General features: G+C 71.8%; 160 protein-coding genes, 1 pseudogene and 2 riboswitches (1 of these 163 cut by a window edge). Of the genes and pseudogenes, 96 read left to right on the forward strand and 65 right to left on the reverse strand.

Annotation, left to right across the window (positions count from 1 at the left end; genetic code table 11):
- The 3 genes in view from tsaD to BLT97_RS24640 are tightly spaced (at most 46 nt apart) and all read left to right on the forward strand, a layout consistent with a single transcriptional unit that may run on beyond the window.
- On the forward strand, positions 1–127 hold the 3' portion of the coding sequence (tsaD, locus tag BLT97_RS24630; protein WP_093613805.1) for a tRNA (adenosine(37)-N6)-threonylcarbamoyltransferase complex transferase subunit TsaD. The gene continues 995 nt to the left of window position 1, outside the view; the window shows 127 of its 1,122 coding nt (coding positions 996–1,122); the start codon falls outside the window, past its left edge; it ends in the stop codon at positions 125–127.
- Positions 128–154: 27 nt separating this feature from the next.
- Positions 155–661 (forward strand): transporter permease, encoded by a 507-nt coding sequence (locus tag BLT97_RS24635; RefSeq protein ID WP_143041375.1) that lies wholly within the window; start codon positions 155–157, stop codon positions 659–661.
- Positions 662–707: 46 nt separating this feature from the next.
- Positions 708–1,061, forward strand: a complete 354-nt coding sequence (locus BLT97_RS24640) for a YciI family protein (RefSeq protein ID WP_093613809.1) — start codon at positions 708–710, stop codon at positions 1,059–1,061.
- Here the strand turns inward: BLT97_RS24640 and BLT97_RS24645 are convergent.
- Entirely contained in the window at positions 1,043–2,341 is a 1,299-nt protein-coding gene (locus BLT97_RS24645; protein ID WP_093613811.1) for a class I SAM-dependent methyltransferase, read from the reverse strand. The genes BLT97_RS24640 and BLT97_RS24645 overlap by 19 nt on opposite strands.
- Here BLT97_RS24645 and BLT97_RS24650 point away from each other — a divergent pair.
- Both BLT97_RS24650 and BLT97_RS24655 read left to right on the forward strand, forming a co-directional pair.
- A complete protein-coding gene (locus tag BLT97_RS24650) occupies positions 2,340–3,233 on the forward strand; it encodes a polysaccharide deacetylase family protein (protein WP_093613813.1) in 894 nt (297 codons plus the stop codon). The genes BLT97_RS24645 and BLT97_RS24650 overlap by 2 nt on opposite strands.
- The gene (locus BLT97_RS24655) at positions 3,230–4,054 is read left to right on the forward strand and encodes a polysaccharide deacetylase family protein (RefSeq protein WP_245769526.1); all 825 of its coding nucleotides are present in this window, start codon (positions 3,230–3,232) and stop codon (positions 4,052–4,054) included. Before BLT97_RS24650 ends, BLT97_RS24655 begins: the two co-directional genes overlap by 4 nt.
- A gap of 381 nt (positions 4,055–4,435) precedes the next feature.
- Here the strand turns inward: BLT97_RS24655 and BLT97_RS24665 are convergent, their stop codons facing one another.
- Entirely contained in the window at positions 4,436–5,848 is a 1,413-nt protein-coding gene (locus BLT97_RS24665) for an FtsW/RodA/SpoVE family cell cycle protein (protein WP_093613815.1), read from the reverse strand.
- Positions 5,849–6,430: 582 nt separating this feature from the next.
- Between BLT97_RS24665 and groES the strand changes: the two genes are divergently transcribed.
- Both groES and groL read left to right on the forward strand, forming a co-directional pair.
- Entirely contained in the window at positions 6,431–6,739 is a 309-nt protein-coding gene (groES, locus tag BLT97_RS24670) for a co-chaperone GroES (protein WP_016434667.1), read from the forward strand.
- Positions 6,740–6,852: 113 nt separating this feature from the next.
- Positions 6,853–8,481 carry a chaperonin GroEL gene (gene groL / locus BLT97_RS24675; protein WP_093613817.1) on the forward strand — a complete coding sequence of 543 codons (1,629 nt, stop codon included), beginning with the start codon at positions 6,853–6,855 and terminating at the stop codon, positions 8,479–8,481.
- A gap of 172 nt (positions 8,482–8,653) precedes the next feature.
- Here groL and BLT97_RS24680 read toward each other — a convergent pair whose 3' ends face one another.
- The 4 genes from BLT97_RS24680 to BLT97_RS24695 all read right to left on the reverse strand — a co-directional run bounded on the left by BLT97_RS24680 (position 8,654) and on the right by BLT97_RS24695 (position 12,189).
- Positions 8,654–9,013 (reverse strand): hypothetical protein, encoded by a 360-nt coding sequence (locus tag BLT97_RS24680; protein ID WP_093613819.1) that lies wholly within the window; start codon positions 9,011–9,013, stop codon positions 8,654–8,656.
- Positions 9,014–9,094: 81 nt separating this feature from the next.
- Positions 9,095–9,868, reverse strand: coding sequence for an SDR family NAD(P)-dependent oxidoreductase (locus BLT97_RS24685; RefSeq protein ID WP_093613821.1), 774 nt, complete (start codon positions 9,866–9,868; stop codon positions 9,095–9,097).
- Between the two features lie 9 nt (positions 9,869–9,877).
- Positions 9,878–11,413, reverse strand: a complete 1,536-nt coding sequence (locus BLT97_RS24690) for a multicopper oxidase family protein (RefSeq protein ID WP_093613823.1) — start codon at positions 11,411–11,413, stop codon at positions 9,878–9,880.
- Between the two features lie 107 nt (positions 11,414–11,520).
- Positions 11,521–12,189 carry an MOSC domain-containing protein gene (locus BLT97_RS24695; RefSeq protein ID WP_093614074.1) on the reverse strand — a complete coding sequence of 223 codons (669 nt, stop codon included), beginning with the start codon at positions 12,187–12,189 and terminating at the stop codon, positions 11,521–11,523.
- A gap of 79 nt (positions 12,190–12,268) precedes the next feature.
- On the opposite strand from BLT97_RS24695, the gene BLT97_RS24700 reads away from it, so the two are divergent.
- Entirely contained in the window at positions 12,269–13,189 is a 921-nt protein-coding gene (locus tag BLT97_RS24700) for a LysR family transcriptional regulator (RefSeq protein WP_093613825.1), read from the forward strand.
- Positions 13,190–13,276: 87 nt separating this feature from the next.
- Here the strand turns inward: BLT97_RS24700 and BLT97_RS24705 are convergent, their stop codons facing one another.
- On the reverse strand, positions 13,277–13,594 hold the full coding sequence (locus tag BLT97_RS24705) for a WhiB family transcriptional regulator (protein ID WP_093613827.1): 318 nt from the start codon (positions 13,592–13,594) through the stop codon (positions 13,277–13,279).
- Positions 13,595–14,047: 453 nt separating this feature from the next.
- Between BLT97_RS24705 and BLT97_RS24710 the strand changes: the two genes are divergently transcribed.
- The 4 genes from BLT97_RS24710 (at position 14,048) to BLT97_RS24725 (ending at position 18,494) form a co-directional block, all read left to right on the forward strand.
- Positions 14,048–14,659, forward strand: coding sequence for a response regulator transcription factor (locus tag BLT97_RS24710; protein ID WP_003948568.1), 612 nt, complete (start codon positions 14,048–14,050; stop codon positions 14,657–14,659).
- A gap of 339 nt (positions 14,660–14,998) precedes the next feature.
- Positions 14,999–15,574, forward strand: a complete 576-nt coding sequence (locus tag BLT97_RS24715) for a sigma-70 family RNA polymerase sigma factor (protein ID WP_187817718.1) — start codon at positions 14,999–15,001, stop codon at positions 15,572–15,574.
- Between the two features lie 154 nt (positions 15,575–15,728).
- Positions 15,729–17,240 carry an IMP dehydrogenase gene (gene guaB, locus BLT97_RS24720; RefSeq protein WP_093613829.1) on the forward strand — a complete coding sequence of 504 codons (1,512 nt, stop codon included), beginning with the start codon at positions 15,729–15,731 and terminating at the stop codon, positions 17,238–17,240.
- A 129-nt stretch (positions 17,241–17,369) separates the two neighbouring features.
- Complete coding sequence (locus BLT97_RS24725) at positions 17,370–18,494, forward strand: GuaB3 family IMP dehydrogenase-related protein (protein WP_093613831.1); 1,125 nt, start codon at positions 17,370–17,372, stop codon at positions 18,492–18,494.
- A gap of 74 nt (positions 18,495–18,568) precedes the next feature.
- Here the strand turns inward: BLT97_RS24725 and BLT97_RS24730 are convergent, their stop codons facing one another.
- Together BLT97_RS24730 and BLT97_RS24735 are read right to left on the reverse strand one after the other, a co-directional pair.
- Positions 18,569–19,108 carry a hypothetical protein gene (locus tag BLT97_RS24730; protein ID WP_093613833.1) on the reverse strand — a complete coding sequence of 180 codons (540 nt, stop codon included), beginning with the start codon at positions 19,106–19,108 and terminating at the stop codon, positions 18,569–18,571.
- Between the two features lie 121 nt (positions 19,109–19,229).
- Positions 19,230–20,489, reverse strand: a complete 1,260-nt coding sequence (locus BLT97_RS24735; RefSeq protein ID WP_093613835.1) for a nucleotide sugar dehydrogenase — start codon at positions 20,487–20,489, stop codon at positions 19,230–19,232.
- 281 nt (positions 20,490–20,770) lie between these two features.
- Between BLT97_RS24735 and BLT97_RS24740 the strand changes: the two genes are divergently transcribed.
- The 7 genes from BLT97_RS24740 (at position 20,771) to BLT97_RS24770 (ending at position 35,483) form a co-directional block, all read left to right on the forward strand.
- Entirely contained in the window at positions 20,771–22,477 is a 1,707-nt protein-coding gene (locus tag BLT97_RS24740; RefSeq protein ID WP_093613837.1) for a glycerol-3-phosphate dehydrogenase/oxidase, read from the forward strand.
- A 239-nt stretch (positions 22,478–22,716) separates the two neighbouring features.
- Positions 22,717–24,627 carry a serine/threonine-protein kinase gene (locus tag BLT97_RS24745; RefSeq protein WP_093613839.1) on the forward strand — a complete coding sequence of 637 codons (1,911 nt, stop codon included), beginning with the start codon at positions 22,717–22,719 and terminating at the stop codon, positions 24,625–24,627.
- A gap of 208 nt (positions 24,628–24,835) precedes the next feature.
- Positions 24,836–27,982: a protein kinase gene (locus BLT97_RS24750; protein WP_143041377.1), complete on the forward strand. Its 3,147-nt coding sequence runs from the start codon at positions 24,836–24,838 to the stop codon at positions 27,980–27,982.
- A gap of 296 nt (positions 27,983–28,278) precedes the next feature.
- Entirely contained in the window at positions 28,279–29,802 is a 1,524-nt protein-coding gene (locus BLT97_RS24755; RefSeq protein WP_093614078.1) for a serine/threonine-protein kinase, read from the forward strand.
- 248 nt (positions 29,803–30,050) lie between these two features.
- Positions 30,051–31,826, forward strand: coding sequence for a serine/threonine-protein kinase (locus BLT97_RS24760; protein WP_093613841.1), 1,776 nt, complete (start codon positions 30,051–30,053; stop codon positions 31,824–31,826).
- A gap of 139 nt (positions 31,827–31,965) precedes the next feature.
- Positions 31,966–33,600, forward strand: a complete 1,635-nt coding sequence (locus BLT97_RS24765) for a succinic semialdehyde dehydrogenase (RefSeq protein WP_093613843.1) — start codon at positions 31,966–31,968, stop codon at positions 33,598–33,600.
- Positions 33,597–35,483 (forward strand): GMC family oxidoreductase, encoded by a 1,887-nt coding sequence (locus tag BLT97_RS24770; RefSeq protein ID WP_093613845.1) that lies wholly within the window; start codon positions 33,597–33,599, stop codon positions 35,481–35,483. Before BLT97_RS24765 ends, BLT97_RS24770 begins: the two co-directional genes overlap by 4 nt.
- 119 nt (positions 35,484–35,602) lie before the next feature.
- Here BLT97_RS24770 and BLT97_RS24775 read toward each other — a convergent pair whose 3' ends face one another.
- Positions 35,603–36,652, reverse strand: coding sequence for an LAETG motif-containing sortase-dependent surface protein (locus tag BLT97_RS24775; RefSeq protein ID WP_093613847.1), 1,050 nt, complete (start codon positions 36,650–36,652; stop codon positions 35,603–35,605).
- 336 nt (positions 36,653–36,988) lie between these two features.
- Here BLT97_RS24775 and BLT97_RS24780 point away from each other — a divergent pair, with 336 nt between their 5' ends.
- Complete coding sequence (locus BLT97_RS24780) at positions 36,989–37,708, forward strand: hypothetical protein (protein WP_093613849.1); 720 nt, start codon at positions 36,989–36,991, stop codon at positions 37,706–37,708.
- A gap of 770 nt (positions 37,709–38,478) precedes the next feature.
- Here the strand turns inward: BLT97_RS24780 and BLT97_RS24785 are convergent.
- Entirely contained in the window at positions 38,479–38,802 is a 324-nt protein-coding gene (locus BLT97_RS24785) for a chorismate mutase (RefSeq protein ID WP_093613851.1), read from the reverse strand.
- Between the two features lie 387 nt (positions 38,803–39,189).
- Here BLT97_RS24785 and guaA point away from each other — a divergent pair, with 387 nt between their 5' ends.
- The gene (guaA, locus tag BLT97_RS24790; RefSeq protein ID WP_093613853.1) at positions 39,190–40,803 is read left to right on the forward strand and encodes a glutamine-hydrolyzing GMP synthase; all 1,614 of its coding nucleotides are present in this window, start codon (positions 39,190–39,192) and stop codon (positions 40,801–40,803) included.
- 79 nt (positions 40,804–40,882) lie between these two features.
- On the opposite strand, the gene BLT97_RS24795 is transcribed toward guaA, so the two are convergent.
- Positions 40,883–41,359 carry a pyridoxamine 5'-phosphate oxidase family protein gene (locus tag BLT97_RS24795; RefSeq protein WP_093613855.1) on the reverse strand — a complete coding sequence of 159 codons (477 nt, stop codon included), beginning with the start codon at positions 41,357–41,359 and terminating at the stop codon, positions 40,883–40,885.
- Positions 41,360–41,527: 168 nt separating this feature from the next.
- Here BLT97_RS24795 and BLT97_RS24800 point away from each other — a divergent pair, with 168 nt between their 5' ends.
- From BLT97_RS24800 to BLT97_RS24815, 4 genes are all read left to right on the forward strand, one after another.
- The gene (locus BLT97_RS24800) at positions 41,528–42,313 is read left to right on the forward strand and encodes a class II aldolase/adducin family protein (RefSeq protein WP_093613857.1); all 786 of its coding nucleotides are present in this window, start codon (positions 41,528–41,530) and stop codon (positions 42,311–42,313) included.
- Positions 42,314–42,557: 244 nt separating this feature from the next.
- On the forward strand, positions 42,558–43,823 hold the full coding sequence (locus BLT97_RS24805) for a hypothetical protein (protein ID WP_093613859.1): 1,266 nt from the start codon (positions 42,558–42,560) through the stop codon (positions 43,821–43,823).
- Positions 43,824–43,963: 140 nt separating this feature from the next.
- Complete coding sequence (locus BLT97_RS24810) at positions 43,964–44,494, forward strand: DoxX family protein (RefSeq protein WP_093613861.1); 531 nt, start codon at positions 43,964–43,966, stop codon at positions 44,492–44,494.
- Positions 44,495–44,518: 24 nt separating this feature from the next.
- Entirely contained in the window at positions 44,519–45,307 is a 789-nt protein-coding gene (locus tag BLT97_RS24815) for an alpha/beta fold hydrolase (protein ID WP_093613863.1), read from the forward strand.
- Between the two features lie 22 nt (positions 45,308–45,329).
- On the opposite strand, the gene BLT97_RS24820 is transcribed toward BLT97_RS24815, so the two are convergent.
- From BLT97_RS24820 to BLT97_RS24830, 3 genes are all read right to left on the reverse strand, one after another.
- Positions 45,330–45,614: a hypothetical protein gene (locus BLT97_RS24820; RefSeq protein WP_342742772.1), complete on the reverse strand. Its 285-nt coding sequence runs from the start codon at positions 45,612–45,614 to the stop codon at positions 45,330–45,332.
- Entirely contained in the window at positions 45,601–46,926 is a 1,326-nt protein-coding gene (locus BLT97_RS24825; RefSeq protein WP_245769527.1) for a PspC domain-containing protein, read from the reverse strand. The genes BLT97_RS24820 and BLT97_RS24825 overlap by 14 nt, the downstream gene beginning before the upstream one ends.
- A gap of 119 nt (positions 46,927–47,045) precedes the next feature.
- Positions 47,046–47,246 carry a hypothetical protein gene (locus BLT97_RS24830; RefSeq protein ID WP_093613867.1) on the reverse strand — a complete coding sequence of 67 codons (201 nt, stop codon included), beginning with the start codon at positions 47,244–47,246 and terminating at the stop codon, positions 47,046–47,048.
- Between the two features lie 170 nt (positions 47,247–47,416).
- Here BLT97_RS24830 and BLT97_RS24835 point away from each other — a divergent pair, with 170 nt between their 5' ends.
- Positions 47,417–48,703, forward strand: a complete 1,287-nt coding sequence (locus tag BLT97_RS24835; protein WP_093613869.1) for an ATP-binding protein — start codon at positions 47,417–47,419, stop codon at positions 48,701–48,703.
- 14 nt (positions 48,704–48,717) lie between these two features.
- Complete coding sequence (locus BLT97_RS24840) at positions 48,718–49,428, forward strand: LuxR C-terminal-related transcriptional regulator (protein WP_093614082.1); 711 nt, start codon at positions 48,718–48,720, stop codon at positions 49,426–49,428.
- A gap of 59 nt (positions 49,429–49,487) precedes the next feature.
- Here BLT97_RS24840 and BLT97_RS24845 read toward each other — a convergent pair whose 3' ends face one another.
- Both BLT97_RS24845 and BLT97_RS24850 read right to left on the reverse strand, forming a co-directional pair.
- Positions 49,488–49,853, reverse strand: coding sequence for a PH domain-containing protein (locus BLT97_RS24845; protein ID WP_093613871.1), 366 nt, complete (start codon positions 49,851–49,853; stop codon positions 49,488–49,490).
- Positions 49,854–49,907: 54 nt separating this feature from the next.
- Positions 49,908–50,522 carry a hypothetical protein gene (locus BLT97_RS24850; RefSeq protein ID WP_143041378.1) on the reverse strand — a complete coding sequence of 205 codons (615 nt, stop codon included), beginning with the start codon at positions 50,520–50,522 and terminating at the stop codon, positions 49,908–49,910.
- A 196-nt stretch (positions 50,523–50,718) separates the two neighbouring features.
- On the opposite strand from BLT97_RS24850, the gene BLT97_RS24855 reads away from it, so the two are divergent.
- From BLT97_RS24855 to BLT97_RS24890, 8 genes are all read left to right on the forward strand, one after another.
- Positions 50,719–51,123, forward strand: coding sequence for a WXG100 family type VII secretion target (locus BLT97_RS24855; RefSeq protein WP_093614084.1), 405 nt, complete (start codon positions 50,719–50,721; stop codon positions 51,121–51,123).
- Positions 51,124–51,140: 17 nt separating this feature from the next.
- Entirely contained in the window at positions 51,141–51,443 is a 303-nt protein-coding gene (locus BLT97_RS24860; RefSeq protein WP_176953882.1) for a WXG100 family type VII secretion target, read from the forward strand.
- Complete coding sequence (locus BLT97_RS24865; RefSeq protein WP_093613877.1) at positions 51,443–53,146, forward strand: RNase A-like domain-containing protein; 1,704 nt, start codon at positions 51,443–51,445, stop codon at positions 53,144–53,146. Before BLT97_RS24860 ends, BLT97_RS24865 begins: the two co-directional genes overlap by 1 nt.
- A 9-nt stretch (positions 53,147–53,155) precedes the next feature.
- Positions 53,156–53,740: a hypothetical protein gene (locus BLT97_RS24870; protein ID WP_093613879.1), complete on the forward strand. Its 585-nt coding sequence runs from the start codon at positions 53,156–53,158 to the stop codon at positions 53,738–53,740.
- A gap of 23 nt (positions 53,741–53,763) precedes the next feature.
- Entirely contained in the window at positions 53,764–54,063 is a 300-nt protein-coding gene (locus BLT97_RS24875; RefSeq protein ID WP_093613881.1) for an RNase A-like domain-containing protein, read from the forward strand.
- An 11-nt stretch (positions 54,064–54,074) separates the two neighbouring features.
- Positions 54,075–54,764 (forward strand): contact-dependent growth inhibition system immunity protein, encoded by a 690-nt coding sequence (locus BLT97_RS24880; protein WP_093613883.1) that lies wholly within the window; start codon positions 54,075–54,077, stop codon positions 54,762–54,764.
- A 51-nt stretch (positions 54,765–54,815) separates the two neighbouring features.
- The gene (locus BLT97_RS24885; RefSeq protein WP_093613885.1) at positions 54,816–55,343 is read left to right on the forward strand and encodes a hypothetical protein; all 528 of its coding nucleotides are present in this window, start codon (positions 54,816–54,818) and stop codon (positions 55,341–55,343) included.
- Positions 55,344–55,451: 108 nt separating this feature from the next.
- Positions 55,452–55,838, forward strand: coding sequence for a DoxX family protein (locus BLT97_RS24890; protein ID WP_093613887.1), 387 nt, complete (start codon positions 55,452–55,454; stop codon positions 55,836–55,838).
- Between the two features lie 49 nt (positions 55,839–55,887).
- Here the strand turns inward: BLT97_RS24890 and BLT97_RS24895 are convergent, their stop codons facing one another.
- Complete coding sequence (locus tag BLT97_RS24895) at positions 55,888–56,976, reverse strand: C40 family peptidase (protein ID WP_245769528.1); 1,089 nt, start codon at positions 56,974–56,976, stop codon at positions 55,888–55,890.
- A 433-nt stretch (positions 56,977–57,409) separates the two neighbouring features.
- On the opposite strand from BLT97_RS24895, the gene BLT97_RS24900 reads away from it, so the two are divergent.
- Positions 57,410–58,996 (forward strand): ricin-type beta-trefoil lectin domain protein, encoded by a 1,587-nt coding sequence (locus tag BLT97_RS24900; protein ID WP_093613891.1) that lies wholly within the window; start codon positions 57,410–57,412, stop codon positions 58,994–58,996.
- A gap of 75 nt (positions 58,997–59,071) precedes the next feature.
- Positions 59,072–59,425 carry a hypothetical protein gene (locus BLT97_RS24905; RefSeq protein ID WP_093613893.1) on the forward strand — a complete coding sequence of 118 codons (354 nt, stop codon included), beginning with the start codon at positions 59,072–59,074 and terminating at the stop codon, positions 59,423–59,425.
- 94 nt (positions 59,426–59,519) lie between these two features.
- Here BLT97_RS24905 and BLT97_RS24910 read toward each other — a convergent pair whose 3' ends face one another.
- The gene (locus tag BLT97_RS24910; protein ID WP_093613895.1) at positions 59,520–60,698 is read right to left on the reverse strand and encodes a C40 family peptidase; all 1,179 of its coding nucleotides are present in this window, start codon (positions 60,696–60,698) and stop codon (positions 59,520–59,522) included.
- A gap of 6 nt (positions 60,699–60,704) precedes the next feature.
- A riboswitch (cyclic di-AMP (ydaO/yuaA leader) is annotated at positions 60,705–60,852 on the reverse strand.
- Positions 60,853–61,083: 231 nt separating this feature from the next.
- Between BLT97_RS24910 and pcrA the strand changes: the two genes are divergently transcribed.
- Positions 61,084–63,576, forward strand: coding sequence for a DNA helicase PcrA (gene pcrA / locus BLT97_RS24915; protein WP_093613897.1), 2,493 nt, complete (start codon positions 61,084–61,086; stop codon positions 63,574–63,576).
- A gap of 83 nt (positions 63,577–63,659) precedes the next feature.
- Here the strand turns inward: pcrA and BLT97_RS24920 are convergent, their stop codons facing one another.
- The 3 genes from BLT97_RS24920 to BLT97_RS24930 form a co-directional block, all read right to left on the reverse strand.
- Positions 63,660–65,195 carry a M23 family metallopeptidase gene (locus BLT97_RS24920; RefSeq protein WP_093613899.1) on the reverse strand — a complete coding sequence of 512 codons (1,536 nt, stop codon included), beginning with the start codon at positions 65,193–65,195 and terminating at the stop codon, positions 63,660–63,662.
- A 227-nt stretch (positions 65,196–65,422) separates the two neighbouring features.
- On the reverse strand, positions 65,423–66,400 hold the full coding sequence (locus BLT97_RS24925; RefSeq protein ID WP_093613901.1) for an aminoglycoside phosphotransferase family protein: 978 nt from the start codon (positions 66,398–66,400) through the stop codon (positions 65,423–65,425).
- A gap of 169 nt (positions 66,401–66,569) precedes the next feature.
- Positions 66,570–67,466 (reverse strand): lipase family alpha/beta hydrolase, encoded by an 897-nt coding sequence (locus BLT97_RS24930; RefSeq protein ID WP_093613903.1) that lies wholly within the window; start codon positions 67,464–67,466, stop codon positions 66,570–66,572.
- A gap of 418 nt (positions 67,467–67,884) precedes the next feature.
- On the opposite strand from BLT97_RS24930, the gene icmB reads away from it, so the two are divergent.
- A complete protein-coding gene (icmB, locus tag BLT97_RS24935; RefSeq protein WP_093613905.1) occupies positions 67,885–68,295 on the forward strand; it encodes a coenzyme B12-dependent isobutyryl CoA mutase small subunit in 411 nt (136 codons plus the stop codon).
- 182 nt (positions 68,296–68,477) lie between these two features.
- Here the strand turns inward: icmB and BLT97_RS24940 are convergent, their stop codons facing one another.
- Together BLT97_RS24940 and BLT97_RS24945 are read right to left on the reverse strand one after the other, a co-directional pair.
- Positions 68,478–70,094, reverse strand: coding sequence for a DUF5691 domain-containing protein (locus tag BLT97_RS24940; protein ID WP_093613907.1), 1,617 nt, complete (start codon positions 70,092–70,094; stop codon positions 68,478–68,480).
- Between the two features lie 76 nt (positions 70,095–70,170).
- Positions 70,171–71,511: an SWIM zinc finger family protein gene (locus tag BLT97_RS24945; RefSeq protein WP_093613909.1), complete on the reverse strand. Its 1,341-nt coding sequence runs from the start codon at positions 71,509–71,511 to the stop codon at positions 70,171–70,173.
- Between the two features lie 208 nt (positions 71,512–71,719).
- Between BLT97_RS24945 and BLT97_RS24950 the strand changes: the two genes are divergently transcribed.
- From BLT97_RS24950 to sucD, 7 genes are all read left to right on the forward strand, one after another.
- Positions 71,720–72,844, forward strand: coding sequence for an ATP-binding protein (locus tag BLT97_RS24950; protein ID WP_093613911.1), 1,125 nt, complete (start codon positions 71,720–71,722; stop codon positions 72,842–72,844).
- A 65-nt stretch (positions 72,845–72,909) separates the two neighbouring features.
- Positions 72,910–75,366, forward strand: a complete 2,457-nt coding sequence (locus tag BLT97_RS24955; RefSeq protein ID WP_093613913.1) for a DUF5682 family protein — start codon at positions 72,910–72,912, stop codon at positions 75,364–75,366.
- On the forward strand, positions 75,363–76,544 hold the full coding sequence (locus tag BLT97_RS24960) for a vWA domain-containing protein (protein ID WP_093613915.1): 1,182 nt from the start codon (positions 75,363–75,365) through the stop codon (positions 76,542–76,544). The genes BLT97_RS24955 and BLT97_RS24960 overlap by 4 nt, the downstream gene beginning before the upstream one ends.
- 158 nt (positions 76,545–76,702) lie before the next feature.
- On the forward strand, positions 76,703–77,878 hold the full coding sequence (locus BLT97_RS37570) for a ribosomal eL19 family protein (protein WP_143041379.1): 1,176 nt from the start codon (positions 76,703–76,705) through the stop codon (positions 77,876–77,878).
- 119 nt (positions 77,879–77,997) lie between these two features.
- A complete protein-coding gene (locus BLT97_RS24975; RefSeq protein ID WP_093613921.1) occupies positions 77,998–79,146 on the forward strand; it encodes a hypothetical protein in 1,149 nt (382 codons plus the stop codon).
- A gap of 492 nt (positions 79,147–79,638) precedes the next feature.
- Positions 79,639–80,817, forward strand: a complete 1,179-nt coding sequence (sucC, locus tag BLT97_RS24980) for an ADP-forming succinate--CoA ligase subunit beta (RefSeq protein ID WP_093614086.1) — start codon at positions 79,639–79,641, stop codon at positions 80,815–80,817.
- 21 nt (positions 80,818–80,838) lie between these two features.
- On the forward strand, positions 80,839–81,723 hold the full coding sequence (gene sucD, locus BLT97_RS24985) for a succinate--CoA ligase subunit alpha (protein ID WP_093613923.1): 885 nt from the start codon (positions 80,839–80,841) through the stop codon (positions 81,721–81,723).
- Between the two features lie 229 nt (positions 81,724–81,952).
- Here the strand turns inward: sucD and BLT97_RS37985 are convergent, their stop codons facing one another.
- Complete coding sequence (locus tag BLT97_RS37985) at positions 81,953–83,440, reverse strand: RNA polymerase sigma factor (RefSeq protein ID WP_342742774.1); 1,488 nt, start codon at positions 83,438–83,440, stop codon at positions 81,953–81,955.
- A gap of 142 nt (positions 83,441–83,582) precedes the next feature.
- Here BLT97_RS37985 and BLT97_RS37990 point away from each other — a divergent pair, with 142 nt between their 5' ends.
- The gene (locus BLT97_RS37990; RefSeq protein ID WP_176953879.1) at positions 83,583–84,215 is read left to right on the forward strand and encodes a hypothetical protein; all 633 of its coding nucleotides are present in this window, start codon (positions 83,583–83,585) and stop codon (positions 84,213–84,215) included.
- Here BLT97_RS37990 and BLT97_RS24995 read toward each other — a convergent pair.
- Positions 84,200–84,385, reverse strand: a pseudogene (locus BLT97_RS24995) (helix-turn-helix transcriptional regulator); the annotation flags it as partial. The gene BLT97_RS37990 and the pseudogene BLT97_RS24995 overlap by 16 nt on opposite strands.
- 134 nt (positions 84,386–84,519) lie before the next feature.
- Here BLT97_RS24995 and BLT97_RS25000 point away from each other — a divergent pair.
- On the forward strand, positions 84,520–86,451 hold the full coding sequence (locus BLT97_RS25000) for a cell division protein PerM (protein WP_093613925.1): 1,932 nt from the start codon (positions 84,520–84,522) through the stop codon (positions 86,449–86,451).
- A 67-nt stretch (positions 86,452–86,518) separates the two neighbouring features.
- Here the strand turns inward: BLT97_RS25000 and purH are convergent, their stop codons facing one another.
- A complete protein-coding gene (gene purH, locus BLT97_RS25005; RefSeq protein ID WP_093613927.1) occupies positions 86,519–88,084 on the reverse strand; it encodes a bifunctional phosphoribosylaminoimidazolecarboxamide formyltransferase/IMP cyclohydrolase in 1,566 nt (521 codons plus the stop codon).
- Entirely contained in the window at positions 88,081–88,713 is a 633-nt protein-coding gene (purN, locus tag BLT97_RS25010; RefSeq protein WP_093613929.1) for a phosphoribosylglycinamide formyltransferase, read from the reverse strand. The genes purH and purN overlap by 4 nt, the downstream gene beginning before the upstream one ends.
- Positions 88,714–88,923: 210 nt before the next feature.
- Between purN and BLT97_RS25015 the strand changes: the two genes are divergently transcribed.
- The gene (locus BLT97_RS25015) at positions 88,924–89,634 is read left to right on the forward strand and encodes a hypothetical protein (protein WP_093613931.1); all 711 of its coding nucleotides are present in this window, start codon (positions 88,924–88,926) and stop codon (positions 89,632–89,634) included.
- Between the two features lie 58 nt (positions 89,635–89,692).
- On the opposite strand, the gene BLT97_RS25020 is transcribed toward BLT97_RS25015, so the two are convergent.
- The 4 genes from BLT97_RS25020 to BLT97_RS25035 all read right to left on the reverse strand — a co-directional run bounded on the left by BLT97_RS25020 (position 89,693) and on the right by BLT97_RS25035 (position 93,393).
- The gene (locus tag BLT97_RS25020) at positions 89,693–90,328 is read right to left on the reverse strand and encodes a hypothetical protein (protein WP_143041381.1); all 636 of its coding nucleotides are present in this window, start codon (positions 90,326–90,328) and stop codon (positions 89,693–89,695) included.
- A gap of 88 nt (positions 90,329–90,416) precedes the next feature.
- Positions 90,417–91,868, reverse strand: a complete 1,452-nt coding sequence (locus BLT97_RS25025) for a serine/threonine-protein kinase (RefSeq protein ID WP_093613935.1) — start codon at positions 91,866–91,868, stop codon at positions 90,417–90,419.
- On the reverse strand, positions 91,865–92,605 hold the full coding sequence (locus BLT97_RS25030; protein WP_176953883.1) for an FHA domain-containing protein: 741 nt from the start codon (positions 92,603–92,605) through the stop codon (positions 91,865–91,867). Before BLT97_RS25030 ends, BLT97_RS25025 begins: the two co-directional genes overlap by 4 nt.
- Positions 92,606–92,760: 155 nt before the next feature.
- Positions 92,761–93,393, reverse strand: a complete 633-nt coding sequence (locus BLT97_RS25035) for a hypothetical protein (RefSeq protein ID WP_093613938.1) — start codon at positions 93,391–93,393, stop codon at positions 92,761–92,763.
- Positions 93,394–93,696: 303 nt separating this feature from the next.
- Between BLT97_RS25035 and BLT97_RS25040 the strand changes: the two genes are divergently transcribed.
- From BLT97_RS25040 to BLT97_RS25050, 3 genes are all read left to right on the forward strand, one after another.
- Positions 93,697–94,566: a bifunctional methylenetetrahydrofolate dehydrogenase/methenyltetrahydrofolate cyclohydrolase gene (locus BLT97_RS25040; RefSeq protein ID WP_093613940.1), complete on the forward strand. Its 870-nt coding sequence runs from the start codon at positions 93,697–93,699 to the stop codon at positions 94,564–94,566.
- Between the two features lie 40 nt (positions 94,567–94,606).
- On the forward strand, positions 94,607–95,164 hold the full coding sequence (locus tag BLT97_RS25045) for a DUF3017 domain-containing protein (RefSeq protein ID WP_425442763.1): 558 nt from the start codon (positions 94,607–94,609) through the stop codon (positions 95,162–95,164).
- Positions 95,165–95,234: 70 nt separating this feature from the next.
- Entirely contained in the window at positions 95,235–95,762 is a 528-nt protein-coding gene (locus tag BLT97_RS25050) for a helix-turn-helix domain-containing protein (RefSeq protein ID WP_093613942.1), read from the forward strand.
- Between the two features lie 63 nt (positions 95,763–95,825).
- Here BLT97_RS25050 and BLT97_RS25055 read toward each other — a convergent pair whose 3' ends face one another.
- Positions 95,826–96,371: a peptidoglycan-binding domain-containing protein gene (locus tag BLT97_RS25055; RefSeq protein WP_093613944.1), complete on the reverse strand. Its 546-nt coding sequence runs from the start codon at positions 96,369–96,371 to the stop codon at positions 95,826–95,828.
- 378 nt (positions 96,372–96,749) lie between these two features.
- Between BLT97_RS25055 and BLT97_RS25060 the strand changes: the two genes are divergently transcribed.
- Both BLT97_RS25060 and BLT97_RS25065 read left to right on the forward strand, forming a co-directional pair.
- Positions 96,750–97,787, forward strand: a complete 1,038-nt coding sequence (locus BLT97_RS25060; RefSeq protein ID WP_093613946.1) for a helix-turn-helix domain-containing protein — start codon at positions 96,750–96,752, stop codon at positions 97,785–97,787.
- A gap of 438 nt (positions 97,788–98,225) precedes the next feature.
- Positions 98,226–99,215 (forward strand): malate dehydrogenase, encoded by a 990-nt coding sequence (locus tag BLT97_RS25065; RefSeq protein ID WP_093613948.1) that lies wholly within the window; start codon positions 98,226–98,228, stop codon positions 99,213–99,215.
- A gap of 155 nt (positions 99,216–99,370) precedes the next feature.
- On the opposite strand, the gene BLT97_RS25070 is transcribed toward BLT97_RS25065, so the two are convergent.
- Positions 99,371–100,129, reverse strand: a complete 759-nt coding sequence (locus BLT97_RS25070; protein ID WP_143041382.1) for a hypothetical protein — start codon at positions 100,127–100,129, stop codon at positions 99,371–99,373.
- Between the two features lie 186 nt (positions 100,130–100,315).
- On the opposite strand from BLT97_RS25070, the gene BLT97_RS25075 reads away from it, so the two are divergent.
- The 5 genes from BLT97_RS25075 (at position 100,316) to BLT97_RS25095 (ending at position 107,658) form a co-directional block, all read left to right on the forward strand.
- Positions 100,316–101,818 (forward strand): aldehyde dehydrogenase family protein, encoded by a 1,503-nt coding sequence (locus BLT97_RS25075; RefSeq protein ID WP_093613952.1) that lies wholly within the window; start codon positions 100,316–100,318, stop codon positions 101,816–101,818.
- A gap of 144 nt (positions 101,819–101,962) precedes the next feature.
- Complete coding sequence (locus tag BLT97_RS25080) at positions 101,963–103,483, forward strand: GMC family oxidoreductase (protein ID WP_093613954.1); 1,521 nt, start codon at positions 101,963–101,965, stop codon at positions 103,481–103,483.
- Complete coding sequence (locus tag BLT97_RS25085; protein ID WP_093613956.1) at positions 103,483–104,589, forward strand: quaternary amine ABC transporter ATP-binding protein; 1,107 nt, start codon at positions 103,483–103,485, stop codon at positions 104,587–104,589. Before BLT97_RS25080 ends, BLT97_RS25085 begins: the two co-directional genes overlap by 1 nt.
- A 31-nt stretch (positions 104,590–104,620) precedes the next feature.
- Positions 104,621–106,630 carry an ABC transporter permease gene (locus tag BLT97_RS25090; RefSeq protein WP_093613958.1) on the forward strand — a complete coding sequence of 670 codons (2,010 nt, stop codon included), beginning with the start codon at positions 104,621–104,623 and terminating at the stop codon, positions 106,628–106,630.
- Between the two features lie 59 nt (positions 106,631–106,689).
- Complete coding sequence (locus BLT97_RS25095; RefSeq protein ID WP_093613960.1) at positions 106,690–107,658, forward strand: ABC transporter substrate-binding protein; 969 nt, start codon at positions 106,690–106,692, stop codon at positions 107,656–107,658.
- 79 nt (positions 107,659–107,737) lie between these two features.
- On the opposite strand, the gene BLT97_RS25100 is transcribed toward BLT97_RS25095, so the two are convergent.
- Positions 107,738–108,241, reverse strand: a complete 504-nt coding sequence (locus tag BLT97_RS25100; protein WP_093614092.1) for a carboxymuconolactone decarboxylase family protein — start codon at positions 108,239–108,241, stop codon at positions 107,738–107,740.
- Between the two features lie 47 nt (positions 108,242–108,288).
- On the opposite strand from BLT97_RS25100, the gene pdxR reads away from it, so the two are divergent.
- Positions 108,289–109,683 carry a MocR-like pyridoxine biosynthesis transcription factor PdxR gene (gene pdxR / locus BLT97_RS25105; protein WP_093613962.1) on the forward strand — a complete coding sequence of 465 codons (1,395 nt, stop codon included), beginning with the start codon at positions 108,289–108,291 and terminating at the stop codon, positions 109,681–109,683.
- 120 nt (positions 109,684–109,803) lie between these two features.
- Complete coding sequence (locus BLT97_RS25110) at positions 109,804–110,775, forward strand: phage baseplate protein (protein ID WP_093613964.1); 972 nt, start codon at positions 109,804–109,806, stop codon at positions 110,773–110,775.
- Positions 110,776–110,884: 109 nt separating this feature from the next.
- On the opposite strand, the gene BLT97_RS25115 is transcribed toward BLT97_RS25110, so the two are convergent.
- Complete coding sequence (locus BLT97_RS25115) at positions 110,885–111,736, reverse strand: hypothetical protein (protein ID WP_093613966.1); 852 nt, start codon at positions 111,734–111,736, stop codon at positions 110,885–110,887.
- Positions 111,737–111,854: 118 nt separating this feature from the next.
- On the opposite strand from BLT97_RS25115, the gene BLT97_RS25120 reads away from it, so the two are divergent.
- Positions 111,855–112,208: a hypothetical protein gene (locus tag BLT97_RS25120; protein WP_093613968.1), complete on the forward strand. Its 354-nt coding sequence runs from the start codon at positions 111,855–111,857 to the stop codon at positions 112,206–112,208.
- Between the two features lie 4 nt (positions 112,209–112,212).
- Positions 112,213–113,394: a glutathionylspermidine synthase family protein gene (locus tag BLT97_RS25125; protein WP_093613970.1), complete on the forward strand. Its 1,182-nt coding sequence runs from the start codon at positions 112,213–112,215 to the stop codon at positions 113,392–113,394.
- A gap of 25 nt (positions 113,395–113,419) precedes the next feature.
- Here the strand turns inward: BLT97_RS25125 and rocD are convergent, their stop codons facing one another.
- From rocD to BLT97_RS25145, 4 genes are all read right to left on the reverse strand, one after another.
- The gene (rocD, locus tag BLT97_RS25130) at positions 113,420–114,637 is read right to left on the reverse strand and encodes an ornithine--oxo-acid transaminase (RefSeq protein ID WP_093613972.1); all 1,218 of its coding nucleotides are present in this window, start codon (positions 114,635–114,637) and stop codon (positions 113,420–113,422) included.
- 103 nt (positions 114,638–114,740) lie between these two features.
- Positions 114,741–116,024, reverse strand: coding sequence for an RNA-guided endonuclease InsQ/TnpB family protein (locus BLT97_RS25135; protein WP_093613974.1), 1,284 nt, complete (start codon positions 116,022–116,024; stop codon positions 114,741–114,743).
- A gap of 204 nt (positions 116,025–116,228) precedes the next feature.
- On the reverse strand, positions 116,229–116,726 hold the full coding sequence (locus BLT97_RS25140) for a DinB family protein (protein ID WP_245769529.1): 498 nt from the start codon (positions 116,724–116,726) through the stop codon (positions 116,229–116,231).
- Complete coding sequence (locus BLT97_RS25145) at positions 116,726–117,109, reverse strand: VOC family protein (protein ID WP_093613976.1); 384 nt, start codon at positions 117,107–117,109, stop codon at positions 116,726–116,728. Before BLT97_RS25145 ends, BLT97_RS25140 begins: the two co-directional genes overlap by 1 nt.
- A gap of 258 nt (positions 117,110–117,367) precedes the next feature.
- Positions 117,368–117,454, forward strand: a riboswitch (ZMP/ZTP riboswitch).
- 47 nt (positions 117,455–117,501) lie between these two features.
- On the opposite strand from BLT97_RS25145, the gene BLT97_RS25150 reads away from it, so the two are divergent.
- Positions 117,502–118,959, forward strand: coding sequence for a glycine hydroxymethyltransferase (locus tag BLT97_RS25150; protein WP_093614096.1), 1,458 nt, complete (start codon positions 117,502–117,504; stop codon positions 118,957–118,959).
- Between the two features lie 48 nt (positions 118,960–119,007).
- Here BLT97_RS25150 and BLT97_RS37995 read toward each other — a convergent pair whose 3' ends face one another.
- From BLT97_RS37995 to BLT97_RS25165, 3 genes are all read right to left on the reverse strand, one after another.
- The gene (locus BLT97_RS37995) at positions 119,008–119,772 is read right to left on the reverse strand and encodes a hypothetical protein (RefSeq protein WP_093613978.1); all 765 of its coding nucleotides are present in this window, start codon (positions 119,770–119,772) and stop codon (positions 119,008–119,010) included.
- Between the two features lie 222 nt (positions 119,773–119,994).
- Complete coding sequence (locus BLT97_RS25160) at positions 119,995–120,795, reverse strand: hypothetical protein (protein WP_245769530.1); 801 nt, start codon at positions 120,793–120,795, stop codon at positions 119,995–119,997.
- The gene (locus BLT97_RS25165) at positions 120,788–121,405 is read right to left on the reverse strand and encodes an RNA polymerase sigma factor (RefSeq protein WP_093614101.1); all 618 of its coding nucleotides are present in this window, start codon (positions 121,403–121,405) and stop codon (positions 120,788–120,790) included. Before BLT97_RS25165 ends, BLT97_RS25160 begins: the two co-directional genes overlap by 8 nt.
- A 191-nt stretch (positions 121,406–121,596) precedes the next feature.
- Here BLT97_RS25165 and trpS point away from each other — a divergent pair, with 191 nt between their 5' ends.
- From trpS to BLT97_RS25180, 3 genes are all read left to right on the forward strand, one after another.
- Positions 121,597–122,610: a tryptophan--tRNA ligase gene (gene trpS, locus BLT97_RS25170; RefSeq protein WP_093614103.1), complete on the forward strand. Its 1,014-nt coding sequence runs from the start codon at positions 121,597–121,599 to the stop codon at positions 122,608–122,610.
- 181 nt (positions 122,611–122,791) lie between these two features.
- Positions 122,792–123,373, forward strand: a complete 582-nt coding sequence (locus tag BLT97_RS25175; RefSeq protein WP_093613980.1) for a 2'-5' RNA ligase family protein — start codon at positions 122,792–122,794, stop codon at positions 123,371–123,373.
- A gap of 8 nt (positions 123,374–123,381) precedes the next feature.
- Positions 123,382–124,566: a hypothetical protein gene (locus tag BLT97_RS25180; RefSeq protein WP_143041383.1), complete on the forward strand. Its 1,185-nt coding sequence runs from the start codon at positions 123,382–123,384 to the stop codon at positions 124,564–124,566.
- Positions 124,567–124,642: 76 nt separating this feature from the next.
- On the opposite strand, the gene dprE2 is transcribed toward BLT97_RS25180, so the two are convergent.
- Both dprE2 and dprE1 read right to left on the reverse strand, forming a co-directional pair.
- Positions 124,643–125,398 carry a decaprenylphospho-beta-D-erythro-pentofuranosid-2-ulose 2-reductase gene (dprE2, locus tag BLT97_RS25185; RefSeq protein WP_093613984.1) on the reverse strand — a complete coding sequence of 252 codons (756 nt, stop codon included), beginning with the start codon at positions 125,396–125,398 and terminating at the stop codon, positions 124,643–124,645.
- A 45-nt stretch (positions 125,399–125,443) separates the two neighbouring features.
- On the reverse strand, positions 125,444–126,808 hold the full coding sequence (gene dprE1, locus BLT97_RS25190) for a decaprenylphosphoryl-beta-D-ribose oxidase (RefSeq protein ID WP_093613986.1): 1,365 nt from the start codon (positions 126,806–126,808) through the stop codon (positions 125,444–125,446).
- A gap of 225 nt (positions 126,809–127,033) precedes the next feature.
- On the opposite strand from dprE1, the gene BLT97_RS25195 reads away from it, so the two are divergent.
- The 4 genes from BLT97_RS25195 to BLT97_RS25210 all read left to right on the forward strand — a co-directional run bounded on the left by BLT97_RS25195 (position 127,034) and on the right by BLT97_RS25210 (position 130,022).
- Positions 127,034–127,540 (forward strand): phosphatase PAP2 family protein, encoded by a 507-nt coding sequence (locus BLT97_RS25195; protein WP_093613988.1) that lies wholly within the window; start codon positions 127,034–127,036, stop codon positions 127,538–127,540.
- Positions 127,541–127,663: 123 nt separating this feature from the next.
- Positions 127,664–128,539 (forward strand): decaprenyl-phosphate phosphoribosyltransferase, encoded by an 876-nt coding sequence (locus tag BLT97_RS25200; protein WP_245769539.1) that lies wholly within the window; start codon positions 127,664–127,666, stop codon positions 128,537–128,539.
- A gap of 107 nt (positions 128,540–128,646) precedes the next feature.
- Complete coding sequence (locus BLT97_RS25205; protein WP_093614105.1) at positions 128,647–129,057, forward strand: GtrA family protein; 411 nt, start codon at positions 128,647–128,649, stop codon at positions 129,055–129,057.
- Between the two features lie 50 nt (positions 129,058–129,107).
- Complete coding sequence (locus BLT97_RS25210) at positions 129,108–130,022, forward strand: YihY/virulence factor BrkB family protein (RefSeq protein ID WP_093613992.1); 915 nt, start codon at positions 129,108–129,110, stop codon at positions 130,020–130,022.
- Here BLT97_RS25210 and BLT97_RS25215 read toward each other — a convergent pair.
- Positions 129,973–131,223, reverse strand: a complete 1,251-nt coding sequence (locus BLT97_RS25215; RefSeq protein ID WP_342742773.1) for a D-alanyl-D-alanine carboxypeptidase family protein — start codon at positions 131,221–131,223, stop codon at positions 129,973–129,975. The genes BLT97_RS25210 and BLT97_RS25215 overlap by 50 nt on opposite strands.
- Before the next feature lie 148 nt (positions 131,224–131,371).
- Between BLT97_RS25215 and BLT97_RS38635 the strand changes: the two genes are divergently transcribed.
- The 3 genes from BLT97_RS38635 to BLT97_RS25225 all read left to right on the forward strand — a co-directional run bounded on the left by BLT97_RS38635 (position 131,372) and on the right by BLT97_RS25225 (position 133,813).
- On the forward strand, positions 131,372–131,614 hold the full coding sequence (locus BLT97_RS38635; protein WP_245769532.1) for an SCO4848 family membrane protein: 243 nt from the start codon (positions 131,372–131,374) through the stop codon (positions 131,612–131,614).
- Positions 131,615–131,729: 115 nt separating this feature from the next.
- Positions 131,730–133,124, forward strand: a complete 1,395-nt coding sequence (locus BLT97_RS25220; protein WP_425442764.1) for a metallophosphoesterase — start codon at positions 131,730–131,732, stop codon at positions 133,122–133,124.
- Between the two features lie 257 nt (positions 133,125–133,381).
- Entirely contained in the window at positions 133,382–133,813 is a 432-nt protein-coding gene (locus BLT97_RS25225) for an ATP-binding protein (RefSeq protein WP_093614107.1), read from the forward strand.
- Here the strand turns inward: BLT97_RS25225 and BLT97_RS25230 are convergent.
- Positions 133,810–135,237 carry a sensor histidine kinase gene (locus tag BLT97_RS25230; protein WP_093613998.1) on the reverse strand — a complete coding sequence of 476 codons (1,428 nt, stop codon included), beginning with the start codon at positions 135,235–135,237 and terminating at the stop codon, positions 133,810–133,812. The two genes, BLT97_RS25225 and BLT97_RS25230, sit on opposite strands and share 4 nt — an antisense overlap.
- 143 nt (positions 135,238–135,380) lie before the next feature.
- Positions 135,381–136,106 carry a response regulator transcription factor gene (locus BLT97_RS25235; RefSeq protein WP_093614000.1) on the reverse strand — a complete coding sequence of 242 codons (726 nt, stop codon included), beginning with the start codon at positions 136,104–136,106 and terminating at the stop codon, positions 135,381–135,383.
- A gap of 194 nt (positions 136,107–136,300) precedes the next feature.
- Here BLT97_RS25235 and BLT97_RS25240 point away from each other — a divergent pair, with 194 nt between their 5' ends.
- Positions 136,301–138,799, forward strand: coding sequence for an MMPL family transporter (locus tag BLT97_RS25240; RefSeq protein ID WP_245769540.1), 2,499 nt, complete (start codon positions 136,301–136,303; stop codon positions 138,797–138,799).
- Here BLT97_RS25240 and BLT97_RS25245 read toward each other — a convergent pair.
- On the reverse strand, positions 138,792–140,018 hold the full coding sequence (locus tag BLT97_RS25245) for an MFS transporter (protein WP_093614004.1): 1,227 nt from the start codon (positions 140,016–140,018) through the stop codon (positions 138,792–138,794). The two genes, BLT97_RS25240 and BLT97_RS25245, sit on opposite strands and share 8 nt — an antisense overlap.
- 80 nt (positions 140,019–140,098) lie before the next feature.
- Between BLT97_RS25245 and BLT97_RS25250 the strand changes: the two genes are divergently transcribed.
- Together BLT97_RS25250 and BLT97_RS25255 are read left to right on the forward strand one after the other, a co-directional pair.
- Positions 140,099–140,677 carry a MarR family winged helix-turn-helix transcriptional regulator gene (locus BLT97_RS25250; protein ID WP_093614006.1) on the forward strand — a complete coding sequence of 193 codons (579 nt, stop codon included), beginning with the start codon at positions 140,099–140,101 and terminating at the stop codon, positions 140,675–140,677.
- 61 nt (positions 140,678–140,738) lie between these two features.
- A complete protein-coding gene (locus tag BLT97_RS25255; protein WP_093614008.1) occupies positions 140,739–141,131 on the forward strand; it encodes a hypothetical protein in 393 nt (130 codons plus the stop codon).
- Between the two features lies 1 nt (position 141,132).
- Here BLT97_RS25255 and BLT97_RS25260 read toward each other — a convergent pair whose 3' ends face one another.
- From BLT97_RS25260 to BLT97_RS25275, 4 genes are all read right to left on the reverse strand, one after another.
- A complete protein-coding gene (locus BLT97_RS25260) occupies positions 141,133–141,354 on the reverse strand; it encodes a hypothetical protein (RefSeq protein WP_093614010.1) in 222 nt (73 codons plus the stop codon).
- A 45-nt stretch (positions 141,355–141,399) separates the two neighbouring features.
- A complete protein-coding gene (locus tag BLT97_RS25265) occupies positions 141,400–142,059 on the reverse strand; it encodes a TetR/AcrR family transcriptional regulator (RefSeq protein WP_093614109.1) in 660 nt (219 codons plus the stop codon).
- Between the two features lie 110 nt (positions 142,060–142,169).
- The gene (locus BLT97_RS25270; protein WP_093614012.1) at positions 142,170–142,772 is read right to left on the reverse strand and encodes a thiol-disulfide oxidoreductase DCC family protein; all 603 of its coding nucleotides are present in this window, start codon (positions 142,770–142,772) and stop codon (positions 142,170–142,172) included.
- A gap of 3 nt (positions 142,773–142,775) precedes the next feature.
- Entirely contained in the window at positions 142,776–143,201 is a 426-nt protein-coding gene (locus BLT97_RS25275) for a hypothetical protein (protein ID WP_093614110.1), read from the reverse strand.
- A gap of 134 nt (positions 143,202–143,335) precedes the next feature.
- On the opposite strand from BLT97_RS25275, the gene BLT97_RS38000 reads away from it, so the two are divergent.
- A complete protein-coding gene (locus tag BLT97_RS38000; protein WP_245769533.1) occupies positions 143,336–144,775 on the forward strand; it encodes a protein kinase domain-containing protein in 1,440 nt (479 codons plus the stop codon).
- Between the two features lie 22 nt (positions 144,776–144,797).
- Here the strand turns inward: BLT97_RS38000 and BLT97_RS25285 are convergent, their stop codons facing one another.
- The 6 genes from BLT97_RS25285 to BLT97_RS25310 form a co-directional block, all read right to left on the reverse strand.
- Positions 144,798–145,244, reverse strand: a complete 447-nt coding sequence (locus BLT97_RS25285; RefSeq protein ID WP_093614014.1) for a VOC family protein — start codon at positions 145,242–145,244, stop codon at positions 144,798–144,800.
- A gap of 125 nt (positions 145,245–145,369) precedes the next feature.
- Complete coding sequence (locus BLT97_RS25290) at positions 145,370–146,128, reverse strand: succinate dehydrogenase iron-sulfur subunit (protein ID WP_093614016.1); 759 nt, start codon at positions 146,126–146,128, stop codon at positions 145,370–145,372.
- Positions 146,128–147,882: a succinate dehydrogenase flavoprotein subunit gene (gene sdhA, locus BLT97_RS25295; RefSeq protein ID WP_093614018.1), complete on the reverse strand. Its 1,755-nt coding sequence runs from the start codon at positions 147,880–147,882 to the stop codon at positions 146,128–146,130. Before sdhA ends, BLT97_RS25290 begins: the two co-directional genes overlap by 1 nt.
- A 17-nt stretch (positions 147,883–147,899) precedes the next feature.
- A complete protein-coding gene (locus BLT97_RS25300; RefSeq protein ID WP_093614020.1) occupies positions 147,900–148,376 on the reverse strand; it encodes a succinate dehydrogenase hydrophobic membrane anchor subunit in 477 nt (158 codons plus the stop codon).
- Between the two features lie 5 nt (positions 148,377–148,381).
- Complete coding sequence (gene sdhC / locus BLT97_RS25305; RefSeq protein ID WP_093614022.1) at positions 148,382–148,762, reverse strand: succinate dehydrogenase, cytochrome b556 subunit; 381 nt, start codon at positions 148,760–148,762, stop codon at positions 148,382–148,384.
- Between the two features lie 205 nt (positions 148,763–148,967).
- Positions 148,968–149,600: a 2-oxo-4-hydroxy-4-carboxy-5-ureidoimidazoline decarboxylase gene (locus tag BLT97_RS25310; RefSeq protein ID WP_245769534.1), complete on the reverse strand. Its 633-nt coding sequence runs from the start codon at positions 149,598–149,600 to the stop codon at positions 148,968–148,970.
- Positions 149,601–149,920: 320 nt separating this feature from the next.
- Between BLT97_RS25310 and BLT97_RS25315 the strand changes: the two genes are divergently transcribed.
- The 5 genes from BLT97_RS25315 (at position 149,921) to BLT97_RS25335 (ending at position 154,854) form a co-directional block, all read left to right on the forward strand.
- A complete protein-coding gene (locus tag BLT97_RS25315) occupies positions 149,921–151,492 on the forward strand; it encodes a beta-N-acetylhexosaminidase (protein ID WP_176953890.1) in 1,572 nt (523 codons plus the stop codon).
- Positions 151,493–151,654: 162 nt separating this feature from the next.
- On the forward strand, positions 151,655–152,317 hold the full coding sequence (locus BLT97_RS25320) for a DUF4328 domain-containing protein (RefSeq protein WP_245769535.1): 663 nt from the start codon (positions 151,655–151,657) through the stop codon (positions 152,315–152,317).
- 110 nt (positions 152,318–152,427) lie between these two features.
- Positions 152,428–152,922, forward strand: a complete 495-nt coding sequence (locus tag BLT97_RS25325) for a hypothetical protein (RefSeq protein WP_093614026.1) — start codon at positions 152,428–152,430, stop codon at positions 152,920–152,922.
- Positions 152,923–152,988: 66 nt separating this feature from the next.
- A complete protein-coding gene (locus BLT97_RS25330) occupies positions 152,989–154,278 on the forward strand; it encodes an SMI1/KNR4 family protein (RefSeq protein ID WP_245769536.1) in 1,290 nt (429 codons plus the stop codon).
- Between the two features lie 81 nt (positions 154,279–154,359).
- A complete protein-coding gene (locus BLT97_RS25335; protein ID WP_093614028.1) occupies positions 154,360–154,854 on the forward strand; it encodes a hypothetical protein in 495 nt (164 codons plus the stop codon).
- A gap of 147 nt (positions 154,855–155,001) precedes the next feature.
- Here the strand turns inward: BLT97_RS25335 and BLT97_RS25340 are convergent, their stop codons facing one another.
- Positions 155,002–157,686, reverse strand: coding sequence for an FG-GAP-like repeat-containing protein (locus BLT97_RS25340; RefSeq protein ID WP_093614030.1), 2,685 nt, complete (start codon positions 157,684–157,686; stop codon positions 155,002–155,004).
- Between the two features lie 532 nt (positions 157,687–158,218).
- On the opposite strand from BLT97_RS25340, the gene BLT97_RS38930 reads away from it, so the two are divergent.
- From BLT97_RS38930 to BLT97_RS25355, 3 genes are all read left to right on the forward strand, one after another.
- Positions 158,219–159,025, forward strand: coding sequence for a hypothetical protein (locus tag BLT97_RS38930; RefSeq protein ID WP_143041384.1), 807 nt, complete (start codon positions 158,219–158,221; stop codon positions 159,023–159,025).
- 303 nt (positions 159,026–159,328) lie between these two features.
- On the forward strand, positions 159,329–160,048 hold the full coding sequence (locus tag BLT97_RS25350) for an RNA polymerase sigma factor (protein WP_093614034.1): 720 nt from the start codon (positions 159,329–159,331) through the stop codon (positions 160,046–160,048).
- Positions 160,048–161,172, forward strand: a complete 1,125-nt coding sequence (locus tag BLT97_RS25355) for a hypothetical protein (RefSeq protein WP_093614036.1) — start codon at positions 160,048–160,050, stop codon at positions 161,170–161,172. Before BLT97_RS25350 ends, BLT97_RS25355 begins: the two co-directional genes overlap by 1 nt.
- A 676-nt stretch (positions 161,173–161,848) precedes the next feature.
- Here the strand turns inward: BLT97_RS25355 and BLT97_RS25360 are convergent.
- Positions 161,849–162,667, reverse strand: a complete 819-nt coding sequence (locus tag BLT97_RS25360) for a L,D-transpeptidase family protein (RefSeq protein WP_093614120.1) — start codon at positions 162,665–162,667, stop codon at positions 161,849–161,851.
- Between the two features lie 143 nt (positions 162,668–162,810).
- On the opposite strand from BLT97_RS25360, the gene BLT97_RS25365 reads away from it, so the two are divergent.
- A complete protein-coding gene (locus tag BLT97_RS25365; RefSeq protein WP_093614038.1) occupies positions 162,811–164,412 on the forward strand; it encodes an acyl-CoA mutase large subunit family protein in 1,602 nt (533 codons plus the stop codon).
- Between the two features lie 134 nt (positions 164,413–164,546).
- Positions 164,547–165,203, forward strand: coding sequence for a leucine efflux protein LeuE (gene leuE / locus BLT97_RS25370; RefSeq protein WP_093614040.1), 657 nt, complete (start codon positions 164,547–164,549; stop codon positions 165,201–165,203).
- Between the two features lie 38 nt (positions 165,204–165,241).
- Here the strand turns inward: leuE and BLT97_RS25375 are convergent, their stop codons facing one another.
- Positions 165,242–166,675 (reverse strand): FAD-dependent monooxygenase, encoded by a 1,434-nt coding sequence (locus BLT97_RS25375; protein ID WP_093614042.1) that lies wholly within the window; start codon positions 166,673–166,675, stop codon positions 165,242–165,244.
- Between the two features lie 145 nt (positions 166,676–166,820).
- Here BLT97_RS25375 and BLT97_RS25380 point away from each other — a divergent pair, with 145 nt between their 5' ends.
- Positions 166,821–167,468: a TetR/AcrR family transcriptional regulator C-terminal domain-containing protein gene (locus BLT97_RS25380; RefSeq protein WP_245769537.1), complete on the forward strand. Its 648-nt coding sequence runs from the start codon at positions 166,821–166,823 to the stop codon at positions 167,466–167,468.
- On the opposite strand, the gene BLT97_RS25385 is transcribed toward BLT97_RS25380, so the two are convergent.
- From BLT97_RS25385 to BLT97_RS25395, 3 genes are all read right to left on the reverse strand, one after another.
- Positions 167,446–168,603, reverse strand: a complete 1,158-nt coding sequence (locus BLT97_RS25385) for an acyltransferase family protein (protein WP_093614046.1) — start codon at positions 168,601–168,603, stop codon at positions 167,446–167,448. The genes BLT97_RS25380 and BLT97_RS25385 overlap by 23 nt on opposite strands.
- Before the next feature lie 291 nt (positions 168,604–168,894).
- Positions 168,895–170,331 (reverse strand): alpha-2,8-polysialyltransferase family protein, encoded by a 1,437-nt coding sequence (locus BLT97_RS25390; RefSeq protein WP_093614048.1) that lies wholly within the window; start codon positions 170,329–170,331, stop codon positions 168,895–168,897.
- The gene (locus BLT97_RS25395) at positions 170,331–171,311 is read right to left on the reverse strand and encodes a glycosyltransferase family 2 protein (RefSeq protein WP_093614050.1); all 981 of its coding nucleotides are present in this window, start codon (positions 171,309–171,311) and stop codon (positions 170,331–170,333) included. Before BLT97_RS25395 ends, BLT97_RS25390 begins: the two co-directional genes overlap by 1 nt.
- Positions 171,312–171,498: 187 nt before the next feature.
- Here BLT97_RS25395 and BLT97_RS25400 point away from each other — a divergent pair, with 187 nt between their 5' ends.
- From BLT97_RS25400 to BLT97_RS25430, 7 genes are all read left to right on the forward strand, one after another.
- Entirely contained in the window at positions 171,499–172,857 is a 1,359-nt protein-coding gene (locus tag BLT97_RS25400; protein ID WP_093614052.1) for a DUF6716 putative glycosyltransferase, read from the forward strand.
- Positions 172,858–172,934: 77 nt separating this feature from the next.
- Complete coding sequence (locus tag BLT97_RS25405) at positions 172,935–174,146, forward strand: acylneuraminate cytidylyltransferase (protein ID WP_093614054.1); 1,212 nt, start codon at positions 172,935–172,937, stop codon at positions 174,144–174,146.
- 38 nt (positions 174,147–174,184) lie between these two features.
- Positions 174,185–175,111, forward strand: a complete 927-nt coding sequence (locus BLT97_RS25410; protein WP_093614056.1) for an N-acetylneuraminate synthase family protein — start codon at positions 174,185–174,187, stop codon at positions 175,109–175,111.
- A gap of 34 nt (positions 175,112–175,145) precedes the next feature.
- Positions 175,146–176,339 (forward strand): hypothetical protein, encoded by a 1,194-nt coding sequence (locus tag BLT97_RS25415; RefSeq protein ID WP_245769538.1) that lies wholly within the window; start codon positions 175,146–175,148, stop codon positions 176,337–176,339.
- Positions 176,340–176,546: 207 nt separating this feature from the next.
- On the forward strand, positions 176,547–177,782 hold the full coding sequence (locus BLT97_RS25420) for an amidohydrolase (RefSeq protein WP_093614058.1): 1,236 nt from the start codon (positions 176,547–176,549) through the stop codon (positions 177,780–177,782).
- 435 nt (positions 177,783–178,217) lie between these two features.
- Complete coding sequence (locus tag BLT97_RS25425) at positions 178,218–179,300, forward strand: BMP family lipoprotein (RefSeq protein ID WP_093614124.1); 1,083 nt, start codon at positions 178,218–178,220, stop codon at positions 179,298–179,300.
- Positions 179,301–179,660: 360 nt separating this feature from the next.
- A partial coding sequence (locus BLT97_RS25430; protein ID WP_143041385.1) for a BMP family lipoprotein occupies positions 179,661–180,267 on the forward strand: 607 nt, incomplete at its 3' end.

Genomic DNA, 180,267 nt, shown 5'->3' on the forward strand with positions numbered 1-180,267 from the left:
GTCGGCGGACTCCTCGCTGCCGGTGACGGAGCCGCATGTGCCGGGGCACGGGACCGGGCACGGACATGGGCACGGGCACTCCCACGACCACGTGCACGAGGTGGCGAAGGACAACCTGTACGGGTGAGGGGCCTTCCGGGGTACTCGGGCGGGCATGACGACTTCTCCGGAACTCTCCGTGCAGCAAGTGCAGTCGGCCCGCGGCAAGTTCGTCGACTTCACCGATGTCCTGTGGATGGACATCGTTCTGAACCTTGCCTGGATCATGATGCTCGTCGGCCTGTTCTCGTGGATCGGCTGGGGCTACCTGGAGCGGCGGCACGGCGTCCGCGGCGCCGTCCGCCGGCACGACGAGAAGAGCGGGAGCCTGCCGGGGCGCCGGCTGCGCGTCCGCAAGGTGCTCGTCGGGCTCTCGGTCGCGAGCGCCCTGGTGCTCGTCGGCTTCGGTCTCGGCCTGAACGGCCGGCCCGGCCAGGAGGGCGAGGACGCCGGACTGCTGCTCTGGACGGGCGTCGGCGCGCTCGTCGTATGGCTGCTCGGCGTCGTGTTCCTGCGCCCGCGCGCCTGGTCGGGACCGGAAGCCGACGACCCCCGGAAAAATTCTCCGGAAAAATCTGCGGAGCATGTCGATCCGGGCGGAGCCCGTTCGACGCATGGGTGAGAGGCAGGGAAACGGTCCCTCCTCCGCACCGACCAGAGGAGTCACCATGCCCCGCTACATCTCGCTGATCCGCATCGACGAGAACAACAACCCCGGCGGCCCGAGCGAGGAGCTCATGGAGCGCATGGGCAAGCTCATGGAGGAGATGACCAAGGCGGGCGTGCTGCTCGACACCGCCGGTCTGCACCCCACCTCCGAGGGCAAGCGCGTGCTCTACAGCGGCGGTGAACTGTCCGTCACCGACGGCCCGTTCACCGAGACCAAGGAGGTCATCGGCGGGTACGCGGTCTTCCAGACCAAGGACGAGGCCGAGGCCCTGGAGTGGACCAAGCGCTTCCTCAAGATCCACGAGGAGCAGTGGACCATCACCTGTGAGCTGCGTCAGCTCGCCGAGGGCTGATCGTCCGGCGCCGGTGCGGGGTGGCCGACGAGCATCGTCGGCGCCCCCGCCACCCGCGTCAGGAACACCGTCGCGGAGTTGCGCCCCTGGAGCTTCATCTTCTTGCGCAGCTCCTCCGGCTCGACCGCGGAGCCGCGCTTCTTGACGGTCAGGATCCCGACCTCGCGCTCCCGCAGTAGCGCCTTCAACTTCTTGATGTTGAACGGCAGTTGGTCGGTGATCTCGTACGCGGTGGCGTACGGCGTCGCGTGCCGCGCGTCCGAGGTCACGTACGCGATCATCGGGTCGATCAGAGCGCCGCCGACCTGCTGCGCCACCTCGGCCACGAGATGCGCGCGGATCACGGCGCCGTCGGGCTCGTAGAGGAAACGGCCCACCGGGCGCGGCTCGGGGTCGGGCAGCATCGTGGCGCGCGCGGAGCGCAGCGAGACGCCGGACGGGAGCAGGGTGGCGCCGAAGGTGCCGGGCCGGGTGCCGAACCAGAGCACGGCCTCCTTCACATCGCCGGAGTCCGAGATCCACTCCGCGTACGCGTCGTCGGGAACCGCCTCGTGCGGCACGCCCGGCGCGATCTTCAGGGCGGCGTGCGGGGCCTTGCGGGCCGCCTCGACGGCCCAGGACAGCGGCGGCGAGTAGGCCTCGGGGTCGAAGATGCGGCCGCGTCCGCCGCGCCGGGCCGGGTCGACGAACACCGCGTCATACGCGGACGTGTCGACCTCCGTGACATCCGCCTCGCGCACCTCGATCAGCTCCGCGAGCCCCAGCGCCTCCGCGTTGGCGCGGGCGACCTCGCAGGTCAGCGGGTCGCGGTCGACGGCGAGCACCGAGATGCCCGCGCGGGCCAGCGCGATCGCGTCCCCGCCGATGCCGCAGCACAGATCGGCCAGCGTGCGGACGCCGAGGGCCTTGAACTCCTGTGCGCGGTACGCCGCGACGCTCGTCCTGGTCGCCTGCTCGACGCCGTTCGGCGTGAAGAACATCCGTGCCGCGTCCGCCCCGAACTTGGCCGCCGCGCGCTGCCGCAGCCGGGCCTGGGCCAGGGCGGCGGAGACGAGGCCGGGCGCGTATGTACGGCGCAGGCGGGTCGCGAGGGCGAGCTCCTGGGCCGGGTCGTGGTCCTGCAGTTCGGCGAGCAGGTCGTGGCCCTCGGCGGAGAGCAGGGCGCGGAAAGCGGCGGGGTCGTTCACCTCGCCATTGTCGGCCACTCGGTGGATCGTGCGGGCCCCGGCGGCGTTGTCGCCCGGTCCGGAGGGGCAGCCGCTGACAGGATCCGACCCCATGCAACTAGTACGACAAAATCACAAAAACCGGGTGCGGCTGGCCGCCTCCGGAGTGGCCGTACTCACCGCCACCGCCCTCGTCGCCACCGCCTGCTCCGGCGGCGGTTCCGGCGAGGCCGTCAAGCCCGCCCCCGGCCAGCAGGCCGCCGACCTCGCCAAGCAGCGGGCCGCCGCACACGCCGCGAAGGTGGCGGCGGTCAAGCGCTGGGGCCTGGCCAAGATGCCGCTCACCGCGCCCGAGCCGCCGGCGAAGAAGACGGAGCCCGTGACCCGCAAGGGCTTCGAGGTGTCCGGCCAGAAGGACCTGCCGCACGTCTTCACCACGATCCCGACCAGGGACAAGGTCGTCTTCCTGACGATCGACGACGGGGCCGAGAAGGACCCGCAGTTCCTGAAGATGATGAGCGACCTGAAGATCCCGTACACCGCGTTCCTCAGCGACTACCTGGTCAAGGAGGACTACGGCTACTTCAAGAAGATGCAGGACCGCGGCGTGGTCCTGAACAACCACACGCTCAACCACCGCTACATGCCGGGCCTCAGCTTCGACCAGCAGAAGCGGGAGATCTGCGGCATGCAGGACGTGATCGAGAAGCGCTACGGCAAGCGCCCCGAGCTCTTCCGGCCGCCGTACGGCAACTACAACCGCGACACCCTCAAGGCCGCCAAGCAGTGCGGCATCAAGGCCGTGCCGCTGTGGAACGCCGAGGTCTTCGTGGACCGCATGGACTACCGCGAGTGGGACCGCGACATCCACCCCGGCGACATCATCCTCACGCACTTCCGCGGCAAGGGTGACTGGAAGGGCTCGATGCCCGACATGATCCGGAAGTTCATGAAGGTCGTCACCGACAAGGGGTACGCGGTGGCACGCCTGGAGGACTACCTGTGAGGGCCGCGCACCGGCTGCTGGCCGGCGTGCTCGCGGCCGGTGCGCTCGCTCTCGGGGCGAGCGGCTGCGCGCAGTCCGTGGACCCGATCGAACGGCTGGGGCGCAAGGCCGCGCAGAAGGTCGAGGAGCGCCGCGTCAGCCACGCCACGGCCCGCCGCTGGGGCCTGGACAAGCCGCTCGCGCCGGCACCGGAGCCGCCGCCGCGTACCGCGGTCAAGGGCGCGGGACCGGGGCTTCCGCCGGTGCTCGACCGCGTACCGACCAAGGACAAGGTCGTCTTCCTGACCTTCGACGACGGGGCCGAGCGCGACCCGCGCTTCGTGCGGATGGTGCGCGAACTGCGGCTGCCGGTCTCGATGTTCCTCACCGACAGCGTGGCCGGACCGGGCTACGCCCACTTCGGCGAGCTGGCCTCGGTGGGCGCCACCATCCAGAACCACACCCTCGACCACCCGTATCTGCCGGGGCTTCCGTACGCCGGGCAGCGCTGGGAGATCTGCGGCCAGCAGGACAAGCTCAAGGACCGCTTCGGCCAGCGCCCACGCCTCTTCCGTCCGCCGTACGGCGAGTACAACGCGGACACCCTGCGGGCCGCGGCGGACTGCGGGATCTCGGCGGTGGTGCTGTGGCGGGCGTCGATGCAGATCAACGATCTGCGGTACGCCGAGGGCGCGAAGCTGCGGCCCGGCGACATCGTGCTCGCCCACTTCCGCGGGCCCGACGAGCTGCACGGGGCGTCCCTGACGGAGATGACCACGCGGATGCTGCGGAAGATCCAGGAGCAGGGGTTCACGGTGGCGCGGTTGGAGGACTACATCTGACGGCCCCACCGGCACGCGGCGGGAGCGCGCAAGGTGCCTCCGCGGCTGCCGGGACTGTTCGGCGAGGCAGTCCCGGACGGGAAGCGTGATGTGCTCGAGGGGCGCATGCTCTGGCTCGCCCTGGAGGCGCTCAAGCTCGGCACCAACGTATGACCGAGGCCGAGATTCTGCACTGGCAGACGCACTTCGAGGTGCCCGAGCCGGCAGAGCTGAGCGGCAACGCAGCCAGCAGCCCACCCGCCGGCTGGACGGGTTGGCGGGTGGGCCGCCGACCGGTGGCCATCGTTCGACTGACGGCTTCCACCCACCCGCCGCGACAAGACTCCGCTCAAGGTCCACAGTCCGGGGCGATGAGAGAGCGCAAGATCCGCCGGACAGGGCCTAGGCCGACTCCGCCGCCCGATGCCGCCCCGCGTTGTCGCTGATCCGCAGCAGGATCGCGATCATCGCCCAGTTCGCCACGAGCGAGGAGCCGCCCTTCGCGAGGAAGGGCAGCGCCTTGCCGGTCAGCGGGATCAGCCCGGTGACCCCGCCCGCGACCACGAACACCTGGAGCATGAGCGCCGCCGACAGGCCGGCCGCGAGCAGCTTGCCGAAGGGGTCGCGGGCGAGCAGGGCGGTGCGCAGACCGCGCTGCACGAGCAGGGCGTACAGGAGCAGCACGGCGGTCAGGCCGGCCAGGCCCAGCTCCTCGCCCACCGTCGTGAGGATGAAGTCGCTGCGCCCGGCGAACGCGATCAGCTCGGGGTGGCCCTGCCCGAGCCCGGTGCCGGTCAGGCCCCCGCTGCCGAAACTGAACAGCGCCTGGGCGAGCTGGTCGGATCCGCCGCTGTCCTTCGCGTATACGGCGAACGGGTCGAGCCAGGCCTCGACGCGCCCGTGCACATGCGGTTCGAGCGAGCCGACGACGAAGGCGCCGAGCGCGGCCATCAGGAGACCGGTCACGATCCAGCTGGTGCGCTGCGTGGCCACGTACAGCATCACGACGAAGAGCCCGAAGAAGATCAGCGATGTTCCCAGGTCGCGCTCGAAGATGAGCACCAGCAGGCTGACCGCCCAGATCGCGAGGATGGGCCCGAACTGCCGTCCGGGCGGCAGCCGTACGCCGAGCATCTTGCGGCCGGTGAGGGCGAGGGCGTTGCGGTTGACCGTGAGATAGCCGGCGAAGAACACCGCGATCATGATCTTCACGAACTCGCCGGGCTGGAAGGAGAGCCCGCCGAGGTAGATCCAGCGCTTGGCGCCGTAGGTGTCGCCGGGGAAGAAGGCCGGGGCGAGCAGCAGCACGAGCGCGACGGCCATCGTCACGTAGATGTACCGCTGCAGGCGCCGGTGGTCGCGCAGCGCCACGAGCAGCCCGATGCAGCCGGCGACCCCGATCACGGACCACATGAGCTGCCCGCCGGCGGTGGGATCCGAGCCGAACCGCTCGGCGTACGCGGGGTCGAGCCGGTGCAGGAGTACGAGGCCGAGCCCGGTGATCAGCATCGCGAGCGGCAGGATCAGCGGATCGGCGTACGGCGCGAACCGGCGTACGGCGAGATGGGCCGCGAAGGACAGCAGCGCCATGCTGAGCGCGAACTGGGCGAGATTGCCCGGCAGTTGGCCGTGCACGGCGAGGCCCGCCGTGGCCTGGCCGAAGGTGGTGACGGCGACGGAGAGCAGCAGGAGCAGGGCCTCGGTGCGCCGGTGCGAGACGGCGAGTCCGCGCCCGGCGTCCTGCGTTTCGTGCGCCGCCCGGTCGTCACCGGCGGGCTGCGCGCCCTGCCCTGCGTAGGGAGCCTGTACGGCCATCCGTCCACCCACCCGTTCTGCCGGTCGTACTCGCTTTGCACCCTTTGTCTGGCTGCGTCAGGGGAGACGCGGTGGGGGGACCCGGGGTTCGCGCAGGTGAGACGCCTCACGTGGGGTGGGTGGTTCCGGGGCGTGTGCTCGGCCGGCCACCGGCGCCCAGTCCGTCGGGGGGCCCGGCCACGGGCTGCGACGGCTCACCGGGGAGCATCCGGGCCGTCCGCTCGCGGTCCATGGGGCGCGGTCATCCCCGTACGGTGCCGCCGGAACCCCCGCCTCCCCCCGTACGTTCGCCGATCGAGACCGACCGGTGCCCGAGGCGTGCCCGGCACGTGACGACCCGCGCGTGGTGCACCCCGTTCACCCCGGAGTCCGGGCGCCCCGGTCACCCGAGAGCGAAACCGCCCCCTGGATTGGCACTCCGCTTGACCGAGTGCTAATCGCGGTCATAGTCTCGGGCCTGGCACTCCCCACCGGAGAGTGCCAACACAGCGACGGGCAGGTCCGGCACCCGCGACGACGGATCCACCTGGTCGCCACCTCAGACAGTTCATCCCCGAGATCTCCGAAGGGGGAGGTCGGATCGTGACGACCGCCAGCTCCAAGGTTGCCATCAAGCCGCTCGAGGACCGCATCGTGGTCCAGCCGCTCGACGCCGAGCAGACCACGGCCTCTGGCCTGGTCATCCCGGACACCGCGAAGGAGAAGCCCCAGGAGGGCGTCGTCCTCGCCGTCGGTCCGGGCCGCTTCGAGAACGGCGAGCGTCTGCCGCTCGACGTGAAGACCGGCGACATCGTGCTGTACAGCAAGTACGGCGGCACCGAGGTGAAGTACAACGGCGAGGAGTACCTCGTCCTCTCGGCTCGCGACGTCCTCGCGATCGTCGAGAAGTAATTCACCGGAATCACCGGGTTCCCCGGATTTGCTTCCGACCGCGCCCCTGGCCCCCTGCGAAAGCCGGTCGGCCAGGGGCGCGGTTCATTTTTTGAGAGGACTTGAAAAGCTCCATGGCGAAGATCCTGAAGTTCGACGAGGACGCCCGTCGCGCCCTTGAGCGCGGCGTCAACAAGCTGGCCGACACGGTCAAGGTGACGATCGGCCCCAAGGGCCGCAACGTCGTCATCGACAAGAAGTTCGGCGCCCCCACCATCACCAACGACGGTGTGACCATCGCCCGCGAGGTCGAGGTCGAGGACCCGTACGAGAACCTCGGTGCCCAGCTGGTGAAGGAGGTGGCGACCAAGACCAACGACATCGCGGGTGACGGTACGACCACCGCCACCGTGCTCGCCCAGGCGCTCGTCCGCGAGGGCCTGCGCAACGTCGCCGCGGGTGCCTCCCCGGCCGCCCTGAAGAAGGGCATCGACGCCGCCGTCAAGGCCGTCTCCGAGGACCTGCTCGCCACCGCGCGTCCGATCGAGGAGAAGTCCGACATCGCCGCCGTGGCCGCGCTGTCCGCCCAGGACAAGCAGATCGGCGAGCTCATCGCCGAGGCCATGGACAAGGTCGGCAAGGACGGTGTCATCACCGTCGAGGAGTCCAACACCTTCGGTCTGGAGCTCGACTTCACCGAGGGCATGGCCTTCGACAAGGGCTACCTGTCCCCGTACTTCGTCACCGACCAGGAGCGTATGGAGGCCGTCCTCGACGACCCGTACATCCTGATCCACCAGGGCAAGATCTCCTCGATCCAGGACATGCTCCCGCTCCTGGAGAAGGTCATCCAGGCCGGCGGCTCCAAGCCGCTCCTGATCATCGCCGAGGACGTCGAGGGCGAGGCCCTGTCGACCCTGGTCGTGAACAAGATCCGCGGCACGTTCAACGCCGTGGCCGTCAAGGCCCCCGGCTTCGGCGACCGCCGCAAGGCGATGCTCCAGGACATGGCGATCCTCACCGGCGCCACTGTCATCGCCGAAGAGGTCGGCCTCAAGCTGGACCAGGCCGGTCTGGACGTGCTCGGCTCCGCCCGCCGCGTCACCATCACCAAGGACGACACCACGATCGTCGACGGTGGCGGCAACTCCGAGGACGTCACGGGCCGCGTCGCCCAGATCAAGGCCGAGATCGAGGCCACGGACTCCGACTGGGACCGCGAGAAGCTCCAGGAGCGCCTCGCGAAGCTGGCCGGCGGCGTCTGCGTGATCCGCGTGGGTGCGGCCACCGAGGTCGAGCTCAAGGAGAAGAAGCACCGTCTCGAGGACGCCATCTCCGCGACCCGCGCCGCGGTCGAGGAGGGCATCGTCTCCGGTGGTGGCTCCGCGCTCGTGCACGCCGTGAAGGTCCTCGAGGGCAACCTCGGCAAGGAGGGCGACGAGGCCACCGGTGTCGCCGTCGTCCGCCGCGCCGCCGTCGAGCCGCTGCGCTGGATCGCGGAGAACGCGGGCCTCGAGGGCTACGTCATCACCTCGAAGGTCGCCGAGCTGGAGAAGGGCAGCGGCTTCAACGCCGCGACCGGCGAGTACGGCGACCTGGTCAAGGCCGGCGTCATCGACCCGGTCAAGGTCACCCGCTCCGCCCTGGAGAACGCGGCCTCCATCGCCTCCCTGCTGCTCACGACCGAGACCCTGGTCGTCGAGAAGCCGGCCGAGGAGGAGGCCGAGGCGGGCCACGGCCACGGTCACGGCCACGCCCACTGAGGTCAGACCTCGTAGGTCCGGCCTGCGTGCAGGTCCGAACGCGTAGGCCCGACCTCGTAGGTCCGGCCTCCGGGTAGGTCCGAACTCGTAGGCCCGACCCTCTCGCAGGTCGTACGAAGGCCCGGCACCCCTCGGGGTGCCGGGCCTTCGGCTTGCGTGACGGAGTTGCGGGTCAGTGGTCGGAGTAGCTGAAGTCGCCCATCGTCCAGGCGCTCACGTCCTCGATCGCGACCCGGTACATCCCGCCCGTCTCGGGGATGCCCACCATGCCCTGGAGGATCCGCGCGACATGGAAGTGCAGGTGGGTGGGCGGGCCCTCCTTCGCCGCGGGCGCGTTGAACGCGGCGGCGAACGCGTGCAGACGGTCCGAGTCCGTCAGCACGTCCGACACCCGCTGCCGCCATACGGCTTCGGGCGCCAGCCGACCGGTGATGACAGCTCCACCGGCCACCACGGTCAGAGACATCTGGTTGCTCTGCTCGGATTCCACCAGCGCGGCGATGTTCACGAGCAGCTCGTCAGGCTTCGACATGGCCCCATCGTATGGACGGCCGGGCCCGCCGCTCCAGTGGTGCCCCCGGACACATCGCCCTGCCGCGGCCCGCGGTCCCGCTCACTGAGGCCCGTACTTCCGTCCCGTCTTCGAGGTGATCCCGCCGAGCAGCCCCCGCGGGACCAGCTTCGCCGCGCCCAATAGCGTCTTGTAGCGCGCGTCCGGGATCGACACCTGCTTGCCGCGGGCCAGGTCGGCGAGCGCCGCGGCGACCACCTTGTCCGCGTCGAGCCACATCCACGACGGGATGTTGTCGGTGCCCATGCCGGCCCGCTGGTGGAACTCCGTACGGACGAAGCCGGGGCACAGGGCCATCAGGCGTACGCCCGAGCCCGTCAGGTCCTTCGCGGCGCCCTGCGTGAACTGCACGACCCACGCCTTCGACGCGCCGTACGTGCCGCGCGGCAGGAAGGCCGCCACCGACGCCACGTTCACCACCCCGCCGCGGCCGCGCTCCCGCATCCCGGGGACCGCCGCCGACGTCAGGCGCAGCACCGCCTCGCAGTGCACCTTCAGCATGGTCAGCTCGTCGGCCATGGAGACCTCGAGGTAGCGGCCCTTGTTGCCGAAGCCCGCGTTGTTGACCAGCAGGTCCACCGGGTGGCGCGGGTCGGACAGGCGCTTCTCGACCGTCTCGATGCCGCCCTCGGTGGCGAGGTCGGCGGTCAGGACTTCGGCCTCGATGCCGTGCCGGTCGTGCAGCTCGGTCGCCTGCTCCCGCAGGCGCTTGGTGTCCCGGGCCACCAGGACCAGGTTGTGTCCGTCCGCCGCGAGGCGCCGCGCGAAGGCGGCGCCGATGCCGGCGGTCGCACCGGTGATGAGAGCCGTAGTCATGGGCCAAGGCTAGTGACTGTGCCCGCCCGCGTGCGCCGCGGGCTTCCCCGCCCGCTGCCCCTTCTCCACGACCACGAACTGCCCCATCATTCCGCCGTCTTCGTGGTACAGGAGATGGCAGTGGTACATGTACGGGGTGTCCGGGTCGGCCGGACCCTCGAACCGCATCGCCAGCTTCACCGTCGTACCGCCGGGCACGAACACCGTGTCCTTGGCGCCCCGCAGCTCCGGCGGCGGCCGCTCGCCGTTCACCTCCAGAACCCTGAACTGCACGTCGTGCACATGGAAGTTGTGCGGCATCCCGTCCTCGTTGCGCACCGTCCAGGTCTCCGCCGTGCCCCGCGTGACCACCTCGTCGATCCGGGCCATGTCCATCGGGCGGCCGTTGATGCCGGACATCCGCAGCCCGAAGAAGCGGGACCGGGCCGAGTCCGTGCCGTCGGGGACCTCGGGTTCGGCGAGGTGTCCGGGCAGCGCGGGGGAGGGGCGCAGCGAGGCCTTCGCGCGCAGCTCCAGGACGTCGAAGGAGTCGTCGCCCCCGCTGAACCGCGTCTGCCAGGCGTCCCCGTAGTTGTCCTGCGGGAAGCTGCGCAGCACGGTCCGCTCACCGGCCTTCATCCGTACGACGATCTCGGCGCGCTCACCGGGGGAGAGCTGCACCCGGTCCATGGCCGCGGGCTGCGCCAGGAGCCCGCCGTCCGTGCCGATCAGGGAGAAGCGGCGGTCGTCGGAGAAGCCGAAGTCGTAGACGCGGGCGGTGGAGGCGTTCAGGAGCCGCAGCCGTACGAGCTCGTCGCCGACTTCCCTGTACGGGTTCAGGGTGCCGTTGACCATCGTCCGGTCGCCCAGGAAGCCGGTGTTGCGCATCAGTTGATGCCCGTGGTCGAACTGCGCCCCGTCGAACCGCACGTCCTGCACGATGACGGGCAGGTCGTCCACCCCGTAGTCGTCGGGCAGCGGGAGCTTGCGCGCCTTGTCGTCGTCGAGCAGGAACATCCCGGCGAGCCCGCGCTGCACGTGCTTCTCCGTCGCGCCGTGCGGATGCGGGTGGTACCAGAGCGTGGCGGCCGGCTGGTCGACCGTCCACCGCGGGCTCCAGGTGCCGCCGGGCTCGACCATCTGGTGCGGGCCGCCGTCCATCCGGGCCGGCAGATGCATCCCGTGCCAGTGCACGGTGGACGCCTCGTCCAGGCCGTTGGAGATCCGCACCTTGACCTTCTCGCCGCGCCCGGCGCGCAGCGTGGGCCCGAGGTAGTCCCCGTTGAACCCCCAAGTGCGCGTCCGCTGACCGGACTTGAACTCCTTCTCGCCCGCCTGCATCCGCAGGTCGAAGACGCGCGTGCCGTCGGCCTCGACCCGCGACTTCGCGAGCGGGGGGATCGCGAGCCGGTTCTCGAACGGCTCCTTGCCGACGGTGTCCACATCGGCGCCCGTCCACAGCCACGCGAAGCCGCCGCCGACCGCCGCGGCAAGCACCCCCACGACCACCCCGAGCGTGATCAGGATCCGCCTGAGCCTGCCGCGCCCGCCACCCTTTGTCGTCATGCCTCAACGGTCGCGGCGGCGGCCGCCGCGCCCCATCGGGAAAGCCCCTGAACCGACCCCGGCCCGCCCCTTACGGGAGCGGGCCGGTCACCTCGTACCTCCGGGTGTCAGCTCTCGTACTTCGCCACGTACTCCCGCGCGTTCTTCAGCGCCTCGTAGTGCAGCGCCTCACCCGCGGTGAGCACCCGCGGCAGCAGCGAACGGTCCAGCGTGGCCGCACGGAACTGCACCGCGACCGTCACGTCGTGCTCCGGCCGGTGCACGATCTCGATCGGGTCCCCGGCCGAGATCTCGCCCGGCTCGATCACCCTGAGATACGCACCGGGGGCGCCCTCCTGCGTGAAGCGCCGCACCCAGCCCTTCTCACCGAGCTGCCCCTGGAAGGTCGCGCACGGGATCCGCCCGCAGGTGACCTCGACCAGCAGGTCGGACCCGATCCGCCAGCGCTCGCCGATCAGCGCCCCGGACACGTCGAGCCCGGAGGTCGTGAGGTTCTCGCCGAAGAAGCCGTTGCGCAGCGAACGGCCCAGACGCTGCTCCCACGCGTCCATGTCCTCGCGCGCGAAGGCGTAGACCGCCTGGTCGTCGCCGCCGTGGAAGCGCTGGTCGCACACCTCGTCCCCGGCCACCCCGCCCGGCCCCTTGCCCTTCACGCCCGGCGCGGCGACCCGGACCGGCCTGTCGACCGGCTGCTTGTCGATGCCCGACATCCCGCTCGGGTGGTCAGTGAACGGGACGGGGGTGGCCTTGCCGACATTGAGACTGAGTAGCTTCATGCCGCTCACGCTAGAGATCCTTCTCCAAGCCGTCGAGCGTATTTCTCCGGTCCCCCCAAGCCTCACTTATGCTTGAGTCATGATCGAGGCCCGTCATCTCCGCGTGCTCCGCGCCGTCGCCGCCACCGGCTCCTTCTCCGCCGCGGCCCGCGAGCTCGGCTGCACGCAGCCCGCGGTCAGCCAGCAGATGAAGGCACTCGAGCAGTCCACGGGCACCCCGCTGCTGATCCGCACGGGCCGTGAGATGCGCCTGACCCAGGCGGGAGAAGCACTGGTCAGGCATGCCGCGGGCATCCTCGCCGGGCTCACCGCCGCCGAGGAGGAGGTCGCCGCGATCGCCGGTCTGCGGGCCGGCCGCGTCCGCCTCGTCTCGTTCCCGAGCGGCAGCTCGACGCTGGTCCCCTCGGCCCTCGCCGCCCTGCGCGCGGCCCACCCCGGCACCCGGGTCTCGCTCGTCGAGGCCGAGCCGCCGCGCTCGGTGGAGATGCTCCGCGAGGGCGACTGCGATGTGGCGCTCGCCTTCCGGTACGAGGGTGCGCACATGGACGACGACTGGAGCGACCTGGTGGTGCGGCCTCTGCTCGCCGACCCGCTGATCGGCCTGGTGCCCGAGGGACACCGGCTCGCCGACGGCTACCAGAAGGTGCCCATCTCCGAGTTCGCCGACGAGTCGTGGATCGCCGGCTGCCCGCGCTGCCGCCGCCAACTGGTCGACGTCTGCGAGAGTGCGGGCTTCACGCCGCGCATCGACTTCGCGACCGACGACTACCCGGCGGTGGTCGGCCTGGTCGGCGCGGGCCTGGGGGTCGCGGTGCTGCCGAACCTCGCCCTGGAGTCGGTCATCCCGAGGGGCACCCGCACGGTCAGGGTGGAACCGGCCGTCGAGCGCGAGATCGTCGCCCTCACGCTGCCGGACCTCGCCCGGGTCCCGACGGTCGCGGCCACACTCGACGAACTGGCGGCGGCCGCCGACCGGATGGTGCCGCGCGTGGCCGGCTAGCCACCCGCTCCGGCCGGGCGCGCAACGCCACCGGCTGTACGGCAGCAAGCTCCCGCCGTACGAAGAAACGTTTCCTCGGTGAGGGACTCAGTGGGCCGACAGCGTGCCGGCCGCCGGCACCAGCCGGTTGCGCGCACGCCCCATGAGCTCCTCGCGCTCGTCCTCGGTCAGGCCGCCCCAGACGCCGTACGGCTCACGCACCGCGAGGGCGTGCGCCGCGCACTCGGCGCGGACGGGGCAGCGCATGCAGACCTCTTTGGCCGAGTTCTCGCGGGCGCTCCGGGCCGCGCCGCGTTCGCCCTCCGGGTGGAAGAAGAGCGAACTGTCGACCCCGCGGCAGGCCGCGAGCAGCTGCCAGTCCCACAGGTCGGCGTTCGGTCCGGGAAGGCGGGAGAAATCTGCCATTGCTTGTCCCCTTGCAACCGTTCAGAGGGCGGATCCGGAGCCCGGTCGGGCGGACGCAGCTGCCCGGGCCAGGGCTGGTCGGACGCCCATGCCGCACATCTACTGTCTGAGTAGATGTAAATATGACTGATTGCGAATCTAGTCACAGACACCACCAAAAGGGAAGAAAAGGCGCTAAATGGGGCATAGCTTCCTGTGAAACTTCTGTGCTGCACGAGTGCCCTGATCTCGGCGATTACTGCTTTGTGAGGGCCCCATCACGTAGAGTGCCGAAGGCGGCCGACCGACCCGTAACTCTTTCGAGTGACCGTCGTTGAGAGTGCGGAGGCGGTTGAAAAGGGAAGCGCTCGGGCAGGTGTCCGAGGGTGTCAACCGCTCAGGTGACGATTCATATTCAGCCTGGAGGCTCAAGGTGACGCGCATCAGCTGCAGGAGCCGCGGAGGACGACAGTCATGACTTCCGTCCTCGTCTGCGACGACTCCCCGCTTGCCCGCGAGGCGCTGCGCCGTGCGGTGGCGACCGTGCCCGGTGTAGAGCGAGTGACGACGGCGGCCAACGGCGAGGAAGTCCTCCGCCGCTGGGGCGCCGACCGCTCGGACCTGATTCTGATGGACGTGCGCATGCCGGGCCTCGGCGGCGTCGAGACCGTGCGCCGGCTGCTCTCCGCCGACCCGGGCGCCCGCATCATCATGCTGACCGTCGCGGAGGACCTCGACGGCGTGGCGCTCGCGGTCGCCGCCGGTGCGCGCGGCTATCTGCACAAGGACGCCTCGCGCGCCGAGCTGCGCGCGACCGTCACGCAGGCGCTCGCCGACCCGACGTGGCGGCTTGCCCCGCGCCGGCTGCGGTCCGCCGAGATGGGCGCGGCCCCGACGCTCACCGCGCGGGAGATCCAGGTGCTCGAGGGCATGAGCCATGGGCGGTCCAATGCGGAGATCGGCCGTGAGCTGTTCCTCTCCGAGGACACCGTCAAGACGCACGCCCGCCGGCTGTTCAAGAAGCTCGGCGCCTCCGACCGTGCGCACGCCGTGGCGCTCGGTTTCCGTTGGGGTCTGGTCCGCTGAGCCGGTGAGCCCCTGCGGCGATCCGTCCCTCGCGTGCTCCTCGGCCGTGCTCGTTCCCGGTCGCGCTCGGGAGCGGGCCGGGGGGATCCCACCGAGCAGTCCCGCCCGCACCGTTGCGGGCGGGCCGGTGGATGCGCGGACGGACCAGGTCGGGGAGCGGTTTGGCTTGTTTCCCCGGCGATGCCGCATCCTTGAGGTGTGGAGTTCCTCGGGGACGAGTCGGTCGAGCGGGAGGGGAGGGCGCAGGGGATGAGTTCCGGCGCACCTGCTCATAACGCTTCGGTGCACAACTACGGACGCGGTGCCGCGGATCGGGCGGCGTCAAGGCACCATGGTCCGATGCGCGAGGACGAGACCACCACTGTCGGTGCCCTCGTTCAGCGTGCCGTCGAAGGCGACAAGCAGGCCACGCACGATCTGCTCGCCCACGTGCACCCGCTCGCTCTGCGCTACTGCCGTACGCGTCTGTCCCGACTCCCGGGTGACGCACGGCACTTCGTCGAGGACCTCGCCCAGGAAGTCTGCGTGGCGGTGCTGCTCGCGCTGCCGCGCTACAAGGACACCGGCCGGCCCTTCGAGGCCTTCGTCTTCGCGATCGCCGGGCACAAGGTCGCCGATCTCCAGCGCGCCGCGATGCGGCACCCCGGATCGACCGCCGTGCCCAGCGACGAGATGCCCGAGCGGCCCGACGACTCGCTCGGTCCCGAGGAGCGCGCGCTCCTGAGCAGTGACGCCGAGTGGGCCAAGAAGCTGCTCGCCAATCTTCCGCAGACGCAGCGCGAGCTGCTGCTGCTGCGGATCGCCGTCGGTCTCACCGCGGAGGAGACCGGGCAGATGCTGGGGATGTCTCCGGGTGCGGTGCGGGTGGCGCAGCACCGGGCGCTGAGCCGGCTGCGGGCGCTGGCCGAGCAGTAGGCCGTACGGTCGCACGCTGCAGTAGCACACCCGCATCGGCCGAGTACGTAGAAACGTACAAAGAAAGCCGATGATCTTGTTCATGGAATGAGACACCCCCACAGGCCGTTAGCATGGACATCCGCACCGATCAAGGCCATTTGGGGAAGGTGTCATGACTGCAAACGGCGGTTCTTCGACGGGGGTACCCGAGAAATTCGCGACACTCGGGCTGACCTACGACGACGTGCTGCTGCTTCCGGGCGCGTCGGAGGTCCTCCCGAACGCGGTCGACACCTCGTCCCGCATCTCGCGCAACGTCCGCGTGAACATCCCGCTGCTCTCCGCCGCCATGGACAAGGTCACCGAGTCCCGGATGGCCATCGCGATGGCCCGGCAGGGCGGCGTCGGTGTGCTGCACCGCAACCTGTCCATCGAGGACCAGGTCAACCAGGTCGACCTCGTGAAGCGCTCCGAGTCCGGCATGGTCACCGACCCGATCACGGTGAACCCGGACGCGACGCTGGCCGAGGCGGACGCGCTGTGCGCGAAGTTCCGTATCTCCGGTGTCCCGGTGACGGACGGCAACGGCAAGCTGCTCGGCATCGTCACCAACCGCGACATGGCCTTCGAGACCGACCGCAGCCGTCAGGTCCGCGAGGTCATGACGCCGATGCCGCTCGTGACCGGCAAGGTCGGCATCTCCGGCGTGGACGCCATGGAGCTGCTCCGCCGCCACAAGATCGAGAAGCTGCCGCTGGTCGACGACGCCGGTGTGCTCAAGGGCCTCATCACGGTCAAGGACTTCGTGAAGGCCGAGCAGTACCCCAACGCCGCGAAGGACGCCGAGGGCCGCCTCCTCGTCGGTGCCGCGGTCGGCGCCAGCCCCGAGGCGCTCGAGCGCGCCCAGGCGCTGGCCGGCGCGGGCGTGGACTTCCTCGTCGTGGACACCTCCCACGGCCACAACAGCAACGCGCTGAGCTGGATGTCGAAGATCAAGTCCGCGGTGAACGTGGATGTGATCGGCGGCAATGTCGCGACGCGTGACGGCGCCCAGGCGCTGATCGACGCCGGTGTCGACGGCGTCAAGGTCGGGGTCGGCCCCGGCTCCATCTGCACCACCCGCGTGGTCGCCGGCATCGGCGTCCCGCAGGTCACCGCCATCTACGAGGCGGCGCTCGCGGCGAACGCGGCCGGTGTCCCGGTGATCGGCGACGGCGGCCTGCAGTACTCGGGCGACATCGGCAAGGCGCTCGCCGCCGGTGCCTCCACGGTGATGCTCGGCTCGCTGCTCGCGGGCTGCGAGGAGTCCCCGGGCGAGCTGCTGTTCATCAACGGCAAGCAGTTCAAGTCCTACCGCGGCATGGGCTCGCTCGGCGCCATGCAGTCGCGCGGCCAGGGCCGCTCGTACTCGAAGGACCGTTACTTCCAGGCCGAGGTCGCCTCCGACGACAAGCTCGTGCCCGAGGGCATCGAGGGCCAGGTGCCCTACCGCGGCCCGCTGGCCAACGTGCTTCACCAGCTCGTCGGCGGCCTGCGCCAGACGATGGGCTACGTGGGCGCCGCCACCATCGAGGAGATGGAGACGAAGGGCCGCTTCGTCCGGATCACCTCGGCGGGCCTCAAGGAGAGCCACCCGCACGACATCCAGATGACGGTCGAGGCACCGAACTACAGCCGGAAGTAAGCCGCCGGCCGTACGTGCGTCGCAGGTCAGGGGTGGTCCCGGATTCCCGGGGCCGCCCCTTGCCCATGCGTCAGGGATACTGGACGGGTATGCCCCAGAGGGACCCGTACCGGAAAGGCACCTCCCAAAGTGACTGAGATCGAGATCGGGCGCGGCAAGCGCGGCCGCCGCGCGTACGCGTTCGACGACATCGCCATCGTCCCGAGCCGTCGTACGCGGGACCCGAAGGAGGTCTCGATCGCCTGGCAGATCGACGCCTACCGCTTCGAGCTGCCGTTCCTCGCGGCCCCCATGGACTCGGTGGTCTCCCCGCAGACCGCGATCCGCATCGGCGAGATGGGCGGCCTCGGCGTGCTCAACCTCGAAGGTCTGTGGACCCGGTACGAGGACCCGCAGCCGCTGCTCGACGAGATCGCCGAGCTGGACTCCGAGGCCGCGACCCGCCGCCTCCAGGAGATCTACGCGGCCCCGATCAAGGAAGAGCTGATCGGCCAGCGCATCAAGGAGGTGCGCGACTCCGGTGTCGTCACCGCCGCCGCGCTCTCGCCGCAGCGCACCGCGCAGTTCTCCAAGGCCGTCGTCGACGCCGGCGTGGACATCTTCGTCATCCGCGGTACGACGGTCTCCGCCGAGCACGTCTCCGGCGCCGCCGAGCCGCTGAACCTCAAGCAGTTCATCTACGAGCTGGACGTCCCGGTGATCGTCGGCGGCTGCGCCACGTACACCGCGGCCCTGCACCTGATGCGCACCGGCGCCGCGGGTGTCCTCGTCGGCTTCGGCGGCGGCGCCGCGCACACCACCCGTAACGTCCTGGGCATCCAGGTCCCGATGGCCACCGCCGTCGCCGACGTCGCGGCCGCCCGCCGCGACTACATGGACGAGTCCGGCGGCCGCTACGTGCACGTGATCGCCGACGGCGGCGTGGGCTGGTCCGGCGACCTGCCCAAGGCCATCGCCTGCGGCGCCGACGCCGTGATGATGGGCTCCCCGCTGGCCCGCGCCACCGACGCCCCCGGCCGCGGCCACCACTGGGGCATGGAGGCTGTCCACGAGGACGTGCCGCGCGGCAAGAAGGTGGATCTGGGCACGGTGGGCACGACCGAGGAGATCCTCACCGGTCCCTCGCACACCCCCGACGGCTCGATGAACTTCTTCGGCGCCCTGCGCCGCTCGATGGCCACGACCGGCTACAGCGAGCTCAAGGAGTTCCAGCGGGTCGAGGTCACGGTGGCGAACGCGCAGCACCAGCGCTGAGGTTCGTTCTCCGTACGAACGCGAAAGGGCCCGCACCGACTCGGTGCGGGCCCTTTCGTATGTGCTGCCGAGGGTCAGCCGCCGATCTTCTTGGCGGAGGTGAAGCCGGTGATGCCGCCGATCGCGATGAACAGGTACGTCATGGCGTCGGCGTCTTCCTTCCAGCCCTCGAAGGCGCTGGTCTTCAGGATGTTGTCCGAGCCGAGGAAGTCGGTCCAGGACGAGGCCCCGCCGCCCAGCTGCTCGACCACGTGGCTGGCGATCAGCGACATACCGAAGATCTGGCCCGCGTAGACGGCCGCCAGGGCGAGCACCGCGCTGACGATGGGCAGCAGCGGGTTGCGGCCGCCGAGCTTGCCGGCCGCGAAGCCGATCAGGGCGCCGACACCGACGGCGATGTAGCCGATCTCGGTGTAGCTGCCGTCGTCGTCGGCGAAGGCGCGCATCAGACCGCCGTACGCGGCGGCCGCGGCTATCGCCGCGACGACGGCCACGGCGATGGCGACGCCGATGTTGCCGGTGCGCGCCGGCGGCGGAGTCGGCTGGAACGGTGCAGGCTGGCCGAACGGGTTCTGGCCGGCGGGCTGCTGCGGAGGCGGAAAGGCCTGGGACATACGGTGATCCCCCCATGGGAAGCGTGCGCACGTACATGCGAGAGCGGCGCACGAACGTGCGATGAATGACGCCGCAGGCTAGCAGTCCCCGGTGACACTCACGCATCCCGTTTCAAAGGCTTCACAGCCGGTGCGCGGCCCCCACCGGAGTCGCACCCCGCGTATCCAGGAGCAACTGGGCCTTCACCGCGAGGCCTTGGAGGTCGTACGTGCGGTGGGGCTGGAGGAGAAGGGTCAGGTCGGCGTCGGCCGCCGCTTCGTAGAGGGAGTCGGCGCGCGGGACCGGCTGGCCGAGGACGCGCCAGTGCGGGATGTGCGGGTCGTGGTAGCTGATCGAGGCGCCCATCTGCATCAGGCGGGTGGCGATCTCCTCGGCGGGGGCGCCCTGTTGGTCGGCGATGTCCGCCTTGTACGTGACGCCCAGGAGCAGGATGCGGGCGCCGCGGGCCGACTTGCCGTGCTCGTTGAGCAGGGTGGCGGCGCGCTGGATGACGTACTGCGGCATGCGCTGGTTGACCTCCTGGGCCAGGCCCACCAGGCGCAGCGGGTGGCCGGGGGTGCGGGCCGTGTGCGGCAGGTAGGCCGGGTCGAGGGCGACCGCGTGGCCGCCGACGCCGGGGCCGGGGCGGAAGGCCTGGAAGCCGAAGGGCTTGGTCTCGGCGCAGCGGATGACGTCCCACAGATCGACGTTCAAGTCGTGGCAGAGCACGGCCATTTCGTTGACCAGGGCGATGTTGACGTGCCGGAAGTTGGTTTCGAGGAGGTGGGTGGCCTCCGCCTCGCGCGGGCCCCGGGCGCGTACGACCTTGTCCGTGAGGCGGCTGTAGAAGGCCGCGGCCGACTCGGTGCAGGCCGGGGTCAGGCCGCCGATCACCTTGGGGGTGGTGGCGTAGGTGTGCGTCCGGCTGCCCGCGTCGAAGCGGCCCGGGGAGTGGGCGAGGTGGAAGTCGCGGCCCGCGGTCAGGCCCGAGCCCTCCTCCAGGAGCGGGCGCAGGAATTCCTCGGTCGTGCCCGGGTAGGCGGGGGATTCGAGGATCACCGTGGTGTGCGGGCGAAGGCGCGGTGCCAGGGCCCGTGCGGCCTCGGCGACCTCGGTGAGGTCCGGAGTGCGGTCGGCGCCGAGCGGAGTGGGGGCGCAGATGACGGCGGTGCGGACCCGGCCGAGCTCGGCCGGGTTGGTGGTGGGCCGGAAGCCCCCCGAGAGCATCCGGCGCAGATCGGCGGTGGTCAGGGCGCCCTCGCCGGCGGGCAGCCGGCCGGCGGCGAGCTCCGTGGTGTGACGCGGGTCGTAGGCGAGGGTCTCGATCCCGGCCGAGACGGCTGCCTGGGCGAGCGGGAGACCGAGATGGCCGAGTCCTACGACGGCGAGATCCGCGGGCATGGCGAACACCTTCCCAGTAACCGGAACGGTCAGGACGCGCAAGCCGGGTGGACAAAACGGCTGAGCGCACTGTCAGGTTAGGGGTAAATATGACCGATATGACGGATTAGGGGAGCCGCGTTTCGGAGTGTCGGCGGCGCTGCGTCCCTGGTGGCCGCGGTGGCGCGGCCTTGTGGGGCCTTGTCCCGGAAAGTCGCGGTCACGAGTGGTGGCCCAAGCCCGGCACTGCGGACAGAATCGACGATGTGAGCCCGACCACACGGGGGCGACGGGAGGCAGCAGTGAGGACAGCGACACTGGGACCGGCCGAGCGGGCCGAGGCCCTCGCGGCGATGGCCGAGCGGGAACTGGACGTGCTGGTGGTGGGGGCCGGCGTGGTCGGCGCGGGCACGGCGCTCGACGCCGTCACACGAGGGCTCTCGACGGGGATCGTGGAGGCGCGCGACTGGGCCTCGGGCACGTCGAGCCGCTCCAGCAAGTTGATCCACGGCGGCCTCCGCTATCTGGAGATGCTCGACTTCGCCCTGGTCAGGGAGGCGCTCAAGGAGCGCGGGCTGCTGCTCGAACGGCTGGCGCCGCACCTGGTGAAGCCGGTGCCGTTCCTGTATCCGCTGCAGGGCAAGGGCTGGGAGCGGCTGTATGCGGGGTCGGGTGTCGCGCTGTACGACGCGATGTCGATGGCGAAGGGGCACGGGCGCGGACTGCCGATGCACCGGCACCTGTCGCGGAGGCACGCGATGCGGGTCGCGCCCTGTCTGAAGAAGGACGCGCTGGTCGGTGCGCTCCAGTACTACGACGCGCAGATGGACGACGCGCGGTACGTGGCCACGCTCGTACGGACCGCCGCCTCGTACGGGGCGAAGGCGGCCAACCGGGCGCGCGTGACCGGGTTCCTGCGCGAGGGCGAGCGGGTCGTCGGGGCGCGGGTGCAGGACGTCGAGGGCGGCGGCGAGTACGAGATCCGGGCGCGGCAGATCGTGAACGCCACCGGGGTCTGGACCGATGACACGCAGGCGATGGTCGGGGAGCGCGGGCAGTTCCATGTGCGGGCGTCCAAGGGCATCCACCTGGTCGTGCCCAAGGACCGGATCAACTCGACGACGGGGCTCATCCTCCGTACGGAGAAGAGCGTTCTCTTCGTGATCCCGTGGGGGCGGCACTGGATCGTCGGGACCACCGACACCGACTGGGACCTCGACAAGGCGCATCCGGCGGCCTCCAGCGCCGACATCGACTACCTGCTCGAGCATGTGAACTCCGTGCTCGCGGTGCCGCTCACGCGCGACGACGTGCAGGGCGTGTACGCGGGCCTCAGGCCCCTGCTCGCCGGGGAGTCGGACGCCACCAGCAAGCTCTCGCGCGAGCACACGGTCGCGCATCCGGTGCCGGGGCTCGTGGTGGTCGCGGGCGGCAAGTACACGACGTACCGCGTGATGGCGAAGGACGCCGTGGACGAGGCCGTGCACGCGCTCGACCAGCGGGTGGCCGACTGCGTCACCGAGGACATCCCGCTGCTCGGCGCCGAGGGCTACAAGGCGCTGTGGAACGCGCGGGCGCGGATCGCGCAGCGCACCGGGCTCCATGTGGTGCGCGTGGAGCACCTGTTGAACCGGTACGGGGCCCTGACCGAAGAGGTCCTCGAACTGATCGCCGCCGACCCGTCGCTCGCGGATCCGCTGACGGGCGCCGAGGACTACCTGCGCGCCGAGGTGGTGTACGCGGCCTCGCACGAAGGGGCCCGACACCTCGACGACGTCCTGACGCGGCGCACCCGGATCTCCATCGAGACCTTCGACCGCGGCACGCGCTGTGCGCGCGAGAGCGCCGAGCTGATGGCCAAGGTGCTCGGCTGGGACAAGGACCAGATCGAGCGCGAGGTCGAGCACTACGAGAAGCGGGTCGAGGCGGAGCGCGAGTCGCAGTTGCAGCCGGACGATCTGACGGCGGACGCGGCGCGGCTCGGGGCGCCGGACATCGTGCCGTTGTAAGGCGGTCCGTCGTCCGGGACGGCGCGTTGCGGCAGTTCAGGCGGGTGGCCCGGAGCGGGCCGCCCGCCTTCTGCGGATACGGGGGTCACTGTGACGGATGGGACAGGAGGGGCGGGAGCGGGAACCGTCGGCGCGTGGAGCGCGTAGGAGAGAGTGGGGCCGGACCCGGGACTTCCGCGGGCCTCGGCATGAGAGACAATGGACGCTCTGCCAGGGCGGGTTGATTGCAGAGGGGACTCATGTCGGAGGCTGAGCGGCCGGAGCAGGCCCGTCGGGACGAGGAGCCCCGCAAGGGCGAGGACGTCCGTCCGGACGAGGAACCCCGCCGCGACCAGGAGGCACGTCTGATCGCCGGGCGCTACCGGCTCGGCGCCGTGCTCGGCCGGGGCGGCATGGGCACCGTATGGCGTGCGACCGACGAGACCCTCGGGCGCACCGTCGCCGTCAAGGAGCTGCGCTTCCCGTCCAGCATCGACGAGGACGAGAAGCGCCGGCTCATCACCCGGACCCTGCGCGAGGCCAAGGCGATCGCGCGGATCCGTGACCACGGCGCCGTCACCGTCTTCGACGTGGTCGACGAGGACGACCGGCCCTGGATCGTCATGGAGCTCATCGAGGGCAAGTCCCTCGCCGAGGTCATCCGCGAGGACGGCCGGCTCGCGCCCAAGCGCGCCGCCGAGGTGGCGCTCGCGGTCCTCGACGTGCTGCGCAGCGCGCACCGCGAGGGCATCCTGCACCGCGACGTGAAGCCGTCCAACGTGCTGATCGCCGACGACGGCCGCGTGGTGCTCACCGACTTCGGCATCGCGCAGGTCGAGGGCGACCCGTCCATCACCTCGACCGGCATGCTCGTCGGCGCTCCCTCGTACATCTCGCCCGAGCGCGCCCGCGGCCACAAGCCAGGACCGGCGGCCGACCTCTGGTCCCTCGGCGGTCTGCTGTACGCGGCGGTCGAAGGGACCCCGCCGTACGACAAGGGCTCGGCGATCGCGACGCTCACCGCGGTCATGACCGAGCCGCTGGAGCCGCCGCAGCACGCGGGGAACCTCGACAAGGTGCTCTACGGGCTCTTGGAGAAGGACCCGGAGAAGCGGCTCGACGACGCGGGGGCGCGGGCGCTGCTGCTCGACGTGATCCACGCGCCGGAGCCGGTGGCCGAGAAGCCGCTGCCGCCGGCCTCCGAGCAGACGAAGGTCGTTCCGCTCCCCGGGGAGCCGGAGCCGGCGGCCAAGGCGCCGGCGGCCGCCGTCCCGGCTGCGGCCGCCACGGCCGGTGGCGCGGCCGCGACGGGTGGGACGGCCGCGACCGTCAACTCCGCGGCGGCCGACGGTGGTTCGGCCGGTGGCGCGGCGCCCGCGCGGCGCGCCTCGCTCGGCGACCTCGTCCCGAAGCGTACGCAGCTGATCGTGGCCGTCCTCGTGGCGCTTGCGGTGCTCGGCACCGCGCTCGGCTTCGCGCTCAGCGGCGGGGACGAGAAGGGCGGCGGGCGCGACGAGTCCTCCGCGAGCGCGGGCACGGACGGCGGTTCGGGCAAGGACTCCTCGCAGGGCGGCGGCGGCAAGACCGACGAAGGCAAGACCGACGACGGCAAGGGCGAGAAGGACGGCCAGGGCGACAAGGGCAAGGATTCCGAGGGCGGTTCGGGGTCCGGGTCCGGTGAAGGCGACAGCGGCGGGCAGGGAACGGACGGGCTGCCCGCCGGATTCCGACAGGTGACGAACGGGCAGTTCAAGTTCTCCATGGCGATGCCCGAGAACTTCCGCCGCACCGGGACCGCCGGGCAGAACTCCGGCGCGATCTTCAGCGCCGACGGCGGATTCCCGCGGATCCAGGTGGACTTCAACTCCCGGCCGAGCGACGACGCCGTGGCCGCCTGGCGCTCGCTGCTCCCGGCGATACGGGGCGCCAGCACCAACTTCAAGCTGCTCGGCATCCACCAGGTCGACTACAAGGGGTATCCCACGGTCGCCGACTGGGAGTTCGAGCGCGATCAGAACGGCGAGCGGGTCCGCGTGCTCAACCGTGGCTTCAAGGTCGACGCCACCCACGGCTACGCCATCATGATCAGCTGCAAGAAGAGCGAGTGGGACGGCGAGGAGTGCCGGACCCTGCGCAAGACGGCGTTCGACACCTTCCAGCCGCGCGACTGACGGGGCGCGGCGGCGCGCGGGCGCGGTCCGGGGCCGGAAGCGGTCGGCACGGGTTGGTGAGACCTGCCGCGTACGTCGGCGTGGCCACGTATCGTGAGAGCTCGCGGACCGTACGCAGCCGCAATGTGCCGGGATTCGACCGGAGTTGACGGATTCGTACGGTGCGTGGCCCAGGGATACGGAGTGCGCGCGCTGTCGGGGAGGCGACGTGGACGACTACGCGGGGCGGGTGCTCGCGGACCGCTACCGCCTGCCGTTGCCGCCGTCGGACGAGTACGAGTTCGCGGAGACGCGCGCCTTCGACACGTACAGCGGGCAGGAAGTCCTGGTGCGGCAGGTGCCGTTGCCGGAGGTGGTCGACGCCGAGGTGCTCGACGAGCCGGCGCCGGGGCGGGGCGGTGCGCGCAGGCCCGCCGGGCAGCACCCGCGCAGCTCCCGCACCACGAGGTCGCCCGGTGATCCCGCCGTGCGCCGGGCCATCGAGGCAGCCGAGGCGGCGGCGCGCATACCCGACCACCCCAGGCTCGACCAGGTCTTCGACGTGTTCGCCGAGGGCGGCTCGCTGTGGATCGTCAGCGAGGTCGTGGCGGCCCGTCCGCTGGCCGCGCTGCTCGCCGAGCGGCCGCTGACGCCGTACCGCGCGGCGGAGGTGGCCTCCGACGTGCTCACCGCGCTGCGGGCGCTGCACGCGCACGGCTGGGTGCACCGCAACATCACGGTGCGCACCGTGCTCGTCTGCGACGACGGGCGCGTGATGCTCACCGGTCTCGCCGCGGGCGCCGCCGAGGAGGCGCTGTGCGGGTACGACCCGGTGCCGGACGCGGGCGGCGGGTTCGACGGGCGTGCTGCGGCCGCCACCGCGTCCGGTGCGGTGCCGGGGGAGGTGCCCGGCAGGGGCCGGGGCGCAGCCGCGGCCGTGGAGGGCGAGCGGGCCGCGCTGCCTGCCGCCTTCCGCAAGGGGCCCGGGGGCGCCGGGGACGGCGGGACCGAGGAGAGCGGCAGGACCGAGGAAGGCGGCAGGGCGGGCCAGGGCGGCCGGGTGCAGCAGGGCGGTCTTCCGGGTGCGGCCGAGAGCGGGCCCGGGGGTCCGGGGGCCGGTGGCATGGGGACGTCCGGTGGCGCGGGAGCCGGTGGTGCGGTCGCGTCCGGTGGTGCGGCCGCGCGTGGCGCGCTGCCCGCCGGGGACGTACGGGCCGCGCGGGCCGGTGCGATCGCCGCGTACCGGGCCGGTGTGCGCTCCGCGGCGGCGGCCCGTGCGCTGCCGCCGGGCGGCGGGGACGGCGCGGGCGTACGGCGTGACGGCGAGGCGCTCCAGGGCACCCCGCAGAGCCCGGGCGCACCGGCACCGCCCGGGCAGATAGCGGATCCTTACGGCGTGGCCGGCCGGCCTGCCGCGCGCCGGACCGAGGTCCGGCACCTGTCGGCGGGGCCCGCGGCACGGACCGGGGCGGCCGGGTCCGCGGCGCAGTCCGCGGTCGGCTGGCACGGTGCGGGTCGGCGTATCCCGGGCCAGCTGCCGGGTGCGGGGGCCGAGGGTTCGCAGGGTGAAGAGGCACGGGGCCCGGGCGACTTGAGCGGGAGTGCGGGGGCGAGCGGGCCGGCCGAGGGCGCGGGAGAGCCCGCCGAAGGCTCGTATCCCCGGCGGACTCCGGACGGGCTGCCGCAGTACAAGGACCAGATCCTCCCGGCCGGGCATGCCGCTCCGGCGCCCGCGGTCCGCGAGGAGCACGAAGCTTCCGCGCCCGCGCTCCGGGAGGAGTACGGCACGGCGGCCGCGGCCCCGTACGGCACGGAGGCCGCCCCCGACGAGCACGGAAAGCCCTCCCGCTGGGACGAGTTGGCGGGCGTGGGCCAGGCGGCCGCGCAGCGCAGCCCCGCCACCCCGCTCGAACTGGAGCGGGCCCGGCAGGCCCGGATGACCGTGGTCGGTGCCGTGACCGAGCGCTGGGCGCCGGAGCAGGCGGGGCCCGTGCACGAGAACTGGCAGCTGGCCGCGCCCGTCGGACCCGCCACCGACCTGTGGGCGCTCGGCGCGCTGCTGTTCCGCGCGGTGCAGGGCCATGCGCCCTACCCGGAGGACAGCACCTACGAGCTGGTCCAGCTGGTGTGCGCCGAGCCGCCCGCGTTCGCCGAGGAGTGCGGGCCGCTGCGGCCGGTGGTCGAGTCGCTGCTTCGCCAGGACCCCACCGAGCGGCCCGACTTCGAGGAGCTCCGCGGCTGGCTGCGCTCCCTGGTGCGCTCCGCGCCCGAGCCCGAGGCCGGCGCGAACGTCGTACCGGCGCCCGCGTACGACCGGACCCGGCTGCCCGTCGTACGGCGCAGGGGCGAGCTGGTCCGCAAGCGGCGCGGCGGGCGGGGGCAGCGCGACGAGAGCGGGCCGCCCGAGCACGGCCGGCACAAGAAGGGCCGCGCCGCCCGGCGCCGCCGCGCACCGGAGCAGCGGCGCGCCTTGGCGGCGGAGACCGCCCAGCTCACCGAGACCGCGCAGCTGCGCGCGCCCGAACGTCCGGGCCGCGAGCGGATGTCGGCCTCGGCGGAGAAGTGGGAGCGGCAGCAGCAGCGCCAGATGCGGCAGATGAGCCGCCGGCCGCAGGGCGGCGGCGGGCCGAAGCGGCTCGGGCGGCTGCTGCTCGTGCTGATCCTGCTCGGGGTCGCCGCGGCGGTGGCGTACGCGATGCTGTTCATGCCGAAGTCGGGCACCGACGACCAGGGTGCGGGGGACCGCAAGGGGCAGGCGGGATCGGCGAGTTCGGCGCCTGCCGGCCCGGGAGATGCGAGCCCGGACGGCGGCGGGGACGGCAAGGCGGACGACGGGAAGCCGGACAAGGAACCGGAGAAGAAGCCCAGCGAGGACGCGAGCAAGGAGCCGCCGCGGCAGACGGAGGCGCCTCCCGCGGGCGAGCTCCCGCAGGGCTTCGTACTGCGCAAGGACCTCGAAGGCTTCCAGGTCGCGGTGGCCTCCGGCTGGGACCGCAAGCCGGTCAACGGGCGCGGGCAAGTCGTGTACGGGCAGGGGGACTTCTCGCTCACGGTCGTCCCCGGCCGCGACTCGACCCGTGACTACGGCACCGATCCGCTGAAGTACCAGCGCGAGGACGAGCGCGAACTTCAGCCGTTCCGCGACTCGACCTGGGCGGGCTCCGGCGGGCTGCGGCAGGTGGAGGTCGGCGGCCAGGTGCGGGCCGAGGGCCAGTTCACCTGGGAGGAGAACGGCCGGAAGCTGTTCGTCCGCAATGCGGCGATCCTGCTCGACGGCGCCTACCACGTCGTCCTGGTCAAGGGCCCGGAGTCCGAACGGGACGAGGTGACCCGCCTCTTCGAGCAGGCCGTGGCGACGTACGAGAAGACGGGGTGACGGTCCGTACGGGAGCTGCACCGGCCGTCCGGGGAGCCGTGCCGACCGCCCCGGGGAGCTCCACCGGCCGTACGGAGAAGGCGTGTTGAGCGTACGGAGCAGGCGGGCCGACCGTGCGCAGAGGGCGGGCTGACCGTTCGCAGGAGGCGGGGCCGGTCCGCGGCTGCGTCATCGGGTGAATCACAAGGCGGTCTCCCCAGGTTCCGCAGCGCCCCCGCGGTCCCTACGCTGGCCCTGCGAAGGACGGGCGGGGGAACGTGGACCAGATCGAGGGCAGGGCGCAGAGCCGGTTGCTCATGGGCCGCTACCGGATCGAGGGAAGTCTCGGTCACGGCGGCATGGGCAAGGTGTGGCGCGCGCACGACGAAGTGCTGCACCGGGTGGTCGCCGTCAAGGAGTTGACGGCGGCCCGGTACGCGGGCGAGAGCGAGCGCGCGGTGCTGCTCGCCCGCACCCAGAAGGAGGCGCGCGCGGCCGCCCGGATCAACCACTCGGCCGTGGTCACCGTGCACGACGTCTTCGAGCACGACGACCGGCCGTGGATCGTGATGGAGCTGGTCGACGGGCGCTCGCTCGCCGACGCCGTACGCGACGACCACCGCGTCGTGCCCGCCGAGGCCGCGCGGATCGGGATGTGGGTGCTGCGCGCCCTGCGCGCCGCGCACCGGGCGGGCGTCCTGCACCGCGACGTCAAGCCCGCGAACGTGCTGCTCGCGCGCGACGGCCGGGTGCTGCTCACCGACTTCGGCATCGCCGCCATCGAGGGCGACTCGACCATCACGCGCACCGGCGAACTGGTCGGCTCCATCGACTACTTGGCGCCCGAGCGGGTGCGGGGCGAGGCGCCCGGACCCGCCTCGGACCTCTGGGCGCTCGGCGCGACGCTCTACGCGGCGGTCGAGGGGGAGTCGCCGTTCCGGCGCACCTCGCCCCTGTCGTCGATGCAGGCCGTCGTCGAGGAGGAGCCGCGGCCGTGTGTGCACGCGGGCCCGCTCGCGCCGGTGATCACCGCGCTGCTGCGCAAGGACCCGCTCCAGCGGCCGACCGCCGAGGCGGCCGAGCAGATGCTCGCCGAGGTGTGCGAGGGACGGGCACCCCAGGCCGCGCAGGCCTACGTGCCCACTCAGCGGGTCGCGCCCGACGACCTCACCGCGGTCCAGGGCGCGGACCGGCCGGCCCCGGTTCCGGCTCCTGCGGGCCCGGTTCCGGCGGGTCCGGCTTCCGCGGGTCCGGGCGGACGGCGGCTGCGGTCCGTCCTCGGCCTGGTCCTGGCCGCCGCCTTGGTGGGCGCGGCCGCGGCGTACGGCGTCCTGACCTACCTCGGGCCGGGCAAGGCCGATCCGGGGCAGACCGTGGGTGCCACGCCGAAGGGCTGGCAGCGGGTGCACGACGAGGCGGGCTTCAGCGTGCTCGTGCCGCCCGGCTGGCAGCGGCAGACCGAGGGCGACCAGATCGACTACACCCCCGACGACGGCCGCCATCTGCTGCGCATCGCCATCGACGAGGAGCCCGACTTCGAGGACGCCTACCAGCACGTCAAGGACATGGAGGCGCAGGGCATGGGCCGGCTGCCCACGTACCAGCGCATCAAGCTGCGCTCGAACTTCTTCCGCGACCGGCCGGGCGCCGTCTGGGAGTTCGCGTGGACGGAGACGAAGGGGGCGACCAAGGGCGAACGGCGGGCCATCGACCAGCTGTACGTCGACGAGGACGGCACCGAGTACGCGATCTACATGTCCGGTCCGGCGAAGGACTGGGCGAAGACGCGCGAGCAGTTCGACCACGTGCTCAAGAGCTGGCGGCCCACGGGCGGCGGGTAGCCGCCTGGTTGAAGTGCCGGTGCTGAGCGCCGGGATGGCCTCCGGGACGGCTTCCCCCTGCATGTCGGGGAGGCCGCCGTACCGCACACCAGGGAGCCCGCCGTACCGCGGAATCCCCTGTTCCGGGCGGCATTTCGCCCGTAATCGACGGCAATACGAGGACCGGCGCCCCGTGAAAAGACCCACGTCTCGTCACGGGTCGGTGACCGGGGTGGAATCCGGGGCGTCGTACGCGATAGGGATGAGTCATGAGTAACGACGGGGGAGCCCCCTACGGGACCGGCGAGCCGACCAGCTTCTCGCTGCGTCCGCCGGACCAGCCTCAGGGGCCGTACGCAGGACATCCCTACGGCACGCCGGGTACACCGCCCGCGCCGGGGACGCCCAACCCGTATGCCCAGGCGGAGACCCAGGCCGTGCCGAACGGCGGGCCGGCGACGCCGGGTGCGCCGCAGCCGCCCGCCGAGCCGCAGGGCCACGCCGTGCCCACCCAGGTCGTCTCCGAACCGGACCCGGGCGCGGGCCGTCTCATCGCGGGCCGCTACCGCCTCCTGTCCAAGCTCGGGCACGGCGGCATGGGCACCGTGTGGCGGGCCAAGGACGAGACCGTGGACCGCGAGGTCGCGGTCAAGGAGCCGCGCGTCCCCGACCACCTGCCCGAGCGCGAACGCGCCACCGCCTTCGAGCGGATGCGCCGCGAGGCGCGCGCCGCGGCCCGCCTGGACCACCCGGCCGTCGTGAACGTGCACGACGTGGCGGTCGAGGACGGCCAGCCGTGGATCGTCATGGAGTTCGTGCAGGGCCGCTCGCTCGGCGCCGCGCTCCAGGAGGGCACGCTCGGGGCGCGCGACGCCGCGCGGATCGGCCTCGAAGTGCTCGGCGCCCTGGAAGCCGCGCACAAGGCGGGCATCCTGCACCGCGACGTGAAGCCGGACAACGTGATGCTCGGGCAGTACGACCGTGTCGTGCTCACCGACTTCGGGATCGCCCAGATCGAGGGCGAGACCAACCTGACGGACACCGGCGGCTTCGTCGGCTCGCCCGAATTCATCGCGCCCGAGCGGGTGTTGGGTCAGCGCCCCGGACCGGCCTCGGACCTGTGGTCGCTCGGTGTGGTCCTGTACGCGGCCACGGAGGGCGTCTCGCCGTTCCGCCGCAGCAACACCCCGGCCACGCTCCAGTCCGTGCTCAACGCGACGCCCGCAGCGCCCGCTTCGGCGACAGGCCCGCTCGCGGAGGCGATCAACGGTCTGCTGCACAAGGACCCCTCGCACCGCCCGGACGCCGCGACGGTACGCCGCCTCCTGGAGCAGGCCGCCAAGCCGCCGGCGCCGCAGGTGCCGACGCAGGTGATGACCTCGGGCGGGGCGCCGTCCGGTGCCGGGGACGGGATCCGGGTCGGCAAGAAGGCGCTGATCGGGGTGGGGGCCGCGTTCGTGGCGCTCGCCCTGGCGCTCGGGCTGGTGATCGCGGATCCGTTTGCGGCGGGTCCGACCGACGGGTTCGTGACCAGGGATGTGAAGAACCTCGACGCCAGCATCTCGGTCCCCGGGCACTATCTGGACTCCAAGCCCGAAGAAGACAACATCGGCACCCCCGAGCACTGGATCCAGTACACCGATCCCAGCGGCAGCGTGTGGGTCTGGCTTCAGCTGTTCAAGGCCTCGGACGACAAGACCGGGGAGATCGCGAGCTCGGCCGACGCCGAGATGTACGACGACGAGAAGACGTACAAGGCCTCCGGCAGCACCGACCTCGGGATGCCCGCCAACCCGGAGAGCAAAACCGAGGCCAGCCTGGACTACGAGGGCAAGAAGGCCGCGAAGAACACGCTCACGTACAACTCCGCGGACGAGGGCGAGCAGGAGCGCCCGCGTGAGCTGAAGATCTTCTACTACCGGACCACCGACGGCGACATGTACAAGCTCGCCATCGGCTACCCCGGCGGCGAGAGCGACTTCGCCGAGCGCGGCCGCCAGGTCGCCGACGAGGTCATCAAGTCCTTGAAGGTCAAAAACTTGTGACCATCAGGGGGCTGCCCGCCCGGACAACCCCCTGATCAGGGCCTTTGCTGCCAGCGACCACTGGCACGGTGTGCGGACCCGGTGAAGCCCCGTTACCGACGGGTACACAAACACGTGGCGGAGCCGTACGCTCACGCTCATGACGGACGCCCAGGCCCCTGAGAAGAGCACCGCGAGCACCGCGAGGACCGGCACGAACCCCGTGGCACCCGCTCCTGCGGGTGCGCGGACCGCTGCCGATGTGGTGACGCCCGAGCTGGTCGCGCAGCTCACGCGCGGCGTCGTCGGCTCCGGCCGCACCGCCAACCACGCGCCGTTCACCGGCGAGAAGCTGGCCGACCTGCCCGAGTCCACGCCCGAGGACGTGGCGACGGCGTTCGAGCGGGCGCGCGCGGCGCAGGCCGTGTGGGCCAAGGAGCCCGTGCGCAAGCGGGCCGCGGTCCTGCTCCGCTTCCACGACCTGGTCCTGGAGCGGCAGGCCGAGGTGCTCGACCTGATCCAGCTGGAGACCGGCAAGGCCCGCCTGCACGCGCACGAGGAGGTGCAGGCCGTCGCCGTCGCCGCGCGGCACTACGGCCGCAAGGCCGCCTCGTATCTGCGCCCCAAGCGCCACACGGGCGCGGTGCCCACGCTCACCAAGGTCACGGAGATCCGTCACCCGCGCGGTGTGATCGGCCAGATCGCGCCCTGGAACTACCCGCTGGAGCTCTCCGTCGGCGACGCGCTGCCGGCCTTCGTCGCGGGCAACGCGGTCGTGATGAAGCCCGACACCGAGACCTGCCTGACCGCCCTGTGGGCCCGCGACCTGCTGATCGAGGCGGGGCTTCCGGCCGAGGTGTTCCAGGTCGTGCTCGGTGACGGGCCGGTCGTCGGACCCGAGGTGGTCAAGCACGCCGACTACGTCTCGTTCACCGGCTCCACCCGCACCGGCCGCGAGGTCGCGCAGGGCGCGGCGGCCCGTCTGGTCGGCGTCTCGCTGGAGCTCGGCGGCAAGAACGCGATGCTGGTCCTGAAGGACGCGGACATCGAGAAGGCGGCCGCGGGCGCGGTGCGCGCCTGCTTCTCCTCGGCCGGCCAACTCTGCATCTCCATCGAGCGGTTGTACGTGCACGAGTCGGTCGCCGACGAGTTCGTGCAGCGGTTCGCCGCCCGCACCAAGGCGATGCGGCTCGGCAACTCCCTCGCGTACGGGGCGGACATGGGCTCCCTGGTGGGCCCGCGCCAGCTGGAGACCGTGAGCCGCCATGTCGACGAGGCCGTGGCCAAGGGCGCGACGCTCGTGGCCGGCGGCGTCGCACGCCCGGACATCGGCCCGTACTTCTACGAGCCCACCATCCTGGACGGCGTCGAGGCGCCGATGGCGGTGTGCGAGGAGGAGACCTTCGGGCCGGTCGTCTCCCTCTACCGGTTCACGGACGAGGACGCGGTCATCGAGCAGGCCAACTCCACGGCGTACGGCCTCAATTCCTCGGTCTGGACGAAGGACGCGCGCCGCGGCCGCGAGGTGGCCGCACGCCTGCGCACCGGCACGGTCAACATCAACGAGGGCTACGCGCCCGCGTACGGCTCCGTCCAGTCGCCCATGGGCGGCATGAAGGACTCCGGGCTCGGGCGCCGGCACGGCTCCGAGGGCATCCTCAAGTACACCGAGGCGCAGACCGTGGCGCACCAACGGATCATGCCGATGGCGCCGTCGTTCGGGATGAGCGACGAGAAGTACGCGGCGTTCATGAGCCGCAGCCTGCGGGCGATGAAGGCGTTGAGGCTGCGATGAGCGAAGCGAACGGTGCGCAGGGCGCTTCGGGCGAACCGAGCGGTGCGCAGGGCGCGCAGGAGGCGTACGACTACGACGTCCTGGTCATAGGCTCCGGCTTCGGCGGCTCCGTATCGGCCCTGCGCCTGACGGAGAAGGGCTACAAGGTCGGCGTCCTGGAAGCGGGCCGCCGCTTCGGCCGGGACGAACTGCCCCGCAACTCCTGGGACTTGAAGAACTACCTGTGGGCCCCGGCCCTCGGGCTCTACGGCATCCAGCGCATCCACCTGCTCGGCAACGTGATGGTGCTCGCGGGCGCCGGCGTGGGCGGCGGCTCGCTGAACTACGCCAACACGCTCTACGTGCCGCCGAAGCCGTTCTTCGAGGACCCGCAGTGGTCCTCGATCACGGACTGGCAGGAGGAGCTGAAGCCGTACTACGACCAGGCGCAGCGCATGCTCGGCGTCCGCCTGAACCCGACGATGACGCCCTCGGACGTCCATCTGAAGGCGACGGCCGAGGCGATGGGCGTCGGCGACACCTTCCACATGGCGCCGGTCGGGGTCTTCTTCGGCGACGGCGAGGACGCGGACGGAACGTCAAAAGCCGCCCCTGGTACGGAAGTTCAGGACCCCTACTTCGGCGGCGTCGGGCCGGCCCGCAAGGCCTGCACCGAGTGCGGCGAGTGCATGACGGGCTGCCGGCACGGCGCGAAGAACACGCTCAACGAGAACTACCTGTACCTCGCCGAGCAGGCGGGCGCGGTCATCCACCCGATGACCTCCGTCGTCTCGCTCACGGAGGACGCGCGGGGCGGGTACGCGGTCGCCACGCTGCCCACCGACAAGAAGCGCAAGGGCGCGGGGCGGGTGTTCCGGGCGCCGCGCGTGGTGGTGGCGGCCGGTACGTACGGCACGCAGACGCTGCTGCACCGCATGAAGGACACGGGCCTGCTCCCACACCTCTCACCGCGGCTCGGCGACCTGACGCGCACCAACTCCGAGGCCCTGGTGGGCGCGCAGACGGACAACCGCCGCTATCGCAAGCGGCACGGCGCGAAGAAGGTGGACTTCACGCAGGGCGTGGCGATCACGTCCTCGATCCACCCGGACGCCAACACCCATATCGAGCCGGTGCGTTACGGCAAGGGCTCGAACTCGATGGGCGGCCTGACGATCCTCCAGGTCCCGTACTCCTCGCGGCGCGTCCTCGCCTGGCTGGGCAACACCGCACGCCATCCCGTACAGACCCTCCGCTCCCTCTCCAACCGCCGCTGGTCCGAACGCACCATCATCGGCCTGGTCATGCAGTCCCTGGACAACTCCCTGACCACGTACCGCAAGCCGGGCGGCATCGGGAAGGGCCTGCTGACCGCGCGCCAGGGGCACGGCGCCCCCAACCCGCAGCAGATCGAGGCGGCCACGCGCGCGGCCTCGCTGCTCGCCGAGGAGATCAACGGCTTCGCGGGCTCCAACATCGGCGAGCTGATGGGCACGCCGCTCACCGCGCACTTCCTGGGCGGCTGCCCGATCGGCGCGTCCGCGGACACGGGCGTGATCGACCCGTACCACCGGCTCTACGGCCACCCCGGCATCTCGGTCGTGGACGGCTCGGCGGTCTCCGCGAACCTCGGCGTGAACCCGTCCCTGACGATCACGGCCCAGGCGGAGCGGGCGATGTCTCTGTGGCCCAACAAGGGCGAGCCGGACACGCGCCCGGAGCAGGGCGCCGCGTACGAACGCCTGGCCCCGGTGCAGCCGGTCTCCCCGGCAGTCCCGCCGTCGGCCTTCGGCGCGCTGCGACTGCCGTTCCTGGGGATGCCGAAGGTGCGCCCTGCTGCCGCGGCCCCGGCCCCGGCGACGACCTCGGATCCGGCTCCGGCGACGGCTCCGGATCCCGCGTAGCCCGTACGCGACGCCCCGCACAGCATTGAGGACCTGCGCCCCCCTCCGAGCGCAGGTCCTCAACGGTCTGTGGTGCTACGGGACTTCGCACGAGCCCCGGTGGTGCGTCGAGCCCTGGATCAGGCCTCGACGCTCCGGCGACGCTTCACGGCGAACACGACACCGGCACCGGCGACGACGGTGATGCCGCCGATCAGGCCGATGACGGGGAGCTGGGAGCTGGAGCCGGTTTCGGCGAGGTTGCCGGTGACACCCTGGACCTCGGTCACCTTGTCTGCCTTGATCGGCGTGGTGCCGCCGGTCTGCGGCTTGGCGTCGTCCGGCTTCTCCGGAAGCTCGGAGCCCTCCTCGAGGATGTCGAAGAAGTAGACGTACTCGTTCGCGTCCGAGGAGATCCAGCAGCCGCCGTCCTCGGTGGAGTACTCGCCGGCACCGATGGTCACGCCGAGCGACTCGGGGACCTTGCCGTCCACCTTGAGTCGCATCTCGAAGGTGCGCTTCTCGCCGGCCTTCAGGTCGACCTGGGTGAAGTACCCGCCGGCGCCGACGATGTCGGTGACGACCGTCCAGGCGCCGGAGGCGTCCTTCACCTCAAGGGTGAAGCCATCGAAGATCGCGTCTTCGTCGCCCAGTGCGAACACGGCGACGAACGGTGCGACACCCTTGATGTCGGTCTTGCCGGAGTTGGCCATCTGGAGCTGGAAGTCGGTCCAGCCGCTGCCCGCGACGACCGTGTCGGGCAGGTTGGTGAGCGAGGTGGTCAGGGCGTCGCTGACGCCGATGATCTCCTCGTCGTTCTCGTCGACGGGGCACTCCCAGGGACGCTCACCGGGGCCGGGCTCCGAGCCCTCCTCCGCGTCCTCGTCCGTGCCCTCTTCGGTGTCCTCCGCCGTCTTGTCGTCGGCGCTCTCGGACGGAGAAGACTGGACCGGCGTCGGCTCCGCGCCGCCCGGCTGCGAGGTCTCCGACTCCGACGCGCTCGGCGTCTCGGCCGGGCCCGGCTCGGTGGTGCCCGGCGTCGCGGCCGGTTCCGTCGTCTCCGCGGCCGTCTCGCTCGGAGTGGCGGTCGGAGCCCCGTCCGTGGCGAACGCGGAGGGCGCGGCCAGGAACGCGGCAGGGGCTATGACGGCCGTGACGGCCGCGGCTGCCAGGGAGCGGCGAAGCTTCATCGAAGAACCTCGGTCGGTGTCCGGCGTAGCGCACACGAGGCGCGGTACGTAGGGCGGACGGCCGCTCGCATCCCACGACGCAAGTAGCCGTTGTTACGCATGATTGACCTGCGGTTCCTGTGAATGGTTGTGCCGAACTCACAGGATTCTTATGTGGGCTGGATCACAAGAGATCTTGATCGTCGCAGCTCGCTCCGGCCCGGGACCGCCTTCAAACCCCGTCCGAACCCGGATCGTTGTCCGAACGCGCTTGCGGCGGTGCCTGTGCAAAGGCTTTGATGGCGCGCCAGTTCGCATCCATCGCGGCTGTTCGCACACAAACAGGTGGGGATCCAAGTGAAGAAGTCCAAGCTGTCCCAGGTCGTCGTCGCGGCCGCCGCTGTCGCCGCGCTCGGCCTGACCGCCGCGTGCAGCGGTGACAGCGGCAGCGACGGCGGGGACAAGTCCGGCAAGGGCAAGTCCAGCGCCGGCCAGGAGGGCGGGGGCGCGGACAAGGCGGCGCCGGCGCTCACCGAGGCTCAGCTCAAGAAGGCGATCCTCGGGAACGACGAGGTCAAGGGCTACAAGCTCGAGGACGTCCCGGACGCGGAGATCCCAAAGGAGTCGGAGAAGGTGCCCGGCGAGTGCCAGGTGCTGTCCGACGTGCTGACCACGACCACGCAGCCGGCGCCCAAGGCGCGGGCCATCAAGGCCGGGATGGCCGGGCAGATGGAGTCGATGGCGTCCATCGCGCTCGCGGCCCACGAGCAGGCCGACGCGGAGAAGCTGGTCGCCGACGTGCGTGAGGCCGTCGACGCGTGCAAGGGCTTCAAGGACTCCGACGGCGCCCAGAGCACGGTGCAGGGTCAGCCCGACCCGAAGCTCGGTGACGAGTCCGTGGCCTATGTCCTCGTCTCCGGTGAGGGCGACGAGCAGTCGAAGATCGCGTTCAACGTCGTGCGCTCCGGCTCCACGCTCGCCACGTTCTACTCCATGAACATCTCGGCCGAGGGCGACTCGAAGGTCCCCGCCGAACTGGTGGACGCCCAGATCAAGAAGCTCGAGTCGGTCAAGTAACAGGCGGTTCGGCCGCCTTGGGCGCGGGCCGACAGGCTCGGCGCCCCTCGGCGCAGCGAAGGGCCCCCGCGGATCCGGTGTCCGCGGGGGCCCTTCGCTGTGCGGCGCCGACGTCAGGGCAGCGTCGGTGCCGGGAGCGGCGCCGGGGGGAGGGCGCCGCTGGTGTGCGGGCCGGTGCGCGACCCGGCGCGCGTGGGGCGCGCGCGTGGTGTGGACCTCTGGCAATGGGCTTGTCCGGTACGGCAGTTGGCGCTGCGTACCTCCAGGCATCGTGCGCGATGGCCGGGCGGCTGCGCAACCGTTTCGCCATGGGGGCGGGCAACCGTTTCGTCGCGTCGGGGGCCGGGACGCGTCGGGAACGGGCAGGGGTGGGGGGAGCGGCGGTGCAGGGGGCGGGGAGGGAACCGTCGGCCGGCTCCGGGCGTCCCCGGAGCCGGCCGATCTTCACTGTGACCGGGCTGCTGTCCCCTGCCGACCGGTCACGTACTGGAGCGAGGTCCCACGACGCAGGACGCGTAAGCAGTCCCTGCGTCTCATCGCTCCAGCGGAGCCACGCGTGGTTCTGACGGGCCCGCCCCTGGCTGGCACGGACACCGGGACCAACGAAGCGCGGTGGCAGGCGGTCACGGTGCCGTACGGGTGAGAAGTGCACCGAACGCAGATACGGCACCTCGCCCTGCGGCAGCGGCAGTCCCTCCGGCCTCCGGCAGTCCCTCCAGCCTTGGCAGTCCCTTCGGCCTTCGCAGCCCCGCCGACCTTCGGCAGCCCCTTCAGATCCTGCCCCGGCACAGCTCCAGCATCGTCATCGCGAGGGACGTGCCCGGCTTGCCCAGCGCGTCCCTGTAGTGGGCGAGCACCTCCATCTCGCGGGAGAGGTTCACGCGGCGGCCGCCCGAGGCGATCCGGGACTCCTGGATCACGGCCGAGACGGCCATGCGTTCCTGGATCAGGCCGATGATGCGGTCGTCGAGCGCGTCGATGCGTTCGCGGGCGCCGGTGATCAGCTCGGCGGCGTCCGCGTTCCGTGCGCCGGTCTTCTCCGTGGCGGTGGCGGAGGCAGCGGAAGCGGTCGCGGAAGCGGTGGTGGTGCTCATGGGTGGGGCTCCTCGTCGAGGTCGGGGTGCCCGGTGACGGTCACGGCCCCTGGAAACGACGAAGCGCCCGGGGCCTTGTCGGCCCGGGGCGCCTGGTAAGTCGCTTGTCAGGTGATCAAGCAGCACGACCATGGCAGCCGGTGGGCCGGATGCCATAGGTAAACGCGAAGCTCGCGAGGGTGTGCTTGGTCACGGGGACAGTATGGCCCCACGCCCGTCGGGCCCGTCAATCCGCCCCCGGCCCCGGCCCGCATGGTGAGCGTCACACGGTTCGGATGCTGAGACGAAAAGTCACCCCCGTACCCCCGTTAGAATCGACAAAAGAGCCCGGAGCCCTTCGGCTCATGAGCCGGCTCACCAGCCCCATGGGTTCCTCGCCTCGGCCCCATGGGTCCTCGCCCACTCCCGCCGGAAGGCCGACACACAGTGCCAGGTTCCCCCGCCGCCGCCCCCGACACCGTCCTCGTCGTCGACTTCGGCGCGCAGTACGCCCAGCTCATCGCCCGTCGCGTGCGTGAGGCGCGGGTCTACAGCGAGATCGTCCCGAGCACCATGCCGGTGGCCGAGATGCTCGCCAAGAACCCGGCCGCGATCATCCTGTCCGGCGGCCCCTCGTCCGTGTACGCGGAGGGCGCCCCGCGCCTGGACCGCGAGCTCTTCGAGGCCGGGGTCCCGGTCTTCGGCATGTGCTACGGCTTCCAGCTGATGGCCGCCACCCTCGGCGGCACCGTGGACAACAACGGTGCGCGCGAGTACGGCCGCACCGACCTGCACGTCACCAAGACGTCCTCGACCCTCTTCGAGGGCACCCCGGCCGAGCAGCCGGTGTGGATGTCGCACGGCGACGCGTGCAGCGCCGCCCCGGAGGGCTTCACCGTCACGGCGTCCACGGACCTGGTCCCGGTGGCCGCGTTCGAGAACGACGAGAAGAAGCTCTACGGCGTGCAGCACCACCCCGAGGTCATGCACTCCACGTACGGCCAGCAGGTGCTCGAGCACTTCCTGTACCGGGGCGCCGGCATCAAGCCCACCTGGACCACGGGCAATGTCATCGAGGAGCAGATCGCCGCGATCCGCGCCCAGGTCGGCGACAAGCGCGCCATCTGCGGCCTGTCCGGCGGTGTGGACTCGGCGGTGGCCGCGGCCCTCGTGCAGAAGGCCATCGGCGACCAGCTGACCTGCGTGTACGTGGACCACGGTCTGATGCGCAAGGGTGAGACCGAGCAGGTCGAGAAGGACTTCGTGGCCGCGACCGGGGCCAACCTCAAGGTCGTCGACGCCGAGGAGCGTTTCCTGAACGCGCTCGCGGGCGTCTCCGACCCCGAGGAGAAGCGGAAGATCATCGGGCGCGAGTTCATCCGCGTCTTCGAGCAGGCCCAGCTGGAGATCCTCCAAGAGGACGGCCCCGAGGTCGCCTTCCTGGTCCAGGGCACGCTCTACCCGGACGTGGTCGAGTCCGGCGGCGGCACCGGCACCGCCAACATCAAGTCGCACCACAATGTCGGCGGTCTGCCAGACGACATCGAGTTCGAGCTCGTCGAGCCGCTGCGCCAGCTGTTCAAGGACGAGGTCCGCATGGTCGGCCAGGAGCTCGGGCTGCCGGCCGAGATCGTCCAGCGCCAGCCGTTCCCGGGCCCCGGCCTCGGCATCCGTATCGTCGGCGAGGTCACCAAGGACCGCCTCGACCTGCTGCGCGAGGCCGACGCGATCGCCCGCGAGGAGCTCACCGCCGCCGGTCTCGACTCCGAGATCTGGCAGTGCCCGGTGGTCCTGCTCGCGGACGTCCGCTCCGTCGGCGTCCAGGGCGACGGTCGCACCTACGGCCACCCGATCGTGCTGCGCCCGGTCTCGTCCGAGGACGCCATGACGGCCGACTGGACGCGCATGCCGTACGAGGTGCTCGCGAAGATCTCCACCCGGATCACCAACGAGGTCGCCGACGTGAACCGCGTCGTGCTCGACGTGACCTCGAAGCCGCCGGGCACCATCGAGTGGGAGTGACCTCCCCGTAGCGACGCGGCGAGCCGCCACCCCGGCCGAAGGGTGGCGGCTCGCCGCGTTTCCGGCTCCGACGTGCTTCTCAGGTGCGGCTGGTCCGCCGCACCCCGGCGCCCGGCCGCCACACCTCGATCACCAGCCGGTCGTCCTCGATGGAGGTCCGTACGACCTCGGTGAGCTCCACCCGGAACAGGTGGAAGGCGTCCGGGTCCGGCGGCTGCACCTCCCCGACGTACAGCGCACGCTCCGCCGGGTCGGTCACCTCGACCGCGCGCCCGGAGATCCGGGTGTCCCCGTCCTCCATCTCCGCGCCCGCGCCCGGATTCGCCATGACGCTGCACCGCGGATCGCGCTGGAGATCCCGCGCCTTCATCGACCCCGGCATCATGCCGAGCCAGAACTCGCCGTTCAGGAACCGCACTTCGAGACCGGTCAGGCGCGGCGACCCGTCCTTGCGGAGCGTGGCGAGGACGTGGTGGGTGTGCAGGCCGAAGCGGTCCTCGACCTTCTTCGCGAAGGCGGGTTCCGCGGCGCCGAAGGATGCCCAGTTCTCAGTCATACGGTGAGTGTGCCGTGCAATCCGGACACCTTCTGTCGGCATTCCTGTGCGAGCCGCGACGGGTTTGCCGGGTTCCGTCGATCTCCGCGCTGATCGCTCTGTTCTCCTGCGGTCACCGACGGTACTTTCCGGCCCGTACGACTTGGTCCGCAGGGAACTGGAGGGAACATGACCGCCCCGACCCCGATACCCGCCCGGCGACTCCAGTTCGCGATGCCGCCCGTGCACGAGAGCGCCGAGGACGAGCGGCGCCACCGCAAGGAGCGGCTCGCCGGAGCGCTCCGGCTCTTCGGCCGCTTCGGATACGAGGACGGGGTCTCGGGCCATATCACCGCCAGGGACCCGGAGTTCACCGACTGCTACTGGGTCAATCCCTTCGGCATGTCCTTCCGCCACATCACCGTCGGCGACCTGATCCTCGTGAACGGCGAGGGCCAGGTGCTCGAAGGGCGCTATCACGTGAACCAGGCCGCGTTCACCGTGCACGCCGCCGTGCACGCGAAGCGCCCCGACGTGGTGGCGGTGGCGCACTGCCACTCGCTGCACGGGCGCGCCCTCGCGGCGCTCGGCGAGCACATCGACCCGATCACCCAGGAGAGCTGCGCCTTCTACGAGGACCACGCGCTCTACGACGAGTACACGGGCGTCTCCGTGGACGCCGCCGAAGGGCGCCGTATCGCCACCGCGCTCGGGCCCCACAAGGCCATGGTGCTGCGCAACCACGGGCTGCTCACCGTCGGCGACACGGTCGACGCGGCCGCCTGGTGGTTCGTCTCGATGGACCGGTGCAGCCAGGTGCAGCTGGCCGCGCGGGCCGCGGGCCGTACGCACCTGATCGACCACAAGCAGGCCGTCGCCACCCGCGAGCAGCTCGGCACGGACCTCGCCGCCTGGATCAACTACCAGCCGCTGTGGCAGGACATCAGCCGCAGCGAACCGGACCTGCTGAGCTGAGCCGCCCCCGTACGGCCCGTATGTGCGCCGGACGGCCCGTACGTCGACCCGGTCAGCCGGTCGCCCGCGCGACCCGTACGTCAACCCTCGCCCGCCCCTCTCACCCGCCCTGACCTCGGCAGTTGAGTACGTTTCCGCCTCATACGGCACAATTCCCAGTCATCACAAGGGAATTGACGGATCAAGGAGCCGCCGCCGGGTGGCCGGAAGATCCAACTGGCCGCGATCAGAACGGAGTTCGCGCGTGGCTGTGCAAGTGGCGCGACAGGAGACGCACGGGGGCGGGTGCACCTGCGGTGACTGTCCGCACGGTGCGCGCGAGGGGCACCGGCGGGCGGTGGCGGAGTTCTCCGCGAAGCGGGACGGGCTCGCGGCCGGACACGGGCTGCCCGCGGCGCTCGCCCACTCGGCGGGCGCGTCCCGGCAGTGGGTCTCGGACGAGCTGACCCAGTCCGCGGTGACGGTGGCCGAGCGCAGCCGGGCCGAGGGCGCGGCCTGGCTCCATCTCCTGTGGAAGCGCACCCTGTTCACCGTCTGGGCCCTCGTGGTGGCGCTGCTCCTGGCCCAGGCGCTCACGGCGATCGGCGCCGGCTGGACCTCGGCCCGTACGGCGGGCATGCTCACCGCGGTGATCGTGGGTGCGCTGCTCACCGGCGTGGCACACGTCCACCGCGGCCGGGGCGGCGTCCTCGCGCCGCTCGTCGGCGAGGACAACCGGCTCTCCACCTCCCGCAGCGTCGCCGGCGCCTGGGTGCTGCTCGGCGGGTACGCGGTGCTCTTCCTCGCCTGGGAGCTGGTCTTCGCGACCACCTCGCGCGAGCGCGACGCTCTGCTCGCCGGCCTCGAACTCCGGGGCGGCGGCGGCCTGTTGGCCGTGTTCGCCGTCGTCTGCCTGGTGGCCGTCGCCGTGCGCCGTACGGTCGCGGTCCGCGTCAGCGGGCAGGAGCTCCAGAAGGTGCCCGCCGACCGCCCACGCGCCGCCGACATCCTCACCGACGACGCCGGACGCGGCCACTTCGCCGACGCCCAGTACGCGGTGATCAACGCGGCCGCCCTGCTGTTCACCGCCGTCAGCCTCGCCCGCAACCCGGGCCGGCTGCCCGAGCTGCCCTGGGGCCTGGCCCTGCTCGTCCTGGTCTCGGCCGTCACGTATCTCGCCGGGAAGTACGCCGAGGGCGGCCGTCCGGTGATCCATTCGGTCGTACGGGCCCGGGAGGCCGGGGACCTCGACGCCCCGATCCGTACCGGCGACGACATCGAGATCAGGGGCGCCGGGTTCGTGCCGCCCGGGGCGCAGAGCCCCGACCGCCTCGCCCGGATGGTCGTGCGGATCGGCCCGGTGCACGTGCACGTTCCGCTGGTCCCGGTGGCCGGCGGCTTCACCAACCCCACCGACGCGGTGCTCACCGTGCCCGTGCCCGCGGACGTGGAGCCGGGGCGGGTGGAGGTGCAGGTGGTCACGGCGGCGGGCGCCGAGTCCAACCGCTGCGTCATCGAGGTGACGGACTGACCCGCGTCCCCGGGGTTCAGGTCTCGATCGGATTGCCAACTTGTCCTGCCCACTGGTGAGCCGGACGCGGCTGTCGTACGTATGGTCAGGTGACGACATTTCGTTGAGCCGTAAACCGAGACCGAGAGGCGGCGGGCACGATGGCGCACACCACGCGGACCGCGACGTACACCGACCCGGGCGGGGGCCGCGGGGACTGGCGCGACACCGCGGCGCGCTACGCCCTGCTGCCGCTGCGGATCTTCCTGGGCGTCACCTTCGTCTACGCGGGCCTCGACAAGCTCACGAGCTCCACCTTCCTGAAGGACTCGGGCGACCAGTCGATCGGCGACCAGATCCGCTTCCTCCAGGAGGGCGGGGACGTGGCGGTCCCCGCGATGCTCGACCTCGCGGCCAACTCGCCCGTCGCCTTCGGCTACGCCATCGCCCTCGGTGAACTGGCCGTGGGCATCGGCACGTTGATCGGCCTCTTCGCGCGGGTGGCCGCGCTCGGCGGCGCGCTGATCTCGCTCAGCCTGTGGTTCACGATGAGCTGGTCGGCCACGCCGTACTACATGGGCAACGACCTGCCGTATCTGATGGCCTGGCTGCCGCTGGTCCTCGCAGGCGCCTCGTACTGGTCGGTGGACGCCTGGCTGAAGGAGCGCCGGCGCAATTCGCTGGGCGGCTGACCGGAGGTCTGCCAGCATCTGCGGATGCGCATACTCGCCGACGAACTCGGCTCACTCGCCTACGACGTGACCGGCGACGGACCCCCGGTCGTCCTCCTCCACGCAGGGGTCGCCGACCACCGCATGTGGGACGGCCTCGTGCCCGCCCTCGCCGGGCGGCACACCGTCATCCGCTACGACCTCCGGGGCTTCGGCCGGTCCGCGCCGCCGAGCGGGCCCTTCCGCGAGAGCGACGACCTGCGCCGGCTCCTCGACCACCTCGGCCTGGAGCAGGTCCGGCTCGTCGGGGCGTCCTGGGGCGGGCGCGTGGCCCTGGACTTCGTGCTCGCCCATCCGGAGCGGGTCGCGTCGCTCGCGGTGTTCTCGCCGCCGTGGCGCGGTTATGGCTGGTCCGCCGAGATGATCGCGTACGACGAGGCCGAGACCGCGGCCCTGGAGGCGGGTGACCTGGACGCCGCCGTCGACGTGAACCTGGACATGTGGCTGCGCGGTCCGGCGCGCGGCTGGCAGGACGTGGCCGATGGCCTGCGGGAACGGCTCCGCGAGCCCGTACGCCTGTCACTCGTGCACATGGATCTGCGCGACGAGCACGGCCTGGAGCCGGTGCCCGGCGAGCTCGCTTCGATCACGGTGCCCACGCTGGTGGGCGTCGGCAAGCTCGACGTGGCCGACTTCCAGGACATCGCGCGCCGGTACGCGCGGGAGATCCCCGGGGCCGCCTTCGCCGAGTTCCCCTCCGCGGCGCATCTCGTGGCGCTGGACGCGCCGGACGAACTGGCCGATGTCCTGGGTGAGTTCCTCGACCACCCGTAGGCGTCCGGCAGCCGTGTGTTCCTCAGAGGCCGGTGGGTGCCCCCGGCCCGACCGTCGTGCGGTCGTCCGCGGGAGCGGTTCCGCGGGCGCCGCGGCGTCGGCGCACGCCGTAGGTGATGATCCCGGCGACCGACGCGAGGAACAGGCCCAGGACCACGATCGGGATGGCCGCGAACCAGGCCGTGTCCCACCAGCCGGCCGCGTCCCCGCCGTAGGCGAGCGCGACCCCGCCCATCGTCAGGCCCACGATCAGGCGCCCCGGCTGGAACGGGTGCAGCCAGCTCCGCGCCTCGTCACTTCGCTGCACGGGCCACCTCCGCCTGGCCGATCGCCACGTCGAGCGTGAGGTCGACGGTGCCGCCGTCCTTCGCGCCGGCGGGCGGGCGCAGCGTGATGCTGCGCTTCTGGTCGGGCGAGACGTCGATGTCGTTCCGCGCGTGCCCCTCCGGCAGCCGGATGTCGCCCACGCCCACCTTGACGTCCACCTTCACCGTCGCGTCGTGGGGGACGATCACCTTGATGCGGCCCGCGCCGATCCGCGAACTCGTCGTCACCGTCTGCCCCTTGTCCAGATCGAGCTTGCTCAGGTCGAGCGTGCCGTCGCCCGAGCCGATGTTGTACGCGGGCCGCACGTCGGCCGCCTCGGTGGGCCGCCACTGGGTGCGCACCCAGTTCGTGGTGATCTCCTTCGGGAGCGCCGAGGCGCCCGCGAGCAGTCCGGTGAGGATGAGCGCGAGCAGCAGCGACCCCGCTCCCGTACGCCCGAAGAAGGAACTGACCGCGATCCCCAGGGCGAGCACGGCCAGCGCGCAGGCCAGGCCCGCCGTCAGGCCGGTGCCGAGCGAGGGGTCGGGGCCCATCTCGTTGAGCGCGACCGCCGTGCCCGCGATGCCCGCGCCCAGGGTCAGCAGGAAGGTCCAGCCGCCGATCCAGCGCGGGCCGCGGCGCGGCGCGGACACGCTCCTGCGCGCCGCCTCCCGCGTCGGGATCTCGACACCGGACAGCTCGGGCGGACCCCACAGATATCCCGTACCGCCCTCGTGGGTCCCGTCCTTCACGATCGGGTCCCGCCACCAGGACGGGCCGCGCGAGACCGGCGGTGCCTGCGTCTCGGGCGGGGCCTCGGCGGCGGCCTGCGCGGCCACCGGATCGGGCGAGGGGGACTCCTTGCGGCGCTCCTTCGACCAGTAGCCGGCGCCCGCGAGGAGCACGGCGAGCACGGAGGCGAAGGTCAGCACGCCCGCGTTGTTCACCATCGACAGCATCACGCCGGAGCCGACGAGGGCGAAGAGCAGCGCGGTCAAGGCCGGGCCGTCGACGCGGCCGGTCAGCATCCGGCGCGCCTCGTTCTCGTCCTCGCCGTCGGCGGGCACGAGCAGCCAGGCGAAGCCGTAGAAGATCAGGCCGAGCCCGCCCACGGCGCCGAGCAGCGCGAGCACGATCCGGAAGATCACCGGGTCCATGTCGCAGTGCCGGCCGAGGCCCGCGCAGACGCCGCCGAGCATCTTGTGCTCCTGGTCGCGGCGCAGCCGGGCGGGCGGCGGCGCGCCCTCGGGCGCCCCGGCACCGGGCGGCGCGTCCACCGGCTCCGCGGTCCGGGTGTCGTACTGATCCGTCATGGGTCCCATGGTGGGGTCTCGGACCGGGCCACGGCAGGCGGGGCGACCCTGGTCGGACCCTGAGATTGTCCTTACGGGGGCGGTGGGCGGGCCCGTGCGGTGGACGGTCCGGGGCGGGGCTACGCCCGGCTCAGCGCCGCGCGGCCCACGTACCAGACGAGTTCGGCACCCCCGACGACCATCAGGACGAGGCCGGCCTTGTCCAGCTCCGTGAAGCCGAGGTCCGTGTCGCCGAACCCGAAGTAGCAGACGAGGCCGAGCACGATGATGACCAGGGCTTCCGTGACGCGGCGGGTCAGCGACTGCTGCTTCGGTGCCATGGGCGGTCCTTTCGGCGTGGGGTCCCCGGCACATGGTGAAGGGGGAACCCCGCATTCGGCAGGGGCCGGCACGCCAGGGCCCCGTACACCTGAAGCCCGCCGCAGATCAGGGACGTCTAGGGGCCGAACCCTGATGCCGAGGTCCCCGCGGGCGTGTGAGGATCGGTGACATGCCAGCCGCAGCCCCGCCCGCTCAGGAACCGCAGCCGCTGCGCAAGCTCTACCGGAGCGGTGAAGGCCGCTGGCTCGGGGGAGTGGCGCGCGGGCTCGCCGGTCATCTCGGGCTGCCCGTGATCTGGGTGCGGCTCGTCTTCGTGGGCCTGTTCACGGCCAACGGCCTGGGCGCGCTGCTGTACGCCGCCTTCTGGTTCTTCGTCCCCCTCGGCGTCGGCGGCGTCACCGCCGACCGGCAGCACACCGTGACCACCGAGGTCGGCCCCGACGGCCGCCGCAAACTGGTCGTGCGGAAGATCGACAAGGGCCAGTTCATCGCCTTCATCGCGATGCTCGTCATCGCGATGGTCTTCGTCGGCACCGTAGACGTCGGCGGCCCCACCCGCGCCTACCTCTGGCCGACCCTCCTGGTCGCGGCCGGTGTCGCCCTGGTGTGGCGGCAGGCGGACAACGCGCGGCGGGCCCGCTGGATGGCCGTCGGACGCAAGCGCCGCACCCTCAACATCGCCCGTACGCTCGCCGGGGTCGTCCTCGTCGGCACGGGGGTGGCCGCGATCTTCGTGCTTCAGAACTCGGCCCGCGAGCTCGGCTCGGTGCTCCAGGCCGCGCTCGCGGTGTTCGTCGGCATCGCGCTGCTCGCCGGCCCGTACCTGGTCCGCATGACCCAGGACCTGTCCCAGGAGCGGCTGATGCGCATCCGGGCCCAGGAGCGCGCCGAGGTCGCCGCCCACGTGCACGACTCGGTGCTGCACACCCTGACCCTGATCCAGCGCAACGCGGAGAACGTTTCGGAGGTACGCCGCCTCGCCCGCGCCCAGGAGCGGGACCTGCGCAACTGGCTCTACAAGCCCGAGGGCACCGGCAAGGACGAGGCCGAGGAGCCGGAGACGCTCGCCGAGGCCGTGAAGCAGGCGGCAGCCGAGGTCGAGGACAAGCACGGCGTCCCGCTGGAGGTCGTGGTCGTGGGCGACTGCCCGCTCGACGAGAAACTGACCGCACAGATGCAGGCCGCACGGGAAGCAATGGTGAACGCCGCCAAGTACGGTGGCGAGGGCGGCGCCGTCCAGGTCTACGCGGAGGTCGAGGGCCGCACGGTCTTCGTCTCGGTCCGCGACCGCGGTCCGGGGTTCGATCTGGACTCCGTGCCCGAGGACCGCATGGGCGTACGAGAATCGATCATCGGCCGGATGCAGCGCCACGGCGGCAGTGCGCGGCTGCGCGCGGTGCCGGACGGCGGCACCGAGGTCGAGCTGGAGATGGAGAGGGCGGAGACGACGCGATGAGCGGTACGAGCGACATGAACGAGCAGCCGGACACCCTGGGCGCGGACGAGACCAAGGGCGGCGATCGGCATGTCCGTGTCGTCCTCGTCGACGACCACCGCATGTTCCGCACCGGCGTGCAGGCCGAGATCGGCCGCACCGACGTGACGGGCGTCGAGGTGGTCGGTGAGGCCGCCGACGTGGACCAGGCGGTCACGGTCATCACGGCCACCCGCCCCGAGGTCGTCCTCCTCGACGTGCACCTGCCGGGCGGCGGCGGCGCCGAAGTCCTGCGCCGCTGCGCCTCGTTGATGTCCGCGGCCGAGAACCCGGTGCGCTTCCTCGCCCTCTCGGTCTCCGACGCCGCCGAGGACGTCATCGGCGTCATCCGCGGCGGCGCGCGCGGCTATGTCACGAAGACCATCACGGGCACGGACCTGGTCGACTCGATCTTCCGCGTCCAGGACGGCGACGCGGTCTTCTCGCCCCGCCTGGCCGGCTTCGTCCTCGACGCCTTCGCCTCCACGGACGCCCCGCCGGTGGACGAGGACCTGGACCGCCTCACGCAGCGCGAGCGCGAGGTGCTGCGCCTGATCGCGCGCGGCTACGCGTACAAGGAGATCGCGAAGCAGCTCTTCATCTCGGTGAAGACAGTGGAGTCCCATGTCTCGGCGGTCCTGCGCAAGTTGCAGCTGTCGAACCGGCACGAGCTGACGCGCTGGGCCACGGCCCGCCGGCTGGTCTGAGGCTGCCCGGGGCCGGTGCACACCGGCCCCGAACCTCGCTCAGCGCGCCACGCGCTACGTCACCGCGCCACGAACTGCGTGAGAATCGCCTGCACTTCGTAAATATTGACCCCCTTGGTGAAGGTCTTCTCGATCGGCGTCGCGCTGCCAGAGACCCAGATCTTCAGCTCGGCGTCCAGGTCGAAGTGTCCGGCCGTCTCCACCGCGAAGTGCGTGATGGAGCGGTACGGCAGCGAGTGGTACTCGACCTTCTTGCCCGTGAGCCCCTGCTTGTCGATCAGGATCATGCGCCGGTCGGTCAGCAGGATGGCGTCCCGTATCAGCTGATAGGCACCGTAGATCTGCTCGCCCTGGCCGAGCAGCCGTGCGTACTCCTGGGCGGCCTTGCCCGGGTCGATGGTGTGCGCGTTGCCGAACAGTGCCACTGAAGTCCCCGTCTGTCGTCTTCCGCGGCCTCCGTGGACCGCTTGCCTGGTTGTTCAGTGAACGGGGGAGTTCGTACGGGAGTTCCCCAGCTCGTGCGTCACCCACTGGTAGTGGCCGAAGGCCCGCGCCAGGCCGAACAGCCCGGTGAGCCAGACCAGGGTCCCGGTCCCGAGCGTGAGCACCGCCTCGTACGCCGAGCGGGCCGCGTACGCTCCCGCGAACGCCGTGTACAGGCCGAGGGCGCACGGCACGAAGGACACGAGAAGCCAGATCAGACTGGCCCCGGGCGCCCGGACCTCTCGGTCCGTGACGGGCTCGGGGGCCAACTCGGTCCACTGCCGGGCCAGTTCCCCTGCCCTTCGGTCCTTGCGCAGGGCGAACACCAGGATCAGCACGGCCCCCGCGAGGGCGGCGAGCCCGAGCACCCCGCAGACGGGCCCCATGACGATCACCATGGCGTCCTCGTCCGCGATCATCTTCAGCGGCAGCGTCACCAGCCCCCACCCCAGCACCGCGAGCGCCCCGACCCCCCACAGCCCGGCCAGCCGCCCACCCCCGAGCCTGCCCCTGCGCACCGCGCGCAGCGCCCGCACCCGGTCCTCGAGGAGCGCCTCGTGGGTGGGCCAGGTGGATATGTGGGTGGGTGGGGGTGGGGGTGGGAGAGGCATGGTCGCGTCCGTCGGGGTCGGTTGGCCGTTTCGGTCCCGTCGACCGTATCGGCCGCAGGCCGACGGACCGAACCCGGTGATCGATTCCACACCGTCCGCACCCCTGGCGGCCGCCGTCGCTGTCGTATGCCGTTGCTAGTGTGACGCAAGTGGACTGCGGGGGACCGTAGTTGACGGCCACGACATGGGGGACGTGATGAGCGGCGAAGGGGCACAGCCACGCCTGCGGGCGTCCGGCGACCGGCTCACCAAGCTCGCCGAGGACCTCGACGACATGCAGAGCTACCTCGACAAGCAGGTCAGACGCATGGACGAGATCGTCGACAGCATCGAGGCGGGCTGGCGCGGTCCGGCCGCGAAGGCCTACCGGGACCTGCACCGTGGCGCGGCCGAGGACGCCGTACGCATCCGCATGGTGATCCAACGCCTGGAACAGGCGGTACGCCTCAGCCGTGACGGCTTCTCGGAACAGGACCTCGACGTCATGGAACGGCTGCGGCAGGTCCAGTCCGAGACGGACGTGAAGGCGGAGGCCGCAGAGCTGTCGACGCCGAACACCGAGCCGCCGGCCCAGCCGCGCAGCCGGATCGCCGATTTCTGAGGACGGGGGAGACGGATATGGCGGACGACGAGCACATAACAGTCGACTTCGCGACGCTTCAGAGGCTGTCCGGCGACCTGGAGGACATCCTCAAGAAGCTGAACGAGCAGCTCGACCTGCTGTACGGCCGGGCCGAGAAGGTCGTACTGACCTGGGAGGGCGAGGCGCGCGAGGTCTTCATCGACGAGCTCGACAAGTGGGACCACTCGGCGCAGGACCTGAAGGCGACACAGCGGTGGCTTCAGGAGGTCGTCATCAACGGGCACATCAATTACGCGGCGGCACACCAGGCCGTGCTGCGGGGCTGGGGCGCCGCCTGATGGCCACCCCGCCGCCCTCCCCGTCGGCGAACGGGGGCTTCGACGTGCAGCCGGTGCACGTCCATCACGCGTCGGACCTGGTGAAGGACGCGCAGTTCAACCATTCGGACCGGGCGTTCGCCCTCATCGACGTACTGAACAAGTACAACCAGTCCGCAGGGACCGGCCGAGGCGCGGATGCCTTCGCCGACGCCTACCAGGATGTGGTGGCGAAGTTCCTGGAAGCGTGGGCCCGCAGCGTGGTGAGCGCCGGCGGAGCAGCCGTGGGTCTGAACCACACGGCCAATCACTACGTTCTCGCCGAGTGGCAGGCGGGCGGAGGCAAGGGCGCGCAGCCGCGGTCCAAGCCGGAACCGGTGGTCATCACCAAGGCCCGCTACGGGCCCGTCAACCCCGTCAAATGGTCGGGCACCGGCGAGGACGTGGACTCCTGGTGGATCTCGGGCGTCATAGGCGAGTTCCCCGACTTCCTCGCGGACGTCATCCGGCCTGCCATCGAGGAGGGCCTGCGTCTCGGAAAGGTCCACGAGATCACCCCGGGCATCAAGGAGGACGAGGTCCGGGACATGGCCAAGGCGTGGCGCAAGAGCGCGTCCGACGCGGCGAAGGTCTCGGACGAGTTCAACGCCGCCATCGCCGGCATCACCGACCCGAAGGACCGAGGCGAATGGCAGGCCGCCATGCGCGCCTTCGGGCAGACCATCTGGGGCACCACGGCGTGGGGCCGCCAGCTGGATGCGGCAGGCCAGCGCAGCCAGACGGGACGCCAGTGGCGGACCAGCAAGGACGTGACGCCGGACAAACGGCGGCCGATCATCGAGGTGCTGAAGAAGTCGGCGGAGGAGATCGCGGACATCCTCGAGCATCTGTGCAATGTCGGGGACAAGACCACCGCGTTCACGAGCCAGGCAGGCATCAACGCGGCGAAGGCCACTGCCTCGGAGCTCACCGAACTGAGCTTCTCGAACCTGACCAAGCTCGCGGTCGGCGGGATCATCGGCCGGATCGTGCTCTCCTTCCGGTCCCACATGGACAAGGAAGGCGTCGACAGGGTCGTCGAGGAGTACCACAGGGAGTTCACCGAGGCCGCGACCAAGATCAAGGCTCTGCTCCCCGAACTCGAGATCGCGATCACGAGCGCCCCGACGTACCGGGCCGAGATCGCCCGCGCCCACGCCTTCGGTGCCCGCTCGCTCAACGAGTTCAAGAAGGAGCACCGATGGCAGATCGGAGACGAGAGTCCTTTCCCGTATGTGTACTCGCTCGACTTGGCGTCGAGTGAAGGGATCAGCGGCGGCCACACCATCGACAAGCATGTGGGCAAGACGGACGAGCAGCTGCTGCAGAGAATCAGGGATGAGCAGAAGGCAAGCGGGAAGTTCGGTGTTCTCACCTCTTCGTCCTTCTACGATCTCGAATCGGCGCAGAAATACACTCAGTACAACATCCGGGAGAACACGCCGGACATCCAGGAATGGCTCAAGAATCCACCGCCTGCCGAGAAGTACCTCGTCATCGACGTCCCTTCGGTGCCGAACGAGGGGCCGCTCGCCGGTTCGGCCGTCACCGGACGTACGGTCATTGCGGACAAGGACAACGGCACGGTGAGCCCCGCCGCGGATGCGCACGGTGTGACGACGCGGCTCAAGTACGACGAGGATCTCGACCCGCCCTTCGCGGTCTACACCTCGGCACCGGAATAGGAATGTGGCATGGCGGAAGACCAGCTGGACGGGCAGGCCTGGTCCGAGGCGCTCAAGCTCTACGAGTGGATCTCCACGTTCGTCGGCGTCGCTCCGCGCGCGCACGAAGAATGGTGGCTGGATGTCGGGGCGATCATGCGCCTCGAGACCCGGGACCCGCGCGGATGGGAGTCCATCGATCCTTTCGAGGGAGAGGAAGAGCGTCTGGACGATCCGCTCTATCCCTGGCTGGCCACGCCGGCTGCGGCCGAGGATGCGGAGCACTACCAGGCGCGGGTGAAGGAGCTTCCCCGCTCCTCGGTGAGGTCGCTGCTCGTCCTGCTCGGGGTGGGCCGCAGCCTCACCGATCTCTCCAGGCTGCCGGGCTGGGAGCAGCGCAGGCCGGCAGAGGAACGCCGAGCCGGCGTCATCCTGTCGCGTTTCCCTGAGGGCACCCGCTTCTACACGAACCTCGGATGGACGGGCGACCAGCCGGATTTCTACCAACAGCCCACCCGGGCCCACAACTCCTTCAGTCAATGCGACTGGGATCCGGGGCTCATTGCCGTGAACGATGACGAAGTCGCCGTCATCTGGACCTTGATGAACGAATGAAGCCCTCCTAGCCAGGACAGCGCATGCTCACCAGATCCGCCACCTACCCCGACCGCGAAACCGCCCAGTGGGCCACCCAGCAGGTCGTGACCCGCAACGAACAGCGCATCCACCGCTGGCTCGCCCAGGACGCCCGCCCCCGCCTCACCATCGAGGCCGCGTGGCCCTCCCGCGAGGAGCCCGTGGGCCGCGTGCTGCTCCAGGCGATGATGCTGGCCGGCCGCGACCCCGTGGACGTTCGCGCCGCCCGCGTCGTGCTCCGGCGCGAACCGGACAGCCCGCACGGCTTCGTCGTGCTCACCACCGTCCCGATCTACCTCTAGGAATACGCGCCGTGCCGATGAAGCCCCTCGAATTCGACCGCCGCTACGGCGAGTTGGACCAGGTGATCAGCGCGTACCTCGGCATGCCCGCCGACGACGAGCCCGACAAGCCGAGCGAGGCCTTGCAGGCCTACCTCCGCCACACCTGGCTCACCCGCCCCTGGGCCCTGGCCACGGCGGAGACCCAGCTGCGCGAGTACGCCCGCAACCCTCCGGGCCGCCTGCGCCTCGGCCTCGGCGAGTTCTACCCGGTCCCGGACGTAGGCCTGCCCGAATCCGCCATCCAGGACTGGCTGTTCGTGCTCGCCGACCACATCAAGGCGAGCATCGAGTCGGGCACGGTCCCGCCCGCGTCCATGCCCCGCACCCACTGGGAGTGGCACGCCCGCTTCCCCGAACTCGGCCAGTTCCTGGGCGGCTGGTTCTCGCAGGACATGCCGGACGAGTTCGAGGACCACGAGGCGGCCGTACGCGACTACGCCTCCACGACCGACCCGCACCTGACCGCCCGCCTCACCGGCGAGATCCACGAACTCCTCGCCCTGCGCCTGGAGGAGTCGGATTACGCGCTCGCGGTGGCGGAGCTGGGGATGGAGGTGGATCCGCCGGGGCCGGACGGCTCGAGTGGGTGGCTGGCGGCGGTTGCGCAGCAACTGGCCGAGCCCCGGGCCGACTACGGTCCGCCTCCGCAGGGCGACTGAGACGTGCCGGGACAGGACCGGGGCCCGTCCCAGGCCCGGTGGGAGAGTGCCGTGCGCACGGTTCTCGGCGCCTGCGATTTCGCGTCCGTGGGACCCCGGCGGCACAAGGACTGGGCGCAGGACGTGACCGCGGTCATGGCCAGGAGCGTCGAAGACCCCCGTTCCTGGCGAGGGCACGACCTCTGGCCGGCCGCAGCCCGGCCCGGCGGGGCCGGGCCCTCGTACCCCTTCGTCCCGTACGAGGCCGGCGAACTCCGCCAGTATCTGTATCCCTTGCGGCCCGAGCCCGCCGCATGGCGGCTCATCTCCCTGCTCGACGCTGGGTTCGACGCGACCCGTATCCCCGACATCGAGGGGCGCAGGTACGAGTTGCTGGGCGAGGCCCGGTGCGTGCTCGGCCGCTTCGGCCCGCACGCCGACTTCTACACGAACTTCGACGACTTCTTCGAGGAAGCGGACAGCAATCCCATGAGGCCGCAGGGCTCCTTCGAGTGCATCGGTGAGCTCGATCTGGACTGCGGCCTGGTGGCGGTGTCCGACGACGAGGTCGGCGTCTTCTGGTCCTTCGCCGAGCTGTGAGCGTGCCGCGCCGTACACCCTCAGGCCGGCCTCGACACCGTGTCACAACCAGCCCCCCTCCCTCGTCCCGAAGATGACCCCCCTTCGTGGACCAAGGAGTGAAGAACGATGCACGTCACCCTCTGGATCATCACCGCCCTCCTCGCCGCCGCCTACTTCTTCGGCGGGGCCGGGAAGCTCGTGCTCGCCAAGGAGCGGATCGCCGCCTTCGGGCCCAGTGCCGAGTGGGTCCATGACTTCAGTGCCGCGGGCGTCAAGGGCATCGGGGCCGTCGAGGTGCTGGCCGCGGTCGGACTGATCCTGCCCGCCGTCACAGGTATCGCGCCCGTGCTCGTGCCGACGGCCGCCGTCGGGCTCGTGCTCCTGATGGCCGGGGCGGCCGTCGTGCGGTTCCGGCGCGGGGAGATGAAGCTCGTGGCCGTCGATCTCGTGTATCTGGTGCTCGCGGCCTTCGTGGCCTGGGGGCGGTTCGGGCCCGAGGCGTTCACCGCGTGAGGCGGGGCCCTCCGGTCGGTTCGGCGCCGACCGGATCGGCCGGTACACCTCACACCACCCGCGTAGCCCCCGCGAACGGCATCGAGTCCACCGGCGCCAGCCGCACCGGCGCGGACGGGTTCGGGGCGTGGATCATCTGGCCGCCGCCCACGTAGATGCCGACGTGGCTGATGCCCGAGTAGAAGAACACCAGGTCGCCCGGGGCGAGTTCGCCGCGGGACACCCGCTGGCCCGCGTTGATCTGCGTGTACGTCGTCCGCGGGAGCGAGACGCCCGCCGAGCGGTACGCCGCCTGTGTCAGGCCCGAGCAGTCGAAGGCGTTCGGGCCCGCGGCGCCCCATACGTACGGGCTGCCGAGGGCGCTGTAGGCGAAGGAGACGGCCTGCGCGGCGCGGGCGTTCGGGGCCTTCAGGGAGCCGCGCGGCATCTCGCGCGAGGCGCGTGCGCCGGACGTGTCGGATGTACCGGGTGCGCCGGGCTCGCCCGCCGCGTACGAGGCCTGCTGCTCGGGGGAGAGGGAAGCGAGCAGTTCCCGTGCCTTGTCGAGCTTCTTGGTGATCTGCGTCTTGTGGCGCTTCAACTCCGCCTGGTGGTCCTGGAGTTCGTCGAAGCGGTCCGCCGCGGCCGAGCGCAGCTGCTCGAGTTCGCGGAGCTGTTCGCGTACACCCTTGATCTCGTTGGCGTGCCGGCCCGCAGTCTGCTCGCCGCGCGAGACGCGGTCGAGGAACTCCTCGGGGTCGTCGGCCAGGGCCAGCTGCACCGTGGGGTCGATGCTGCCGGAACGGTACTGCTCCGTCGCCGCACGGCCGAGCGCCGTACGCGCCTCGTCCAGTTTCGCCGTCTTGCGGGCGGCCTCGTCCTGCAGCTCGTTGATCGCGCCCCGGGCCTTCCTGGCCTTCTCGCGCGCTCCGTTGTACTGCTCGGTGGCGACCTCCGCCTCGTGGTAGAGCTTGTCGACCTTCGCCTTCACCTGGGCCGGCGTGAGCCGGGGGTCCGCCTGGACCGAGCCCTCGAACAGGGTCGTGGACGCGGCGCCGGCGAGCGCCAGGGTCAGTGCGGTACGTGCGGTGTTGCCGGTGAGCGAGCCGGTGAACGAGCCGGTGAGCGAACGCGGTTTGGGCTTGCGATGCGCGGCCAACCTCAGACACATCCTTACGCGTCCGGCGGCGACCCGCACAGGGGGAGCGGGCCGCCGCCGGACCTCTCGGCGGTAGTGACCGACTGTCGTCCGGATGGGGCTCGGACGGCGGTGGGGAGCCGGTCACCGGTCAAGGACGCTAAACCTCTCCGTCACGGCCTGGTGACGGAAAGTGCGGAAGTGGTCTTTCGGGTGAGGGTGTTGACCGGTTCCGGTGCGGCGGGATGTGCCATGTGGTCGCGGGATGCGGTGAGTTGACCGTTGCGTCTGAAGTGTCGGGGCGCGGGTGGGTTTTGTGGTATGGGCGGCAGGGAGGGGTTGGAGGCGGAGAGCCCCGGACCGGAAAAGGTGAGCAACTGTCTTGTTTTCAGTATTCCCATGGCGCCTACCCGCCAGTAAATACCTCGGGTAACACCTCACTCGGGGAGACGCCATGCAGCGCATCAGACCCAGCACCCGCCGTACCGCCCTGGCCGTCGCCGCGGCCACCGCCCTGCTCGGCCTCGCCGTCCCCGCGGCGGGCGCGGCCCCGGACGCAACAGCCGGGACCGCCGCGGAGGCCGGCGCCGCCGCCCCGGCCGCAGCCGCCCCCGCCGCGGAGACCGGAGCCGCCGCGAGCACCCCCCTCCCGCCCGAACTCGAGAAGATCCGCGCCGCCGAGGCCGTGAAGCTCTACGGCGACCCCGCCGAACGCCCCCTCGACCAGCGCAAGTCCGCGCTCATCTCGCTCGGCGACAGCGAGATCAGCGGTGAGGGCGTCGGCACGTACGAGCCGCCGACCAACGGCCCGGACAACTGGTGCCACCGCTCGCCCGACGCGGCCGTCCACCGCACCGGCATCGCCGCCGACGTCACGTACAACGTCTCCTGCTCGGGCGCCTACAGCGGCAACATCCGGATCGGCGGCAGCAAGCAGTACGCCGACGAGCTCGTGCAGAGCGACAGCCTCGCCATCAAGGCCCGCAACACGAAGATCAAGATGGTGCTGCTCGTCGCGGGCGCCAACGACGACCTCCAGTTCGGGCCCGTCATGACGGACTGCGTCACGCGCTTCATCCTGCTCCAGGGGCCCTGCGCACCCAAGTACGCGGGCGGCTGGCAGGCCCGCGTGGACGCCCTCGTGCCCAAGGTCGAGCAGACCGTGCGCGACCTGCGCACCACGATGCGCGGCGCCGGCTACGCCGACGGCGACTACAAGCTGGTCGTCATGGGCTACCCGAGCCCCATCGGGCCCGACTTCCGTGACAACCCGGCCTTCCCCGGCAAGCTCGCCTGCGGCGGCATGGGCTACGACTCCGACACCGTCTGGGGCCGCAACACCGCCGTCCCCGCCTTCGAACGCGGCATGCGCAAGGTCGCGCAGAGCACCGGAGCCACGTATCTCGACAACTCGCGGCTCTTCCACGGCCACGAGGTCTGCATGGAGGACCCCTGGGCCCGCGGTCTGTACGTGGACCTCAGCAAGCCGGGCCTGCCGGACTCGAACTCCGTGCGCCAGTCCTTCCACCCCAACGCCCGCGGGCACGCGGCCTTCGCCTCCTGCCTCACCCAGCTCTACAACTCGGGTCTGAAGGAAGCGAGTTGTGCGGACGTCAACTCGAGCGGCAGGCCAGTCCTGTTCCCGCTCGCCTGGGACGACGTCTACCAGCCGCTCAGGAACGCCGGCACCGGCAACTGCCTCGACGTGGACGGCTCCACCAGCGCCAACGGCACCCGCGTCCTCGGCTGGGACTGCGCGGGGACCCGCAACCAGACCTGGTGGTACGACTCCGCACGCCAGACCGTCATGACGGGCCTCACCCAGGACCGCTGCCTGGACACCTCCGACGCCACCTACCAGGCGGGCGCGGGCCTGGTGATCTGGAACTGCCACGGCGGCACGCACCAGAAGTTCGTCCGCGACGGCGCCACCCTGCGGCCCGCGGCGGCCACCGGGATGTGCCTGACGCAGGCGGCGGCGAAGAGCCAGATCCGGTTGCAGAAGTGCGACGGGTCGGCGGCCCAGAGGTTCACGGGCTAGCCCGTCCGGCCAGGGCAGCGTCCAGGGCCGGGGCCACCTCCGGGTGCTGCTCAGGCACCCTCTAGGCTCCGGCCCATGGACGTACTCATCAACGTGTTCGTCGCGCTGCACATCATCGGCATCGCCTCGCTCCTCGGCGGATTCCTCACGCAGATGAAGGCGATCGGCGAGGGCACCGCGCGCTTCACCCCGGCGATGCTGCACGGCGCGCTCACCATGCTCGTCACGGGCATCGCGCTGGTCGGCCTCAACCAGGCCGACGACCAGACGGTCAACAACATCAAGATCGGCGTGAAGCTCGCGATCCTGATCGTGATCCTCGGCCTCGTCTACGTGAAGCGGGACGAGGAGAAGGTCGACAAGGGGATGTTCGCGGCGGTCGGCGCTCTGACCACCGCGAACATTTTCATCGCGACGTTGTGGACGTGAGCGCGCCGTCAGCGCACCGTGCTCCGCCGCTCCGCGGCGGGGAGAGGTTGGGGGGGCTGACGCCCCCCGGACCCCGGCCCCGGCTCTCCGCGTATCACGCCGGGCGTACGACGCTGTGGATCGGCATGTAGTAGATCGACTCGGTCCGCACGTTGGCGCCCGGCTTCGGTGCGTGGATCATCTCGCCGTTGCCGATGTAGATGCCCACGTGGCTGATGTCGTCGTAGAAGAAGACCAGGTCACCGGGCTTGGCGTTCTCGACCGTGACGGTCGTGCCCACCTTCACCTGGTCCCAGGTGGTGCGCGGCAGTGAGATCCCGGCCTGCGCCCAGGCCTTCTGCGTCAGACCGGAGCAGTCGTACGAGTCGGGGCCGGCCGCGCCCCACACGTACGGCTTGCCGATCTGGGTCTCCGCCCAGGCGATGACCTTCTCGGCCTTCGCCGCGTAGGAGTCGCCCGCGTCAGCGCCGCCGTCACCGGAGGCCGGCGGCTCGGCCGGTTCCTCGGCGGCCTCCTCCTTCGCGGCCTCTTCCTTCGCTGCCTCCTCGGCCGCCCGCCGCTTCGCCTCCTCCTCGGCGGCCTGCTTGCGGGCCAGCTCCTCGGCCTTGCGCTTGGCCTCTGCCTCGCGCTGCCGCTCCAGCTCGGCCAGCCGCTTCTTCTCCTCCTCCGTCAGCTTCGACAGGAGCTCACGCGCCTCGCCCAGCTTCTGCTGCACGTCCTGCTTGCTGGTCTTGAGCTCGCTCTCCGTGTCGGTGAGCTGCGCGAGGGAGTCCGTGGCCTCGTCCCGCTTGTCGTTCGCCTGCGTCTGGAGCGTCTTGAAGTCCTCGACGGCCTTGTGCTGCCGGCCGGAGAGCTGCCCCATGAGCTGGCGCTGGGCGAAGTAGTCGTCGGGGTTGTCCGAGAGCAGCAGGACGGCGGCGTCGGAGGCGCTGCCGTTGCGGTACTGCGCGGCGGCGATCTGCCCGAGCTCGCGCCGGGCGTCGTTCACCTTCTCGGTGCGCTCGGCGACCTCGTCCTGGAGATCGTTCAGCTTCTCGCGCTGCTGCCCGGAGCGCTCCTTGGCGAGGTTGTACTTCTGCGTGGCGGTGCCGGCCTCGCGGTACAGCTCGTCGACCTTCTTCTGCACCTCCTCGAGGGAGGGCTTGTCCGGCTCGGCGGGCGCGGCGTTCGCGGTCTGCGCGAGCAGGGCGACCGAGGTGAGGGCGGCCGAGGTGATCCCGACGGCGTGCGAGGTACGTATTCGACTGGTCCGCGGCTTGCGGTGCGACGCCAAGGCAGGCGCTCCTTCCGACTGACGCCTACCGGGTTAGCTGTCGGGTTCGGACGCGGAAAGGTCTGCCCTACGGAACGGGTGGGGGCCGTCCCGATTCACCCCAAGGTCTGGTGGGTCCCCGGCTCCGGATTGCTGTGCTCGGCGCTCCGGACTCGGCGCAGGCCGCGGGTTCCCGGCGACGGTCGCCGGTGGGGGTACGCGCGGCCCGCGGAGCACGCTAGCCAACTCGTGTGGCAGCTGTGAAGGTTGATGTTCGATATGCCCGATACATTTTCGTGACCTTGGCGCATCCCGTCGTCCAGCCGCCTCCCGTACCGTCCCGAAACGGTCAGCCTGGGCGAACCCGGAACCCGCTGTCACACCGGACGCCTAGACTCGGTAGGCGATGAGCAGCCTCTTTGACGACAGTTTTCTGGCGGAGCTCCAGTCCAAGGACGGGGCCAGGGACCACAGCGCCCCGCCGCCCCCCGAGGACGAGGGCCCGGAGGAGATCCCGGCGGACTTGTTCGCCGGGAAGTTCGACGCGCCCGTGCAGCGCGACGCGTACTACCGCGACGGTGCCCCGCGCCCGGTCCTGGACGGCGCGGCCCTCCTGGACGGGCTGAACGAGAACCAGCGCGCGGCCGTCACGCACAGTGGCTCCCCGCTGCTCATCGTGGCCGGCGCGGGCTCCGGCAAGACCCGCGTCCTGACCCACCGCATCGCGTACCTGCTCGCCGAGCGGAATGTGCACCCGGGCCAGATCCTCGCGATCACCTTCACGAACAAGGCCGCGGGCGAGATGAAGGAGCGCGTCGAGGAGCTCGTCGGTCCGCGGGCGGGCGCGATGTGGGTGATGACCTTCCACAGCGCGTGCGTACGGATCCTGCGCCGCGAGTCGAAGAAGCTGGGCTTCACCTCCTCGTTCTCGATCTACGACGCCGCCGACTCGAAGCGCCTCATGGCGCTCGTCTGCCGCGACCTGGACCTGGACCCGAAGCGCTTCCCGCCCAAGGCCTTCAGCGCGAAGATCTCCAACCTCAAGAATGAGCTCATCGACGAGGAGGACTTCGCGAGCCAGGCCGCCGACGGCTTCGAGAAGACCCTCGCCCAGGCCTACGCGATGTACCAGGCGCGCCTGCGCGAGGCCAATGCCCTCGACTTCGACGACCTGATCATGACGACGGTCAACCTGCTGCGCGCGTTCCCGGACGTGGCCGAGCACTACCGCCGCCGCTTCCGGCACGTGATGGTCGACGAGTACCAGGACACCAACCACGCGCAGTACGCCCTGGTGCGCGAGCTGGTCGGCACCGGCGCCCACCCGGAGGACGTACCGCCGAGCGAGCACGACCTGCCGCCCGCCGAGCTCTGCGTGGTGGGTGACGCCGACCAGTCGATCTACGCCTTCCGCGGCGCCACGATCCGCAACATCCTCGACTTCGAGGAGGACTACCCGGACGCGACCACGATCCTGCTGGAGCAGAACTACCGCTCCACGCAGACGATCCTCTCCGCGGCCAACGCGGTCATCGAGCGCAACGAGTCGCGCCGCCCGAAGAACCTGTGGACGAACGCGGGCAACGGTGCGCAGATCACCGGCTATGTCGCCGACACCGAGCACGACGAGGCCCAGTTCGTCGCCGACGAGATCGACCGGCTCACGGACGCGGGCGACGCGAAGGCCGGAGACGTGGCGGTCTTCTACCGTACGAACGCGCAGTCCCGTGTCTTCGAAGAGGTCTTCATCCGCGTCGGCCTGCCCTACAAGGTCGTCGGCGGCGTCCGCTTCTACGAGCGCAAGGAAGTCCGGGACGTCCTCGCGTATCTCCGCGTCCTCGCCAACCCCGAGGACAGCGTCCCGCTGCGCCGCATCCTCAATGTGCCCAAGCGCGGCATCGGCGAGCGCGCCGAAGCCATGATCGACGCCCTCTCCCTGCGCGAGAAGATCACCTTCCCGCAGGCACTGGTCCGCGTGGACGAGGCGTACGGCATGGCGGCCCGCTCCACCAACGCCGTGAAGCGCTTCAACACGCTGATGGAGGAGCTCCGTACGATCGTGGAATCCGGCGCGGGCCCGGCCACCGTCCTGGAAGCCGTGCTCGAACGGACGGGATATCTGGCCGAGTTGCAGGCCTCCACCGACCCGCAGGACGAGACCCGCATCGAGAACCTTCAGGAACTCGCCGCCGTGGCCCTGGAGTTCGAGCAGGAGGCGGAAGACGGCGAGACAGGGACGCTGGCCGACTTCCTGGAGCGCGTCGCCCTCGTCGCCGACTCCGACCAGATCCCCGACGAGGACGAGGACGGCTCGGGCGTCATCACGCTGATGACCCTGCACACCGCCAAGGGCCTCGAATTCCCCGTCGTCTTCCTGACGGGCATGGAGGACGGCGTCTTCCCGCACATGCGCGCCCTCGGCCAAACCAAGGAACTGGAGGAGGAGCGCCGCCTCGCGTACGTGGGCATCACGCGCGCCCGCGAGCGCCTCTACCTCACCCGCTCCACTCTGCGCAGCGCCTGGGGCCAGCCCTCGTACAACCCGCCCTCGCGCTTCCTGGAGGAGATCCCCGCCCAGCACCTGGAGTGGAAGCGCACCGGCGCCAAGCTCGGCGCCCCGGTGGGCAAGGGCCCGGCCGCCTCGGTGGCCACCTCGCTCTCCTCGTCGATGAACGCACGCGCCTCCCGCGGCGGCCCCTCCGGCTTCGCCACGGGCCGCGCCGGCGACAAGCCGGTGGTCTCGCTCGCGGTCGGTGACCGGGTCACGCACGACCAGTTCGGGCTCGGCACGGTCGTCGGCGTCGAGGGCGCGGGCGACAAGGCGCGCGCCACGATCGACTTCGGCGACGCCAAGCCGAAGGTGCTGCTGCTGCGGTACGCGCCGGTGGAGAAGCTGTAGCGAAGGCACCGCGGGTGCCGCGGATACGGGAATGGGGTGGCCTCCTGGTGGAGGTCACCCCGTTCGCTTGATATCGGGCCCGGTCAGGCCGGGTTGAGTCCGTGGTTGCGCAGCCACGGCAGCGGGTCGATCGCCGAGCCGCCCGCCGGGCGCACCTCGAAGTGCAGGTGCGGGCCGGTGGAGTTGCCGGAGTTCCCGGAGTACGCGATCACATCGCCGGCCTTGACCGAACCGCTGCGGATCTTCGTGCTCGACAGGTGGCAGTACCAGGTCTCGGTGCCGTCGGGCGCCGTCACTATGGCCATGTTCCCGTACGCGCCGTTCCACTGCGTACGCACGGTGCCGTCCGTCGCCGCGAGCACCTCGGTGCCGTACGCGACGGGGAAGTCGATGCCCGAGTGCACGGACATCCAGTTCACGCCGGCCTGCCCGTAGTACGCGCTGAGCCCGTGCTGCTTGACCGGCAGCGAGAACTTGGGGCGCAGCGCCTCCTTGCGGGCGGCCTCCTCGGCCTTGCGCTTGCGCTCGGCCTCCTGGCGTTCCTTGAGGTCGATGCGCTCCTGCGTGCGGCTGGCGCGGTCGGCGAACTCGTTGGCGTCCGCGGAGAGTTCGGTGAGCTGGGTGTCCAGCTTGTTGTTCGCGGCTGCGGTCTCGACCGAGCTGGGGTCGGGCGCGGCCTGCGTCTTCGGCTCCTCGGTGCCGCCCATCGAACCGACGACGGAGGCGGCGGCGATCCCGGTCACGCCCAGCGCACACACCGAGGGCACGGCCACGGTCAGCAGCGCGGAACGCTTGGCGGGGGTGCGGCGCCGGCCGCGCGAGCCGCCGGAGCGCGGCGGGCGGGGGCTGTGCGCCACGCGTACCGGCTCGGGCTCGGGCTCGGACTCGTCGAAAGAGTCGTCGTGGCCGTGGCCGTGGCCGTGGCCGTGGTCGTGGTCGGCGGTCACCGGGCCGTCGAGGAGTTCGGTCTCGCCGTAGACCCCGTCGAAGTCATCGCCTTCGCGGGTTTCGTACGGGGTGTTGACGGCGGGGGTCTCGTACGAGGCGGGCTCGAAGGAGCCGGTTTCGTAGGAGGTGCTGTCGTACGAGGCGGCCTCGAAGGAAGTGGTCTCGAAGGAGGCGGTCTCGAAGGAGGCGGTCTCGAAGGTGGTGGCCTCGGTGCCGGTCTCGTACGCGGTGTCCGTACCCGCGGAGTTCCAGGCGGTGGCGTCGTACGTGCCGGTGTCCGCGTAGCCGTACGCGCCGGTCGTCTGCCAGTGGCCGGTGGTGTCCCACTGCTCGGCGCTCTGCGGGCCGGGCTGCGCAGGGATGTCCCCGAGCGCCTGGTATCCGGCACTCGCCCACATGGCGGTCGTGTCGTAGCCGCCGGTGTCGTAACTGCCGTCGCTGTAACCGCCGGTGTGCTGGGCGGCGTACGGGTCCTGGGCGGACGCGCCGTCCGTGCCGTAGGCGGGGGTCTGCACCGCGGTCCACTGGGAGCTGTCCCACTGGCCGCTCCGGCCCGCGTCATACGCGCCGGGCAGGGCCCCGAAAAGGGGGTCGGAGTCGAAAGTGGTGGTGTCGAAGGCACCCGTCGCGTAGCCGCCGTGACCGGTGGCGTGGCCGTGCTGTTCGTTCACCAACTTCTCTTTCGCCTCGACAACAAGGGGGCGGAGCAGTGCGGCGACTGTACCCGGCTGTGTGCGACGCCGACAATCTTCGGCTGGTTTCGTTGGCGAGAGAAACGGGCATTCGGCCGCCTTTCGGCGGACTGCGGGCACAGCTTTGGCCTTGTGTTCGAAGAATGTTCGAGCTTTTGTTGCTCTGCGTGGGGTGCTCGGGGCGTCGGTGAGGTCCTGTGGCGGGCTCAGTTGCCGGCGGTCCGGAGATCGGTTCGACCGTCGGGATCGGTGTCGGCGTCGGCGTCGGCGTCGGCGTCGGCGTCGGCGTCGGCTTCGGCGTGGCGGTCGGCGTGGCGGTCGGCGAGGATCTCGTCGATCACATGGCGCGCCGTGGTCGCCATCCGAGGGTTGCTCTCGCGGTAGTACGACAGCTCGAGCAGCGCGATCGACAGGGCGAGCCCCCGGCCCCGTACCCAACTCGCCTCATCCGCACCGACGGCGGCGCGGAAGTCCGCACGGACCTCGGCGGGCAGCGCGTACCAGGCGGTGAGCAGGTCCACCGTCGGGTCGCCGACGCCGACCATGCCGAAGTCGATGACCGCGGCGAGCCGGCCCTCGCGCACCAGCAGGTTGCCGGGCTGCAGATCGCCGTGCATCCAGCGGTCGGGTCCGTCGTAGGGCGGCGCGTCGAGCGCCTCCTGCCAGACCGCGGCGGCGGCCGCGGTGTCGATCACGTCGGTGAGCTGCGCGAGCGCCGCGCGGGTCGCCTCGTCGCGCGGGCGCAGCGGGCCGCCCCGGGAGCAGCGCGGTGCGCCGGCGGTGTCGATCCGGCGCAGGGCCGTGATGAACCCGGCCAGATCCGCGGCCAGTTCGCGCGGCTGCGCGATCCGGCCGGGAGCGGGCGTGTCGCCGTCGAGCCAGCGGTACACCGACCACTGCCACCCGTACCCCTCGGCGGGTGCGCCCTTGGCGAGCGGTACGGGAACCGGGCAGGGCAGCTGCCGCGCGAGCTCGGGCAGCCAGCGGAACTCGCTCTCGATCTCCTCGTCCGATCCGGCGCACAGCGGCAGCCGTACGACCATGTCCGCGCCGAGCCGGTAGAGCGCGTTGACCGTCCCCGGCGAGTCCACATACGTGAGGGGCAGCCCGGACCACTGCGGGAACTGCCCGTCGACCAGCCGGCGCACGAGCGCCTCGTCGATGTCGGCCTGGTCGGCGTGCATCCTGCGCGGCTTGGACGGGGACGGGGACGGGGACGGGGACGGGGAAGGGGACGTTTCGGGCGTCGAGGCGGTCACGCGGGCATCGAAGCCGGGGGTGCGCCGGGTGGTCAACTGATTTGTACGGGGCCGGAAGTGGTGCGGGGCGTCGTCGTCCGGGCCGGTGCCCCGCTCAGGCCACCGACACCGCGCCCGAGGTGCCCGCGAGGGCGGTCTCGTCGTCGATGGCCTGGCGGATGCCCGTGGCGACGGCGGGGTGGACGGGCAGGGCGAGGTGGCCGATGCCGGTCACCCGCACGTTGTGCGCGAGCAGGTCGGGGTGGTCGACACAGGCGGTCTCGAGCGGTGCCATCAGCTGGTCCAGATCGCTCCAGAAGCTGACGAAACGGGTGCGGCAGCCGGGCGCGGGCGCCGCGAGTTCGGCGATCAGCTCGGAGCCGGGGCGCATCTGGCGCACGATCGGATGGGCGTTCATCGCCGGCACGACACGGGTGCCGCCGTGCGGGGTGCCGAGGGTGACCAGGGTGCGCACGCGGGCGTCGCCGCCCTGGCACTGCACGTAGTAGCGCGCGATCAGGCCGCCGAGGCTGTGCCCGACGATGTCGACCTCCTGCTGCCCGGTGCGCTCGCACAGCTCCTCGACATGGGCGCCGAGCAGCCGGGCCGCCTCGCGGATGTCGCAGGTCAGCGGCGAGTAGTTGAGGGAGGCGAGATGGCGGCGGCCGTGCTTGGCGAGGGTGCGGCGCAGCAGCACGAACACAGAGCGGTTGTCGATGAAGCCGTGGAGCAGGACGACCGGGCGGTCGTGCCGTCCCGCGGGGAGACGTGGGGTGTCCTCGTCGGCCCCGTCGTCCTCGGCGGGAGGCAGGGTGAAACGTTCCTGGACGATCCCCGAGGGATAGAGCAGGACATGGCCCGTGAGGATGGCGAGCTCGAGTGCGGTGGCCTTGAGCAGCGCGGACGAGGACAGCAGCGGCAGCCACGGGTGCGGTGGCCACAGGCGCTGGGTCCAGGCGGGCAGGAGCAGGGGCAGTGCCTTCAGGATCTTGAGAATCCGCGCGGCCTCCATGAGCCGACCTCCCAAACGGCACACGGAGAACAGCTCTGTCCCCCGTGGGCCCACATGGGGCGCCGCGCGGCTGCGGCCCTCGCACCCTCGTGCCGCCGCGCCGTCCTCATGGAACGGCACCGCACCACCGCGCCGTGCGGCTGCCGGCGCGGTGGTGCGGCGACCTCCTGCGGCTCCCCTGTGCGCGGACCCCGGCGGCGGCCTCAGAGTCGGCTCGGGCGCTGTCGGCGGGAGCCGCACATGGCGAACGTTGTCCCACGTGTGATTTCCCCCTCGCTCCTGACCGCGAAACTGCCGGGCCTGCGATCCTGGCGATAACGTTCGTTCACTTCTTCGGGACCTCGACCGTGAGGTTCCGGGCACTTCCCGGGCACACTCCAGGGGAGTCCCGCACGACTTGCTCGACATGGAGGCAGTGATGGGTGCGACAACCGGTCCGATCCGCGTGGTGGTCGCCAAGCCCGGTCTCGACGGCCACGACCGCGGGGCGAAGGTGATCGCGCGGGCGCTGCGCGACGCCGGCATGGAGGTCATCTACACGGGCCTGCACCAGACGCCCGAGCAGATCGTCGACACGGCCATCCAGGAGGACGCCGACGCCATCGGCCTGTCGATCCTCTCCGGCGCCCACATGACGCTCTTCGCGAAGGTCATCGAGCTCCTCAAGGAGCGCGACGCCGAGGACATCAAGGTGTTCGGCGGCGGCATCATCCCGGAGGAGGACATCCCCCCGCTGAAGTCCCTCGGCGTCGCGGAGATCTTCACGCCGGGCGCGACGACCGGGGCGATCGTGGAGTGGGTACGGGGGAACGTGGCGGCGTCCGCCTGAAGGTGGTGGCGTCTGCCTGAAGGTGGTGGCGTCCGCCTGAACGTGGTGGCGTCCGCCGGAACCGTGGCCTCGCTGGCGTGAGGCGGGGCCTCGGCAGTTCCTCGCCCTGCCGTGAGGTGCGGATCCCTGCCCGCCGCGAAGTGGGCGAGGCCCTCCTGTCGCCGCGACAGGGCAGGGACCCTTCACACGGCCCCCGCCAACTCCTCCCGCATGACGGCCCGCAGCCTCAGCGTCCCCACCAGGCGCTGGAACGCCTCCGCCCAGTAGCCGCCCGCGCCGGGTGCTCCGTCCTCCGTCTCGTCCGGTGTGGCGGTGAGCGCCTCCAGGCGGGAGGCCGCCGCCGGGTCGAGGCACCGCTCGGCCAGCCCCATCACCCCGCTGAACGACCAGGGATAACTCCCCGCGTCCCGCGCGATGTTGAGCGCGTCCACCACCGCACCGCCGAGCGGCTCGGCCCACGGCACCGCGCACACCCCGAGCAGCTGGAACGCCTCGGACAGCCCGTGCGCCGCGATGAATCCGGCCACCCATTCTGCACGCTCCTGCTCCGGCAATGTCCCGAGCAGCTTGGCCCGCTCCGCCAGCGACACCGCCCCGGGGCCGGCCGCCCCCGGCGAGGACGCCGCGCCCAGCAGGGCCCGCGACCACTCCGCGTCCTGCTGCCGCACGGCCGCCCGGCACCACGCCGCGTGCAGCTCGCCCTGCCAGTCGTCGGCCACGGGCAGCGCCACGATCTCGGCCGGTGACCGCCCGCCGAGCCGCTGCGGCCAGGTCGCGAGCGGCGCGGCCTCCACCAACTGGCCGAGCCACCAGGCCCGTTGACCGCGGCCGGGCGGCGGCGAGGCCACCACGCCGTCGCGCTCCATCCCCGGATCGCACTCGTGCGGCGCCTCGACCGTGATCCCGGTGCGCAGCGCGTCCAGGGCCACGCAGGTCGCGGCCCGCCGCGCCATCCGCCCGGCGAGGGCCGAGCCGGGCAGCGCGGACAGCAGCTCGGCCGCCGTCGTACGGACATTGCGGCTGCGGTCCGACAACGCCCGCTCCAGGAACGCCTCGTCACCGTCGGCGAGCCCGGTCCGCAGCGAGTCCAGGAACATCAGCCGGTCCTCGGCCCGCTCGGTGGACCAGGTGCTCTCCACGAGCGCCCGCGCGGCTCCGGGATCATGCGCCCGTACGGCACCGAGCAGCGCGACCCGCTCGGCGAACAGGCCCTCCTCCCACAGCCGTCCGACCGCCTCCGAGTCCTCGGGCGAGGGCAGGGCGCTGCCGCCGGGTGTGGTGCGCAGCGCGAACTTCCACTCCGGGTTGAGCCGCGCCAGCCACAAAGCGCGGGGACCGGCGAAGGCCAGCGCGGGCGGACGCAGGTCGGTCCTGCCGCGCGCCGCGTCGAGCAGGGCGGGCAGCAGCTCGGCCGGCGCGGCGTACCCGTGGTCGTTGGCCGCGGCCAGCCACTGCGGGAGCAGCTCCGTGAGGTCCGGTGTGCTGCCACGCCGGCCCGAACTCCCCGTCCCCGGACGGTCGGAGAGCAGCAGCGCGAGACGCCGGCGCGCGGCGGCCGGCAGTGCGGGGCGCGGATCGTCCTGCGCCCGCTCGGGGCGCGGGGCCGCGGAGCCCGGCCGCAGCCCGGCCCGGCGCCGCACGGTGTGCAGCGCCGCCTCGTCGAGCAGCGCGGTGGCCGCGTCCTTGCGGCCGCGGACCGCCGCCCGGCCGATGCCGCGCCGGTCCGTGCCGAGCAGCGCCGTGGTGACGAGCTCCTCCCAGCTCGCCGCCCCGGCCTGTGCGGTCTCCTGCCCGGTCATCCGGCACCTCCCTCCGTGACGTACGAACATCGTTGTGTGGCAAGCGGGTCGGGGCCGCGGCGCGGCCGGTGCGTCCTCAGCACAGCGGCACCGCACCCCCTCCGTCTCCCGCCCACACGGTGAGCGGTGTGAACCCGCGGTGCCCGCACTCGCCGAACACCGTCACACCGCCGCCGCCCGAGACGGCCGCGAGCCGCCACAGACCGGGCCGCGACACGGGCACCACCGGCAGCGCCCCCGCCCCGTCCGCGTCGGCCAGCTGCATGCCGTCGCCGACCGGTGTCGGTATGACGTCGTGCAGCGTCACCGGCCAGGACTCCAGCCACGGGTCCTCGCGCAGCGCCCTGCCGTACGCGGCCGCCGCCGCATGGGTGTCCACCCCCTGCGGGCGCAGGTCGGCGGGCACGGCCGGCGCGTGACGCTCGCCCAGCGCGTGCCGGTGCCCGCCGCCCGGGTACGCGGACAGCTCGGCGTCGAGCGACAGGCCGACGGGCAGGGCGAGTTCGGGTGCGCGGCCGGCCGCTCCGTAGGAGAGGAGCAGCGCCGTGCGCCCCGACTCCTGGCCCCGCAGCCAGATCCGGCGGGTGGTGAGCCGCGCGTCTGCCGTGTCGTACTGCGCGAGCACCAGCCACCGGTCGCGTATCGCGGGCCCTTCGGCGGAGGAGGACAGCCCGATCCGTGCCCGCACCGTCGCCGCCAGGGCGTCCGGCAGCCGCTCCCTGCGCAGCCAGGCCTGGTCGAGCAGGTGCAGCAGCGCGCACTCCTCCAGGAGCCGCACCGGCCAGCCCGCCCCCGACGCCGGTATCACCCCCAACTCCTGGACGCGCGCGGCCAGTCCGGGCGCCTGCGCGTCCACCATCCGGCGCGCGGTCTCCTCACCTAGCCCGTGCCCCGTCTGCTCCGCCGACGCGAGGCCGCCGCGCACCAGGTCGGCGAGGCGCTGCTCCAGCTCGGTCACCCCCGCGGTGACCCGCTCGGCCCGCCGCGCCGCGCGGCGCCGCGCGGCCTCCTCGTCAGCCGGCTTGCTCTCCCCTTTGTCCGGCGCCTCCTGCTGCTCCGCGCGTCTGCGCCGCCCCGCGAGCCACTGCTCCGCCCATTCCGGCGCCTCGGCGTCCGGGATCGCCTGCCCCGCCCCCTCGTCGCCCGCCCAGAGCAGCAGCAGCCCCAGCGCGTGCTTGCACGGGAACTTCCGGCTCGGGCAGCTGCACTTGTACGCGGGCCCCGCCGTGTCGACCACCGTCTGGTACGGCTTGCTGCCGCTGCCCTTGCACAGCCCCCATACGGCCCCCTCCTTCGAACTGCCCGCCTCGGACCACGGACCCGCCGCCCCGAGCTTGCTTCCGGCTTTGCGCGACGCGGCGTCAGGCGCCAGTGCCAGCACCTGGTCGGCCGTCCAGCGCACCCCCTGCTGAGTCATGTCTGCGAAGGTAGATCCCCCCACTGACAATCGCCGCTGACCTGCGTATACGCGCGTGATGAAGCGGAGTTGGGGGCGGGCTGCGCGGTGGCCGGGAGACGTGTGCGAGGCGTGCGCGCGGCCGATTGTCAGTGGCGTGGTGCACCGTGGATGCCACGCCGGAGATCGGCCCGGGACGAGGCGTCCCGGGAGAGCTGGAGGGGGATCCATGACCGTGCTCGACAACGGGGCGCAGCAGGCGTCCGCGGACACCGCCGAGGTGCTGCGGCCGCACGCGGAGGACGCGTTCGCGGACGAGCTCGCCGCGCTCGCCGCCGCCGACGACCGTCCGCGCCCCGCGCGCTGGCGCCTGTCGCCGTGGGCGGTGGCCACGTATCTGCTGGGCGGCACGCTGCCCGACGGCACCGTGATCACACCGAAGTACGTGGGGCCGCGCCGCATCGTCGAGGTGGCCGTGACCACCTTGGCCACCGACCGGGCGCTGCTCCTGCTCGGGGTGCCGGGCACCGCGAAGACCTGGGTGTCCGAGCATCTCGCGGCGGCCGTCAGCGGGGACTCGACGCTGCTCGTGCAGGGCACGGCGGGCACACCGGAGGAGGCCATCCGCTACGGGTGGAACTATGCGCAGCTGCTCGCCCACGGCCCGAGCCGCGACGCCCTCGTGCCCAGCCCCGTGATGCGCGCGATGTCCGAGGGCATGACCGCCCGCGTCGAGGAGCTCACGCGCATCCCCGCGGACGTGCAGGACACGCTCATCACGATCCTGTCGGAGAAGACCCTGCCCATACCGGAGTTGGGCCAGGAGGTGCAGGCGGTCCGCGGGTTCAACCTGATCGCGACGGCCAATGACCGCGACCGCGGGGTCAATGACCTGTCCAGCGCCCTGCGCCGCCGCTTCAACACGGTGGTGCTCCCGCTGCCCGAGAGCGTCGACGCCGAGGTGGACATCGTGGCGCGGCGCGTGGACCAGCTGGGCCGCTCGCTCGACCTGCCGCAGGGACTCGACGGGATCGCCGAGATCCGCCGGGTCGTCACCGTCTTCCGCGAGCTGCGCGACGGCATCACCGCCGACGGCCGTACGAAGGTGAAGTCCCCGAGCGGCACGCTCTCCACGGCCGAGGCGATCTCCGTCGTCACCAACGGACTCGCCCTTGCCACGCACTTCGGCGACGGCGTGCTGCGCCCCGGAGACGTGGCGGCGGGCATCCTCGGCGCGGTCGTCCGCGACCCGGCCTCGGACCGTGTGATCTGGAAGGAGTACCTGGAGGCCGTGGTGCGCGAGCGCGACGGCTGGAAGGACTTCTACCGGGCCTGCCGCGAGGTGAGCGGGTGAGGCGCCGGCCCGGCGCGGGGCGGGCCGCGGGTGCGGACATCACGTAGGGGAGAGGGGGAGGCTTGATGAACGGGGAGCCGGTGAACTCCGGTGCCGTGGAAGGGCCCTGGCTGCTCGGGGTGCGTCACCACGGGCCCGGGTCGGCGCGCGCGGTGCGGGCGGCGCTCGACGAGCGGCGGCCGCGGGCCGTCCTGATCGAAGGGCCGCCGGAGGCGGACGGCCTGGTGGGGCTGGCCGCCGACGAGGGGATGCGGCCGCCCGTCGCGCTGCTCGCGCACGTCGTGGACGATCCGGGGTGCTCGGCGTTCTGGCCGTTCGCGGAGTTCTCGCCGGAGTGGGTGGCGATCACGTGGGCGCTGGAGCACGGGGTCCCGGTGCGGTTCATCGACCTGCCGGCGGCGCATGCGCTGGCGATGCGGGCGGGGGAGAAGGAGGCGGCGACAGAAGGGCCGGAGGCCGAGCGAGGTGAGCCCGAGGCCGGTGCACTTGAGGGCGGTGCCCGCGAGTCCGGCGCACCCGTGTCGGACGAGCCCGAGTCCGGCGGACCCGGGGCCGTCGACGGGCTGCGGCTCGACCCGATCGCCGTGCTCGCCGAGACCGCCGGATACGACGATCCCGAGCGCTGGTGGGAGGACGTCGTCGAGTACCGGGGGCAGCCCGCGGCGGGCGGTGACGCGCTGGCCCCGTTCGCCGCGCTCGCCGAGGCGATGGGCGCGCTGCGCGAGGTGTACGGCACGGGCGGCCACGACCGCGACCTCGTCCGCGAGGCGTACATGCGGCTCCAAATGCGCGCCGCGGCCAAGGAGTTCGGTCCGGATGTCGCCGTCGTGTGCGGCGCGTGGCACGTCCCCGCGCTGCGGGAGCGGACCACCCTCACCGCCGACCGCGCCCTGCTCAAGGGCCTGCCCAAGGCCAAGGTCGACATGACCTGGGTGCCCTGGACCCACCGCCGCCTGGCACGGGCGAGCGGTTACGGCGCGGGCATCGACTCACCGGGCTGGTACGCGCATCTCTTCGCCGCCCCGGACCGCCCGGTGGAGCGCTGGCTGACCAAGGTCGCGGGCCTGCTGCGCGACGAGGACCGCTTCGTGTCCTCGGCCCACGTCATCGAGGCCGTACGGCTCGCCGAGTCCCTCGCCGTCATGCGCGGCCGCCCGCTGCCCGGCCTCTCCGAGACCACGGACGCGGTCCGCGCCGTGCTCTGCGACGGCTCCGACGTGCCGCTCGCGCTCATCCACGACCGCCTCATCGTCGGCGACGTGCTCGGCGAGGTCCCCGAGGCCGCCCCCGCCGTCCCGCTCCAGCGCGACCTCACCCGGACCCAGAAGTCGCTGCGGCTCAAACCGGAAGCCCTGGAGCGGGAGTTGGAGCTCGACCTGCGCGGGGCCAACGACGCCGCGCGCAGCCGCCTGCTGCACCGCCTGCGGCTGCTCGGCATCGGCTGGGGCGAGCCCGCGGCCGCGACGCGCGGCAGCACGGGCACGTTCAGGGAGAGCTGGCGGCTGCGCTGGGAGCCCGAACTGGCGGTGCGGGTGGCCGAGGCCGGCATCTGGGGCACGACGGTGCTCGGCGCCGCCACCGCGAAGGCCGAGGCGAACGCCGTGGGCGCGGCGGCACTCGCCGACATCACGGCACTCGCCGAGCGCTGCCTGCTCGCCGGACTCTCCGACGCCCTGCCGGTCGTGATGCGCGTCCTCGCCGACCGCGCGGCCCTCGACGCCGACGTCGGCCATCTCGCCCAGGCACTGCCCGCGTTGGTGCGCTCGCTCCGCTACGGGGACGTGCGCGGCACCGACACCGCCGCGCTCGCCGAGGTGGCGGCCGGTCTCGCCGAGCGGGTCTTCGTCGGCCTCGCCCCGGCCTGCGCGGGCCTCGACGCGGACGGCGCGGCGGAGATGCGCACCCACGTGGACGCGGTGCACGGCGCGGTCGGCCTGCTCGACGACGCGGAGGCCCGTACCTCCGAGGGCATACGTCCCCGGTGGTTCACCGTGCTGCACGCCCTCGGCACCCGCGACACGGTGCCCGGGGTGATCCGCGGCCGGGCGGTGCGACTGCTGCTCGACGAAGGTGAGTTGAGCCAGGAGGAGGCAGGCCGGCTCATGGGGCTCGCGCTCTCGGCCGGAACCCCTCCGGCCGACGCGGCCGCGTGGATCGACGGGTTCGTCGGCGGCGGGTCCGGCGGCATGCTCCTCGTCCACGACGAGCGGCTGCTCGGCCTCGTGGACGCCTGGCTCGTCTCGGTGCCCGACGCGGCGTTCACCGATGTGCTGCCGCTGCTGCGGCGCACGTTCTCGGCGTACGAACCGGGCGTACGCCGCACCCTCGGCGAACTGGTCCGGCGCGGTCCCGCCGCAGAGTCGGCCGCGAAGGTGACGGCCGGCGTGCCCGGCTTCGCGGACGACCTGGACGAGGAGCGCGCGAGGGCCGCTCTGCCGGTGGTGCGCCTGCTCCTCGGCCTGGACGCGCCCCCGGCCACCACCCCCGACAGCACCAACGACCTTGCGGAGGTTGCCGGATGACCACCCACACCCCGCCGGCATCGGCCGGCGCCGAGCGTCTGCGCCGCTGGCGCATGGTGCTCGGCGGCCAGGAGGCCGACGGCACCGAGTACCGGCTCGGCGGACGCGACGCCGCGATGGACTCCGCGCTCGAATCGCTCTACGGCAAGCGGGGCGGGAACGGCGGCGCGGGCAGGGACCGTTCCGCCGGGCTCGGCGCCTCCGCGCCGGCCGTGGCGCGCTGGCTCGGCGACATCCGTACGTACTTCCCGTCCTCCGTGGTCCAGGTGATGCAGCGCGACGCCATCGACCGCCTCGGCCTGTCCGCGCTCCTGCTCGAACCGGAGATGCTCGAGGCCATCGAGCCGGACGTGCATCTGGTCGGCACGCTGCTCTCGCTCAACAAGGCGATGCCCGAGACCACCAAGGAGACCGCACGGGCCGTGGTGCGCAAGGTCGTCGAGGACCTGGAGAAGCGGCTGGCCACGCGCACCCGTGCCACCCTCACCGGCGCCCTCGACCGCAGCGCGCGGATCAGCCGGCCCCGCCACCATGACATCGACTGGAACCGCACGATCGCGGCCAACCTCAAGCACTACCTGCCCGAGCACCGGACGGTCGTGCCCGAGCGGCTGATCGGCTACGGACGGGCCGCGCAGTCCGTGAAGAAGGACGTCGTGCTCTGCATCGACCAGTCCGGGTCGATGGCGGCCTCCGTCGTCTACGCCTCGGTGTTCGGCGCGGTCCTCGCCTCGATGCGCTCGATCAGCACCCGTCTCGTCGTCTTCGACACGGCCGTGGTCGACCTCACCGACCAGCTCGACGACCCGGTGGACGTGCTGTTCGGCACGCAGCTCGGCGGCGGCACGGACATCAACCGCGCCCTCGCCTACTGCCAGTCGCAGATCACCCGCCCCGCGGACACCGTCGTCGTGCTCATCTCGGACCTCTACGAGGGCGGCATCCGCAACGAGATGCTGAAGCGGGTCGCGGCGATGAAGGCCTCCGGAGTGCAGTTCGTGACGCTGCTCGCGCTCTCCGACGAGGGCGCGCCGGCGTACGACCGCGAGCATGCGGCGGCCCTCGCGAACCTGGGCGCGCCGGCCTTCGCCTGCACGCCCGACCTGTTCCCCGAAGTGATGGCCGCCGCGATCGAGAAGCGGCCACTGCCCATACCGGACAAGGAGACCCATCAGTAACAGGGGGCTTGCGCGACCCCAGTTGTCGCGTGCGAGGATCGGCGGGCGCGCCGGACTGAGCGATTCCGCCCCCACGAGCCTCACCCGGCAGGCGCACCGGCCCACCCGGCCGGTGCCGCACGCGGGTGCCCCACAGAACCCCACGCCATGGAGCCCTGTTGACCTTCGCAGCCACGCTGCCCCTCGCCGTCCGGCGCGCCCTGCGCCCGACGGCGGTGCGGCGCGCGCTGCAACTGGCGCTGCTGCTCGGCGCGTTCCTCGTGCTCGGCCTGCTGTGCGGCGAGCGGGCGCAGGCGGCCGAGGACCCCACGGCACCGGTACGGGACCAGCTCACGGCCCCTGTACGTGAGGCGACCCAGCCGGGCGGCCAAGCCGTTCAGCCTGTACGGGAAGCGGTCGAGCCGGTCCGCGAGGCCGCCGAGTCTGTCCGCGAGGCCACCGAGCCGGTCGGCCAAGCAGCCGAACCGGTCCGCCAAGCTGCCGAGCCCATACGCGAAGCAGCCGAACCTGTCCGCGAGGCCGCTGAGCCCGTCCGCCAAGCCACCGCGCCCGCCCGCCAAGCCGTCGAACCGGTAAGGGGCGTCACGGCGCCCGTTCGCCAGGGTGTCGCGGCGTCCGCCCGGGATGCCGCAATGCCCGTTCAGGAAGCCGCAGCGCCCGCCCGGGATGCCGCAGCACCCGCCCGGGATGCCGCAGCACCCGTCCGCAAAGCCACCGCACCCGTCCTCAAGACCGTCACCCCCGTCCACGAGTCCCTCGGCCCAGTCCGCGAAGCCGTCGACTCCCTCCGGGAGCCGATAGAGCGGTCCGTGCGGCAGGTGACGCAGCCCCTGCGGGCGACCACGGCCGCGGCGGTCGAGACCGTCACCGGGCTGCTCCGGCCCGTCCCGCTGCCGCAACCGGCGCTGCCGTACGTGCCCTTGCCCGTGGGGGACCGCGGCGCCGACCCGGCGGCGCAGCAGCCGTCGCCCGGTTCCGGCGCGGATTCCGCGCTGCCCGGCGATCCCCGTACGGACTCCGCAGAACACACGCACGCCACCGTCCCGGCAGCGGCATGGCAGTCAGCCGTCTCCGCACCGGAGGCGCACCCCACCGCCCAACTCCCGCACCCCACCGCCCCGTCGGGCCCCGCGCACCTCCCCGTGCCCGGCGGCCCGCAGGGACTCGGGGCGCACAGCACCGCCGAGTCCGGCTCGCAGCGCCACGGCGATCTGCAGGGCGCGACGCTCACCGACGGTTACGCCGCCGCGCCGCTGTCCGGCGGCCCGAGCGCCTCCACCTCGTACGACGGAGTCCGCGAGCGCCACCGCGACGTCCTCGAATTCCCCGGCTAGGGCAGGCCCTTCCCCCCGCCTGACGACCTGCCGCGCGGGGGCGGGACAGGTCTGCCCGCCGCGAAGGGAGCCGTGAACGGCCCCTTCGTACCCTCGAATTCGAAGGATCCGAAGCAGTAATGAGCAAGCACAAGAAGCAGAGCACGCCGTCCGTGAGCGGACGGAACATCCGGCGCAACATCGTCATAACCGCCGCCGGCGCCACCGGCATGATCGGTCTGGGTGCCGCCAACGCCGGCGCCGCCGAGCTGCCGGTCTCCGCGCCCGTCAGCACGCCGGACGTGGACGTCGCCACCGACGCGCTCGACCAGGTCCGCGACCAGGTGCGCGACAAGGCCTCCGGCGTCGGTGCCGAGGAGGCGCTGGGCAAGGCGAAGGGTTCCGCGGCCGGTGCCAAGGCGAAGGCCGAGTCGGCCGTGCGCGGCGCCGAGGGCCTCGGCGACCTCCAGGGTCTCCAGGGCGCCGCCGACCAGGCCAAGGGCCAGGCCGACCGGCTCCCGGCGGGCCAGCTCCCGACCGCGGAGCTGCCGGCCGCAGACCTCCCGGCCGCGGACCTCCCCGCCAACGGCCTCCCGGACGCCCAGCTGCCCACCGGCCTCCCCGCGGCCGAGCTGCCCTCCGGCCTCGCGAACGCGCAGCTCCCGGCCTCCCTGCCGGACGGTCTGCCCGCCGCCCAACTCCCCGCCCCCGAGGGCGAGATCGACTACCTCTTCGGCCCGCTCTCCGCCTTCGCCCCGGCCGTCGTCGAGCAGGCCCCCGGCGTGCTCGAGCAGGCCCCGGCCCACGCGCAGGGCGCCCTGGCCGCCGCGAACCCGGTCGTCGCCGAGACCACCGCGGCCGTGCTGCCGCCGGTCGCCGCGACCGCCGTCGAGTCGGTGCTCCCCGTCGTCGGCCAGGCGCTCGCCGACGCGGGCACGCTGGTGCAGGGCGTGGGCGGGGACGTCACGCCGTTCGCGCAGGGGGTCACCGACGAGGTGCGGCCCTTCGCGGGCGGCGTCGTCGAGGACGTGAAGCCGGTGGCCGACGTGGTGGTCTCCGAGGTGCAGCCCCTGGTCCAGGACGTCGGCACGGCCGCGACCGGCCTCGCCACCGGCGTCGGCGGCGAGGCGGACGGTCTGGTGCGCGGTGTCACCGCCGAGGTCGGCCCGTTCGCCGAGGACCTCACGGGCACGGTCCGCGCGGACGCGGGCCCGCTCGTGCAGAACGCCGCTTCCGGCGTGCAGGCCACGGCCTCCGCGGTGACCCCCGGGTTCGCGGCCGGCATCTGACACGGACCGGCGGCGCGGCTGACACGGACCGGCCGCGCGGCCGGATCCGACGCACGGGTGGCCGGCCCGCCAGGCCGGCACCTGCGTGGCCGCGGGCCGGACAGCCGTTCCTCCGGCGCTCGGTGGGGACCCCGCGCCGGAGGGACCCCGGCCCGCGGCCTGCGCTCGCACACCCCCGTATCCCCGTTACCCCCGTACGCCCGATGCCGCGCACCCCGGCACGCCCGCGGCACCACGGTCTGTGACCGTTATCACCGCCGGAGTGTGATCTGCGATTTAGGGACCAACGTCCCACGGCGATAACCTGCGAGACGGACATGCCGCGTCCACGGCCACCGTGTACGCCTCCCTCAGTGACAGCGCCGTCACGTTGCCCTTCGCGGCACGCCCATGCAGACGCAGACATGCAGACGCAGCCCGCAGACAACGAACGCGACAGACGCGATCGCGATGAAACGCGACCGACGCGACACGGAAAAGGGACGGACGCGCGTGGACCTGTTCGAGTACCAGGCGAGGGACCTCTTCGCCAAGCACGGTGTACCGGTGCTGGCCGGTGAAGTCATCGACACGCCTGAGGCGGCGCGCGCGGTGACCGAGCGTCTCGGCGGCAAGTCCGTCGTCAAGGCGCAGGTGAAGGTCGGCGGCCGCGGCAAGGCCGGCGGCGTGAAGCTGGCCGACAGCGGCGACGACGCGGTCGAGAAGGCCGGCCAGATCCTCGGCATGGACATCAAGGGCCACACGGTCCACAAGGTGATGATCGCCGAGCTGGCCCCCGAGATCGCGGAGGAGTACTACGTCTCCTACCTCCTCGACCGCACCAACCGCACCTTCCTGTGCATCGCCTCCGTCGAGGGCGGCATGGACATCGAGGAAGTCGCGGCCAACCGCCCCGAGGCCGTCGCCAAGATCGCGGTCGACGCCAACGCCGGTGTGACCCCGGAGAAGGCCCGCGAGATCGTCGAGGCCGCGAAGTTCCCGGCCGACGTCGCCGACAAGATCGCCGACGTGCTCCAGACGCTGTGGAAGACCTTCGTCGCCGAGGACGCCCTCCTCGTCGAGGTCAACCCGCTCGCCAAGGTCGCCTCCGGCGACATCCTGGCCCTGGACGGCAAGGTCTCCCTGGACGCCAACGCCGACTTCCGCCAGCCCGAGCACGAGGCGCTCGAGGACAAGGACGCAGCCAACCCGCTCGAGGCTGCGGCCAAGGCCAAGGGCCTCAACTACGTCAAGCTCGACGGCGAGGTCGGCATCATCGGCAACGGCGCGGGTCTCGTCATGAGCACCCTCGACGTCGTCGCGTACGCCGGTGAGAACCACGGCGGCGTCAAGCCGGCCAACTTCCTCGACATCGGCGGCGGCGCGTCCGCCGAGGTGATGGCCAACGGCCTCGAGATCATCCTCGGCGACCCGGACGTCAAGTCCGTCTTCGTCAACGTCTTCGGTGGCATCACCGCCTGTGACGAGGTCGCCAACGGCATCGTCCAGGCCCTGGAGCTGCTCTCGTCGAAGGGCGAAGAGGTCACCAAGCCGCTCGTCGTGCGTCTCGACGGCAACAACGCGGAGCTGGGTCGCAAGATCCTCAGCGACGCCAACCACCCGCTGGTGCAGCGCGTGGACACGATGGACGGCGCGGCCGACAAGGCCGCCGAGCTCGCGGCCGCGAAGTAAGGGACGAGGTCAGACACCACCATGGCTATCTTCCTCAACAAGGACAGCAAGGTCATCGTCCAGGGCATGACCGGTGCCACGGGCATGAAGCACACCAAGCTGATGCTCGGTGACGGCACGAACATCGTCGGCGGCGTGAACCCGCGCAAGGCCGGCACGTCCGTCGACATCGACGGCACCGAGATCCCGGTCTTCGGCACCGTCGCCGAGGCGATGGAGAAGACGGGCGCCAACGTCTCCGTCCTCTTCGTCCCGCCGGCCTTCGCCAAGGCCGCCGTGGTCGAGGCGATCGACGCCGAGATCCCGCTCGCGGTCGTCATCACCGAGGGCATCGCCGTGCACGACTCCGCCGCGTTCTACGCGTACTCGCTGGAGAAGGGCGGCAAGACCCGCATCATCGGCCCGAACTGCCCCGGTCTCATCACCCCGGGCCAGTCCAACGCCGGCATCATCCCGGGCGACATCACGAAGCCGGGCCGCATCGGCCTGGTCTCGAAGTCCGGCACGCTGACGTACCAGATGATGTACGAGCTCCGCGACATCGGCTTCAGCTCGGCCGTGGGCATCGGCGGTGACCCGGTCATCGGCACGACGCACATCGACGCCCTGGCGGCCTTCGAGGCCGACCCCGACACCGACCTGATCGTCATGATCGGCGAGATCGGCGGCGACGCCGAGGAGCGTGCGGCCGACTTCATCAAGGCCAACGTGACCAAGCCGGTCGTCGGCTACGTCGCCGGCTTCACCGCGCCCGAGGGCAAGACCATGGGCCACGCCGGCGCCATCGTCTCCGGCTCCTCCGGCACGGCCGCCGCGAAGAAGGAGGCCCTCGAGGCCGCGGGCGTCAAGGTCGGCAAGACCCCGACCGAGACGGCCAAGCTCGCCCGCGCGATCCTCGCCGGCTGAGCGCTTTAGCCGCTACGAAGGCCCGTACCCCTCCTGCCAGGGGTACGGGCCTTCGGCGTGTGCGGGGGCGTGTGCGTGTGCGGGGGCGGGAGCGGGGGTGGATCGGGGCACCCGGGCACCCGGGCCCCGGGGTGTTCTCGCAGGTCAACCCCGTTGTCAGTGGCGGCCGATAGTCTTGCGGGGCTGGCGCGGCCCCCGGGCGGGAGGGGACTGTCCGGGTAACCGGGCTCTACTCCGCCAGCGGACGCACCCGCTCGGGTCCGGACCCCGGGCCCTTGCGCAGCTTCTCGCGCAGCTCCTTCTCCTGCGGGTCGAGGACCTGTGGGCCGGGCCGCGGCGGTACGCCGGTGACCTTCTGGCCCGGGGACACCGGCGGCTCGTAGTCCTTCGCCGAGGTGATCCACGTGATCGCCGACGCCCCGATGATCAGCGCCGTGAACGCGATGGCCGCCCGCGTCCAGAACCGCACGCGCCGCTCGCCCTCACCCCGCACCGCGGGCGCCTTGCCCGTGCCGAGTTTCTCGGCGCACGCCAACTCGTCCAGTCTGCGCTGCAGTTCGGCCGGGTCGGCGAGCTCGGGCAGTCGCTCGGCGATGGCCTCGCGGGCGTGCACGAGCCGGTTCGCGGCGGCCGGGGTGCTGGCCTCCGTCTCGGCCGCAGTCTCGGGCAGGTCGAGCCCCACGCCGTCGTAGAGGACGAGCGTGCGCCGGTACGAGGGCGGCAGGCTGAGCAGCGTGTCGAGCAGCTTGCGGTCCTCCGGCTCCGCGGGCGGGGCGTCCGGGTGGCGGTGGCTGCGGCGCAGGCGGTGCCACGGCGACAGCGCGTACTCGTACGCGGCCGCCCGCACCCAGCCCACCGGGTCACGGTCCTTGGCGACCTCGGGCCACTGCTCCCACGCCTTGTGGAAGGCCCGCTCCACGGACTCCTTCGCAAGGGCCCGCCGTCCGGTCAGCAGATACGTCTGCCGTACGAGGCCGGGGGCCGTGAACGCGTAGAGCGCGTCGAAGGCCTGAGCGGGCGTCAGCCCCGCAGGCCCCTGCGTCCCTTCGCCCTCGCCCTCGCCCGGGCCGAGCGGTCCGTCTCCGGCGAGCCCGCCGTCGGGCCCGTCGGGTCCTTCGCCGACCAGCGCGGTGGCCCGAGCGGACGCCGGCCGTGCGTCCGGTCCGCCGCCGGCCGGGGCGTGGCGCTGCGGCGCCGGCGTCCAGGAACCGCCGTGCTCGGCATGGTGATCGCGCGGCACACCGCTGTGCTCGTCGCGCGCGGGCCCGGTGCCGGCCGGCTTGGCGGCGCGCTTGGCCGCGGCCTTCGGGCGGGTCCGGGACCCCTTGCGGCCCTTGCGCTTCTCGCGCCCGTGCTCGGCACCGGCCTGCGGTTCGGCCTTGACGAGCTCGACTCGGCCGGCGGCCTGGGGGAGTGCGGCGGCCTCGGCGGACCCCGCGGACGGACTGACCTCGCCGCGCGCGGCGGGCTCGACGGGCTTCACAGGCATGAGGTGCTCGACAGCCTTCTCGTGTTCGGAGGACGCGATGGACTCGGGCTCGACGGGGGTGGCCGGAGAGCGTTCGGGCTCGGTGGACTTGGGGGCGGGGGGCTTGAGTTCGGCCTGCTCGGCGGAGGCCGACGTGGGCCGGGTGCGCTCCGGCTCCGCGGGTTCGGGCGCGGGCTCGACGCCCTTGGCCTTCGGCCGGACCGCCTGCGCCTGCGCCTCCGTCCTCACCTCGGCCTCCGTCTTCGCAGCCGCTGTCTCGGTACGCGCAACGTCAGGACGCGAGTCCGTACGGGCAACGGCAGACCGCGAGCTCGCGTCAGCCGTGACGGCGGGAGCAGGAGCAGGAGCAGGAGCAGGAGCAGGAGCGGGCGTGGGGGCTGGGCGCGACGTGGCTGCCGGCTCCGGGCGCGAACTCCGCGCGGCGTTCGGCTCCGGCATCGGCGGCGGAGGCTTCGGCGCCGGAGTCGGAGTCGGTGTGGGAGCAGGGGGCGGGGCCGGTTTCGGGCGCGGGCTCGGCGTCGGCTCCGAGGGCGTGACCGCCACCGTCGGCATCGGCTCCGTGGGTGCGGATGCCACCGGCCCCGGCTGCTCCGCCCCAGCGGCAACCCCGCCACGCCGCTTCGCGAACTTCGCGAGCAGCGCGGGCGTGGGCCGAGCCGCCCGGTCAACTGCGCCTCCGCGCTGCTCCCCCTTCGTACGGCTGTCCGCCGCCGCCTCCGTCGCGGAAGCTCGCCCCGGCCCGGAAGCCTTCAACACCCCAGCCGCACCCGCCGTACCCGCGCCCTTCGCCGCTCCGGTGTGCGACACCCCGGCCCCCGCCGCTCCGGTGTCCGCCGACACAGCCCCCGCCGCCCCGGCGGCCCCCTCCGACCCCACCCCCGCCGACGCACGCGCCCCCGCAGCAGACCGCCCGTCACTCCCCAGATCCACCACCTCGCCCAACCGGCGTCCCCGAGGCGCCGCCCGTCCGCCCGCGCTCCACCCCGCCACCAGTTCCGCGTAGGCCTCGCGTGTACGGCCCCGAGGGTTGGTGCGGCCCGTCTCCCAGGAGCGGACGGTCTCGCGTGTGACGCCGACGAGATCGGCGACCTGGGCCTGGGTCAGACCGTTCGCCTCCCGCAGCCGACGGCGCTCCTCGGGGCCGGGCAGCGAGGCGGCGGCACTCTGCGTCATGTCGGACTCTCCACACCGTGGACCGTGGGTCGGGGCGCATGGCAGACCAGTGCCCCGATAAGTACATAAACGTATATTGAGCGACACTTCGGGCATTCGCCTGTTACGCGAAGAGCGCGCGTGTCGTTGGGACCATGGCGGGCGTGACGCACACGACCGACCGCAGCGCGCCGTCAGAGGGGCCGGCGGTGACTCCGCAGGCCCTGCTCAACGCCCTTGCCACGCGCCGCAGATCTTCGGCCCTCGTGCCCTGTCTCCTGGGCGGGGCCGTCGCCGCGGGCCTGGGGCTCGGCGCGCTCGCCGTCCTGGTCATGGCGTTCTGGATCTCCTCGCCCTACCCGGACAGCGGTCCCGGACAGGCGCTGCACGTGGCCGCCGGCCTGTGGCTGCTCGCCCACGGCGCGGACGTCATCCGGCCCGATACCCTCACCGGCACCCCGGCCCCGGTCGGTGTGACCCCGCTGCTCCTGCTCGGACTGCCCGCGCTGCTCGTGCACCGCGCGGCCCGCGACGCCGCCGACACGGCGCCGGACGTGCGGACCGCGCTGGGCGGGGTGGCCGGCGGTTATCTCCTGGTCGGGGCCGCCGCGATGTTCTACGCGCAGGGCGGGCCGCTGTACGCGGATCCGGTCAGCGCCCTCGTCCATCTGCCGCTGCTCGCCGCCGTGGCCGCGGCCGCCGGGGTGTGGACGGCCTACGGCCGCCCGCGCGGTCCGCTGCCCGCGTACGTCCTCCGCCTCCAGGACACCGCTCCCGTACGGGCGCTCCTGGACCGCAGGGACCAGCTCGCCGCGGCCGGGCGCGCGGCGGCTGCGGGTGCGGCGGTCCTGGTCGGCGGCGGTGCGCTGGCCGTGGCGGTCTCGCTGGCCCTGCATCTGGAGGCGGCGCAGGCTTCGTTCCTTCAGCTGACCGGTGCGTGGTCGGGGCGGGCCGCGGTGCTGCTGCTTGCCGTGGCGCTGGTGCCGAACGCGGCGGTCTGGGGCGCCGCCTACGCGCTCGGCCCCGGTGTCCTGCTCGGCGCCGGCCAGGTCGCCTGGCCGCTGGGCGCTCCCGACGGCGGTCCGTTGCTGCCGTCCTTCCCACTGCTCGCCGCCGTGCCGTCGCCCGGCCCCGGCACCCCGCTGAACTGGGCCTGCGCCGGCGTCGCGGTGCTCGCCGGGCTGACGGCCGGCTGGTTCGTGCTGCGGGCCGCGGCGCCCGCGGGCGGCGGGCGCGAGGAGGTGTGGGGGCGGGGCGAGACGGCGTTGACGGTCGGCCTCGCCGCGCTGTTCACCGGCGCGGCGCTCGCGCTGCCGGCAGCGCTGGCCGGCGGGCCGCTCGGCGTCGGGACGCTGGCCTCGTTCGGGCCGGTGTGGTGGCAGGTGGGCGGTGCGGCCTGCGGCTGGGTGCTGGTGGTCGGGATGCCACAGGTGTTGGGCGTACGGGGGTGGCGGGGGCGGATCCCGAAGGGCGCCGTGGACCAGGAGGCCGCCCCCGCCTCGGAGTTCACGCCGGCTGGCGAAGCCGTGGATGCCGCCGATGCCTTCGGGTCGGTCGGGCCGCGCGCCCGGCGGATGCCACGGTGGTGGCCGCGGCGGCGCGCGGAGGGCGAGGCCGAGAGCGGGAGCGCGGTGGCATCCGGGGGGCCGTCGTCCGGTGGCCTGTCCGCGCGGCCGGGCTTCGAGCCGTACGACTTCCTCGACTCCGGGGCGTCCGGCCGGTCTTCGTCCTGGCATGACACCGGGGCCCGGATGGTGCGATGGGCGATGCTGGGGAAGGTGTCGGAGCGGGAGTCGCGGGCGGATGAGCAGGTGTCCGCGTCCGGTTCCGAGCCCGCGACTCGGCCCGAGCCCGCGTCCGAGTCCGTACCCATGCCCGGGTCCGCGCCCCTGCCCGAGTCCGCGCCCATGTCCGACTCCGCGCCCGCGACTCGGCCTGCGCCGACGCCCGCAGAAGCGGCGCCGCACACGGCAGACGCGCCTCAGGCCGACGGGTCACCGAAGGCCGGACCGGCCGGACCCGAACTCGCCGGACCCGCCGGACCCGCCGACAAGGCAAGCGATGCCGAAGGCGGCGGCAGTACGTAGGCCGCGTCCCCACCCATGCGAAGGGGCCCGGAAGCCGAAGCGCTTCCGGGCCCCTTTCCCACACCGGTCAGTGGAAGAAGTGACGCGTCCCCGTGAAGTACATCGTCACGCCCGCCGCCTTCGCCGCCTCGACCACCTGCTCGTCGCGGACCGAGCCGCCCGGCTGGACCACGGCCTTCACGCCGGCCGCGGTCAGGATCTCCAGGCCGTCGGGGAACGGGAAGAACGCGTCCGAGGCCGCGTACGCACCGCGCGCCCGCTCCTCGCCGGCGCGCTCCACCGCGAGCTTCGCCGAGTCGACGCGGTTGACCTGGCCCATGCCCACGCCGACCGAGGCGCCGTCCTTGGCGAGCAGGATCGCGTTGGACTTGACCGCGCGGCAGGCCTTCCAGGCGAACGAGAGCTCCGCGAGCTCCGGCTCCGACAGCGCCTCGCCCGTCGCCAGCGTCCAGTTGGCCGGGTCGTCGCCGTCGGCCTGGAGCCGGTCGGTGACCTGGAGCAGCGCGCCGCCGTCGATCGGCTTGACCTCGACGGCGGAGGCGGGGGCCTCGGGGCAGCGCAGGACGCGGATGTTCTTCTTGCGGGCCAGGACCTCGACCGCGCCGTCCTCGTAGTCCGGGGCCACGATGACCTCGGTGAAGATCTCGGCGACCTGCTCGGCCATCGCCACCGACACCGGACGGTTGACGGCGATCACACCGCCGAAGGCCGACAGCGGGTCGCAGGCGTGCGCCTTGCGGTGGGCCTCGGCCACGTCGTCGCCGATCGCGATGCCGCACGGGTTGGCGTGCTTGATGATCGCGACGCAGGGCTCGGCGTGGTCGTACGCGGCACGGCGCGCGGCGTCCGTGTCCGTGTAGTTGTTGTACGACATCTCCTTGCCGTGCAGCTGCTCGGCGGCGGCCAGACCGCCCGTGCCGTCCACGTACAGAGCGGCCGGCTGGTGCGGGTTCTCGCCGTAGCGCAGGACGTTGGAGCGCTCATACGCCGAGCCCAGGAAGTCCGGCAGACCCGAGTCGTCCGCCGCCGCGTAATCCGCCGCGAACCAGGAGGCCACCGCCACGTCGTACGACGCCGTGTGCTGGAACGCTTCGGCGGCGAGGCGCTTGCGGGCCGTCAGGTCGAAGCCGCCCTCACGTACGGCCGACAGCACATCGGCGTACCGCGCGGGGCTGGTGACGACCGCGACCGACGGGTGGTTCTTGGCGGCGGCGCGGACCATCGACGGGCCGCCGATGTCGATCTGCTCCACGCACTCGTCGGGGGAGGCGCCGGAGGCGACGGTCTGCTGGAAGGGGTAGAGGTTCACGACCACCAGGTCGAAGGGCTCCACGCCCAGCTCCGCGAGCTGCTCGCGGTGCGCGTCCAGGCGCAGGTCGGCGAGGATCCCGGCGTGCACGCGCGGGTGCAGCGTCTTGACCCGGCCGTCCAGGCACTCGGGGAAGCCGGTCAGCTCCTCGACCTTGGTGACGGGCACGCCCGCCGCCGCGATCTTCGAGGCCGTCGAGCCGGTGGAGACGAGCCGGACGCCGGCCTCGTGCAGGCCCTGCGCCAGCTCCTCGAGCCCGGTCTTGTCGTAGACGCTGATCAGGGCCCTGCGGATGGGGCGCTGTCCGGAAGATGCGGCGGTCACGGGATGGATACCTTTCGTCCCTCAATGCGATGGCCGTGCCGGGCGAGCCGCCCCACGACCTCGACGAGCAGCCTTCGCTCGACTTCCTTGATGCGCTCGTGGAGCGCGGATTCGTCGTCCTCGTCCAGGACCTCGACCACGCCCTGCGCGATGATCGGCCCCGTGTCGACGCCGTCGTCGACGAAGTGGACGGTGCAGCCGGTGACCTTCGCGCCGTACGCGAGCGCGTCGCGCACACCGTGGGCACCGGGGAAAGACGGCAGCAGCGCCGGGTGCGTGTTGACCGTGCAGCCGCCGAAGCGGGCCAGGAACTCCTTGCCCAGGATCTTCATGAAGCCCGCCGACACCACCAGGTCCGGGGCGTGCGCGGCGGTCGCCTCCGTCAGTTCGCGGTCCCAGTCGGACCGGCTGTCGAAGTCCTTGACGCGGCACACGAAGGTCGGCAGACCGGCCTTCCGCGCGCGCTCCAGACCGACGATGTTGTCCCGGTCGGCGCCCACCGCGACGACCTCGGCACCGAACGCGGGGTCGGCCGCGGCGTCGAGCAGCGCCTGAAGATTGGTGCCGGAACCGGACACCAGAACGACAAGCCGCTTCGGCGGTACCGGCGAAGTTGCGGGGGTGGCCACGGCGGGGCCCTTTCGAATCGTCAGCGCATCAGTGTTTTGTACGGTCGTACGAATGCTTCGGTGTCCCCGATACGGGGAACTCTACGAAGCGCCCGACCGTCAGCAACGATACCGGCACACACGAGAGCCCCCACGGGACGGTGGCGTGACCGGCAGGTAGCGTCTGGGGAGCAAGGCGCTACAACGACTACGGGGAAAGACGCACACCTGATGCCGGATCGCATGCCCTCGCCCTCGTCCTCGTCGCCGCAGGGCTCCTCACCGCAGGGCTCCTCGCAGGACGCGAACAAGGACCCTGAGGGAAGCGACAACCCCTTCGCGCCCCCGCCCGAGGGCGCCCCCGAGCAGCCCTGGCGCCCGCGGCACCCCGAGGGCGGCGACGGCGACGGCAGGGGCGACGGCGGCGGTCAGGGCGGCGGTCCGGGCTGGAGCCCGCGGCAGCCCGGCCGTTCCTCCGGCGGCTTCGGCCAGCGGCCAGGACCCGAGGGCGGGCAGAACGGGCCGGGTGGCCCGATGCGCTGGGACCCGACCGACCCCGCGCAGCGCCGTGCGCGCTATGCGCTGCTCGGCGGCATGTGGGCGTTCTTCTTCGGGCTGTTCGGCTGGCCTTACGTGGCCCTGCTGCTCGGTGCGCTCGCCGTCTACTGGGGTGTGACCTCGCTGCGGGCCAAGCCCAAGACCCCGGACCCGACGCAGCCCGCCCCCGCACCCGGCGCGGGCAAGCCGCAGACGACGGCCGCGGTGAGCGGTCTGGTCACGGGCGGACTGGCGCTGGCCATGGTCGCCCTGACGTTCAGCGCCCAGCTCGTCTATCGCGACTACTACGTCTGCGAGCGCGACGCGAACACGCATGCCGCGCAGAAGCAGTGCGAGGAGCTGCTGCCGAAGCCGTTGCGCACGCTGCTCGGCGAGCAGGACTGATCCGGCGCACTTACGCACTTACGCACTTACGCCCCTTCGCCCGGCGCATCGGCTCCGGTCACCGGCCGGTGGACCGACTGCCCGTGCCGGGCAGCCCGTTGAGCTTGCGCGCCTCGTCGAGTGCGGCGAGGCGCATCCGGGTGCGCAGGCGCAGTTCGGCCTGGTACGGGGCGAGCGTCACGTCCCACGCGTAGCGCAGCGCCTCGGCCCGCGCGCTCGCCGTCCGTGCGTCGGGCGGAGCGGTGGGCGCCGGCAGAGCGTCCAGGAGCGCGTTGACGCGCGTCCAGGTCGCGGCGTCCCCGTACAGCCGCTCCTGCGCGCGCGTCCGGCACTCGGTGGCGGCCCCGGCGGTGGACCGCTTGCGTCCGTCCCCGGTGGTGGACCGTTCGCGGCAGGCCACCGTCAGTGCGTCCTCGGCCCGTTTCAGCTCGGCCAGTTCGGCGCGGGACAGGATGCGGCCGCCCTGGCAGGCGGCGCGGGCGTTGTCGTAGCGGATCAGGGACTCCCGTGAGAGTGCCGTGCGGTACCCGGGCGGTGCGGGGTCCGGATGGCCGTAACGCTCAAGGCACGTACGGGTGTTGACCAGTCGGCCCGGCCGCTCGGCGTCGGCGGCGCCCTGTGCGGTGGTGCAGCCGGTCGCGGCGGTGCCCAGGACCGCCGCGACCACGCACACCGAAACGAAACCTCGTCCCATGGCGGTGTGTCCCCCCAGCTGCGCCGCCCCCCGTGGTGGCGCGGTCGACCACGCTAGGCAGCGGCGGCGGGCCCGGGTACCTCGGAGGTCAGAGGTTGCTCTCGGTCACGGTCGGGCGCGGGAAGGCCTGGTCCTCGTCGCAGCCCGGCAGCCAGCTGTGGGAGCGGATCTTGTAGTCGCCCTTGAGGTTGCCCTGCTGGTTGACGTCGGTGCAGCCGGCGCGGTCCGTCCGGCGCTTCAACTCGGTTGCGTCCGGGACGAAGCGGGGGCCGCGCCAATAGGCGATGGCGATCTCCTCGGTCCGTTCCTGGTTGTTGTTGAACACCGACTTCACCGGCTGCTCCGCGGACCACGGGCAGCGGGTCCTGCCGGTCAGCCAGTCCTCGTCGTCCCCGGCCCAATGGCACATCTCCCCGTTGCCGTTGAACTCGGAGAAGAAGCACACCTCGCCCGCCGGGCAGCGGTGGTAGCCGTACGTGACGCCGGGGTCGGGCCACAGCGCGTACACCGTCGCCGCCGCGGCGAACACCGCGGCCGCCGCGAGCGAGGACCACACGGTGCGCCGGGACGGCCCGCGGCGCACGCGGGCACGCCGGCCGGGCCGCCCGGTGTCCGCGATCGCGCGGACCCGTACGGCCAGGCCCGCCGCGTCGAATGCCGCGCGCTCCCGGTGCCCGGCGCTCAGGCAGTCCGTCACCAACTGCGCCCATTCCGGCGGCAGATGAGGGGACAGGCGCAGCTCCTCCTCGCCGAGCGCGTAGCGCACCGCCGCGTCACGGCGCACCGCTGGGGTGCCTCCGGGCAGGGGGTAGGTGCCGGTGAGCACCACGTGCGCGAGCACCCCGAACGCCCAGATGTCCGCGCTCGGCCGGACCTGGAGGCCCCGCTCGCCGACCTCCGGCCACAGCAGCTCGGGCGGGGTGTAGTCCGGGGTGGAGAAGGCGGGCGCGTAGGCGTGGGTGCCCTCCAGTTCGGCCGCCATGGTGAAGTCCGCGAGGCGCACCGAGCGGTCCGCCATCAACAGCACGTTCGCCGGCTTCAGGTCGCCGTGCAACCAGCCCGCGCCGTGCAGTTGGGCCAGGCCCTCGCAGATCCCGGCGAGCAGCGCCGGGCCGTCCGGCGGCGGCCCTTCGTCGAGCAGTGCGTCGAGGGAGGTCGCGGCCTCCTCCAGGACGAGGACCGCGGCGCCGTCGAGGTCGGGGCGCCCGGCGTCGTCCACGGTCAGGGTCTCGTACATCCTGATCAGGCGGGGCGCGCGCAGCCGGCTCAGCAACTCGACCTCGCGCGCGGCCAGTTCGCGCAGATACGCCGCTCTGCGCGGGGTGCCCGTCCCGGTGGACAGGAACTTCAGCGCGGCCCGCCGGGGCAGCGCGGCCTCCTCGGGCCCCACGTGCCGCGCCGCGTACACACTGCCGAACGAGCCCGTCCCGAGCGGCCCGAGGACCTCCCAGTCCCCGACGCGGTAGCCCTCGGGCACGGTGACGGCGAAGGGCGCCCCACCGCCGGACCCGCCACCCCCGCCCGCGGACCCGCCGGTCACCGCCGCACCTGCGCCGTCGGCGGCAGTACGGCGAGATCGTCCTCCCGTACGAGATCGAACCGCAGGGCCAGGGAGACCAGCGCCTCCTTCTTGCCGTGCAGGCGCGGACCGCCCTCCGCCGCATCGGCCGACGCCTTCAGGCGCAGCTTCACCGCGAGGTAGTCGATGTTCCACTGCACCGTGGCCCGGCTCGCCGCGGGCCAGCGCGGTGCGAGCCGCCGCGCGACCTGCTCCACCGTGGGCACGGGGGCGTGCGGGGCGCCGCGCAGCCGCGGCTCGCACAGCGCCGCCAGGACGGCGAAGTAGCGCTTGGTCACGTCCAGCGAGAACGCCGGCACCGTCTCCGTACCGCCCAACCCGTCGGTGTGGCGCGGCAGATGCTCATGGCGCGGCGCCCACACCTCGAACGCGAGCAGGTCGCCCGCGGCCGGCAGCACCACCCGGGAGAACTCGAAGGGCACCGGAGCGTCCAGGCGCCCCGGCGCCACCTTGATGTGCTCGCCGGCGCCCTCCGGGTTCTCCACCACGTACGTCTGTGAGCGGCTGAGGTTGCTCAGGATCCAGAAGGCGCCCTGGGCGGCGATCTCGCCCGCCTGCCGCGAGACGCCCTCGTGGTCGAGCGTCAGGTCGCGGGCCGCACGCCCGAAGGTGAGCTTCTCGCCGGGCCGGAGCCGGAGTTGGTGCCCCGGATCCGGGCAGTGCGGCGGCACCACGATGATGCTGTCCGGACTGTGCACGTCGTCCCCCCATGCAGCCGTACCTCGTCGCAGCAGTGGCAGCGCAAAGGGCCGCGCCCCTTCGTACGACGACGGGGTGCGGCCCTTTCGTTGCGGTGACTCGCGTCGTGCGGTGACTCGCGTCGTCGCGGTGGCCCGCGCCGGGCGCATGCCGCTCAGTAGCGCGGGCGGGCGAACCAGGCGGTGCCGGCGGGGGTCACCGGGGCGGCGGTGATGATGCCGCCGAAGACCACCCACAGGAGCGGGAAGATGGTCGCGGTGGCGGTGCCCGTGTCGAGGCCGATGAACAGCGAGATGAGGCCGAAGATCGCACCGAGCGCGCCGTAGACGCAGGCCGTGATGCGGATGCCCTGGCCGCCGTTGCCGAACTTCACGCCGAGCGTGATGGACAGCGCGGCGAGACCGGCCGCGATCAGCGCGAACACGAAGAACAGCCCGGTCGCCGCGTCCGCGTCGCTGGAGGAACCGAGACCGAGGTCGTCGTAGGCGTCGCCGATGTCGTTGGCGAAGGCCGCGAGGTAGACGAAGGCGAGCGCCCCGATGATCTGCACCGCGGAGATGATGAACAGGAACACGCGGGCCGTCACGAGGAGGCCCGGCATCGACTGCTGCATCGCATTGCCGCCGGGGTATCCCGGGTAGCCGGGGTAACCGGGCTGCTGCGGATAGCCGTAGCCCTGCTGCGGCGGCACGGAGGGCGGGGCCTGCTGGGGGTAGCCGTAGCCGGGAGCGGCCGGTGGCTGCTGGGGCGGCTGCCCATACGGGTTGTTCGGGTCGCCGTAACTCATGGCGCTTGACTCCTCCGTGGGTAGTGCGGGGACGACGCGGATCGCACAAAGGAGGAAGGTCGTACGGTTCAGCGGCCGTCCCCCCGTCACACCCGCGGCACTGTGCCCGACATGGTTCTAGGACAGGCGCATAGTTGTCCACCCGCATTCCATATGTGTTGTGCAAGTGCAATCTCGTCGATCTTGGGCGCGGGGCGGGGATGCGGCCGTGCGGGACGGATCCGGCCGGCCCGGCCGGATCCGCCGGGAACTCATCGGCGGCCGATTGGAGACCGGGGACCCGGATCGGCGAGTATGTGTCCCATGACCGCCCAGATTCTCGATGGCAAGGCCACCGCGGCCGCGATCAAGGCCGAGCTCGCCGTCCGCGTGGAAGCGCTCAAGGCCCGGGGCATCACCCCCGGACTCGGCACCGTGCTCGTCGGTGAGGACCCCGGCAGCCAGAAGTACGTCGCGGGCAAGCACCGCGACTGCGCCCAGGTCGGTATCGCCTCGATCCAGCGCGAGCTGCCCGCGACGGCCTCGCAGGAGGAGATCGAGGCGGTCGTCCGCGAGCTCAACGAGGACCCGGCCTGCACCGGCTACATCGTCCAGCTCCCGCTCCCCAAGGGCATCGACGAGAACCGCATCCTCGAGCTGATGGACCCGGACAAGGACGCCGATGGCCTGCACCCGATGAACCTCGGGCGCCTCGTCCTGAACGAGCCGGCGCCGCTGCCCTGCACGCCCAACGGCGTGATCACGCTGCTCCGCCAGTACGGCGTGGAGATCAACGGCGCCGAGGTGGTGGTCGTCGGCCGCGGCGTGACCATCGGGCGCCCGATGCCGCTGCTCCTGACCCGCCGCTCCGAGAACGCGACCGTGACCCAGTGCCACACCGGCACCCGCGACCTGGCCGCCCACCTCAAGCGCGCCGACATCATCGTGGCCGCCGCGGGTGTGCCGCACCTGATCAAGCCCGAGGACGTGAAGCCCGGCGTCGCGGTCCTGGACGTCGGTGTCTCGCGGGACGAGAGCGGGAAGATCGTCGGCGATGTGCACCCGGGTGTCGCCGAGGTCGCGTCCTGGATCTCGCCCAACCCGGGCGGCGTCGGCCCGATGACCCGCGCCCAGCTCCTGGTCAACGTCGTCGAGGCCGCCGAGCGCGCGGCAGGTGGTCACGGTGCCGGCTGAGCACCCGGCCCTCCCGCCGGACGGCGAGGGCCGCGAGGCCGTGACCGGGAGGCCCGGGGAGCCCGGGGAGCCTGGGGCGTCCCGGCAGGAGCCCGCGGCCGGGCCCCCGGAGGTGTCGGAGCGGGAGTCCGGGACCGGGCCCCCGGAGGCGTCGGAGCAGGAGCCCGTGGTGGGCGAGTCGGCCGTGTCCGGAGGCGAGCCCCCGGCCCGCAAGACCCGCCGCTTCCCGCTCTTCACCAAGGACACCGCCCGCCCCGAGGGCGGCGGCCGCGCGGCTCCGGGTGACGCGCCCGCGCCGGCCCGGCAGTGGCCGATGCTCACGGTGCTCGCCGTGGCCGGACTCGGTCTGCTCCTCACGGCGGTCGACGTGTGGCGCGCCGGCACGCTGCTCGTCGGGGTCGCGCTGCTCATCGGCGCGGTGCTGCGCCGCGTGCTGCCCTCGGTGGGCATGCTCGCGGTGCGCTCCCGCTTCACGGACATGGTCACGTACGGGCTGCTCGGTGTGGCGATCGTGCTCCTCGCGCTGATGGCCCAGCCGAAGCCGATCCTGGAGATCCCGTTCCTGGACGAGACCCTGCACTTCACGATCAGCAGCTGAGCCGGGAACCGAACCCCCCACTCCGTCCGTCAGTCGGACATACCGGCGAACGGCCGGCGGGGGGTGAACGGTGGGATTGTGGCAGCCGCTGCCGGAGGAGCTTCCGGCTGAAGTGGCGCATTTCGTGGAGCAGTTGCGCCTGCTGAAGGACCGTACGGGGCTGAGCCTGGTCGCACTCGGCAAGCGCACCTCGTACAGCAAGTCCTCCTGGCAGCGCTATCTGAACGGGCAGCAGCCGCCGCCCCGCAAGGCGGTGCTCGCGCTCTGCAAGGTGGCGAACCTGGACGCCGCGGAGGCGGCGCGCTGCGGGGCGCGCTGGGAGCTGGCCGTACGGGCGTGGCCGAAGCCGGAGACCGGAGAGAACGCCGGGGGCGAGCCCCCCGCGGAGGGCGCGACGGGCACCGCTCCCGGCTGGTCGGACCTCGACCCGGGCGAGGACGAGGACACCCTGCCCTGGTGGGTGCCGCAGGAGGAGCCGGAGGCCCGGCCGTCGCAGCCGCATGCCGCCCCGCCCTGGCGCCTGTTCGCGTACACCGCCGTCACCGTGATCGCGCTGCTGCTCGCCGGGCTGTTGTTCGTCGTGGCGAAGGGCGCCTGAACGGGCTCCCCGCCGGCCGGCGTGCACACCGGCCGGCGGGGAGCCCGCCCCGCTGTCGCAGGCTCAGCTGCGCCAGTTGTACGAGGCCTTCTTCCAGTGGCCGTCCACCTTCACGTGGTACAGCCCGCCGGAGCGCTTGAAGACGACGTTGCGCTCGTAACCGGAGTACTCCATCTTGCCGTTGCCGACCGGCGACAAGTAGTCGTCGGCGTAGCCGAAGGTCTGCTTGCCGACCACGCCGTCGACCGCGAGGCCCTCACGCTTCTGCCAGTACTTCGTGGCCGAGTGGGTGCGCGGGCCGAAGTGCCCGTCGATCTGGTCCTTGGTGAACCAGTGCCACTTGCCGTCCGAGCCCTTGTACTTGGCGCCGTCCGCCCAGAGGATCGTCTGCCACAGCCGCGTCGCGTTGCTGTGCGCGTACGAGTGCTTGGACAGGTTCCCCTCGTCGTGCCAGTCGTTCGTCGGGTCGCCCTTGCCGTCGATCACGTACTGGCCGCCCGGCGAGCCGGGCGAGGCCACGGCCGGAGCCACGCCGGTGAACAGGAGTCCGGCGCCGGCGGCGACCGACGCGGCCGCGATACCGAACCTGCGCTGCTTGCTGAGGTGCATCTGTGCTCCCCCCGTAGTGGTGCGCTGACGACAAGGAGCCTGTCCGGTGGGAAGGTTCGCCGAAAAGCAATCCGGGGGCGGTCGGGATCGCCCGGGACGTCCCTTACGCTGACCTGGGGTTCCCACGCGCGCCGTGGGACGCGGATGGGACACTGCACAGGACCGAACGGGGCGTGCACCGGGGCACGCCCTGACCCGAAATGCTCCCGTGCGCCGACGTGGGGGAACTGACACCCTTGCTTCTGGCATCCCTGTGGGTAGCCATGGGGGCGCTTCCGCCCGTCCTGCCACAGGCAGGCGGACCGGCGGAGGCGAGGGCATGCAGGGCTGCGCACGAGGGTACGTCTGGGCACGACACGGGGGGACAAGGGGGAAGCAATGCCTCGTTGGAGGGCGCTACCGGAGGAACTCGACCCGCAGGTGCGCGAGTTCGCGAGTCAGCTGCGGCGGCTCGTGGACCGCAGCGGGCTGAGCATCGCCGCGGTGGCGGACCGTACGGGCTACAGCAAGACGTCGTGGGAGCGTTATCTCAACGGCCGGCTGCTCGCGCCCAAGGGCGCGATCGTGGCCCTGGCCGAGGTCACCGGCACCAACCCGATGCACCTGACCACCATGTGGGAGCTCGCGGAGCGCGCCTGGAGCCGTTCCGAGATGCGGCACGACATGACCATGGAGGCGATCCGGATCTCCCAGGCGCGCGCCGCGCTGGGGGAGTTCGGGCCGAATCCGCCGGGGGGCAGGAACGGCAAGTCGCGCGGCGCCGCACCGGCGGCCGCGCACCCGCCGACCCAGCCCGCGTCCACCTACAGCCAGCGGCCCGCCGCGGGCTCGGGCGCCGGTGCGCACAGCCGGCCGCCGTCGGGCCCGCGCGGCCCGCAGCGGCCGGCGCCCTCGCGCGGCGGCTCGCCCGACGGGCAGCGCAGGAAGCGCAAGCTGACGATGTTCCTCGCGGGCGTCGTCGGCGCGCTCGTGGTGATCGCCGCGGCCGTGTTCCTCACGGACTTCGGCAAGGACGACGGCGGCAACCAGGGCACCGACAAGCCGCCCGCGACCCCCACCACCAGCGACTCGAAGCTGCCGGACGGCGTGGAGTGCAGCGGGGAGTCCTGCGCGGGCAAGGACCCGGAGGAGATGGGCTGCGGCGGCACGCTCGCCACCTCGCCGCCGGTCGACGTCGCGGTCGGCGCGGCCAAGGTCGAGGTCCGCTACAGCAAGACGTGCGGTGCGGCCTGGGGCCGGATCACCTCGGCGGGTCCCGGTGACACCGTGGAGATCCGGGTCAAGGGCCAGGAGACGCAGACCGCGAAGGTGAACGGCGACTTCGACGCGTACACACCGATGATCCCGGTGAAGAACGTCGAGGACGCGAAGGCCTGCGCGACGCTGACGGACGGCCAGGAGGGCTGCACGAAGTAGGCCGGGTCCCGGGCGCCGTGAACTGGGTGCCCGGCAGTCCGGAACGAATCCGCGCCCGGCGCGCATGACCGCCGCGCGACGGGGCACCCGCTCAGTACCCCCACGGGATGTGCAGGACACACCCGCAGAACAGCCGCCGCACTCACCTCTCCCGGAGCGGCGGCTGTTCTCTGTGCACGGCGGCTCCCCTCGGTGGACGCAGCCTGCTTTCTCGTACGCGGATACGGACCCGCACTCCGCGTACGACCGTGTGTGCGGGGCCACACGAGGCCGGGGTCAAAGGCGGCGCGAGGCGCGATAGCCTGACCGGTGGATCTCCCTTGACGTCAAGAGATCGATCACTTGGTCGAAGACCCGGTGGCCGGCCGGGCGCAAGGAGAGCGCCACAGGACTCGGGGCAGGGACGCCCCACCGCCAGCTGTCTTAACGGAGATCGCCATGACCCGCACTCCCGTGAATGTCACCGTCACCGGCGCGGCCGGCCAGATCGGTTACGCGCTGCTCTTCCGTATCGCCTCGGGCCACCTCCTCGGCCCGGACGTGCCGGTCAAGCTGCGTCTCCTCGAGATCACCCCCGCGCTCGGCGCCGCCGAGGGCACCGCGATGGAGCTCGACGACTGCGCGTTCCCGCTGCTTCAGGGCATCGACATCACCGACGACCCGAACGTGGCCTTCGACGGTGCCAACGTCGGTCTGCTCGTCGGCGCCCGCCCCCGCACCAAGGGCATGGAGCGCGGTGACCTGCTCGAGGCCAACGGCGGCATCTTCAAGCCGCAGGGCAAGGCCATCAACGACCACGCCGCGGACGACGTCAAGGTCCTGGTCGTCGGCAACCCGGCGAACACCAACGCCCTGATCGCCCAGGCCGCCGCCCCGGACGTACCGGCCGAGCGCTTCACCGCGATGACCCGCCTCGACCACAACCGCGCGCTCTCGCAGCTCTCGAAGAAGACCGGCGTCCCGGTCTCCGAGATCAAGAAGCTCACGATCTGGGGCAACCACTCCGCCACCCAGTACCCGGACATCTTCCACGCCACGGTCGGAGGCAAGAACGCCGCCGAGGTCGTCAACGACGAGAAGTGGCTCGCCGACGAGTTCATCCCGACCGTCGCCAAGCGCGGTGCCGCGATCATCGAGGCCCGTGGCGCCTCCTCGGCCGCCTCCGCCGCCAACGCCGCCATCGACCACGTGTACTCGTGGGTCAACGGCACCCCGGAGGGCGACTGGGTCTCCATGGGTATCCCGTCCGACGGTTCGTACGGCGTCCCGGAGGGCCTGATCTCCTCCTTCCCGGTCACCACCAAGGACGGCAAGTACGAGATCGTCCAGGGCCTGGACATCAACGAGTTCTCGCGCGCCCGCATCGACGCCTCCGTCAAGGAGCTCGAGGAGGAGCGCGAGGCGGTCCGCGCCCTCGGCCTGATCTGAGCCCTCTGCCGGCCCCGTAGGCACGAGCAGTACAGGCAGTACAGGCAGTACAGGCAGTACAGGCAGCACGAGCAGTACGACGCGAAGTCCCGGTCCCCTTATGGGGGCCGGGACTTCGGCGTATGAGGGCGCGCCCCGCGCAGGGTCCGGGTCCGCTACGGCTGCTGCTTCTGCAGCTCCTTGATGTCCACGGTCTCGCCGGCCGGCGGGGTCTCACTGGTCACCGGCTCGTCGAAGTCGGAGAGCAGGACCGTCTCCTTCTTGCCGTTCTCGTCGCTGACGATCTTCAGCGGGTACGGTTCACCCTTCGTGGCGACGTCGACCGTGCTCTTGTCGTCCTTCTCGGTGGACTCGATCGTGATGGTCTCCTGGCCATCGACGCTCGACTTGCCGCCCTTCTTCAGGTCGTCCGAGCTGTCGTCCTCCTTCATCTCCTTCTGGAGCTCCTTGAGGTTGCAGGAGGAGGAAAGGTCGCTCATCTGGGGGTCGTTGGCGTCGCCCACGAGGTACTTGTCGCCGAGCAGCTTCGCCACGGCCCCGCCCTGCGGGCCGCCCATCGCCTTCCAGAAGTCCTGGTCGGCCTTGATCCACACCTTGTCGCCGCGCTTGAGGATGTCGAAGCTGCCCTTGCCGGAGCCCATCTCGAAGCTGCCGGAGCAGTTGCCGTCCTGGTCCACGTGCAGGTCGAAGGACTCGGGGCCGTCCGTCCCGGTGCCGCCGCTCATCGCCATCCGCAGCGACTTGGCGTCGAGCAGCGCCTGCTGGGCCGCGTCGCTGATCTCCTTGGCGCTCTTGTCGGCGATGCCGCCGGACCCGCCGGAATCGTCACCGCACGCGGCGAGCGTGCCCATGAGCAGCCCCGCACACAGCGTGACTCCGGCGGCGCTCAACGTCCCTCGACGTGACCTGGACATCGCTTCTCCTTGCTGGGGAACAGACCGCCCACACGGGCAGGTTCGGGACGAAGAATCCTAGCGCCGAGTGACCCAGACCACTTTCTGTAAACCGATGCGCATGCTTTCGGCCTCCGGGGGCAGGGGCTTCCGATCACGCGTGACTACGCGGGGTGAAGTTTTCGGGAACGGAAGGCAAGACGCGACGTGTCGGCACAACAGACCATCCACGTGGACGGAGAGTGGCGAAACGCCCTCGACGGATCCACGCGCGAGATCCTCGACCCCGCCGAGGCCCGCCCGTTCACCGTCGTCGCCGAGGGCGGCGCGGCCGACGCCGATGCGGCGATCGCCGCGGCGCGCCGCGCCTTCGACGAAGGCCCCTGGCCCACCACGCCCGTTGCGGAACGGGCCGCGCTGCTGCGGCGCGTGGCCGATCTCCTCGTACGCGACCGTGAAGCGCTCGGGCTCCTGGAGAGCCGGGACGCGGGCAAGACCGTCGAGGAGGGCCGGGTCGACGTGGACTGCGTGGCCGACGCCTTCCGCTACTTCGCCGACCTCGTGGTCGCCGAGGGCCCGGGGCGGATCGTCGACGCGGGCAGCGACACCGTGCACAGCACCGTCGTGCACGAGCCGGTCGGCGTCTGCGCGATGATCACGCCCTGGAACTACCCGCTCCTCCAGGCGAGTTGGAAGATCGCCCCGGCGCTCGCGGCGGGCAACACCTTCGTCGTCAAGCCGAGTGAGATCACCCCGCTGACGACGGTGGAGCTGATCCGCCTGCTCGAAGAGGCCGGTCTGCCGGCCGGTGTCGCGAACATCGTGACCGGCCCCGGCCACACCGTCGGCGCGCGCTTCGCCGAGCATCCCGACGTGGACCTCATCTCGTTCACCGGCGGACTCGTCAGCGGTACGAAGGTGGCCGAGGCGGCCGCGCGGACCGTCAAGAAGGTCGCGCTCGAACTCGGCGGAAAGAACCCGAACGTGGTCTTCGCCGACGCCTGCGCGACGGACGAAGCCTTCGACACAGCCGTGGACCAGGCCCTCAACGCCGCGTTCATCCACAGCGGTCAGGTCTGCTCGGCCGGCGGACGCCTCATCGTCGAGGAGCCGGTGCGCGAGCGCTTCGTCGCCGAACTCGCCCGCCGCGCCGGGCAGATCAGGCTCGGCCGCGGCACCGGCGAGGGCGTCGAGTGCGGACCCCTCGTATCGCGGCAGCAGTTGGAGAAGACCGAGGCGTACGTGGCCTCCGCCCTGGCGGAGGGAGCGGTCCTGCGCTCCGGCGGCAAGCGTCCCGCGCCGAGCGAACTCCGGCCCGCCGAGGGGTACTTCTACGAGCCCACCGTCCTCGACAGGTGCCACCGGGGCATGCGGGTCGTGCGCGAGGAGGTCTTCGGACCCGTCCTCACCGTCGAGACCTTCACCACGGAGGCCGAGGCCCTGGAGCTCGCCAACGACACCGAGTACGGACTCGCGGGCGCCGTATGGACCAGCGACACCGCCAAGGCCCGGCGCATGGCCCGCCGGATGCGGCACGGCACCGTCTGGATCAACGACTTCCACCCGTATCTGCCGCAGGCGGAGTGGGGCGGCTTCGGCAAGTCCGGCGTCGGGCGCGAGCTCGGCCCGTCGGGTCTGGCCGAGTACCGCGAGACCAAGCACATCTACCAGAACCTGGACCCGCGGCCGGTCCGCTGGTTCGCGGGCTGACCACCCGCGAGGCCGCACGGGAGCACCGCCTCCCGCGCGGCACCGGGCGCCACCTCCCGTGCGAACAGCGCCACTTCCGTGCGGGGGAGCACCACCTCCCATTACGCGACGCACTTTTGCACCACCACGAAGGGGAACAAGCACATGCCTCAGTACGACTATGTAGTCGTCGGGGGCGGCACCGCAGGCTCGGTGATCGCCTCCCGGCTGACGGAGGACCCCTCGGTCACGGTCGCCGTGATCGAGGGCGGCCCGAGCGACGTGGGGCGTGACGATGTCCTCACCCTGCGCCGCTGGATGGGCCTGCTCGGCGGCGAACTCGACTACGACTACCCGACGACCGAGCAGCCGCGCGGCAACTCGCACATCCGGCACAGCCGCGCGCGCGTGCTCGGCGGCTGCTCCAGTCACAACACCCTGATCGCGTTCAAGCCGCTGCCCTCCGACTGGGACGAGTGGGCGGAGCGCGGGGCCGAGGGCTGGGACGCGGCGTCCATGGAGCCGTACTTCGGCAAGCTCCTCAACAACATCGTGGCGGTGGACGAGAAGGACCGGAACGCCATCGCCCGCGACTTCGTGGACGCCGCGCAGGCGGCCCTCGGGGTGCCGCGCGTCGAGGGCTTCAACAAGCGGCCCTTCGACGAGGGCGTGGGCTTCTTCGACCTCGCCTACCACCCGGAGGACAACAAGCGCTCCAGCGCCTCGGTCGCGTATCTGCACCCGGTGATGGACGAGCGCCCCAACCTCACGCTGCTGCTGGAGACTTGGGCGTACCGCCTGGAGCTGGACGGCTCCCGGGCGCGCGGCGTGCACGTCCGCACGAAGGACGGCGAGGAGGTGTACGTCGAGGCCGCGCGCGAGGTGATCGTGTGCGCCGGCGCCGTGGACACCCCGCGGCTGCTGCTGCACTCCGGGATAGGCCCGCGCGAGCAGCTCGAAGCGCTCGGCATACCCGTGGTGCACGACCTGCCGGGCGTCGGCGAGAACCTGCTCGACCACCCCGAGTCCGTGATCGTCTGGGAGACGCACGGACCGATCCCCGAGAACTCGGCGATGGACTCGGACGCGGGCCTCTTCGTGCGCAGGGACCCGGAGTTCGAGGGCCCGGACCTGATGTTCCACTTCTACCAGATACCGTTCACGGACAACCCGGAGCGGATCGGCTACGAGCGGCCCCCGCACGGCGTCTCCATGACGCCCAACATCCCCAAGCCCAAGAGCCGCGGCCGGCTGTACCTGACCAGCAAGGACCCCGAGGTCAAGCCGGCCCTCGACTTCCGGTACTTCACCGACGAGGACGACTACGACGGGCGCACCCTCGTCGACGGCATCAAGCTCGCCCGCGAGATCGCCCGGACCGAACCGCTCGCCTCCTGGCTCAAGCGCGAGGTCGCCCCGGGCCCCGAGGTCACCGGCGACGAGGAGCTGAGCGCGTACGCACGCCAGGTCGCCCACACCGTGTACCACCCCGCGGGTACCTGCCGAATGGGTGCCTCCGCTGATGAACTTGCCGTAGTGTCCCCGGACTTGACGGTCCGCGGCCTCACCGGCATCCGGATCGCCGACGCGTCCGTCTTCCCGACGATGCCCGCGGTCAACCCGATGATCGGGGTCCTGATGGTGGGCGAGAAATGCGCCGAGCTGCTGACCGGGAGTGATGCCTGATGACCGCCGTCACCGAGAGCGCGAAGACCGGCCCCGCACCGTCCGGCCCCGTCTTCGCCGTACGCGACCTGTGGAAGGTGTTCGGACCGCGCGCCGCCCGCGTCCCGGGCAACCCCGAGTACGCGGGCCTGAGCGCCGCCGAACTGCGGGAGAGGACCGGCTGCACCGCCGCCGTGCGCGACGTCAGCTTCGACGTGCAGCGCGGCGAGGTGTTCGTCGTGATGGGCCTGTCCGGATCCGGCAAGTCCACCCTCGTACGGACGTTGACCCGCCTGATCGAGCCGACCTCCGGCTCCATCGCCATCGACGGTGAGGACGTCCTCGCCATGGACAAGAACCGGCTGCGCGCCCTGCGCCGCCACCGCGCCGCGATGGTCTTCCAGAACTTCGGCCTCCTGCCGCACCGCACCGTCCTCGACAACGTCGCCTACGGCCTGGAGATCCAGGGCGTCGGCAAGGCGGAGCGCCGCGCCAAGGCGCAGACGGTGGTCGAGAAGGTCGGCCTCGCCGGCCTGGAGCAGCGCCGCCCCGGCCAGCTCTCCGGCGGCCAGCAGCAGCGCGTCGGGCTCGCCCGCGCGCTCGCCGTCGACCCCGAAGTCCTGCTCTTCGACGAGCCGTTCAGCGCCCTCGACCCGCTGATCCGCCGCGACATGCAGGAGGAGGTCATCCGCCTGCACCGCGAAGAGGGCCGCACCATGGTCTTCATCACGCACGACCTCAGCGAGGCGCTGCGGCTCGGCGACCGCATCATGCTGATGCGTGACGGCGGCATCGTGCAGCTGGGCACGCCCGAGGAGATCGTGGCCAACCCCGCCGACGACTACGTACGGGACTTCGTCCGCGACGTGGCCCGCGAACAGGTCATCTCCGTGCGCCGGGCCATGCGCCCCGCCGACGGCGAGGAGGCCACCTCGGGACCGGCCATCACCCCCGACACCCTCGTCGTCGACGCCATCGAGGCCGTCGCCCGCAGCGGCGAGCACTGCCGCGTCGTCGAGGAGGGCCGCACCCTCGGCGTCGTCGACGAGTCGCAACTACTCGCCGTGGTCGCCGGGTTGGACGGCGACGCGGGGGAGCAGCAGGGCAAGGCGGTGGCCGCCGTATGAGCCGCCCTGCCAGTACGGGGAGGGCGGCCGCATGACCGCACCGACCCTCGACCGCCCCCTGAAGACCGAGACCCCGGGCGCCCCGCAGCCGCCCGGCGCCCTGGCCCGCGCCGCGGCCCACCCCAAGGCCGTCCTCCTGGTCCTCGCCCTGCTCGTCGCGGTGGTCTCCGCTGCCGTGGCCGGCAGCGGCGCCTGGCCCGCCGACCTGACCGTCGACATCCGCACCCCGTTGCAGGACTTCAACGAGTGGCTGGTCGACAACCGCACCACCCACCCGCTGTTCCTGTACTTCCTGCTGCACATCTCCAACACCGCCGAATCCGCCGTCGACGGGGTCGCGAGCGCCCTCGAAGCGCTCGGCTTCATCGGAGTGACGGTGACCGCCGTGCTCCTGGCCTGGTACGCGGGCGGGGCCGGGCTGCGCCGGCGCGCCCTGGTCACCGGCGCCACGGCCTTCGGCACCTTCGCCGTCATCGGTGTGCTCGGCATGTGGGAGTACGCGATGGAGACGCTCGCCCTGATGGTGGTGTGCGTGGCCGTCGCCGCCGTCATCGGCGCGCTGCTCGGCCTGCTCGCCGGGCTCTCGGACCGCGCCGAACGCATGCTGCGGCCGGTGTTCGACACCATGCAGGTGCTGCCGGCGTTCTCGTATCTGCTGCCGTTCGTGCTGATCTTCGGCATCGCCGTGCCCTCGGCCTTCGTGGCCACGGTCATCTACGCCGTACCGCCCATGGCCCGGCTCACCGCACTGGGTCTGCGCGGCGCCGACCCGGCCGCGCTCGAGGCCTCCGCCTCGCTCGGCGCGAACGCCTGGCAGCGGCTGTGGACGGCCCGGCTGCCGCTGGCCCGCAAGCAGATGCTGCTCGGCCTCAACCAGACGATCATGATGAGCCTGTCGATGGTCGTGCTGGCCACGCTCGTCGGCACCGCAGGCCTCGGCGAGCCCATCTACAAGGCCCTGCAGATCATCGACGTCGGCCAGGCGCTGCCGCCCGGCATCGCGATCGTCCTGATCGCCATCTGGCTCGACCGCACCACGGCCGCCGCCGGTGAGCGCCTCGACGACCCCGACGAGGGGGTGCGTCCGGCGCCTGCGGCCTGGCTGCTGCGGGCCGTGGTCGTGGCGGGCGTGGCCGCGGCCGCCGTCGCCGGCTCGGCGCTCGGACGCAAGGAGTGGCCCGACACCTGGGTGGTGTCCATCGCCGACCCCGTCAACGACGTGGCGAACTGGATCGAACGCGAGCTGTCCTCCGGCATCCCCGTCCTCGGCGGCACGCAGACCTGGGCCGACGGCTTCTCGGAGTTCGTGCTCAACCCGCTGCGCAGCGCCCTGGTCGGCACCCCCTGGTGGGCGCTCGTCCTGGTCGCCGGCGTCCTCGCGTACACCGTGGGCCGGCTGCGCGCGACCGTCACGGTGGTCCTGGCGCTCGGCGTCATCGGCGCCCTCGGCCTGTGGACCCGCTCCATGGACACCCTGTCCCAGGTGATCGCGGCCCTCGCGCTGACCCTGCTCATCGGCTTCGCGATCGGTGTGCTCGCCGCCCGTGTGGCCTGGGTGGAGCGGCTGATCAGGCCCGTCCTCGACACGCTGCAGACCATGCCGCAGTTCGTCTATCTGATCCCGATGATCGCGCTGTTCACCGGCGGCCGGTTCGCCGGCGTGGTGGCCTCGGTGCTCTACGCGCTGCCGGCCGTCATCCGCATCACCGCCCAGGGCATCCGCCAGATCGACCCCTCCGCCCTCGAAGCGGCCCGCTCGCTCGGCGCCTCCACGGGCCAGCAACTGCGTCAGGTCCAGCTCCCGTTGGCCCGGCCCGCGCTGCTGCTCGCCGTGAACCAGGGCGTCGTCCTGGTCCTGTCGATGGTGGTCATCGCCGGGATGATCGGCGGCGGCGCGCTCGGTGTCGACGTGGTCAAGGGCCTCACCAAGGGCGATCTGCCGCTCGGCCTCACGGCCGGCATCGCGATCGTCTGCCTCGGTGTGCTGCTCGACCGCATCACCCAGCCGCAGGCCGTACGCCGCCGCCGCACCGCGCGCTGACCCGCGCCCGCGCCCCCTTTCCTTCTCAACTCCCTGCCTAGCAAAGGAACTCTTCCCTCATGAAGCCCAGCAGTACGAAGCGGATCCGCCTCTCCCTCGTCGCCGGTGCCGGCGCCCTCGGCATGCTCGCCCTCAGCGCCTGCGGCGCCGCCGAGACCGGCAAGAGCGGCGGCTCGGACGAGGTCACGATCACCGTCCCGTCGTGGGTCGGCGCCCAGGCCAACGCCGAGGTCGCCAAGGTGATCCTCGAAGAGGAGCTGGACGTCAAGAAGGTCAACCTCAAGACGATGGACGAGCCCATCGCCTGGGACGCCCTCAACTCCGGTGAGGCGGACGCGATCCTGGAGGACTGGGACGGCCAGCCCGAGAAGCAGAAGCTCTACATCGACCAGAAGAAGTCCGTGGTCAAGGGCGGCGACCTGGGCGTGACCGGCCACATCGGCTGGTTCGTGCCGAAGTACTACGCGGACGCGCACCCCGAGGTGCTCGACTACAAGACGATCAACAAGGTCGCGAAGGACTTCAAGTCCTCGGAGTCCGAGGGCAAGGGCGAGTTCCTCGGCGCGGCGCCCTCGTACACCACGTACGACGAATGGCTGATCAAGAACCACAAGCTGGACTTCAAGATCAAGGAGACGGGCGCCGAGGCGGCCCAGATCAAGGAGATCCAGCAGAAGTACAAGAACAAGGAGCCGTTCATCACCTACTGGTGGGAACCGCAGTGGCTCAACGCCGACATCGAGCTGGTCGAGGTCAAGCTGCCGGAGTTCACCGAGGGCTGCAACGAGCCCAAGGAGAAGACCGAGTGCGGTTACGCCAACACCCCGCTGCAGAAGTACTTCAACGCCGACTTCGCGAAGAAGGGCGGCGACGCGGTCGAGTTCCTGAAGAACTTCAAGTGGACCAACGAGCAGCAGAACGAGGTCTCGAAGTGGATCGCCAAGGACAAGATGTCCGGCGAGGAGGCCGCGAAGAAGTGGGTGAAGGAGAACAAGGAGACGTGGGAGGCGTGGCTGCCGAAGAAGTAGCCGGCCGCCTGTGACGTGACGGGGTGGGGCACCTCTGGTGCCCCACCCCGCGTCCCCTCCCCATGGACGCGGCGCGTCGTCAGTCGGTCTTCGGCCGGTGCGCCGTCGACCCCGGCGTGTAGTGCCCCGCCACCATGCGCGTCGAGACCGCGATCCGGTTCCACGCGTTGATCACCGTGATCACCGCGAGCAGCGAGGACAGCTCCGCCTCGTCGAAGTGCTTGGCGGCCTTCTCCCAGACCTCGTCCGGCACGAAACCGTCCGTCAGGACCGTGACGGCCTCCGCCAGCTCCAGCGCGGCCGCCTCCTTCTCGGTGTAGAAGTGCCGCGACTCCTCCCAGGCGCTCAGCTGGATGATCCGCTCGGGGGTCTCGCCGGCGGCCAGCGCGTCCTTGCTGTGCATGTCGATGCAGAAGGCGCAGTGGTTCAGCTGCGAGGCGCGGATCTTCACCAGCTCCGCGATCACCGGGTCGAGGCCCTGCCGCGAGGCGCCGTCGACCTTGATCATCGCCTTGTAGAACTCCGGCAGGTGCTGCCCGAGGTTGAGGCGGGGCGTGTGCTCAGGTGCGTATTCAGTGCTCATGGCGACCACGCTACGGCGCACTGGCCCGGCCGGTATGGTCCATTTCCATGGTGAATTCCTGGGCCAATCTGGGTGTGGACCTGCACCTCGACGTGGGCCGCTCCGGCGTCCGCAAGGGACTCACGGACGCCCTGCGCGACGCCGTCCGCACCGGCCGGCTCACCCCCGGCACCCGCCTGCCGTCCTCGCGCTCCCTCGCCGCCGACCTGGGCATCGCCCGCAACACCGTCGCCGACGCCTACGCCGACCTCGTCGCCGAGGGCTGGCTCACCGCGCGCCAGGGCTCCGGCACCCGCGTCGCACCGCGCACCGTACCGGCGCCACAGACCCCGCGCCCCGCCCCGCGCCGCGCCCCCAAGGTCAGATACGGCCTGCACCCCGGCTCCCCGGACGTCAGCGCCTTTCCCCGTACGGAATGGGCCAAAGCCGCCCGCCGCGCCCTGCTCGACGCGCCCAACGACGCCTTCGACTATGGCGACCCGCGCGGCCGCCTCGAACTGCGCACCGCGCTCGCCGACTACCTTGCGCGGGCCCGCGGCGTCCACGCCGAACCCGACCGCATCCTCGTCACCGCCGGCTTCGTCGGCGCACTCCCGCTCCTGGCCCGCGCCCTGCGCGCCCGCGGCGCCACCACGGTCGCGGTCGAGTCCTACGGACTGGCCCACCACTGGTCCCGCTTCACCGACGAGGGCCTCGCCCTCGCGCCCCTGCCCGTGGACGAACGCGGCACGGTCACCGACGGCCTGGGCTCCGCGGGCGCGCTCCTGGTCACCCCGGCCCACCAGTTCCCGCTCGGCAACCCGCTCGCCTCCGAGCGCCGCGCCCAGGCCGTCGACTGGGCCCGCCGCACCGGCGGGGTGATCCTGGAGGACGACTACGACGGCGAGTTCCGCTACGACCGCCAGGCCGTCGGCGCCCTCCAGGGCCTCGACCCCGACCGCGTCGTCTACTGCGGCACGGTCAGCAAATCCCTCGCCCCCGCACTCCGGCTCGGCTGGCTGGTGCTGCCCGCCGATCTCGCCGCCCTGGCCGCGCGCACCAAGGGCGTCTCGGAGTGGCAGTGCAGCGCCGTCGACCAGCTCACGCTCGCGCAGTTCCTCACCTCGGGCGCGTACGACCACCACGTACGGGCCATGCGTCTGAAGTACCGCCGCCGGCGCGACGAACTCGTCACGGCCCTCGCCGCGCACGCCCCGCACGTCAAGGTCAGCGGCATCGCGGCCGGACTGCACGCGGTGCTCGAACTCCCGCCGGGCACCGAGCAGTCGGCGCTGCGCACGGCCGCGTACCACGGCATCCGCGTCCAGGGCCTGCACTTCTTCCGCCACCCGGACGCCACGACCCCGCCCCGCGACGGCTTGGTCGTCGGCTACGGCACCCCGCCGGACCACGCGTGGGCGGGGGCGCTGGCGGCGTTGTGCGAGGTGCTGTCGGCGTTGTGAGGTGTCCGGCGCGGTTCTGGCGCGGTCGTCAAATTCCGTTGCGGGCGCGCCAATTGACTCCCGGCGGCAACAGATAAGATCACGTGCTTCCGCCCATCCCCCCAACGCCTGGAGCGTCCCATGCCCCCCACACCCCCCTTCTCGCGCCGCAGCCTGATACGCACCGGAGCGGGCGCCTCGCTCGCCGCGCTCGGGCTCGGACTCGGCGCGCAGAGCGCCGCGGCCGACGTCCCCGTCACCCAGCGCTTCGACCTCACGCAGCCCTCGTACGACCTGTTCCGCTCGGCGGACCTGCACGGCCCCCGGGTCCAGCAGAGCTTCGCCTTCGACTGGGTGAACAAGTTCCTGTACGTCGCCACCAAGCGCGACGGCAGTCCCGAGTCCGCGGGCGACCTGTGCATCAACAAGCTCGACTTCCACGGCAATTACCTCGCCTACATGCACCTCAACGGCTTCGGCCACGGGGTCGCCTTCGCCGCACTGCCGGACGGCTCCGGCACCGAGCTGTGGGTCGAGTGCGCCGCGAACAGCAACGGGTACGGCACCGCGCTCGCCCCGATCCGCTTCACCGCGGGCCAGACCCTCGGCTCGCCCGCCGCCTCCGCCGCGTACCGGCCCATCTCCGGCGCCAGTGAGTACACCTGCTCCGTGGACCCGGTGTACCGGCGCATGATCGTGCGCTACCACACGAGCTCCGGCAAGCGCATCCGCGTCTACCCGCTCTCCGCCTTCGAGAACCGGAGTTGGGGCACCCCGCTCGCCGACTTCGCCCAGCCGTCGATCTCCGGCACGGCCCAGGGCTACGCCCTCTACGGCTCGTACATGTACTTCCAGACCGGCAATGCCTACCCGGGCGACGGCACCCCCACCGGCGACGGCAACACGTACCTCACCAGCATCGACATCAACACCGGCACCGTGAAGCAGGGCCCCGTCCTCACCAAGGCCGGCTCCACGCTGCACTTCCGCGAGCCGGAGGGCCTCGCGGTCTACCGCACCGACGCGGGCGAGGCCCGGCTCTTCATCGGCTTCGCGACCGGGGTGGAGGGGGACCGGCGGTCGAGCATCTTCTACAAGAACGCGTTGATCTGAGGCATCGAGGGCGCCCGAGTCGTAGGGAGAAGTCCCCGGCGGGCTGTGGCAGTTCAGGCCGGACAGCTCAGCCGTGGCAGTTCAGGCCGAGCGGTTCAGGCCAGACAGCTCAGGCCGCCGGGGCCTCTCCGGCCGAGCTCTCCGCCACCGGCGCCTCCCCGAACCGTGCCAGCGCGAGTGCACCCGCCACGGCCACCGCGAAGCCGAGGAGGGCCAGCCAGCCCAGGCCCTCGCGGGTCTCGTCGCCCAGCCAGAGGACGCCGACCAGCGCGGGGGCGATCGTCTCGCCGAGGACGAGGCCCGCGGTCGCCGTCGGGACCGAGCCGCGTTGCAGCGCCGAGGTCAGGAGCAGGAAGGCGCCGCCGCCGCCGATCAGGAGGGCGTACGTGGCGGGGTTGGTGAGCAGGTCCGTCAGGGCGTACTCGTCGATCAGGCGCACCGCCACCTGGACCACGCCGAAGCCGAGCCCCGCGCCGAGTCCCAGCACGAGCGCGCGGGGCTTGTCGGGGAGGCGTCCGCCCGCCGCGCCCACGAGGAGGAGGGCGACGGAGGCGGCGAGCAGCACCCACTTCAGCGCGTCCGAACCGGACTCGTGGCCCTCCGCGCCGGCCGCAAGCCCCACCATCGCAAGTCCCGCGCACACCACGGCGATCGCCGTCCACTCCGCCCGGCTCAGGCGGATGTGCAGCAGGCGCGTGGCGATCACCGCGGTCACGGCGAGCGAGCCGGCGAGGGCTGCCCCCACGGCGTAGATCGGAATGTGCTTGAGCGCCACGATCTGCAGCAGGAACCCGAGCCCGTCCAGCGCGAGCCCCGCCAGATAGCGCCACTGCTTCAGGACCCGCATCAGCAGCCCCGGATCCACGCCGGACCCGGTGCCGGGCGCGATGGCCCGGGTGGCGACGGCCTGGAGCACGGAGGCCGCACCGAAACAGACCGCGGACGCGAGGGCGCAAATCATCCCAATGAGCACGAAACGACTCTAGGGGGCCGGTGGCCGCCCGGGGGTGTTCCGGTGGCGGCGCGCGCGGCTGACTAAGCTGCCTGCGTTCCACACGGTCGACAGGGGGAGTGGACACATGGCAGCGGGTGCAGGGCCGCGGCGGATGCGGTCGAGCACGGTGATCCTCGGCGGCATGGGCGTCCTCGCCACCGCCCTCGCGGCCTGCGGCAGCGATCCGGACAAGCGCTGCGTGGACCGCGACGACTACACCTTCGACGGCTACAAGATCGTCGACTCCAAGTACTGCGGCAGCTCCTCCTCGGCCAAGGGCAAGAAGCGCGGGAGCGGCAGCAAGAGCCGCGTCGACGGCGCCTGGTACTACGACGCCGAGACCGACCGCGGCCGCGCCGACTACGGCACCTTCAGCCGCTCCGAGGCCGTCGACCGCGGCGGCTTCGGCTGCGACGACTCGGGCTCCGGCGGCGGCTGAGCCCGTGGAACGCCGCACCACCGAACCCCGCCCCGGCTGGCAGGAGACAGTCGAGGAACAGGGCCTGATCTACCCGCTCACCCGCTACCCCGACGGCTCCCTGCGCCCCTACTGGGACGAGAGCGCCTACTACGTCTTCTCGCTCCCCGAGGTCGAGGCGCTCGAAGAGGTCGTCGAGGAACTGCACACCATGTGCCTGCGGGCCGCAGCCCACATCGTCGAGCAGGACCGTTTCGCCGACCTCGGCATCACCGACGAACGGGTGGCCGCGCGCGTCGCCGAGTCCTGGCACCGCCGCGCCGAACTCCCTTCCCTCTACGGCCGGTTCGACCTGCGCTACGACGGCACGGGCCCGGCCAAGCTCCTCGAATACAACGCGGACACCCCCACCTCCCTGGTGGAGGCCGCCAGCCCGCAGTGGTTCTGGATGGAGGAGCGCTTCCCCGGCGCCGACCAGTGGAACTCCCTGCACGAACGCCTCGTCGACGCCTGGAAGCGCCAGGCCCCGCTGCTGCCGCCCGGACCCGTCCACTTCGCGCACTCCGCGAGCGACCAGCTCGGCGAGGACCTCATGACGGTGGCGTATCTGCGCGAGACCGCCGAACAGGCAGGACTCGCCACCGAGGCGCTCAGCGTCGAACGGATCGGCTGGGACCGCCTTTCGGGCCGCTTCGTCGACGAACGCCTGAAGTTCATCCGCTCCTGCTTCAAGCTCTACCCGTGGGAGTGGCTGACCACCGACCGCTTCGCCCCGCACGTCCTCACCACGCTCGACAACGGCGGCGGCACCGGCACCACCCTGTGGATCGAACCCGCCTGGAAGATGCTCCTCTCCAACAAGGCGCTCCTCGCGGTCCTCTGGGAACTCTTCCCCGGCCACCCCAACCTGCTCCCCGCCTACCTCGACGGCCCCCGCGAACTGGCCGAAGGACCCGGCTACGTGGCCAAGCCGCTGCTCGGCCGCGAGGGCGCCGGAGTCACGGTCCACCGGCCAGGCGAACCCGCCGCCGTACACGAAGACGCCTGCTGCTACCAGGAGTTGGCCCCGCTGCCCGCCTTCGACGGCAACCACGTCGTGCTCGGTGCGTGGGTGGTCGAGAACGAGGCAGCAGGGCTCGGCATCCGCGAATCCTCCGGCCTGGTCACGGACGAATACGCGCGCTTCCTGCCGCACGTGATCCTCTGACGTCTCCTGTACGGAGATACGAGGGCTATGCCTCCGTACCCAGCACGGCCCGCAGCTGATCGAGCCCCCAGTCCAGGTCCTCCTTCGAGATCACCAGCGGCGGCGCGATCCGGATCGTCGACCCGTGCGTGTCCTTGACCAGCACGCCCCGCTCCATCAGCTTCTCGGAGATCTCCCGGCCCGTCCCGTACGACGGATCGATGTCGACCCCGGCCCACAGCCCGCGCCCGCGCACCTCGCGCACGGCCCCGCCCCCGACAAGCAGCCCCAGCTCACGGTGCAGATGCTCACCGAGCTCCGTCGCCTTCTCCTGGTACTCACCGGTCTCCAGCATCGCGATGACCTCGAGCGCCACCGCGCACGCCAGCGGATTCCCGCCGAACGTCGACCCGTGCTCGCCCGGCCGGTACACCCCGAGCACCTCACGCGACGCCACCACGGCGGACACCGGTACGACCCCGCCGCCCAGCGCCTTGCCGAGCACGTACATGTCCGGCACGACGTCCTCGTGCTCACACGCGAAGGTCTTGCCGGTCCGCCCGAGCCCCGACTGGATCTCATCCGCGATGAACAGAACATTCCGCTCACGCGTCAGCTCCCGCACCCCCGCCAGATAATCGGCCGGCGGCACGAGCACCCCCGCCTCGCCCTGGATCGGCTCGATCAGCACGGCCACCGTCTCGTCCGTGACGGCCTCGCGCAGCGCGTCGAGATCCCCGTACGGAACGATCTCGAACCCCGGCGTGTACGGCCCGAAGTCCGCCCGCGCTTCGGGGTCCGTGGAGAAGCTCACGATGGTGGTGGTCCGGCCGTGGAAGTTGTCGGCCGCGACCACGATCTTCGCCTGCCCGTCCGGCACGCCCTTGACCCGGTACCCCCACTTCCGGGCGGTCTTCACGGCGGTCTCGACGGCCTCCGCGCCCGTGTTCATCGGCAGCACCATGTCCTTGCCGCACAGCGCGGCAAGACGCGTACAGAACTCGGCGAACCGGTCGTGGTGGAACGCGCGCGACGTCAGCGTCACCCGCTCCAGCTGCGCCTTCGCCGCGTCGATGAGACGCCGGTTGCCGTGCCCGAAGTTCAGCGCCGAGTACCCGGCCAGCATGTCCAGATAGCGCCGCCCCTCCACGTCCGTCATCCACGCCCCTTCGGCCGTGGCGACCACGACGGGCAGCGGATGGTAGTTGTGCGCGCTGTGCGCGTCGGCGGAGGCGATCAAAGCTTGCGTGCGGGATTCCGTCATCGACACGGGGTCTCCGTTCATCGTGCGGCCGGGGCTGGGTGGTGTCGCCCACGTTCCTATCTTGACGATTTCTCGCCCCCTCTATGCGTGAGGGCGATTCCCTTCAGCTCGCGTGGGCGGGCTTTCGGGCTTCACGCATCCGCCTCCGGCCGGTGGCCGGGACTCGCGTCCGGGGGACGCTGCGCGTGCTGTTGGTGACCGTGCCGCCCGTCCGGCGGGCACGGGCCTCGATCTCCACCGAGGCGTTGTGGTCGGCGTCGTCCTCGTGTCCGCAGTGGACGCAGGCGAACAACCGGCCGCATCCCTGACGGGATGCGGGGTCGACCTTTCCGCAGGCGGCGCAGGTCTGGGAGGTGTGGAACGGCGGGACCGCGACCAGCGCGGAGCCGTACAGGCGGGTCTTGTACTCCAGCTGACGGCGTCGCTCCCCGGGGATGTTGTCGAGGATGGACCGGTTGAGCCCCGCCTTCTGGCGGACCCTTTTGCCCGGGTGCTCGACCGTGCCTCTGGCGGACTTCGTCATGTTCTTCACGCGCAGGTCCTCGATACCGACCATGCCGTGGCTTTTGGCGAGGCCGGTGGTGAGTTTGTGCGTGTGATCCAGGCGGCGGTTCGCCTGCCGGGTCCTGAGCTTGGCGATCTGGGAGATGGTGCGGCGCAGACGCGCCCCGTACTTGCCTCCGTTGTGCTTTTTCGCGTATGTGACCTGGCGGGCCTTCTTCTGCTCCAGGTGCTTGAGCCGCGACTTCTCAGTCTCGGTCAGGCTGGGTGGCATGAGGCGGGGTGAGGCCTCGGTGGAGACGTACGCTGAGGCGGCGACACCGAAATCCACACCACACGAGGGCATCTCGTTCGGCGGCTCGGGCTTGATTCCGGTGTGGACGCCGAAGGAGACGTGCCAGCCGTTGCCGTCCCGGGAAACGGTGGCGTTGCGGATGGTCCCGCCGATCGCACGCGACAGACGAAACCGCATCCACCCCAGCTTGGGCAGCCGGACCTCGGCCCAGTGTCGGTTGAGTTTGCGGACCTCGACGCGCTGTCCCTTGAACGGGATGGACAGCCGGTGACCGCGCCTCTTCCGGGCAGGGAAGGCGGCCGGATGGTCCGGGTTCCAGAAGTTGTCGTACGCCCGGTCAAGGTGACTGAGGACCATCTGCCCGCACTCGGACGGCAGGTCGGCCAGCCAATCGATCTCGCCCCGGCCGATGGCCAGTTGCTTGCACTGCTCCGCGGAACGCAGCGTGTATCGACGCTGCTCATACAGGTAGACCCGCTGTTCCAAAGCCACGTTCCACAGGGCACGCACGGTGTGTCCCCACCCGGTCAGGATCTTGTCCTGCTCCTCGGTGGGGTACGCACGGTACTTGCGCCCCATGTCCGCCTTCATACCCCAACCGTAACGACTGGTTACAACCGACATGAGCGAAATCGGTATAACCGCGCACCGCGCCTTCGCGATACCCGTGCTCGCTCCCCGCCTCCTGCTCGGCCGATTACCGTGCACCGGGACATCCCGCCTGAATTCCGGGCCCGGGTCGAACTCCTCCCTGCGTATACGACTTCAAGGTGGCTCGCCGGGAGCCGGGGGCGGTCAGGTGATGACGAGCCGCTGTTTTCCGTCGATGAGCTCCCGGACAGCGTCGAGGTGCCCGGCGTGGGTCGCGGTCTCGGTGATGACGTGCAGGACGACTTCACGGAGGTTGTCGTAGCGCCAGCCGTCGAAGAAGTGTGGCCACCAGCGCAGGGGTGCGTCCGGGGCGGTGCCGGCGAGTATCGCATCGGAGAGCCCGCTCTCCTTGCGGTACAGGGCGAAAATCTCCTGCGCCGACTTCTCCGGCGCAGGATCCCAAGCGTCGTCCTCGGAGCTCAGGATCTCTTCGATGGCGGCCCGTTCGCCCGCCGCGACGGCGCGGAACCAGAACTTCTCGTCGTCCAGGGCGAGATGGTGCACGAGGCCCAGGCAGGTCCAGCCGGACGGTAGCACCGGGCGCCGAAGCGCTTCGTCATCGAGACCCTCGAGAGTGTCCAGGACATGCTTGCGCTTGTCGTTCAGGACGCCCAGCAGCGTCATCATCTCGGTGTCGGACACTACTTAGCGACCTCCCAGACGTGGCCCGACGGGTCGGCGAAGGTGGCGGTCCGGATGCCCCAGGGCCGGTCCTGGGGGCCGTTGAGGAGCCTCACCCCGCATTCCGCGAGTTTCTCGCAGACTGCGTCCACATCCTCCACCTCGATCGTGATCTGGAAGCGCGCTCCGGCCTCGGGCCCCGCGACCTTCGAGGGCTCGACCAACTCACCGGCCTGGGAGGACTTCAGCAGGTTCACGAAGGCGTTGCCGAAGTCGAAAACGACCGAGTCCGCGTCCTCGAAGACCGCCTTCAGGCCGAAGACGTCCTCGTAGAACTTCTTCGTCTCCACCAGATCTTCGATGAACAACGTGACGGGTCCGATGCCCTTGAACCAGGGCTCCATCGCTGCGCCTCTCCCTTGAACGAGATTTCGAAAGATATGGACGCCCACACCGTATGCGGCAGCGGTGACAACCAGGGTCCGCTGCGGAGGCAGCCCCTTTCCTTCCCTGCCGATCACCGCGAACTCGGACAGCCCGCCTGAGTGCCGGGCCCTGGGTATCAGGGCGGCTGAGACGCGTGCCCCCGACCTGGAGCAAGATCATCGGTTGCTCGCATCGCGGACGAGGAAACCTCGCCCGGACACCTGCCGGTAAGGTGACGAGTGGGCCGTGACTGGCGCGCTGAGATGGGATCAACCATCGGGGAGCGGCTCATGAACTGTGTGCCGTGCGCCTGGGCCGAACCGAGTACGACGAACCTGTACGCATCGTCTTCGTCCGGAGGTCCACCACCATGACCGAGCCGTCCGCCGCCTCCACCGCCGCGGCCTCCTCCGCCTTCAACAGCGCCCTCGACGTGATCCGCGCCGTCGAGCCGCGCGTGGCCGACGCCATCGGGCAGGAGCTCACCGACCAGCGCGAGATGCTCAAGCTGATCGCCTCCGAGAACTACGCGTCCCCGGCCACGCTGCTCGCCATGGGCAACTGGTTCAGCGACAAGTACGCCGAGGGCACCGTCGGCCGCCGCTTCTACGCCGGCTGCCGCAACGTCGACACCGTCGAATCCCTCGCCGCCGAGCACGCCCGCGAACTCTTCGGCGCCCAGCACGCCTACGCCCAGCCGCACTCGGGGATCGACGCCAACCTGGTCGCCTTCTGGTCCGTGCTCGCCGACCGCGTGGAGGCCCCCGCGCTGGAGCGTGCGGGTGCCCGCCAGGTCAACGACCTCACGGACGCCGACTGGGCCGAGCTGCGCCAGGCCTTCGGCAACCAGCGCATGCTCGGCATGTCCCTGGACGCGGGCGGCCACCTGACGCACGGCTTCCGGCCGAACATCTCAGGAAAGATGTTCGATCAGCGTTCGTACGGCACCGACCCCGCCACCGGCCTCCTCGACTACGAGGCCCTGCGCAAGACGGCCCGTGACTTCAAGCCGCTGATCATCGTCGCCGGGTACTCCGCCTACCCCCGTCTCGTGAACTTCCGCATCATGCGCGAGATCGCCGACGAGGTCGGTGCCACGCTCATGGTCGACATGGCGCACTTCGCCGGGCTCGTCGCCGGCAAGGTGCTCACGGGTGACTTCGACCCGGTGCCGCACGCGCAGATCGTCACGACCACCACGCACAAGTCGCTGCGTGGCCCGCGCGGCGGCATGGTGCTGTGCGACGACTCGCTCAAGGACCAGGTGGACCGCGGGTGCCCGATGGTGCTGGGCGGCCCGCTGCCGCATGTGATGGCGGCCAAGGCGGTCGCGCTCGCCGAGGCCCGGCAGCCCTCCTTCCGTGACTACGCGCAGCGTGTGGTCGACAACTCCCGTGCCCTTGCCGAGGGGTTGATGCGCCGCGGTGCCACGCTGGTGACGGGCGGCACGGACAACCACCTCAACCTGATCGACGTCGCTTCGTCGTACGGCCTCACCGGCCGGCAGGCCGAGTCGGCGCTGCTGGACTCCGGTGTGGTCACGAACCGCAACGCGATCCCGGCCGACCCGAACGGCGCCTGGTACACCTCCGGCATCCGCATCGGCACCCCCGCCCTGACCACGCGCGGTCTGGGCACGGCCGAGATGGACGAGATCGCGGGCCTGATCGACACGGTGCTGAAGGCCGCCGAGCCGGGCACGACGAAGTCGGGTGCCGCGTCGAAGGCCCAGCACGTCCTTGACGAGAAGGTCTCGGACGAGGTGGCCCGCCGCGCCACGGATCTGCTGTCCGGCTTCCCGCTCTACCCGGGGATCGACCTCACCTGAGCCGGTGTGCCGCGGGGGTGCTCTTCCTTCGGGCGGGGCACCTCCGCGTCACCGGTCGATCAGCTCCCCGCGCGGCCCTTCCTCGCGGGCGAGTGCCCTGGCCTCCTTGGCCTCCCTCAACCTCGCGGGCAGGGCGGGCAGTCGGCGGGCCATCGGGCGGATGCCGAGGACCAGGGCGGCGCCGGCGGCTATGCCCGGCAGGGCCCACCACCAGCCGGTGGTGGCCGTGGGGGAGGCGGTGGTGGTGGGCCGGGCGTCCGGGGTGGCGGCCGGTCCCGCGCCTGCGGGCTCGGTCTCGCCGGGCGCCGGGGTGAGGGGTTCCGTGGCCTCGCCCGCCGCGGACGACGCGTCGAAGAGGCCGAGCCGGTCGAGGAGTGCGTTCAGTTCGCCGGGCTGCTTCGCCAGGTGCCAGACGCCCTTGCTGAGGTCGGGAGCCATGCCCTCGTGGTCGACGACCGTGTGGATCCAGACCTTGTAGTCGCTGGTGCCGGGCAGCATCGCGTAGACCCGGTCCACGCGCCACGGCTGCGTGTCGTGGATCATCCACGTGACATTGACCATCTGGCCGTCCATCAGCGTCTCCATGGGCGGGGCTTTGTCCCCGGCGATGTCGCGGCCGACCAGCAGCAGCTGCTCCAGCTCCCGGTAGGTCTCTTCCTGGCCGTAGAGCGCCGCGGCCCGCGCGTTCGTCGGTGAGGCGAGCAGCACGCTCGTGGGGCCGCCCGCCGTGGCGCCCGGCGCTCCCAGCAGGACCAGGGCGAGTCCGGCCACGAGTGCGCCGAGCGCGGTCGCCAACTTCCGTACCGTACGCATGCGTTCCCCCAGAGCGTCCCGAGCGCGGCCTGTCCGCGCCGATTCACTTCTGGTACACCGCCCGCCACCGCCGGGTTCCCCTTTTCCGCGGGCGATTTTCCGTACGGCGGCGGGGCGGTGGCGGGACGGCGGTGCGCGGCTGGTCACCGCGGGCAGGCGCCTACCTGTTCCGCGCGGCTGCCCACCGACGCACGCGAGGTCATTCCACCGACGCGCGTGAGGTCATTCCACCGAGGCCGCGACCTCCAGCGCCCGGTCCCGCAGATCGATCCCCTCGAGCCGCAGGGTCAAAGGGGTGCCGGTGTCCGTCTTCTCCCACAGGAGGGTCGGGCCGGCCGAGCGCACGGTCGTCGAGTACGGATTCCGGGCCGCGTCGAGCAGGTCGATCCGCAGCTTGTGCGGCTCGTCGAACCAGAGCCCTTCGCCGGAGCCGCGCACCGTCACCGGCTCGTACGGGACGCGCGTGGTCTTCCAGAAGACCGGGTCGATCGTCGCCTTGAACTGGTCGAGCCGTATCACCGAACCGTCCGAGGCGCGCCAGCACAGCGAGAGCACCCGGCGGTCACCGGACACCGCGGCCGTGGGCCGCCCGCTCAACTGCCGTGGCAGCACGGCCTCGAAGCCCGCCTCGCGCTCCGCCTCCTCGACGGAAAGCCCCTGGCCGCAGCCCGGTACGGGGGAGGGCGGCGGGAGGGAGGCGGAGGGGTCGTGGCGGACCTCGACCCCGCCGAAGTCGAACCAGTCCGCGACGGCCGCGCGCACCGGAGGGGTCAGGACCGCGACGATCAGGAGACCGGTCAGCGCCGCCGCGGTCCGCGCGCGCCGCACACGGAGCCAGCCGCGCAGCCGCTCGCGGCGGCTGGGCGGCTGGGCGACCGGGGTCGGCACCTGCTCGGCGACGATCTGTGCCAGCACCCGCTCGGCCATCGTCCGTCCGTCGACCCCGGGCAGGGTCATCCGGCCCTGGAGCAGCCGCAGCTCCTCCTCGACGCGCCTTCGCCTGGCCTCCTGGTCCTCACCCACTCCTCTCACCTCCCTCCGGGCGTATGGCGGGGACATCGTCCGCGGGCAGCAGCCTGCCCAGTTTCTTCAGGGCGCGGTTCAGCCGGGACTTCACGGTGCCACGCGGCCAGCCCAGCGTCTCGGCCGTCTCCGCCTCGTCCATCTCCAGCAGATAGCGGCAGGTGACGACGGCACGCTGGTCGTGGCTCAGCCGGCCGAGCGCGGTGTGCAGGGCGGTCCGCTGCTCCTGGGCGAGAGCCGCGAAGGCCGGGTCGGCCGCGTCCGGTATCCGCGGCTCGGCTCCGAGCAGCGCCGCCTCGCGTCCGACGAGCGCTCTGAGCCGGCCGGCCGAGCGCACTGTGTTCCTCGTCTCATTCACCACGATCTGAAGGAGCCAGGGCTTGAAGGCGGAGCCGTCCCGGAAGCGGCCGAGGGACTGGTAGGCCTTGAAGAAGGCCGCCTGTACGACGTCCTCGGCGTCGGCGCCCGCGCCGAAGGCGACCGCGGCGCGCAGTGCGACCGGGGTGTGGGCGCGCACCAGCTCCGCGTACGCCTCCGCCTCGCCGGCGCGCACCCGGGCGATCACCGAGCCCTCGTCGACGACGATGCGAGCCCCCTCCCGCGTTCTCACACCTTTGATACACCGGAAGCCCGAGATCGGTTCCGGTCGGGAGGCGATCAGTTTCACCGGCCCGCGCAGCCATGCGGCGCGGGTCCACACGGCCATGCGGCGCGGGCCCGCCCGGCCATGCGGCACGGCTCCGCACGAGCAGCAGCACGGGTCTGCGCAAGCACTTTCACGAGCCTGAGAGAATGGTCCGCATGGCCACTGACCGACCCCGCGTGCTCTCCGGAATCCAGCCCACGGCAGGCTCGTTCCACCTCGGCAACTACCTCGGCGCCGTGCGCCAGTGGGTTGCGCTGCAGGAGTCCCACGACGCCTTCTACATGGTCGTCGACCTGCATGCGATCACCGTGCCGCAGGACCCGAAGGAGCTGCGCGCCAACACCCGGCTCGCCGCGGCCCAGCTGCTCGCGGCCGGTCTCGACCCCGAGCGCTGCACCCTGTTCGTGCAGAGCCACGTGCCCGAGCACGCCCAGCTCGGCTGGGTCATGAACTGCCTCACGGGCTTCGGCGAGGCCTCCCGTATGACGCAGTTCAAGGACAAGTCGGCGAAGCAGGGCTCGGACCGCGCCACGGTCGGCCTGTTCACGTATCCGATCCTCCAGGTCGCGGACATCCTGCTGTACCAGGCCAACGAGGTGCCGGTCGGCGAGGACCAGCGGCAGCACATCGAGCTCACGCGCGACCTCGCGGAGCGGTTCAACGGCCGGTACGGGCAGACGTACACGGTGCCGAAGCCGTACATCCTCAAGGAGACGGCGAAGATCTTCGATCTCCAGGACCCGACGGCCAAGATGAGCAAGTCCACGGCCAACCCCAAGGGCCTGATCAATCTGCTCGACGACCCGAAGGCGACCGTCAAAAAGGTCAAGAGCGCGGTCACCGACACCGAGATGGAGATCCGCTTCGACCCGGAGGCCAAGCCCGGCGTCAGCAACCTCCTCACCATCTACTCCACCCTCACCGGCACCGGTATCGCGGAACTGGAGCAGAAGTACGCGGGCAAGGGCTACGGTGCGCTCAAGACGGATCTCGCCGAGGTCATGGCCGAGTTCGTGACCCCGTTCCGTACGCGTACGCAGGAGTACCTGGACGACCCGGAGACCCTGGACTCGATCCTCGCCAAGGGCGCGGAGAAGGCCCGTGCGGTCGCCGCGGAGACCCTCGCCACCACGTACGAGCGGATCGGGTTCCTGCCCGCCAAGCACTGAGCCGGGACCGCCCGACCCGCACACCGCCGGCGCCGCCCCGTGCCGCGCCGGCACCGATCGCAGGCCCCTGGCCAGGGACGGACCAAGGACCCTGGCCAGAAGCCCGGTGTGCGCGACACACTGGCAGCGCCTGCAGCACTGCCTCTGCAGAGCCGATCAAGGACCGAAGAAGGAGCACGACGTGGGGACCGTAACGCTCGGCGTTTCGATCGCGGTCCCGGAGCCCCATGGCAGCCTGCTCCAGGAGCGGCGCGCGGGCTTCGGCGACCCCGCGGCGCACGGTATCCCGACGCATGTCACGCTCCTGCCGCCGACCGAGGTCGACGCGGCGGACCTGCCGGCGATCGAGGCGCACCTCGCGGAGGTGGCCGCGGGCGGCCGGCCTTTCCCGATGCGTCTGTCCGGTACCGGAACGTTCCGCCCGCTCTCGCCCGTCGTCTTCGTCCAGGTGGTCGAGGGCGCCGAGGCCTGCACCTGGCTGCAGAAGCAGGTCCGTGACGCCTCGGGTCCGGTGGCGCGCGAGCTGCAGTTCCCGTACCACCCGCATGTGACCGTCGCACACGCCATCGACGAGGCGGCCATGGACCGCGCCTACGAGGAGCTGTCCTCCTACGAGGCGGAGTGGTCCTGCACCGGCTTCGCGCTCTACGAGCAGGGCGCGGACGGGGTCTGGCGCAAGCTGCGCGAGTTCCCCTTCGCAGGCCCCGCGGTGCCGCCGCAGGCCGCGGCGCCCGCCGACCACGGCACGCTGCCGGCCCGCTGAGCGGGATCGTGCGCAGACACGCCGGGGCCGTGGTCGCGCTGACCGGGCTGCTCGCCCTCGCAGGGTGCGGCGCCGGCGGCGGTACGCCGGACCCGAAAGCCAAGACCCCCGACAAAGCCCCCCTCACCTGGACGTTCGACCACATCGCCGAGGGCAGCGGGCGGATCACGGACCTCGCCGCGCTCGCACCGGACGACATCTGGGCAGTCGCCGCCGGGAACGCCGCGAGCGCGCCCGCCCGTCTGCTGCACTACGACGGCGGGCGCTGGCGGAGCGATCCCCTGCCCGAGGCCCTCGCCCGGACCCAGTACCCGCCCCGCCTCGAGCAGCTCGGCGAGGACACGGTGTGGCTGCGCACCGAGGCCGTGGAGACGAACCCCACCGGGAACGCCTGGCTGACCTGGGACGGCACCCGCTGGTCACCGGTCGCGAACCCGCCGACCGGCCTGGTCGGCGACATCGAGGCCACGGGGCCGGAGGACATCTGGGCGGTGGGCGCCGACCGCCGCAGCGTCCGGCACTGGGACGGCACCCGCTGGAGCAGCCACCGCGTCCCGCACACCGTCGAGGACCTGGCCGTGGCGGGACCGGACGACGTGTGGACGGCCGGCTACCGCACGACCGGCCCGGGCACCGAAGCCGTACACGGCGAGCCGTACGACCAGCCCGCCACCGCGCACTGGGACGGCGCCGCCTTCACCTCCGTCGAGACGCCGCAGTACCGCTTCCCCGACCCCGTACCACCGGAGCCGGGCGCGGGCCTGCAGATGCTCTTCGTGCGCGGCGACGGCGAGGTGCGCGCCTTCGGGACGCACAGCTACAACCACGGAGAGGTCGAGAACGAGCCGGGCGACGAGTCCGTGCGGCTGCGCTGGGACGGCACCCGCTGGAGGGACCTGCCGCCCGAGCAGGGCGGCTGCGCGGACCGCCCGCCGGTGCTCGACGAGGGCAAGGGCCTTGTCCTGGACGGCAATTGGTACGTCACCGACGCGGGCACCTGCGTGAAGATCAAGCGTGAGCGGCTGCCCGGATCGACCGGCGCGCGCGCCGGCTCGAAGCAGTCGCTGTGGCTGGAGTCGGTCCTGCGGGTGCCCGGCACCGACACGGTGATCGGCGCCGGACACGTGCAGGTCAACCAGTCGGGCGCCCCGTTCTCGGCGCCCGTGGTCGTACGGCTTGAGGGCAAGGCGTAAGAAGCCCGCCCCCGTCGCTCACACCGGCAGCCGCCCGCCCCCGTCGCTCACACCGGCAGCCGCCCGCCCCCGCTGCTCACACCGGCAACTTCCGGAACACCGGTCGCGGCACATGCCGCAGCGCCGACATCACCACGCGCAGCGCCCCCGGCACCCACACCGTCTCCGAACGTCGCCGCAGCCCCGCCTCGATCGCCTCGGCCACCGCCTCGGGGGTCGTGGCCAGCGGCGCCTCCTTCATACCGGCCGTCATCTTCGAGCGGACGAAGCCGGGCCGCACCACCATCACATGCACCCCGGTGCCGTGCAGCGCGTCCCCGAGCCCCTGCGCGAAGGCGTCGAGGCCGGCCTTCGAGGAGCCGTAGATGAAGTTGGCGCGGCGGGCCCGCTCGCCGGCCACCGAGGACAGCACGACCAGCGAGCCGTGCCCCTGCCGCTTCAGCGCGTTGGCGCAGATCAGCCCCGAGGAGACGGCGCCCGTGTAGTTGGTCTGCGCGACCCGTACCGCCGACAACGGCTCGTCCTCGTCGCGTTCCTGGTCGCCGAGCACCCCGAACGCCAGCAGCACCATGTCGATGTCGCCCTCGGTGAAGACCTTCCCGAGCACCTCCTCGTGCGACTCGGTGTCGAGCGCGTCGAACGCGACCGTGCGCGCGTCGGCGCCCAGGTCCCGCAGCTGCGCGGCCGCCGCTTCCAGCGCGGGCGAGGGCCGCCCCGCCAGCCACACGGTGCGGGTGCGGCGCGCGACCAGCCGGCGCGCGGTGGCCAGCGCGATCTCGGAGGTGCCGCCGAGCACCAGCAGGGACTGGGGGGTGCCGAACGCGTCCTTCATCGAAACTCCATCAGCAGTCGTACGAGGCCCAAGAGGCCAGCGGGATCAGAGGGAAAGCCGCCGCGACAGATCCGAGGTGAACACCCCGCGCGGATCGAGCTCTTCGCGCAGCGCGCGGAACTGGCCGAGCCGCGGGTACATCGACGCGAGCAGCTCCGGCCGCAGCCGTGAGTCCTTCGCGAGGTAGATCCGCCCGTCGGCCGCAGCGACCTCCTCGTCGAGCTCGTCGAGGAAGGAGCCGAGGCCGGGCAGGTTGGCCGGGATGTCCAGGGCGAGGGTCCAGCCGGGCATCGGGAAGGACAGCCAGCCGGGGTCGCCCTCGCCGAACCGCTTGAGCACGGCGAGGAAGGAGGGGCAGCCGCGCGTGGAGATCCGCTCGACGATCCGGCGCAGCGCCTCCTCCTTGCCGTATCCGAGGACGAACTGGTACTGCACGAAGCCGCTGCGGCCGTAGATCCGGTTCCAGTGCGGCACCCCGTCGAGCGGGTGGAAGAACGTGGAGATCTTCTGCAGTTCACCGCGGCGCGAGCGGGGCGCCTTGCGGTACCAGAGCTCGTTGAAGAGCCCCACGGTCGCCTTGCCGAGCAGCCCTTCGGGCACGAACGCGGGCGCCGCCGGGAGCTGTCCGGGCCGGAAGGCGAGGGGCGTGCGCCGGGCCCGTACCGGCAGTTGGTCGAGCGGCGCGTGGTCGCCGCGGGTCAGGACCGAGCGGCCCATCGCGGCGCCGCGCGCGAGCAGGTCGATCCACGCGACCGAGTAGCGGTAGTGGTGGTCGGTGGCGGTGAGGCGGGCCATCAAGTCGTCGAGGTCGGTGGCCCGTTCGGTGTCCACGGACATCAACGAGGTCTGTACGGGCAGCAGTTCGACCGTCGCCGAGAGGATCACGCCGGTCAGGCCCATGCCGCCCGCGGTGGCGTCGAAGAGCGGCTCGCCGCGCCGCACCGTACGGACCGAACCGTCGGCCGTGAGCAGGTCGAGGGCGGCGACATGGCGCGAGAACGACCCCGAGACATGGTGGTTCTTGCCGTGGATGTCGGCGCCGATCGCACCGCCCACCGTCACATAGCGGGTCCCGGGCGTCACCGGTACGAACCAGCCGAGCGGCAGCAGGACCTCCATCAGGCGGTGCAGGCTCACGCCCGCGTCGCACACCACCACGCCCGCCTCGGCGTCGATCGCGCGGATCCGGTCGAGCGCGGTCATGTCGAGGACGGCGCCCCCCGCGTTCTGCGCCGCGTCCCCGTACGCGCGACCGAGGCCGCGCGCGATGCCCCCGCGCGCGCCGCAGGAGCGGACGGCGTCCGCGGCCTCCTCGTACGAACGGGGGCGCACCACGCGGGCGGTGGTCGGGGCGGTGCGGCCCCAACCCGTGACGGAGACGGTCTCGGCCTCGGCTTCCTCGGCAAACATGGACGCGACGCTATCGCCCGTTGAGGGCAGGTTTGCCAAACCTGTCGGACCCCTCACCGAAACGGGTGATTGAGGGGGTGTCGCCCAACATTGCCGTAATTCTTGGCCCGTTGGCTAGAAGAGTCGTTTGCGGCATACGGCCGCTCGGGTGGATCGGCGGTCCGAAACCCACGGCGAACCCCTCGGCCGACCCCACGGCCGAACCGACGGCAACGAAGAGGCTCCATGCACGAGATGGATCACCGGCTGCTCGCAGCCCTGCGCGACACCGGACAGCACCCGCAGATCGCGGCCGCCGCCCGCGCGCTGTCCTTCTGCGGCGAGCACGGGGCGCTGTGGCTGGCCGCGGGCCTGGCCGGCGCCGCGCTCGACAAGGAGCGGCGCGGCGCCTGGCTGCGCGGCACTGCCCTGACCGCGGGCGCACACCTGGCCAGCATGGGCGTCAAGCGCCTGGTGCGCAGGCCGCGTCCGGACGCCGAGCCGCTGGTGCGCACCGCGGGCAAGCACTCGTTCCCCAGTTCGCACGCCACCTCCGCGGCCGCCGCCGCGGTCGCCTACGGGGCGCTGCGGCCCGCGGGCGCCCGTCTCGTACCGCCGCTCGCCGCCGCCATGTGCGTCTCGCGGATGGTCGTCGGCGTGCACTACCCGAGCGACATCGCGGCCGGCGCCGCGCTCGGCGCCGCCACCGCGCGGCTCGGCAGCCGCTGGATGCTCAAGGAGGCCGCCAAGTGACCGTCGCCCTGCTCCTCATGGAGGCCGCCAAGTGACCGTCGCCCTGATCCTCGCGGAGGCCGCCAAGTGACCCTTCTCGACCGGCAGTCGCCCCCCACCTCGCCCCCGCAGCGCCCCGGCCCGATCAGCCTCCCGCTCGGCCTGCTCAAGACCGCGCGCCCGCGCCAGTGGATCAAGAACGTCCTGGTCGTCGCCGCCCCGGCCGCCGCCGGCGAGCTCTTCACGCGCGGCACCGCGGCCCAACTGGCGATCGTGTTCTGCCTGTTCACGGCCGCCGCGTCCGCCGTCTACCTGATCAACGACGCCCGTGACGCCGAGGCCGACCGCGCCCACCCCGAGAAGTGCCGCCGCCCGGTCGCCGCCGGACAGGTCCCCGTGCCGGTCGCGTACGCGGCGGGCGGGCTGCTCGCCGTCCTCGCCCCGGCCGCCGCCGCCCTGCTCTGCACGCCCATGACCTCCGCGCTGCTCACGGCGTACGTGGGCATGCAACTCGCGTACTGCATCAGCCTCAAGCACGTCCTGGTCGTCGACCTCGTGGTCGTCACCACCGGGTTCCTGATGCGCGCGATGATCGGCGGTGTCGCCCTCGGCATCCCGCTCTCGCGCTGGTTCCTCATCACCACCGGGTTCGGCGCGCTCTTCATGGTCTCCGCCAAGCGCTACTCGGAGGCGGTGAAGTCGGACCCCGGCAAGCTCGGCGCCACGCGCGCGCTGCTCACCGAGTACACCACCGGCTATCTGCGCTTCGTGTGGCAGCTCGCGGCCGGCGTGGCCGTCCTCGCGTACTGCCTGTGGGCCATGGAGGAGGGCGGCACCGGCCTGCTGCCCTGGCGCCAGCTCTCGATGGTCGCCTTCATCCTCGCGATCCTGCGCTACGCCGTCTTCGCCGACCGCGGCACCGCCGGCGCCCCCGAGGACGTGGTCCTGCGCGACAAGCCGCTCGCGCTCATCGCCCTGGTGTGGGTGGGGATGTACGGGCTCGCGGTGGCCGACCTGTGAGCACCTCGGCGCCCCCGCGGGCCCGTACGGACGGACCCGCCGAACGGCCCGGACTCCTCGCCCGCCTGCGCGCGAAGAGCTCCGGGCTCGCGGCCCGGCTGCGCGCCATGGGCCCCGAGCTGCTCGGCTTCGCCGCCGCCGGGATCTGCGCCTACGCCGCCGACCTCGGCCTGTTCATCTGGCTGCGCGGCCCGCTGGGCTGGGACCCGCTGACCGCCAAGGCCCTCTCCTTCGTGGCCGGCTGCTCGGTGGCGTACGCGGGCAACGCGCTCGGCACGTACCGCGGCCGCACCCCGGGCGTCTCCCGGATGCGGCAGTACGCGGTGTTCTTCGCGGTGAACATCGCGGGCGCCCTCGTCCAGCTCCTCTGCCTCGCGGTCTCGCACTACGGCCTCGGCTACACCTCCCCGCGCGCCGACACGATCTCCGGCGCCGGCGTGGGCATGGCGCTCGCCACGGTCCTGCGGTTCTGGGGTACTCGGAGCTTGGTGTTCCGTACGGCCGGGAAGGCGGCCTGACATGGAACGACGCGAGAGGCCCGGCAGGGAACGACGGGAGTGGGCGTGACATGGACTGGCTGAAGAAACTCCCCGGCATCGGGCCGCTCGTGGCGCGCCTGATGACCACCCACGCCTACCGCTCCTACGAGACCCTCGACCGGGCGCACTGGGCGCGGCTCGCCGGCGCGATGACCTTCGTCAGCTTCCTGGCGCTCTTCCCGCTGCTCACGGTGGCCGCCGCGATCGCCGCCGCCACCCTCTCCAAGGAGAAGCAGCTCGAACTGCAGGACAAGATCAGCGAGCAGATCCCGGGAATCTCCGACCAGTTGGACATCGGCGGCCTCGTCGAGAACGCCGGCACGGTCGGTGTGATCGCCGGCGCCCTGCTCCTGTTCACCGGCGTGAGCTGGGTCGGCACCATAAGGGAGTGCCTGCGCGCGGTCTGGGGCAAGGACGACGAGGAGCAGAACCCCGTCCTCGCCAAGGTCAAGGACGCCGGCATCCTCATCGGTCTCGGCCTGACGGGACTGCTCTCCCTCGTCGCCTCCACCGTCGGCACCACGGCGGCCGTCTGGCTGACCCGGGCCGTGGGCCTGGACGACCAGAGCTGGGTGGGCTGGCTGCTTCTGGTCGTGGTCTTCGCGCTCGCCGTCCTCGCGGACTTCCTGATCCTGCTCTACCTGCTCACGCTGCTGCCCGGGGTGCACCCGCCGCGCCGCCGGCTCTTCGTGGCCGCGCTGGTCGGCGCGATCGGCTTCGAACTGCTCAAGGCGCTGCTCGGCGGCTACATGAAGGGCGTGGCCGCCAAGTCCATGTACGGGGCCTTCGGCGTCCCCGTCGCGCTGCTCCTGTGGATCAACTTCACCGCGAAACTGCTCCTGTTCTGCGCCGCCTGGACGGCGACGCAGAGCAAGCAGGCACCCGAGGGCACGCTCAGCGGCGCGCCCGCCGCACCAGGTCCGGCAGCGGCCAGCGGCGGTTGACCACGAACACCCCGGCGCCGATGAGCGCGAGCACACCGCCGGTGACCGCGAGCGCGATCCCGACCCCGCTCGACCCCTCGTCGGCCGCGGCGGTCGCGGTGCTCGACAGCGATCCCTGCGCGCTGTCGGAGTCGTCCTTCTCGGGGGCGGCCGCACCCTCGGTGCCGCTCTCCACGCTGCGCGGCGCCACCAGTTCGCCGACCGGCTTCACCTTGCCCGCGGCCTTGAAGCCCCAGTCGAAGAGGCGGGCGGTCTCCTGGTAGACGGCGTTCTGCTCGTCGGAGTCCGGGTTCATCACCGTCACGAGCAGCACCTTGCCGTTCCGCTCGGCGACCCCGGTGAAGGTGGCGCCCGCGTGCGTGGTGTTGCCGTTCTTGACGCCCGCGATGCCCTTGTACGGGTTGAGCCCGTAGTCGCCGGTCATCAGGCGGTTGGTGTTCTGGATCTCGAAGTGGTCCCGCTTCTTGCCCTGGCCCTCGCCGGGGAACTGGGCGCGCGCGGTGGCCGCGTACTCGCGGAAGTCCGCCTCCTGCAGGCCCGAGCGCGCGATCAGAGTCAGGTCGTACGCGGAGGACACCTGGCCCTCGGCGTCGTACCCGTCCGGGCTGACCACGTGCGTGTCGAGGGCCTGGAGCTCCTCGGCGTGGGCCTGCATCTCCGAGACGGTCTGCCGGACTCCGCCGTTCATGTGCGAGAGCACGTGCACCGCGTCGTTGCCCGACCGCAGGAACACCCCGAGCCACAGGTCGTGGACCGTGTAGGTGTGGTCCTCCTTGACGCCGACCAGGCTCGACCCCTCGCCGACGTCCGCGAGGTCCGCGTCCTTGACCTTGTAGACCTTGTCCTTGGGCAGGGTGCCCTTCCGGATCAGGGTGTCCGCGAAGAGCATCTTCAGCGTGGAGGCGGGCGGCAGCCGCCAGTGCGCGTTGTGCGCGGCGAGCACCTCGCCGGACTCGGCGTCCGCGACGATCCATGAACGGCCCGACAGCTTCTTCGGCAGCACCGGCGCGCCGGCCCCGAGATTGACCTGCGTGCCCGCCTTGCCGAGCTGGACACCGCCGACCTTCGACATGCTCGCCGGCGGCTTCGCCGTGTCGTCCTTCTTCCCCGGCTTGTCGTCGGCGACAGCGGGCGCGACGGCAGACATGGTCATCAGGCTGGCGCATACGACCGTTAGTACGGTCTTCTTCATGGCAGGCACGGTCGAGAACGTACAGGTCTTACCCGTACGAGTGTGTGCCGGGTCACCCTGTGTCTGCCGGGGATCACTCGCACCACCCCTCCGCGAGGACTCCGTCCAGGGGATACCCCGGGACGGTGGCCGCAGGGGCGACGGCGATACTGGGCGTATGAAGCTCAGCCGACCCGTCTCCTGGTTCCTGCTCGCCTTCGGGGTGTGGTCGTGGATCATCTGGATCACTTTCGTCAAGAACCTGGTCAAGGACGGAAGCGGTCTCGCGTTCGACGACGCCGGTGACCCGACCGGATACTTCTGGGTCCATCTGCTGCTCGCCGTGGTGTCCTTTGTCTTGGGGACGGTCGTCGGCGTCATCGGGTTGCGTGGCGTGCGGGCACTGCGCCGTACGTCATAGCCGTTCGGCGTGGCGGACTTTGCGCCGTATGTCATGACGGACTTCGCGCCGTACGTGAGCGGGGCGCCTCAGTGGCCGGCCGGCCAGCGGTAAACGACAGGAAGCAGCAGCGGTGATCGTCCTCTTCGTCCTCGCGGGTCTCGCCGCCTTCTCCGCCCTGCTCGGGCTGCACTACTACCTGTGGCGCCGGCTCGTACGCGACACGACCACGCCGCGGTCGGCGGGACGCAAGGCCGGGACGGCCGTGATCGTCACGGCGCTGGTGCTGATGGTGGGCGCGTTCGCGGGGGCGCGGGCCGGGCTGCCGTTCGGACTCCAGCAGGTGCTCGCCTGGCCCGGCTACCTGTGGATGGCGCTGTTCCTCTACCTGACGCTGTGGCTGCTGGCCGGCGAGGTGGTGCGGCCGCTGCTGCTGCGGTGGCTGCGGAAGCGGGATGCGGCGGCTGCGGGGGAGGGGGTGCCGTCGGTCGGGGAGCCGGCTGCGGTGGATCCTGCGCCGGCCGCGGTGGCCGCAGGCGGTTCCGGGGCTCAGGACGCAGGCGGCCAAGCGGCCCAGGAGGCACGCGGCCAAGCGGCCCAGGACGCAGGCGGCCAGGGGCCGTTGTCAGTGGGCGGCGATAGGGTTGAAGAGGGCTCGGCCCCCGGGAGGGAGGGGTCCGTCCGGGGTACCCCTGAGCGCCCCCACCCCTCCCGCCGCCTCTTCGTCTCCCGCATCGTCGGCGGAGCCGCGGCCGCCGCCGCGGTCGGGACCGTCGGGTTCGGTACGTACAACGTGCTGCGCGGACCGAAGCTCAAGCACATCACCGTGCCGCTCGCGAAGCTGCCGCGCGCCGCGCACGGCTTCCGTATCGCCGTCGTCAGCGACATCCACCTCGGACCGATCCTGGGCCGCGCGCACACGCAGCGCATCGTCGACACCATCAACTCCACGCAGGCCGACCTGGTCGCCGTCGTCGGCGACCTCGTCGACGGCAGCGTCGAGGACCTCGGCCCCGCCGCCGAACCGCTCGCGCAGCTCCGCTCGCGCCACGGCTCGTACTTCGTCACCGGCAACCACGAGTACTTCTCGGGCGCCGCGCAGTGGGTGGACCACGTACGCGAACTCGGCCTGCACCCGCTGGAGAACGCCCGCGTCGAGATCGACGGCTTCGACCTTGCGGGCGTGAATGACGTGGCCGGCGAGAGCGAGGGCCAGGGCCCCGACTTCGTGAAGGCGCTCGGCGACCGCGACCGCTCGCGCGCCTCGGTCCTCCTCGCGCACCAGCCCGTGGTCATCCACGACGCGGTCGAACACGGAGTGGACCTCCAGCTTTCCGGCCACACCCACGGTGGCCAGATGTGGCCGGGCAATCTCATCGCCGACCTCGCCAACCCCACCCTCGCCGGCCTGGAACGCTACGGCGACACGCAGCTGTTCGTGTCGCGCGGCGCCGGGGCGTGGGGGCCGCCGGTGCGGGTCGGGGCCCCGTCGGACATCACCGTGGTGACGCTCGCCTCCCGGCAGGCGTGAGACGGGAGCCCTCGGGCACGGGCTGCCGAGGGTGGGTTTTCGGCCGGGTCGGGGCGCGCCGATGCGCCGCGCTTGGCCGGAACCGTACGACTTGAGCGGGCGACTTGGGCGGCTTCTGCCGCTCTGCCCGCACCCAGTGGCATAGGCCCCATGGCCGAAAGGGGCCGCCGCCTCCGCGGACCGGTGACAACTGCCGCTCCGGCAGCGCAGCATCTTGTGCGAATCCCGTGCGTGCGGGGTGTCCGGAGGTGAAGAACGTGTTGCGGCGCCATGCGTTCCGCTTGCCCCGGCACCCCGCGTCCGTGGGCCTCGCACGGCTGCGCGTCCGTGAACACCTCGCGGCCTGGGGGCACACCGGCGAGACCGGCGCGGTGGCCGACACGGTGCTCCTCGTGTCGGAACTCGCGACGAACGCGGTCCGCCACGGGCCGGTCCTTGAGCGGGAGTTCGAGGTTGCGGTGACAGTGCTCGCGGACGGCTGCTGCCTGATCGAGGTCTCGGACGAGTCCTCTGCGGAACCGATCCTGCGCCATGACCCGGGCCCCTTCGCCGAACACGGCCGCGGCATCCGCCTGGTGGACGCGGTGGCCGAGACCTGGGGCGTGTGGCAGCGCGGGCGGTACGGGAAGACGGTGTGGGCGCTGGTGGGCACGGAGCGAAGACAGCCCGGTGAGAACACAGCCAGTTAGAACACAGCCCGGCGAGGCGGTTGTTCGGGCGCCTGGGCAGACCTTCGGGCGGCCGGGAGCTCCACCCGTACCGAAAGCCCTTCCCCCGGCGCCGTGTCCACCGTGACCTCTCCGCCGTGTGCCGCCACCACGCCCTGGACGATCGCCATCCCGAGCCCGCTCCCCGCGCCGCCGCCCGCGCGGAAGAAGCGGTCGAAGATACGGGCGGCGTCCTCCGCGGGCAGGCCGGGGCCCTCGTCCGTGACCGTGAGCAGGACGCGGTCTCCGGTGCGGGTCACCGAGATGTGCACCGCCGCCGAACCGGGCGTGTGGATACGGACGTTCGCCAGCAGATTGCCCGCCACCTGCCGCAGCCCCGACTCGTCGGCGCGGACCAGGAGCGGGCCGTCGGCCGACACGCGGACCGGGCGGTCCGGCTCCTGCACCCGCAGGTCTTCGGCCGCCTCGCGGGCGAGCCGGCTCAGGTCGACCTCCTGGAAGACCAGTTCGGCCTGCTGGTCGAGACGGGCCAGGGTGAGGAGTTCGTCGACGAGGCGGGCCATGCGGTCCGTCTCCGCGCGCACCCGCTGTCCCGCGCGGTCCCGGTCGGCCTGTTCGCGCAGCATCCCCTTGTCGTAGAGCTGGAGGTAGCCGCGGATCGCCGCGAGCGGGGTGCGCAGTTCGTGGGAGGCGTCGGCGACGAAGCGGCGCAGCTGGGCCGCGCTGCGCTCACGGGTCTCGAAGGCGGATTCGACCTGGTGGAGCATGGAGTTGAGGGCCAGGCGGAGCTGTTCGATCTCGAGTACGGGGTCCTTGCGGGCCGGGACGCGCTGCGTGAGGTCGCCCTCCGCGATGGCCGACGCGGTCTCCACCATGTCCTCCAGGGGGCGCAGGCGGTGGCGCGCCCCCATGAGGGTGAGGACCCCGAGGAGCACCAACAGGCCTGCCCCCACGCCCAGATCGACCTTCAGGCTCTTGGCCATGCCGTCCCGTACCGCCTCGACGGACGTGGCCATCACCACCACCGTGCCGTCGCCGAGGCGCGCGCCCACGGCCCGGAAGGTGTCGCCGCCGAAGTGCACGTCCGTGATCGCGTCGGTGGCCGCGAGGGCGCGCGGATCGTCCACTTCCGCGGCCAGCTCGCGCTGCCGTGCGGTGGGCGGGATGCCCGCGAAGGTCACGGGCCGCCCCTCGCCGTCCACCGCGACGAACACCGTCTCCGGGCGCGGCAGCGTGCCGGCCGCGTCCGCGAGCAGCAGGTCGTCGCGGAGTGAGCCGATCGCGCTGAGCGCGTCGATCTGCGCGCGTGTGAAGCCGGTGTTCTCCAGGGCGGTGCGCGAGGAGACGAGTTCGGAGTCGATGCGGTCGAGGAGGTAGTGCCGCATCGAGGTGATGGTCACCGCCGTCGCGACCACGATGCCGAGGGCGAGGATGACGACGTTCATCACGGTGAGTTTGGCGCGCAGGGTCGCGAGCCCGTGGTGACGCCTACGGTGCGGCCGGTCCCGACCCGGCCACCGGCCCCGCCCCGGCAACCGGCCCCGCCCGTGCGGCCGGACGCCCAGGAACAGCCCCCGCAGCTCGCGCCTCACGCGGCCGCCAGGCCGTAGCCGACGCCTCGCCGCGTGGTGATCAGCGACGGGCCGAGCGGGGCGAGCTTGCGCCGCAGGTAGCTGATGTAGGTCTCGACGACGGTGGACTCGGCCTGGTGCTCGTACTGCCATACGTGGCGCAGGAGTTGCTCCTTGGGCACGATCCGGCCGCCGTTGCGGACCAGGAAGCGCAGCAGCGCGTACTCGGTCGGGGTCAGCTGCACCTCGACGCGCGGGCCGTCGGGGCGGTCCGCGCGGCGCACGGTGTACGTGGTCTCGTCCAGCTCCAGATTCCCGTACGTGAGCGGCGGGCGGGCCGGCAGCACGTCGGCCGGCCGGGTGCGGCGCAGCACCGCGGTGATCCGGGCCACCACCTCGTCGATGTGGAACGGCTTGGTGATGTAGTCGTCACCGAAGCCGAGCGCCCCGACGATCTCGGCGGGGGCGTCGCGCGCGGTCACGAACACCACGGCCGTCTCCGGGTGCCCGTCACGCAGCTCCCGCCCGAAGGCCCGCCCGTCCCCGTCCGGCAGCATCACGTCGAGCAGCACCGCGTCGAACCGCCGCTCGGCGACCCGGGCGCGGGCCTGCAGCAGACAGCTCGCCCACACCACCTCGAACCCGTGGTAGCGCAGGGCGATCGCGAGCACGTCCGCTATGGAGGGTTCGTCCTCGACCACGAGTACGACCGCTCCCTTGCCCACTTCCTCCCCGGCGTTCATGACCTGAGTATCGCCCGGCTCGTTGAACGGGGGACCGGGCGGAGCCTTGGAGTTCCTTGAGAGTCATGGCCGCGACACACCACGTACGCGCGCCGGACGGGATTCTGAAGTCCACGCTCAGGGGGACGACCAGCATCCGATACGGACCGGTTCGGGCCGTACCGACCGATGAAGGGGCAGGAATCGTGGCTGCATTGGCACGGTGGTGCTATCGGCACCGCCTGGTCGTCCTCGTGCTGTGGGTGGGGGCGTTGCTCGGCGTCGGCGCCGCGGGAGCGCGGGCCGGCACGGACTACGCGAACGTCTTCAGCCTGCCGGACACCGACTCCAAGCGCGCGTACGACCTGATGACCGAGGCCTTCCCGAAGAGCGCGGGCGACACCGACACCGTGGTGTGGAAGGTCGACGAGGGCTCCGTGCGCGACGACGGCGTACGGCAGCGGCTCGAGCCCGCGCTGCAGGCGATCGGCGCGATGGAGGGCGTGGGCGAGGTCTCCTCTCCCTATACGGAGCAGGGCGGCGCGCAGATCAGCCGCGACGGGCGCACCGCCTACGCCCAGGTGACCTTCACCGAGCAGGCCAACGCGGTCCCGAAGGCGCTCGTCGAGGACGTCGTCGACACCGCGCAGGACGCCGCACGAGACGGCCTCCAGGTGGAGCTCGGCGGCCAGGCCATCACCCGCATCCAGGAGCCGCCGACCGGGCTCGCCGAGATGGTGGGCATCGCGGCCGCCGCGATCGTGCTGTTCCTCGCCTTCGGCTCGCTCTTCGCGATGCTGCTTCCCATCCTCACGGCCGTCTTCGGCGTGGGCCTCGGGATGATGGGCACCTCGCTGCTCAGCCACGTCACCGACGTGCCCGAAGTCGCCCCGCTGCTCGGCTCGTTGATCGGGCTCGGCGTCGGCATCGACTACGCGCTGTTCATCGTGACCCGGCACCGCCGCGGCATCCAGCGCGGCCTCGACCCCGAGGAGTCGGCGGTCCTCGCGCTCAACACCTCGGGCCGCGCGGTCCTGTTCGCGGGCGGCACGGTGTGCATCGCGCTCGCCGGGATGCTCGTGATGAACATGCGCTTCCTCGACGGCGTGGTCCTCGGCACCTCCCTGACCGTGGTGCTCAGCGTGCTCGCCGCGATCACGCTGCTGCCCGCGATGCTCGGTGTGCTCGGCCCGCGCGTGCTCAGCCGGCGCCAGCGCCGCAAGCTGGCCGCGGAGGGCCCGGACTCGGACGAGGCGACCGGGGCGGCCGCCCGCTGGTCCGGGTTCGTGCAGAAGCGCCCGCGCTCGATCGCGTTCCTCGCCGTCGTGGTCATGGCGGCGCTCGCGATCCCGGTCCTGTCGCTGCGTCTGGGCGCCACCGACCAGGGCAACCACCAGGAGTCGACGACGACCCGGCAGGCGTACGACCTGCTGGCGGAAGGTTTCGGCCCGGGGTTCAACGGGCCGCTGCAGCTGGTCAGTCAGGGCGGCGACGAGGGGCTGCTCGCCCGCGTGCAGTCGGCGGAGGGCGTCGCGGCCGCGGTGCAGATGCCCGTGCCGCCCGGCTCCGACGTCTCCGTCATCCAGGTCGTCCCCACCGCCTCACCGCAGTCCGTCGAGACCGACGAGCTGATCGACCGGCTGCGCGACGAGGTGATCCCGGCGGCCGGGACACAGACCCATGTGGGCGGTGTGACCGCGGTCTTCAAGGACTTCGCGGCGGTCACCGGCGAACGCCTCCCGCTCTTCGTGGGCGCGATCATCGGCCTCGGCTTCCTGCTCCTGCTGATCGCCTTCCGCTCGCTCGTGGTGCCGCTCACCGCGGCGGTGATGAACCTCGTCGCGGCCGCGGCCTCCTTCGGCGTACTCGTCGCGATCTTCCAGTGGGGCTGGGGCGCGGAGGCGCTCGGCCTCGGCAAGGAGGGCCCGATCACGGCCTTCCTGCCGGTCATCATGCTGTCCCTGCTCTTCGGCCTGTCCATGGACTACCAGGTGTTCCTGGTCAGTCGGATGCACGAGGAATGGGTGCATACGAAGGACAACGCGCGGGCGGTGCGGGTCGGCCTCGCCGAGACGAGCCGGGTCATCAACTCCGCGGCCCTGATCATGATCTGCGTGTTCTCGGCGTTCGTCCTCAGCGGCGACATGGAGGGCGCGATGGCGGGCATCGGGCGCGCGGCGGCGGTCGCGCTCGACGCGTTCATCCTGCGCACGGCGCTCGTCCCGGCCGCGATGCATCTGCTCGGGCGGTCCAACTGGTGGCTGCCGGCCTGGCTGGAGAAGCGGCTGCCGCACTTGGCGGTGGAGCCGAAGGAGGATCTGCCGGCCGCCGCCGTGGCCAAGGCGCCGGCCTACGCCGCAGCCGGTGACCCGGCCTCCGCGCAGTCCCCCGAGGCCGATGTGCCGGCCCAGCGCACCGAGGCGGCCGGGCACGGCGGCGCCTCCGCCGTCCACGGCTTCCTGCGCACCCCCGGTGGCGAGCCCGTCGCGGACGCCGTGCTCACGCTCGTCTCGCGCGGCGGCCGCCAGCTGGACCGCGTGGGCTCGCTGGCCGACGGCTCGTACATCCTGGCCGCACCGGGCCCCGGCTCCTACCTCCTCGCGGTCTCGGCGGCCGGGTTCGCCCCGCGGGCGCGGCACGTGATGATCGGTGCGGAACCTCTGGTGTACGACGTGGAGTTGGCCTCGGAGGAAGAGGTGGACGCGTTCAAGTGACCGGTTCGGCCACCGGTGCGCGCTCCGGCGTACGGGCACGGAAATCCCGTACGCCGGGCACCAGCGCCGTCCCCGCACACGCCACCGCCACCACACCCGCCGCGATCCACAGCGGCGCGTCGGCGCCCCACAGGCCCGCGGCGAGCGGGGCGAGGGCGTAGCCGAGGGGCATCGCGCCGAGCGAGAGCAGCCAGTCGTACGAGACCACGCGGGCCAGCGCGTGCGGTGGGATCGCCTGCTGCACGGCCGTCTCCCAGACCGGCGAGAGGAACCCGAGCCCGGCCTGCGCGATCCCGTACGCGCCGATGACCAGCGGTGCGGGAGCGCCGGCCGCGAACAGGCCGAGCGGCAGGGCATACGTGGCCAGGCCCAGGTTGGCCGTGAGGATCGGCCGCCGGGGCCTGGCCCGCGCGGCCAGCAGCGAGCCGAGCAGCAGGCCCGCGGCACCGACTTGGAGCAGCACCACCCAGGCCGTCTCGCCGCCGAACTCCCGTACCGCGAGGGCGGGTCCGATGGTCATGAGCACCGCCGCGGCCCCGTTCCACGCGGAGTGCCCGACGAGGCTCACCCAGTACCAGTCGCGGCTGCGCACCTCACGCCAGCCGGCGACGAGGTCGGCGCGCAGCGCACGGCGCTCCACCGGGACTTTCCGTACGCGCGTGCAGGCCAGGAGCAGCGCGCTGACGGCGAAGGAGACGCCGTCGAGCAGGAAGGCGAGCCCGGGGCCCGCGAGGTACACGAGGAGCCCGGCCAGTGCGGGGCCGCCGAACCGCGCCGAGCTGTGCACGATGCCCAACGCGGCGTTGGCCCGGTGCAGTTGGTCCGGCTCGACCGTGCCTGTGGTCAGGGGCGCCACGGTCGGCAGCGCGAACGCGGACGCAGCGCCGCCGATCGCCTCGGCCACGGCGATCTGCCACAACTGCGGGTCCCCGGCGAGCAGTTCGACCGCGACGAACAGCTGGCTCGCGGCCCGCACGCCGTCGGTGGTCAGCGCGACGGTCCGGGCGTGGAACCAGTCGCCCGCCACGCCGCCGAACGGCAGCAGCACCAGCTTGGGCACCATGGCGCAGGCCAGCACGAGCGCCATCGCGGAGGGGGAGCTGCTGATCTCCAGGACGGCGAGGGCCAGGGCGGCGGGGATGACCGCGTCTCCGATCAGGGAGAGGGAGCGGCCGACGAAGAACAGACGGAAGTTGAGGGTGCGCAGAGGATGCGGCATGCACCGCAATGTATTTCGGTAACGAAGTATTCGTCAACGAAATATTTGGTACCGAACGGTGAGGGCGTACGCTGTGCGCCATGGAGCAGGAGCGGGAACGGGAGCAGGCCCGGAAGCGGGAGCAGGGGCAAGGCGAGGCGGGCCAGAGCCCCGAGCAGGACTGGACCGATGCGCACGTGGCGCGCTGGCTGCCCGTGCTGCCCGGCCTCGACCCGGACGTCGAGGGCGCCGTGACCCGGATGAAGAAGCTCTCCGTGCACCTGATGCGGGTGCGCGAGCAGTCCCTGGCCGACTTCGCCCTGGACCGCCAGGAGTTCGACACCCTGCACAAGCTCGCCGGCCGCTCGGGCCGCGCGACGCCCTCCGAGCTCGCGGCCGACCTCGACCTGCGCCCCGCCTCGGTCACGGGCCGCCTCGACGGCCTGGAGAAGCGCGGCTTCGTCCGCCGTACGCAGTCGAGGGCCGACCGCCGCCGCGTCGACGTCGAACTCACCGAGGACGGCCGCGCCACGTGGCTGGGCGCGATGGACGTCCTGGGCGACGAGGAGTACCGGCTGCTCGGAGTGCTCTCCGCGAAGGAACGCGCCCAACTGTCCGACATGCTGCGGCGGATCATGGTGGCGGCGGAACGGGACGGCGGGGCCGCCTGGACGGCCTGAGGGGACAACTTGCCCGGTGGGTGGGGCGGGTTGTCAGTGCCGCCCTCTACGCTCCGTGGCCATGGGGAGACTGACGTTCGTGGATGAGACGACCATGGGGGAGCGCGCCGAGGCCTGGGGCCTCGAGATCGCGGAGGAGCGGCTGACGCTGCGCGAGGTGATCCGCCGGCGCGTGTTCCAGGAGGTCGCGGAATACCACGCCGCGTCGCCGGGGGTGTTCCGCGGCCTGGTCCAGCCCACCGACACCGAACGCACGCTGAACGGTTACGCGCTGAAGCAGCCCCGACGCCTCGACCCCGAGCGGCAGTTCGCGCACGCGGTGGAGGCCTTCGGGCGGAACGGGTTCCTGGTGCTGATCGGGGACCGCCAGGTGGAGGAGCTGGGCGAGGAGATCGATCTGCGGATCGGTACGGAGGTCACGTTCCTGAAGCTCGTGCCGCTGGTCGGAGGGTGAGTCAGCTCTGAGCCACGCTCACGAGGGCCACCGCACCGCCGGCGATCAGGGTGAGCGGCAGGCCGATGGTGAGGGCGGCCAGGCGCCAGCCTGCGGTCGCCCCGCTTCTCTCGCCCGTCGTGCAACTCAGGATGATCATGACGATGAAGTAGCCGAGGAGCGCCAGCGCGCAGAGGCAGAGGAAGCCCAGCACCAGCAGTGCGAAGACGACGAACAGGATCACAGGGAGCACCCTTCGGTCGGGCCGGCGGCCGGCCCTCCGACAGGGTCAGCTCGCGGTGGAACCGGACTTGCCGCCGGCGTCGGACTCGTCCGTCATGCCGGGCAGGAAGTCCACGAACAGTTCATGGACCTCGCGTACGAGCGGGCGCAGCACCCGGAAGCGGGCCAGCGCCACGCCGCGCGTGGTGAGCTTCGCGCCCCGGTCCGCGAGCCGGTAGCAGCGCTCGCGGCCGGGGGAGCGGTCGAACACCCAGTACAGGACCAGGCCCATCTGGGAGAGCCAGAGCATCTCCGGGAGGATGTCCTCGAGTTCCGCCGGGATCTTCGCCTTCGATCCGGCGAGCACCTCGCGGTACACGTCGATCGCCGCCTCCCGCGCATGCGCCGAGTCGGTGGAGAAGGGGCTGAGCGGGGAGTCCGGGTCGGCGGCGTTCTTGAAGAACTGCGCCGCGAACTCGTGGTACGGCTCCGCGATGTCCAGCCACGCCCGGTGCACCCCGGAGATCCGCTTCTCCAGATCCGTCTCGCGGTCGAGTACCGGCCGTACGGCGGCCTGGTGTTCGGCGCCGATCCGGTCGTAGAAGCCCTGGATCAGGTGCTCCTTGCCGGCGAAGTAGTAGTACGCGTTGCCGACGGAGACCCCCGCCTCCTTGGCGATGGCCCGCATGGTCGTCTTGTCGTAACCGCGCTCCTGGAAGAGCCGCATCGCGGTCTCCAGGATCAGCGTCCGCGTCTGCTCGCTCTTGGGTGCGGGCGCGCCCTTGGTCTCCGGCGACACGTTCACGCTCTCTTTCCCTGCTGGCACGGTCCCCGAGCCTAACGACTCGTGCGGCACCCCGGGTCACATGCCTCGGCGCCGCCGTACGACCAGCCGTGCTGCGGGTGGTAGACCCATCCGTCGGCCCGCCGGTACACGCCCCCGCTCCAGCCCTCGCTCCGCTGCCACCGCGCCCCGCGGTACTTGGCGGCGGCGAGCAGCGCTCCTCGTGCGAACAGCGCCCCCGAGTGCGAGGCCAGCCGGTGTGCGAGCGGGCGGTGCTCGGCCAGCGCCCACAGGCACACCACCCAGGCCGCGGGCCCCCGGTACACCTGCCCGCCGTCCCCCACCACGGTGATCTCGTCCAGGGTCCGCCCGTGCTCGAGGCCCGGGAAGCGCCGCTGTGCCTCGGCCGAGCCGGCCGGCACGAGATCGAGCGGCACCAACTGCCGCTGCCGTACGAGCCAGTTCCGCAGGTGCGTGCAGAGCGGGCACTCCGCGTCGTACAGGACGGTCAGCCGGCGGACCGGGGCGTACGCCGCGCCCCGGCCCCCCTGCTCCGGGGCGGCAACACCCCGGCCCCCCTGCTCCGGGGCGGCAACACCCCGGCCCCCCTGCTCCGGAGCATCGCCCCGGCCCCCGTACTCCTGAGCGCTCCCCATCGCTCAGGCCCCCGTCGGTGTGGCCCACGCCCGCTGTTCGCCGCTGAACCCCTGCGGCGGTACGGGCGGCATCTGCTCGCGCTCCATGACGCCCCGGCGCCGGATCTTGTTGAGGACCCAGACGTTGCCGAGGTGCATCACCCCCAGGACGAGCAGCACCACACCGAGCTTCACCGACAGCGCCTCGAAGACCCCCCGCGCGTCGGTGATCAGGTCGTCCGCGTTCAGATACAGCGCCACGAACCCGAGGTTGACCAGATAGAAGCCGACGACGAGCAGGTGGTTCACCGCGTTGGCGAGCGCCTCGTTCCCCCGCAGCACATCGCTGAGGAAGACCCGCCCGTTGCGGCTGAGCGTGCGCGCGACCCACACCGTCAGACCGATGCTGACGACCAGGTAGATGACGTACGCGACGACCGTGAGGTCCATGTCCAGCGCCCCCTTGAACGCGTTCAAAACCTTGTGGGCATGACTGTAGCGCTGTTTTTGAACGCGTTCAAGCTCTGGTTGGCGCCGCTCCGGCCTCGCTAACCTGATCTGCGACCGGGGGAGGCGGGCGGGCGATGTCGATGGGTCTGACGGAAGGTCAGTTACTCGACCAGGGGCGCTATGTCGTCGAGGAGCGCATCGGTGCGGGCGGCATGGCGGCCGTCTACCGCGCGCGGGACACCGAGTTGGAGCGCACGGTCGCGGTGAAGACCATGAGCGCCGCGCTCGCCGCCGAGGAGAGCGGCCGCGAGCGCTTCCGGCGCGAGGCCAGGGCCGTGGCGCGGCTCAGCCATCCCCATGTGGTCGCCGTCTACGACGTACGGGAGGAGGCGCTGCCCGCCGGGCCGCTGCCGTATCTCGTCATGGAGTACGTCGACGGGGAGACCCTCGCCGCGAGCATGCCGGCCGAGCCCGGCGCGGCCAACCTCGACCGGTCGCTGCGGATCACCGGCGAGATACTCGACGCCCTGGCCGCGAGCCATGAGCACGGCATGGTCCACCGGGACATCAAGCCGGCCAACGTGATGGTGTGCCGGGACGGTTCGGTCAAGGTCATGGACTTCGGCATCGCGCACGCCCTGGAGGCGCCGGGCACCGCCCTGACCCGGACGGGCACGGCGATCGGTACACCGCACTACATGTCGCCCGAGCAGTTCGAGGGCCGGGCTGTGGACGGCCGCTCGGACCTCTACTCGCTGGGCGTGGTGCTCTTCGAACTGCTCACAGGGGCCGTCCCGTTCGACGCCGACTCCGGGTTCCAGGTCGGCTACCAGCACGTGACCAAGCCGCCGCCGACCCTGGGCGAGCGCGGGGCGGAGGTCCCGGCCGCGGTGGAGGCGCTGGTCGCGCGGGCCCTGGCCAAGGACCCGGCCGACCGGTTCGCGGACGCGGACGCCATGCGGGCGGAGGTCCGGCGGCTGCGCGAAGGCGGCGTGGGACCGGCTGCCGACCCGCACGCCGCGACGGGACCCGTGCCCGCGCCGGGCCCGACGAGGATCTACGCACAGACGCCGACACCGACGCCACCGTTCGGCCCGTCGGGCCCGCCGACTCCGGCCGGTCCGCCGACTCCGGCCGCCGCGGCCACTCCGGCCACCCCCGTCGCCGCGCCCTACCCGGCCCCCGCGCAGACTCCGCCCCCGTACGGCGGCGCTACAGGCCAACAGCCCCCGCTCCAGTGGACCGGGCCGGCCGCCGCTCCCCTCTACCGGCCGCCCGCGGACGCGCCCGCCGGGACACGGCTCGGCCGCTGGGCCCGACGGCTCGTCCGCGCGTACGTGCTGTTCCTGGTGGGCGGGTTGTGTGCCGTGGTCTACCTCAACAGGTCGGAGCTGGAGGGCCTCACCATCCCGGCGCTGGGTGCGCTCGGCTGTGCCGCCGCGGGGATCTGGGTGGCGGCCGGGGTGCTGGCCCGTGCGAGACGGCTGCAACGCCTGGCGGGGCTGCTCGCGCTGCTCGGGAACAGCTATGTGCTGCTGACCGTGCTGAACGAGATGGCCGCGCGCAGCCGTTGACGCGGCGGGCCGGAGCCGAGCGCTAGCGTGCGGTCGGCTCGCGCTCCCGGTCCGGCTCGTGCTCCCCGGCGGTCGCCGTGGCGCGTGCCAGGGACGGACGCTTCAGGTAGTCCGTGAACCCGAGGATGTTCCCCCAGGGGTCGGCCAGTTCGACGGTCCAGCCCGTCGACACGGAGAACGGCGCACCCGGCACGACACCGGCCGAGGTCAGCTCCACGGCGGCCTTGCGGGCGTCCGGCACCTCGATCCACAGACGCGGCGACCACTCGCCGGCCGGGCGGTGCGGCAGACCGTCCTCCTGGCGCAGCAGCACGCCCGGGGTCTCCGTGCCCACCTTCAGGCCTGCGATGCCGGCCTCGTCGAGCCGGAAGGCGAGCGGGAACCCGGCCCGCTCGTAGAAGTCCACGGCCTCGGCGAGGTCTCCGACGGGGAGCAGTACGTTGTCGAGGCCGAGCAGTTCCAGTGACATGGCGTCAGATTAGGTCCGGGCCGCCGCAACGGACCGAGGACGCGCGAGGGCCCCGTCTCCCGAACGGGAAACGGGGCCCTCGCCCACGTACGCGGAGGAAGCTCACCCACGTACGCGGAAGAAGCTCAGAAGCGACGCGTGATCAGCGCGCGCTTCACTTCCTGGATCGCCTTGGTGACCTCGATGCCGCGGGGGCAGGCGTCCGTGCAGTTGAAGGTGGTGCGGCAACGCCACACACCGTCACGGTCGTTGAGGATCTCCAGGCGCTGCTCGCCGGCCTCGTCGCGCGAGTCGAAGATGAAGCGGTGCGCGTTGACGATCGCCGCCGGGCCGAAGTACTGCCCGTCGTTCCAGAACACCGGGCACGACGAGGTGCACGCGGCGCACAGGATGCACTTGGTGGTGTCGTCGAAGCGCTCGCGGTCCTCGGGGGACTGCAGGCGCTCGCGCGTCGGCTCGTTGCCGGACGTGATGAGGAAGGGCATCACGTCGCGGTACGCCTGGAAGAACGGCTCCATGTCGACCACGAGGTCCTTGAGCACGGTCAGGCCCTTGATGGGCTCGACCGTGATCGGCTTCTCGGGGTTGATGTCCTTGATCAGAGTCTTGCAGGCCAGACGGTTCTTGCCGTTGATCCGCATGGCGTCCGAGCCGCAGATGCCGTGCGCGCAGGAGCGGCGGAAGGTCAGCGAGCCGTCCAGGTCCCACTTGATCTTGTGCAGACCGTCGAGCACACGCTCCTTCGGATCGATCTCGATCCGGAAGTCCTCCCACACCGCGTCCTCGGAGAGCTCCGGGTTGAAGCGGCGGATGCGGAAGGTGACCGTGATGTAGGGCGAGGCGGTGGCGCCGGCCTCGGCCTTGTCCAGTACGGGAGTTGCCATCAGTACTTACGCTCCATCGGCTGGTAGCGGGTCGTGACGACCGGCTTGTAGTCGAGGCGGACGGAATCGGAGCCGTCGTCGCCGACCTCGCGGTACGCCATGGTGTGGCGCATGAAGTTGACGTCGTCGCGGTTCGGGTAGTCCTCGCGGTAGTGACCGCCGCGGGACTCCTTGCGCGCGAGCGCGGAGACCGCCATGACCTCGGCCAGGTCGAGCAGGTTGCCCAGCTCGATGGCCTCCAGGAGGTCGGTGTTGAACCGCTTGCCCTTGTCCTGGATGGACACGTTCTTGTAGCGGGCGCGCAGCTCGCCGATCTTCTCGACGGCCGACTTGATGGTCTGCTCCGTACGGAACACCATCACGTTGGCGTCCATCGTCTCCTGCAGCTCCTTGCGGATGTCCGCCACGCGCTCGTTGCCCGTGGAGTTCCGCAGCCGCTCGACCTGCTCCTGGACCAGCTCGGCCGGGTTCTCCGGGAGCTCCACGTAGTCGCTCTTCGCCGAGTACTCGGCGGCGGCGATACCGGCGCGGCGGCCGAAGACGTTGATGTCGAGCAGCGAGTTGGTGCCCAGGCGGTTGGCGCCGTGCACCGACACGCAGGCGACCTCTCCGGCGGCGTACAGACCCGGGACGACGGTGGTGTTGTCCGCCAGGACCTCACCCTCGACGTTCGTCGGGATGCCGCCCATCGCGTAGTGCGCGGTCGGCTGGATCGGGATCGGGTCCGTGTAGGGCTCGATACCGAGGTACGTACGCGCGAACTCGGTGATGTCCGGGAGCTTCGCGTCCAGCTGCTCCGGCGGCAGGTGGGTCAGGTCGAGGAAGACGTGGTCGCCCTCGGGACCGCAGCCGCGGCCCTCGCGGATCTCGGTGTAGATCGCGCGCGAGACGACGTCACGCGAGGCGAGGTCCTTCATGACGGGCGCGTACTTCTCCATGAAGCGCTCGCCGTCCTTGTTGCGGAGGATGCCGCCCTCGCCACGCGCACCCTCGGTGAGGAGGATGCCCATGCGCCAGATGCCGGTCGGGTGGAACTGGAAGAACTCCATGTCCTCCAGCGGCAGTCCGCGCCGGTAGCAGGCCGCCTGGCCGTCACCGGTGAGGGTGTGCGCGTTGGAGGTCACCTTGAAGAACTTGCCGGTGCCGCCGGACGCGTAGATCACGGCCTTCGCCTGGAAGACGTGGATCTCGCCGGTGGCCAGCTCGTACGCCACGACGCCGGCCGACGTCTTGACGCCGTCGACCTCGGTGATGAGCTGGTCGAGGACGTAGAACTCGTTGAAGAACTCCACGCCCTCCTTGATGCAGTTCTGGTAGAGCGTCTGGAGGATCATGTGGCCGGTGCGGTCGCCCGAGTAGCAGGCGCGGCGGACCGGGGCCTCACCGTGGTTGCGGGAGTGCCCGCCGAAGCGGCGCTGGTCGATCTTCCCGTCCTGGGTGCGGCCGAACGGCAGGCCCATCTTCTCCAGGTCGAGGACCGCGTCGATGGCCTCCTTCGCCAGGATCTCGGCGGCGTCCTGGTCGACCAGGTAGTCGCCGCCCTTGATCGTGTCGAAGGTGTGCCACTCCCAGTTGTCCTCCTCCACGTTGGCGAGCGCGGCGGCCATGCCGCCCTGCGCGGCGCCCGTGTGGGACCGGGTGGGGTAGAGCTTGGTCAGCACGGCGGTGCGGCTGCGCTTCGTCGCCTCGATGGCGGCGCGCATGCCGGCGCCGCCGGCGCCGACGATGACGGTGTCGTACTTGTGGATCTGCATGAGTCGTTACCCCGGGCCTAGCGGATGTTCGGGTCGAAGGTGAAGATCACCAGCGTGCCCAGAAGGACGGTGAACACCGTGGCGGTGTAGAGCAGCATCTTCAGCCAGAAGCGCGTGTTGTCGCGCTCGGCGTAGTCGTTGATGATCGTGCGCAGGCCGTTGGCGCCGTGGAGCATGGCGAGCCAGAGCATGATCAGGTCCCACGCCTGCCAGAACGGCGATGCCCAGCGGCCGGCCACGAAGGCGAAGCCGATCTTGGAGACGCCGCCGTCGAGCACCAGCTGGATCAGCAGGTGGCCGAGGACCAGGACGACCAGGACGATGCCGGACAGGCGCATGAACAGCCAGCCGTACATCTCGAAGTTGCCGCGGGTGGCCTTCGGGGTCTTCTTGGTGCGCTTGCGCGGGGGTTCGATGACGGGGGCGGGGTTGTCCACGTCATAGAGCGAGACGTTCTCGACCTCGCCGATGCCCTTGGTGGTGGTTTCGGACATCTGCCTCAGCTCCCGAACAGTTCACGGGCGGCGTGGCCGAGCACCGGGTAAATGGCGCCCACCATCAGCACGACCCAGATGCCGACGACGGTCCAGAGCATCTGCTTCTGGTAGCGCGGGCCCTTCGACCAGAAGTCGACGGCGACGATGCGCAGGCCGTTGAGCGCGTGGAACAGGATGGCGGCCACGAGGCCGTACTCCAGGCACGCGACGAGCGGCGTCTTGTAGGTGGCCACGACATCGTCGTACGCCTCGGGGGAGACGCGGACGAGAGCGGTGTCGAGGACGTGTACGAACAGGAAGAAGAAGATGAGGACGCCGGTGACTCGATGAGCCACCCAGGACCACATTCCTTCCCGGCCGCGGTACAGCGTTCCAGCCGGCACGGAAGAACCCTCCGGGAGCGGGGCTTAGGGGCCGGCCGGCTTCTCTGTCGGTCAGACCCGGCCGGGTACGGTCCACCGGCCGCTCGTCATCGTATCGACCAGATGTCGGCATGCTCGCGCCGGGTCGACAGGTGTGATCAAACAGGCACGGACGGGCTATCAGCCCGGTGGGTTTCGGCACATCGGGCGATACGGCGGGGCGAATCTACGGATACGTCAGGACGTAGAGCGCGTCCGTGATCCGCTCGCGCACCAGGCGCCTCAGCTGTTCCGCCGCGACGATGCGCTCCTCGTCCGGGTCGTGGGACAGCCGGGCGCGCAGGCCGGCGAGCACCTGGTCGAGGTGTTCGTCGGGGCGGTAGGAGTCGAGGCTGATCACGAAGGCGTGGCCGAAACGCGCCTCGTACGCGGCGTGCGCGGCGCGCAGCGCGGTGAGCGCGGCGGGCGGGGTGTCGCCGGCGGCGGGGTACGCGCCTTCCTCGGCGGCGAGCGCCCGGTCCAGCTCCTCCGGGGCCAGGTCGTACCCCGCCTCGTCGGCCGCGGCGAGCAGCGCGTCCAGGTCGGGGTACGGGCGGTGCTCGACCAGGCGGCGGGCCCAGCGCTCGTCGGCGCAGCAGTCGAGCAGCAGCGCGCGGGCGTCCGCGGCCGGTGCGGTGTTGAAGTGGTGGAGCCCCGGGTGCGCGGTGTCGGTGGCGTCCGTCTGCGTTTGGCGCGGTACGGCAAGGGCAGCCGCAGTGCGGGACGGGCTGGACGAAGGCAGCGTGTGCTCCTCGGGAGCGGCCGTGCGGTCAGGACGGCCGTGGTCGGACATCGGCAGGGGGGAGGGGGGTGCGCTCACGCTATCGAGAGGTGTCGGGAGCTGTCCGACGGATGCGCGAATTTCACCCGGACGGGAGAGTTTGGGAACGAGTGGTGGACGGTCGGGGCGTAATCGGAGCGAATGGTTCAGCATGCATGGGAAGTTTCTGACGTGATGTCGACCCTTTCGCGATCTTTGTCCCGTGTGCGTCGCCCGGCTGTCTCCCCGGCACTCTTCCCGGCCGTCTCCCCGGCCGTCTCCCCGGCGGTCTCGTCGGCCGTCTCGGCCGCCCTTCTCCCGGCTGCCGGTCCGGCTTCCCCTTCGTTCCCGGTGGTGGGGCGGTGAGCCGGCGTCCCCTGATGCTGGCCGCCGGGCTCACGGCCGGGGCCGCCGCCGTCCTGACCGTGACCCTGTGGCCCGGCGGGTCCGCCGACCGCGGCGGCTCGCCGTCCGTCGGCGACACCACCGACGACCGCTCGCCCGCCTCCTCCGCGCCGGCCTTCCCCGTCTCCAAGCCGCCGCTCACCATCCCCGCCGTCCGCGAGCACAAGGCGGCCCGCGGCCCCGGCTGGCACCCCGACCGCGGCGCGCAGGTGGTCGTCTCCGAGGAGGCGGCAGGGAAGCTGGCCGACGAGGGCCGGCTGCTCGCGGACGAACTCGGCCTGGAGTACGCCGAGGGCGCCGACCCCGGCAAGGGCGACGTGGAACTGGCCCTGGTCGCCGGGGACGCGAACCCCGAGGCGTACACGCTGAGCGTCAGCGACGAACGGGTCCGGATCTCCGCGACCGGCGAGCCGGGCGTCTTCTACGGCACCCGCACCCTCAAGCAGACCGTCCGCCAGGGCGGCACCGCACCCGAGGGCGTGATCCGCGACGCCCCCGCGAAGCCGCAGCGCGGCTTCATGCTCGACATCGCCCGCAAGCACTTCACGGCCGGCTGGATCGAGGACCGGATCCGCGAGCTCGCCGACCTCAAGTACAACCAGCTGGGCCTGCACTTCTCGGACGACCAGGCCTTCCGTATCGAGTCCTCCTCGCACCCCGAGGTGGTCTCGGCCGTGCATCTGAAGAAGTCCGAGGTGAAGCGGCTCGTCGCGCTGGCGCGCAGCCTGCACATCGAGGTCATCCCGGAGATCGACTCGCCGGGCCACCTCGGCGCGGTGATGGCGGCGCACCCGCAGCTCCAGCTGCGCAACGCGCAGGGCGTCCCCTCGCGCGGCGCGATCGACGTCTCCAAGCCGGAGTCCGCGAAGATCGTCGACGATCTGCTGCGCGAGTACGCGGACCTGTTCCCCGGCACGTACTGGCACCTGGGCGCCGACGAGTACCGGCCCCTGACCACCGCCGATCCCGAGGCCTCGTATCCCCAACTGGCCGCGGCCGCACGGAAGAAGTACGGGCCGGACGCCAAGGTGCAGGACCTCGCGACCGGCTGGCTCAACGACCGCGCGAAGGTGATCCGGGCCGAGGGCAGGAAGCCGAAGGCGTGGAACGACGGGCTGTTCCGCGGCGGCGTGGTCCAGGCCGACAAGGACCTGGAGGTCGAGTACTGGACGGGCAAGGAGCTGCGGGCCCGCGAGCCGGTCGAGTACCTGAAGGCCGGCCGCAAGCTGGTGAACCTCAACGACGAGTACCTCTACTACGTGCTCGGTGAGCCGAACGACTTCACGTACCCGACGGGCGAGCGGATCTACAAGGAGTGGAACCCGCGCGTGATCCGCGGCTCCCGGCCCGTCCCGGCCGCCTACGACAAACAGATCCTGGGCGCGCGCTTCGCCGTCTGGTGCGACTTCTCCAGCGCCCAGAACCCCGAGCAGGTCGCGGCGGGCATCCGGCTGCCGCTGCGGGCGCTGGCGCAGCGGGTGTGGGACGCGCGGCAACCGGCGTTGTCCTGGGACCAGTTCAGAGCGCTGGCGGAGCAGGTGGGCTGACCTGCGCTTTTCACGGTGGACAGGTGGCCGGTCGGCCGCATAGGTTCCGCGTGCCGCGGATGCCCCCGGGGGAGGGGGACCGCGGCACGCGTTCTGTTCCTCGTGACCCGTGGGGGGTTCCGCATGTCCGGCATGCCCGTTTATCCGCAGTCGCCTGTCCCGGTGCCCGTGCACCCGGGGGCGTATCTGAAGTCGCCGGTCGGCCTCGCCAAGGCCCTGACCGTCCTGTTCGGCGTGGTGATCGCCGCCGACCTCCTCTCGCTGTGGGCGGGGACCGGGGTGTACTCCGCAGCCGGGGATCTGGCCGCCGCCGAGTCCGTCGACGAACTGCTCGGCGCGGCCGACAGCGCGGACCTCCTGTACGGCCTCACCGGACTCGCCCAGTTCGGCGCGCGGATCGCCGTGACCGTGGTCTTCCTGGTCTGGTTCTATCGCGTACGGGTCAATGCCGAGGTGTTCGAGCCCGGCACGCAGTCCAAGGGCCGTACGTGGGCGATGTGGTCGTGGTTCGTGCCGTTCGCGAACCTCGTCGTGCCGCGCCGGGCCGCCTCGGACATCTGGGGCGCGAGCGAGCCCACGGACCGGCGGAGTTCACAGGGGCTGCTCAACTCCTGGTGGGTCTTCTTCGTGCTCACGATGTTCTTCGAGCGGTACGCGTCCCGTGCGTACTCCAAGGCCGAGACGCTGGACGAGATCAGGAGCTCGGTGAAGCTCCTGATGGCCTCCGACGTGCTCGACATCGCCGCCGCCGTCCTCGCCGTCCTCTTCGTACGGCGGCTCACCGCCCTGCAGACCGAGAAGGCATTGCGCGGACCCGCAGCGTAAACGTTTGCTCCGGACGTGCCCTCATCTCCGCTTTCCGGTGGCGAACTCCCGTGCAGATGTGTTGGATTCACGTCAAAGCTGTCGTCAGCGTCGTGGGCGGGGAGTAAGGCATGGGGTTCTGGGGGTACTACGTCGTCGGCCGCGCGCAGCGGCCTCTTTCCGAATGCGCCGCGTTCGAGGACGTGGCGGACGGGCTCGCGCTGCACGAGCAGCGGCCCGACGGCTGGCAGGTGTGGGAGGCGTCCGTCCCCGAGCTCGGCTCGATGGCGGAGCTCGCGCGTGAGACCGGGGCGCCGGCGCTGTTCGGCTTCGTGATGGACAGTTCCTGCGTCGCGGTCGAGGCGGCCGGTCCCGAGAGCGGGGCCTGGAACGCCTGCCTGGCGCGCGAGGCCATGGCCGGATTCCTCGCGGCGGACGGCAAGGAGCCCGACGACCTGTTCCTGCCCGCGCAGGACGCGGCGGAGCGGGCGGCGGCCTGGGCCGCGGAGGCGGGGTATACGGTGCGGGCGGCCGATGTCGCGGCCGTCCTGAACGCCCCTGCCGACCCGTCCGCCGAGCTGCTGTTCTTCCGGTTCCTGGAGCGGCTCGGCATTCCCGAGAGCTGAGGTACCCCGGTGTCCGAGCCGTCGCCGCTTGCACGGATACGTCGATTCGCCACGTGGGAGCCGCTGTTGCGGCTCCTGTGGGAGGCCAACGAGGAGCAGCTCGCGCGGCCCGGCGGACAGGTGACGGGACAGGTCGGCACCTGGGGGTACAGCGTCCCCCTGGGGGGAGCCGGGTCGGACCTCATGCGGGACCTGGGCCGGATGCTGGCGCAGGCCGGTCTCGAGGAGATCGCCTTCGTGGCGGAGACCTCGGCCGAGGGCCGTGCGGTCCTGCGGCTCATGGACCCCAACTCCGCGGTGTCGCCCGGGATCGGCAGCGTCCACCCCGGCTCGCTGATCCTGGTCGAGGGCGCGCTGCCCGAGCCGTGGCGCCGCCGGCCCGACCCCTCGCCCGGCGCGGCGCCGGACGCCTCCGCCGATCCCGTACGCCTGGAGCGGGTGCTGCGGGAGCGGCTGCCGGGTGCCGAGGGGGCGGGCGAGGAGGAGCTCGCCGCCGCCGAGGAGCGGCTCGGGCTCGAACTGCCCGCCGAGCTCAAGGCGTTGTACCGGGTCGTGTCCGGGCGGTGGACGGGGCCCGAGGGCGACCACGAGGAGATGTACCGGCAGGAGATGGCCGTGGGGTGCGAGCTGTTCCCGCCGGACCGGATCCACCGGGCCGATCCGTCCACCCGCCCGGCACCGTGGGAGCACGGCGCCATGGTCGCGGTCGGGACCGCCGCGGACGACGCCGTGCAGGATCTCGTCGGTTCGCCGGGCTGGCTCGTCTTCGGCGACACCGGGGGCGGCGACCGTATCGCCGTCGACCTCACCCCCGGGCCGCGCGGCCACCTGGGGCAGATCATCGTGATCGGCCACGAGTTCCACCACGGCGCCGGTCTTGTCGCCCCGTCGCTCACCGCCATGGTGTGCGAGGAGCCGTCGCGCGGCGGCGGCGCGGGCACCCCGGGCCCGTCCGCGGTGGCGTACGTCAACCACCGGGGCGTGCAGAGCATCGAGGAGGCGGCCCATCCGGGCCTGGAGGTCCTGAGCATCGGCGTCTGGGGCGGCGAGCCCTTCCGCCTCGGCCCCGTCCTCGGCCTGCCCCGGCTGCGGACCCTGAGCGCGTTCCCCGGCACCCTCGCCGACCCTTTGGAGATCGGGCAGTTGGCGCACCTGGAGTTCCTGGAGCTGTCCCCGGAGGACTGGCGGATCCTGCTCGACGCCAAGGCCGTGCCGCCGAGCCTCAAGGCCTGCTCCGTGGCGACCCGGATGCACCACCGCCCGCTGGAGATCGCGGAGCTGTCCAGCGAGATCCTCGCGCTGTGGGGGCGGGACCCGATCACGTGGACCGTCCTGGAGGGCGATCTGGTGCGGTGAGGTCCGGGAGCGGTCGCGGTGACGTTTCCGGGCCGGGCGGCGCTGTAAGGGGAAGTGCCGCGTCCGGAACGGAGAGCCGTCATGAGCTTGGTGGAGCTGATCGCGCAGAGCGATGAGCGGGGGCTTGCCGTCAGCGGCCTCGCCTGTCTCGACCGGTGTCTGCCCGTCCTTGGTGCCCCGGATGACGTGCTGCGCCCGCTGTGGGCGAGCCTCGCGGAGGACACACCCTGGGGCCCGCTGATCGGACCCGTACGGGAATCGGTGCCGCGCGGGGACGACGGCGCGGCGGCCCGTCTCGCCCTGCGGATGCTGGACGCCGTGCCGGCCGAGCGCTCCGGCCCCGGCCTGCGCGCCTGGGCCGACGCCTGCTCGGTGGCCGCCCTGCAGATCCACCGTACCCTCGACCCGGCGGCCGACGGCCCGCTCGCGTCCGGCGAACTGCGCCGCCAGACCGCCGTGTTGGAGCTCCTGGCCCGGGGCGAGGCCGGCGGGGTGCGCCGCGCGCTCGACCTGTCGACGGAGGGGCGGCGGGTGCTGCGGGCGGTGGTGTCGCGGCGGGAGCGCGGGAGGGTGTGAACGCTGCGTGGGGCGCTCCGACGCTGAGCGGGAGGGTCTGACGACGCGCGAAGGGCCGTACGGCCCGCGGAAGGGCCTGGCAACGCGACGCCCGCCGCGCCCCCTCACCAGGGAGCACGGCGGGCGTCGTCCGTCGTACCGACCGTCCTACGGCGCCATGTTGTCGCCGATGTGGGCCGTGGCCGACGCGCCCAGCTGCGAGCTGCCGGTGTAGAGCCCGCCCGTGACCGACGTGAGCGTGGACCGGCCGGGGGCGAAGGTGAACTGGCCCGCGCCCGCGTCCTCGCCGTCGCCGCCGACCACGACGTCCGCCTTGCCGTCACCGGTGAAGTCGGCGGCCGAGACGGCGGATCCGAAGCGGTCGTTGGTCTCCGTGGCGCCCGGCATCCCGGAGGTGTCCTGGCTGAGGGAGACCGTGCCCGCGCCGTTGATGCCCGTCGACGTGCCCTTGAAGAACAGCGTCGTGCCCGCGTCCGCCCGGTTGCCGTCCCGCGTCATGTCCTCGCGCGGCGCACCGGCCAGGAGGTCGATCCAGCCGTCGCCGTTGTAGTCGCCGGCCGAGACCGACCAGCCGAGCGCGTCGCCCGACTCGGCGGAGCCCGGGACGCCGGAGGTGTTCTGGTGCAGGGTGCGGATGCCGGAGAACCCGGTGGACGTGCCGTACACCATCGTCACCTGGCCGCCCGCGTAGGCGCCCGACTCGGCGGTGTAGGGCTGGCCGATGACGATGTCGTCGTAGCCGTTGTTGTTGAAGTCGGCGGCGACGACGGAGCGTCCGCCCGCGATGTTCAGCTTGCCGACGGCCGTGAGACCCGAGGCGCCGCCCTTGAACCAGCGGACCTCGGCCTTGCCCGTGTCGGTGCGCACGTAGGTGGCCGCGACGTCCGCGTAGCCGTCGCCGTTGAAGTCGCCGGACGTGGCGTCGGTGTACTTGACCGGCACGGTGGCGACGGTGCCGGAGACCTGGCCCTTGCCGGTGTGCGAGGCCCACCACATGCCGTCCGTACTGGACTTGCCCTCGCCGAGCGCGAACAGGTCGGCCCTGCCGTCGGCGTCGAAGTCGCCGGCGGCGACGGCGGAGCCGAGGCGGGCGCCGGTCACGGTGCGGCCGGAGATCGTGCCGTGCCACGCGCCGGAGGTCAGGCCAGGACCGTACAGGACCGTGAGCGCGCCGCTGTCGGCGTAGCCGGCGCTGCCGTCCTCGCCCGGGGCGCCGACGACCAGGTCGCCCCAGCCGTCGCCGTTCACATCGCCCACGGCCGTGGACTGACCCCACTGGTCACCGGATTCGGTGGCGCCGGGGACGCCGCTGCTGTTCTGCGTCAGCGTCAGCCGCCCCGAGGCCGTGACACCCGTCGTACGGCCGGGGGCCACGATCACCGAACCGCCGCTGGACGCGCGCGGGGCGCCGACCACGAGCTCGGCGAGACCGTCGCGGAGGGTGCCGGCGGCCGGGCGGATGTCGGTGGTGGGCAGGGCGTGCGAGATGCCGGGGCGGGCGGCGAAGGCGCGGATCTGGCCCAGCTTCGCGTACAGGCCCTTGCCCGGGCAGAGCGTGGAGTTGGTGTCACGGTGTCCGAAGACCCGCGGCAGGGTGATCGACGTGCCCTTGGCGATCTTGTTGCCCTGGGTGAGGTCGCCTGCGGAGGTCAGGGTCACATTGCTGTTCGGGCTCACGTTGTACTGGCCCAGACGCCAGGCCGCGATCCGCGCGATGGAGTCGAGCGCGGCCCGGGTGGGCGGAGCGGTCTCCGTGTTGCCCAGGAAGGCGATGCCGAGCGTGTCGGTGTTGAACCCGTAGTCGTGGGCGCCCTTCACCGGCAGGTCCACACCGCCGCTGCGGCCCTCGAAGATCTGGCCGCACTTGTCGACGAGGAAGTTGTAGCCGATGTCGAAGTAGCCCTTGGCGATGTGGGCTTCCTGGTGCGCGCGGATCTGCGCCGCGGAGTCCTTGCAGGACGTGCTGTTGTCCACGTCCACACCGGTGTGGTGGACGACGACGGCCTTGATCTCCGCGTTGTACTCGGGCGTCCCGTTGTGCTCGACCTCCGGGTCGGCCCACTGGCTCTGCGGGATGATCGGCGGCCGCGCCACCTTGGACGGCAGCGGCGCCGGGACCGTCGGCGACGGGGACGCGGTGGGCGACTGCGACGGGCTGACGCTCGCCGACGCGGAGGGGGCCGGACTCTGGGTGGCCGGCGCCGACGGCTCCGTACTCGCGGACGGATCCGCGCTCGCCGACGGTTCTCCGCTCGCCGACGGGGTGCCCGCGGGCGGGGTTGTCTCCTCGGCGGGCAGCGCGAACGCGGCCGGTTCCAGCTGCGTCTTGGCGGCGGCCGCCTCCCTGGGCGTCACACCCGGGTCGATCAGCTTGAGGTCGATGCCCTTGGGCAGACCGGCCGTGGTCGAGCCGTCGGCTGCGGTGACCCGTACCTCGACGGCGTCCGAACCGCCCGTCCACAGCGGCTCGGTGCCGCCGCGCACACCCTTGGCCTCGCTGCCGTCCGCGGAGTTCTCCACCTCCAGGACCTGCCAGGCGGACCAGTCACCCGTCTCGACCGAACGGACCCGGACCTCCGCCTTGCCGTCCAGCTTCGCCTTGGCGCTGTCCCAGGTGAGCATCAGGCTGCTGAACTGACGCGTGTCCTGCCGGTCCACCCCCTTGCGCCCGGCACCCTGCGCCTCCAGCGCCATGGTGCGCACGGACGCGTCACGCGCCCGCAGCGCCTCGCCGCCCGGCTTGTCGTCCGTCTGGCCGGCCACCGCGTACGTGGCGATCCCCGCCCCGCTCGCCACCACCGCGGCCAGCGTCAGCCAGGCCCGCCGCTTCATGCTCAGCGGCTTGTACGCATGACTGGCCGGCTCGGGCCGCGCATGTCTCGAACGTTCCGTGTTCCGCGGGCTCAATGCCCCACCCCTCGCAGATTTCCTTCGGACTGCTCCCGGCACGCGGCGCTCGCGACGTTCGTCCGCTCGCGCCGTCCGGGAGGCTCTCGGCCTTCGACGGATCGGAGATGCGTCGGAGGGCTTCATGCTGTCCAGCGTGCGGAGGCGCGCATTCGTCACAGGTGTCACGGGAGGCACAGCTGTTTGGGCGGGAAACGGCTGTCGACGGGGGTCTGCGGGGCTTGTCCGGTAGGTCCGCGGGGCTCGTCCGGTGGCTCCGTGGGCCCGACTGCGACCGGGGGTACCGCCGTACCTCGTGAAGTGCCGTGTTCCGGACGGGTGTTGCCCCCTCCGGACGGCCCGTACGGGTGGGGATGCTGTGACGTTTCCTTGCGGGGCGGCGCTGTATGCCCAGGAGTGCGGGTGCGGTGCACAGGGGCGTCGCGGCGGAGCGGAACCGGGACGGGGGTACGGGACGATGGGACCGGTTGTGACGGTGCGGAAGGTGCTCGGGCTGTGCCTGGTGGCGGGGCTGCTCGTGTCGTGTGCGGGTGCGCCCGGGCGTGACCGTGCCGAGGAGGGCGGGCGGGACCGGGCCGGGGTGAAGGCCGGCAAGGTGGCCGGGCAGGGGCGAGGGGGCGCGCGTGGCGAAGAGTTGGCCGCCGAGGCGTTCCGGCTGTTCAGGGAGGCCGACTCCGTACGGATGACGCGTACGGACGCAGGCCGCAAGGCCTCCCTGCTCATGGACCGGGAGGGCAACTGCACCGGTACGTACGACGGTGGGCCCATGAGGCGGGCCGAGGTCGTCGTCGTTGCGGGGCGGCAGGGCGCCGGGGCCGTGTACATCCGGTATACGGAGCGGGCGTTGGCCGAGATCCTCGAAGAGGCCGAGCGGCGCGGGCCCGCCACCGAGGCGGAGGTGGGGCCCAAGGTCGAGCTGATCCGCGGCAAGTTCCTGAAGATGCCGGATCCGCAGGGGAAGTTCGGCACGCAGTGCAGTCTCGAGACGGGAGCGCGGACGCTGCCGCGCGAGACCGAGGGCGTGCAGGCCGGGGAGCCGACGGTTCGGGGCGGGGTGAAGGTCGTGCCGCTGACGGATGCGGCCGACGACGAGACCACCCTGTACGTCGCCGCCGAGGGGCCCGCGTACCTACGGTTCGTGGTGCTGGGGACCGGCGGCGAGATCCGCTTCTCCGATTACGGCGCACGCGTGTCCGCGAAGGCCCCGCCCGCCCACCTCGTCGTCGAGGCCGACGACATGGCCGGCGGGTTGCTCGACGCGTAGGCCGGTCCGCGGCGTGCAGTGTTGTCCGCCCGACCGGTCGGCTCGGCGCTCACCCCTGACGGAGAGCCGCAAGCGAACAGCCGGAGGCCGCCACCCCCCACAGGAGAGGCCTCCGGCTGCCGCCGTGTGCGGGCGGTCCTTGGGGGGAGACGCCCGCATTCTGTTCTGCGTCGGGGGTGCGGTTTGTGTCACACCCCGCTCGGTGACCCTGTAGTTGCACGTTGTACAAACATGGACGTGACACCCGTTCACGCCGTAGCGTGCTGGATCGCACGGGGCTGCTACATGGGCAGGATTGAGGCATTGCTGGGGGACGACGCGGAGCTGACCGCCGCGGTACTCGCGGCACAGGGTGGGGACGAGACCGCGTTCCGCACCGTGTACCGCGCGGTGCATCCGCGGCTGCTCGGCTATGTCCGCACCCTGGTCGGGGACCTCGACGCCGAGGACATCACCTCCGAGGCCTGGCTCCAGATCGCGCGCGACCTCGACCGCTTCGAGGGGGACGCCGACCGCTTCCGCGGCTGGACGGCGCGGATCGCCCGCAACCGTGCGCTCGATCACATACGGATGCGGGGGCGCCGCCCCGTGATCGGCGGCGACGAAACCGAACTCACCGGCAAACCGGGCGAGTCGGACACCGCCGGTGAGGCCATGGAGGCCCTCGCGACCGGCGACACCCTCGCGCTCATCGCGCAGCTCCCGCAGGACCAGGCCGAGGCCGTGGTGCTCCGCGTGGTCGTCGGCCTCGACGCCAAGAGCGCGGCCCGCACCCTCGGCAAACGCCCCGGCGCCGTCCGTACCGCCGCGCACCGCGGTCTGAAGCGCCTCGCCGAACTCCTCGGCGCCGACGGGCAGTCGGCGGACGGCGGCCTCGACGGCGTACCCGGACAGCGCGCCGGACACCACCACCCGGGCCCGCGCGGGCGGCACGGGGTCACGCACGAACGTCCCGACGATGCGGAGCACGGCCGGGCCGGCGGTGTGACGCATTCACGGATGCGGACGCAGAAGGACATGTGATGGCGGACGAGTACGACCGGTGGTTGACGAAGGACGCCGCGGAGCGATTGCTGCGCGGCGAGCCTCTCGGTGCCATCGGTGACGGCCGCCACGACGGCGACGGCCGCCACGACGGTGACGCGGCGGCGCGGGCCGAGCGGCTCGCGCGGGCCCTGGACGCGGCCCGCCCGGAGCCCGGCCCCGCGCCCGGGGAACTTCCCGGTGAATCGGCCGCGTTGGCGGCCTTCCGCACGGTCGGGCCCGGGCGGCAGGCCGCCGCTGCTTCCTCAGTCGCCGCCTCGGCCGTGTCCTCGTCCGTCACGTCCTCGTCCGCGGCGGTACGGATCGGCAGGGGGAGCCATGCCGCCCCAGGCCGCACCCTGTGGGGCAGGCCCCTGCGGTTCGGTCTGGCCGCCGCGCTCGCCGCCTGCACGATCGGCGGGGTGGCCGTGGCCGCCGGCACCGGAGTGCTGCCGACCCCTTTCGGGGGCGACGAGCCGGCCCCCGCCGCCTCCGTGTCCGTGGGCGTCAGCGAGTCGCCGGCCACGCCGCTGCCCGATGTCACCTCGCCCGACGCCACCGGGGATGAGCCCGCCACGGACGCGGAATCGGACCCCACCACGACCCAGCCCGACAGCGCGGGCCGCTCGTCCGAGGGTCCGGGCGGGAGCTCCGACGAGAGCAGCAGGGACCGCAGCGGCTCCGGCGAGCGTGGCGAGTGGTCCAAGGACGACTGGTACACCCGCGTCGTGCAGGCCTGCCGGGACTACACCTCGGGCAAGCCGCTCGACGGCGACCGCCGCAAGCGCCTCGAGGAGGCGGCGAAGGATCCCGGCGAGATCCGGCGCTACTGCGACAAGGTCCTCGACGGAGGCAACGACCGCGGCGGCGACGGCAACGGCCAGGGCGGCGGCGACGACGGCGGAGCGGAAGGCGGCGCGCCGGGCGGCGGCCCGGGCGACGGCGAGGGCGGCGAAGGCGGAGAGGGCGGCTCCGGTGAGGGCGGCGAGGGAGACATAGGCGGCCCGGGCGCATCGAGCGCACCCGCGGCCCCGGCCCCCCGGCCGAACCCCACGGACGCGGCCGCCGCCGGAGCGACCTCCGTCCCCGACCCGTCGCCGGAGCCCTCGACCCCGGCGTCCTGACCGCCCGACGACCTCCGGCTCGGGCGTCCCGGCCACCTCTGACGCTTTCGGCCCGGCCACCCTGGGCGCCTATCCGTCCGGCAGCCTGACCGTGTCGGCAGTCCGGTCGCCCGGTCGCCTCGCCCGACGTCTTGACCGCCCGGTCACCCTCAACCTGGCGGACTGATCGACCCCGGCACCCTGACCGTCCGGCGACTCCCAGCCCGGCACCCCGACCGTCCCGGCAGTCCCGTCGCCCTGGACACCTCGGCCCGACGGCCTGACCACCCGGTCACCCTCAACCCGGCGGACCGATCGACCCCGCCGGACCGATCGACCCCGCCGGACCGGCCGACCCCGGCCGACCGACCGTCCCCGGCGGACCAGCCGGCCGCAGCAGACAAGCCGTCCCCCTCGTCTGCTGACCGAGCGCTCCCCGCCCCGCCCACAACCCCTCCATCACCCCTCTGACCTGCACTGACGCAGCAGCCCCGAAAAGTTCTCCCCAGGGTGTGACACTTTTCGGAGGTCCGGCGCAGTTAGAAGTGAGCCGACTGGTCATCGGCGTGCACGAGCCGGGGTTCCCCCCGTACCCCAGGGCTCTGTGCAGTTGGCGTGGGCGGGACACGTTCCCCCGGTCCCGCCCGCGCCCTTCACTTCTCCCGAGCCGCCCCTCACCGGCGCGCCCAGCAGCACCTCACCAGTACACGACGACCTTGTCCCCGGCCTTCACCTGCTCGAAGAGCGAGGCGATCTTCGCCTCGTCCCGCACGTTCACGCAGCCGTGCGAAGCCCCCGTGTAGCCGCGGGCCTTGAAGTCCGAGGAGTAGTGGACCGCCTGGCCCTGGCTGAAGAACATCGCGTACGGCATCGGGGTGTCGTAGAGCGTCGAGTGGTGGTGGCGCGACTTGAAGTCCACCTTGAACTGGCCCTCGCGCGTGGGCGTCAGCTCCGAGCCGAAGCGGACGTCGACGGTGAGCTGCGCCTTGCCGTCGATCATCCACACCAGGGTGCGGCTGGTCTTGCTGATGCACAGCACCCGGCCCGTCATGCACCGCGGATCCGGCTTCGCGGCCGGCTGGTCCCCGCCCGCGTACAGCTCGAAGTAGCCCGGCTTCGCGGTCATCCCGAGCAGCTTCTCCCACGTCACCGGGTCGACCTCGCCGGTCTTCGGCAGCCCGCGCTTGCCCTGGAACCCCTTGACCGCCTTGACGGTCGAGTCCCCGTACGAGCCGTCGGGGTACTCGAAGAGCCAGGCCACCTGCCGCAGCCGCGCCTGGAGTTCGCGCACCTTCTTGCCCTTGTCGCCCGGGCTCAGGACGGCGCTCTGCGCCTCGGGCCCGTCGGGCTCACCGGTCCCGGACGGCTTCGCCGGCGGCTTGGCGTCCGCGGACTTCGAGGGCTTCGCGGCCGGCTCGGAAGGAGCGGAGCCCGCCGAGCCCGACACCGTGCACCCCGCGGCCGCGGCCACCACCACGGCTGCGGCGAGAACTCTCCGTATGACGGCGTTCCGCATCATTTCTGTCCCCCCAAGGTCAGACCACGCAAGACCACTCCAGGCCCCGTACCTGTCGCGTGCCCGTACAGATGATTCCCGCGCATGATTGGTTGCGAACGCCCTACGGGATCTCCGATGCGTTACCGAAGGGAGACACGGCCATGGCGAGCGAGTCGCACAAGGGCCCGCGCGAGTCGGAGTCCGGACTGTCCATCGAGCCGGTGTACGGGCCCGACGCACTGGCCGGCTGGGACCCGGCCGAGCGGCTCGGGGAGCCGGGCCGCTATCCGTACACCAGGGGCGTCTACCCCTCGATGTACACGGACCGGCCCTGGACGATGCGCCAGTACGCGGGCTTCGGTACGGCCGCCGAGTCCAACGCCCGCTACCGGCAGTTGATCGCGAGCGGGACGACGGGGCTGTCGGTGGCGTTCGATCTGCCCACGCAGATGGGCCACGACAGCGATGCCCCGCTCGCGCAGGGCGAGGTGGGCAAGGTCGGGGTCGCGATCGACTCGCTGGACGACATGCGGGTCCTGTTCGACGGGATCCCGCTCGGCGAGGTCTCCACCTCGATGACCATCAACGCGCCCGCCGCCGTGCTGCTGCTCCTGCACCAGCTGGTCGCCGAGGAACAGGGCGTCCCCGCCGCCGAGTTGACGGGCACGATCCAGAACGACGTGCTCAAGGAGTACATCGCCCGCGGCACCTACATCTTCCCGCCGGAGCCCTCGCTGCGCCTGGTCGCCGACACCTTCCGCTACTGCCGCGCCGAACTTCCGCGCTGGAACACCATCTCCATCTCCGGCTACCACATGGCCGAGGCCGGGGCCTCGCCCGCGCAGGAGATCGCCTTCACGCTCGCGAACGGCATCGCGTACGTACGGACCGCGCTCGCCGCAGGAATGGACGTGGACGAGTTCGCGCCGCGTCTGTCGTTCTTCTTCGTGGCGCGTACGACGCTCCTTGAGGAGGTGGCCAAGTTCCGTGCGGCGCGCAGGATCTGGGCGCGGGTGATGAAGGACGAGTTCGGCGCGGAGAATCCCAAGTCGCTGATGCTGCGGTTCCACACGCAGACCGCCGGGGTGCAGCTGACCGCCCAGCAGCCCGAGGTGAATCTCGTACGGGTGGCCGTGCAGGGACTCGCGGCGGTGCTCGGCGGCACGCAGTCGCTGCACACCAACTCCTTCGACGAGGCCATCGCGCTGCCCACGGAGAAGTCGGCCCGCCTCGCCCTGCGCACCCAGCAGGTGCTCGCGTACGAGACGGATGTCACGGCCACCGTGGATCCGTTCGCGGGCTCGTACGCCGTCGAGAGGATGACGGACGACATGGAGGCGGCCGTGCGCGAACTGATGTTGCGGATCGAGGACTTGGGCGGTGCGGTCGCGGCGATCGAGCAGGGCTTCCAGAAGGCGGAGATCGAGCGGCACGCGTACCGCATCGCGCAGGAGACGGAGTCGGGGGAGCGCGTGGTGGTGGGCGTGAACCGCTACCGGCTCGACGAGGAGGAGCCGTACCGGCCGCTGCGCGTGGACCCGGAGATCGAGGCGCGGCAGCGGGCGGCACTGGAGCGGCTGCGGGCCGCGCGCGACGGCGCGGCGGTGCGGCGGGCGCTCACGGCCCTGCGCGAGGCGGCCGGCTCGGACGCGAACGTCCTGTACCCGATGAAGGAGGCGCTGGCCGCCGGGGCCACGGTGGGGGAGGTGTGCGGGGCGCTGCGTGAGGTGTGGGGGACGCATGTGCCCACGGACGCGTCCTGAGTGCCGTCGGCCGCGGATGAAGGGCGAGCTCCCGTGCCCACGGACACACAATGCGCCCCGAGTGAGCGGAGGGGCGTATTCCGTCATCCGAAACGGCGGTGAACGCAATCCCCCTTTCGTGCGACACTCCGCCCATGCTGGGTGTCATAGATCTGCCGACCTACCTCGCGGGACTCATCGTCATCGTCCTGCTCCCGGGTCCGAACTCGCTCTACGTCCTGTCGGTCGCCGCCCGTCGCGGCGTACGCGCCGGGTACACCGCCGCCGCCGGGGTCTGGGCGGGCGACACGGTCCTCATGACGCTCTCCGCGGCGGGCGTGGCCACCCTGCTCCAGGCCAACGAGCTGCTGTTCTCCATCGTCAAGTTCGCCGGCGCCGGCTATCTGACCTGGCTCGCGATCGGCATGCTGCGCGCGGCCTGGTCCATGTGGCGCACGCGCCGCGAGCGCCTGGAGCGGGCCGCGGACGAGGCCCCGGCCGAGCAGAAGGGCGAGCGGCCCTTCCGCCGGGCCTTCGTGGTGAGCCTGCTCAACCCGAAGGCGATCCTGTTCTTCATCGCCTTCTTCGTGCAGTTCGTGGACCCCTCGTACGCCTACCCGGCCCTGTCCTTCGTGGTACTCGGCGCCTTCGCCCAGCTCGCGAGCGCGCTCTACCTGTCGCTGCTGATCTTCAGCGGTACGAGGCTGGCCGCCGCCTTCCACCGGCGCCGCGCCCTGTCGGCGGGCGCGACCTCGGCGGCGGGCGCGCTGTTCATCGGCTTCGCGGTGAAGCTGTCGCTCAGCAGCGTGTGAGCTGAGGCTTCCAGGTACGTGTGACCTGAGGCCTGCGGTCAGACGCGGGTGAGGTACTCCGCCAGGCCGGCAGCGGTCTGACCCGCCCACCCCACGTACCCGTCCGGCCGGACGAGGAACAGCCCGTCGCCGTACGCCTCGTACGAGCTGATCCGGGCCGTGCGCAGGAGCCCGTCCGCGCCCTCGACGGGCGGCAGGTCCGTGCCGACCGCGAGCAGCGTGGCGTGCGGGCCGCGGAACAGGTCGAACAGGCGCAGGCCGTCGACCAGGCCGTCCGGGGCGCGGTCGCCGGCCCGCAGCGCGCCCGCCGCGCCCACCGACAGCGAGGAGTCCCGGTAGCCGAGGCCCAGTTGCTGGGTGGCGCGGCCGCGGGACTGCTCGCCGCGGTGGATGCGCGTCGAGAGGCCGAGCATCGCGGCGGCCAGCGGGCGGCGCTCCTCCTCGTACGTGTCGAGCAGGGCCGCGGGCGCCCGGCCGCTCAGCACCCGGCCGAGCTTCCAGCCCAGGTTGTACGCGTCCTGGACGCTGGTGTTGAGGCCCTGGCCGCCGGCCGGCGAGTGGACGTGGGCGGCGTCCCCGGCGAGGAACACGCGCCCGGCGCGGAAGCGGTCGGCGAGGGCGGCGCGCGGGCGGAACTCCGAGCACCAGGTGACCTCGTTGACGTCCTCGGCCGCGAGGTGGGTGCGGGCCGCGATCAGCTTGCGCACGCCGTCCGCGGAGGTGTCGGGACTCTCGCCGGAGCCCAGGCTGCCCTCCTTGAACTGGGCCATCAGCTGGAAGTCCGCCGTGCCCGGCAGCGGGCACAGGGTCAGCATCCCGTCCGGGGACGCAGGGAAGAAGTGCCAGTTGTCCCGGTCCAGGGCGGCCGGCGCGATCCGTACGTCGGCGACGAGCGCGGGGGCGGGGTCGACCTCCTCGCCCGTCATGCCGGTGCCGAGCAGCCGGCGGACCGTGGAGCGCCCGCCGTCCGCGGCGACCACGTACCGCGCGCGGACCGCCGTCCCGTCACCGAACGCGGCGGCCACCCCGTCCGCGTCCTGCGCGAGACCGGTCACGGCCCGCCCGAACTCCACGTCCCCGCCCAGCGACCGCAGCCGCGCGAGGAGGATCTCCTGGGTGCGCCACTGCGGGATCATGCAGGGCCGCCCGGCGTACGGCTCCGCGGGCGTGGATGCGATGGTCTCGCCCGCGAACAGGTCGTGCTCGCCCTGCCGCACGCCCTCGGCCCACACCATGCCCACCGGCGCGGGCCCGCCCGCCGCGAGCACCTCGTCGAGCACGCCGAGGTCGTGGAAGACCTCCAGCGTGCGCGGCTGCATCCCCTTGCCGCGCGACCCGGGGAAGAGGCCGCGCTCCTTCTCCACGACACGGGCGCGGACCCCGCGCCGGGCCAGGTCGACGGCGAGCGTCAGCCCGGTGGGCCCGGCGCCCACGATCAGTACGTCCAGCAGTTCGTCCCGTACGGTCGCCATCCCCTGCTCCTTAACGCCGTTAAGTTCCCTCGGTCCGAGCATGCACTTAACGGCGTTAAGGAGTCAACCCTTAACGACGTTAGAGAGGAGAGGGCAGGAGAGGGGAGGGCAGGAGAGGGGGAGCGGGGCGGGGCACAATGAGCCCGTGCCTCCCGCGAAGATCGACCGTCAGCGCGTCGCCGACACCGCACTGCGCCTGCTCAACGACGTCGGACTCGACGGCCTGTCCCTGCGCGCCATCGCCAAGGAGCTGGACGTCAAGGCGCCCGCGCTCTACTGGCACTTCAAGGACAAGCAGGCGCTCCTCGACGAGATGGCCACCGAGATGTTGCGCCGGATGACGGCCGACATGACGGCCGCGGCGACCTCGGGTGACTGGCGCGAGACCCTCACGGGAGCGATGCGCGGACTCCGCGCCCACCTGCTGCGCTACCGCGACGGCGCCAAGGTCTACAGCGGGACCCGCTTCACCGACACCTCCTACGCCGAGCCGATGGAGCGCATGCTGGCCGCGCTCGTCGCCGGGGGCTTCACCCCGCGCACGGCCGCCCGCGCCTGGCTCACCGCGTACAGCTACACGATCGGTTACGTGATCGAGGAGCAGGCCATGGGCCCGGACCCGGCGGGCGGTGGCGAGGGCTACGACCTGGAGGCGCGCGCCGAGCGCCTGGCCGCCTTCCCGCATGCGTCGGCGGCCGGCGACGCGATGTTCCGCGAGCACGACACCGGGTTCGAGGAGGGCCTCGCCGCGGTGGTGGCCGGGATCGGGGTCACCCTCGAGCGGAAGGGCTGAACGGCCGCCCCAGCTTCTCCCGCAGCAGCGGCGTGGCCCACCGCTCCACGAACCGGTACAGGAGCCACGCGAGCACCAGCATCCCGCCCACCGTGAGGGCGAACGTGGCCCAGGACGGCACCCCGAAGCCCCGGTGCAGGAAGCGCACCGCCACCCAGCCCAGGTGCTCGTGCACCAGGTAGAAGGGGTACGTGAGCGCGCCCGCCGTGGTCAGCCAGCGCCAGTCCACCCGGCCCAGCCACCCCAGCGCGATGGCCGCGACCGCCGCGAAGCCCAGCGTGACGACGCCGATGATCGCGAGGGAGGGCCGGTACGCGAAGATCTCGTCCGAGGGCGCCTGGTACAACTCCCGTACCGCGTAGTGCTGTCCGGTCAGCCAGCTCACCGCGACGATGCCCCAGGCCGTCAGGTCCCTGCGGTCGCGGTACACCAGGTACAGGCCCATGCCGCCGATGAAGAAGGGCGCGTACTCGGGCATCAGGACCAGGTCGAGCAGCGCGGAGTCCGCCGCGTCCGCGATCGCCGCGGCCAAGGTCCACACGGCGCAGAACAGCACTACACGCTGCCGCGTCGCCCCCGGCAGCACGATGCAGAGCGCGAACAGCGCGTAGAAGCGGATCTCCGCCCACAGCGTCCAGCACACCCCGAGCACCCGGTCCGCGCCCAGCGGCATCTGAAGCATCGACAGATTCACCAGGAAGTCGCTGGGCGACACCGCCTTGTAGACCACGGGCGGCAGCGCGAAGACGGCCGTGACCAGGACGACCGCCGCCCAGTAGGAGGGCAGCAGACGCGAGGCGCGCGAGGCGAAGAAGGAGCGCAGCGTGCGGCCCCAGCCGCTCATGCAGATCACGAACCCGCTGATCACGAAGAAGATCTGCACACCGAGGCAGCCCAGCGCGAACCACTCGTGCGCGGTGGGGAATTGCACCTTCGCCGAACTGCCCCAGGCGTCCGTGATCTCCCCGCCGCGTCCGCCGTAGTGGTACGCGGCCACCATCAGGGCGGCGAGCAGCCGCAGGCCGTCGAGGGCACGCAGCCGCGCGCCGCGCCGTGCGGGACGCGCCGGCCGGGCGCCCTCGACGGCCTGCGGGTCGGTCTCGGGCGGCGCCGGTCGGACGGCGAGGCTGGTCACGTGATTCCCCTTGGCGGCAGTGCAGTTCGCTGCGCGGCGCACTCTCTCGTACGCGCGTTCCAGCACGGTAGAGGTGTTTCAGGAGGTGAGCGGGCCCACGGGGCAACGGTTCACGCATTGTCCGGCGCCGGTTCACCGGGGCGCCGCCTCCGCTCCCGGGACCCGCGCCCGGGTGCGGCCCGTCCCGCGGCCCGCGGAATTCCGGGCGCGGCCCGTCCCGGGGCCGGCGGGAACCCGGGTGCGGCCCGGCGGTCGCACCCGGCGCCTCCCGTCCACCGGCCCCGGGCCTGCCTACCCGGTGCGCTGCTTGAGCATCGCCCTGCGCAGCGCCCGCGCCTGGCGCACCACCCGCCGGGCGGCGGGATTGCGCACGAGCGGGCCCAGGCGCGCGGGCACCCCGCCCGGCAGCCCGAGCGCGGTCAGGCGCTTGCGCTTGAAGTAGGTGCGGATCGTTTCGTCGCCTCGGCCGGCCAGGAACACTTCGGCGGCCGGCCGCAGCTCCGGGTAGATCTGCGGCTGCATCGCGAACCCGATCGCCGTGAGCAGCCCGGTCAGGTCCGCGTCCGCCGCGACCGGCTTCGGCGCCCCAGTGCCCCGGGTGTCGTCCTGCCGCGCCTGCTCCTCCTGTGCCTCGACGCCCGCCGCGTCGGTCACGTCCGGGAGCAGGGCGTGCACGATCGACAGCGGGATGCGGTTGCTGTTCTGGTACGGCGCGAGCCGGTCGAGCAGCCGCTCCGTGCCGACCCGTGCGACCGGGATCCCGTACAGGGCCTGCGCCGTGAGCAGCGCGGTCGAGAAGCAGCCGACGACCAGGGCGGGCCGCATCCGCTGGTAGACGACCTCGGCGAGCACGGGGGTGTCCAGGACGGTCAGCTCGGCGCCGAGCCGTTCCGCCTCCGCCTCGATCAACTGCACCTGGCGCTCGGGCGCGGACGGGTGCGGCTTGAACACGATCTGCCGGTGGCCGCGCTCGTACGCCCCCTTGACCATCTGGACGTGCAGCTTCTCCTCCTCCTCCGGCGTGAGGATGTTCAGCGCCGAGAGGTACTGGCCGAGCAGCAGCGCCGGGTTGCCGCCGGGCAGCTCCAACTCGCCCTGCGCAGCGCTGAGTTCGGCGAGCACCTTCACGAAGGGCTCGGCGGGGATGATCTCCGGCTCGACCTCGAACTCGCTGAGCAGCAACGGCTTGAGCCCGGCCACCAGATCGAGGTGGAGCAGCCGCCGCACGCGGGTGCCGGTCAGCGGGTCCAGCTTGTTGCGCGTGGGCCCGTAACTCATCAGGCCGTCCGCGTACACATGGACCGGCGCGCCGTGGAAGATCTGGCAGAACGCTAGGGCCGGGTTGACCTGGATCGACTCGACCGCGAGCTCCACGCGGTCCTCACCCAGGTCCCACAGCATTCGGAAGTACCGCTCCCACAGCGGCACATCGTCCGCGCGCGGGGCCCAGTCGCCCGGGTGGAAGGGGCTGATCGCCTCGTTGTACGAGACCACCTCGTCGAAGCGCGGACGCAGCAGCTCGAAGCCCGGCATCGCGTCCAGCGGGGTCGAAGTCTCCGGCGTCATCGTGTTGTTGAAGACCACGAGCACCCGCCGGCCGGCCGGTGCGAAGCAGTCCGCGTCGAGCGCGGCGGCCAGCGTGGCGGCCCCGTACAGCGTGGAGGCGCAGAAGAGCTGGGTGGTTCCGGCCGTGCGCACGGCGGGCGCGGGCGGTGTGGTGACGGCCATCAGGCTGCTGCCTCCCCGGCGGGCACCGGCCGCCTGCGCAGCCGGCGGAGTTGGGTGGACCGTTCGTGGTCCATGGAGTCGAGTACGTCGGCGAGCAGGTCCTGCGGCATGCGCTTGAGCGCCGCGGCCGCGAGCGTACGGAGCCGCTTGGCCACCTGGGGCTCGAACTTGTCGATGGTGCCGAGGTGGTGGGCGATGATCGCGCAGTACGTGCGCACGGCCTTCGGCAGGAACCGGCCGGCCTCGGGGTCCTCGGCGGTGTCGGCGAGCACCCGGTCGAAGGCCCGGATGAAGTCGAGCTGGCGCACATCGCCGATCTGCGTCAGCGAGGTGGCCACCCCGCGCCGGTAGAACACCCCGAGTTCACCGGTGACCGCGAAGGACTCGGCCTCGCGGTGCAGCTTCCAGATCCACGGCCGGTCCTCGGCGGTGCGCAGCCCGTCCATGAAGTGCAGCACGCCCTTGTCGAGCAGCCGGCGGTGGTAGATCCCCGCCCACGCGAACGCGTAGTCCACGGAGGTGGAGCGGTGGGCCGGCAGGATCACCTCGCGCGGCGGCATCACCACGTCGCGCAGCCCGTGCGGGACCCGGTGGATGGTGCGGCCGCGGCCGGTGAACTGGACATGGTCGGTGCGCACGAAGTCGCAGCCGAGCTGCTCCATCGCCGCGACGAGCCGGCTGTAGTAGCCGGGGGCCACCCAGTCGTCGCCGTCGAGGAAGGTCAGGTACTCACCGCGCGCCGCGTCGAGTCCGGTGTTGCGGGCGGTGGCCAGGCCCCCGTTCTGCTCATGGCGGAGGTGCACGGCGCCCGGGAGCTGCTCGGCCGCGCGTTCCAGTAGTGCGGGTGTCCCATCCCTGGAGCAGTCGTCCACGAGAAGGAATTCAAAATCGGAACGCGCGTTCGCCATAAGGCTTCTGAGGGTCTCGGGCGCGTATTGCTGGACGTTGTAGAACGGCACGATGACGGAGAGCTTAACCACGCGGTGGACATTAGGTGTCCGGCCCTCATGAGGACTTGACCGCGCGGAAATGGGGGATGAACGAAGCGTGGCAATCATGTGAACCGGCCCGGGACCTGGGCCGATTCGCCATTCGTCGGCGCGCTGTTAACCCGCTGTTGTTTTTTGATTCGGCCCGAGTCCCGAATCGCTTTCTAGCGTCTGCGACGTGCCAAGCAAGAAGCAGACGCAGCGAGTTGCCGTACTCGCCGATTCCGACACCCGCTGGAAATGGGGTGCACTCACCGCTCAGCGCATCGTAGCGGCGGAGGGTGCCCGGGATTTCGCAGGCGCGGAGGAAACGGACATCCGGCTGGACGGCTTCCTCCTGCGCGGCCGTGCCACCCCCACCGCACGCCAGCTCCGCGAAGTGGGCGTGCGCGTGGACGACCTCCGCGAGGTCACCGGCGTGGAGTTCCTGCGCGCCATGGAACTCGGCCCGTCGGACGAGGAGTTCGAGGGGTACGACGTGGTCGTCCTCGCGCTCGTCGGCGGTGCGGTGCAGGCGATGCTGCACGGGCTCGCCCGCGTGTGGCAGGGCCGCGCCCGGCGCCCCGTGGTCGTCACCGGCTATGTCGGAGTCGTCTACGAGAAGCTCGCCGACGGACTGCTCCTGCGGCACGGCGCCGACGTGGTGCTCGCCAACTCCCGCCAGGACGCGGAGCGTTTCCGTGCCGTGTACGAGGGGGTGGGCGCGGACGCCGGCGCGGTCACGGAGTGCGCGCTGCCGTTCCTCGGGGGAGCGCCGTACGCGGCCGGCAGCGCGCCGTACACCGTCTGCTTCGCCGCCCAGCCCTCCGTACCGGAGAGCCGCGCCGACCGCACGTACCTCCTGAAGCGGATGATCCGGCACGCCGAGCTGCACCCGGAGCGCGAGGTGCTGATCAAGCTGCGCTCCAAGCCGGGCGAGCACACCACGCACATCGAGGAGCACCCGTACCAGAAGCTCGCGCAGCGCCACGAGCTGCCGCCCAACTGCCGTCTGGTGTACGGGCACATGGGCGAGGTGCTCGACCGGACCGACCTGCTCGTCACCGTCAGCTCCACGGCCGCGCTCGAAGCCCTGCACCGCCGCATCCCCACCGCGGTCCTCACCGACCTCGGGGTGCGCGAGGCGCTCGGCAACCACCACTTCACCGGCTCCGGCTGCCTCGCCTCCTGGACCCAGCTCGACGAGGGCTTCGTGCCCGAGCCGGACGAGGAGTGGCTGGCGCGGCAGGGCGTCGCGGCCGACGGCTCGTACGCGACGGCCTTCGACCGGGCCCGTACGCGCATCGCGGACCTGCTCGCGAAGCCTCAACTGCCGCCGCTCGCCCCGTACTACACGCTCACCACCGCACCCGGCTATCTGCCCGGCATCCTCGCCCGCCACCACCTCGCCCCCGACGGCAGCCCGCTGCCCGGTGCGCCCGCCGCCGCGAAGGAGCCGGGCCCGGTGCGCCAGATCGTGCGGCAGGCCGCACGCGGCGCCTACCGGCACGGCGTCCAGCGCGTGGCGCCCGTGATCCGGCGGATGGGGGAGCTGTGAGCGGAGCCGAGCGTGCAGCCGTGAGCGGGCCCCCGAGCGACCCGACCTCTCACCTCCAGTCCACAGGAGACCTCTCCATGACGAACTCTTCGGCGCTGCGCAGGGTGCTCGCCGTGATCCCCGCACGCGGCGGATCCAAGGGCGTGCCCGCCAAGAACCTCGCGACCGTCGGCGGTGTGCCGCTCGTGGCCCGCGCCGTGCGCGAATGCCTGGCCTCGCGCCACGTGACGGACGTGGTCGTGTCCACCGACGACGACGCCATCGCGACCGTGGCCCGCAGCGCGGGCGCGGAGGTGGTGCGCCGCCCCGCCGAGATCTCCGGCGACCTGGCGAGCTCCGAGGCCGCCGTGCTGCACGCGCTCGACGCCCACGAGGCGCTGCACGGCTCACCCATGGACGTGGTCCTGCTCGTGCAGTGCACCAGCCCCTTCCTCACCCGCGAGGACGTGGACCAGGTGGCCGCCGCTGTGGTCGACGGCGGCGCGGACACCGCGCACACGGTCGCCCCGTTCCACGGCTTCGTATGGCGGGACGGGACGGACGGCGCGGAGGGCGCGGACGGCGGCAGCCACGGCGTCAACCACGACAAGTCCTTCCGGCCGCGCCGCCAGGACCGCCCCCAGGACCTCCTGGAGACCGGCGCGGTCTACGCGATGACCGTGCCCGGATTCCGTGAGCACCAGCACCGCTTCTTCGGCCGTACGGACCTCGTCCGCACCGACCCCGCCCGGGTCCTGGAGATCGACGACCCGCACGACCTCGCCCGCGCCCGCGCGCTCGCCCCGCTGCTGGACGCCGGCCGCACCGGCGCCCTGCCCGGACGCGAGGACGTGGACGCGGTCGTCCTCGACTTCGACGGCACCCAGACCGACGACCGGGTGCTGATCGACTCCGAAGGAAAGGAGTTCGTCACCGTGCACCGAGGCGACGGACTCGGCATCGCGGCCCTGCGCAAGACGGGTCTGAAGATGCTGATCCTCTCCACGGAGCAGAACCCTGTGGTCGCCGCGCGCGCCCGGAAGCTCAAGCTCCCGGTCCTGCACGGCATCGACCGCAAGGACCTCGCACTCAAGCAGTGGTGCGAGGAACAGGGCATCGCGCCCGAGCGCGTGCTCTACGTCGGCAACGACGTCAACGACCTGCCCTGCTTCAGCCTCGTCGGCTGGCCCGTGGCGGTCGCGAGCGCCCACGACGTCGTACGCGGCGCCGCACGCGCCATCACCACCCAGGACGGTGGCGACGGCGCGATCCGGGAGATCGCCGGCTGGATCCTCGGCCCCTCCCTCTGAACTCCCATTACCTGTAACCCAGTTAGGAACCACCTGCCATGACCAGCACCTCCCGCCTCCGCACCCTCGGCAAGAAGACCGCGGGTCCCGGCCGCCCCGTCTACGTCACCGGCGAGATCGGCATCAACCACAACGGCGACCTCGAGAACGCCTTCGCCCTGATCGACGCGGCCGCCGACGCCGGCTGCGACGCGGTGAAGTTCCAGAAGCGCACCCCGGAGATCTGCACCCCGCGCGACCAGTGGGACATCGAGCGCGACACCCCCTGGGGCCGCATGACCTACATCGACTACCGCCACCGCGTGGAGTTCGGCGAGGACGAGTACCGCGCCATCGACGAGCACTGCAAGAAGCGCGGCATCGACTGGTTCGCCTCGCCGTGGGACACCGAGGCCGTCGCGTTCCTGGAGAAGTTCGACCTGCCGGCCCACAAGGTCGCCTCCGCGTCCCTGACGGACGACGAGCTGCTGCGCGCCCTGCGCGCCACCGGCCGCACGATCATCCTCTCCACGGGCATGTCCACCCCGAAGCAGATCCGCCACGCGGTCGAGGTGCTCGGCTCGGACAACATCCTGCTCTGCCACGCCACGTCCACGTACCCGGCGAAGGCCGAGGAGCTCAACCTGCGCGTGATCAACACGCTCCAGCAGGAGTACCCGAACGTCCCGATCGGTTACTCCGGCCACGAGACCGGCCTCCAGACCACGCTCGCCGCGGTCGCGCTCGGCGCCACCTTCGTCGAGCGCCACATCACCCTCGACCGCGCCATGTGGGGCTCCGACCAGGCCGCCTCCGTGGAGCCGCAGGGCCTGACCCGCCTCGTGCGCGACATCCGCACCATCGAGGCCTCGCTCGGCGACGGCGTCAAGAAGGTCTACGAGTCCGAGCTCGGCCCGATGAAGAAGCTGCGCCGCGTCACCGGTGTCGTCGCCGAGGCCGGCGACCGCGAGCCGGTCGCCGTCTGACCGGCCACGGACCCCCACCCCCCACGGTGACGTCATGACGTCCACGCACGGCCCCGCCGCGTCCGCTGCCCCGGCAGCGGGTGCGGCGGGCCCGGCCGCCTCTGCCTCGAAAGCCGCCTCGGCCACCGAGGCCTCGCAGACCTCCCCGGTCACTGAGGCCTTCCCGGTCACCGAGGCCTCGCGGGCCACTTTGCCGACCCTCGCCTTCGTCGAGAGCCCGGTGCAGGTCCTGAACGTTCTGGAATGGGCGCACGCGCACGGCTGCCGGGCCGCGGACCTCACCCTCGTCGTCCTGTCCCCGACGGACCCGATGACCCGCGGCCAGCTGCGGCGCATGGCCGAACTGGCCCGCGACGAGGGCCACGGGGTCCGCTGGGAGGAGGCGCGCGGCGGCAGCACGGCGCCGCTGCGGACGATCACCAGGCTCGCCCCGCTGCTGCGCGGCACCCCCCGCCTCGTCATCGGCGACCCCTTCTCCCGCTACGTGCAGCTCCTGCTGACCCTCACCCGCGCCCGCGACCTCGTGATCGTGGACGACGGCACCGCGACGATGGAGTTCATCGCCCAACTCGCCCGCGGGGAACGCCTGGTGCGCTGGCACCGCAAGGGCGGTCGGCCCGGCCCCCGCGACCTGGTCTTCGCGCCGTTCGCGGCCTCGGCCCGCCGCCGCCTGACCCCGTCGGCCCACCGTACGGTCGAGGTCTTCTCCTCGATGCCGGTGGAGGCACCGCCCGGCGTCACGGTCGTCCCGAACACCTTCCTCTTCACCCGCACCCGCTTCGGCCCGCCCCGGATCACCAAGGGCGCGGACCTGGTCGGTACCTCCCTCGTCGAGACCGGCGTCGTGGACGGCGCCCGCTACCTGGAGGCGGTCCGCGCCCTGGCCGCGGCGCACGGCGCGACCCGCTACTTCGCCCACCGCCGCGAATCGGCCGAGAAACTGCACGAGTTGGCGTCCGTCACGGGTCTGGAGATCGTCCGCCCGGACCTTCCCCTGGAGCTCATCGCGCGCCGGGGCCCCATCGGCCACCGCATCCTCAGCTTCCCGTCCACGGTGGTGCACACCCTGCCGCTGGCCCTCGCGGGCACCGGTGTGGAGGTCGCGGTCTGCGACATCGACCCGGCTTGGCTGACCGAGGGCGCCTCGCCCCGGGCCCAGGGCTTCCTGTCGGGGGTCACGGGCACGGCCCGCGACGTGCACCGGTTGCAGTCGGTGCGCACGGCGTGACCAGGCGTACGCAAGGGGCGTACCGGTAGCCTTGGAGCGGGTGCGTCGCCGCAAGGGCCGCCCCGGGCAAACCAGAAGTCATACCCGCCCGCACAACCCACCATGCGCACCCTGACCGAGTTTCTTACGTCAATCTGGCTGAACTTTTGTTGATCGAGGCTCAGTTGGCCCTTGCACCGCCTTACGCTTGCGAGGGTGAACCAATTGATGTCCCGCACGACCGACACCCCAGAGGGTGAGTCCGCAGTCGCGGCAGCTCTGCCCGGCACGCTGCCCGAGCGGCTGCGTGCCGAGCTCGTCGCCTTCCGGCGCGATATGCACATGCACCCTGAGCTGGGCAATCAGGAGTTCCGCACCACCGCCGCGCTCAAGAAGCGGCTCGAGCAGGCCGGTCTTGCGCCCCGCGTGCTCGACACCGGCACCGGACTCGTATGCGACATCGGCACCTGGGACGGCGTGCGCCCCATGCTCGCCCTGCGCGCGGACATCGACGCCCTGCCCATTCCGGACACCAAGACCGAGGCCCCGTACCGGTCGACGGTGCCGGACCGGGCGCACGCCTGCGGTCACGACGTGCACACCACGGTGGTGCTCGGCGCGGGCCTCGTGCTCGCCGAGCTCGACAAGGCAGGTCAACTGCCGCGCCCCGTACGGCTGCTCTTCCAGCCGGCCGAGGAGGTGCTGCCCGGGGGAGCGGCGGACGCGATCGCCTCGGGCGCGCTCGACGGCGTCGGGAAGATCATCGCCGTGCACTGCGACCCGAAGGTCGACGCGGGCCGGATCGGTCTGCGCCACGGCGCCATCACCTCGGCCTGCGACCGCCTCGAAGTCGCCCTCGACGGCGCCGGCGGCCACACCGCGCGCCCGCACCTGACCACCGACCTCGTGACGGCCGCGGCCCGCGTCGCCACCGACGTCCCCGCCATCGTCGCCCGCCGGGTCGATGCCCGCGCCGGGCTCGCCGTCACCTGGGGCCGCATCGAGGCGGGCCACGCGCCCAACGTGATCCCGCAGCACGCCGAACTCTCCGGCACCGTACGGTGCCTGGACCTCGACGCGTGGCGCTCGGCGCCCGACGTGGTGCACGCGGCGATCCAGGAAGTCGCCGACCTGCACCGCGCGAAATCGGCCATCAACTACATCCGCGGCGTCCCCCCGGTGGTCAACGACCTGGCGGTCACCGACCTGCTCCGCGACGCCATGACCGCCCGCCGTGGCCACCTCTCCGTCGAGGACACCGAACAGAGCCTGGGCGGCGAGGACTTCTCCTGGTACCTGGAGCACGTCCCGGGCGCGATGGCCCGCCTCGGCGTCCGCACCCCGGGCGACCGCACCGCCTGCGACCTGCACCAGGGCGACTTCGATGCGGACGAGTCGGCGATCACGGTAGGAGTCGAACTCTTCACGGCAGCAGCGCTGTTGGACGCGTCTTTGCCGGCCTGACCCTGACGCTCACCGCCCCTCGCAGACATCGTCCCGGAACGCCGCAAAGCCCGCGGTCCGGTGGCCGTCCTCGCCGACCGCGGGCTCGGGGAGGTCGACACCCGCAGCCGCGCGGGGCGGCACGCACAACCCTGCCAGGGCCCCGCCCCACAGTGCCCTATCCCCACCCTGCCCCCAACTCCCCACCGTGGACCGGAGGTTGGGCCTATCCGGGCCGGGCGGTGCTGGGCGGGCCTGGCCGCCCGGTGAGTCGGCCCCCGTACGCCCCACCGCCCGCCGCGGAACGTTTCGGTAACGGCCGCGTGAAACCCCGTTCCCCCGCATTTCTACGCGCGTTACTGTGCGCCGAAACCGGTGCGCACGCGCATCGAATGGGGCGCCGTCAGCGGCGCGTTGGGGATTGAAGGGGTGCTTCCAGTGCGGCAGAAGCGGCGGATATCGCGGATATCGGGGATCTCCAGAGTGGCCGTGGCGGTCAGCGCCCTGGCTCTCGCGGCGAGCGCCTGTGGCAAGACCAGCACAGAGGCCAACACGCCTGAGGACAACGGCGGGGACAAGGGCGCCTCGACCTCGTACAAGGGCAAGGGCATCGGCCTCGCGTACGACATCGGCGGCCAGGGCGACCAGTCGTTCAACGACGCGGCGTACTCCGGATACGAGAAGGCCCGCGCCGAGTTCAAGATCGGCGGCGTCGACGTCGAGCCCTCCGACGGCGAGTCGGACGCCGACAAGGTGCAGCGTCTGACCTCGCTGGCCAAGCAGGGCTACAACCCGGTGATCGGCGTCGGCTTCGTCTACGCGAAGGCCGTCGGCGAGGTCAGCAAGAAGTTCCCGAACACCACCTTCGGGATCATCGACGACTCCACCGTCAAGGAGAAGAACGTCGCGGACCTCGTGTTCAGCGAGGAGCAGGGCTCCTACCTCGCGGGTGTGGCCGCCGCCAAGGCGACCAAGACCAAGACGGTGGGCTTCATCGGCGGTGTCGAGACCCCGCTGATCAAGAAGTTCGAGGCCGGGTTCGTGCAGGGCGTCCAGGACACCGACAAGTCGGTGAAGATCAAGCGCCAGTACCTGACGCAGCCGCCGAACTTCGACGGCTTCTCCAAGCCGGACCTCGGCAAGGAGGCCGCCAAGGGCATGCTCGACGCCGACGCGGACGTGATCTACCACGCCGCCGGTCTGGCCGGCCAGGGCGCGATCGAGGCCGCCGCCGACGCCAAGAAGTGGGCGATCGGCGTGGACTCCGACCAGTACAACCAGAAGGCTTTGGACAAGCAGAAGGCGTACATCCTCACGTCGATGACCAAGGACGTCGGCGGCGCGGTCTACGCCCTCACCAAGTCCGTCGTCGAGGGCAAGCCCCTCAGCGGCGAGCAGCGCTTCGACCTGAAGGCCGGCGGGGTGGGCCTGTCCGACTCCAACCCGGCGTACAAGGAGATGACCGACGTGGTCGCGGCCGTCGACAAGGCCAAGAAGGCGATCGAGGACGGCACGATCACCGTCAAGTCCACGCCGTAACGAAGGACGCGGGGACGGCCCGGAACGAAGGGCGCGGGGACGGCCCGGACCTGGCCGTCCCGGCCCGCGCCTCGGACCCGTGGCGGACCGCGCATTGGGCCGTCACGGGCCCGGTTCGTGTCGCGCGCGACGCCCGCCGGGCCCGTCACCCCTCGTCACCGCGGCATGACCCACTGCGCCGGACCGGCTGTTTCCGCTGGTCCGGCGCATTGCTTTGGCAGATGGGACAAAAGGTGCAAGGTGTGAGTCCTGGCACAGAGCGATAACGGGTGTTCCCCAGCGGTTTTAAGTTTTGTCTACGCGCGTTACGCTGCGGCGAACCATGCGTCATGTAGGCGCTGCACAAAGGAGAACCTCCCCATGCACCGGGTGTCCCGATTCGCGGTTGCAGGCGCTGCTGCCACCGCGCTCGCTGTCTCCCTTGCCGCCTGTGGCGGCAAGTCCACCGACTCCGGCTCTTCGTCCACGGACGACTCCAAGGGCAAGGGCGTCGCCATCGCCTACGACATCGGCGGCAAGGGCGACCAGTCCTTCAACGACGCTGCTTACGCGGGCATGGAGCGCGCGATGAAGGAGCTGAACATCGGCGGCGAGGACGTCGAGCCCTCGGACGGCGAGTCGGACGCCGACAAGATCCAGCGCCTCACCTCGCTGGCCAAGCAGGGTTACAACCCCGTCATCGGTGTCGGCTTCGCCTACGCGCCGGCCGTCAAGGAGGTCGCGGCGAAGTTCCCGAAGACCACCTTCGGCATCGTCGACGACGAGACGGTCAAGGCGAACAACGTCGCGGACCTCGTCTTCTCCGAGGAGCAGGGTTCCTACCTCGCGGGTGTGGCCGCCGCCAAGGCGACCAAGTCGAAGACCGTCGGCTTCGTCGGCGGTGTCGAGACCCCGCTGATCAAGAAGTTCCAGGCCGGCTTCGAGCAGGGCGTCAAGGACACCGACTCCTCGGTCAAGGTCCGCTCGC

It is taken from the genome of Streptomyces indicus, from assembly GCF_900100315.1.
In the GTDB taxonomy this organism is placed as follows: Bacteria; Actinomycetota; Actinomycetes; order Streptomycetales; family Streptomycetaceae; genus Streptomyces; species Streptomyces indicus.

Bases quoted from the DNA above. Each gene is read 5' to 3' on its own strand.
- BLT97_RS24635 (WP_143041375.1), top strand. From the start codon at position 155: ATGACGACTTCTCCGGAACTCTCCGTGCAGCAAGTGCAGTCGGCCCGC.
- BLT97_RS24640 (WP_093613809.1), top strand. From the start codon at position 708: ATGCCCCGCTACATCTCGCTGATCCGCATCGACGAGAACAACAACCCC.
- BLT97_RS24650 (WP_093613813.1), top strand. From the start codon at position 2,340: ATGCAACTAGTACGACAAAATCACAAAAACCGGGTGCGGCTGGCCGCC.
- BLT97_RS24645 (WP_093613811.1), bottom strand. From the start codon at position 2,341: ATGGGGTCGGATCCTGTCAGCGGCTGCCCCTCCGGACCGGGCGACAAC.
- BLT97_RS24665 (WP_093613815.1), bottom strand. From the start codon at position 5,848: ATGGCCGTACAGGCTCCCTACGCAGGGCAGGGCGCGCAGCCCGCCGGT.
- groL (WP_093613817.1), top strand. From the start codon at position 6,853: ATGGCGAAGATCCTGAAGTTCGACGAGGACGCCCGTCGCGCCCTTGAG.
- BLT97_RS24680 (WP_093613819.1), bottom strand. From the start codon at position 9,013: ATGTCGAAGCCTGACGAGCTGCTCGTGAACATCGCCGCGCTGGTGGAA.
- BLT97_RS24685 (WP_093613821.1), bottom strand. From the start codon at position 9,868: ATGACTACGGCTCTCATCACCGGTGCGACCGCCGGCATCGGCGCCGCC.
- BLT97_RS24690 (WP_093613823.1), bottom strand. From the start codon at position 11,413: ATGACGACAAAGGGTGGCGGGCGCGGCAGGCTCAGGCGGATCCTGATC.
- BLT97_RS24695 (WP_093614074.1), bottom strand. From the start codon at position 12,189: ATGAAGCTACTCAGTCTCAATGTCGGCAAGGCCACCCCCGTCCCGTTC.
- BLT97_RS24700 (WP_093613825.1), top strand. From the start codon at position 12,269: ATGATCGAGGCCCGTCATCTCCGCGTGCTCCGCGCCGTCGCCGCCACC.
- BLT97_RS24705 (WP_093613827.1), bottom strand. From the start codon at position 13,594: ATGGCAGATTTCTCCCGCCTTCCCGGACCGAACGCCGACCTGTGGGAC.
- BLT97_RS24710 (WP_003948568.1), top strand. From the start codon at position 14,048: ATGACTTCCGTCCTCGTCTGCGACGACTCCCCGCTTGCCCGCGAGGCG.
- BLT97_RS24715 (WP_187817718.1), top strand. From the start codon at position 14,999: ATGCGCGAGGACGAGACCACCACTGTCGGTGCCCTCGTTCAGCGTGCC.
- guaB (WP_093613829.1), top strand. From the start codon at position 15,729: ATGACTGCAAACGGCGGTTCTTCGACGGGGGTACCCGAGAAATTCGCG.
- BLT97_RS24730 (WP_093613833.1), bottom strand. From the start codon at position 19,108: ATGTCCCAGGCCTTTCCGCCTCCGCAGCAGCCCGCCGGCCAGAACCCG.
- BLT97_RS24735 (WP_093613835.1), bottom strand. From the start codon at position 20,489: ATGCCCGCGGATCTCGCCGTCGTAGGACTCGGCCATCTCGGTCTCCCG.
- BLT97_RS24745 (WP_093613839.1), top strand. From the start codon at position 22,717: ATGTCGGAGGCTGAGCGGCCGGAGCAGGCCCGTCGGGACGAGGAGCCC.
- BLT97_RS24755 (WP_093614078.1), top strand. From the start codon at position 28,279: ATGGGCCGCTACCGGATCGAGGGAAGTCTCGGTCACGGCGGCATGGGC.
- BLT97_RS24760 (WP_093613841.1), top strand. From the start codon at position 30,051: ATGAGTAACGACGGGGGAGCCCCCTACGGGACCGGCGAGCCGACCAGC.
- BLT97_RS24765 (WP_093613843.1), top strand. From the start codon at position 31,966: ATGACGGACGCCCAGGCCCCTGAGAAGAGCACCGCGAGCACCGCGAGG.
- BLT97_RS24770 (WP_093613845.1), top strand. From the start codon at position 33,597: ATGAGCGAAGCGAACGGTGCGCAGGGCGCTTCGGGCGAACCGAGCGGT.
- BLT97_RS24775 (WP_093613847.1), bottom strand. From the start codon at position 36,652: ATGAAGCTTCGCCGCTCCCTGGCAGCCGCGGCCGTCACGGCCGTCATA.
- BLT97_RS24785 (WP_093613851.1), bottom strand. From the start codon at position 38,802: ATGAGCACCACCACCGCTTCCGCGACCGCTTCCGCTGCCTCCGCCACC.
- guaA (WP_093613853.1), top strand. From the start codon at position 39,190: ATGGGTCCTCGCCCACTCCCGCCGGAAGGCCGACACACAGTGCCAGGT.
- BLT97_RS24795 (WP_093613855.1), bottom strand. From the start codon at position 41,359: ATGACTGAGAACTGGGCATCCTTCGGCGCCGCGGAACCCGCCTTCGCG.
- BLT97_RS24800 (WP_093613857.1), top strand. From the start codon at position 41,528: ATGACCGCCCCGACCCCGATACCCGCCCGGCGACTCCAGTTCGCGATG.
- BLT97_RS24810 (WP_093613861.1), top strand. From the start codon at position 43,964: ATGGCGCACACCACGCGGACCGCGACGTACACCGACCCGGGCGGGGGC.
- BLT97_RS24815 (WP_093613863.1), top strand. From the start codon at position 44,519: ATGCGCATACTCGCCGACGAACTCGGCTCACTCGCCTACGACGTGACC.
- BLT97_RS24825 (WP_245769527.1), bottom strand. From the start codon at position 46,926: ATGACGGATCAGTACGACACCCGGACCGCGGAGCCGGTGGACGCGCCG.
- BLT97_RS24830 (WP_093613867.1), bottom strand. From the start codon at position 47,246: ATGGCACCGAAGCAGCAGTCGCTGACCCGCCGCGTCACGGAAGCCCTG.
- BLT97_RS24835 (WP_093613869.1), top strand. From the start codon at position 47,417: ATGCCAGCCGCAGCCCCGCCCGCTCAGGAACCGCAGCCGCTGCGCAAG.
- BLT97_RS24840 (WP_093614082.1), top strand. From the start codon at position 48,718: ATGAACGAGCAGCCGGACACCCTGGGCGCGGACGAGACCAAGGGCGGC.
- BLT97_RS24850 (WP_143041378.1), bottom strand. From the start codon at position 50,522: ATGCCTCTCCCACCCCCACCCCCACCCACCCACATATCCACCTGGCCC.
- BLT97_RS24855 (WP_093614084.1), top strand. From the start codon at position 50,719: ATGAGCGGCGAAGGGGCACAGCCACGCCTGCGGGCGTCCGGCGACCGG.
- BLT97_RS24860 (WP_176953882.1), top strand. From the start codon at position 51,141: ATGGCGGACGACGAGCACATAACAGTCGACTTCGCGACGCTTCAGAGG.
- BLT97_RS24865 (WP_093613877.1), top strand. From the start codon at position 51,443: ATGGCCACCCCGCCGCCCTCCCCGTCGGCGAACGGGGGCTTCGACGTG.
- BLT97_RS24870 (WP_093613879.1), top strand. From the start codon at position 53,156: ATGGCGGAAGACCAGCTGGACGGGCAGGCCTGGTCCGAGGCGCTCAAG.
- BLT97_RS24875 (WP_093613881.1), top strand. From the start codon at position 53,764: ATGCTCACCAGATCCGCCACCTACCCCGACCGCGAAACCGCCCAGTGG.
- BLT97_RS24890 (WP_093613887.1), top strand. From the start codon at position 55,452: ATGCACGTCACCCTCTGGATCATCACCGCCCTCCTCGCCGCCGCCTAC.
- BLT97_RS24900 (WP_093613891.1), top strand. From the start codon at position 57,410: ATGCAGCGCATCAGACCCAGCACCCGCCGTACCGCCCTGGCCGTCGCC.
- BLT97_RS24905 (WP_093613893.1), top strand. From the start codon at position 59,072: ATGGACGTACTCATCAACGTGTTCGTCGCGCTGCACATCATCGGCATC.
- pcrA (WP_093613897.1), top strand. From the start codon at position 61,084: ATGAGCAGCCTCTTTGACGACAGTTTTCTGGCGGAGCTCCAGTCCAAG.
- BLT97_RS24925 (WP_093613901.1), bottom strand. From the start codon at position 66,400: ATGCACGCCGACCAGGCCGACATCGACGAGGCGCTCGTGCGCCGGCTG.
- BLT97_RS24930 (WP_093613903.1), bottom strand. From the start codon at position 67,466: ATGGAGGCCGCGCGGATTCTCAAGATCCTGAAGGCACTGCCCCTGCTC.
- icmB (WP_093613905.1), top strand. From the start codon at position 67,885: ATGGGTGCGACAACCGGTCCGATCCGCGTGGTGGTCGCCAAGCCCGGT.
- BLT97_RS24940 (WP_093613907.1), bottom strand. From the start codon at position 70,094: ATGACCGGGCAGGAGACCGCACAGGCCGGGGCGGCGAGCTGGGAGGAG.
- BLT97_RS24945 (WP_093613909.1), bottom strand. From the start codon at position 71,511: ATGACTCAGCAGGGGGTGCGCTGGACGGCCGACCAGGTGCTGGCACTG.
- BLT97_RS24950 (WP_093613911.1), top strand. From the start codon at position 71,720: ATGACCGTGCTCGACAACGGGGCGCAGCAGGCGTCCGCGGACACCGCC.
- BLT97_RS24955 (WP_093613913.1), top strand. From the start codon at position 72,910: ATGAACGGGGAGCCGGTGAACTCCGGTGCCGTGGAAGGGCCCTGGCTG.
- BLT97_RS24960 (WP_093613915.1), top strand. From the start codon at position 75,363: ATGACCACCCACACCCCGCCGGCATCGGCCGGCGCCGAGCGTCTGCGC.
- BLT97_RS24975 (WP_093613921.1), top strand. From the start codon at position 77,998: ATGAGCAAGCACAAGAAGCAGAGCACGCCGTCCGTGAGCGGACGGAAC.
- sucD (WP_093613923.1), top strand. From the start codon at position 80,839: ATGGCTATCTTCCTCAACAAGGACAGCAAGGTCATCGTCCAGGGCATG.
- BLT97_RS25000 (WP_093613925.1), top strand. From the start codon at position 84,520: ATGGCGGGCGTGACGCACACGACCGACCGCAGCGCGCCGTCAGAGGGG.
- BLT97_RS25015 (WP_093613931.1), top strand. From the start codon at position 88,924: ATGCCGGATCGCATGCCCTCGCCCTCGTCCTCGTCGCCGCAGGGCTCC.
- BLT97_RS25020 (WP_143041381.1), bottom strand. From the start codon at position 90,328: ATGGGACGAGGTTTCGTTTCGGTGTGCGTGGTCGCGGCGGTCCTGGGC.
- BLT97_RS25035 (WP_093613938.1), bottom strand. From the start codon at position 93,393: ATGAGTTACGGCGACCCGAACAACCCGTATGGGCAGCCGCCCCAGCAG.
- BLT97_RS25040 (WP_093613940.1), top strand. From the start codon at position 93,697: ATGACCGCCCAGATTCTCGATGGCAAGGCCACCGCGGCCGCGATCAAG.
- BLT97_RS25055 (WP_093613944.1), bottom strand. From the start codon at position 96,371: ATGCACCTCAGCAAGCAGCGCAGGTTCGGTATCGCGGCCGCGTCGGTC.
- BLT97_RS25060 (WP_093613946.1), top strand. From the start codon at position 96,750: ATGCCTCGTTGGAGGGCGCTACCGGAGGAACTCGACCCGCAGGTGCGC.
- BLT97_RS25065 (WP_093613948.1), top strand. From the start codon at position 98,226: ATGACCCGCACTCCCGTGAATGTCACCGTCACCGGCGCGGCCGGCCAG.
- BLT97_RS25070 (WP_143041382.1), bottom strand. From the start codon at position 100,129: ATGTCCAGGTCACGTCGAGGGACGTTGAGCGCCGCCGGAGTCACGCTG.
- BLT97_RS25080 (WP_093613954.1), top strand. From the start codon at position 101,963: ATGCCTCAGTACGACTATGTAGTCGTCGGGGGCGGCACCGCAGGCTCG.
- BLT97_RS25085 (WP_093613956.1), top strand. From the start codon at position 103,483: ATGACCGCCGTCACCGAGAGCGCGAAGACCGGCCCCGCACCGTCCGGC.
- BLT97_RS25090 (WP_093613958.1), top strand. From the start codon at position 104,621: ATGACCGCACCGACCCTCGACCGCCCCCTGAAGACCGAGACCCCGGGC.
- BLT97_RS25095 (WP_093613960.1), top strand. From the start codon at position 106,690: ATGAAGCCCAGCAGTACGAAGCGGATCCGCCTCTCCCTCGTCGCCGGT.
- BLT97_RS25100 (WP_093614092.1), bottom strand. From the start codon at position 108,241: ATGAGCACTGAATACGCACCTGAGCACACGCCCCGCCTCAACCTCGGG.
- pdxR (WP_093613962.1), top strand. From the start codon at position 108,289: ATGGTGAATTCCTGGGCCAATCTGGGTGTGGACCTGCACCTCGACGTG.
- BLT97_RS25110 (WP_093613964.1), top strand. From the start codon at position 109,804: ATGCCCCCCACACCCCCCTTCTCGCGCCGCAGCCTGATACGCACCGGA.
- BLT97_RS25115 (WP_093613966.1), bottom strand. From the start codon at position 111,736: ATGATTTGCGCCCTCGCGTCCGCGGTCTGTTTCGGTGCGGCCTCCGTG.
- BLT97_RS25120 (WP_093613968.1), top strand. From the start codon at position 111,855: ATGGCAGCGGGTGCAGGGCCGCGGCGGATGCGGTCGAGCACGGTGATC.
- rocD (WP_093613972.1), bottom strand. From the start codon at position 114,637: ATGACGGAATCCCGCACGCAAGCTTTGATCGCCTCCGCCGACGCGCAC.
- BLT97_RS25135 (WP_093613974.1), bottom strand. From the start codon at position 116,024: ATGAAGGCGGACATGGGGCGCAAGTACCGTGCGTACCCCACCGAGGAG.
- BLT97_RS25145 (WP_093613976.1), bottom strand. From the start codon at position 117,109: ATGGAGCCCTGGTTCAAGGGCATCGGACCCGTCACGTTGTTCATCGAA.
- BLT97_RS25150 (WP_093614096.1), top strand. From the start codon at position 117,502: ATGACCGAGCCGTCCGCCGCCTCCACCGCCGCGGCCTCCTCCGCCTTC.
- BLT97_RS37995 (WP_093613978.1), bottom strand. From the start codon at position 119,772: ATGCGTACGGTACGGAAGTTGGCGACCGCGCTCGGCGCACTCGTGGCC.
- trpS (WP_093614103.1), top strand. From the start codon at position 121,597: ATGGCCACTGACCGACCCCGCGTGCTCTCCGGAATCCAGCCCACGGCA.
- dprE2 (WP_093613984.1), bottom strand. From the start codon at position 125,398: ATGAAGGACGCGTTCGGCACCCCCCAGTCCCTGCTGGTGCTCGGCGGC.
- dprE1 (WP_093613986.1), bottom strand. From the start codon at position 126,808: ATGTTTGCCGAGGAAGCCGAGGCCGAGACCGTCTCCGTCACGGGTTGG.
- BLT97_RS25195 (WP_093613988.1), top strand. From the start codon at position 127,034: ATGCACGAGATGGATCACCGGCTGCTCGCAGCCCTGCGCGACACCGGA.
- BLT97_RS25205 (WP_093614105.1), top strand. From the start codon at position 128,647: ATGGGCCCCGAGCTGCTCGGCTTCGCCGCCGCCGGGATCTGCGCCTAC.
- BLT97_RS25210 (WP_093613992.1), top strand. From the start codon at position 129,108: ATGGACTGGCTGAAGAAACTCCCCGGCATCGGGCCGCTCGTGGCGCGC.
- BLT97_RS38635 (WP_245769532.1), top strand. From the start codon at position 131,372: ATGAAGCTCAGCCGACCCGTCTCCTGGTTCCTGCTCGCCTTCGGGGTG.
- BLT97_RS25230 (WP_093613998.1), bottom strand. From the start codon at position 135,237: ATGAACGTCGTCATCCTCGCCCTCGGCATCGTGGTCGCGACGGCGGTG.
- BLT97_RS25235 (WP_093614000.1), bottom strand. From the start codon at position 136,106: ATGAACGCCGGGGAGGAAGTGGGCAAGGGAGCGGTCGTACTCGTGGTC.
- BLT97_RS25245 (WP_093614004.1), bottom strand. From the start codon at position 140,018: ATGCCGCATCCTCTGCGCACCCTCAACTTCCGTCTGTTCTTCGTCGGC.
- BLT97_RS25250 (WP_093614006.1), top strand. From the start codon at position 140,099: ATGGAGCAGGAGCGGGAACGGGAGCAGGCCCGGAAGCGGGAGCAGGGG.
- BLT97_RS25255 (WP_093614008.1), top strand. From the start codon at position 140,739: ATGGGGAGACTGACGTTCGTGGATGAGACGACCATGGGGGAGCGCGCC.
- BLT97_RS25265 (WP_093614109.1), bottom strand. From the start codon at position 142,059: ATGCGGCTCTTCCAGGAGCGCGGTTACGACAAGACGACCATGCGGGCC.
- BLT97_RS25270 (WP_093614012.1), bottom strand. From the start codon at position 142,772: ATGGGGAGCGCTCAGGAGTACGGGGGCCGGGGCGATGCTCCGGAGCAG.
- BLT97_RS25275 (WP_093614110.1), bottom strand. From the start codon at position 143,201: ATGGACCTCACGGTCGTCGCGTACGTCATCTACCTGGTCGTCAGCATC.
- BLT97_RS38000 (WP_245769533.1), top strand. From the start codon at position 143,336: ATGTCGATGGGTCTGACGGAAGGTCAGTTACTCGACCAGGGGCGCTAT.
- BLT97_RS25285 (WP_093614014.1), bottom strand. From the start codon at position 145,244: ATGTCACTGGAACTGCTCGGCCTCGACAACGTACTGCTCCCCGTCGGA.
- BLT97_RS25290 (WP_093614016.1), bottom strand. From the start codon at position 146,128: ATGGCAACTCCCGTACTGGACAAGGCCGAGGCCGGCGCCACCGCCTCG.
- sdhA (WP_093614018.1), bottom strand. From the start codon at position 147,882: ATGCAGATCCACAAGTACGACACCGTCATCGTCGGCGCCGGCGGCGCC.
- BLT97_RS25300 (WP_093614020.1), bottom strand. From the start codon at position 148,376: ATGTCCGAAACCACCACCAAGGGCATCGGCGAGGTCGAGAACGTCTCG.
- BLT97_RS25315 (WP_176953890.1), top strand. From the start codon at position 149,921: ATGCTGGCCGCCGGGCTCACGGCCGGGGCCGCCGCCGTCCTGACCGTG.
- BLT97_RS25325 (WP_093614026.1), top strand. From the start codon at position 152,428: ATGGGGTTCTGGGGGTACTACGTCGTCGGCCGCGCGCAGCGGCCTCTT.
- BLT97_RS25335 (WP_093614028.1), top strand. From the start codon at position 154,360: ATGAGCTTGGTGGAGCTGATCGCGCAGAGCGATGAGCGGGGGCTTGCC.
- BLT97_RS25340 (WP_093614030.1), bottom strand. From the start codon at position 157,686: ATGAAGCGGCGGGCCTGGCTGACGCTGGCCGCGGTGGTGGCGAGCGGG.
- BLT97_RS38930 (WP_143041384.1), top strand. From the start codon at position 158,219: ATGGGACCGGTTGTGACGGTGCGGAAGGTGCTCGGGCTGTGCCTGGTG.
- BLT97_RS25355 (WP_093614036.1), top strand. From the start codon at position 160,048: ATGGCGGACGAGTACGACCGGTGGTTGACGAAGGACGCCGCGGAGCGA.
- BLT97_RS25360 (WP_093614120.1), bottom strand. From the start codon at position 162,667: ATGCGGAACGCCGTCATACGGAGAGTTCTCGCCGCAGCCGTGGTGGTG.
- BLT97_RS25365 (WP_093614038.1), top strand. From the start codon at position 162,811: ATGGCGAGCGAGTCGCACAAGGGCCCGCGCGAGTCGGAGTCCGGACTG.
- leuE (WP_093614040.1), top strand. From the start codon at position 164,547: ATGCTGGGTGTCATAGATCTGCCGACCTACCTCGCGGGACTCATCGTC.
- BLT97_RS25375 (WP_093614042.1), bottom strand. From the start codon at position 166,675: ATGGCGACCGTACGGGACGAACTGCTGGACGTACTGATCGTGGGCGCC.
- BLT97_RS25390 (WP_093614048.1), bottom strand. From the start codon at position 170,331: ATGGCCGTCACCACACCGCCCGCGCCCGCCGTGCGCACGGCCGGAACC.
- BLT97_RS25405 (WP_093614054.1), top strand. From the start codon at position 172,935: ATGACGAACTCTTCGGCGCTGCGCAGGGTGCTCGCCGTGATCCCCGCA.
- BLT97_RS25410 (WP_093614056.1), top strand. From the start codon at position 174,185: ATGACCAGCACCTCCCGCCTCCGCACCCTCGGCAAGAAGACCGCGGGT.
- BLT97_RS25415 (WP_245769538.1), top strand. From the start codon at position 175,146: ATGACGTCCACGCACGGCCCCGCCGCGTCCGCTGCCCCGGCAGCGGGT.
- BLT97_RS25420 (WP_093614058.1), top strand. From the start codon at position 176,547: ATGTCCCGCACGACCGACACCCCAGAGGGTGAGTCCGCAGTCGCGGCA.